Annotated in this window: 204 protein-coding genes, 1 tRNA gene and 2 riboswitches (1 of these 207 only partly in view); of the genes, 116 read left to right on the top strand and 89 right to left on the bottom strand. The window is 71.8% G+C overall.

The genetic code is table 11. The features are described 5' to 3' along the window. Positions 1-1113, bottom strand: the 5' portion of a protein-coding gene (locus ACIBQ6_RS15005; RefSeq protein WP_397212403.1) for a glycoside hydrolase family 15 protein. 720 nt of this gene lie to the left of the window's left edge; 1113 of the gene's 1833 nt are visible here — the first part of the coding sequence; the start codon lies at positions 1111-1113; its stop codon lies off the left edge, out of view. 193 nt (positions 1114-1306) lie between these two features. Between ACIBQ6_RS15005 and ACIBQ6_RS15000 the strand changes: the two genes are divergently transcribed. From ACIBQ6_RS15000 to ACIBQ6_RS14985, 4 genes are all read left to right on the top strand, one after another. Further along, positions 1307-2839 carry an alpha/beta hydrolase gene (locus tag ACIBQ6_RS15000; protein WP_397212401.1) on the top strand — a complete coding sequence of 511 codons (1533 nt, stop codon included), beginning with the start codon at positions 1307-1309 and terminating at the stop codon, positions 2837-2839. 57 nt (positions 2840-2896) lie between these two features. After that, positions 2897-2973 (top strand) — tRNA-Thr (locus ACIBQ6_RS14995). A 325-nt stretch (positions 2974-3298) separates the two neighbouring features. Next, positions 3299-3535: a hypothetical protein gene (locus ACIBQ6_RS14990; RefSeq protein WP_397212399.1), complete on the top strand. Its 237-nt coding sequence runs from the start codon at positions 3299-3301 to the stop codon at positions 3533-3535. Positions 3536-3673: 138 nt separating this feature from the next. Next, entirely contained in the window at positions 3674-4180 is a 507-nt protein-coding gene (locus tag ACIBQ6_RS14985) for an RICIN domain-containing protein (protein WP_397212397.1), read from the top strand. 128 nt (positions 4181-4308) lie between these two features. Here the strand turns inward: ACIBQ6_RS14985 and ACIBQ6_RS14980 are convergent, their stop codons facing one another. Beyond that, positions 4309-5082 carry an alpha/beta fold hydrolase gene (locus ACIBQ6_RS14980; RefSeq protein WP_397212395.1) on the bottom strand — a complete coding sequence of 258 codons (774 nt, stop codon included), beginning with the start codon at positions 5080-5082 and terminating at the stop codon, positions 4309-4311. Positions 5083-5185: 103 nt separating this feature from the next. Between ACIBQ6_RS14980 and ACIBQ6_RS14975 the strand changes: the two genes are divergently transcribed. The 10 genes from ACIBQ6_RS14975 to ACIBQ6_RS14930 all read left to right on the top strand — a co-directional run bounded on the left by ACIBQ6_RS14975 (position 5186) and on the right by ACIBQ6_RS14930 (position 17359). Further along, a complete protein-coding gene (locus ACIBQ6_RS14975; RefSeq protein WP_397212393.1) occupies positions 5186-6034 on the top strand; it encodes a helix-turn-helix transcriptional regulator in 849 nt (282 codons plus the stop codon). A 128-nt stretch (positions 6035-6162) separates the two neighbouring features. Continuing rightward, on the top strand, positions 6163-7269 hold the full coding sequence (locus ACIBQ6_RS14970; protein ID WP_358291517.1) for a serine hydrolase domain-containing protein: 1107 nt from the start codon (positions 6163-6165) through the stop codon (positions 7267-7269). A gap of 180 nt (positions 7270-7449) precedes the next feature. After that, positions 7450-8001 carry a DUF305 domain-containing protein gene (locus tag ACIBQ6_RS14965; protein WP_397212390.1) on the top strand — a complete coding sequence of 184 codons (552 nt, stop codon included), beginning with the start codon at positions 7450-7452 and terminating at the stop codon, positions 7999-8001. 60 nt (positions 8002-8061) lie between these two features. Then, the gene (locus ACIBQ6_RS14960) at positions 8062-8757 is read left to right on the top strand and encodes a FadR/GntR family transcriptional regulator (RefSeq protein WP_352318565.1); all 696 of its coding nucleotides are present in this window, start codon (positions 8062-8064) and stop codon (positions 8755-8757) included. Between the two features lie 34 nt (positions 8758-8791). Beyond that, positions 8792-10042: an ABC transporter substrate-binding protein gene (locus ACIBQ6_RS14955; RefSeq protein WP_397212388.1), complete on the top strand. Its 1251-nt coding sequence runs from the start codon at positions 8792-8794 to the stop codon at positions 10040-10042. Next, on the top strand, positions 10042-10887 hold the full coding sequence (locus ACIBQ6_RS14950) for a sugar ABC transporter permease (RefSeq protein ID WP_357975433.1): 846 nt from the start codon (positions 10042-10044) through the stop codon (positions 10885-10887). Before ACIBQ6_RS14955 ends, ACIBQ6_RS14950 begins: the two co-directional genes overlap by 1 nt. Beyond that, complete coding sequence (locus tag ACIBQ6_RS14945) at positions 10884-11693, top strand: carbohydrate ABC transporter permease (RefSeq protein ID WP_358291523.1); 810 nt, start codon at positions 10884-10886, stop codon at positions 11691-11693. Before ACIBQ6_RS14950 ends, ACIBQ6_RS14945 begins: the two co-directional genes overlap by 4 nt. After that, entirely contained in the window at positions 11694-14684 is a 2991-nt protein-coding gene (locus tag ACIBQ6_RS14940; RefSeq protein ID WP_397212386.1) for a glycoside hydrolase family 38 C-terminal domain-containing protein, read from the top strand. Further along, entirely contained in the window at positions 14681-15913 is a 1233-nt protein-coding gene (locus ACIBQ6_RS14935) for an enolase C-terminal domain-like protein (protein WP_358291527.1), read from the top strand. The genes ACIBQ6_RS14940 and ACIBQ6_RS14935 overlap by 4 nt, the downstream gene beginning before the upstream one ends. 9 nt (positions 15914-15922) lie before the next feature. Then, positions 15923-17359, top strand: a complete 1437-nt coding sequence (locus ACIBQ6_RS14930; RefSeq protein ID WP_397212384.1) for a S10 family peptidase — start codon at positions 15923-15925, stop codon at positions 17357-17359. Here the strand turns inward: ACIBQ6_RS14930 and ACIBQ6_RS14925 are convergent. The 5 genes from ACIBQ6_RS14925 to ACIBQ6_RS14905 all read right to left on the bottom strand — a co-directional run bounded on the left by ACIBQ6_RS14925 (position 17318) and on the right by ACIBQ6_RS14905 (position 21762). Continuing rightward, positions 17318-18232, bottom strand: coding sequence for a hypothetical protein (locus tag ACIBQ6_RS14925; RefSeq protein WP_357975420.1), 915 nt, complete (start codon positions 18230-18232; stop codon positions 17318-17320). The genes ACIBQ6_RS14930 and ACIBQ6_RS14925 overlap by 42 nt on opposite strands. Beyond that, on the bottom strand, positions 18223-18642 hold the full coding sequence (locus ACIBQ6_RS14920) for a peptidase inhibitor family I36 protein (protein ID WP_358291533.1): 420 nt from the start codon (positions 18640-18642) through the stop codon (positions 18223-18225). The genes ACIBQ6_RS14925 and ACIBQ6_RS14920 overlap by 10 nt, the downstream gene beginning before the upstream one ends. Before the next feature lie 177 nt (positions 18643-18819). Further along, entirely contained in the window at positions 18820-19590 is a 771-nt protein-coding gene (locus ACIBQ6_RS14915; protein ID WP_397212382.1) for an SDR family NAD(P)-dependent oxidoreductase, read from the bottom strand. Then, positions 19583-20596 (bottom strand): DUF4432 family protein, encoded by a 1014-nt coding sequence (locus tag ACIBQ6_RS14910; protein WP_397212380.1) that lies wholly within the window; start codon positions 20594-20596, stop codon positions 19583-19585. Before ACIBQ6_RS14910 ends, ACIBQ6_RS14915 begins: the two co-directional genes overlap by 8 nt. Then, positions 20593-21762, bottom strand: a complete 1170-nt coding sequence (locus ACIBQ6_RS14905) for a DUF4185 domain-containing protein (RefSeq protein ID WP_397212378.1) — start codon at positions 21760-21762, stop codon at positions 20593-20595. The genes ACIBQ6_RS14910 and ACIBQ6_RS14905 overlap by 4 nt, the downstream gene beginning before the upstream one ends. Before the next feature lie 128 nt (positions 21763-21890). Here ACIBQ6_RS14905 and ACIBQ6_RS14900 point away from each other — a divergent pair, with 128 nt between their 5' ends. From ACIBQ6_RS14900 to ACIBQ6_RS14880, 5 genes are all read left to right on the top strand, one after another. Beyond that, positions 21891-23501: an ATP-binding cassette domain-containing protein gene (locus ACIBQ6_RS14900; protein WP_358291541.1), complete on the top strand. Its 1611-nt coding sequence runs from the start codon at positions 21891-21893 to the stop codon at positions 23499-23501. A gap of 64 nt (positions 23502-23565) precedes the next feature. Next, complete coding sequence (locus ACIBQ6_RS14895) at positions 23566-24366, top strand: hypothetical protein (RefSeq protein ID WP_358291543.1); 801 nt, start codon at positions 23566-23568, stop codon at positions 24364-24366. A 102-nt stretch (positions 24367-24468) separates the two neighbouring features. After that, on the top strand, positions 24469-25938 hold the full coding sequence (locus ACIBQ6_RS14890; protein ID WP_397212376.1) for an RNA polymerase sigma factor: 1470 nt from the start codon (positions 24469-24471) through the stop codon (positions 25936-25938). Between the two features lie 7 nt (positions 25939-25945). Continuing rightward, positions 25946-26671, top strand: coding sequence for a hypothetical protein (locus ACIBQ6_RS14885; protein ID WP_397212374.1), 726 nt, complete (start codon positions 25946-25948; stop codon positions 26669-26671). Between the two features lie 68 nt (positions 26672-26739). Then, positions 26740-27861, top strand: coding sequence for a C40 family peptidase (locus ACIBQ6_RS14880; RefSeq protein WP_358291549.1), 1122 nt, complete (start codon positions 26740-26742; stop codon positions 27859-27861). A 3-nt stretch (positions 27862-27864) separates the two neighbouring features. On the opposite strand, the gene ACIBQ6_RS14875 is transcribed toward ACIBQ6_RS14880, so the two are convergent. Continuing rightward, on the bottom strand, positions 27865-28356 hold the full coding sequence (locus ACIBQ6_RS14875; RefSeq protein ID WP_352318598.1) for an inorganic diphosphatase: 492 nt from the start codon (positions 28354-28356) through the stop codon (positions 27865-27867). An 86-nt stretch (positions 28357-28442) separates the two neighbouring features. Here ACIBQ6_RS14875 and dacB point away from each other — a divergent pair, with 86 nt between their 5' ends. The 11 genes from dacB to ACIBQ6_RS14820 all read left to right on the top strand — a co-directional run bounded on the left by dacB (position 28443) and on the right by ACIBQ6_RS14820 (position 38084). After that, positions 28443-29858: a D-alanyl-D-alanine carboxypeptidase/D-alanyl-D-alanine-endopeptidase gene (gene dacB, locus ACIBQ6_RS14870; protein WP_358291551.1), complete on the top strand. Its 1416-nt coding sequence runs from the start codon at positions 28443-28445 to the stop codon at positions 29856-29858. A 47-nt stretch (positions 29859-29905) separates the two neighbouring features. Beyond that, a complete protein-coding gene (locus ACIBQ6_RS14865; RefSeq protein ID WP_352318602.1) occupies positions 29906-30982 on the top strand; it encodes a zinc-dependent metalloprotease in 1077 nt (358 codons plus the stop codon). A 56-nt stretch (positions 30983-31038) separates the two neighbouring features. Continuing rightward, the gene (gene tilS / locus ACIBQ6_RS14860; protein ID WP_397212371.1) at positions 31039-32043 is read left to right on the top strand and encodes a tRNA lysidine(34) synthetase TilS; all 1005 of its coding nucleotides are present in this window, start codon (positions 31039-31041) and stop codon (positions 32041-32043) included. 10 nt (positions 32044-32053) lie between these two features. Then, entirely contained in the window at positions 32054-32605 is a 552-nt protein-coding gene (gene hpt, locus ACIBQ6_RS14855; RefSeq protein WP_352318606.1) for a hypoxanthine phosphoribosyltransferase, read from the top strand. A 238-nt stretch (positions 32606-32843) separates the two neighbouring features. Continuing rightward, positions 32844-34838, top strand: coding sequence for an ATP-dependent zinc metalloprotease FtsH (ftsH, locus tag ACIBQ6_RS14850; RefSeq protein ID WP_352358549.1), 1995 nt, complete (start codon positions 32844-32846; stop codon positions 34836-34838). After that, the gene (folE, locus tag ACIBQ6_RS14845) at positions 34835-35413 is read left to right on the top strand and encodes a GTP cyclohydrolase I FolE (protein ID WP_352318609.1); all 579 of its coding nucleotides are present in this window, start codon (positions 34835-34837) and stop codon (positions 35411-35413) included. The genes ftsH and folE overlap by 4 nt, the downstream gene beginning before the upstream one ends. A gap of 117 nt (positions 35414-35530) precedes the next feature. Beyond that, complete coding sequence (folP, locus tag ACIBQ6_RS14840; protein WP_357975464.1) at positions 35531-36337, top strand: dihydropteroate synthase; 807 nt, start codon at positions 35531-35533, stop codon at positions 36335-36337. Beyond that, entirely contained in the window at positions 36334-36780 is a 447-nt protein-coding gene (locus ACIBQ6_RS14835) for a nuclear transport factor 2 family protein (protein ID WP_358291555.1), read from the top strand. The genes folP (ACIBQ6_RS14840) and ACIBQ6_RS14835 overlap by 4 nt, the downstream gene beginning before the upstream one ends. After that, a complete protein-coding gene (gene folB, locus ACIBQ6_RS14830; protein WP_358291557.1) occupies positions 36770-37135 on the top strand; it encodes a dihydroneopterin aldolase in 366 nt (121 codons plus the stop codon). The genes ACIBQ6_RS14835 and folB overlap by 11 nt, the downstream gene beginning before the upstream one ends. Beyond that, complete coding sequence (gene folK, locus ACIBQ6_RS14825) at positions 37132-37635, top strand: 2-amino-4-hydroxy-6-hydroxymethyldihydropteridine diphosphokinase (protein WP_352358556.1); 504 nt, start codon at positions 37132-37134, stop codon at positions 37633-37635. Before folB ends, folK begins: the two co-directional genes overlap by 4 nt. Further along, complete coding sequence (locus ACIBQ6_RS14820; RefSeq protein ID WP_358291560.1) at positions 37632-38084, top strand: DUF3180 domain-containing protein; 453 nt, start codon at positions 37632-37634, stop codon at positions 38082-38084. Before folK ends, ACIBQ6_RS14820 begins: the two co-directional genes overlap by 4 nt. Here the strand turns inward: ACIBQ6_RS14820 and ACIBQ6_RS14815 are convergent. Next, positions 38081-39148 carry an acyltransferase gene (locus ACIBQ6_RS14815; RefSeq protein ID WP_397212368.1) on the bottom strand — a complete coding sequence of 356 codons (1068 nt, stop codon included), beginning with the start codon at positions 39146-39148 and terminating at the stop codon, positions 38081-38083. The two genes, ACIBQ6_RS14820 and ACIBQ6_RS14815, sit on opposite strands and share 4 nt — an antisense overlap. After that, positions 39145-40290: an NADH-quinone oxidoreductase subunit D gene (locus ACIBQ6_RS14810; protein ID WP_358291564.1), complete on the bottom strand. Its 1146-nt coding sequence runs from the start codon at positions 40288-40290 to the stop codon at positions 39145-39147. Before ACIBQ6_RS14810 ends, ACIBQ6_RS14815 begins: the two co-directional genes overlap by 4 nt. Before the next feature lie 123 nt (positions 40291-40413). Here ACIBQ6_RS14810 and ACIBQ6_RS14805 point away from each other — a divergent pair, with 123 nt between their 5' ends. Then, on the top strand, positions 40414-41097 hold the full coding sequence (locus tag ACIBQ6_RS14805) for a DoxX family protein (protein WP_397212366.1): 684 nt from the start codon (positions 40414-40416) through the stop codon (positions 41095-41097). Between the two features lie 3 nt (positions 41098-41100). Here ACIBQ6_RS14805 and ACIBQ6_RS14800 read toward each other — a convergent pair whose 3' ends face one another. Continuing rightward, positions 41101-42396 carry an aminotransferase class V-fold PLP-dependent enzyme gene (locus ACIBQ6_RS14800; RefSeq protein WP_397212364.1) on the bottom strand — a complete coding sequence of 432 codons (1296 nt, stop codon included), beginning with the start codon at positions 42394-42396 and terminating at the stop codon, positions 41101-41103. 46 nt (positions 42397-42442) lie between these two features. Then, positions 42443-42558, bottom strand: a riboswitch (SAM riboswitch). A 75-nt stretch (positions 42559-42633) separates the two neighbouring features. Here ACIBQ6_RS14800 and ACIBQ6_RS14795 point away from each other — a divergent pair. Beyond that, positions 42634-43833: a cytochrome P450 gene (locus ACIBQ6_RS14795; protein ID WP_397212362.1), complete on the top strand. Its 1200-nt coding sequence runs from the start codon at positions 42634-42636 to the stop codon at positions 43831-43833. Here ACIBQ6_RS14795 and ACIBQ6_RS14790 read toward each other — a convergent pair. After that, positions 43817-44779, bottom strand: coding sequence for an SAM-dependent methyltransferase (locus ACIBQ6_RS14790; protein WP_397212360.1), 963 nt, complete (start codon positions 44777-44779; stop codon positions 43817-43819). The two genes, ACIBQ6_RS14795 and ACIBQ6_RS14790, sit on opposite strands and share 17 nt — an antisense overlap. Positions 44780-44973: 194 nt before the next feature. Between ACIBQ6_RS14790 and ACIBQ6_RS14785 the strand changes: the two genes are divergently transcribed. The 5 genes from ACIBQ6_RS14785 to ACIBQ6_RS14765 all read left to right on the top strand — a co-directional run bounded on the left by ACIBQ6_RS14785 (position 44974) and on the right by ACIBQ6_RS14765 (position 50675). Then, complete coding sequence (locus ACIBQ6_RS14785; protein WP_352358570.1) at positions 44974-45198, top strand: chaplin family protein; 225 nt, start codon at positions 44974-44976, stop codon at positions 45196-45198. A 334-nt stretch (positions 45199-45532) separates the two neighbouring features. Continuing rightward, entirely contained in the window at positions 45533-46423 is an 891-nt protein-coding gene (locus tag ACIBQ6_RS14780) for a DUF2520 domain-containing protein (protein WP_358291572.1), read from the top strand. Between the two features lie 22 nt (positions 46424-46445). Further along, positions 46446-47279 carry a pantoate--beta-alanine ligase gene (panC, locus tag ACIBQ6_RS14775; RefSeq protein ID WP_397212357.1) on the top strand — a complete coding sequence of 278 codons (834 nt, stop codon included), beginning with the start codon at positions 46446-46448 and terminating at the stop codon, positions 47277-47279. Positions 47280-47363: 84 nt separating this feature from the next. Further along, positions 47364-49889 carry an L-aspartate oxidase gene (locus tag ACIBQ6_RS14770; protein ID WP_397212355.1) on the top strand — a complete coding sequence of 842 codons (2526 nt, stop codon included), beginning with the start codon at positions 47364-47366 and terminating at the stop codon, positions 49887-49889. 3 nt (positions 49890-49892) lie between these two features. Further along, positions 49893-50675, top strand: a complete 783-nt coding sequence (locus tag ACIBQ6_RS14765) for a type III pantothenate kinase (protein ID WP_352318636.1) — start codon at positions 49893-49895, stop codon at positions 50673-50675. Positions 50676-50740: 65 nt separating this feature from the next. On the opposite strand, the gene ACIBQ6_RS14760 is transcribed toward ACIBQ6_RS14765, so the two are convergent. Next, positions 50741-51217: a hypothetical protein gene (locus ACIBQ6_RS14760; RefSeq protein WP_397212353.1), complete on the bottom strand. Its 477-nt coding sequence runs from the start codon at positions 51215-51217 to the stop codon at positions 50741-50743. A 148-nt stretch (positions 51218-51365) separates the two neighbouring features. Here ACIBQ6_RS14760 and lysX point away from each other — a divergent pair, with 148 nt between their 5' ends. Then, positions 51366-52847 (top strand): bifunctional lysylphosphatidylglycerol synthetase/lysine--tRNA ligase LysX, encoded by a 1482-nt coding sequence (gene lysX, locus ACIBQ6_RS14755; protein WP_352358581.1) that lies wholly within the window; start codon positions 51366-51368, stop codon positions 52845-52847. Positions 52848-52895: 48 nt separating this feature from the next. Here lysX and ACIBQ6_RS14750 read toward each other — a convergent pair whose 3' ends face one another. Then, positions 52896-53825, bottom strand: coding sequence for an NADP-dependent oxidoreductase (locus tag ACIBQ6_RS14750; RefSeq protein ID WP_397212351.1), 930 nt, complete (start codon positions 53823-53825; stop codon positions 52896-52898). 80 nt (positions 53826-53905) lie between these two features. Here ACIBQ6_RS14750 and ACIBQ6_RS14745 point away from each other — a divergent pair, with 80 nt between their 5' ends. Then, the gene (locus tag ACIBQ6_RS14745; RefSeq protein WP_397212349.1) at positions 53906-54304 is read left to right on the top strand and encodes a winged helix-turn-helix transcriptional regulator; all 399 of its coding nucleotides are present in this window, start codon (positions 53906-53908) and stop codon (positions 54302-54304) included. Here ACIBQ6_RS14745 and ACIBQ6_RS14740 read toward each other — a convergent pair. Next, positions 54294-55445 (bottom strand): cytochrome P450, encoded by a 1152-nt coding sequence (locus ACIBQ6_RS14740; RefSeq protein WP_397212347.1) that lies wholly within the window; start codon positions 55443-55445, stop codon positions 54294-54296. The genes ACIBQ6_RS14745 and ACIBQ6_RS14740 overlap by 11 nt on opposite strands. 230 nt (positions 55446-55675) lie before the next feature. On the opposite strand from ACIBQ6_RS14740, the gene ACIBQ6_RS14735 reads away from it, so the two are divergent. Next, a complete protein-coding gene (locus tag ACIBQ6_RS14735) occupies positions 55676-55888 on the top strand; it encodes a LuxR C-terminal-related transcriptional regulator (protein ID WP_132597751.1) in 213 nt (70 codons plus the stop codon). A gap of 85 nt (positions 55889-55973) precedes the next feature. Here the strand turns inward: ACIBQ6_RS14735 and ACIBQ6_RS14730 are convergent, their stop codons facing one another. Further along, positions 55974-57017, bottom strand: coding sequence for an NlpC/P60 family protein (locus ACIBQ6_RS14730; protein ID WP_397212345.1), 1044 nt, complete (start codon positions 57015-57017; stop codon positions 55974-55976). A gap of 6 nt (positions 57018-57023) precedes the next feature. Continuing rightward, positions 57024-57175: riboswitch (cyclic di-AMP (ydaO/yuaA leader) on the bottom strand. A 287-nt stretch (positions 57176-57462) separates the two neighbouring features. Between ACIBQ6_RS14730 and ACIBQ6_RS14725 the strand changes: the two genes are divergently transcribed. From ACIBQ6_RS14725 to ACIBQ6_RS14700, 6 genes are all read left to right on the top strand, one after another. Next, positions 57463-58032, top strand: a complete 570-nt coding sequence (locus ACIBQ6_RS14725; RefSeq protein WP_358291588.1) for an amino-acid N-acetyltransferase — start codon at positions 57463-57465, stop codon at positions 58030-58032. 85 nt (positions 58033-58117) lie between these two features. Further along, complete coding sequence (locus ACIBQ6_RS14720; protein WP_397212343.1) at positions 58118-59701, top strand: RDD family protein; 1584 nt, start codon at positions 58118-58120, stop codon at positions 59699-59701. Positions 59702-59807: 106 nt separating this feature from the next. Next, entirely contained in the window at positions 59808-60296 is a 489-nt protein-coding gene (locus tag ACIBQ6_RS14715) for an RDD family protein (RefSeq protein ID WP_358291591.1), read from the top strand. Positions 60297-60821: 525 nt separating this feature from the next. Next, positions 60822-61154: an Lsr2 family protein gene (locus ACIBQ6_RS14710; protein WP_125641669.1), complete on the top strand. Its 333-nt coding sequence runs from the start codon at positions 60822-60824 to the stop codon at positions 61152-61154. A 1163-nt stretch (positions 61155-62317) separates the two neighbouring features. Then, entirely contained in the window at positions 62318-64819 is a 2502-nt protein-coding gene (locus ACIBQ6_RS14705) for an ATP-dependent Clp protease ATP-binding subunit (protein ID WP_352358595.1), read from the top strand. Positions 64820-65593: 774 nt separating this feature from the next. Continuing rightward, complete coding sequence (locus tag ACIBQ6_RS14700) at positions 65594-66532, top strand: TIM barrel protein (protein WP_357702269.1); 939 nt, start codon at positions 65594-65596, stop codon at positions 66530-66532. Between the two features lie 55 nt (positions 66533-66587). On the opposite strand, the gene ACIBQ6_RS14695 is transcribed toward ACIBQ6_RS14700, so the two are convergent. Then, positions 66588-67058, bottom strand: coding sequence for a MarR family winged helix-turn-helix transcriptional regulator (locus tag ACIBQ6_RS14695; RefSeq protein ID WP_387671501.1), 471 nt, complete (start codon positions 67056-67058; stop codon positions 66588-66590). Positions 67059-67117: 59 nt separating this feature from the next. Between ACIBQ6_RS14695 and ACIBQ6_RS14690 the strand changes: the two genes are divergently transcribed. Both ACIBQ6_RS14690 and ACIBQ6_RS14685 read left to right on the top strand, forming a co-directional pair. After that, positions 67118-67495, top strand: coding sequence for a cupin domain-containing protein (locus ACIBQ6_RS14690; RefSeq protein WP_397212341.1), 378 nt, complete (start codon positions 67118-67120; stop codon positions 67493-67495). A 61-nt stretch (positions 67496-67556) separates the two neighbouring features. After that, entirely contained in the window at positions 67557-67973 is a 417-nt protein-coding gene (locus ACIBQ6_RS14685; protein ID WP_358291599.1) for a cupin, read from the top strand. Positions 67974-67980: 7 nt separating this feature from the next. On the opposite strand, the gene ACIBQ6_RS14680 is transcribed toward ACIBQ6_RS14685, so the two are convergent. Beyond that, positions 67981-68856, bottom strand: a complete 876-nt coding sequence (locus ACIBQ6_RS14680) for an A/G-specific adenine glycosylase (protein ID WP_352358604.1) — start codon at positions 68854-68856, stop codon at positions 67981-67983. Between the two features lie 78 nt (positions 68857-68934). Here ACIBQ6_RS14680 and ACIBQ6_RS14675 point away from each other — a divergent pair, with 78 nt between their 5' ends. Beyond that, positions 68935-69606, top strand: a complete 672-nt coding sequence (locus ACIBQ6_RS14675) for a hypothetical protein (RefSeq protein ID WP_358291601.1) — start codon at positions 68935-68937, stop codon at positions 69604-69606. 10 nt (positions 69607-69616) lie between these two features. Here ACIBQ6_RS14675 and disA read toward each other — a convergent pair whose 3' ends face one another. From disA to ACIBQ6_RS14650, 5 genes are all read right to left on the bottom strand, one after another. Further along, the gene (gene disA / locus ACIBQ6_RS14670) at positions 69617-70693 is read right to left on the bottom strand and encodes a DNA integrity scanning diadenylate cyclase DisA (protein ID WP_352358608.1); all 1077 of its coding nucleotides are present in this window, start codon (positions 70691-70693) and stop codon (positions 69617-69619) included. A 40-nt stretch (positions 70694-70733) separates the two neighbouring features. Further along, on the bottom strand, positions 70734-72140 hold the full coding sequence (radA, locus tag ACIBQ6_RS14665; RefSeq protein ID WP_358291604.1) for a DNA repair protein RadA: 1407 nt from the start codon (positions 72138-72140) through the stop codon (positions 70734-70736). A 37-nt stretch (positions 72141-72177) separates the two neighbouring features. Continuing rightward, the gene (trxA, locus tag ACIBQ6_RS14660) at positions 72178-72486 is read right to left on the bottom strand and encodes a thioredoxin (RefSeq protein WP_352325882.1); all 309 of its coding nucleotides are present in this window, start codon (positions 72484-72486) and stop codon (positions 72178-72180) included. After that, positions 72483-72857, bottom strand: coding sequence for a MerR family transcriptional regulator (locus ACIBQ6_RS14655; protein ID WP_397212338.1), 375 nt, complete (start codon positions 72855-72857; stop codon positions 72483-72485). The genes trxA and ACIBQ6_RS14655 overlap by 4 nt, the downstream gene beginning before the upstream one ends. A 260-nt stretch (positions 72858-73117) precedes the next feature. Further along, positions 73118-73816 (bottom strand): class I SAM-dependent methyltransferase, encoded by a 699-nt coding sequence (locus tag ACIBQ6_RS14650; protein ID WP_397212336.1) that lies wholly within the window; start codon positions 73814-73816, stop codon positions 73118-73120. A gap of 115 nt (positions 73817-73931) precedes the next feature. Between ACIBQ6_RS14650 and ACIBQ6_RS14645 the strand changes: the two genes are divergently transcribed. From ACIBQ6_RS14645 to ACIBQ6_RS14615, 7 genes are all read left to right on the top strand, one after another. Then, positions 73932-74741: a sugar phosphate isomerase/epimerase gene (locus ACIBQ6_RS14645; RefSeq protein ID WP_358291607.1), complete on the top strand. Its 810-nt coding sequence runs from the start codon at positions 73932-73934 to the stop codon at positions 74739-74741. Next, positions 74738-75526, top strand: coding sequence for a class I SAM-dependent methyltransferase (locus ACIBQ6_RS14640; protein ID WP_358291608.1), 789 nt, complete (start codon positions 74738-74740; stop codon positions 75524-75526). The genes ACIBQ6_RS14645 and ACIBQ6_RS14640 overlap by 4 nt, the downstream gene beginning before the upstream one ends. Before the next feature lie 16 nt (positions 75527-75542). After that, on the top strand, positions 75543-76127 hold the full coding sequence (locus ACIBQ6_RS14635) for a TetR family transcriptional regulator (protein ID WP_397212333.1): 585 nt from the start codon (positions 75543-75545) through the stop codon (positions 76125-76127). A 126-nt stretch (positions 76128-76253) separates the two neighbouring features. Beyond that, complete coding sequence (locus ACIBQ6_RS14630) at positions 76254-78353, top strand: (Fe-S)-binding protein (protein WP_358291610.1); 2100 nt, start codon at positions 76254-76256, stop codon at positions 78351-78353. A 147-nt stretch (positions 78354-78500) separates the two neighbouring features. Beyond that, a complete protein-coding gene (locus ACIBQ6_RS14625) occupies positions 78501-79295 on the top strand; it encodes a hypothetical protein (protein WP_397212331.1) in 795 nt (264 codons plus the stop codon). Beyond that, the gene (locus tag ACIBQ6_RS14620) at positions 79292-80359 is read left to right on the top strand and encodes a glycosyltransferase (RefSeq protein ID WP_357975264.1); all 1068 of its coding nucleotides are present in this window, start codon (positions 79292-79294) and stop codon (positions 80357-80359) included. Before ACIBQ6_RS14625 ends, ACIBQ6_RS14620 begins: the two co-directional genes overlap by 4 nt. A gap of 29 nt (positions 80360-80388) precedes the next feature. Continuing rightward, entirely contained in the window at positions 80389-80670 is a 282-nt protein-coding gene (locus ACIBQ6_RS14615; protein ID WP_352327377.1) for a metal-sensitive transcriptional regulator, read from the top strand. A gap of 119 nt (positions 80671-80789) precedes the next feature. Here the strand turns inward: ACIBQ6_RS14615 and ACIBQ6_RS14610 are convergent, their stop codons facing one another. Further along, complete coding sequence (locus tag ACIBQ6_RS14610; protein ID WP_020540796.1) at positions 80790-80951, bottom strand: hypothetical protein; 162 nt, start codon at positions 80949-80951, stop codon at positions 80790-80792. A gap of 214 nt (positions 80952-81165) precedes the next feature. Next, positions 81166-82494, bottom strand: coding sequence for a hypothetical protein (locus ACIBQ6_RS14605; RefSeq protein ID WP_397212833.1), 1329 nt, complete (start codon positions 82492-82494; stop codon positions 81166-81168). Between the two features lie 74 nt (positions 82495-82568). Between ACIBQ6_RS14605 and ACIBQ6_RS14600 the strand changes: the two genes are divergently transcribed. Further along, complete coding sequence (locus ACIBQ6_RS14600; RefSeq protein WP_358291612.1) at positions 82569-83447, top strand: hypothetical protein; 879 nt, start codon at positions 82569-82571, stop codon at positions 83445-83447. On the opposite strand, the gene ACIBQ6_RS14595 is transcribed toward ACIBQ6_RS14600, so the two are convergent. Beyond that, entirely contained in the window at positions 83419-83940 is a 522-nt protein-coding gene (locus tag ACIBQ6_RS14595; protein ID WP_358291613.1) for a gamma carbonic anhydrase family protein, read from the bottom strand. The genes ACIBQ6_RS14600 and ACIBQ6_RS14595 overlap by 29 nt on opposite strands. Before the next feature lie 147 nt (positions 83941-84087). Between ACIBQ6_RS14595 and ACIBQ6_RS14590 the strand changes: the two genes are divergently transcribed. Then, positions 84088-85137 (top strand): hypothetical protein, encoded by a 1050-nt coding sequence (locus ACIBQ6_RS14590; protein ID WP_358291614.1) that lies wholly within the window; start codon positions 84088-84090, stop codon positions 85135-85137. A gap of 157 nt (positions 85138-85294) precedes the next feature. Here the strand turns inward: ACIBQ6_RS14590 and ACIBQ6_RS14585 are convergent, their stop codons facing one another. From ACIBQ6_RS14585 to ACIBQ6_RS14575, 3 genes are all read right to left on the bottom strand, one after another. Further along, positions 85295-85537: a hypothetical protein gene (locus ACIBQ6_RS14585; protein ID WP_357975253.1), complete on the bottom strand. Its 243-nt coding sequence runs from the start codon at positions 85535-85537 to the stop codon at positions 85295-85297. Positions 85538-85675: 138 nt separating this feature from the next. After that, positions 85676-86428 (bottom strand): GntR family transcriptional regulator, encoded by a 753-nt coding sequence (locus ACIBQ6_RS14580; protein WP_358291615.1) that lies wholly within the window; start codon positions 86426-86428, stop codon positions 85676-85678. A gap of 153 nt (positions 86429-86581) precedes the next feature. Next, positions 86582-87064 (bottom strand): VanZ family protein, encoded by a 483-nt coding sequence (locus ACIBQ6_RS14575; RefSeq protein ID WP_397212328.1) that lies wholly within the window; start codon positions 87062-87064, stop codon positions 86582-86584. A 259-nt stretch (positions 87065-87323) separates the two neighbouring features. On the opposite strand from ACIBQ6_RS14575, the gene ACIBQ6_RS14570 reads away from it, so the two are divergent. The 8 genes from ACIBQ6_RS14570 (at position 87324) to ACIBQ6_RS14535 (ending at position 94961) form a co-directional block, all read left to right on the top strand. Next, entirely contained in the window at positions 87324-88733 is a 1410-nt protein-coding gene (locus ACIBQ6_RS14570; protein WP_358291617.1) for an aldehyde dehydrogenase family protein, read from the top strand. Beyond that, a complete protein-coding gene (locus ACIBQ6_RS14565; RefSeq protein WP_397212325.1) occupies positions 88726-89523 on the top strand; it encodes a 2-keto-4-pentenoate hydratase in 798 nt (265 codons plus the stop codon). The genes ACIBQ6_RS14570 and ACIBQ6_RS14565 overlap by 8 nt, the downstream gene beginning before the upstream one ends. Further along, a complete protein-coding gene (locus ACIBQ6_RS14560; protein ID WP_397212323.1) occupies positions 89520-89945 on the top strand; it encodes a RidA family protein in 426 nt (141 codons plus the stop codon). The genes ACIBQ6_RS14565 and ACIBQ6_RS14560 overlap by 4 nt, the downstream gene beginning before the upstream one ends. Further along, on the top strand, positions 89942-90457 hold the full coding sequence (locus ACIBQ6_RS14555; protein ID WP_397212320.1) for a 3-hydroxyanthranilate 3,4-dioxygenase: 516 nt from the start codon (positions 89942-89944) through the stop codon (positions 90455-90457). Before ACIBQ6_RS14560 ends, ACIBQ6_RS14555 begins: the two co-directional genes overlap by 4 nt. Positions 90458-90522: 65 nt before the next feature. Continuing rightward, positions 90523-91617, top strand: coding sequence for an ABC transporter substrate-binding protein (locus tag ACIBQ6_RS14550; protein WP_397212318.1), 1095 nt, complete (start codon positions 90523-90525; stop codon positions 91615-91617). Between the two features lie 12 nt (positions 91618-91629). Further along, positions 91630-92826, top strand: a complete 1197-nt coding sequence (gene kynU, locus ACIBQ6_RS14545) for a kynureninase (protein WP_358291623.1) — start codon at positions 91630-91632, stop codon at positions 92824-92826. 122 nt (positions 92827-92948) lie between these two features. Next, a complete protein-coding gene (locus ACIBQ6_RS14540) occupies positions 92949-94139 on the top strand; it encodes a serine hydrolase domain-containing protein (protein WP_397212316.1) in 1191 nt (396 codons plus the stop codon). A 213-nt stretch (positions 94140-94352) separates the two neighbouring features. Beyond that, positions 94353-94961: a LysE family translocator gene (locus ACIBQ6_RS14535; protein ID WP_397212313.1), complete on the top strand. Its 609-nt coding sequence runs from the start codon at positions 94353-94355 to the stop codon at positions 94959-94961. Here the strand turns inward: ACIBQ6_RS14535 and ACIBQ6_RS14530 are convergent. Beyond that, entirely contained in the window at positions 94941-95315 is a 375-nt protein-coding gene (locus tag ACIBQ6_RS14530; protein ID WP_358291625.1) for an MmcQ/YjbR family DNA-binding protein, read from the bottom strand. The two genes, ACIBQ6_RS14535 and ACIBQ6_RS14530, sit on opposite strands and share 21 nt — an antisense overlap. A 32-nt stretch (positions 95316-95347) precedes the next feature. Continuing rightward, complete coding sequence (locus tag ACIBQ6_RS14525; protein WP_397212311.1) at positions 95348-96394, bottom strand: DUF2293 domain-containing protein; 1047 nt, start codon at positions 96392-96394, stop codon at positions 95348-95350. Positions 96395-96501: 107 nt separating this feature from the next. Between ACIBQ6_RS14525 and ACIBQ6_RS14520 the strand changes: the two genes are divergently transcribed. After that, a complete protein-coding gene (locus ACIBQ6_RS14520) occupies positions 96502-97305 on the top strand; it encodes an FKBP-type peptidyl-prolyl cis-trans isomerase (RefSeq protein ID WP_358291627.1) in 804 nt (267 codons plus the stop codon). 6 nt (positions 97306-97311) lie between these two features. Here ACIBQ6_RS14520 and ACIBQ6_RS14515 read toward each other — a convergent pair whose 3' ends face one another. Then, positions 97312-98220 carry a M23 family metallopeptidase gene (locus tag ACIBQ6_RS14515; protein WP_397212309.1) on the bottom strand — a complete coding sequence of 303 codons (909 nt, stop codon included), beginning with the start codon at positions 98218-98220 and terminating at the stop codon, positions 97312-97314. A gap of 115 nt (positions 98221-98335) precedes the next feature. Here ACIBQ6_RS14515 and ACIBQ6_RS14510 point away from each other — a divergent pair, with 115 nt between their 5' ends. Beyond that, positions 98336-101017 (top strand): BTAD domain-containing putative transcriptional regulator, encoded by a 2682-nt coding sequence (locus ACIBQ6_RS14510; protein ID WP_397212307.1) that lies wholly within the window; start codon positions 98336-98338, stop codon positions 101015-101017. An 8-nt stretch (positions 101018-101025) separates the two neighbouring features. On the opposite strand, the gene ACIBQ6_RS14505 is transcribed toward ACIBQ6_RS14510, so the two are convergent. After that, entirely contained in the window at positions 101026-102372 is a 1347-nt protein-coding gene (locus tag ACIBQ6_RS14505) for an NERD domain-containing protein kinase family protein (RefSeq protein WP_352322989.1), read from the bottom strand. 61 nt (positions 102373-102433) lie between these two features. Between ACIBQ6_RS14505 and ACIBQ6_RS14500 the strand changes: the two genes are divergently transcribed. The 3 genes from ACIBQ6_RS14500 to ACIBQ6_RS14490 all read left to right on the top strand — a co-directional run bounded on the left by ACIBQ6_RS14500 (position 102434) and on the right by ACIBQ6_RS14490 (position 104351). Then, positions 102434-103051, top strand: coding sequence for a type 1 glutamine amidotransferase family protein (locus ACIBQ6_RS14500; RefSeq protein ID WP_397212305.1), 618 nt, complete (start codon positions 102434-102436; stop codon positions 103049-103051). Positions 103052-103143: 92 nt separating this feature from the next. Next, on the top strand, positions 103144-103581 hold the full coding sequence (locus ACIBQ6_RS14495; protein WP_387671453.1) for a MarR family winged helix-turn-helix transcriptional regulator: 438 nt from the start codon (positions 103144-103146) through the stop codon (positions 103579-103581). Between the two features lie 503 nt (positions 103582-104084). Then, positions 104085-104351 (top strand): hypothetical protein, encoded by a 267-nt coding sequence (locus ACIBQ6_RS14490; protein ID WP_352322992.1) that lies wholly within the window; start codon positions 104085-104087, stop codon positions 104349-104351. A gap of 278 nt (positions 104352-104629) precedes the next feature. On the opposite strand, the gene ACIBQ6_RS14485 is transcribed toward ACIBQ6_RS14490, so the two are convergent. After that, on the bottom strand, positions 104630-105118 hold the full coding sequence (locus tag ACIBQ6_RS14485) for a C40 family peptidase (RefSeq protein WP_358291636.1): 489 nt from the start codon (positions 105116-105118) through the stop codon (positions 104630-104632). A 399-nt stretch (positions 105119-105517) separates the two neighbouring features. On the opposite strand from ACIBQ6_RS14485, the gene ACIBQ6_RS14480 reads away from it, so the two are divergent. Together ACIBQ6_RS14480 and ACIBQ6_RS14475 are read left to right on the top strand one after the other, a co-directional pair. Beyond that, a complete protein-coding gene (locus tag ACIBQ6_RS14480; RefSeq protein ID WP_352322994.1) occupies positions 105518-105784 on the top strand; it encodes a hypothetical protein in 267 nt (88 codons plus the stop codon). Between the two features lie 412 nt (positions 105785-106196). Beyond that, positions 106197-106544 (top strand): STAS domain-containing protein, encoded by a 348-nt coding sequence (locus tag ACIBQ6_RS14475; protein ID WP_358291638.1) that lies wholly within the window; start codon positions 106197-106199, stop codon positions 106542-106544. Here the strand turns inward: ACIBQ6_RS14475 and ACIBQ6_RS14470 are convergent. Genes ACIBQ6_RS14470 through ACIBQ6_RS14450 form a run of 5 tightly spaced genes read right to left on the bottom strand, consistent with a single transcriptional unit; the run spans position 106511 to position 113553 of the window. Beyond that, positions 106511-108706 carry a germacradienol/geosmin synthase gene (locus ACIBQ6_RS14470; protein ID WP_397212302.1) on the bottom strand — a complete coding sequence of 732 codons (2196 nt, stop codon included), beginning with the start codon at positions 108704-108706 and terminating at the stop codon, positions 106511-106513. The genes ACIBQ6_RS14475 and ACIBQ6_RS14470 overlap by 34 nt on opposite strands. After that, positions 108706-110076, bottom strand: coding sequence for a family 2B encapsulin nanocompartment shell protein (locus tag ACIBQ6_RS14465; protein ID WP_397212300.1), 1371 nt, complete (start codon positions 110074-110076; stop codon positions 108706-108708). The genes ACIBQ6_RS14470 and ACIBQ6_RS14465 overlap by 1 nt, the downstream gene beginning before the upstream one ends. Before the next feature lie 43 nt (positions 110077-110119). Beyond that, the gene (locus ACIBQ6_RS14460; RefSeq protein WP_397212298.1) at positions 110120-111529 is read right to left on the bottom strand and encodes a family 2B encapsulin nanocompartment shell protein; all 1410 of its coding nucleotides are present in this window, start codon (positions 111527-111529) and stop codon (positions 110120-110122) included. A 27-nt stretch (positions 111530-111556) separates the two neighbouring features. After that, complete coding sequence (locus ACIBQ6_RS14455; protein WP_358291646.1) at positions 111557-112498, bottom strand: 4-hydroxy-3-methylbut-2-enyl diphosphate reductase; 942 nt, start codon at positions 112496-112498, stop codon at positions 111557-111559. Positions 112499-112509: 11 nt separating this feature from the next. Continuing rightward, complete coding sequence (locus tag ACIBQ6_RS14450; RefSeq protein ID WP_358291648.1) at positions 112510-113553, bottom strand: polyprenyl synthetase family protein; 1044 nt, start codon at positions 113551-113553, stop codon at positions 112510-112512. Positions 113554-113681: 128 nt separating this feature from the next. Between ACIBQ6_RS14450 and ACIBQ6_RS14445 the strand changes: the two genes are divergently transcribed. Both ACIBQ6_RS14445 and ispG read left to right on the top strand, forming a co-directional pair. Next, positions 113682-115430 (top strand): 1-deoxy-D-xylulose-5-phosphate synthase, encoded by a 1749-nt coding sequence (locus ACIBQ6_RS14445; RefSeq protein ID WP_397212295.1) that lies wholly within the window; start codon positions 113682-113684, stop codon positions 115428-115430. After that, entirely contained in the window at positions 115418-116521 is a 1104-nt protein-coding gene (gene ispG, locus ACIBQ6_RS14440; protein WP_397212293.1) for a flavodoxin-dependent (E)-4-hydroxy-3-methylbut-2-enyl-diphosphate synthase, read from the top strand. Before ACIBQ6_RS14445 ends, ispG begins: the two co-directional genes overlap by 13 nt. Before the next feature lie 112 nt (positions 116522-116633). Here the strand turns inward: ispG and ACIBQ6_RS14435 are convergent, their stop codons facing one another. Further along, positions 116634-118016, bottom strand: coding sequence for a carbohydrate-binding protein (locus ACIBQ6_RS14435; protein ID WP_397212291.1), 1383 nt, complete (start codon positions 118014-118016; stop codon positions 116634-116636). Between the two features lie 165 nt (positions 118017-118181). Between ACIBQ6_RS14435 and ACIBQ6_RS14430 the strand changes: the two genes are divergently transcribed. The 5 genes from ACIBQ6_RS14430 to ACIBQ6_RS14410 all read left to right on the top strand — a co-directional run bounded on the left by ACIBQ6_RS14430 (position 118182) and on the right by ACIBQ6_RS14410 (position 122397). After that, the gene (locus tag ACIBQ6_RS14430; RefSeq protein ID WP_397212289.1) at positions 118182-119363 is read left to right on the top strand and encodes a zinc-dependent alcohol dehydrogenase; all 1182 of its coding nucleotides are present in this window, start codon (positions 118182-118184) and stop codon (positions 119361-119363) included. 40 nt (positions 119364-119403) lie between these two features. Then, positions 119404-120453: an NAD-dependent epimerase/dehydratase family protein gene (locus ACIBQ6_RS14425; protein ID WP_358291658.1), complete on the top strand. Its 1050-nt coding sequence runs from the start codon at positions 119404-119406 to the stop codon at positions 120451-120453. A gap of 97 nt (positions 120454-120550) precedes the next feature. After that, positions 120551-121015 (top strand): ATP-binding protein, encoded by a 465-nt coding sequence (locus ACIBQ6_RS14420; protein WP_397212287.1) that lies wholly within the window; start codon positions 120551-120553, stop codon positions 121013-121015. A 69-nt stretch (positions 121016-121084) separates the two neighbouring features. After that, the gene (gene folP / locus ACIBQ6_RS14415; protein ID WP_352323007.1) at positions 121085-121984 is read left to right on the top strand and encodes a dihydropteroate synthase; all 900 of its coding nucleotides are present in this window, start codon (positions 121085-121087) and stop codon (positions 121982-121984) included. Positions 121985-121998: 14 nt separating this feature from the next. Beyond that, a complete protein-coding gene (locus tag ACIBQ6_RS14410) occupies positions 121999-122397 on the top strand; it encodes a DUF1992 domain-containing protein (RefSeq protein ID WP_358291661.1) in 399 nt (132 codons plus the stop codon). A gap of 130 nt (positions 122398-122527) precedes the next feature. Here ACIBQ6_RS14410 and ACIBQ6_RS14405 read toward each other — a convergent pair whose 3' ends face one another. Further along, the gene (locus tag ACIBQ6_RS14405) at positions 122528-124840 is read right to left on the bottom strand and encodes a glycoside hydrolase family 6 protein (protein ID WP_397212285.1); all 2313 of its coding nucleotides are present in this window, start codon (positions 124838-124840) and stop codon (positions 122528-122530) included. A gap of 309 nt (positions 124841-125149) precedes the next feature. Here ACIBQ6_RS14405 and ACIBQ6_RS14400 point away from each other — a divergent pair, with 309 nt between their 5' ends. The 3 genes from ACIBQ6_RS14400 (at position 125150) to ACIBQ6_RS14390 (ending at position 132256) form a co-directional block, all read left to right on the top strand. Beyond that, entirely contained in the window at positions 125150-128095 is a 2946-nt protein-coding gene (locus ACIBQ6_RS14400; protein ID WP_397212283.1) for a glycoside hydrolase family 48 protein, read from the top strand. An 11-nt stretch (positions 128096-128106) separates the two neighbouring features. Next, positions 128107-130587 (top strand): glycoside hydrolase family 9 protein, encoded by a 2481-nt coding sequence (locus ACIBQ6_RS14395; RefSeq protein WP_397212831.1) that lies wholly within the window; start codon positions 128107-128109, stop codon positions 130585-130587. A gap of 76 nt (positions 130588-130663) precedes the next feature. Further along, the gene (locus ACIBQ6_RS14390) at positions 130664-132256 is read left to right on the top strand and encodes a cellulase family glycosylhydrolase (protein ID WP_397212281.1); all 1593 of its coding nucleotides are present in this window, start codon (positions 130664-130666) and stop codon (positions 132254-132256) included. Positions 132257-132416: 160 nt separating this feature from the next. Here ACIBQ6_RS14390 and ACIBQ6_RS14385 read toward each other — a convergent pair whose 3' ends face one another. From ACIBQ6_RS14385 to ACIBQ6_RS14365, 5 genes are all read right to left on the bottom strand, one after another. Continuing rightward, positions 132417-132938 carry a hypothetical protein gene (locus ACIBQ6_RS14385; RefSeq protein ID WP_397212280.1) on the bottom strand — a complete coding sequence of 174 codons (522 nt, stop codon included), beginning with the start codon at positions 132936-132938 and terminating at the stop codon, positions 132417-132419. Beyond that, the gene (locus ACIBQ6_RS14380; protein WP_397212278.1) at positions 132935-134008 is read right to left on the bottom strand and encodes a lytic polysaccharide monooxygenase; all 1074 of its coding nucleotides are present in this window, start codon (positions 134006-134008) and stop codon (positions 132935-132937) included. The genes ACIBQ6_RS14385 and ACIBQ6_RS14380 overlap by 4 nt, the downstream gene beginning before the upstream one ends. Before the next feature lie 168 nt (positions 134009-134176). After that, positions 134177-135454 carry a serine/threonine-protein kinase gene (locus tag ACIBQ6_RS14375; RefSeq protein WP_397212276.1) on the bottom strand — a complete coding sequence of 426 codons (1278 nt, stop codon included), beginning with the start codon at positions 135452-135454 and terminating at the stop codon, positions 134177-134179. Next, the gene (locus ACIBQ6_RS14370; protein ID WP_352358712.1) at positions 135441-136412 is read right to left on the bottom strand and encodes a LacI family DNA-binding transcriptional regulator; all 972 of its coding nucleotides are present in this window, start codon (positions 136410-136412) and stop codon (positions 135441-135443) included. The genes ACIBQ6_RS14375 and ACIBQ6_RS14370 overlap by 14 nt, the downstream gene beginning before the upstream one ends. 228 nt (positions 136413-136640) lie before the next feature. Further along, entirely contained in the window at positions 136641-138830 is a 2190-nt protein-coding gene (locus ACIBQ6_RS14365) for a transglycosylase domain-containing protein (RefSeq protein WP_397212274.1), read from the bottom strand. A gap of 204 nt (positions 138831-139034) precedes the next feature. Between ACIBQ6_RS14365 and ACIBQ6_RS14360 the strand changes: the two genes are divergently transcribed. The 4 genes from ACIBQ6_RS14360 to ACIBQ6_RS14345 all read left to right on the top strand — a co-directional run bounded on the left by ACIBQ6_RS14360 (position 139035) and on the right by ACIBQ6_RS14345 (position 143144). Then, the gene (locus tag ACIBQ6_RS14360) at positions 139035-140330 is read left to right on the top strand and encodes a cytochrome P450 (RefSeq protein WP_397212272.1); all 1296 of its coding nucleotides are present in this window, start codon (positions 139035-139037) and stop codon (positions 140328-140330) included. A gap of 106 nt (positions 140331-140436) precedes the next feature. Continuing rightward, complete coding sequence (locus tag ACIBQ6_RS14355) at positions 140437-141606, top strand: hypothetical protein (protein ID WP_397212270.1); 1170 nt, start codon at positions 140437-140439, stop codon at positions 141604-141606. Further along, the gene (locus tag ACIBQ6_RS14350) at positions 141603-142601 is read left to right on the top strand and encodes a hypothetical protein (protein ID WP_358291690.1); all 999 of its coding nucleotides are present in this window, start codon (positions 141603-141605) and stop codon (positions 142599-142601) included. The genes ACIBQ6_RS14355 and ACIBQ6_RS14350 overlap by 4 nt, the downstream gene beginning before the upstream one ends. Positions 142602-142733: 132 nt before the next feature. After that, positions 142734-143144 (top strand): STAS domain-containing protein, encoded by a 411-nt coding sequence (locus ACIBQ6_RS14345; protein WP_358291692.1) that lies wholly within the window; start codon positions 142734-142736, stop codon positions 143142-143144. Here ACIBQ6_RS14345 and ACIBQ6_RS14340 read toward each other — a convergent pair. After that, the gene (locus ACIBQ6_RS14340) at positions 143132-144538 is read right to left on the bottom strand and encodes a dihydrolipoyl dehydrogenase family protein (RefSeq protein WP_397212268.1); all 1407 of its coding nucleotides are present in this window, start codon (positions 144536-144538) and stop codon (positions 143132-143134) included. The genes ACIBQ6_RS14345 and ACIBQ6_RS14340 overlap by 13 nt on opposite strands. A 164-nt stretch (positions 144539-144702) precedes the next feature. On the opposite strand from ACIBQ6_RS14340, the gene ACIBQ6_RS14335 reads away from it, so the two are divergent. The 4 genes from ACIBQ6_RS14335 (at position 144703) to ACIBQ6_RS14320 (ending at position 149068) form a co-directional block, all read left to right on the top strand. Continuing rightward, positions 144703-146085 (top strand): hypothetical protein, encoded by a 1383-nt coding sequence (locus tag ACIBQ6_RS14335; RefSeq protein ID WP_397212266.1) that lies wholly within the window; start codon positions 144703-144705, stop codon positions 146083-146085. Continuing rightward, entirely contained in the window at positions 146082-147176 is a 1095-nt protein-coding gene (locus ACIBQ6_RS14330; protein WP_397212264.1) for an exo-alpha-sialidase, read from the top strand. Before ACIBQ6_RS14335 ends, ACIBQ6_RS14330 begins: the two co-directional genes overlap by 4 nt. A gap of 141 nt (positions 147177-147317) precedes the next feature. Further along, a complete protein-coding gene (locus ACIBQ6_RS14325; protein WP_358291699.1) occupies positions 147318-148076 on the top strand; it encodes an IclR family transcriptional regulator in 759 nt (252 codons plus the stop codon). A gap of 161 nt (positions 148077-148237) precedes the next feature. Further along, on the top strand, positions 148238-149068 hold the full coding sequence (locus tag ACIBQ6_RS14320; protein ID WP_397212262.1) for an SMP-30/gluconolactonase/LRE family protein: 831 nt from the start codon (positions 148238-148240) through the stop codon (positions 149066-149068). On the opposite strand, the gene ACIBQ6_RS14315 is transcribed toward ACIBQ6_RS14320, so the two are convergent. The 3 genes from ACIBQ6_RS14315 to ACIBQ6_RS14305 are packed head-to-tail and all read right to left on the bottom strand — an operon-like array spanning position 149058 to position 152073. Next, positions 149058-149873, bottom strand: a complete 816-nt coding sequence (locus ACIBQ6_RS14315) for a carbohydrate ABC transporter permease (RefSeq protein ID WP_358291701.1) — start codon at positions 149871-149873, stop codon at positions 149058-149060. The genes ACIBQ6_RS14320 and ACIBQ6_RS14315 overlap by 11 nt on opposite strands. Then, positions 149870-150790, bottom strand: a complete 921-nt coding sequence (locus ACIBQ6_RS14310) for a carbohydrate ABC transporter permease (RefSeq protein WP_397212260.1) — start codon at positions 150788-150790, stop codon at positions 149870-149872. The genes ACIBQ6_RS14315 and ACIBQ6_RS14310 overlap by 4 nt, the downstream gene beginning before the upstream one ends. Next, complete coding sequence (locus ACIBQ6_RS14305; protein WP_397212258.1) at positions 150787-152073, bottom strand: ABC transporter substrate-binding protein; 1287 nt, start codon at positions 152071-152073, stop codon at positions 150787-150789. The genes ACIBQ6_RS14310 and ACIBQ6_RS14305 overlap by 4 nt, the downstream gene beginning before the upstream one ends. 160 nt (positions 152074-152233) lie before the next feature. Between ACIBQ6_RS14305 and ACIBQ6_RS14300 the strand changes: the two genes are divergently transcribed. Beyond that, positions 152234-153238, top strand: coding sequence for an endo alpha-1,4 polygalactosaminidase (locus ACIBQ6_RS14300; RefSeq protein ID WP_397212256.1), 1005 nt, complete (start codon positions 152234-152236; stop codon positions 153236-153238). A gap of 235 nt (positions 153239-153473) precedes the next feature. Continuing rightward, complete coding sequence (locus tag ACIBQ6_RS14295) at positions 153474-154238, top strand: SDR family NAD(P)-dependent oxidoreductase (RefSeq protein WP_397212254.1); 765 nt, start codon at positions 153474-153476, stop codon at positions 154236-154238. Here ACIBQ6_RS14295 and ACIBQ6_RS14290 read toward each other — a convergent pair. Beyond that, a complete protein-coding gene (locus ACIBQ6_RS14290; protein WP_358291711.1) occupies positions 154224-155303 on the bottom strand; it encodes an STAS domain-containing protein in 1080 nt (359 codons plus the stop codon). The genes ACIBQ6_RS14295 and ACIBQ6_RS14290 overlap by 15 nt on opposite strands. 104 nt (positions 155304-155407) lie before the next feature. Further along, entirely contained in the window at positions 155408-157009 is a 1602-nt protein-coding gene (locus tag ACIBQ6_RS14285; RefSeq protein ID WP_397212252.1) for an IucA/IucC family protein, read from the bottom strand. A gap of 80 nt (positions 157010-157089) precedes the next feature. On the opposite strand from ACIBQ6_RS14285, the gene ACIBQ6_RS14280 reads away from it, so the two are divergent. The 6 genes from ACIBQ6_RS14280 to ACIBQ6_RS14255 all read left to right on the top strand — a co-directional run bounded on the left by ACIBQ6_RS14280 (position 157090) and on the right by ACIBQ6_RS14255 (position 163024). After that, complete coding sequence (locus ACIBQ6_RS14280; RefSeq protein ID WP_397212250.1) at positions 157090-158679, top strand: IucA/IucC family protein; 1590 nt, start codon at positions 157090-157092, stop codon at positions 158677-158679. 55 nt (positions 158680-158734) lie between these two features. Then, on the top strand, positions 158735-159583 hold the full coding sequence (locus tag ACIBQ6_RS14275) for an alpha/beta fold hydrolase (protein ID WP_397212248.1): 849 nt from the start codon (positions 158735-158737) through the stop codon (positions 159581-159583). Positions 159584-159622: 39 nt separating this feature from the next. Then, positions 159623-160732 carry an L-dopachrome tautomerase-related protein gene (locus ACIBQ6_RS14270; protein ID WP_397155571.1) on the top strand — a complete coding sequence of 370 codons (1110 nt, stop codon included), beginning with the start codon at positions 159623-159625 and terminating at the stop codon, positions 160730-160732. A gap of 195 nt (positions 160733-160927) precedes the next feature. Next, positions 160928-161347 carry a hypothetical protein gene (locus ACIBQ6_RS14265; RefSeq protein ID WP_352358745.1) on the top strand — a complete coding sequence of 140 codons (420 nt, stop codon included), beginning with the start codon at positions 160928-160930 and terminating at the stop codon, positions 161345-161347. Beyond that, entirely contained in the window at positions 161335-162228 is an 894-nt protein-coding gene (locus tag ACIBQ6_RS14260) for a hypothetical protein (protein WP_358291720.1), read from the top strand. Before ACIBQ6_RS14265 ends, ACIBQ6_RS14260 begins: the two co-directional genes overlap by 13 nt. 1 nt (position 162229) lies before the next feature. Further along, a complete protein-coding gene (locus ACIBQ6_RS14255; RefSeq protein WP_358291722.1) occupies positions 162230-163024 on the top strand; it encodes a hydrogenase maturation protease in 795 nt (264 codons plus the stop codon). Here ACIBQ6_RS14255 and rfaE2 read toward each other — a convergent pair. Continuing rightward, positions 162996-164483: a D-glycero-beta-D-manno-heptose 1-phosphate adenylyltransferase gene (rfaE2, locus tag ACIBQ6_RS14250; protein ID WP_358291724.1), complete on the bottom strand. Its 1488-nt coding sequence runs from the start codon at positions 164481-164483 to the stop codon at positions 162996-162998. The genes ACIBQ6_RS14255 and rfaE2 overlap by 29 nt on opposite strands. A gap of 190 nt (positions 164484-164673) precedes the next feature. On the opposite strand from rfaE2, the gene ACIBQ6_RS14245 reads away from it, so the two are divergent. Genes ACIBQ6_RS14245 through ACIBQ6_RS14230 form a run of 4 tightly spaced genes read left to right on the top strand, consistent with a single transcriptional unit; the run spans position 164674 to position 167552 of the window. Then, positions 164674-165777, top strand: coding sequence for a glycosyltransferase family 9 protein (locus ACIBQ6_RS14245; RefSeq protein ID WP_397212245.1), 1104 nt, complete (start codon positions 164674-164676; stop codon positions 165775-165777). After that, positions 165770-166147: a hypothetical protein gene (locus ACIBQ6_RS14240; protein ID WP_358291728.1), complete on the top strand. Its 378-nt coding sequence runs from the start codon at positions 165770-165772 to the stop codon at positions 166145-166147. The genes ACIBQ6_RS14245 and ACIBQ6_RS14240 overlap by 8 nt, the downstream gene beginning before the upstream one ends. Before the next feature lie 49 nt (positions 166148-166196). Further along, a complete protein-coding gene (locus ACIBQ6_RS14235) occupies positions 166197-166775 on the top strand; it encodes a helix-turn-helix domain-containing protein (protein ID WP_358291730.1) in 579 nt (192 codons plus the stop codon). A 42-nt stretch (positions 166776-166817) separates the two neighbouring features. Further along, on the top strand, positions 166818-167552 hold the full coding sequence (locus ACIBQ6_RS14230) for an SDR family NAD(P)-dependent oxidoreductase (protein ID WP_397212243.1): 735 nt from the start codon (positions 166818-166820) through the stop codon (positions 167550-167552). A gap of 1 nt (position 167553) precedes the next feature. On the opposite strand, the gene ACIBQ6_RS14225 is transcribed toward ACIBQ6_RS14230, so the two are convergent. The 7 genes from ACIBQ6_RS14225 to ACIBQ6_RS14195 form a co-directional block, all read right to left on the bottom strand. After that, complete coding sequence (locus ACIBQ6_RS14225; protein ID WP_397212241.1) at positions 167554-168849, bottom strand: MFS transporter; 1296 nt, start codon at positions 168847-168849, stop codon at positions 167554-167556. Positions 168850-168916: 67 nt separating this feature from the next. Continuing rightward, positions 168917-169306 (bottom strand): D-ribose pyranase, encoded by a 390-nt coding sequence (gene rbsD / locus ACIBQ6_RS14220; RefSeq protein WP_358291736.1) that lies wholly within the window; start codon positions 169304-169306, stop codon positions 168917-168919. Next, positions 169303-170247, bottom strand: coding sequence for a substrate-binding domain-containing protein (locus ACIBQ6_RS14215; RefSeq protein ID WP_358291739.1), 945 nt, complete (start codon positions 170245-170247; stop codon positions 169303-169305). Before ACIBQ6_RS14215 ends, rbsD begins: the two co-directional genes overlap by 4 nt. 18 nt (positions 170248-170265) lie before the next feature. After that, positions 170266-171243: an ABC transporter permease gene (locus ACIBQ6_RS14210; RefSeq protein ID WP_352358766.1), complete on the bottom strand. Its 978-nt coding sequence runs from the start codon at positions 171241-171243 to the stop codon at positions 170266-170268. Beyond that, positions 171233-172759: a sugar ABC transporter ATP-binding protein gene (locus ACIBQ6_RS14205; RefSeq protein WP_397212238.1), complete on the bottom strand. Its 1527-nt coding sequence runs from the start codon at positions 172757-172759 to the stop codon at positions 171233-171235. The genes ACIBQ6_RS14210 and ACIBQ6_RS14205 overlap by 11 nt, the downstream gene beginning before the upstream one ends. After that, the gene (locus ACIBQ6_RS14200; protein ID WP_364412829.1) at positions 172732-173739 is read right to left on the bottom strand and encodes a LacI family DNA-binding transcriptional regulator; all 1008 of its coding nucleotides are present in this window, start codon (positions 173737-173739) and stop codon (positions 172732-172734) included. Before ACIBQ6_RS14200 ends, ACIBQ6_RS14205 begins: the two co-directional genes overlap by 28 nt. A 152-nt stretch (positions 173740-173891) precedes the next feature. Continuing rightward, a complete protein-coding gene (locus ACIBQ6_RS14195; RefSeq protein WP_358291743.1) occupies positions 173892-175412 on the bottom strand; it encodes an N-acetylmuramoyl-L-alanine amidase in 1521 nt (506 codons plus the stop codon). 227 nt (positions 175413-175639) lie between these two features. Between ACIBQ6_RS14195 and ACIBQ6_RS14190 the strand changes: the two genes are divergently transcribed. Beyond that, complete coding sequence (locus ACIBQ6_RS14190; RefSeq protein WP_397212235.1) at positions 175640-177613, top strand: family 10 glycosylhydrolase; 1974 nt, start codon at positions 175640-175642, stop codon at positions 177611-177613. Positions 177614-177617: 4 nt separating this feature from the next. Here ACIBQ6_RS14190 and ACIBQ6_RS14185 read toward each other — a convergent pair whose 3' ends face one another. From ACIBQ6_RS14185 to ACIBQ6_RS14175, 3 genes are all read right to left on the bottom strand, one after another. Next, positions 177618-178106, bottom strand: a complete 489-nt coding sequence (locus ACIBQ6_RS14185) for a cupin domain-containing protein (protein ID WP_397212233.1) — start codon at positions 178104-178106, stop codon at positions 177618-177620. A gap of 4 nt (positions 178107-178110) precedes the next feature. Beyond that, positions 178111-178716: a TetR/AcrR family transcriptional regulator gene (locus ACIBQ6_RS14180; RefSeq protein WP_358291749.1), complete on the bottom strand. Its 606-nt coding sequence runs from the start codon at positions 178714-178716 to the stop codon at positions 178111-178113. A gap of 76 nt (positions 178717-178792) precedes the next feature. Beyond that, a complete protein-coding gene (locus ACIBQ6_RS14175) occupies positions 178793-179197 on the bottom strand; it encodes an ATP-binding protein (RefSeq protein ID WP_397212231.1) in 405 nt (134 codons plus the stop codon). 155 nt (positions 179198-179352) lie between these two features. On the opposite strand from ACIBQ6_RS14175, the gene ACIBQ6_RS14170 reads away from it, so the two are divergent. After that, complete coding sequence (locus tag ACIBQ6_RS14170; RefSeq protein ID WP_397212229.1) at positions 179353-180165, top strand: Scr1 family TA system antitoxin-like transcriptional regulator; 813 nt, start codon at positions 179353-179355, stop codon at positions 180163-180165. Beyond that, positions 180158-180388, top strand: coding sequence for a DUF397 domain-containing protein (locus tag ACIBQ6_RS14165; RefSeq protein ID WP_358291755.1), 231 nt, complete (start codon positions 180158-180160; stop codon positions 180386-180388). The genes ACIBQ6_RS14170 and ACIBQ6_RS14165 overlap by 8 nt, the downstream gene beginning before the upstream one ends. Here ACIBQ6_RS14165 and ACIBQ6_RS14160 read toward each other — a convergent pair. From ACIBQ6_RS14160 to ACIBQ6_RS14135, 6 genes are read right to left on the bottom strand one after another with little or no spacing between them, the layout of a single operon-like run. Next, positions 180376-181797, bottom strand: a complete 1422-nt coding sequence (locus ACIBQ6_RS14160) for a pyridoxal phosphate-dependent decarboxylase family protein (protein ID WP_397212227.1) — start codon at positions 181795-181797, stop codon at positions 180376-180378. The genes ACIBQ6_RS14165 and ACIBQ6_RS14160 overlap by 13 nt on opposite strands. After that, on the bottom strand, positions 181794-183152 hold the full coding sequence (locus tag ACIBQ6_RS14155) for an MFS transporter (RefSeq protein ID WP_397212225.1): 1359 nt from the start codon (positions 183150-183152) through the stop codon (positions 181794-181796). The genes ACIBQ6_RS14160 and ACIBQ6_RS14155 overlap by 4 nt, the downstream gene beginning before the upstream one ends. Next, a complete protein-coding gene (locus ACIBQ6_RS14150) occupies positions 183149-183850 on the bottom strand; it encodes a TetR/AcrR family transcriptional regulator (protein WP_397212223.1) in 702 nt (233 codons plus the stop codon). Before ACIBQ6_RS14150 ends, ACIBQ6_RS14155 begins: the two co-directional genes overlap by 4 nt. Positions 183851-183910: 60 nt before the next feature. Beyond that, positions 183911-184330: a hypothetical protein gene (locus ACIBQ6_RS14145; RefSeq protein ID WP_397212221.1), complete on the bottom strand. Its 420-nt coding sequence runs from the start codon at positions 184328-184330 to the stop codon at positions 183911-183913. Positions 184331-184361: 31 nt separating this feature from the next. Continuing rightward, the gene (locus tag ACIBQ6_RS14140) at positions 184362-185018 is read right to left on the bottom strand and encodes a response regulator transcription factor (protein WP_352320660.1); all 657 of its coding nucleotides are present in this window, start codon (positions 185016-185018) and stop codon (positions 184362-184364) included. A gap of 29 nt (positions 185019-185047) precedes the next feature. Continuing rightward, positions 185048-187141, bottom strand: a complete 2094-nt coding sequence (locus ACIBQ6_RS14135; RefSeq protein ID WP_397212219.1) for a histidine kinase — start codon at positions 187139-187141, stop codon at positions 185048-185050. A gap of 152 nt (positions 187142-187293) precedes the next feature. Between ACIBQ6_RS14135 and ACIBQ6_RS14130 the strand changes: the two genes are divergently transcribed. Continuing rightward, on the top strand, positions 187294-187938 hold the full coding sequence (locus tag ACIBQ6_RS14130) for a hypothetical protein (RefSeq protein ID WP_397212217.1): 645 nt from the start codon (positions 187294-187296) through the stop codon (positions 187936-187938). Here the strand turns inward: ACIBQ6_RS14130 and ACIBQ6_RS14125 are convergent. The 10 genes from ACIBQ6_RS14125 to ACIBQ6_RS14080 all read right to left on the bottom strand — a co-directional run bounded on the left by ACIBQ6_RS14125 (position 187935) and on the right by ACIBQ6_RS14080 (position 203419). Further along, positions 187935-190013, bottom strand: coding sequence for a sensor histidine kinase (locus ACIBQ6_RS14125; RefSeq protein ID WP_397212215.1), 2079 nt, complete (start codon positions 190011-190013; stop codon positions 187935-187937). The two genes, ACIBQ6_RS14130 and ACIBQ6_RS14125, sit on opposite strands and share 4 nt — an antisense overlap. After that, a complete protein-coding gene (locus ACIBQ6_RS14120) occupies positions 190010-191263 on the bottom strand; it encodes a histidine kinase (RefSeq protein WP_358291771.1) in 1254 nt (417 codons plus the stop codon). The genes ACIBQ6_RS14125 and ACIBQ6_RS14120 overlap by 4 nt, the downstream gene beginning before the upstream one ends. A 30-nt stretch (positions 191264-191293) precedes the next feature. Beyond that, the gene (locus tag ACIBQ6_RS14115) at positions 191294-192472 is read right to left on the bottom strand and encodes an ABC transporter permease (RefSeq protein WP_397212212.1); all 1179 of its coding nucleotides are present in this window, start codon (positions 192470-192472) and stop codon (positions 191294-191296) included. Next, a complete protein-coding gene (locus tag ACIBQ6_RS14110; protein ID WP_358291773.1) occupies positions 192472-193158 on the bottom strand; it encodes an ABC transporter ATP-binding protein in 687 nt (228 codons plus the stop codon). The genes ACIBQ6_RS14115 and ACIBQ6_RS14110 overlap by 1 nt, the downstream gene beginning before the upstream one ends. Then, a complete protein-coding gene (locus ACIBQ6_RS14105; protein WP_397212210.1) occupies positions 193151-194929 on the bottom strand; it encodes a peptidoglycan-binding protein in 1779 nt (592 codons plus the stop codon). The genes ACIBQ6_RS14110 and ACIBQ6_RS14105 overlap by 8 nt, the downstream gene beginning before the upstream one ends. A gap of 7 nt (positions 194930-194936) precedes the next feature. Next, a complete protein-coding gene (locus ACIBQ6_RS14100) occupies positions 194937-195833 on the bottom strand; it encodes a hypothetical protein (protein WP_397212208.1) in 897 nt (298 codons plus the stop codon). A 33-nt stretch (positions 195834-195866) separates the two neighbouring features. Further along, positions 195867-196769: a hypothetical protein gene (locus ACIBQ6_RS14095; RefSeq protein ID WP_358291779.1), complete on the bottom strand. Its 903-nt coding sequence runs from the start codon at positions 196767-196769 to the stop codon at positions 195867-195869. Then, on the bottom strand, positions 196766-197089 hold the full coding sequence (locus tag ACIBQ6_RS14090; protein ID WP_189651648.1) for a PadR family transcriptional regulator: 324 nt from the start codon (positions 197087-197089) through the stop codon (positions 196766-196768). The genes ACIBQ6_RS14095 and ACIBQ6_RS14090 overlap by 4 nt, the downstream gene beginning before the upstream one ends. Positions 197090-197164: 75 nt before the next feature. Further along, positions 197165-199693 (bottom strand): glycoside hydrolase family 9 protein, encoded by a 2529-nt coding sequence (locus ACIBQ6_RS14085; RefSeq protein ID WP_397212206.1) that lies wholly within the window; start codon positions 199691-199693, stop codon positions 197165-197167. Between the two features lie 225 nt (positions 199694-199918). Next, positions 199919-203419, bottom strand: coding sequence for an ATP-binding protein (locus ACIBQ6_RS14080; protein ID WP_397212204.1), 3501 nt, complete (start codon positions 203417-203419; stop codon positions 199919-199921). Between the two features lie 167 nt (positions 203420-203586). Between ACIBQ6_RS14080 and ACIBQ6_RS14075 the strand changes: the two genes are divergently transcribed. Both ACIBQ6_RS14075 and ACIBQ6_RS14070 read left to right on the top strand, forming a co-directional pair. Next, positions 203587-204081 (top strand): hypothetical protein, encoded by a 495-nt coding sequence (locus tag ACIBQ6_RS14075; RefSeq protein ID WP_397212202.1) that lies wholly within the window; start codon positions 203587-203589, stop codon positions 204079-204081. Positions 204082-204165: 84 nt separating this feature from the next. Further along, positions 204166-205371: a PucR family transcriptional regulator gene (locus ACIBQ6_RS14070; RefSeq protein WP_397212200.1), complete on the top strand. Its 1206-nt coding sequence runs from the start codon at positions 204166-204168 to the stop codon at positions 205369-205371. Positions 205372-205422: 51 nt separating this feature from the next. On the opposite strand, the gene ACIBQ6_RS14065 is transcribed toward ACIBQ6_RS14070, so the two are convergent. Next, positions 205423-206277 carry an SGNH/GDSL hydrolase family protein gene (locus tag ACIBQ6_RS14065; RefSeq protein WP_358291787.1) on the bottom strand — a complete coding sequence of 285 codons (855 nt, stop codon included), beginning with the start codon at positions 206275-206277 and terminating at the stop codon, positions 205423-205425. Between the two features lie 108 nt (positions 206278-206385). Next, positions 206386-207516, bottom strand: coding sequence for an alkaline phosphatase PhoX (locus ACIBQ6_RS14060; RefSeq protein WP_358291832.1), 1131 nt, complete (start codon positions 207514-207516; stop codon positions 206386-206388). Between the two features lie 229 nt (positions 207517-207745). On the opposite strand from ACIBQ6_RS14060, the gene ACIBQ6_RS14055 reads away from it, so the two are divergent. After that, complete coding sequence (locus ACIBQ6_RS14055; RefSeq protein WP_397212198.1) at positions 207746-209716, top strand: hypothetical protein; 1971 nt, start codon at positions 207746-207748, stop codon at positions 209714-209716. Between the two features lie 18 nt (positions 209717-209734). On the opposite strand, the gene ACIBQ6_RS14050 is transcribed toward ACIBQ6_RS14055, so the two are convergent. From ACIBQ6_RS14050 to ACIBQ6_RS14035, 4 genes are all read right to left on the bottom strand, one after another. Next, positions 209735-210325 (bottom strand): GNAT family N-acetyltransferase, encoded by a 591-nt coding sequence (locus ACIBQ6_RS14050; protein WP_397212196.1) that lies wholly within the window; start codon positions 210323-210325, stop codon positions 209735-209737. 14 nt (positions 210326-210339) lie between these two features. Beyond that, a complete protein-coding gene (locus tag ACIBQ6_RS14045; protein ID WP_397212194.1) occupies positions 210340-211824 on the bottom strand; it encodes an APC family permease in 1485 nt (494 codons plus the stop codon). Positions 211825-211880: 56 nt separating this feature from the next. Then, entirely contained in the window at positions 211881-212513 is a 633-nt protein-coding gene (locus tag ACIBQ6_RS14040; RefSeq protein WP_358291795.1) for a GPP34 family phosphoprotein, read from the bottom strand. Between the two features lie 199 nt (positions 212514-212712). Next, positions 212713-213210, bottom strand: a complete 498-nt coding sequence (locus ACIBQ6_RS14035; RefSeq protein ID WP_397212192.1) for a hypothetical protein — start codon at positions 213208-213210, stop codon at positions 212713-212715. Between the two features lie 223 nt (positions 213211-213433). Here ACIBQ6_RS14035 and ACIBQ6_RS14030 point away from each other — a divergent pair, with 223 nt between their 5' ends. Beyond that, a complete protein-coding gene (locus ACIBQ6_RS14030; RefSeq protein ID WP_397212190.1) occupies positions 213434-215053 on the top strand; it encodes a carbamoyltransferase C-terminal domain-containing protein in 1620 nt (539 codons plus the stop codon). A gap of 1 nt (position 215054) precedes the next feature. Beyond that, positions 215055-215849, top strand: a complete 795-nt coding sequence (locus tag ACIBQ6_RS14025; protein WP_397212188.1) for an N-acetylmuramoyl-L-alanine amidase — start codon at positions 215055-215057, stop codon at positions 215847-215849. Here the strand turns inward: ACIBQ6_RS14025 and ACIBQ6_RS14020 are convergent. Beyond that, entirely contained in the window at positions 215846-216475 is a 630-nt protein-coding gene (locus ACIBQ6_RS14020) for a TetR/AcrR family transcriptional regulator (RefSeq protein WP_397212186.1), read from the bottom strand. The genes ACIBQ6_RS14025 and ACIBQ6_RS14020 overlap by 4 nt on opposite strands. A 100-nt stretch (positions 216476-216575) precedes the next feature. Here ACIBQ6_RS14020 and ACIBQ6_RS14015 point away from each other — a divergent pair, with 100 nt between their 5' ends. Continuing rightward, entirely contained in the window at positions 216576-217676 is a 1101-nt protein-coding gene (locus ACIBQ6_RS14015; RefSeq protein WP_397212184.1) for a serine hydrolase domain-containing protein, read from the top strand. A 37-nt stretch (positions 217677-217713) separates the two neighbouring features. On the opposite strand, the gene ACIBQ6_RS14010 is transcribed toward ACIBQ6_RS14015, so the two are convergent. Continuing rightward, positions 217714-217899 carry a hypothetical protein gene (locus ACIBQ6_RS14010; protein ID WP_352320620.1) on the bottom strand — a complete coding sequence of 62 codons (186 nt, stop codon included), beginning with the start codon at positions 217897-217899 and terminating at the stop codon, positions 217714-217716. Between the two features lie 198 nt (positions 217900-218097). Between ACIBQ6_RS14010 and ACIBQ6_RS14005 the strand changes: the two genes are divergently transcribed. The 3 genes from ACIBQ6_RS14005 (at position 218098) to ACIBQ6_RS13995 (ending at position 220870) form a co-directional block, all read left to right on the top strand. Next, complete coding sequence (locus tag ACIBQ6_RS14005) at positions 218098-219057, top strand: NAD(P)H-dependent flavin oxidoreductase (RefSeq protein ID WP_397212182.1); 960 nt, start codon at positions 218098-218100, stop codon at positions 219055-219057. A gap of 123 nt (positions 219058-219180) precedes the next feature. Next, a complete protein-coding gene (locus ACIBQ6_RS14000; RefSeq protein WP_397212180.1) occupies positions 219181-219984 on the top strand; it encodes a hypothetical protein in 804 nt (267 codons plus the stop codon). A 67-nt stretch (positions 219985-220051) separates the two neighbouring features. Beyond that, positions 220052-220870 (top strand): SAM-dependent methyltransferase, encoded by an 819-nt coding sequence (locus ACIBQ6_RS13995; protein WP_358291810.1) that lies wholly within the window; start codon positions 220052-220054, stop codon positions 220868-220870. Here the strand turns inward: ACIBQ6_RS13995 and ACIBQ6_RS13990 are convergent. Both ACIBQ6_RS13990 and ACIBQ6_RS13985 read right to left on the bottom strand, forming a co-directional pair. Beyond that, entirely contained in the window at positions 220864-222021 is a 1158-nt protein-coding gene (locus ACIBQ6_RS13990; RefSeq protein ID WP_358291812.1) for an FAD-dependent monooxygenase, read from the bottom strand. The two genes, ACIBQ6_RS13995 and ACIBQ6_RS13990, sit on opposite strands and share 7 nt — an antisense overlap. Positions 222022-222098: 77 nt before the next feature. Then, positions 222099-225188, bottom strand: a complete 3090-nt coding sequence (locus ACIBQ6_RS13985; protein WP_397212178.1) for a BTAD domain-containing putative transcriptional regulator — start codon at positions 225186-225188, stop codon at positions 222099-222101. Positions 225189-225633: the final 445 nt, after the last annotated feature.

The following is a 225633-nucleotide window of genomic DNA, read 5'->3' as shown; positions in this document are numbered from 1 at the left end:
GGCCAGGGCGTCGGCGACTTCACCGTAGATGTCGAGCTGGAGCTGATCGGAGGCGGCGTTTCCGGCCCGTACCGGCCGGGAGTGCCGGTATCCCGCCAGATGGTCGAGCACTTCCTCGGTCAGATGGGGATCCCCGTCGATCCGGTACATGATCTGCAGTGGCTCGCCGGAGGCGCGGCCGGCGAGAAGCCGTTCATGCAGCCACGTACGGAACGCCTGGGCCTCCTCGACGAAGCCGAGGCCGATCAGGGCCCGGACGGACAGGGAGGCGTCGCGGACCCAGGTGTAGCGGTAGTCCCAGTTGCGTTCGCCGCCGATCTGCTCCGGCAGCCCCATCGTGGCGGCGGCGATCGGAGCGCCGGTGGGCGCGTACGTGAGGAGTTTGAGAGTGATCGCCGACCGGTTCACCATGTCACGCCAGCGACCCCGGTACCGGGACGCGCGCAGCCAACCGTGCCAGAAGGCGCGGCAGGCCTCGAAGCTGTCGCGGATCCCGTCGGCGGTCACGGGCGGCACGGCCTGGTCGTCGCCGCTGCAGCTGGTCAGGACGATAGCCGCCGTCTGGCCGGCGTGGAGGGTGAAGTCCGCGACGATGTCCTCACCGTCCGGACGCAGGGTGACAGGGCCGGCGGCCTGCAGGTGGAGGTTCGTGCCGGGGCCCTGGAAGACCGCCGATCCGGCGTCGCCGAGCGCGAGGGTGTGCGGTGCCCGCCCGTAGTCGAAGCGGGGACGGCAGGAGAAGACGAAGGGCAGGCTCCCGCGGACCACCCGGACGAACCGCACCAGGCGGTGCCGGCCGGAAGGGGTGCTGGAGGTGTTCGGCTCCATGAAGTCGGCGACCTCGCCGACGCCGCCGGAAGCCATGAACCGGGTGACGAGGACGGCGGTGTCCGGCAGGTAGAGCTGCCGCACGGCCGCCTCGTCGCTGCCCTCCATGTCGGCGGCCAGCCGGCAGTGGCCTCCGCGCTCGCTGTCGAGGATGGACGCGAAGAGGCTCGGGGAGTCGAACCGGGGCGTGCACCACCAGTCGATGGTGCCGTCACTGGAGACGAGCGCGGCGGTCTGCAGGTCTCCGATCATGCCGTGGTCCGCGATCTGCGGGTAGCCGTTCATCGATGCCTCCGTTGTTCGCCGGACATACCGGACGACTGCCTCCGGACGTGTCGACTGAGCGACCGTCACCGGGGGGACGGAGCAGCCTTTTCAGGCTAACTCCTGGTATCGCCGGAAGTCATCCAGGGTGACGACCGCGCGCCTCGGCCCGGCGATTCGCCGGATGGCGTCCAGGGGGTGGTTTCCTGGTGCGGTGCGTGAATACCGCTCGTGGGGAGCCCTCGCCCTGCTGCCCGTGCCGGGCGTGTCGCGCTGGCGTGTCGCGCGGTGGCTGCGCCGCGTCGTGGCGGGGGGCGTGGTGCCGGTGGTGCTTCTCGCCGGTGGGTGTGGCCGTCCGGAGGAGCGGGTGGTGCGGGGGCTCGGCTGGTCCGACTGTGGGGACGGCTTCGAGTGCGGGACGTTGCGGGTGCCGCTCGACCACGACCGTCCCGACGGTGAGCGGCTTGAGCTGGCGATCGTCCGGCTGCCCGCGACGGGCGACCGGATCGGCTCGCTGGTGCTGAACCCGGGTGGGCCGGGGGCGTCCGGGGTCGAGTACGCCAGGGCCGCCCGGCTGGTGGTGGGCGAGAAGGTGCGGGAGCGGTTCGACGTCGTCGGGTTCGATCCGCGCGGGGTCGGCCGGTCCGCGCCGGTCGAGTGTCTCGACGACGAGGCTCTCGACGCCTTCGTCGCCATGGACACCACCCCCGACACCCCTGAGGAGCGAGGTGCGCTGGAGACTTCGGCGCGGCGGTTCGCGGACGGCTGCCGGAAGCACTCGGGCCGGCTCCTGCCCCACCTGGGCACCGTGGACGTGGCCCGCGACCTGGACCTGCTGCGCCAATCCCTCGGCGACCAGAAGCTGACCTATCTCGGCAAGTCGTACGGCACCTTTCTCGGGGCCGTCTATGCCGACCTGTTCCCCGGCAAGGTGCGCGCGCTCGCACTGGACGGCGCCCTCGACCCGGCCGACTCGCGGGTGCTGGTCAACACCGAGCAGGCCGTGGGGTTCGAGCAGGCGCTGCGCGCGTACGTCGAGGACTGCCTGGGCGACCGCGACTGCCCGTTCGCCGGCCGGCCGGTCGAAGAGGCGACGGACGAGGTCGGGGCCCTGATCCAGCGCGCGGACACCCGGCCCCTGGAAGGCGGCGGCCGGCGGGTCACCGAGGCGCTGGCCACCCTCGGCGCGCTGACGCCGCTCTACGACCGTGCCTCCTGGCCGGAACTCACCGAGGCGCTACGCCGGGCGCTGAACGGCGACGGCTCACTCCTGCTGCGCAACGCCGACCAGCTCGCCGGCAGGCAGGACGACGGCACCTACTCCAACCAGCTGGCGGCCAATCTGGCGGTGAACTGCGTCGACGGCCCGTATCCGGCGACGGCCGCGGCGTTCGCGGAGGATGCGGCGCAGGCGTCCAGGAAGGCGCCCCGGTTCGGGGCGTACATCGTGTGGTCGTCCTTGCCGTGTGCGTTCTGGCCGGCTCGGTCCACCTTCTCGCCGCACCGCCTGACCGCCGCCGGGGCTCCTCCGATCCTGGTCGTCGGCACGAAACGGGACCCGGCGACGCCGTACGGGTGGGCTCGGGCGCTGGCGGGTGAGCTGCGGTCCGGCGTGCTGCTGACCTACGACGGCGACGGGCACACCGCGTACGGGAACGGCTCTTCGTGTGTGGACGACGCCGTGGACCGGTATCTCGTGGAGGGGGCGCCGCCGAAGGACGGCGCGATCTGTCCGGGCATCCGGTGATCGGGAGGAGCAAGAACCCTTAGATCTCCTGTAGACTCTTCCAAGCCGTACAGGCACGCCGCCTTAGCTCAGTCGGCCAGAGCACTTCACTCGTAATGAAGGGGTCTGGGGTTCGAATCCCCAAGGCGGCTCCAGTTCAAAAGGCCCTCCCGGTTCGTCCAGGAGGGCCTTTTGCATGGGCGTACAGCGGCCGGCCGAACTGACCGCCTCGGCGTACGGGGTGCCGGCCGGTTGACGGGGCTGTCGGTCCGCCTGAGCGGGCGGGGGAGACCTCGGGAGATGGAACGCGCCCACCGTCGTCCGGGCGGTCATGATCGAACTGCGTTCCTTGAGACAACCGAATGGGATGACGAAATCCCATCTGAGACCCGCCAGGTGAGGGAACTCAGCTTGCCAGTGTGCCACTGGTCGAGCTGAGCCCCCGCTTGCTCGACCCGAGCAGGCGGAGGAGTGCGGGTCATGCAGTTGTCGGTGTTCGTGATCGCGGCCGTTGTCACGCTCGCGATTCCCGCCGTGGCGATGACGGTTGTGACGATCGTCGCGCTCCGCGGCACGCGGCCGGATGAGCGGCCTGAGATCCTTCGTGCCCTCGCGGTCCTGGCGCGGGCGAATCGCGGCTCGATCTCCGAATTGGCGCAACGCAGGCGACTGCCGTCCTCCCGGGCTGCGGAGAATGCCGGGCGGGAGCGGGCGTAGTGGCCGGTGTGCGCGGGTGGGGTCACTGTGTGTGCCGGGAGGAGGGAAGGGGACTGTAAACGTAAGGTGATTGATCGAACACCATGAGTTGCGACATGGTGCATGAGCCCTGTTCAACGCACCCCCGGAGGGACACTCATGCTGGTTCGTCGCCTTCTGTCTGGAGCCGTCCTCGTCGTCACCGTCAGTGCGGGACTCGTTCTGCCCGCCGCGGCTTCCGCTCCGAACCCGATGTGCATCGACGTCACCAACGACCGCGGTAACGGGGTCCGGATCTATCAGTGGGAGTGTCAGGCCAACAACAACAATCAGAGGTTCGTGATCGACGGGGGTCAGATCAAGATCAAGGACACTCTGGGGACGTCGCGGCCGATGTGTGTCGATGTCACCAACGACCGCGGTAACGGGGTCCGGATCTATCAGTGGGAGTGTCAGGCCAACAACAACAATCAGAGGTTCGTGATCGACGGGGGTCAGATCAAGATCAAGGACACTCTGGGGACGTCGCGGCCGATGTGTGTGGACGTCACCAATGACCGCGGTAACGGGGTCCGGATTTATCAGTGGGAGTGTCAGGCCAACAACAACAATCAGAGGTTCGTGATCGACGGGGGTCAGATCAAGATCAAGGACACTCTGGTCTGAGCCGGCGGCTCGGTGGCGGGGGCCGGTCCGCGGTGATCGGACCGGCCCCCGCCGTCCTTGTGCCGGACGCAGGACACCGGACACCGGACACCGGACATCGGACGCCGGACTGGTGACGGGGGCAGAGGTCAGGTAGTGAAGTCCCGGACGAGGGTGACGAAGTCGTCCGGGCGTTCGACGCTGGAGACGTGACCGGTGTCGAGTTCGAGGTAGGAGCTGCCGGGGATGGCGGCGTGGAGCTCGCGGGAGTTCTCCACCGGGATCAGGCCGTCGCGGGCGGCGCCGACGACCAGCGTGGGGGCCGTGATGCCGGGCAGCAGGTGGCGGAGGTCGACGCGGCGGCCGAGGTCGATCTGGCGCAGGCGGTTGGGGTGCGGCCGGAAGTACGTCGCCCGGCTCTCCAGGTCCTCGGGGCCGAGGGAGTTGAGGTAGCGGCGGCTGAAGGCGGTCAGCATGGAGAAACGGGCGAAGGCGTCCGGGGTGCCGGCCAGGCCGAGCCAGGTCTGCAGGGCGGTGCGCAGGTAGGCGTCCTCGGTGTGGGCCCAGCCGGAGACCGGGATGAGGCGGCGGACGAGTTCGGGGCGGGTGGCGGCGAGGGACAGGGCGACCACCGCGCCCAAGGAGAACCCGAGCAGGTCCACGGGGGCCTTGTCGGAGTCCTCGATGACGGCCGCGAGCTGCTCGGTCAGGCCCTCGACGGTCAAGGGGGCGCCGTCGTCCTCGACGAGGTCGCTGCCGCCGAGGTCGGGCAGGATCACGGTGTTGCGGTCGGCGAAGCGCTCGGCGACGCCGTCCCAGGTCGACGACCCCGGGCCGGTGCCGTGCAGGAGCACCAGGCCGGGGCCGTCGCCGACGGTGCGGTAGGCGACGCGGGTCCCGGAGACGGTCAGGTGTCGGGTCATGGGCGCCACCGTGCCACCCGGCGTCGCGGATGAGGAGCGGACCGGATTCCCTAGGACAGACAGTCCTGGACTGCGATATTTCGCGGTATTGCAGGATGGGCTCATGGATCGTGCGGAGCTTGCTGACTTCCTACGCCGCTCGCGGGAGCGGCTGTTGCCCGGCGAGGTGGGGCTGCCGTCGGGGCCGCGTCGCCGTACGCCGGGGCTGAGGCGGGAGGAGGTGGCGCAGCTCGCGGGCATGTCGGCGGACTACCTGATGCGGTTGGAGCAGGCGCGCAGCCCGCAGCCGTCCACCCAGTTGCTGGGCGCGCTGGCGCGGGCGCTGCGGCTGACGGGCGACGAACGCGACCACCTCTACCTGCTGGCCGGGCACCGGCCGCCGGCCGGGCCGCGGGCGGGAGAGCACGTCAAGCCGAGCCTGCTCTACCTGCTCGACCGCCTCGTCGGCACGCCCGCGCAGGTGCTCAGCGACCTGGGTGACGTGCTGGCGCAGAACGCCATGGCCGAGTCCCTGTTCGGGTGCAGTTGCACGGTCGAGGAGCCCGATCGCAACATCGTGTGGCGCTGGTTCACCGACCCGTTCAGGCGCGCGGCCTACCCGGAGGAGGAGCACGCCGAGCGCTCCCGCGTGCACGTGGCCGACCTGCGCGCGGCGGTGGTCCGCCGGGGCAACGACGAGCCGGCCCGCGCCCTGGTCGAGCGCCTGCGCCGGGCCAGCCCGGAGTTCGTCTCGTTGTGGGAACGGCACGAGGTCGCGGTACGCCGGGGCAGCCGCATGCGGGTCCGGCATCCGGCCATCGGCGCGATGGAGTTCGACTACGAGGTGCTGCTGGCCCCGGCCGAGGACCAGCGGCTGCTGATCTTCACGCCGCCGCCCGGGTCGAAGACGTTCGAGGCGCTGGAGCTGCTGCGGGTGGTGGGGCCGGAGACCGTGCACCGGAGCCACCGGTAGCCGTACGGGAGACGCCGCGTCAGCGGGCGCGTCAGGACGGCGACGGTCCCGTGTCAGCGCGGCCGGGGATGGTTGAACCATCACCGGTTCGGGGAATCGGCCCGAAGGCTCTGAAAGGCGTACGAATCATGACGAACGACAGCGTTTCCGTGGACAACGTGGCCGAGCGCCCGGAGCTGCAGAAGATCCTCCAGGAGATCGTGGACGCCGGTTTCGTCGGCGTGCAGATGCGGGTGAACGACGAGCGGGGCGAGTGGGTCGGCACCGCCGGGGTGCGCGAGCTGGGCGGCCTGGCCGAGCCGCCGGCGGACGGGCGGTTCCGGGTCGGCAGCGTCACCAAGACCTTCACCGCGGCCCTGGTCCTGAGCCTGGTGGCCGACGGCGTGCTCGGCCTGGACGATGTCGTGGACGACCACCTGCCCGAGTTCGGGCTGGACCGGCGGATCACCGTACGGATGTTGCTCCAGCACACCAGCGGCGTGTTCAACTTCACCGGCGAGTACTACGAGGACGGCACCGTCGTGCCGGGGATCGTCTGGTCGGGCAAGGAATGGGTGGAGAACCGCTTCAAGACCTACCAGCCGCAGGAGCTGGTACGGCTCGCGCTGTCCAAGCCCGCCCGCTTCGAGCCGGGGGCGGACTGGAGCTACTCCAACACCAACTACGTCCTGGTCAGGCTGCTGATCGAGAAGGTCACCGGCCGGCCGCTGGCCGAGGAGATGCGGCTGCGCGTCCTGGACCCGCTCGGGCTGCCGGACACCGTCGTGCCGGACACCGACACGGAGATCGCCGGGCCGCACGCCCACGCCTACTACCGCTACGAGGAGGACGGCCAGGAAAGGACGGTCGACGTCACCCGTCAGAACCCCTCCTGGATCTCCACCGGCGGCGACATGATCTCCACCACCCGTGACCTGCACACGTTCATCTCCGGGCTGATGGGCGGCCGGCTCCTGCCGTCCTCGCTGCTGGACGAGATGCGCGCCGCGCATCCCAAGGTCGGCTACGGCCTGGGGGTGTTCGTCCAGGACGCGGACCCCGACACCGGCACCCTCATCACGCACAACGGCGGCATCTCGGGCTCGGCGGCGCTGATGTACAGCACGCCCGACGGCCGCAGGACCCTGACCGCCTCGGTGACCTACGTGGACGACGCCGCGATGTCCCAGGCCGCGGCGTTCCAGGAGGTCGTGCAGCGGCTGGTCAAGGAGGTCTTCGGCCAGGCGGCCTCCTAGGGGGCCGGGCCGGACGACGGGCGGCCCGTGCCGGTCCGCCGCGCCGGCCGGGCCGGACGGCGGGCGGCCCCGTGCCGGCCGCCGCGCCGGTGGTCCGCCGCCTTGACAGGGGCCCTTGCGCGCCAGGGGGAAATCGTCTAACTCTTAGGAAGGTTTCCTTTTTAATGGAAGGCTCGCAGAGTGGCCGCTACCCCCCGATCCGGCGCCCTGAAGCTCGTCCTGGCGGCCCTGTGCCTGCTGCTGGCCACCGCCTGCGGGGCGGCCGGAGCCCAGGCCCCTCCGGTGAACGCCCAGGACGTGATGTTCGTGCAGATGATGGTGCAGCACCACCGTCAGGGCATAGAGATCGCCAAGCTCGGCAGTCAACGGGCCACCGACGACCAGCTCCGGATCCTGGTGGCCGCCGTGGCCAGCACGCAGCAGGACGAGGTCGAGATGATGCTGCGCTGGCTGTACGCCTGGGAGCAGCCGCTCACCGCCGCCTCCGGCGCCCATGACCACCACGGCGGCATGCCGGAGACCGACCGCAAGCAGATCAGGGCGCTGAAGAAGTCGAAGTCCTTCGAGCACGACCTGATGACCCTGCTGATCGCGCATCAGGGCGACGCCATCAAGATGGCGGACACCGAGGTCGCCTCCGGCGCGGACCCGGCGGTCAAGGAGTGGGCGGGGCAGGTGCAGGCGTCCCGCAAGGCGCAGATCGACCTGATGAAGGACCTGCTCAAGCGCTGATCGGGGAAGATCCCCGGTCGGCGTAGACGTGCGTCGGATTAAGTGATTAGATCACTTGATATGTCCGAGGTTGCGCGGCCGACGCTTTCCGACGCTCTGACCGAGCGCATGCTGGAGCTCATCCGTAGTGGAGGGCACCGGCCGGGCGACAGGCTGCCCTCCACCAGGGAGCTCTCCCAGCGTTTCGCCGTCACCACCCCGACGCTGCGCGAAGCGCTGCGCAGGCTGGAGGCCACCGGAGCCATCGAGCTGCGGCACGGCTCGGGCATCTACGTCGGCGCCGACATCGAGCGGCTCGTGCTGCCCAACCCCAACATGCGCGAGATGCACGCCGCCCAGCTCCTCGAACTGCTGGGCGCGCGGATCGTGATCGAGCCGCCGCTGGCCGCCATGGCCGCCGAGCACGCCGAGGGCGCGGAGCTGGCCGCGCTCAAGCGGGTGCTCGACCAGGCCGGCCGGCACCTGCGCGGCGAGGACGCCGAGCTGCACGAGGCCAACATGTCCTTCCACCGGGCGACCGCGCGGATGGCGGGCAACAGCGTGCTGCACGAGGTCGTCGACTCGCTGCTCACCGTCCACGGGCCGGAGCAGCGGGAGATCCTGCAGATCTTCGACGACCGGCGCCGCGACTACGAGGAGCACCTGGCCATCCTGGAGGCCATCGAAGCGCGTGACGCCGCCGAGGCGCAGGCGCGCATGCGGGCCCATCTGGTCGACGTCCGGACCGTCGTCGAACAGAGGTTGCCACCCAGATAGAGCAAGTCCCCCCGAAAGAGCAAGGAGGCCGGCCATGTTCCGGTCACGTGTGGCCACGCTCGGCGTGGCGGCGCTGGTCCTGACCGCCTGCGGCGGCAACAGCGCCGAGGCGCCGAAGAAGAAGACCGAACTGACGCTCTACAACGACAAGGGCGCCTGGACGAAATACTTCGACGAGATGGGCGCGCTGTCCAAGCAGCAGATCGGCCTGGGCATGAAGCCGACGGGATACACCGACTCCGCGCAGTACCAGGCCTTCATCAAGGCGTCGTTCCGCACGGACGTGAAGCCCGACCTGTTCACCTGGCAGACCGGGGGGATGCTGGCGGAGATCGTCAAGCAGAAGCAGGTGGCCGACACCACGGCCGTCTGGCAGGAGGCGATCAAGGCGGGTGACCTGTCGCAGGACCTCGCCCCGTACTACACCATCGGCGGCAAGCAGTACTGCGTGCCGATGAACGTCGCCTACTGGGGCATGTTCTACAACAAGAAGATCTTCGACAAGTACGGCCTGAAGCCCCCGCAGACGTGGGACGAGCTGGTCCAGGCCGCCGAGACCCTGAAGAAGAACGGCGTCAAGGCCTTCTACCACACCAGCGTGCTGTTCTCCTTCGTCTGGTTCGAGCAGCTCCTGGCCGGTTCCGACCCCGACCTGTACGACCGGCTGTCCACGGGCCAGGCCAAGTACACCGACCCGGGTGTGGTGCAGGTGATGGAGAAGTGGAAGTCGCTCATCGACGCCGGATATTTCATGAACCCGGGTGACAAGACCGACCCCGGAGACGTCATGAGGACCGGCAAGGCGGCGATGGTCTCCTTCGGCACCTGGTTCAGCACCAGCATGACCCAGCGCGACCTGAAGTCCGGCACCGACTACGGATTCTTCGTCATCCCCAACGTGAACCCCGCGCTGCCGAAGACCTCGATGATCTTCGAGAGCGGGCCGCTGTGCTCGCTCGCCAAGGGCGCCGACCTCGACTCCAGCATGAAGTACCTCAAGTGGTGGACCACCGCCGACGCTCAGAAGAAGTGGGCCACCACCAGGGGCGACGTGAGCGCCAACCCGAAGGTCGAGATCGCCGACGAAGCGCTCGGCGCGGTCACCAAGGACGCGGGCGGCGGCAAGTACCGCCTGGTCAACCGCTACTTCGAGGCCACGCCGCCACCGGTGCTGACCGCCGCTCTGGACGGCTTCGGCAAGTTCGTCACCGAGCCCGGCACGTACAAGGAAGTGCTGGACACCATCCAGAAGGCCGCCGACGAGTACTGGGCCACGCATCAGTGATGAGCGCCCGGACCCCGATGCTGGGCCGGTTCAGGCACGGTTACGTGGCGCCCGCGGCCGTGCTGGTCGCGGGGCTGCTCTACGCGCCGTTCCTGTGGACGGCCTACCTGAGCCTCACCCGCTACGACGGCCTGGAGCCCCCGGCGTGGGTCGGCGTGCACAACTTCGTCAAGCTGCTGGACGACCCCGCGCTGCTGACCTCGACCCGCAACACGCTCATCTGGGTGGCCGGCACGATGGTGCTGCCGGTCGGGCTCGGCCTGCTGGTCGCGGTGCTGTCCTACGACATCAAGGGCGGCGCCTGGTACCGGGTGCCGTTCATGTTGCCGTACGCGCTGAGCGGCGCGGGCCTGGCCATGGTGTGGAGCCCGGTGTTGTCCCACGACGGCATCGCCAACCGGCTGCTCGGCGTGGACACCGCGTTCCTGCAGGTCGCGCCGGACAACACGCTGGCCATGCTGCTGGTGTGGACCTGGCAGCAGCTCGGCGTGAACACGCTGCTGTTCGTCGTGGGCCTGCAGTCCATCCCCAAGGAGCCCATCGAGGCCGCCCGCCTGGACGGCGCCTCCGGCTGGCGGCTGTTCCGGCACGTGATCTGGCCGCTGATGCGCCCGCTGACCGCGGTCGTGGTCGGGCTGGCCCTGGTGGCGAGCCTGAAGACGTTCGACATCGTGTGGGTGCTGACGCAGGGCGGCCCGGGACGCAACTCCGAGACGCTGGCGGTGACCATGTACCGCGACACGTTCGTGGCCAGTGACTACGGCTACGGCTCGGCGGTCGCGGTGCTGCTCACCGTGGTCACCGGGCTGGCCTCCTACCTCTACCTGAGGAGGCAGGTGCGATGATCCGGCGCGTCGTGCTCATCGTGCTCGGGCTGATCTGGCTCGGGCCGACCTACCTGCTCGTCGTCAACGCCTCCAGGCCGGCGGCCTCGTACGACCCGGGCAGCGCGTGGGCGCCGTCCGGCGACTTCGCGCTGCTGGACAACTTCGGCCGCGCCCTGGACAGCGCCGACCTGACCGGCAGCCTGGCCAGCACCGCGCTCTACGCGGTCGTCTCGCCGCTGCTCGGCGTGGTGATCGGGGCGCTGGCCGGCTACACGATCGTGGTGCTGCGGCTGCGGCACGGGTTCTGGTGGTTCCTGCTGATCTTCGGCGGCACCGTGTTCCCGTCGCAGATGCTGCTCGTGCCGCTGTTCGTCGGCTACAGCGACGCCGGCCTGTACGACAGCAGGCTCGGCATGATCCTGATCTACACCGCCATCAACGTGCCGCTGGCCGCGTTCGTGCTGCGCAACTTCTACACGGGGGTCGCGTTCTCGATCTTCGAGGCGGCCCGCATGGACGGCGCGTCCACGTGGCGCATCTTCTGGCGCATCTACCTGCCGATCTCGCTCAGCGCGCTGACGGCGGTGTTCATCCTGGAGTTCACCTTCATCTGGAACGACCTCATCTTCGGCCTGACGCTGACCCAGACCGAGAGCGTACGGCCGGTCATGACCGCCCTGGCCGGGCTGATGACCGACGTCTACGCCGGCACCCCGGTCCCCGTCGGCCTGGCGGCGGGCCTGGTGGTCTCGCTGCCGACGGTCGTGCTGTTCCTGGCAACCCAGCGCCTCTTCGCACGGGGCCTGTCCCTAGGGAGTGTTTAGATGACGAGCCGGTTGCTGCAGCGGAGCCTGGGTAGCCCCGACTACGACGGGATCAGGCAGGCGCTGCGCAACGACACCTCGACCCCGGTGATCAGCGCGCGCGGGCTGGAGGTGCGGGTCGCGGTGCTGCCGCTGTTCACGCACGACGGCCGCCAGGCGGTCAGGGTGTCGAGCACGCAACCCCTGACCCACGTGCTGGTGGGCGTCGACAGCGCCTCCGGCACGGACGTGACGCTGCTGGTGCCCGAGGTGGACGCGCCGCGCACGCTCACCCTGGAGTGCCGCGACGACGCCGGCGTGGTCGGCAGCGCGCAGGTCACGGTCACCCCGCAGCGCAAGTGGAGCGTGTTCGTCGTGCACCACTCGCACCTGGACATCGGCTACACCGATCCCCAGGGCACGGTGCTCCGCCACCACCTCGACTACCTCGACGCGGCCGTGCGGCTGGCCGAGGAGACCGCCTCCTGGCCGGACGACGCCAAGTTCCGCTGGACGGTCGAGTCGTCGATGCCCGCGCTCAAATGGCTCGACGCCCGGCCGGCCGGGCAGGTCGAGTCGTTCGCCGCGCTGGCCAGGGCGGGCGTGATCGAGGTGACCGCGCTGCCGTTCCAGCTGCACACCGAGGCGTGCTCGACCGAGGAGCTCTACCGCCAGCTCCGCTTCACCGGCCGGCTCCAGGACCGGTACGGCTTCGCCACCAGGTCCGCCATGCACACCGACGTGCCGGGCGCGGTCGTCGGCCTGGTGGACGCGCTCAACGCCTCAGGCGTGCGTTACCTGGCCGCCGCGCACAACTGGGCCGGGCGGTCGGTGCCGTACCTGCACGGCGGCGACAAGCTGACCAGGCCGTTCCGGTGGCGGGCGCCGAGCGGGAACGAGCTGCTCGTGTGGTTCACCGACACGCCGCACGGGATGGCGTACATGGAGGGCAACACGGTCGGGCTGACCGACTCCTACGAGCTGGCCGACGACCTGCTGCCGCGCTACCTGTCGGCGCTGGCCACGCGGGGCTACCCGTACGGGCCGGGGACGTTCGGGTGGCAGGGGCCGGACGCGCCGCGCGAGCCGTACGAGCTGGACGTGCTGCACCTGCGGGTGCAGGGCGCGCACGCCGACAACGCCGGGCCGTCGATCGTGCCCGCCTCCATCGCCCGCCGGTGGAACGAGACGTGGGCCTGGCCGCGCCTGCGCTCGGCGGTCAACAGCGACTTCTTCGAGCACGTCGAGGAGCGCTACCACGACCGCCTGGCCGTGCACGAGGGCGACTGGACCGACTGGTGGGCCGACGGGCTCGGCTCGGGCGCCCGCCCGCTCGGCTACGTGCGCCGCGCCCAGTCGGCCCTGCGCGTCGCCGAGACCCTGCACACGATCGCCGGCACGGACGCCACGGACCAGATCGACGCGGCCTACGACAAGGTCGCCCTGTTCAACGAGCACACCTGGGGCGCGGCCAACCCGTGGGAGGACGCCGAGGAGGCGGGCGACTCCGGCGGCCTGCAGTGGACCCGCAAGTCGTCGGGCGCCTACCAGGCCCAGGACGACGCCTCCGACCTGCTGCACGCCGCCACCCGCCGCTTCGCCGCCGCCCTCTCCTCCCCGGACCCGGAGAGCGCGGACGCGGAAGGCGCGGACCTGCCGGGTGCGGACGCGGAAGGCGTGGTCCTGGCCGCCTTCGCCGTGTTCAACCCGGGCACCAGGGCGCGCACCGACGTGGTGCGCGCGTTCCTGCCGCGCGACGTGGTGGCCGTGGACGTGCCGATCGCGCTGGTCGACGCCCGGACCGGCGAGACCGTGCCGCATCACGAGGAGTACGTCGACCCCGACGACTGGCCGACCCGCCCGATCGGCCGGCACGTGCACGCGGTCGTGCCGGACGTCCCCGGCTTCGGCTACGCGCGACTGGACGTCGTCCGCGGGCCGGGCCAGGCCCCCGAGCCGGTCGAGCCGGATCTGGACGGCGTGATCGAGAACGAGTTCTACCGGGTCGCCTACGACGTCCGCGAGGGTCACATCAGCTCGATCTTCGACAAGTCCGCCGGCCGCGAGCTGGTCAACGGCGATGCCGCCGCCGGCTTCGGCCAGTACGTCTACGACCGCTACGCCACCGCCCCGCACTTCAACCACCTGTCGGGCCACGTCGGGGCGCACGACAGGACGCTCCTCGGCGACCGGGCCGTCGCCCGCAACGCGACGATCGTCAGGGCCCTGCGCACGGCGGTCGGCGAGAAGCTGGTCGTCGAGCTCCACGGCAAGGGCGTCGACTGGCTGCGCACCACGATCGAGCTGCACCGGGGCGTCCCCAGGCTCGACCTGACCTACCAGCTCGCCAAGCAGGGCACCCCGGCCAAGGAGGCGGTGTTCCTGGCGTTCCCGTTCGCGACCGGCCCGGCCACGGCCTGGGAGCTGACCGGCGGGGTCGGCGGCCCCGGCGTGCCGCGCGTGCCCGGTTCGGCCGAGTACATGTTGCCGATCAGGCACTGGATCGCCTTCGAGGACCCCGAGCTGACCGTCGCCTGGGCCACCCTGGAAGCGCCGCTGGTGCAGCTCGGCACCATCCACATGCCGTACGCGCCGTTCCCGCCCACGCTCGACCAGGAGGACGGCACGGTCTACTCCTGGGCGCTCAACAACATCTGGGACACCAACTTCCCGGCCCAGCAGCAGGGCGAGACCACCTTCCGGTACGCCGTCACCTCGGCGGCCGGCGTCAAGGGCAGCAGGCTGGGGGCGGCGGCGGCCTCGGGGCTGACCGAGCCGTTCGTCGGCGCGCTGGTCACCGGCGGTCCCGGGGCCACCGAGACCTACGCCTCGGTGGACCACCCCGACGTGCTGATCACCTCGATCGGCCGGGTGGACGGCGAGCAGGTGGTCCGGTTGCAGTCGCTGGCCGCCGAGCCGGTGACGGCGACGGTCACGGTCCCTGGACGGGATCCGGTCGAGGTCCGGCTGCCCGCCTGCGGGGTCGCCGTCGTCGGAGGGAAGCGCGCGTGAAGATCGTTGACATCCGGGCCACGACGGTCGCCGTCCCGCTGGAGGCGCCGCTGCGGCACAGCAACGGCGCCCACTGGGGCCGGTTCGTGCGCACGATCGTCGAGGTCGAGGCCGACAACGGGCTGGTCGGCCTGGGGGAGATGGGCGGCGGTGGGGAGAGCGCGGAGTCGGCCTTCCGGGCGCTCGTCCCGTACCTGAAGGGGCACAACCCGTTCGAGCTGGAGGCGCTGCGCTTCAAGATCGCCAATCCGACCGCCTCGCTCTACAACAACCGCACCCAGCTCCTGGCGGCCGTCGAGTTCGCCTGCCTCGACCTCGTCGGGCAGCACTTGGGCGTGCCCGTCCACGACCTGCTGGGCGGGCGGCTGCGGGACACGGTCCCGTTCGCCTCCTACCTGTTCTTCCGGTACGCCGCCGACGGCCATCCGGAGATCCGCACCCCCGCCCAGCTCGTCGAGCACGCCGCCCGGCTCAAGCAGGCGCACGGGTTCACCGTGCACAAGCTCAAGGGCGGCGTCTTCCCGCCGGACTACGAGCTGGAGTGCTACCGGGCCCTGGCCGAGGCGTTCCCGGACGACCGGCTCAGGTACGACCCCAACGCCGTCCTGTCGGTGGCCGAGGGGCTGCGGTTCGGCCGGGCCATCGAGGGGCTGAACAACGACTACCTGGAGGATCCCGTCTGGGGGATGGAGGGGCTCAGGGCCGTCCGGGAGCAGGTCAGGGTGCCTCTCGCCACCAACACGGTGGTCGTCAACTTCGAGCAGCTCGCCTCCAACGTGCTGCGCAGGTCCGCCGACGTGGTGCTGCTGGACACGACGTTCTGGGGCGGGGTCCGGCCGTGCGTGAAGGCGGCGGGGGTGTGCGACACCTTCCAGATCGGGGTGGCCGTGCACTCCTCGGGCGAGCTCGGCATCCAGCTCGCGACCATGCTGCACCTCGGCGCGGTGCTGCCGAACCTCACCTACGCCGCCGACGCCCACTACCACCAGCTGCGCGACGACGTGATCGAGGGCGGCAGGCTGCCGTACGCGGACGGCGCCATCGCCGTGCCCTCCGGGCCGGGGCTCGGGGTGCGTCTCGACCCCGATCGCGTGGCCCGCTACGCCGAGTTCTACCGGGAGACCGGCGGCTATCCCTACGACCGCGACCCGGGGCGTCCCGGCTGGTACGCCACCGTCCCGAACGAGCGCTTCGCCGACCCCGCGATCTCGGTGGACGTTGCCCCATAATTGGCCGCTATGTCCGACGAAGTACAGACAAAGAAGCCCGCCGACAACCTCGTCACCACCCGGCACACCCTGCCGACCGGTCAGGGGTACACCGCCACCACCGGAACCATGGTGGTGCGCGAGGAGGTGTTCACGGACGGCACGTTCGACGGCCACCGCCCGAAGGCCGAGGTGTTCCTCACCTCCTACACCCTCGACGACGCCGACCCGCTGACCAGGCCGGTCACGTTCGCCTTCAACGGCGGGCCGGGGTCGTCGAGCGTGTGGCTGCACCTCGGCATCCTCGGACCGCGCCGGGTCGTGATGGGGGACGCGGGCGCGCTCCTGCCGCCGCCGTACGCGCTGGCCGACAACGACGAGACCCTGCTCAAGGTGAGCGACCTGGTCGTCATCGACCCGATGTCCACCGGCTACTCGCGGGCGGCCGAGGGCGAGAAGGCCGAGCCGTACCACGGGTTCAGCGGCGACGTGGAGTCGGTCGGCGAGGTGATCCGGCTCTGGACGACCAGGAACGCGCGGTGGATGTCGCCGAAGTTCCTGGCCGGCGAGTCGTACGGCACGGTCAGGGCGGCCGGGCTGGCCGACCACCTCCAGTCGCGCCACGGCATGTACCTCAACGGCGTGATGCTGATCTCCTCGGTGCTCGACTACGCGACCGTGGAGTTCAACGAGGGCAACGACGTGGCCTACGCCCTCTATCTCCCGACCTATGCCGCCATCGCGCACTATCACGGGCTGCACGGCGACCGCCCGCTGGCCGACGTGCTGCGCGAGGCCGAGGAGTACGCCTCCCGCGACTACCCGTGGGCCCTGGCCCGCGGCAACCGCCTCACCGCCGGCGAGCGCGCCGCCGCGGTCTCCAGGGTCGCCGCCCTGTCCGGTCTGTCCGAGGACTACGTCGACCGCGTGGACCTGCGCATCGAGCACATCCGCTTCTTCAACGAGCTGCTGCGCGAGCGCCGGCTGACCGTCGGCAGGCTCGACGGCCGCTTCACCGGCTGGGACCCCGACGGCGGTCGCGAGCACTTCGTCTCCGACCCGAGCATGAACGCCATCACCGGCCCCTACAGCGCCGCGCTCAACCACTACCTGCGGACCGAGCTGGAGTACGCCAACGACCTGCCCTACGAGATCCTCAGCTCGCGGGTGCACCCGTGGTCGTACAAGGAGTTCGAGGGCGTGCACGTCAGCGTGACCGACCGGCTCGGCGCCGCCATGCGCACCAACCCGCACCTGCGCGTGCACGTGGCCTGCGGCTACCACGACGGCGCCACGCCGTACTACGCGGCCGAGCACGCCTTCGCCCACCTGCCCGTGCCCGCCGAGCTGGCCGCCAACGTCGAGTTCAAGTACTACGAGGCCGGCCACATGATGTACGCGCACGAGCCCAGCAGGCTGCGCCAGTCAGCCGACCTGGCGGCCTTCGTGCTCGGACAGCAGGCGTGAGGCGCGCTCCAGCCGCTGCCGCAGGCTGGCCGCGAGCGCGTCGAAGCGTTCCCGGTTGTCCCGGATGACCGCGCGCTGAAGCTCGGCGTCGGCCGAGAACCAGGCGGCGACCAGGCCCGAGGCCCACTTGCAGGTCGTGTCGGCGACGGCCGTCAGCTTCTCCTCCTCGCTCACGTCCGGCTTCTCCAGGTTCCAGCGGGAGTCGGCGATGGCCGACTCCGGGTCGGGGTAGGGGTGTCCCGCCTGGGTCATGCACGACTGCCAGCGCCTGGTCGCCGCGGCCACGCCGCCGTGCTTGGCGGCCTGTTCCAGGGTGAGCGAGTCCTGCAGGCCCAGCCAGGGCCAGTCCGCCTGGCGGGTGCCGCCCTCCAGCTCGGCGGAGGCGCGGTCGAGGCAGCCGCGGTCGGCGGCGGTGCCGTACAGGCGGTGGCGGGTGTGCTTGGGCAGCTTGTTGACCCAGGAGCCGGTGGTGTCCGGGGACGGGGGCCTGGCCAGGTGGTAGCCGTACCGCTGGGCGGCCGAGGTGTCCACGACGCCGTAGCGGCGGGAGTTGCCCGGGTCGATCGCCGCCAGCTCGGCGGCGTCCTCCGCGGGTGGGGTGACGGTGAGGCCGCGGCGGCTCATGCACCGCGCGACCAGGTGGTTGTGGGCATTGCCCAGGACGGCCCGCTGCTCGGGAGTCGGCTTGTAGGCGTCGAACGGCAACACGAGCTGCGACACCGAGGTCACGCCCGCCGGTGGCCGCTCGCGTACGGGCTCGCCGGCGGCGCAGGCCGCGACGGACAGCAGCAGCGCGCCCGCCAGGAGGCCGCGACAGCCGGTTTCCGGCGGCCAAGCCCGGAAACCGGCACTCCCGTTATTTCTCAGCGGCACCAGATGTCGATCGAGCTGGTGCGGTTGTTGCCGATGGCGTTGTTGGACAGGTAACCGTCGTTGGAGTTGTGGGTGAAGGTGCTGTGCGCACCGGTGTAGTCGGCGTGCTGCCAGAGGGTGGCGCTGCAGCCGACCCGGTTCCTGACGGAGCTGGTCTCGTTGTCCATGCTGTGCCAGGTGTTGCTGAAGTCCCAGTTCAGCCAGTTGTTGTCGGCCAGGTCGGAGTCGTCGGCCGTGAAGTCGCGCCAGTGGTCGCTCTGGCCCCGGTTGTAGTCGAAACCGGCGTACAGGCAGACGCGGCCGCCGTAGCACGTCGAGCGTGGGCTGGCCTCAGCCGCGGCAGCCGGGACGACCACGGTGAACAGCGCGGCCGCGGCGATGAAGCCGGCGGCCTTCTTGGTGAGCCTCACAGGTCTCTCCTAGATCGGTGAGTCGTTTCGGAACCCGTACCAAGCGTGCTGTGAGGGGGCTCGGGACCCACCCTCGAATACACGCAGAGACCTTGGTTACCAGGCTCACCACCTGGAGCTTCGCCGCATTGACGCAACGATTGCCAGGTTCGGGAGGCGACTGGGGACTTACTCGACCTAGTCGGGGAGCGCCGCCGGGTTCCGGGCCAGCAGGCCGCCGTCCACGCGGTGCTCGGCCCCGGTGATGAACGACGAACGCGGCCCCGCCAGGAACGCCACCAGCTCGGCCACCTCTTCCGCCCGGCCCACGCGGCCCAGCGGATGGGCCTTCCCCCACTGCTGGACCTGCTCCTCCTGCGACAGGTCGCCCCGCCACAGGTCGGCCGCCCAGCGCAGCATGGGGGTGTCCACCGAGCCGGGGCAGACCACGTTGACCCGGATGCCGTCGGCCGCGTGGTCGAGCGCCATGGCCCTGGTCAGGCCGTTCAGGGCGGCTTTGCTCGCGGTGTAGGCGGCCACCTGCGCCTGCGACGAGAACGCCTGCACCGACGACATGACCACGATCGAGCCGCCGCCGCGTTCCCTGAGCCTCGGCACGGCGGCCTTGCAGGTGAGGTAGACGCCCTTGAGGTTGACGTCCATGACCTCGTCCCACACCTCCTCCGGGGTGTCCTCGACCGTGCCGTACCGCTGGACGCCGGCGCAGGTGACGACGACGTCGAGGCCGCCGTACCTGGTCACGGCCAGGTCCACGAGGTCGCGCAGGTCGCCGGCCCGGCGCACGTCGGCGACGACGCCGGTGACGTGCTCGCTGTCGAACGCCGCGTCCTCGTCCACGCCGCAGAAGACCACGTTCGCGCCGCCGTCGGCCAGCCGGTCGACCACCGCCCGCCCGATGCCCATCGATCCGCCGGTGACCAGCGCCACCTTGCCGGAAAACTCACTCACGCCAGCACCTCCGCGCGCCATCTCGACACCTTGGTCTCCTGTGGTCCGAGCGACAGGGCGCTGCCGTTGGCCACGGCGGCGGCCAGGCCGTCGGTCGGCATGCCGGCGAACGGTTCGAGCCCCAGCGTGCAGGCCCCCCCCACCAGGGATAGCCGGTGGACGCGCCGAGCTCCTGCCACATCCACAGGTAGGGGAGGAGCGCCGCATCCCACTCCACCCGGATACCGATGTCCCCTGAAATTTCGTACCAACCCTCCGGGAAACCCGTGAGGTACACGATGTCGCTCGGCCCGCCCCGCTCGGGCACCACGCTCAGGTCCGTCTCCCCGCCCCCGTCGGCGGGCACCACCGGCCACCGCCACGGCCCGCCGGCCCGCACCCGGCGCCCGGACGGGCCGATCGGCGTCGCGTGCGGGATCACCCGCACGCCTTCGGGCAGCCGGATCCGCGCGCCCGCCCGCAGGAACGGCGCCCCGAAGACGATGTGCTGGCCCCACATCGCGTGCAGCGCGAGGTCCGCCTCGTTGGTCGCCCGCCCCTCGACCTCCAGCGCGGCCGTGCCCGCCCGGAGCCGGAACACCTTCTCCACCCGGTACGGCAGCCGCCGGGTCCGCACGGCGAGCCGCACCGCGACCTCCTCCGCGCAGTCGGCCACCACCTCGCACGACCACGGCAGCCCGGCGACCTCGCCGTGCTGGGCCAGGCGCGCGCCCCGGTACTCGCTCGGCGCGCCGCCGTTGGGGAAGACCTCCTGCCAGCCGCCCTCGTAGTGGTCGACGAACTGGGCGACGTCGTCGGCCGCGCCGTGACGGTGGTCGCGCGGGTCACGCAGGCCCTGCGGGGAGAGCCAGACGAAGTCGGTGTCGGTGGGCTTGTGCAGGAACTCCACCACGTCGCCGCCCTTGTCCGGCAGGACGGTCACGCGCAGCCGTTCGTTCTCCAGCGTGACCGCCCGCAGCCCGTCGAGGGTGAGGTGCCGCAGGCGCGCCGCCCAGTTGCGCCTCACCCGAACGTCACGTCCAGGAACCTGGGCCGGTAGATCGACACGTCCCGGTAGTGGTCGGTGTTGACGAAGCTGTTGACGTTGTAGGAGACCACCAGGCCGTTCCCGGCGACGTCGGGGTGGGCGTGGGCGTTGTAGGTGAAGACGTTCCCGCTGGTCTCGGGGGTGGTGTAGACGTGCTGCTTGCCGGTGAAGGGGCCGGTGGGCGAGCAGGAGGAGTAGGCCACGATGTTGGGGCTGAGCACCTCGGTGGTGTCATGCGTGATCAGGACATATCCGGATCCGACCCGGGTGACGCTGTACTCGTTCGCCACCCCGCCCATGATGCGGGCCGAGTCGGTCTCGTCCGGTGACCACGAGCCGTCGGCCGTGCGGAACTCCCACGTGCCGAGCAGGCTCTGGCCCCTGACCCGGGCGAGGTGCATGTACTTGGCCGAGCCGAGGTCCTCGACGCCGTACACGTAGGTGTAGCCGCCGTCCTTCAGCAGGCCGGAGGCCCAGGAGACGCCGTGGCCCGAGGGCAGGTCGTGCACGCTGATCGGCTGGTCGAGCCGGCCGGGCGCGAACCTGGCCACCACGTTGCGGTGCCAGCGCCAGTCCCACGCGCCGGGGCCGAACCGCTCGTACTCCTGGTAGGTGACCTCGACCAGGCCGCCGGCCAGCGTGGCGTCCCCGGCCCAGAACCAGTGCTTGTCGTCGCGCGGCGGCATCACGGCCTCCGGCTTCGCGGCCGTGCCGTCATGGACGGTGGACAGCCGCCCGTCCCGCTCGATGGCGAAGGAGTTGTTCAGGAAGACGGTGCTGCCGCCCTCCTCGACGACGGGCGGCCGGGAGCCGTCGGCGTCGACCTGGCCGAGGAAGGTGTCGGAGAACACCCACAGCTCACGGCCGTTCGGCAGCCGGAGCGAGTAGGTGCCGTCGGCTCCCGTCCAGTCGTCCAGGCGGCTGTTGTCGTTGCCGTACGAGGTGAACAGGCTGGTCAGCCGGGCGTCCACGGAAGCGCCGCGCACGGTGGGCGCGCACGCCGAGACCGGCCCGGACGGTTCCCGCGGCACGCCGGCCGACGGTGGCACCGGCTTGGGCGGCGCGGCCCACGCCTGCTGCGGGACGGCGACCAGGCCGAGCAGGGCGACGGCGAGGGGGAGGAGGGAGGAGCGGAATCGCGTCATCACCGGTTCCTAGGGGCTGGGGGAGTCCCGTACAGTTCTAGTCATTAGATCACTTGCTGTCCAGGGCCCCCGGAGCACCGGCCGAAAACCGGGTGCCGGCGGTCGCGGGCGGCCGGTAGCCTGCCCGGATGGGCCACGTTGAAGTAGGACATCTGACGTACGTGCTGCCCGACGGCAGGCCCCTGCTCAACGACGTCTCCTTCCGGATCGGCGACGGTGTCAAGGCGGCGCTCGTCGGGCCCAACGGCGCGGGCAAGACCACCCTCATGCGCCTGGTCGCGGGCGACCTGGAGCCCGTCGAGGGCAGCGTCACCAGCTCCGGCGGGCTGGGCGTGATGCGCCAGTTCATCGGCAACGTGCGCGACGGGAGCAACGTCCGCGACCTGCTGCTCGGCGTCGCCCCGCCGGCCGTGCGGCAGGCGGCCGAGCGGCTCGACGCGGCCGAGCTGGTGATGATGGAGCGCGACGACGAGAAGGCGCAGATGCGCTACGCGCAGGCCATCAGCGACTACACCGACGCCGGCGGCTACGAGATCGAGGTGCTCTGGGACACCTGCACGGTCTCGGCCCTCGGCGTCCCGTTCGACCGGGTGAAGTACCGCGACGTGGCCACCTTGTCCGGCGGCGAGCAGAAGCGGCTCGTCCTGGAGGCGCTGCTGCGCGGCCCCGACCAGACCCTGCTGCTCGACGAGCCCGACAACTACCTCGACGTGCCCGGCAAGGAGTGGCTGGAGCAGCAGCTGCGCGAGACGCCCAAGACCGTGCTGCTGGTCAGCCACGACCGTCAGCTCCTCGCCAACGCCGCCGACCGCATCGTCACGGTCGAGTCGGGCAACATCTGGATCCACGGCGGCGGCTTCGCCGGTTACGCCGAGGCCCGCAAGGCCCGCAACGAGCGGCTCGACGAGCTGCGCAGGCGCTGGGACGAAGAGCACGCCAAACTCAAGGCCCTGGTCAACATGCTGAAGAACAAGGCCAGGTACAACGACGGCATGGCCGCCCCCTACCACGCGGCCCAGACCCGGCTGCGCAGGTTCGTCGAGGCGGGTCCGCCCGAGCAGGCGCCCGCCGACCAGAACATCAAGATGCGCCTGCGCGGCGGCCGCACCGGCAAGCGCGCCGTCATCTGCGAGGGCCTGGAGCTGACCGGCCTGATGCGCCCATTCGACCTGGAGATCTGGTACGGCGAGCGGGTCGCCGTCCTCGGCTCCAACGGCTCGGGCAAGTCCCACTTCCTGCGCCTGGTGGCCGGAGAGCCCGTCGCGCACACCGGCGTGGCCAGGCTGGGCGCCCGGGTCGTCCCGGGGCACTTCGCCCAGACCCACTCCAGGCCCGACCTGCTCGGCCGCACCCCGGTCGAGATCGTGATGAACGAGCACGCCAAGCTCAAGAACGAGGCCATGAAGACGCTGGCCCGCTACGAGCTGGCCGGGCTGATCGCCGAGCAGCGGTTCGACACGCTGTCCGGAGGTCAGCAGGCGCGGCTGCAGATCCTGCTGCTGGAGCTGTCGGGCGCCACGCTGCTCCTGCTGGACGAGCCGACCGACAACCTCGACCTGGCCAGCGCCGAGGCGCTCCAGGTGGGCCTCGACGCGTTCGACGGCACGGTCATGGCGGTCACCCATGACCGCTGGTTCGCCGCCGACTTCGACCGTTTCCTGGTCTTCGGCTCCGACGGCACGGTCTACGAGTCGTCCGAGCCGGTGTGGGACGAGACGAGGGTCGTCCGGAGGCGTTAAAGAGTTGGTACGCCCGGCGCGTGTCATCTGCCAGCCGTGCCCATGCACGGGTTATCACGGCAAAGTGATCCCGCGTAGCCGAACCGTCAGCCTCCTCGCACTCGGGGCGATCTGCCTCGCCGGTTGTTCAAGTGAGGACCAGCCCGCCCAATCGCTCAAGCCGCTCGTTCTCAAGGAGCAGGTCTCGAACATCGCCAAGTCCACCGACGGTTACGCCGTCAACTGGGCGGGCGTGCTCAGCAACGCCAACCCGTGGCACTTCGGTGAGCATGTGGTGGCCACCATCGTGGGCCGCGACGCCGCCGGCACCGAGGTGGTGCGCATGGACCAGCCGCTCGACGCCGTGCCGCCGGGCGGCTCCCTGGCCTTCACCGGCCAGGCGTCCGCCACCGAGAAGCCGGTGAAGGTGACCATCCAGTACCGTCCGGCGCAGTGGCGGTCCGCCGCGCGCATCCCGTCGTCGTTCCAGTCGTTCCCGATCACGCGCGTCCAGACAATGCGCCAAAAAGACGGCTCTTACCTTATTACCGGCTATGTCGGGAATCCTTATCAATTGCCGGCGAGCAGCCTGGTGGTGAACGCGTTGCTGCGCGACGCGGCCGGCAAACTGCTCGGCGGCGGCAGCACGTTCGTGGACGACGTGAAGGCCGGCAGCCCGCCCAGGTTCATCCTCACCGTGGCCGGGCTGCCCAAGGACAGCAAGGTCGCCAAGACCGACGTCACCGCCCGGACCTGGGGCTCGACCGGCCGCCCCTACGAGGACCTGGCGATGGGCGGCGCGCTCCCGGTGCACACGGTCAAGCCCACCTCCGAGCCGTTCGCGGTGGACCGGGGAAGCGAGGCCATGGGGCAGGTAAAGCAATAATCGGTATTAGTCCGAACAAATTGCGTGGGAAATTGGCGGGGTCGCGGTAGAAGCGGCGGAACCGGTAGAACTACTAGTTACCGATCCATTACCTTCGGTCACATGAATGACCGCGTCCTGGTGGAGGCACTCCGCATCCGCGACCCGGGAGCCCTCGCCGCGCTCTACGACACACACGCGGAGAACGTCTACCGCTACTGCTGGTCCCTCCTCCTCGACACCGACAGCGCCCAGGTGGCCCTGCGTGACACGCTGATCGCCGCCGAGGCGCACGCGGGCGCGCTGTCCCAGCCGGACAGGTTCCGGGTCTGGCTGCTCGCCCTGGCCCGGCAGGAATGCCTGCGCCGCCGGATGGCCGCGCCGCCCGGCGCCGACGAGGTCCTGGCCGAGGCGCCGCCGCTGGACGACCCCGCCGACGCCGACCTGCGGCTCATGGCCTGGAACGCGGTCGTGAGCCTGCCCGTCGCCGACCGCGAGGTGCTGGAGCTGGCGACCAGGCACGCGCTGGACACCGCCGAGCTGTCCCAGGTGCTCGCGATCCCGCCGCGCCAGGTCGAGCAGGCCAGGGAGCAGGCGCGCGATCGTCTCACCGACGCCGTCACCGCCGAGATCCTGGCGCGCAAGGGCCCCTACGACTGCCCGCGCCGGGCCCGGATCCTGGCCGGCTTCACCGGCGACCTCACCAGGGAGATGCGCGAGCACCTGGTCGGGCACGTCGCCCGCTGCGAGGTCTGCGCCCCCCACCGTGCCCGCCAGGCCTCGGCCGCCAAGGTCTTCGGCCTGCTGCCCGCCGCCGCGCTCCCCGAGGCCCTGCGCATCAGGGTCATGAGCTGCTTCGCCGACCCCGAGCTGCTGCCCTACCGCCGCTACGTCGCCCGCCGCACGGCCTCCCTGGACGCCGCCGGATTTCCCGTTCCCACGCAGACGGCGGCTCGAAGGTGGCCTCAGGCGGTGGCGGGCGCGCTGGCGGCGGTCGCGACCGTGGTGGCGATAGCAGTGATCTTCAACCAGTTCGGCAAGGACAACGGCGGTCTCGCCGGGGTGGCGACGGCCGCGTTCCCCGCCACCGGCGAGCCGCCCGGCATCAGACTGCCCTGGCAACCCGACCCGCAGGACGCCCAGTTGACCGTAGCGCCCATCCTCGACAGCGCCGCGCCCGAGCCGTTCGGCATGCTCGGCTCGACGACGCCGGTGCCGCCGGCCGTGCTCGTGCCCACGTATGCGAGCTCGCCGCCCGCCGAATCCGCGCCCGGCGAGCCGCGGCCGACGCCCGACGGCCCGCCGCCGACCGACCCGCCCGGCGAGGACCCCGGTGAGCCGACGTACGGCCAGCCCGGTTTGCCCGGCCGTACCGGCCACCCGGGTCATCCGCCGCACGGTGAGCCGGGCCGTCCGCCCCACGGCGAACCCGGCACGCGTCCGCCCACCCGGACCCCGCCGGTGCCGACCCCCACCCCCGCCCCGACGCCCACCGAGACGCCCGCGCCCACCACCACGCCCTCGGAGACGGCGACGCCCGCCCCCACGCACACCCCCACCGAGGAGCCCGTCACCCCCGTCGAGAGCGGCTGAGCACCCCGTGGAGCTTCTGGAGACGCACCAGGACGGGCTCGCCGAGGTGCGCCAGGACCGGCTCGCCGGGCGGGTCGTGGAGGCGTTCGAGGTGCGTCAGGATCCGCATCTGGGGCGCCGGGTCTGCCCGTCGCCCGTCCCGGGGCGGGTGGCCGAGCTGGTGCCGAGGGGACACCGCGTCGACTGGCCGACCTGGCTCGACCGCGGCCCCCGCATGCTGCGCCACGTGCTCGACCTGTGCCGCCTGCGCACCGCGCGCGGCCTGGCGGTGCTGTCCTGGCTGGCCGGCGGCCCGCAGCCGGACGAGCTCGACTGGTTGTGGGACGCCCGCCGCCTGACCGGCCCCCGCCAGGACCGCATGTACGGCGCCGCCGCCGACGTCCCCGAGCCCGTGCTCGGTCTGGTGACGGCCAACTGGACCTGGGTGCTCGACACCTGCCACGGCGGCCGCGTCACCGCCCCCTACCTGGCCGGCACCGCCTACCCGGGCGACGGTCACGCCGCCGCCGACGCCGCGATGACCCTCTTCCAGACCTACGACCGCCATCCGGAGGCCAGACCGGCCATCGCGGCGGCATGGGCCGCGGCCCGCGTGACCGCCGACTGGTGCAAGGCCGCCGAGCTGCACGCCGCGTACGGCGTCCAGACCCCCGTCTTCACCTACCCGCGGGCCGCCCGGCCGGTGGTCACCGGAATCCGTCCGTGGATAGAACGGCTCTTCCGCCTGCGGTGATGACGTTACGCGCATGAAAGCGCTGGGAACTGTGTGCATAGAGTAACCATCTGTTTCCGGGGGGACCTATGCGCGCATTTCGGGCTGGGCTCCTGGCGTGCGTCCTGCTGGCCACCCTGTGTCCGCTCACTCCGGGCTCGCCGGTGCTGGCCGACCCCATGCCGTCGGCCAAGGACGTGAAGAAGGCGCGCGCGGCCGCCCGCGAGCGCTCGAAGGAGCTGGGGGTGGCCAGCGCCGGGCTGGCCGTGGCCCAGTCCAGGCTCGACGAGCTGGCTGCGGCCGTGGAACGGCAGGTGGAGGCGTACAACGGCGAGCTGGTCCGGCTGCGGCAGGCCGAGCAGTCGTACGCGCAGGCCCAGGCGCGTCAGGCGGCGGCCGACGCCGAGGCCGAGCGCGCCCGGCAGGCCGTCGCGCTGCTCGCCGCGCAGAGCTACGGCGGGATGACGGCGCTTGACCCGATCGTCGGCATGCTCATCGACGAGGGCGGCGTCGACGGCTTCCTGCACCGGGCGAGCGTGCTCGGCCAGCTCGGCGACGAGCGGGCCCAGATCCTGCGCAGGATGCGCGACGCCCAGGAGGTCGCCGCCATCCTGCGGACGCAGGCGCAGAACGCCTACGACGCCCGGCAGGCCGCCTCGGAGCGCGCCCGGCGGGCGAAGCTGGCCGCGGAGGCGGCCGTCGCCCGGCAGCGCCGCGAGACGCGCACCCTCCGGGTGGAGCGGCGGCAGCTCCAGCACCGGGTGAACGCCGCCCGCAGCCACGCCGAGCTGCTGGCCAGACGGCGGGCCCTGGCCCTGTCGGCGGCCGGCCTGGCGGCGGGATCGGCGGGCGGCAACCTGGCCGCCAACTGGGCGCTGACCCAGCTCGGCAAGCCGTACGTGTGGGCCGCCGCGGGCCCCGACACCTACGACTGCTCGGGCCTGGTCATGCGCGCCTGGGAGCAGGTGGGCGTGCGCCTGGACCACTGGACCGGAACCCAGTGGACGTCCGGCCCGCACGTGCCGCTGGACCAGCTCCGCCGCGGCGACCTGCTGTTCTTCGGCCGCATCACCGACGACCCCGGCACGATCCACCACGTGGGCATCTACGTCGGCCAGGGCCAGATGGTGCACGCGCCCCAGACCGGCGACGTGGTACGGGTCGCCCCGATCTGGAGAGGGGACCTGGTGGGCGCCACCAGGCCCCGGTGAGGATCAGTGGTGACCCGCGTCCTTGGCCCGGTGGAACGAGCGCTCGATCTCGGCCTCGGCCTCGATGCGCCCGACCCAGTTGGCGCCCTCGACGGACTTGCCGGGCTCAAGGTCCTTGTAGACCTCGAAGAAGTGCTGGATCTCCAGCCGGTCGAACTCCGACACGTGGTGGATGTCCTGGATGTGGTGCATCCGGGGGTCGGTCGAGGGCACGCACAGGACCTTGTCGTCGCCGCCCTTCTCGTCGGTCATCCGGAACATACCGACCGCGCGGCAGGTGATGTAGCACCCCGGGAACGTCGGCTCCTGGAGCAGCACCAGCGCGTCGAGCGGGTCACCGTCCTCGCCGAGGGTGTTCTCGATGAAGCCGTAGTCGGCGGGGTACTGCGTGGAGGTGAACAGGAGCCGGTCAAGCCTGATCTTTCCGGTCTCGTGGTCCACTTCGTACTTGTTCCGTTGCCCCTTGGGAATCTCAACGACAACGTCGAACTCCACCGCGGTTCCTCCGCTCAAGGCCCCCGGGAAGTCCCGGCTGGGCGTTAATGTCTCGTAGGCGAACACCAGGAGAGAGGTCAGGCGACGTGGCGCGGCACGAGCGTTCGATGATGCTGGCCACTCTCGCCGTGCTTCAGATCGTCACGATCGTCATCGGCGTCTACGCCATGACCAGCGACTTCAACCTGAGCGCGCTGACGAGGCAGCCGTCACCGATCGGGCCGACGGCGTCTCCCCGGGGAATCCCCCCCGCCCCCGTGGTCACCTCGGGGCCTGTGCTGGCCCAGCTTTCGGCGACGTCAGGGAACGGACCTCTCCCGACTAAGAGTACTTTGACCCGCCAGCTCACCGACGCGCTGGGTGACAAAGCACTCGGCGGCCGGGTGGGCGCGGTCGTGCTCGACGCGGCCACCGGCGCCCGGATCTTCGCCTCCAACCCCGACACGGGCATCACCCCGGCCTCCACGAACAAGGTCGTCACGACCACGGCGGCGCTCGCCTCGCTGGGCCCCGACACCCGCTTCTCCACCCGCGTCGTCCAGGGCCGCGCGCCCGGCGCGATCGTCCTGGTGGGCGGCGGCGACCCGCTGCTCGCCGGGCCGTCGGCCAGGCCCGGCTACCCCAAGCAGGCCTCCCTCGCCACCCTGGCCGCCCGGACCGCCGCCGCGCTGAAGGCCAAGGGCGTCAGGAAGGTCACGCTCTCCTACGACGACAGCCTGTTCACCGGGCCGGCCATCGCGCCCGGCTGGAAGCCCAACTACGTGCCCGACGGCGAGGCGGCCCCCGTCCACGCCCTGGCCATGGACGAGGGACGCCAGCGCCCCGGCGCCCGGCCCCGCGTCCCCGACCCGGCCGCGTACGCCGCCGCCGCCTTCGCCCGGCTGCTGCCCAGGTACGGCGTCACCGTCTCCAAGGACATCCGCCAGGAGCGGGCCGCGGCGGGCGCCGCCGAGCTGGGCAAGGTCGACTCCGCCCCCCTGTACGCCCTGGTCGAGCACACCCTGACCCACAGCGACAACGACATGGCCGAGGCCCTGGCCAGGCACGTCGCCATCAAGGAGGGCAAGGAGGCGTCGTACGCGGGGGCCGCGGAGGCGGTGATCGGGGTCATGCGGCGGCTCGGCGTGACCAAGGGCGTCAGCGTCGCCGACGGCAGCGGCCTGTCCATCCGCAACCGGGTCAGTGCCGACGCCATGGCCAGGATCATCGCCATCGCCGGCTCGGCCGCGCACCCCGAGCTGCGGGCCGTCGACTCGGGCATGCCGATCGCCGGCTTCTCCGGCACGCTGGGCAACGGCAGGCGCTTCACCCGCGCCGACAGCAAGGGCCAGGTCGGCCTCGTCCGCGCCAAGACCGGCACCCTCAACAACGTCAACACCCTGGCGGGCCTGGCCACCACCAAGGACGGCCGGCTGGTCACCTTCGCCTTCCTGGCCGACGACGTGCCGGTGAACGCCGAGCCCGTGCTCGACAGGCTCGCCGCGATCGTCGCGCGATCCTGACCGCCGCTTCTTCGCAGGCGTGACGAGAACAACGTACGGTGGACGTCATGCAGGTGATCGACTGGGATCTGGCCGTCACGACCGGCACGCGCCTGGTGCGCCCCGGTCCTCAGGTGAGCAAGGAGGAGGCCAGGCAGGCCGTCGCCGAGCTCCGCACGCTGTCACGTGAGGCCGAGGGCCACGTGCGCGAGTTCACGAAGATCCACACCGAGACCGCGCCGCAGCCCGCGACCATCGTCGACCGGCCGGGCTGGATCAAGGCCAACGTCGAGGGCTTCCGCGTGGTCCTCGAACCGCTGACCCAGCGCATGGGCGGCGGAGACAACCCGCCGCCCGCCATCGTCACCGCGGTGGGCTCGCGCATCACCGGCGTCGAGGTCGGGGCCGTCCTCGCCTTCCTCGCCTCCCGGGTGCTCGGCCAGTACGAGCTGTTCCTGCCGCCCGACCCGACCGGCCAGGAGCCGACCGGCCGCCTGACGCTCGTGGCGCCCAACATCGTCCACGCCGAGCGCGAGATGAACGTCGTGCCCCGCGACTTCCGCCTGTGGGTGTGCCTGCACGAGGAGACCCACCGCGTGCAGTTCACCGGCGTCACCTGGCTGCGCGAGTACGTCAGGTCGCAGATGACCGAGTTCCTGCTCGCCTCCGACCTCGACCTGCCCACGCTCCTCGACCGCCTGCGCAACGCCGCCGACACGGTGGCCGACGTGGTCAGGGGCGGCGAGGGCAACCTGATCGACGCCATCCAGTCGCCCGCCCAGAAGGAGATCCTCGACCGCCTGACGGCCGTGATGACCCTGGTGGAAGGCCATGGCGACTTCGTCATGGACGCCGTGGGCCCCTCGGTGGTCCCGTCGGTCTCGGAGATCCGCGCCAAGTTCGCCCAGCGCCGCGAGGGCGGCTCCCGGCTCGACCGCACGGTCCGGCGCCTGCTGGGCATCGAGGTCAAGATGAAGCAGTACGCCGAGGGCTCCGCGTTCGTCCGCAAGGTGGTCGACCGGGTCGGCATGGACGGCTTCAACAAGGTCTGGACCTCCCCGGAGACCCTGCCCACGACCCCCGAGATCGCCGACCCCGACGCCTGGATCCACCGCGTCATCGGCACCCCGGCTCTTCCCGCCTGACCTTCCCGTCCCGGGGGACCCGGCCGTGGCGTGCGGCCGGTTCCCCAGCCGGGACAATGGCTCCTGTGGGTCCCCGTCCAGCCGTCGCCGACGTGCGCCGGGCCGTCCGCGAGTCGCTGACCGACCTCGCCGGCACCGGCGCGCTGGTCCTGGCCGCGTGCAGCGGCGGCGCCGACTCGCTGGCCCTGGCGGCGGCGCTGGCCTTCGTCGCCCCCCGCGCCGGCCTGCGCGCGGGCCTGGTCACGGTGGACCACCAGCTCCAGCCGGGCTCGGCCGATCGCGCCCGGCAGGTCGCCGGCATCGCCGCCGGTCTCGGCCTGGCCCCGGCCGAGGTGCTCACCGTCACCGTCGGCACCGACGGCGGCCCCGAGGCCGCCGCCCGCGAGGCCAGGTACGCCGCGCTGGCCGAGGCGGCCGACCGCCTGGGGGCCGCCGCCGTCCTGCTCGGCCACACCCGCGACGACCAGGCCGAGACCGTCCTGCTGGGGCTGGCCAGGGGGAGCGGGCTGCGCTCGATCTCCGGCATGGCCGCCCAGGCGGGCCGCTACCGCCGGCCCTTCCTCGGCCTGTCCAGGGCCACGACGGTCGCCGCCTGCGCGGCCATGTCCCTCGTCCCCTGGGACGACCCGCACAACGACGACCCCCGCTACACCCGCGTCCGCGTCAGGAAGCGGATCCTGCCGATGCTCGACGAGGAACTCGGCCCGGGGGTGGCCGAGGCGCTCGCGCGGACCGCCGGAATGGCGCGGGAGGACGCCGACGCCCTCGACCAGTGGGCCGAATCGGCGTTCCCGAATTGCGCTCTTAGCGATATCGGAGAGCCCGTCATCCTGTCCGTACCCGAGTTGGAGAAACTGCCCGACGCCGTGCGCCGCAGGGTGCTGCGGCGCGCGGCCATCGCGGCGGGCACGCCCTCCGGCGCGCTTTCCGCCACCCACGTGCTGGCGGTCGATCGGCTGGTCACGCAATGGCACGGGCAGAAGGCGGTGGATCTACCCGGAGGTCTGTCCGCAGTTCGGCGGTATGGCACCCTGATACTCGCCATCAGTCCCATCGTTTAAGGAACCACAGGTGGACGCTGCCGACATGGGCAAAGACCTGGAGAAGGTCCTCATCCCCGAGGACGACCTCCAGGCCAAGATCAAAGAGCTTGCCGGGCGCATCGACGAGGACTACGCGGGCAAGGACGTCCTGCTCGTGGGCGTGCTGAAGGGCGCGGTCATGGTGATGGCCGACCTGGCCAGAGCCCTGCACGTGCCGGTGCAGATGGACTGGATGGCGGTGTCGTCCTACGGCGCGGGCACCAAGTCCTCCGGCGTCGTACGGGTGCTGAAGGACCTCGATACCGACATCTTGAACCGCCACGTCCTCATCGTCGAGGACATCATCGACTCGGGCCTGACCCTCCACTGGCTGCTGGAAAACCTGAAGTCGCGCAATCCGGCGTCGTTGGAGATCTGCGCCGCGCTGCGCAAGCCGGACGCGGTGAAGGTGCCGATCGACGTGAAATACGTCGGCTTCGACATTCCCAACGAGTTCGTCATCGGCTACGGGCTCGACTACGCGGAGCGCTACCGCAATTTGCCGTTCATCGGAACGCTCGCGCCGCACGTTTATAAGTAGTAATCCCGGCCATGGCCGGGAACATCGCGCAACGTGACGTACGTTGATAGGGCAAGACCGGTGTAGCGGGCGGGTCCCTCCGTGCGCCGTGCCGGTGTACCTTCAGACTCCGGAAGGGTGACCGCAAGTCCCCTTCGGGTAGTCAGAAGTCGCGGTGTCGGATGCCGCGGCCCCGGGCCAGCCCGGGGTTCCAGGCCATGGTCAGGAAGGGACGGGCCCGCAAGGGGTTCCGCATCGGATGGATCTCAAGCGATTTACACGTGGGCCACTGCTGTGGATCCTGGGCATCGTCGTGCTGCTCCTGCTCGTCACCCAGCTCTGGAGCGGCGGGGGCAATTTCAAGCAGGCCGACACGTCCACGGTCCTCCAGCAGATTCGCGCCGGCAATTTCACCAGCGCCAAGGTCGTCGACAAGGACAATCGGGTCGAGCTCACCCTCATCAAGCCGATCGTCGTCCGGCCGGGTGACGCCCCGGCGAAGCTGATCCAGTCCAACTGGGTCAGCGGCTACGGCGCGAAGCTGACCGACGAGCTGCAGGCCCAGGTCGACGCCAACAAGACGAAGAGCTTCACCACCGAGGTGCCCCAGGAGAACTTCCTGCTCAGCATCCTGGTGAGCTTCCTGCCGATCGTCATCATCGTGCTGATCTTCCTGTTCATCATGAACCAGATGCAGGGCGGCGGCTCCCGGGTGATGAACTTCGGCAAGTCGAAGGCCAAGCTCATCACCAAAGACACCCCCAAGACCACGTTCGCCGACGTCGCCGGCGCCGACGAGGCCATCGAGGAGCTCCAGGAGATCAAGGAGTTCCTGCAGGCCCCGGCCAAGTTCCAGGCGATCGGCGCGAAGATCCCCAAGGGCGTGCTGCTCTACGGCCCGCCCGGCACCGGCAAGACCCTGCTGGCCCGCGCGGTCGCGGGCGAGGCGGGCGTGCCCTTCTACTCGATCTCCGGCTCCGACTTCGTCGAGATGTTCGTCGGCGTCGGCGCCTCCCGCGTGCGCGACCTGTTCGAGCAGGCCAAGGCCAACGCCCCCGCGATCATCTTCATCGACGAGATCGACGCCGTCGGCCGCCACCGCGGCGCCGGCCTGGGCGGCGGTCACGACGAGCGCGAGCAGACCCTCAACCAGCTGCTCGTCGAGATGGACGGCTTCGACGTCAAGGGCGGCGTCATCCTCATCGCCGCGACCAACCGGCCCGACATCCTCGACCCGGCGCTGCTGCGTCCGGGCCGTTTCGACCGGCAGGTCACGGTCGACCGTCCCGACCTGGAGGGCCGCAAGGGCATCCTCAAGGTCCACGGTCGCGGCAAGCCGTTCGCGCCCGACGTCGACCTCGACGTCATCGCGCGCCGCACCCCCGGGTTCACCGGCGCCGACCTGGCCAACGTGATCAACGAGGCGGCCCTGCTCACCGCGCGGGCCGACCAGAAGCTGATCACGATGGAGGTCCTCGAGGAGTCGATCGACCGTGTCATGGCAGGGCCCGAGCGCAAGTCGCGGGTCATGTCCGACAAGGAGAAGAAGATGATCGCCTACCACGAGGGCGGTCACGCGCTGGTGGCGCACGCGCTGCCCAACTCCGACCCGGTCCACAAGATCACTATCCTGTCCCGCGGCCGCGCGCTCGGTTACACGATGACGCTGCCGATGGAGGACAAGTTCCTGGCCACCAGGTCCGAGATGATGGACCAGCTCGCGATGCTGCTCGGCGGCCGCGCGGCGGAGGAGCTCGTCTTCCATGAGCCCACCACCGGCGCCTCCAACGACATCGAGAAGGCCACGGCGGTCGCCCGCCGCATGGTGACCGAGTACGGCATGAGCGAGCAGCTCGGCGCCCGTAAGTTCGGCACCGGCCAGGCCGAGGTCTTCCTCGGCCGCGAGATGGGCCACGAGCGCGACTACTCCGAGAAGATCGCCTCCTCCATCGACGAGGAGGTCCGCCGGATGATCGAGACGGCGCACGACCAGGCCTGGGACATCCTGGTCGAATACCGCGACGTGCTCGACAACCTGGTGCTGGAGCTCATGGAGAAGGAGACCCTCTCCCGCGAGCAGGTCCTGCAGATCTTCGCCCCGGTGGTCGTCAAGGAGCACCGGCCCTCGTACGCGGGCTACGGCAAGCGGCTGCCCTCCGACCGCCCGCCGATCCTGACCCCGAAGGAGCAGTCGGCCAACGGCTCGCTCACCTCCGGCCACCAGGACGCCTTCCAGTCCGGGGACAGTGCGTGACCCAGCACGAGGTCGACCTGGGGCGGATCGAGAAGGCCGTACGCGAGATCCTCTACGGCATCGGCGAGGATCCCGACCGTGACGGCCTGCTCGAGACGCCCGCCAGGGTCGCCCGCGCGATGGCCGAGCAGTTCTCCGGGCTCGGCCAGACCCCCGAAGACGTGCTCAACAAGGTCTTCGACGTCGACCACGACGAGATGGTGCTGGTCAGGGACATCGAGGTCTACTCGACCTGCGAGCACCATCTGGTCCCGTTCCACGGCGTGGCCCACGTGGGCTACATCCCCAACGAGCGCGGCCAGGTGACCGGGCTGTCCAAGCTGGCCCGGCTGGTCGACGTCTTCGCCCGCCGTCCGCAGGTGCAGGAGCGCATGACCTCGCAGATCGCCGACGCCCTCATGCGGGTGCTGGAGCCGCGCGGGGTCATCGTGGTGGTCGAGGCCGAACACCTGTGCATGACGATGCGCGGCGTGCGCAAGCCGGGGGCCAAGACGGTCACGTCGGCGGTCCGCGGCGACTTCCGTACCAGCGACAAGACCCGCTCCGAGGCGATGGCGCTGATTCTCGGCAGGTGACGATCGTTATCCACAACTGGGGACCCGAGATGTCGGCAGGTGTGGGGGAACGCCTAGGCTTGCCCCATGACTAGCGTGCCCATCAACGTGCCGGGCGGCACGGAGCGGTGCCTCGTCATGGGCGTGGTCAACGTGACCCCCGACTCCTTCTCCGACGGCGGCCTGTGGTTCGACGAGGAGGCCGCCGTCCGGCACGGGCTCGACCTGGTGCGGGAGGGGGCCGACATCGTCGACGTGGGCGGTGAGTCCACCCGTCCCGGCGCCGCGCGGGTGTCGCTGGAGGAGGAGCTGGCCAGGGTCGTCCCGGTGATCCGGGCGCTCGACGCCGAGGGCGTGGCCGTCAGTGTCGACACGATGCGCGCCGAGGTCGCCAGGGCCGCGGTCGAGGCGGGCGCCAGGCTCGTCAACGACGTCAGCGGCGGCCTGGCCGACCCCGAGATGCCGCGCGTGGTCGCCGCGACGGGAGCGCCCTACGTGGTGATGCACTGGCGCGGCCACAGCCATGACATGGACAGCCGCGCCGTCTACGCCGACGTCGTGACAGAGGTGCGCGAGGAGCTCAGCAAGCGGGTCGATCTCGTGCTGGCCGAGGGGGTGTCCCCCGAGCAGATCGTGCTCGACCCCGGCCTCGGCTTCGCCAAGAACGCCGAGCACAACTGGGCGTTGCTGGCCGGCATCCCGCAGCTAGCCGAGCTGGGATTCCCGCTGCTGATCGGGGCCTCGCGCAAGCGGTTCCTCGGGCGGCTGCTGGCCGGCCCCGACGGCGCGCCCCGCCCCTTCAGCAGGAGCGACGACGCAACGCTGGCGGTCACCGCGCTGGCGGCTCAGGCGGGGGCCTGGTGCGTGCGCGTGCACGAGGTAGGTCCCAATGCCGATGCCGTGCGCGTGGCGGCCGCATGGAAGAGAGCCGGAGCAGGCACATGAGCGTCGACACTGCCGCGATCGAGACGGTCAACGAGGAGTTCTACACCGCGATCGAGAGCGCCGATCTCGACAAGATGACCGAGATCTGGGCCGAGGACACCGCCGACGACCAGGTGAGCTGCGTCCATCCTGGCTGGACGTTGCTGACCGGCCGGTCGGAGGTGCTGCGGTCGTGGGCGCTGATCATGGCCAACACCACCTACATCCAGTTCGTGCTGACCGACGTCAACACCACCGTGCTGGGCGACGTGGCCGTGCTCACCTGCGTGGAGAACATCCTGACGGCGGGCGAGGAGGGTGAGTCCAGCTTCGCCGCGGGAAAGGTGGTGGCGAGCAACGTCTACATCCGCACCGCGCAGGGCTGGCGGTTGTGGATGCACCACGGCTCCCCGGTGCTCCAGGGAGACGACGACGAGGACGAGGAGGGCGAGCTTGAGGTCTGACCGCATCGCTCTCAAGGGCCTGCGGGCCAGGGGCAGGCACGGCGTGCTGCCCGCCGAGCGGGAGCTCGGCCAGGAGTTCGTGATCGACGCGACGTTGTTCCTCGACACCGCCCCGGCGGCGGCCGGCGACGACCTCACCAAGACCGTCCACTATGGCGAGCTGGCCCAGGCGCTGGTCGAGGTGGTCGAGGGCGAGCCGGTCGAGCTGATCGAGACGCTGGCCCAGCGGCTGGCCGACGTCTGCCTGTCCAGCGAGCTGGTGCACAAGGTCGAGGTGAGTGTGCACAAACCGGCGGCGCCGATCCCGCTGCCGTTCGACGATGTGATCGTGACGATCGAGCGGAGCCGCGCATGAAGGCCGTCCTCGCTCTCGGCAGCAACCTGGGGGAGCGGTTCCAGACGTTGCAGGGAGCCATCGACACGTTGTTCGACGCCCCTGGCCTGGAGTTCGTCAAGGTGTCCCCGGTCTACGAGACCGACCCGGTCGGGGGGCCGGGCGGCCAGGAGCCGTACCTCAACGCGGTCGTCGTCGCCGAGACCGCCCTGCCGCCGCGCACGTTGCTGGAGCGGGCGCTGGGCGTGGAGAACGCGTTCGGCCGGGTGCGTGCGGAGCGGTGGGGGCCGCGTACGCTCGACGTCGACCTGATCGTCGTGGGCGAGACCGTGTCCGACGACCCCGAGCTGACGTTGCCGCATCCCCGGGCCCACGAGCGGGCGTTCGTGCTGGTGCCCTGGTCGGTGATCGACCCCGAGGCCACCGTGCCGGGCCGGGGCCGGGTGGCCGACCTGCTGGCCGAGCTCGACCGGCACGGCGTGCGCCTGCGTGACGACCTGAAGCTGCAGAGGCCCGATTGAAGCCGACGCATCCCGGCCATCTGGTCGCTCTCCTCGTCGTCGTCGCCCTGATCTTCTGGGCGGCGGTCCGGCACTTCTACGGCGCGTTCCTGCTGCCCTGGACGGCCATCCCGACCGTGCTGCTGCTCGCCCTCGGCGAGGGTTACAGCGGATGGGTGACCAAGGCCAGGATCGCCAGGAAGCCCGACACCAAGCCGGTCGAGCCGCTGGCGGTGGCCCGGCTGGCGGCGCTGGCCAAGGCGTCGGCGTACGCGGGGGCGGTGTTCGCGGGGTTGTTCGCCGGGTTCGCCGCGTACACGCTGGAGCTCTTCGACCGGGAGACGCCGCGCTCGGAGTTCTTCGTGGCGGCCGGGTCGTTCGTGGCCTGCGTGGTGCTCGTCTGCGCGGCCCTGTACCTGGAACACTGCTGCCGGATCCCGAAGGACTCCGACGAGCGCAAACCCGACTAGCGGCGGCGGCCGAAGAGGTAGATGACCGGCAGCGTGCAGATCAGCGGCCCGACGATGGCGATCGGCCGCTCCAGCCACCACTTCAGGTCGGGAGGGATCTTCGTGCCGAGGTTGCCGAACAACCACCACGACAGCCCTAAGGCGATCGCCATGCCGGTCGTGTGGAACAGGAACAGCGGCAGGGCGTAGCGGTTGATGAAGGAGTTGGCGCGGGCCCAGCGGGGACGTTCGAGCACGCGTTCCATGGCCGGGCGCAGCACTTCCACCAGGCCGATCTGGAAGATCAGCAGGGCGACGATGACGAACGTGGGCGGCGCCATGTTCGACCACTTGTCGCCCGGCACGCCCACCATCGAGCCCGGGTAGATGCCCGAGTAGACCAGGCCGATCAGCGCGAACAGGCCGGTCCACAGGATGCCGACGTCGTAGCGCCGGGGCAGGACGACGATCCGGTCGTAGAAGAAGCCCGCCTGGTGGGCCAGCCCCCAGACGATGATCATGTTGAGCCAGCCGGCCCACTCGAAGCCGTAGCGGAAGCGCACGACGTCGACGACCAGGGCCGAGCCGCCGAGCCAGATGAGGGCCAGCACGTCGTAGCGCCTGTGCAGCCACAGGGCCACCGGCAGCAGCGCGATCAGCGCCAGGTAGACGCCGAGGAACCACAGCGGGCTGAGCACGAGCAGCACCACCCGCCACATCCACTCCACGTGGAACGCCCAGGTGACGATCGCCCCGACGGAGATCCACACGCCGCACAGGAACAGCGCGGGCAGGGACAGCGCGCGGATGCGCCGCCAGACGAACGCCCCGATGCCGACGCCGCGCGCCTGGGCCCGGTTCCAGGACAGCAGGTGCACGTGGCCGCCGACGTAGAAGAACAGCGGCAGCACCTGGAGCAGCCAGGTCAGGATCCACAACCCGGAGGTGAAGCCGAGCGGGCTGGTGGGCTCGGGCCCGCTGGGCTTCCACTCCAGGATCGTGAACGCCCAGTGCCAGACCACCACGACGATGAGGCTGAGGGCGCGCAGCCAGTCGACGTACTTGTCGCGTTCGGGAGTGCTCACTTGTCGATGTCACCCACGACGAAGAACATCGAGCCCAGAATGGCGATCATGTCGGCCACCAGGTTCCCGGGCAGCAGCTCGCGCAGCGCCTGGACGTTGCCGAACGACGCCGAGCGCAGCTTGAGCCGCCACGGCGTCTTGTCGCCCTTGGAGACCAGGTAGTAGCCGTTGATGCCGAGCGGGTTCTCGGTCCACGCGTACGTGTGGCCCTCGGGCACCTTGAGCACCTTCGGCAGGCGCTGGTTGACGGGCCCGGGCGGCAGCTCGCGCAGCCGGGCGACGCACGCGTCGGCCAGGTCGAGGGAGACCTTGAGCTGCTCGAACAGCACCTCGAACCGGGCATGGCAGTCGCCGTCGCGCCGGGTGACGACCGTGACCGGCAGCTCCCCGTAGGCCAGGTACGGGTCGTCGCGCCGCAGGTCGAAGTCCACGCCGGAGGCGCGGGCGATGGGGCCGCTGACGCCGTACTGGAGGATCTGCTCGCGGGTCAGCACGCCGACGCCCTTGGTGCGGGCGAGGAAGATCTCGTTGTTCAGGATGAGGCCCTCGATGTCGGGCACCCGGCGGCGGGTCTCGGCGACGGCCGCGGCGACCCGGTCGAGCCAGCCGAGCGGCAGGTCCTCCTTGAGGCCGCCGACCCGGTTGAACATGTAGTGCATGCGCCCGCCGGAGATCTCCTCCATGACGGCCTGGATGCGTTCGCGCTCGTTGAAGGCGTAGAAGACGGGGGTGATCGCGCCCAGTTCGAGGGGGTAGGAGCCGAGGAACATCAGGTGGTTGAGCACCCGGTTGAGCTCGGCCAGCAGCGTACGCGCCCACACGGCCCTGACCGGCGTCTCCATGCCGAGCAGCCGTTCGGCGGCCAGCACGACGCCCAGTTCGTTGGCGAACCCCGACAGCCAGTCGTGCCGGTTGGCGAGCATGATGATCTGGCGGTAGTCGCGGACCTCGAACAGCTTCTCCGCGCCCCTGTGCATGTAGCCGATGATCGGCTCGGCCGCCTCGATGCGCTCGCCGTCGAGGGTGAGCCGGAGCCTGAGCACGCCGTGCGTGGAGGGATGCTGGGGGCCGATGTTGAGGATCATGTCCTCGGTCGCCAGCTCCTTCGCGCCGGCGCCGATCCCGACCACGCGTTCCGTCATAGGGCCCATGCTGCCACCGTCCCATGAGGTGATCCAGCGTGGGGGATGGTCAAGGAATCGTATGGCAACGCATCCCGAAGCCAGACATGGGGATCAATACCGGGAACGGGGGGAGAAAGCACTGTGAAGAGAGTCCTGTTTGATGTGGCGGCCCTGATCTCCCGGGTGGTACTCGGGGTGATCTTCGTGGCGCACGGCTGGCAGAAGTGGCAGGGCGGGCTCGGTGCCGCGGCGGGGCAGTTCCGGGAGATGGGCGTGCCCATGCCCGAGTTGTCGGCCGGATTCGCCGCCATCGTCGAGCTGGTCGGCGGCGCCCTGCTGATCCTCGGCCTGCTGGTCCGGCCGGTGGCCTTGCTGCTGCTCATCGACATGATCGGCGCGATCGTCTTCGTGCACGCGGGCCACGGGGTGTTGTCGCAAGGCGGGGGATGGGAACTGCCGGGCGCGCTGGGTGCGCTGTCCTTGATGCTCGCCGCGCTGGGCGGCGGCCGCATCGGGCTCGACGGCATCTTCCACTCGACGTACCGCCGCCGCAGGGAACGCCAGATCGCCGAGGACGACCTCGCCGCGCACCGGCCGGCCCGCCGCGCCGAGCCGACGACGGTCGTCACCGAGGGGCCGGCCACGCAGGTCGGGCCCGAGGGCGGCCCGACGACGCCGGCCCGGCCCGAGGGCGAGGCCGAGCAGCCCAACGTGCCGCGGCAGCCCAACGCGCCGCGCCCCGGGCACCTCAACGACGAGGACATGCGGGACATCGACGCCCTGGTGTCCGACGAGCCGCACCAGCAGAAGCCGCCCAACCGCTGAGCGTCAGCGGCTGACCAGGTCGCGCAGGGCCTCGACCAGGCGGTCGACGTGCTCCTGCGTGCTGCCGATGCCGATGGAGGCGCGTACCGCCGAGGCGGTGCCGTCCTCGCAGCCGCCGTCCGAGGCATCCAGCAGGTGGCGGACGAACGGGTGCGCGCAGAACTTCCCGTCCCGCACGCCGATGCCGTACTCGCCGGACAGCGCCTCGGCCACCTCGCGGGCCGAGTAGCCGTCCACGACGAACGACACGATCCCCACCCGCGGGTGGTCCTCGCCCCACAACGACAGCTCGCGCACCCCGTCGATCGAGCCCAGACCGGTACGCAGCCGGGCGATCAGGCGCTCCTCCTCGCGCACCAGCTCCGTCCACCCCGTGGCGGTGAGCGCGTCGCAGGCGGCGGCCAGGGCGATGGCGCCGAGCACGTTGGGGGTGCCGGCCTCGTGGCGCGGCTCGGGGTCGTCGTGCCACTCGGTGGTCTCGCCGACCGAGCGCACCGCGCCGCCGCCCTTCAGGTACGGCTCGCCCGCCGCCAGCCAGTCACGGCGTCCGACCAGCACGCCGGCGCCGAAGGGCGCGTACAGCTTGTGGCCGGAGAAGGCCACGTAGTCCAGGTCGAGCGCGGTCAGGTTGAGCCTGCGGTGCGGGACGAGCTGGGCGGCGTCCACCAGGATCCGGGCGCCGTGCCGGTGGGCGATGTGGGCGAGGGCGGCGATGGGCCACAGCTCGCCGGTGACGTTGGAGGCGGCGGTGACCACGAGCAGCTTGGGCCCCTCGATCCCGGCCAGCGCCTCGTCGGCGGCGCGGACGGCCTCGCCGGGGAAGGCGGGCGGCGCCAGGCGCACGGACCGCTCCCAGGGCAGCAGCGAGGCGTGGTGCTCGGAGTCGAAGACGACGACGGTCGTGCCCTCGGGCAGGCAGCCGGCCAGCAGGTTGGTGGCGTCGGTGGTGTTGCGGGTGAAGATGACGGCGTCGTCCGGGCGGGCGCCGACGAAGGCCCGGACCGTGTGGCGGGCCTGCTCGTAGCGGGCGGTGGTGAGCTGGGAGGCGTAGCCCGCGCCGCGGTGGACGCTGGAGTAGGCCGGGAGCGCGGCGGCGACGGCGGCGCTGACCGGCTCAAGACAGGGGGCGCTGGCCGCGTAGTCGAGGTTGGCGTAGCTCACCAGCCGGCCGCCCTTGACCGGCACTTCGAGGTCGGCGCCGAGCACGGCGGGGATCGACCGTCCGGAGGCGGCGGCAGGGGCGGTGGCCTCGGCGGCAGCCTGGGCGGGGACGGAGTTGAAGATCGTCAGCGTGGACACGGCACAGCTCCTCACGGGTCGGTCGGACCCCTGGAAGCAGCCACGGAGCCCGCGCTTGCCCGCCACACCTCGTGACGGACCAGGTCTTCACCCGGGGCACCCCGCCGCGGACGCGAGGGTTGCCGGCCAGCTAGCCGGGGCTTGTCGCTGGCACTCATGACCTACGACGGCACTATAACCGACACCCGGGCATGATTCGCAAGCTCAGCAGGTCAACCCGTCTCATAAGATGAAATAGTGCGCTTTGATCCCTGGAATCCGGATTTCGTCGTCGACCCCTATCCGGCGTACGACGAGCTGAGGCGCGAGGCGCCCGTCCGCTACTTCGAGCCGTCCAACCAGTGGCTGATCTCCCGGCACGCGGACGTGAACGCGCTGCTCAGGGACCGGCGGCTGGGCCGCGACTACACCCACGTCGCCACGCACGAGGAGTTCGGCCGGCAGCCCGCGCCGGAGTTCCAGGAAGCCTTCTGGCGGGTCAGCAGGAACGGCATGCTGGAGGTCGAGCCGCCGGACCACACGAGGCTGCGCCGGCTGGTGTCCAAGGCGTTCACGCCGCGCATGGTCGAGTCGCTGCGCCCGCGCGTCCGGGCCATCGCCGAGAGCCTGATCGACGCCTACGTCGAGAAGGGCGGCGGCGACCTGATCGCCGAGGTCGCCGAGCCGTTGCCGGTCACCGTCATCGCCGAGATGCTCGGCGTCCCCGAGCAGGACCGCCACCTGCTGCGCCCGTGGTCGGCCGACATGTGCGGCATGTACGAGCTCAACCCCAGCCTGGAGACCCAGCACCAGGCGGTGCGCGCGGCCGAGGAGTTCGAGTCCTACCTCAAGGACCTGGCCCGCGACCGGCTCGCGAACCCCGGCGAGGACCTGGTCAGCGCCCTGGCCGCGATCCGCGAGCTGACCCTCGACGAGCTGGCCGGCACCTGCGTGCTGCTGCTCAACGCGGGCCACGAGGCCACGGTCAACGTCACCGGCAACGGCTGGCGGGCCCTGCTGAAGAACCCCGGCGAGCTGGCCCGGCTGCGCGCCGACCGTTCGCTGCTGCCGACCGCCATCGAGGAGCTGCTGCGCTACGACACCCCGCTGCAGCTCTTCGAGCGCTGGGTGCTGGAGGACATCGAGGTGCACGGCGTGCGGATCCCGCGCGGCTCGGAGGTCGCCTGCCTGTTCGGCTCGGCCAACAGGGACCCCGAGGTGTTCGAGGACCCGGACCGGCTCGACCTGGGCCGTCCGGACAACCCGCACATCTCCTTCGGCGCCGGCATCCACTTCTGCCTGGGCGCGCCGCTGGCCAGGATCGAGCTGACGGAGTCGTTCACCGCGCTGCTGGACCGGGTCGGGACGATCGAGCTGCGCGCGGAGCCGGTCTACAAGCCGGGCTTCGTGATCCGCGGCCTGCGCTCGCTCGACCTCGACGTCACCGGCTCTGGCTGAGCCAGCCGAACCCGCCGAGCCCCGCCGGATCGATCAGCTCGCCCTCCTCCGACGCCCGCGACAACGCGCGCACGTAGCCGCGCGGATCGGTGCGGGCGAGGTCGACCGGCGGCCGGGCGCCGGTGAGGCCCAGCGCCCGCAACATGTCGCGCTGTGTGGACAAGGTTGTGGATATCGCGCCGGCCCGCCGCCCGGCCTCGGCGCACGCGTCGAGCGCGACGTGGGCGGTGATGTCGCAGGTCCCGTCGGGGATGGGCGTGACGACGGCGCCGTCGCGGTAACCGGTCAGCGTGCCACAGAGCGGTCGGTTATCCACAGGGTGTGCATAATCCACGGCTATCGCCCGGCCGCGGGCGAGGCGTACCAGAACGGAGGCCCAGGCGTCGTCACGGGGACGGCCGATCTCGGCTCGGGTGCCCACGTGCGGCAGCGGCCACCAGCGGTCGAGCCATTCGCGGTCGGCGGGCCGCAGCGGGCCGCCGAGGCGCTCCTCCCCGGTGCGGGTGTTGACCATGACCAGACGCGGGCCGCCGGAGGTCTGCTCGGCCACGTCGAGCGGGATGTTGTCGAGCCACTCGTTGGCGACGGCCAGCCCGGTGATGCTGGACGGCAGGCAGCGGCGCCACTCGACCTCGTCGGGCAGGCCCGGCGGCCTGGGTGACAGGTCGACGCACGTGACCCGGAGCCGGTCGCGCAGCGCGGGCTCGGCCAGGTCGAGGACGCGGCGGACCAGCACGCCCTCGCCGGAGCCGATGTCGACCAGGTCGAGCCACTCGGGGGAGCCGAGGTCGCAGTCGACCTCCGCCAGCAGGGCCAGGATCGCCTCGGCGAACACGGCCGAGGCCCCGACCGAGGTGCGGAAGTGGCCCGAGGGGCGTTCGCGGAGGTAGAAACCCTCCTCGCCGTAGAGCGCGCGTTCGGTCGCGGCGCGCCAGGTGAGCCACATGAGGCTGACTATCTCATGACTCCGGCCATCAACACGCTAAGTCATTGATTGACTACACTTGGTCGCTACATTGCGCTAACGTTTACGTACTGTCACCGAGCGACTGCGTTTCGCCCATCCGCGGTAAGCGGCGAGCCGGTTCGCTCCACCGAAGCATTGCGGCCTCCACGGCCGCATACTGAGAGGAGCCCCCCGTGAAGAAGACTCTGGTCATGGCAGGTGCCATTGCCCTGCTGGCGCTGGCGGCCCCCGCGTACGCCGACGACGTCACCCACGGCAACAACGGCATCCTGAGCGGCAGCCCGATCCACCTCCCCATCACCGCCGTCGTGCCCGTCTGCGGCAACAACATCGGCATCCAGGCTGTCCCGATCAACGGCTGCCAGGGGAGCCCCAACACCGCGGTCTACAGCCGCTGAGGCAGGGAGAGCCCGGACCGCTCGCGCGCGGTCCGGGCTCTGATCCCGGCCGGTCAGTCGGCGGATGACCGGTCAGTGCACCTCCAAGAGGTCGCATCCAGGCGGGCGTCGGGTTGTCAGGACTCGGCGCCCGTCGTCGTGCGTGGACCCCTCTCCTCATCTCTTTCGACAGGGGGTGCACGATTCGTATGCCCCTGTCGCATTTGTCGTTAACTCAACGGGCGGTAAAGCGGCGGACATGCCTGACCGCGTTCGTCGGCCCGTGACATGTGCGCCGCCGCCCGCCGGTTACGCTGGTCGGCAGTGCCATCACGGTCGACAGGGGTGAGACGTCATGGACGCAGGTGATCGCCCGGCACGGCTGACCGTCGGCGTGCTCGGCGCGGGCAAGGTCGGCTCCGCGCTCGGCGCCGCGCTGGCGCAGGCGGGCCACCGGATCGTGGCCGCGAGCGGGGTCTCCGACAGGTCGCGGAGGTGGGCCGCCGACCGGCTCGGGGTCGAGCTGACGCGGCCCGACGAGGTGGTGGCCGCCGCCCAGCTCATCCTGCTGACCGTCCCCGACGACGCGCTGCCCGACCTCGTGGCCGGCCTGGCCCGTACGGGCGCCGACCTCCAGGGCAAGCTGCTCGTCCACACCAGCGGCGCGTACGGCCTGTCGGTGCTCGAACCCGCCGCCGGGGTGGGCGCGCTGCCGCTCGCGCTCCACCCGGTCATGACCTTCACCGGCCGCGACGACGACCTCAACAAGATCACCGGCATCTCCTTCGGCGTCACCGCGCCCGACATGCTGCGGCCCGTGGCCGAGGCGCTGGTGATCGAGATGGGCGGCGAGCCGGTCTGGATCGCCGAGAGCGACCGCGCGCTCTACCACGCGGCCCTGGCCAACGCCGCCAACCACATGGTCACCCTCATCGCCGAGTCTGAGGAGCTGCTCGGGCGCATCGGCGTCGAGCACCCGGGCCGGATGCTGGGCCCGCTGCTCGGCGCGGCGCTCGACAACGTGCTGCGGCTGGGCATCGCCGGGCTGACCGGCCCGGTCGTCCGCGGCGACGCGGGCACCGTGCGCAAGCACGTCGACGCGCTGATCCTGGCCGCCCCGGAGGCCGCCGACGCCTACATCGCGCTGGCCCGGCTCACCGCTGACCGGGCGCTGGCCGCGGGGCTGCTCAAACCGGAGGAGGCGGAGCGGCTGCTCGACGCCCTTGGGGGCAATATATGGACCTGACCGTCGGGTGTGGAGGGCAGCAATGGATCTGATCGTGGCCGGCAACCGGGACGACCTGGCGAAGGCGCGTGGCACGGGCAGCGTGGCGCTGGTCCCGACCATGGGCGCGCTGCACGAGGGCCACCGGTCGCTGATCAGGGCCGCCCGGGTACGCGCCGACCAGGTCGTGGTCAGCATCTTCGTCAACCCGCTGCAATTCGGTCCTAACGAGGATTTTTCCCGCTATCCCCGTACGTTCGACGCCGATCTCGACGTGTGCCGGGAGGAGGGCGTGCACGTCGTGTTCGCGCCCTCGCCCGAGGACATGTACCGCCCCGAGCGGCAGGTGAGCGTCTGCGCGGGCGAGATGGGCGCGATCGTCGAGGGCGCCTCCAGGCCGGGCCACTTCGACGGCGTGCTGACGGTGGTGCTCAAGCTGTTCAACCTGGTCCGTCCCGACGTGGCGATCTTCGGCCAGAAGGACGCCCAGCAGCTCGCCGTCATCCGCCGCATGGTGGCCGACCTCGACCTGGCCGTCGAGATCGTCGGCGCGCCCACCGTGCGCGAGCCCGACGGCCTGGCTCTGTCCAGCCGCAACCGTTACCTGTCGGCGCGCGACCGCACGGTCGCGCTGGCCCTGTCCCGCGCCCTGCGGGCGGGCGCGGCCGAGCTCACCGCCGGCGCGATCCGGTCCACCGCCCGCGCGGTGCTCGACGAGGCCGGGCCCGACCTCGACCTCGACTACCTGGCACTGGTCGATCCGGCCACGTTCAAGGAGGTCGACGACGCCTACGAGGGCTCGGCCGTGCTCGCCGTGGCGGCCCGGGTGGGCGGCACCCGGCTGATCGACAACGTCGTCCTGAGCCTTCGTCGCTGATCCGTACGGCGCCCCCGGGGCATGTCCACGTCGCGGCAGGCGTTATCGTCATAGTGACGAAATCGCCTCAGTGAGGAGACCCCCATGAGTGCACCGGCGATTCCCCAGCGTCTGACGGCCCCCGAACCCGGCTGGACGGTCGAGGCGGACGTGGTCGTCGTCGGCTCCGGCGTCGCGGGCCTGACCGTGGCGCTGCGCCATGCCGAGCTGGATCCCGCGGCCAAGGTCCTGGTCGTCACCAAGGACGTGCTGTCCGCCGGGTCCACCAAGTGGGCCCAGGGGGGCATCGCCGCCGTGCTCGACCCGCGCGACACCCCCGACGAGCACCTGAGCGACACGCTGCTCGCCGGGGTCGGGCTGTGCGACACCAAGGCCGTGCGAACCCTGGTGACCGAGGGGCCGGGCGCGCTGCGGCGGCTCATCGAGCGCGGCGCCCGGTTCGACCGCACCCCCGACGGCGAGCTCCAGCTCACCAGGGAAGGCGGTCACCGGCGCCACCGGATCGTGCACGCCGGCGGCGACGCCACCGGCGCCGAGGTGCAGCGGGCGCTGGTCGAGGCGGTGCGCGCCGGATCGATCGAGGTGATCGAGCACGCGCTCGTGCTCGACCTGCTCAAGGACGCCCGCGGCCGGGCCAGGGGAGTGACCCTGCACGTCATGGGCGAGGGCGCGCGTGACGGCGTCGGCGCGGTCCTGGCGCGGGCGGTGGTGCTGGCCACCGGCGGCATGGGCCAGGTCTACGCCGCGACCACCAACCCGGTCGTGTCCACCGGCGACGGCGTGGCGCTCGCGCTCAGGGCGGGGGCGGTCGTGCGCGACATCGAGTTCGTGCAGTTCCACCCGACCGTGTTGTGGCTGGGGGAGGGCTCGACCGGCCAGCAGCCGCTCATCTCCGAGGCGGTCAGGGGCGAGGGCGCCTTCCTCGTCGACCACGAGGGCAACCGGTTCATGCAGGGCGTGCACGAGCTGGCCGACCTGGCCCCGCGCGACGTCGTGGCCAAGGCGATCACCAGGGTCATGGGCGAGACCGGCCGCGACCACGTCTTCCTCGACGGCCGCCACTTCGGCAGGGACAAGTGGGAGAGCCGCTTCCCCACCATCTACGCCGTCTGCCGGGAGCACGGCATCGACCCGGCCACCGAGCCGATCCCCGTCTCCCCGGCCGCCCACTACGCCAGCGGCGGCGTCCGCGCCGACCTGTCCGGGCGTACCTCGATCGAGGGTCTGTACGCCTGCGGCGAGGTGGCCTGCACCGGCGTCCACGGCGCCAACCGGCTGGCCTCGAACTCGCTCCTTGAGGGTCTGGTCTTCGCCGAGCGCATCGCCGAGGACATCCACCGGACGCGTCCCGAGCCGGGCGAGCCGGTCGCCGGGCGGGCCGCGACGGGCCTGGTGGACCCCAGGGCCAGGCCCAGGATCCAGGCGCACATGAGCGCCGGCGCCGGGGTGCTGCGCAGCCGCGCGTCGCTGCAGGCCACGTCGAAGGCGCTGCGCGACGCGCTCTGGACGCCGGTCGAGGTGTCCGCCTGCACCGAGTCGTGGGAGGCGAGCAACCTCCTCACCGTCGCGGCCGTCCTGACCGGCGTGGCGGCGGCCAGGCTGGAGACGCGCGGCTCCCACTGGCGCGAGGACCACGAGAGCCGGGACGACAATGAGTGGCTGGGCCACCTGGACGTGACCCTGACCGAGGAGGGCCTTCGCATGACGTACACCCCGCACGGCGAGGCGATGCCGCCGCGGCTGGCGCAGGAGCTGACCGCCGCCGGGCTCGACCCGGCCGAGGTCGACGCGCTGATCGACCGCGCGCTCGAAGAGGACCTGCAGGAGGCGGGCGACGTGACCAGCCTGGCCACGATACCGGCCGAGCAGCGTTCGGCGGCCGACGTGGTGGCCCGCAAGGACGGCGTGGTGGCCGGGCTGGCCGTGGCCGAGGCGGTCTTCCTCCGGCTGGGCGCCGGCCGCGCCGAGCGGCGGGCCAAGGACGGCGAGCGGGTGGCGGCCGGCGACGTGCTGATGACGGTCGAGGGCCCGACGCGGGCCGTGCTGACCGCCGAGCGCACCGCGCTCAACCTGCTCACGCACCTGTCCGGGGTGGCCACGCTGACCGCCAGGTGGGTGGCCGCGATCGAGGGCACGCGGGCGCGGGTGCGCGACAGCCGCAAGACCCTGCCGGGTCTGCGGTCCCTGGAGAAGTACGCCGTGCGCTGCGGCGGCGGCGTCAACCACCGCATGTCGCTGTCGGACGCGGCCCTGATCAAGGACAACCACGTGGTGGCGGCCGGCGGCGTGGCCGAGGCGTACCGCGCGGTGCGCGAGCGCTATCCCGAGGTGCCGATCGAGGTCGAGATCGACCGGCTCGACCAGCTGGAGCCCCTGCTGGACGAGGGCGCCGAGGAGATCCTGCTGGACAACTTCACGGTCGAGGACACCGTACATGCCGTACAAATCGTGAAAAGTCGGGCGAAAAACAGGGTTGCGCTTGAAGCGAGTGGGGGATTGACCTTGGAATCGGCTCGTGATGTGGCTGAAACTGGCGTTGACTACCTTGCGGTGGGAGCGCTCACCCACTCGGCGCCGGCCCTGGACATCGCACTGGATTTGCGGGGGTAATTGATGCTGCTCACGATCGACGTCGGCAACACGCACACGGTGCTGGGGCTGTTCGAGGGCGAGGACGTCATCGAGCACTGGAGGCTGGCCACCGACGCCCGCCGCACCGCCGACGAGATCGCCGTCGTGCTCCAGGGGCTGCTGGCCCAGTCACCCCTGCTCAAGGGCGCCGACATCAGCGGCATCGCCATCTGCTCGACCGTGCCGAGCGTGCTCAACGAGATGCGGGAGATGTGCCGCCGCTACTACGGCGACGTCACCGCCGTGATCGTGGAGCCCGGCGTGCGCACGGGCGTGCCGGTGCGCATGGACAACCCCAAAGAGGTGGGCAGCGACCGCATCGTGAACGCCCTGGCCGCCATCGACCAGTACGGCGGCCCGTGCATCATCGTCGACTTCGGCACCGCCACCTCCTTCGACGCGGTGTCGGCCAAGGGCGAGTACGTCGGGGCGGTCACCGCCCCCGGCATCGAGATCTCGGTCGACGCCCTGGCCGCCGCCGGCGCCCAGTTGCACAAGGTCGAGCTGGTCAGGCCGCGCTCGGTGATCGCCAAGAACACGGTCGAGGCGTTGCAGGCCGGCATCATCTACGGCTTCGCCGGCCAGGTCGACGGCATCGTCGAGCGCATGGCCGCCGAGCTGGCCGACGACCCCGACGAGGTGACCGTCGTGGCGACCGGCGGCCACGCGGCGCTGGTGGTCGGCGAGTCGCGCTCGATCGACGTGCACGAGCCGTGGCTGACCCTCATCGGCTTGCGCCTGATTTATCACCGCAATACCGCTTAGAACGTGACAAGCGGCCCCCGTTCGGGACGGGGGCCGCCTGTCGGTGGTGGTGTCGCCGGCGAGGGTCACTCGTTCTCGGCGCTGTAGAGCTCGCTCCAGGGGCCGCACTTGGTGGCGAAGATGCCCTGCTCGGGAACCTGGCAGACCTTGGCCCGCAGAGTGAAGACGTCGTTCTCCTCGAAGTGGAACTTCTTGTAGCCGGGGAAGCCGCAGTACTTCTTGGCGTAGACCGTGGACCAGTCGCCGTCGGAGTCCTCGGCCTGGAACTTCACGTACGCGCACTTGCCGCCCTCGTCGTAGTCGCGGTTGTCCAGGTCGTACAGCCGGCCGGTGACGTGGACCTCGTTGGAGTCCTCCTCGTCCCACTCGACGCTGACGTGACCCTGGGCCTTGGCCAGGTGCTGCTTGGCGTACACCGGGCCCCAGTAGTCGGAGTAGTCGTCGAAGTCGGCGGTGGTGGCGCTGGCGGCCGAAGGAAGCGACAGGGCCACGGCGCTGGTGGCGGCGATGGCGAGGATGCCCGTCGCGAGCTTCTTCATCATGATCTCTCCCGGAGCTCCCCTCGGGCCGGCTCCTTGCCGGCTCCCCCCGGAGCTCGTGAGTCATTGGTACAAAAGGGTCCTTGCAGCACCCCTGCAGGGAACCGTCACGAGCGCTTGCAGTTCGCCGTATCCCCTACGCTTTGTTGTTGTGAGCGAGGAACTTCCAGAGCAGATGCGCATCCGGAGGGAAAAGCTCGACCGCCTCCGCAGCGAGGGCGTCGACCCTTACCCGGTGAACTTCCCACGCACGGCGACCAACGCCGAGGTCAAGGAGAAACACCAGGGCCTGGAGCCCGACACCGCCACCGGTGAGACGGTGGGGGTCGCGGGCCGCGTCATGCTCAACCGCGTGGGCGGCAAGCTCTGCTTCGCCACACTCCGCGACGGCGGCGCCGACCTGCAGGTCATGATCTCGCTCGACAAGGTCGGCGAGGAGTCGCTGGCTGCCTGGAAGCGCGACGTCGACCTGGGCGACCACGTCGGCGTGACCGGCGAGGTCATCACCTCGCGCCGCGGCGAGCTGTCGATCCTCGCCGACAGCTGGCAGATCACCGCCAAGTGCCTGCGCCCGCTGCCGGAGAAGCACGTCGGCCTCACCGACCCCGAGGCGCGGGTGCGCCAGCGCTACGTCGACCTCATCGTCAACGACGAGGCCAGGAAGATGGCGCGGGTGCGCAGCGCGACCGTGCGCGCGGTGCGCGACTTCTGGCACGAGGAGGGCTACCTCGAGGTCGAGACCCCGATGTTGCAGCCCATCCACGGCGGCGCGACGGCCCGGCCGTTCAAGACCCACATCAACGCCTACGACATGGAGCTCTACCTCCGCATCGCGATCGAGCTCTACCTCAAGCGGCTGGTGGTCGGCGGCGTCGAGAAGGTCTTCGAGATCAACCGCAACTTCCGCAACGAGGGCGCCGACTCCACGCACAACCCCGAGTTCACCATGCTCGAGGCCTACGGCACCTACCTCGACTACAACGACATCGCCGACCTGACGCAGCGCATGTACCAGAAGGCCGTCGTGGCCGCCCTGGACACCACCGTGGTCGTGCACGACGGCGTCGAGATCGACCTCGGCCTGGAGAAGTGGCCGCGGGTCCGGCTCTACGACCTGGTGTCCGACGCCGTGGGCGAGGAGATCACCACCGAGACCACCCTTGAGGAGCTGCGGAAGATCGCCGATCGCCGCGAGGTCCACTGGGACGCCAAGTGGGGGTCGGGCAAGCTCGTCCAGGAGCTGTTCGAGGCGCTGGTCGAGCACACGCTCGTGCAGCCGACGTTCGTCATGGACTACCCGCTGGAGACCTCGCCGCTGGCCCGTCTCCACCGCGACAACCCGCTGCTGACCGAGAAGTGGGACCTGATCGGATTCGGCACCGAGCTCGGCACCGGCTACTCCGAGCTCAACGACCCGATCGACCAGCGCCACCGGCTGGTGGAGCAGTCGCTGCTGGCCGCGGGCGGCGACCTTGAGGCGATGCAGCTCGACGAGGACTTCCTGCAGGCCCTTGAGTACGCCATGCCGCCCACGGGTGGCATGGGCGCCGGCATCGACCGGATGATCATGGCCTTCACCGGCAAGAACATCCGCGAGACCATCCTGTTCCCGCTGGTCAAGCCCACCCACTGAGCCGCCGTCCGGCGCCCCGCGCAGGTGCGGGGCGCCGGCCCGGGGCGGTCAGGGCACCAGCACGAGCCGTCCGCGCAGGCCGCCCTCGGCCAGGCGGGCGTGGGCGTCGGCGGCCTTCTCCAGCGGGTACGTCCCGGCCACCCGTAGCGTCAGCCGTCCGGCCTCGACCAGGCGCACCAGCTCGGCGAGCTGCCGGGCGTCCGAGCGGAACAGCACGGTGGCCACGTCCGTGCCGCGCAGCGCCACCGGCGCGACCCCCGACGCGAGCGCCACGAACGCTCCGCCGTCCCGAACGGCGTCGAGCGCGGGCAGGCCGAGCACGGCCGCGTCCACCACGGCGTCCACACCGCCGGGCACATGCGCCCGTACGGCCTCGGCCAGGTCCTCCTCGCGGGGGACGAACCATTCCGCTCCGAAGCCGCGTACCAGCTCCTCGTCCGCGGCGCCGGCGGCAGCCACCACCCTGACGCCGCGCACGGCGGCCAGCTCCACCAGGTAGCCTCCGACGGCCCCCGCCGCCCCCGTGACCAGCAGCGTGCCGCCCGGCCCTACGCCGGTCCGGTCGAGCGCCTGCCAGGCGGTGAGCCCGTTCAGCGGCAGCGTGGCCGCGTGGACGGGGCTCACGTCGCGCGGCGCGCGGGCCACCGCCGGGGCGTCCAGCACGACGTACTCGGCCTGCGCCTTGTACGGCAGCTCCAGCCGCGCGCAGAGCCCCACGACCTCCTCTCCCACGCTGAAGGAGGTTCCCGGGCCCACCTGGTCGACGGTGCCCGCGGCGTCGAAGCCGATCCCGTACGATTCGAGCTTCCTGGCCAGCCCGTACGAGGCCAGGGCCCCGGACGCCACGGCCAGGTCGAAGGGGTTGACCCCGGCCGCGGCCACCTTGATCCGCACCTGGCCGGGCCCCGCCGCCGGCAGCGGCGCGGACACCAGCCGGGGAGCGCCGGAGCCGCCGATGAGTGCACGCATGTTCGTCATGTCCGCGACCCTAGGAAGAGTTACTCTCTTTCAGTAAGTAGGCACCTGGAAGTGCGTAACCCACGGCGAGGAGTGAGACGGTGGCGACCACGACGGCGGCGCAGCGGCGTGACCAGGCGAGACTCGCCTTCGACGCCTACTTCGCCGAATGCCCTTCCCGCAAGCTGCTCGACCGGCTCAGCGACAAATGGGTCACGCTGGTGCTCAGCTCGCTGGCCTCCGGCGAGCGTCGCTACAGCGACCTGGCCCGGCACATCGCGGGGGTCAGCCAGAAGATGCTCACCCAGACCCTGCGCGGCCTGGAGCGCGACGGCCTGGTGGCGCGCCGCGTCACGCCGCAGGTGCCGGTGCGCGTCGACTACGCGCTCACCCCGCTGGGTCAGAGCCTGATGCCGCTGGTCACCGCCATCAAGGCGTGGGCCGAGGAGCACATCGAGGACGTCGAGGCCGCCAGGGAACGCTACGACGCTACCGCCTGAGCCGCACCGGCAGCCGGGCCAGCCCGCGCAGCACCACGTTCTCCTTGTACGGCGGCTCCGGATCGGCGGCCTCCATCTTCGGCGCCGCCGCGGCCAGCGCCGACAGCGCGATCTCGCCCTCCATCCTGGCCAGCGTCGCGCCCAGGCAGAAGTGCAGGCCGAGCCCGAAGGCCAGGTGGCGGCCGGGCTCGCGGCCGGGGTCGAACCGGTCGGGATCGGCGAACGCGGCGGGATCGCGATTGGCCGCGCCGATCGGCACGAGCACGGCCGAGCCCGCGGGCACCGGCGTCCCGCCGAGTTCCCGGTCCTCCAGCGCGATCCTGGAGGTGAGCTGGACCGGCGGATCGAAGCGCAGCACCTCCTCCACGACCTCCCTCGGGCGCTCGGCGGCGAGGTGCAGCAGGTCGTGCCGCAGCAGGTTCAGCACGCCGTTCGCGATGAGGTTGACGGTGGTCTCGTGGCCGGCCACGAGCAGCAGCACGCAGGTCGCCAGCAACTCGGCCTCGGTGAGCTCCTCGACGTGTGCGAGTGCGCTCAGGAGGTCCTCGCCGGGACGCTCGCGCCGCCGCGCGATCAGGTGGCGGAAGTAGTCGCGGAACTCGTTCCTGGAACGCTCCGTTTCCGACATGAGGGCGTCTGTCAGCATCGGGTCAAGTCCGCGGGCAAGGGCCTCGCTCCATCCGCGGAAGCGGTCGTGGTCCTCCGGCGGCACCCCGAGCATCTCGCTGATCACCATCACCGGCAGCGGGTACGCGAAGCCGGAAATCAGCTCCGCCTCCTCCGGCAGCCGCCCGATCAGGTCGGCGGTGATCTCCTCGATCCGCGGCCTGAGGCGGGCCACCATGCGCGGCGTGAACGCGCGGCTGACCAGAGCACGCAACCGGGTGTGATCGGGCGGGTCCATGAGCAGGAACGACCGGCCGGGCTGACCTGCCTCTTCCTGCGCGGGAGGGGACGTTCCGTGACCGAACCCGGGGTCGCGCAGCACGGCCGCGCACAACTCGTACGTGGTCACGACGAGCAGCCCGCCGCGCGTTCTGAAGATCGGCCCGGCGGCTCGCAGCTCGCGATATCGGACGTACGGATCGCGCACAAATTGCGGATCCGAGGGATCAAAACCCAGCACGTCGGTGGCGCTCATCGGAGGTGGAACCGGGCCGCCGAATTGATCGTTTGGACCGTTCATCGCGGACCACGGCGTGCCTGCATATGCGGAGTACGTCACATATAAGTGATCATGTCAATAGCAATGGTCAAGGGCGCCGATTGTCGCGCTTGACGACCTTTCCGCCATGCGTTTACCTTCACCGAGACGAGCGGCTTTGCTTCGCCTGAAAGGTCCGAGTTCTGCTGTTTGGGGGAGGGCTCCCGGTGGATGTGCTCACAGAAGGCGTTGAGCTGAGCCACGCGGATTTGGCGTTACTGGCCGAGTTGGCCAGGGGAGTGACGGTCGATCGGGTCGGCAGGCGGCTGGATATCAGCGGACGGACCGTACGGCGCAGGCTGAGGGGCATCTGCGACCGCATCGGCGTGGCCACGGCGATCGAGGCCGTGGCATGGGCGGCGCGCCGCCAGCTCATCTAGCGGCGCTCATCAGGTGGCGCGCATCATCCAGTGACGGGGCGAACCGGCGCCGGGCGAACCGGGGCTGGGCGAAGTGGCGCGCGGGTCAGTCCGCGATGCGCACGCCGCCGGCGAACGGCCGCCCGCCGATCGGGGCGACCCGCACGACGTCACCCGTCCGCGGAGCGTGGACCATCATGCCGCCGCCGATGTAGATGCCGACGTGGTGCAGGTCGCTGTAGAAGAACACCAGGTCGCCGGGGCGCAGCTGGTCGCGGCTGACCTGCCTGCCGGCCGTCCACTGGTCGCCGGTGTAGTGGGGGAGCGAGATGCCCACGCGCTGGTAGGCGGCCATCACCAGCCCGGAGCAGTCGTAGGAGCGCGGCCCTTCGGCGCCCCAGACGTACGGCTTGAGCTGCTGGGTGAGGGCCCACTTGACGGCCTGGGCGGCCTTGCCGTCGCCGATGACCGGCAGGTTGACGCGCACGGCCCGGGTGCCGGGACGGCCGGCCTCGCCGACGGCCCGCCGGTAGAGGTTGCTCTCGACCTTGGTGACCAGCTTGGTGATCTTCGAGCGCCTGCTCTCCAGGTCGGTGACGATCTTCTGGACCTCGGCGATGCGGGTCTTGGCGCCGGCCCTGGCCCGCTCGGCGGCCTCCATGGCCCTGGCGAGCTGGTTGACCTCCTCGCCCTGCTGCTGTTCGAGCGCGTACGTGGTCGCGGCCCGGTCGAGGAAGGTCTCGGGGTCGCCGGACTGGGCGAAGGCCAGGGCCTTGTCCAGGCCGCCGGTGATGTAGGCGTTCTGGGCGAGCAGCGAGGCCCTGGCGCGCTTGGCGGCCAGATCGGACTCGCTGGTGGCCAGGATCTTCTGGGCGGAGTCGTTGGCCTTCTGGGCGGCCTTCAGCCGTTCGCGCTGCTCGTTGTACTGCTCGGCCAGCGTCTCGATCTCTTCGTGCAGCTTCTCCACCTGGTCGGAGAGCTCGGAGAGCGACGGCTTCGGGTCGGCGGCGGCGGAACCGACGGGGACGGCGAACAGCATCGCGGCGACGGTGACGCCGATGACGCCGAGGCGGCGTGCGCGCCTGGCCTGCTCCTGGGGGCGGGCGTGCCTGCCCCCGGACTTCCCCGAGCGGTCGAACGTCCGCTTCACCAACCGAGCTCCTCTCATCGACGCCGGCCGGGTTAGCTGACGGGTTCGGGCCGGAGCAGCCCTACCGAGATGGTCGGATTCACCCCAAGTGGTGGCGCCAGGTGCTCGCCGCCGTTGGTTCCCCGGCTTCCCTTGCGGGAATTGGGCGTGTCTTTCCGCGCGCATTACGCGGAGAACATCGTCGCTGGACACTAATGCACTCCGGGTTCACGCTCAACCGGAACTGCCGAGTCTGTAGAGGTTTCACAACTGAAGGGTCACAAGGTGATCTCGTGGGTAGCCGTACGGAAGCGGGCTTCTGCACCTTTTGTCCAGCATTCGGGGTGCTGAGGTCTGGAGGAAAGCTCCAAGTCGGCTCGTGTTCATCTGACCACGGGATGTGATGAGATGCCCGAGACGTGGGATTTAGGGCCGAGCCGTAATGAGATCTGTACCCTGGAGAGCCATGGAGCAGGTGGCCGAAGTGGCAGTCCCCGAGACCGCGGTCGTGGTCAGGCGTGCGCGCACGCCCGACGTGCGTGCGATCAGGCGTCTCGTGGACACCTACGCGGGCGCGGGGCCGCGGCTCCTGGAGAAGGCCACGGTCACGCTGTACGAGGACGTCCAGGAATTCTGGGTGGCCGAGCGGGGCGGGGAGGTCGTCGGCTGCGGCGCGCTCCACGTGCTCTGGGAGGACCTCGCCGAGGTCCGTACGGTGGCCGTCGATCCCGCGTGCCGGGGGCTGGGTGTGGGGCGGCGGATCGTCTCGGCGCTCGTCCGGCAGGCGAAGGATCTGGGGCTGCGGCGTGTATTCTGTCTGACTTTTGAGGTCGACTTCTTCGCGAGGCACGGTTTCCGCCCCATCCAGGGCACACCGGTCTCACCCGAGGTCTACGCCGAGTTGCTGGCCTCGTACGACGAGGGTGTGGCGGAGTTCCTTGATCTGGAACACGTCAAACCGAACACCCTTGGCAACACCCGCATGCTGCTGCATCTGACATCGGGTGACGCGGACCTTGACCACTTGGAAAGGTGATTGTTGATACCTATGTCGATACGTTGGGCAGCACAGGCATGTGTCCTGACACGTGCCACATGCGCACTCGAAGCGAGGTGACACGGTGAGCACCGGACAGCCGCCGTACCCACAGGACGATTCCGGCGAGAACCCCGAGTACGGTCAGCACCACGGCCGTCGGCCCGGCGAGCCCGACCCGGACGTGACTGTGGTCGGCTACCGGGCGGACGATGCCTTCGGCCAGCCCCCGTACGGTCAGCAGCAGCAACAGGGCTATGGCCAGCAACAGCAGTACGGCCAGCAACCACAGCAGTACGGCCAGCAGGGCTACGGCCAGCAGCCCCAGTACGGCCAGCAGGCCGCCCCGGGTCAGCAGGGCTACGGCCAGCAGCCGCAGTCCTCGGGCCAGCAGTACACCCAGCCCGGCTACGGCCAGGAGGCCCAGTACGGCCAGCAGGCCGCCTCGGGTCAGCAGGGTTACGGCCAGCAGCCGCAGTCCTCCGGCCAGCAGTACACGCAGCCCGGCTACGGCCAGGAGGCCCAGTACGGCCAGCAGGGCTACGGCCAGCAGCCCGTCTCCGGCCAGCAGCCGCAGTCCTCGGGCCAGCAGTACGCCCAGCCCGGCTACGGCCAGCAGGCCGCCTCCGGTCAGCAGGGCTACGGCCAGGAGGCCCAGTACGGCCAGCAGGCCGCCTCGGGCCAGCAGGGCTACGGCCAGCAGCCGCAGTACGGCCAGCAGCCGCAGTCGCTACCCGACTACGGCCAGCAGCAGGGCTACGGCCAGGACGCCCAGTACGGCCAGCAGGCCGCCTCGGGCCAGCAGGGCTACGGCCAGCAGCCGCAGTCCTCGGGCCAGCAGTACGCCCAGCCCGGCTACGGCCAGCAGGCCGCCGCGGGGCAGCAGGGTTACGGCCAGGAGGCCCAGTACGGCCAGCAGGGCTACGGCCAGCAGCCGCAGTCCGACTACGGGCAGCAGCAGGGCTACGGCCAGGACGCCCAGTACGGCCAGCAGGGCGGCTACGCCCAGCAGCAGTACGGCGACCAGCAACAGGGTTACGGCCAGCAGTACGGCGACCAGCAGCAGTACGGCCAGGCATACGGCCAGCAGCAGCAGTCGCAGCCCTACGGCCAGCCCGGCTACGGCCAGCCCTACGGTCAGCCCGTCGGCGTGCAGCCTCCGGGCGCTCCGGCCCCCCTGGCGGAGTGGTGGCAGCGTCTGGTCGCGAGGATCATCGACGGCGTCATCCTCGGCGTCGTGAACTTCGTGGTCAGCCTCATCCTGGGCCTGCTCGCGGTCGGTTACGACTCGACGACCGGCCTGACCTCCGGCGTCCTGTCCGCCTTCGTCATCGGCCTCCTGTCGGCGATCGTGACGACCGCCGTCTGGGTGTGCTACGAGTTCTTCCTGACGAAGATGAACGGCCAGACGGTCGGCAAGATGGTCATGGGGATCAAGGTCGTGCCGGTGGGCCAGGCCCTGCCTCCGGGCGGACTCGCGTCCGACCTGGCGATCAAGCGCGCCGGCGTCACCTGGGGCGGCTACATCCTGAGCTGGATCCCGTTCCTCGGCCCGCTGCTCGCCTGGGCGTGCGTCGCGGTCAACGGCGCCTCGCAGCTGTGGGACAAGCCACTGCAGCAGACGTTCGCGGACAAGTTCGCGGGCACGGTGGTCGTGAAGATCAAGTAATCCCGCGTCAGCGTAAAACAGGGGCCGGCTTCCCGCCGGCCTCTGTTTTGTGTGTGCGGGGCGTACCAATATGGGGGGTACGACCGCCGACCGCGTGAGGTGGGATATGGCCGGGACACCGTCGTGGCCGGGCGCCGTGCCCGCGGAATGGTGGGAACGCCTCGCCGCCCGCTTCATTGAGGCGCTGGTCTTCGGGGTCTTCTATTACATTCTGTTCATCGCGCTGTGGGGCGCCTTCCGGACTGTCGGGATGGTCGAGGCGTTCGGCGGACGGCTCCCCGGGCTCTTGGCCTGGTTCCTGGCCGGCCTGTGTTATACGGCCTATGACTGGCGGGCCCATTGCCTGCGCCGGCGGACGTTCGGCCAGGCGATCATGAAGATTCGCCTGGCGCCGGACGACCTTCCGCGTGGCGCCCTGCTGAAACGGGCCCTGGTCTATCCCGGGCCTGTCATGCTGATGGGCATTCCGGTGGTCAATCTGCTGGCCGGAATGCTGCTGTTCGGCGTCGGGCTGCTCATCCTGATCGACAAGCCGTTGGAGCGCGGGCCGCATGACAGGCTGGCCGGAACGCGGGTGGTAAAAGATCTTCGTTGAGGCGTCCACACCTGGGAAGATGCCTTTTCGCAAAATTTTCCCTTGATCCGGTAAGGAGCCTGGAGAGACTGGCATTAGGCTATGGGACGTCCGGGTTGCCGGATGTCGGTGCCCCTGCTCCCTGAGGGCGACTGTGTGTGGCTATGGTCGGTTCCGGGTGAGTTGTCACCTAGGCGTCATGAGCGTCCGGCGTGCTCCCGCAGGTCCCGCAGGTCGCGCCGGGATGCGTATTTAGCGCCCCCGAAACCCTGCTAGCCCTGGAGGCGAGGACGAATGGAAGCCGTAACAGACGTATTGTCAGCGCTCATCCCCCCGGTCGTGGTCGGCGGCGCCTTCATCTTTGGCGCGGTGAAGTTGCTGCGATCGGAGGGCGCCGGGCGACGGGCAAACCGCCAGGATCAGGCCGAGAACCAGAACTGATCTGCCAGTCAGCCGAATCCCCGTAGCGCTGAATTGTCTCCGCGCCTTTCCGGGTATATGTTTGGGCGAGCGAATGAAACAATGCTCCGGGAAAGGATTGCGTAGATGGCCAAGCAGATCCAGGAGATTCTCATCGATGACCTCGATGGGGGCGAGGCCAATGAGACGGTCAGCTTCGCTATTGACGGCTCCTCCTATGAGATTGACCTCAGCGACGTTAACGCCAAGAAGCTGAGGGACGCACTCACGCCTTTCGTGCAGCACGCCCGCAGGGCAGGAGCCGTGTCCGCCCGTCGCCGTGGTCGCGGCGGCAACCGTGCGATGAGCCGCGAGAAGAGCTCGGAGATCCGGCAGTGGGCCAAGGCTCACGGCCTGCCGGTCAGCGAGCGCGGCAGGATCGCCTCCACCGTCGTGGAGAAGTACGAAGCGGCTCACTGAGCCTCGTCGAGAGAGCCATCTCCTGACCATGCGCTTATGCCGTTCGCCTAGGACCCCGGCGAGCGCCATAAGCGCATGATCGTTTTTGTGGGGAGTTCGTGAATCCCCGGACCACTTGTTGATCTTCTAATTCGCCCAAATGTGGGCGTATTGCTCGCTCGTGTCGCCGGACAAGGCGCCGCGTGGGAGTGGAACGTGCCGGGCTTTGCGGCCGGCGTCCGTGTCAATTCCCGGGCGCCGCCGGGCTCGCCGCGTGTTGGCCGCCATGTTCGCCGCCGTGTTCGTCGCCGTGTTCGTCGCCGTGTTCGTCACCCGCGGCCGGAACGGGCCAATGCCGTCACCCGCCGCAATGTTCCCCTTCCCGGCTCCCGCGGCGTACGCGCAAAGCGGTGACGCTCCGCCGCACAATCGGGCAGCCGGTGCTTCCCGAAGCGCCGTCGCGAGCCCTGTTCCGGTACCGGGTACTTCCGTCTTCTTACGGCCTTGTGCGGGGTTCTCAGGGCTTGTCGGCGCTTGTTCGAGCCTCTCTTCGAGCCTCTTCGAGCCTCTTCGGGCTTCTCTTCAGGCTTCTTGGTGGGGCGGGCCGTGGATGACCGGCAAAACGCCGGCCTGCGGCTGGTGGGGCGCGATGGAAAAACCGGTGGCCTCTCCCGTGTGCCGCGCATTGTCCCGTCGCGGGACCCTCGTGCGCACCGGCGATCGGTAACCCGGCTGACCCGATGGGGAATACGTGTGACGTGCGTTGCGTGCCGAGTTGTGCTCAGGGCGTAGCGCCCGCGCTTGGACGCGGTTTGGAGCAGCACATACGATGATTACGTAACAGATACGGGCGCGGGCATCGGAGATGCGTGGCCGGCGGGCACCCCAAGGCCGGCTTCGCCCCGGCGTCCGACGGCCGATCCGTGTTGGTCCGCCCTGGGCCGCGGGCGTCGAATTCCAGGCGCTTCCGGGAAGCGCCTAAACATCGTTCGCTTGCGGCGTATCGGGAACACGTCACCCCCGAACAGTAGTTGGATAGAGGGTGAACGCCCTGCTCTCGGGGAACGTCTCTGCTATAGAGCGTGTCAGCGGCAGTGGGCACGGTTCGCCGAGCCAGGGCTAGCATGCGGGATGACGGGACCGGATTTACCGGCCTGACTGACCGCTCTGTGAGGAGCGACGAGATGTTCGAGAGGTTCACCGACCGAGCGAGGCGTGTTGTCGTCTTGGCCCAAGAAGAGGCCAGGATGCTCAACCACAACTACATCGGCACTGAGCACATTCTTCTTGGTTTGATCCATGAAGGTGAGGGCGTAGCCGCCAAGGCTCTGGAGAGCCTCGGCATCAGCCTTGAGGGTGTGCGCCAGCAGGTCGAGGAGATCATCGGCCAGGGCCAGTCGGCTCCGTCGGGGCACATTCCGTTCACCCCGCGGGCCAAGAAGGTCCTCGAGCTGTCGCTCCGTGAGGCTTTGCAGCTGGGTCACAACTACATCGGCACCGAGCACATCCTGCTCGGGCTCATCCGCGAGGGTGAGGGTGTGGCCGCCCAGGTGCTGGTCAAGCTTGGAGCTGATCTCAACCGTGTCCGGCAGCAGGTCATCCAGTTGCTCCACGGTTACCAGGGCAAGGAGCCGGCCGCCGCGGGTGGTCCTCAGGAGTCGGCGCCGTCCACGTCCCTGGTGCTCGACCAGTTCGGCCGCAACCTGACCCAGGCGGCCCGTGAGGGCAAGCTCGACCCGGTCATCGGCCGTGAGAAGGAGATCGAGCGGGTCATGCAGGTCCTCTCCCGGAGGACCAAGAACAACCCGGTGCTGATCGGCGAGCCCGGCGTCGGCAAGACCGCCGTCGTCGAGGGCCTGTCGCAGAAGATCGTCAGGGGCGAGGTGCCCGAGACGCTGAAGGACAAGCAGCTCTACACGCTTGACCTCGGCGCCCTGGTCGCCGGCTCCCGCTACCGCGGTGACTTCGAAGAGCGCCTGAAGAAGGTGCTCAAGGAGATCCGCACGCGCGGCGACATCATCCTGTTCATCGACGAGCTGCACACGCTCGTCGGCGCGGGCGCCGCCGAGGGCGCGATCGACGCCGCCAGCATCCTCAAGCCGATGCTGGCCCGTGGCGAGCTGCAGACGATCGGCGCCACCACCCTCGACGAGTACCGCAAGTACCTCGAGAAGGACGCCGCGCTGGAGCGCCGCTTCCAGCCGATCCAGGTGGCCGAGCCCTCTCTCAGCCACACGATCGAGATCCTCAAGGGTCTGCGCGACCGCTACGAGGCCCACCACCGCGTCTCCATCACCGACGACGCCCTGGTGGCCGCCGCGCAGCTGGCCGACCGCTACATCAGCGACCGCTACCTGCCCGACAAGGCGATCGACCTCATCGACGAGGCCGGTTCCCGGATGCGCATCCGCCGGATGACCGCTCCGCCGGACCTGCGCGAGTACGACGAGAAGATCGCCAACGTCCGCCGCGACAAGGAGTCCGCGATCGACGCGCAGGACTTCGAGAAGGCCGCTGCGCTCCGCGACCAGGAGAAGCAGCTCCAGCTCAAGCGCGAGCGGCGGGAGAAGGAGTGGAAGGCCGGCGACATGGACGTCGTGGCCGAGGTCACCCAGGAGCTCATCGCCGAGGTCCTGGCGACCGCCACCGGCATCCCGGTCTTCAAGCTGACCGAGGAGGAGTCCCAGCGCCTGCTCCGCATGGAGGACGAGCTCCACAAGCGGATCATCGGCCAGGACGACGCCATCAAGGGTCTGTCGCGGTCCATCCGGCGTACCCGCGCCGGTCTGAAGGACCCGCGCCGTCCCGGTGGCTCGTTCATCTTCGCGGGCCCGTCCGGTGTCGGTAAGACCGAGCTGTCCAAGGCTCTGGCGGAGTTCCTCTTCGGCGACGAAGACGCTCTGATCAGCCTGGACATGTCGGAGTTCATGGAGAAGCACACCGTCTCCAGGCTGTTCGGCTCGCCTCCCGGCTACGTCGGCTACGAGGAGGGCGGTCAGCTCACCGAGAAGGTGCGGCGCAAGCCGTTCTCCGTGGTCCTGTTCGACGAGATCGAGAAGGCCCACCCCGACATCTTCAACTCGCTGCTGCAGATCCTGGAAGACGGTCGCCTGACCGACGCCCAGGGCCGCGTGGTCGACTTCAAGAACACGGTCATCATCATGACCACCAACCTCGGCACCCGTGACATCTCCAAGGGCATCGGGGTCGGGTTCGCGAAGTCCAACGACACCGAGTCCAACTACGAGCGGATGAAGGCGAAGGTCCAGGAGGAGCTCAAGCAGCACTTCCGGCCCGAGTTCCTCAACCGTGTCGACGACATCGTGGTCTTCCACCAGCTGACGCCGAACGAGATCATCAAGATCGTCGATCTGATGCTCGCCCAGGTCGACGCCAGGCTGAAGGACCGCGACATGGGTCTCGAGGTCTCGCCGGAGGCCAAGCAGCTGCTCGCCGACCGCGGTTACGACCCGGTCATGGGCGCCCGGCCGCTGCGCCGTACGATCCAGCGCGAGCTGGAGGACTCCCTGTCCGAGAAGATCCTCTACGGCGAGCTCCGTCCGGGGCAGGTCGTGAAGGTGACGATCGAGGGCGAAGGCGACAACGCCACGTTCGTCTTCAAGGGCGAGTCCGCCTCGACGGTCCCGGACTCGGCGGCGGCGATCGCCGCACCGATCCAGCACTGACCGACCACCACCACCGAAAACCCCCGCCCCGGCGGGGGTTTTCGCGTTCCATCCCCCGACGCCCGACGCCCGATCGTCGTCCGCTGGCCGCCGGCCGCCGGCCGCCGGCCCCCGGCCCCCGGCCCCGGCCCCGGCCCCGGATCGCCCGGCCCCCGATCGCCGACTACCGATCAGCGACTGTCGATCGCTGATCGCCGATGCCCGGCCCCGGTCTCCGATCGGGCCGCTGGTGTTGCAGCGCCGCACGTCTTCGGGGTGCCGGCATTCTGCGGCGCCCTTCTCTGGGCGCTGGTTCTCTGCGGCGCCGTGTTGGCTCCGGTTTACGGCGGGCCCGGTGGGCCCTGGCGCCGTACGTGGCTGAGGGGGCCTGTAGGGGGCGGGAGCTGAGGCCGTACGTGGCTGGTTCCGGTGTGCGGCGCGTGTCCCTGGTTCGGGGCACGTTTGGACGTCGATGAGGGGGCTGGGCCTCTCGTTTGGCCGTCAGGGCGAACTGCCGCTGTGGTGGCTTCGAGGGGGCGGGGTGGGTTGTTGCTTAATTGTTGGATGGGTGGGTACGCCGCCACCGGTAGTAGTACTACACTGCGTAGAGCATCGCCAAGTCTCATCCAAGTGATCCGCAAGAGCGTGTTCCTAGAGTCGGAGCTGCTCCCTGGGGAGTAGTGAGGAATCGACTCAGGGCGGACGCGTGCGCCACCCGGAAGCAGGCATGCTCACACAGGGTTCGCGCGTCTGAGGCGGGCGACGGGAACACTCAAGCAAGCCGTGGAGGAACCGATGCGCCTGCGTCACAACGACGGAACGCTCGTTCACCTCGCCTACAACGCAGGTATCCACCCTGCCGAGGACCTGGAGAACCTGATCGCGCACCTGACCCGCTACGCGGTGCCGGTGCGCAAGAGGCTGGGTGTGGAGCGGATGGGCATCGGGCTGTGGTTGTCGCCCGGCGTCGCCGACCACCTCACGGCCGACCGCATCGAGCTTGTACGGCTGCGCCGCTCCCTGGAGGAGCGCGGCCTGGAGGTCGTCAGCCTCAACGGCACCGGCGGACGCAACCAGGAGGTCCCCGGCCCCGACTGGGCCAAGCCCGAGCGCTACCGCTACACCATGGCGCTGGCCAAGATCCTGGCCTTCCTGCTGCCCGACGACGTACGGTTCGGCAGCATCTCGACGATCCCGATCGGCTGGCGCCGCGACTGGCCCGCCGACCTGCACGCCATCGCCACGCGTCGCCTGGAACGGCTGGCCCGCGAGCTGCGCGGCATCTACAGCGTGACCGGGAAGACCATCAGGGTCGGCTTCGAGCCGTGGCCGGGGTGCGTCCTGGAGACGACCGAGCAGGCGCTGGAGCGGGTGGGCGGCATCGACTCCGAGCACCTGGGCGTGTGCCTGGACGCCTGTCACCTCGCCTGCGGGGCCGAGGAGCCCGGCGCGGCGCTGAAGGGCCTGGCGGAGGCCGGTGCGCCCGTCGTCAAGCTGGGGCACGTGCACAACCACACGGGCGAGACGCCGAGCACCGGCGCGGTGCTGCACGACACGCTGACCGCGATGTTGTCCGGCGCGGTCAGCGGGAGCGCGCACATCGAGGTCGAGACGCACAACCTGTTCGTGCCGGGGCGCGCGAAGGGGCCGGGCGCGCTGGTGTCGCTGCTGGCCGAGGAGCTGGCCTGGGCCCGTACGAACCTGACCAGCCTCGGCCTGCAACTGGCCGCCTGATCAGGAGGCCGGGGCCGGTGGAGCATGCGCACCGGTTCCGGCTCGGCTGATCCATTCAGAGGCCGGCGAACCAGCCTGGCGTGTCCAGCCGCCACATGTTCGCCGGCGTCATCCTGCGCAGGTCCGACTCCAGGGCCCGCAGGCGGTCCTCGCCCAGCTCCGCGGCCCATCGGGCGCGCAGCTCGTCGAAGATGCGGGCCGAGCGGTCGAGCGCGTCGACGCCGCGGGGCGTGAGGCGCACGATCTTGCGCCGGGTGTCGAAGTCGTCCCTGGTGCGCTCGACGTAGCCGGCGCGTTCGAGGGTCTCGATCGTCTTGCCCGCGGCCTGTTTCGACACGCCCAGGGTACGGCCCAGGTCGACGGCGGTCGTGCCGCGCGTGCCGATCGCCTGCATGACGAACCCGTGGTTCGGACGGAGTTCCGGATGGCCCTGGCGGGCCAGCTCGGCGTGCAGCTCGTCGATGAGCGTGCGGAAGGCCAGCAGAAGTCGTAGAGGCAGTTCGAAGCCTGGGGTGTCGCTTGACAAGATAGACAACCTGGTTAACTATATAGACAACGTAGTTGCCTATCTTAAGGGGTCAGAGCGTGTCTGTCATTCGTGCCGCGGATTCCCGGCGTTCCGAGACGCCGAGCGGGGTCATGACCACCTTCGCCTCGCCGACGCAGGGCGGTGCCTCGTGCGCGCTCTGGCGGGTCGACGCGAAGCCGGGCGTGGCGGGGCCCCAGCACGACATCGACACCGAGCAGGTGTGGAGCTGGCTCGCCGGCGGTGCCACCGTCGAGCTGGGCGACGAACGGTTCGTGGTGGGCGCGGGTGACACCGTCGTCATGCCCGCTCATGTCCTGCGCAGGGTGGTGGCCGACGAGCACGCCGGCTTCACGGCCGTCGTCACCGCCGCCGGCGGCGCCAGGGCCCTCATGCCCGACGGCACCGACGTCGGCACGCCGCCGTGGATCGCGTGATCGTCATCAGGAACGGGCGCGGCGCTGGGCTGTGCCCAGCCGAGAAGAAGGAGCTTGTGTGATGCCTGTCGTCATGTCCGCCGACGCACGTGCGGTCCGTACGCCCAACGCCCTGATGACCACGCTCGCCTCGCCCACCCAGGGCGGGGCCGGGCAGGTCATGTGGCGGGTGGACGCCAACCCCGGCATGGAGGGCCCGGTGCACGCCGCCGACCGCGAGCTGGTGTGGACCTGGCTGGCCGGCGGCGCGGTCGTCGAGCTGGGCGGCGAGCGGTTCGAGGTCGGGGCGGGCGACACCATGGTCCTGCCGGCCGACGTGAGCCGGCAGATGTTCGCCGACCCCGAGCACGGGTTCGTCTCGATCGTGGTCGCGCCGCCGGGCGTGGAGGTCTACAACCCCGGCGGCGAGTCCGCGCCCGACGCCTGCGACCTCGCCCCGAAGGGCACGGACCGCACCGTGCCCCCGTGGATGGCCTAGCGGGCGCTCAGGAGTGCGGCAGCCGGTACGTGCCGTCGTCGAGCACCTCGGCCAGGCCGTCGGCGACCAGGCCGTCGAGGGCGCGTTCGCGCTGGGTCGCGTCGTCCCACACCACGTCGAGGGCCGCCTTCGGCACCGGGCCGTGGGCCGCGCGGAGCACCGCGAGCAGGCGGCCGCGGCACTGGCGGTCGGTGCCGGCGTACGTCTGGCCCTTGCGGGCGGGACCGGTGTGGGGTGGTTTGCCGGCCAGCCGCCACGCGCACAGGTCGGCGATCGGGCAGTCGGCGCAGCGCGGCGCGCGGGCCGTGCAGACCAGCGCGCCCAGCTCCATCACGGCCACGCCCCAGCGGGCCGCGCCCAGCTCCGGCAGCAGCGCCTCGGCCAGCCGCCGCTCGGCCGCCGAGGTGGCCGTGGGCGGGTACTCCTCGGCCCGCACGGCCCGCGCGAACACCCGCCGCACGTTGGTGTCCAGGACGGCGTGCCGGCCGCCGTACGCGAAGCTGGCGACCGCGGCGGCGGTGTACTCCCCGATGCCCGGCAGGGCCAGCAGCGTCGCGTGGTCGGCGGGCACCTCGCCGCCGTGCTCGTCGGCTATGGCGCGGGCGCAGGCGTGCAGGCGCAGCGCCCGGCGCGGATATCCGAGCCGGCCCCAATGCCGTACGGCCTCGCCCGGCGGCTCGGCGGCCAGAGACTTGGGCGTGGGCCAGCGGGCCATCCACTCCAGCCACACCGGCAGGACGCGGACGACCGGGGTCTGCTGCAGCATGATCTCGCTGACCAGCACTCCCCACGGGGTCGCGTCGTCGGCGCGCCAGGGGAGGTCTCGGGCGTTGTCCTCGTACCACTCCAGAACGGGGGCGTGCAGGAGGTTCGGCTCAACCACGCGGTCAAGCGTATTCGTAGACGGGCTCGTTCGGCGTGTCGTCACTGTTGGTAGCCGATCAATTACCATGCTGTGCCTATGGATCCGGATTCGATGGGTGGCGACGGCGGTGACGTCTACTGGCGGCGTCGCATGAGCGTGCTGGTGGCCGTGCTCGTCGTGGTGGCCGTGGTGGCGTGGGCGTGCTCCAGCGGGGGCTCCGGGCCGGAACGCTCGTCCAGCGCGCAGAGCTCACCGAGCGCGACGCCGGCCACCGATCCGCTGCTCGCGGGCCTGCGCACGCTCGCCATGGGGACGGCCAGCCCGTCGCCCACCCCCGCGCCCAAGGAGAGCCCGGCCGCCAAGCCGAGGCGGCCGGGGGAGCCGTGCCCGCAGGACAGCCTGGTGCTGAGCCTCCAGGGCGGCAAGGAGCCGATCTACACCGGCGCGGCGCGTCCGACCTTCATCGTCACGCTGGTCAACACCGGGCCGGTGATGTGCACGGCCGACGTCGGGCCGCGGGCCATGGAGATCCGCATCACCTCGGGCGCCGACCGCATCTGGTCCACCGCCGACTGTGTCAGCGGGGTGGGCACCGAGGTCAGGGAGTTGCAGCGCGGGATCCCGTACGTGCGCACCCTGGAGTGGGACCGGCGCCGGTCGAGCACCGACTGCCGCTCGTCCCCGGCCTCCGCCCTGCCCGGCACGTACGTGGCCACCGCCCGCATGGGCGCGCTCCGCAGCGGCAAGGGCGTCTTCCACCTGCGGTGAGCGGCCGGCCTCAGACGTAACGTTCGAGGATCGACGACTCCGCCAGGCGGGACAGGCCCTCGCGGACGCTGCGGGCGCGCGACTCCCCGACGCCGCCCACCTCCTGCAGGTCGTCGATGCTGGCGGCCAGCAGCTTCTGCAGGCCGCCGAAGTGGTTGACCAGCCGGTCGACCACCGTGGCGGGCAGCCGGGGCACCTTGGCCAGCAGCCGGAAGCCGCGCGGGCTCACCGGGCTGTCGAGCCGCTCGGCGCCGCCGTGGCCCAGCACGTGCGCCACGGCCGACAGGTCGAGCAGCTCGGCGCCCGACAGGTGGTCGAGGTCGTGCAGGGCCTCGACCAGGCGCTTCTGGCGGCGGCTCGCGGGGGCCGGCAGGTAGTCGCGCACGACCAGCTCGCGCTCGGAGTCGACGCCCGCCACCAGCTCGTCGAGCTGCAGCGACAGCAGCCGGCCGTCGGTGCCCAGCTCGACCACGTAGCCCTTGATCTCGTCGGAGATGCGCCGGACCATCTCCAGGCGCTGGGCCACCGCCGACACGTCGCGCACGGTGACGAGGTCTTCGATCTCCAGCGCCGACAGGGTGCCGGAGACCTCGTCGAGCCGGTGCTTGTAACGCTCAAGGGTGGCCAGGGCCTGGTTGGCCTTGGACAGGATGGCCGCGGACTCCTCCAGCACGTAGCGGATGCCGTCGAGGTAGAGGGCGATGATCCGCATGGACTTGCTGATCGCGATGATGGGCAGGCCCGTCTGCCTGGCCACGCGCTGGGCGGTGCGGTGGCGGGTGCCCGACTCGTCGGTGGGGATCGCGGGATCGGGGACGAGGTGCACGGCCGCCCGCACGATCTTCTGGTCGTTGCTCACCACGATCGCGCCGTCCATCTTGGCCAGCTCGCGCAGGCGGGTGGCCGAGAACTCGACGTCGAGCTCGAAGCCGCCGCTGCAGACCTCTTCGACGGTCCTGTTGTGGCCGAGCACGATCAGGCCGCCGGTCTGCCCGCGCAGGATGCGCTCCAGGCCGTCGCGCAGCGGAGTGCCCGGCGCCACGGCGGCCAAAGCGTCGCGACGGCGGTCGTCAAGACTCCTGTCCACCTGACCCCCGTGTCGATTGGTCACGCCCAGCTTAGCCGTGCTATGTGACGTGCGTGAGTGCGTCCCAGACGTTCTCGGCCTGGACGACCTCGAACCCGGGGGCGAACGCCACGGGCCCGACGGGCACCAGAGCCCGCTGCCCGTTGCGCTTCCCGGCGCCCGTCTCCAGGGAACCGGCGGGCACGAGCGCCCGCTTGAACCCCAGCCTGGACGCCTCCGTCAGCCGCCTGCGCACGTCTTTGACCGGGCGCAACTCGCCCGCCAGGCCCACCTCGCCGAGCGCCACCAGACCGGGCGGCAGCGGCTTGTCGCCCGCGGCGCTCGCGACGGCGAGCATGACCGCCAGGTCGACGGCCGGATCGGCCAGCTTGATGCCGCCCACGGTGGCGGTGAACACGTCGCAGCCGCCGAGCCGGGCGTTGAGCCGGCGCTCCAGCACGGCGAGGATCATCTGGACGCGGTAGGTGTCGAGCCCCGAGGACGTGCGCCGCGGCTGCTGGGCCTCGGTGCGGGCCACGAGCGCCTGCACCTCGGCGGGCAGCGGGCGGGTGCCCTCGACGGTGACGGTGACGCAGGTGCCGGCGACCGGCTCGCTGCGCCGCGAGACGAACAGCCCGCTCGGGTCGGTGATGCCCTCGATGCCGCGCTCGTGCAGGTCGAAGCAGCCGACCTCGTCGGTGGGGCCGAACCTGTTCTTGATCGCGCGGACCATGCGCAGCCTGGAGTGGCGGTCGCCCTCGAAGTTGAGCACGACGTCGACCAGGTGTTCGAGGGTGCGGGGGCCGGCGATCGAGCCCTCTTTGGTGACGTGGCCCACCAGGACCGTGGCGAGGTTGCGCTCCTTGGCCATGCGCACCAGGTTGGCGGCCACCTCGCGCACCTGGGTCACGCCGCCCGGCACGCCGGTGGTCTGGGCCGAGCCGACCGTCTGGACCGAGTCGACCACCAGCAGGCTGGGCTCGACCTTGTCGACGTGGGTGATCAGCGCCGACAGCTCGGTCTCGGCGGCGAGGTAGAGGTTGTCCTGGATGGCGCCGATGCGGTCGGCCCGCAGGCGCACCTGGGCCGCCGACTCCTCGCCCGTCACGTAGAGGACGGTGGTGCGCTCGGCGATGCGGGCCGCGGCCTCCAGCAGCAGCGTGGACTTGCCGATGCCGGGCTCGCCGGCCAGCAGCACCACCGCGCCGGGCACCAGGCCGCCGCCGAGCACCCGGTCGAGCTCGCTCACCCCGGTGGTGCGGGCCGCGGCCACCTCGGCCTTGACCTGGCCGATGGGCAGCGCGGGCCCGGTGGTCGCGCCGCCCTGGACGACGTTGACCCCGGCGCGCGCGCCCTCCTCGTCGACAGTGCCCCACGCCTGGCACTCGCCGCACCTGCCGACCCACTTGCTGGTGCGCCAGCCGCACTCGGCACAGCGGTAACCGGGCTTCTGCGCTGTCTTGGCCATGTCGAGCAGGCTAGCGGCCCGTGCCGACAATCCTCGACTACCGCGTGAGGCCCAGTTCCTGCACCAGCAGGCGCTTGGGCCGGGCGCCGACGATCTGCCTGACGGGCTCGCCGTTCTCGAACAGCAGCAGCGTGGGCAGGCCCATCACGCCGTAGCGGGACATGATCTCGGGGTTCTCGTCGGTGTTGAGCTTGCCGATGGCCAGGCCGTGCTCGGCCTCGATCTCGTCCAGGACGGGGGCCACCATGCGGCACGGCGGGCACCACTCGGCCCAGAAGTCGACCAGCACCGGCTTGTCGCTCTTGAGCACCTGCTCCTCGAAGTTGTCGGTGGTCAACGTGATCATTTGTCTCCCCTTACGAAACAGCCGGGACACGACTGGGCGAGCTGGGCGGCGACCTCGGCGCGGCGGGCGAGCAGCACCCGGATCTCCTCGTCGATCTGCATGATCTTGCGCTGGTAGACCTCGACGGACTCCCGGCAGGAACCGCCCGAGCTGTGGCCCGAGCGCAGGCAGTCGACGAAGGGACGGGTGTCCTCCAGCGTGAATCCGACCGAGAGCAGCGACCGGATCTCGGCCACCAGCTTGACGTCCTCCTCGGCGTACTCGCGGTAGCCGTTGGGGCCGCGTCTGGCCGAGAGCAGGCCGTGCTGCTCGTAGTAGCGGAGTGAACGGGGGCTCACCCCGGTGCGTTCCGCCAGCTCCCCGATGCGCATGCCACCACGGTAAACGTTGACGCCGACGTCAATGTCAAGCCCGCGCGCGAGGGAGTGCCGTCGCCTGGAGGAGCGGCGGGAGCGGAGCGACCAGAGCGGGGGAAGGCGGCGGCGTTTGGCGACCGAGCCCGCCGAACGGAGTGAGGCCATGAATTCAGAAGTGCCGTCGCCTGGAGGAGCGGCGGGAGCGGAGCGACCAGAGCGGGGGAAGGCGGCGGCGTATGGCGACCGAGCCCGCCGAACGCAGTGAGGCCATGAGCTCAGAAGTAGCGCCAGCGCAGCACGTTCGGGTAGAAGATCTCCAGGCCGGGGGTCTCCGCGACGGCCTGCTCGGCCACCTCGGGGGCGAACTCGATGCGCAGCACGGCCTCCAGGTCGGCCCGGCGCTCGAAGGTCATCGTGAGGTCGAGCGGCCGCCGCTGCCAGCCCTGACGGACCCAGAACGCCTCCACCTCGCGCGCCGAGTACGTCGGCACCGTGCGGGAGAACCAGCGGCCGAACGAGCCGCGGGTGGCGTCGAGGTCGATGACGAACGCGGCGCCGCCGCGGCGTACGACGCGGGACAGCTCGCGCAGGCCGGGCTCGCAGCCGGGGCCGAAGAAGTAGGCCCAGCGGGCCATGGCCACGTCGACGCTGGCGCCGGGCAGCGGGAGGTCCTGGGCGGCGGCGGCGTGCACCGAGACGTTGGGCAGGTTCGCGCAGCGGCGGCGGGCCAGGCCGGCCAGGTCGCCGTGCGGTTCGACGCCGATCACGGCGGCCGCGTCGGCGGCCAGGACGGGCAGGTGGAAGCCGGTGCCGCAGCCGATGTCGAGCACGGTGGCGCCGGCCCAGGGGCGCAGCTCGCGCATCGCGGCGTCGGCCGCGCCTTCGGGGTCCACGGCGCGGTTCTCCAGCTCGTAGACCTGGGGAGCGTTCCAGATGTTCGGGCTGGGGATCGCGCCTCTGGCTATCCGTGGCATGGGCCCAACCGTAGCGGGGTTCGAGGGAGTGTCTTTGAGGTGGGATGGGGGGTTGGGTAGGGCTATCTGGTGGGGCTCACGCGCCAGAGGCGCTTCTCCGGCTTAGGCTGGCAACGTGGCTGATGTCATCCGCGTGCCCAATGCGAAGATCGCATTGTCCACCGCCTCGGTATATCCAGAACGCACTCCCGACGCGTTCGAACTGGCCGCGCGCCTGGGCTACGACGGTGTCGAGATCATGGTCGGCGCCGATCCGGTGAGCCAGGACATCGACGTGATCGAGCGGCTGTCCGAGCACTACCAGGTGCCCGTCCTGGCGATCCACGCGCCCTGCCTGCTCGTGACGCAGCGGGTGTGGGGCAGAGACCCCTGGGCCAAGCTGGTCAGGGCGCAGAAGGCGGCTGAGCGCCTCGGCGCCTCGACCGTCGTGGTGCACCCGCCGTTCCGCTGGCAGCGCGACTACGCCCGCGACTTCGAGAACGGCCTGGCCCGCATGCGTGACGAGACCGATGTCACGTTCGCGGTCGAGAACATGTTCCCGCTGCGCGCCAGGGGCAACGACGTGGTGCCGTACTCGCCCGACTGGAACCCGATCGACTACGACTTCCCGCAGGTCACCCTCGACCTGTCGCACACCGCGGTGTCCGGCTCCGACGCCATGGAGATGGCCACCAAGCTCGGCGACCGGCTCGCCCACCTCCACCTGGCCGACGGCATGGGCGTGACCAACAAGGACGAGCACCTGGTCCCCGGCAGGGGCAACCAGCCGTGCGCCCAGATGCTGGAACGTCTGGCGAACTCGGGCTACGGCGGCCTGGTGGTGCTGGAGATCAACACCCGCAAGGCGGCCAGCCGCACCGAGCGCGTCGACGACCTGGCCGAGGCGCTGGCCTTCGCCCGCCTGCACCTGGCGGCGTCCCGATGAACGTGGGGCCGACCAGGAACGTGGGGCCGACCAGAGACCTCGCGCGGGTCTTCGACAGCGTGGCCGACGCCTACGACGCGGGCCGCCCGTCCTATCCCGACGAGATGTACCGCGCGCTCACCGAGGTGACCGGGATCGAGCTCGACGGCGCCACCGCGATCGACGTGGGCGCGGGCACCGGCATCCTGACGCACGCGCTGCGGGCCCGCGGCTCCCAGGTGATCGCCGTCGATCCGGGGGCGGAGATGCTGGCCCGGCTGGTCGCGCGGATCGACGGCGAGCCGCCGGCGGTCGCCGCGGTGATCGCCGACGGCAACGCGCTGCCGCTGGCCGACGGGGTGGCCGACCTGGTGACGTACGCCCAGTCGTGGCACTGGCTCGACCCCGTCGTCTCGATCGCCGAGGCCAGGCGGGTGCTGCGGCCCGGCGGCGCGATCGTGGGCTGCTGGAACCTGCACCACGCGGCGCAGGCCGAGTGGCTGGCCGCCTACGAGGCGCGGCTGGCCGAGGCGGTGCCCACGTACTGGGGGCCGGCGGTCGAGGAGTGGTCGGTGCCGCCGATCGCCGCTGCCTTCGAGGTGGTCCAGGAGCGCTGGATCCCGTGGACGAGGCTGGTCGGCATCGAGGACTTCCTGCTCGACCTGCGCTCCCACTCGTACATGGCGGCGCTGTCGCCGGACGCGGCCGACGAGCTGGTCGGGCGGCAGCGCGCGGAGCTCAGGAAGGCCTTCCCCGAGGGCGTGCTGTCGGTGCCGATGCGGGTGTACCTGGCGGTGGGCCGGTGACCGGCGGGACGCGGCCATGAGCAACGTACGACGCCGTCCCGGCCGCAGGCCCGGGTCGGCCGACACGCGCGGCGAGATCCTGACGGCGGCGCGGCGGGTGTTCGCCGAGAAGGGCTTCGACAAGGCCACGGTGCGCGGGATCGCGCGGGAGGCCAAGGTCGACCCGGCTCTGGTCCACCACTACTTCGAGACCAAGGAGGGCATGTTCGCGGCGGCCATGCAGCTGCCGATCACCCCCGACGAGGTCATCCCGCTGTTGCTGGACGGCCCGCGCGAGGAGATCGGCGAGCGGCTGGTGCGGATGATCCTGCGGGTGACCGCCGAGCCGGAGACCCGCGAGCCGATGATCGCCCTGATGCGCTCGGCGCTCACGAACGAGCAGGCGGCGGCGATGTTCCGGGAGTTCATCACGAACGCGCTGCTCTTCCAGGTGGCCGACCGCCTTGGTGTTCCGCACCTACGCATCGAGGCAGCTTTTGGCCAGATGTACGGCGTGATCATGGGCCGTCACGTGATCAAATTGGAGCCGCTGGCCAGCGCCGATCCGGAGGAGCTGGTCGAGCTCGTCGCCCCGACCATACAGAGGTACTTCACGGCGTAGAGCATTGTTCTGTATAGGGCACTGACCATAGGGTATGGATGTCATCCCGGGAAGTTACTGGCCGGTAAGCTTCCTGGAAACACGTGTCCGTATGCTGGCAGCCATCGTCGTCTGTGGGAGGACCCCGTGCTCTGGGTAGCGATCATCGGGCTGGTCATGACCGTCCTGGCGGTGGCCGTCGCCGGCCGCAGGGTGTTGTTCCTGTTCAGGCTGGCGACCTCCGGGCCGCCCGCGCCCGAACGCGTCGAGTACGCCAAGGAGCACGCCGCCGACGAGCTCAAGGCCCAGCTCGTCGAGGTCTTCGGCCAGAAGAAGCTGCTGAAGTGGACGCCGTCCGGCACGGCCCACTTCTTCGTCATGTGGGCGTTCTTCATCCTGCTGACCGTCTACATCGAGGCGTACGGCGCGATCGTCCAGGGCGCGATCACCGGTGAGCCCGACTTCCACATCCCGCTCATCGGCACCTGGGGCGTGCTCGGCTTCCTCCAGGACTTCATCGCGGTCGCGTGTCTGCTCGGCCTGGTCGCCTTCGCGATCATCCGGGTCAAGAACTCGCCCAAGACGCTGGGCCGCAAGTCGCGCTTCTCCGGCTCGCACCTCGGCGGCGCCTGGCTCGTCCTGTTCATGATCTTCAACATCATCTGGACGCTGTTCCTGGCCCGCGGCGCCTCGGCGGCCAACGGCAACTTCCCCTACTCCTCCGGCGCGTTCGTCTCGCTGGCGCTCGGCGACGCGCTGCCGGCCAGCCCGCTGCTGGAGGAGATCGCGCTGCTCCTGCACATCGGCTTCATGCTGGTGTTCCTGGTCATCGTGGTGAACTCCAAGCACCTGCACATCTTCACCGCGCCGCTCAACGTGCTGTTCTCCCGGCGTCCCAACGGGCTCGGCGCCGCGTCCGAGCTGCGCGTCGACGGCAAGCTCGTCGACTTCGAGGACGAGGAGCTCGACGCCGAGCGCCTGGGCCGCGGCAAGATCGGCGACACCACCTGGAAGGGCTTCCTCGACTTCTACTCCTGCACCGAGTGCGGCCGCTGCCAGTCGCAGTGTCCGGCCTGGAACACCGACAAGCCGCTCTCGCCGAAGATGCTCATCCTCGACCAGCGCGACCACGCCTTCAAGGTGGCCCCGTACCTGATGGCCGCCAGCACCGAGCACGCCGACACCGACGTGCTCGCGCTGCTGGAGAAGCCGCTCGTCGGCGAGGACGGCGTCATCCACCCCGACGTGCTGTGGTCGTGCACCAACTGCGGCGCCTGCGTCGAGCAGTGCCCGGTGGACATCGAGCACATCGACCACATCCTCGACATGCGCCGCTACCAGGTCATGGTGGAGTCGTCGTTCCCGTCCGAGGCGGGGGTGATGGTGAAGAACCTGGAGAACAAGGGCAACCCGTGGGGCATGTCCGAGATGAAGCGGGCCGACTGGATCGAGGAGCTCGACTTCGAGGTCGAGCTGGTCGAGGAGAAGATGCCCGAGGACGCCGAGTACCTGTTCTGGGTGGGCTGCGCGGGCGCCCTGGAGGACCGCGCCAAGAAGACCACCAAGGCGGTCGCCGAGCTGCTGCACATCGCGGGCGTGAAGTTCGCGGTGCTCGGCCCGATGGAGGCGTGCACCGGTGACCCGGCCCGCCGCCTGGGCATGGAGTACCTGTTCAACATGCTCGCCCAGCAGAACATCGAGACGCTGAACGAGGCCGGCGTCAAGAAGATCGTCGCGACCTGCCCCCACTGCTTCAACACCCTGGCCAACGAATACCCGCAGCTCGGCGGCACCTACGAGGTCGTGCACCACACGCAGCTGCTGTCGAAGCTGGTGGACGAGGGCCTGCTCACCCCGGTCACGCCGATCGAGGAGAAGATCACCTACCACGACCCGTGCTTCCTCGGCCGCCACAACAAGGTCTACTCCCAGCCCCGCGACATCATGTCGAAGGTGCCCGGCGTGCAGACCCAGGAGATGCACCGTCACAAGGACCGCGGCTTCTGCTGCGGCGCGGGCGGCGCGCGCATGTGGATGGAGGAGCGCATCGGCAAGCGCATCAACACCGAGCGGGTCGACGAGGCGCTCACCACGAATCCCGACACCGTCTCGACCGCGTGCCCGTTCTGCATGGTGATGCTCGGCGACGCGATCAACGAGAAGAAGAACAACGGCGAGGCCAAGGAATCGCTGGAAGTCGTGGACGTCGCGCAGCTGTTGATCAAATCGGTCAAGGGCGCTTCCTGACCACGGAAAGTCGGACTCCTCTACAGGCTCTGTAGAGGAGTTCCGCACGTCACGGGCCTCCTCGCTGGAAATCTCCCATCCACATAACGGGAAAATCACGGTAACCTCAACGTCGCATGGCCTTATTCGACGGGGAGGGGGCTGGTGATGCGCGTCGTGGTCACGGACGCCGAAGTCACCCTGGCCGACGTGCTCTCCCTGCGACTCGCCATCGATGAGCCCCTGCGTGACGGCACCGAGCTCGTGCTGCGCCATCGCGCCACGGGGGTCGAGCGCGACGTGCGCCTGGGCCGTACGGGAAGCCGGACGCGGGAGGCCACGCTGGCCGTCTCGCTGGCGCCGCTGGAGCTGAGCGCCGGCCGCTGGGACGCCTACCTGCGGCACGAGGGCAGCCGCAGCAGGCTGCGCAGCGTGGACCCGGGGTTCTCCCTCGACCACCTCGACGCGTACGCGCTGTGCCGGCGGACGCTGGCCTACCGGTCGTACCGGACGCGGAACGGGTTTCTGGCCCTGAAGATAGCCGACGCCAAGCCGGTGGCCGAGGTGCGGGCGATCTGGTTCAGGGAGGGCCGGTTCGAGGTGACGGGGCTGCTGGCGTACACCGGGCTGGAGGACGACGACGCGCGCCGCGAGGCCACGCTCACCCTCGACCGCAGGCCGACCAGGGAACGGGTGTCGGCCAACGCCACCGTCCAGGGGGTGCGCTTCCACGCGGCGGTGTCGCTGGTGAACGTGGTCGAGGCCGACCCCGACACGGCCGGCACCTGGGAGGCAGCGCTGGAGGTCGAGGGCGTGCCCACGCCGCTGCGGCTGGGCGCCTGGCTCGACGACGTCGACGGCAAACGAAGACGGCTGCACTACCCGTCGGCCGAGATCGACGGCGTGCCCGTCCGGCCCTGTTACACCGCCGACGACGAGCTGCGCATCGAGGTGGGCGGATGAAGGTCAGCCTGGTGCTCGCCTCGGCGTACGGCATGCGCGGCGACGTGCGCGCGACGCTCAACCTCGCCACCGCCCTGTCCGAGCGGCACGAGGTCGAGGTCATCAGCGTCCGGCGGCAGAAGGAGAAGCCGTTCTTCCCCATCGGCTCCAAGGTGGCCATGCGCAGCCTGGTCGACGCCCGTCCGGGGGTGCGCCACCTGCTGCCGCGGGGCCAGATGCGCACCGAGATGGCGCTCTGGCGGCTGCTGCGCGGGCTCAGGTCCGACGTGCTGATCACCACCAGGCCGGGCATCGGCGTCCAGGTGGCGCGGCATGCTCCACGTGAAACCCTCAAGATCGCCAGGGAGTGGGGGCGGCCCGCCGTCCCCGGGCCGGTGCAGCGGCTCTACCCGCGCCTCGACGCGGTCGTGACGGCCACGGAGTCGGCCCAGGAGGAATGGGGCAGGCTGCTCGGCGACGGGTCCGCCGTCCACTCCGTGCCGGACGCGCTGCCGGGCGGCCCGTGGCCGCGCTCGCGGATGGACAACCGGATCGTGGCGGCCGGGGGCCGGTGGGTGTCGGTCAAGGCGTACGACCGGCTGATCAGGGCGTTCGCGATCGTGGCGGACAAGCGTCCCGACTGGCGGCTGCGGCTCTACGGCGGCGGCCCCGAGGAGCGGCGGCTGCGGTCGCTGGTGAACGAGCTCAACCTGCACAACCACGTCTACTTCATGGGCGTCACGCCCGACCTGGCGGGGGAGTTCGCCAAGGCGTCGATCGTGGCCAACCCCTCCCGCAGCGAAGACCTGGGCATGACCGTGCTGGAGGCCATGGGGTGCGGGGTGCCGGTGGTGGCCTTCGAGGGCGCCAGGGGCCCCAGGGAGTTCGTGGCGACCGGCTACAACGGCGTGCTGGTGCCCGAGAGCGAGAGCGAGGCGCAGCACTTCGCGGGCGCGCTGCTCGCGCTCATCGACGACGAACGCCGCCGGCGCTCGCTCGCGGCGGGCGCCCTCGACACCGCCGTCCGCCATTCGGCCGAGGAAGTCGCCGAACAGTGGGAGAAGCTGCTGTCAGATCTCCGCTAGCTCATACGGGTTACGGGTACCGTAGAAGCATGCATGGGTACAGCGGAGACAAGCAGGCATATCTGACGCGCCTCCGGCGAATCGAGGGCCAGATCAGGGGCCTGCAGCGCATGGTCGACGACGATGCCTACTGCATCGACGTGCTCACCCAGGTCTCCGCGGCCACGCGGGCCCTTCAGGCCGTGGCGCTCGGGCTGCTGGAGGAGCACATCTCCCACTGCGTCGCCGACGCGATCAACACGGGCGGCCCGGAGGCCGAGGCGAAGGTGAAGGAGGCGTCGGCCGCCATCGCCCGCCTGGTCAAGTCGTAGGGGGTCGTCTCCTCCATACGTAGGAGAGGCACACCCTCGATTGACTAGTTACCTGTAATAGCCGGGAACCACTGTCCCGGACCCCACAGGAGCCCGGGACAGGTAATTTTCGATGGTCTTCAGCGACTCGCCGAAGTCCGCAATCCGAGCGCGTCGTCGAGTTCGTCCAAGGTCAGCCGCCGTTCGCTGACAGCCACGGCAGTGAGCACCTCGGCGTAGAGCGCAATCTCGTCCAACGCGACACGGTCGTGGACCCGAGAGTCCAGGTCGTCGTGCCCCACCGCGTCGTCCTTCCTTCCGCAGCCCACACCCTCTACGAGGTTACGGCGAGGGCCCTTCCGGCGACATGGCCCATCGGAGTCATTCCTTTCGGCGTCACGGGGGCCCCACAGGGATCATTTCCCGAAGTCGAGATCACAATTCAGCGAATTGCCCGGTGACTGAAGTGATAGCGGGATATAGGCGGAGTAAGGGTGAAATAACGGTAATAGTGCGTTAGGGGTGACCGATGTGGTGGTCGTCCCGTTCGTGGATCAGCTCACGGACCAGCGCGCTCTGGCCGGCCAGGCCGTGCCGCGGCACCTTGGCGCCGGTCAGCCGGCCCCACGCCAGGCACGTGGCGTACGCGGCGCCCAGCACGGCCGCCTTGCTCTCCCGGTCGGGCGGCGTCACCACCGCCGCCTGCGGCACTGGCGCACCGCCCGGACGCACGGCGAAGCCCTCCGGCTCGGTGCGCTCGGCCGCCGACGTGCCCGTCAGCCCGGCACGCTCCAACTCCACGTACGCCCGCCGCAACCGGTGGTTCAGCCGCTCGGGCAACATCCTCCTGGAGTCCGACAGATCGGCCAGGTACGCCGCCGCCGCCCCGGACGCGTCCGCCACGAAGCCCAGCGCCTCGACCAGGTCGTACACCGAGTGGGCGAAGTACGCGTCCGGATCGGTCTCCGGCAGCAGGGCCAGCGCCAGCCGCGGCGGGCAGCGGTCGAGCCAGGCCCGGCGCACGGCGTCGTCGCCCCGCGCGGCCGTGGCGTCGTCGCGGCCGGGCCGGCGCAGCACCGGCTCCACCATCGTGAGCAGCGCCAGCGCCCGCGGCCTGAACCGGATGTCGGACAGCAGCACCTGGGCGGTGTCGGCGATCAGCGCGGCCAGCCGGAGCGCGGCCCGCGGGCGGCCGGCGCGGGTGCGCTCGGACACCAGCGTGACCAGGTCGAGCAGCGGCGGCGCGGGCAGCCAGCGCACCCACTCGTCGCCGGGCAGCGAGCGGCGCAGGTACTCGCCGAACAGGGTGATCAGGCGCTCGTTGCCGTCGAAGGCCGGCGCGTACGCGCACCACATGATCGTCCCCCAGACGGCGGCGACCGTGCTCGGCACGTCGGCGGCGAAGATCTCGTCGAAGGCGGTCAGCGGGTAGTCCAGCTCCGACTTGCGCCCGGCGCCGCGGACCATCTCCGCGATCTGCCCGGTCACCACCGGCAGCACGTCGGGGCCGATGAAGGCCTGGGTCGAGCCGGGCTCGGCGGCGAAGTCGGGCCCGGTGGGCACCACCTGGTCCGGCAGCGCGGCCGTGGCGTGCCCCACCTTGCGCGCCCGTTCGCCTCTGGGCGGCGGCGCGGGGTGCCAGCGGCCGTCGCCGGGGTCGTGCAGGTGCCAGCGCGCGTACGCGCCGTAGAGCCAGCGGTCGCCGTCCTGGGTCACCAGGACCCTGGCCGCCAGGACGTGCGCGCGGTCGGGCACGGACAGGCCCTGCCAGCGCGGGTCCGCGACCATCGCGCGGACCTCCGCCTCTGCCGAGGTGAACGCATCCCAGGGGCGCACGGCCGTCATCGTACTGGGCCGCCCGACGTCACCCGTCGGCATTTCACGGCAGAATGTCCGCTATGAGGGCAAAGGTGGCAGGGGTGTTGGCAGTGGCGGGTGTGGTGAGCGGCTGCGGGACCGCCGCGGCGCCGCCCACTCCCACCGGTCCCGGCGTGCTCACCGTCCAGAACGCCCAGGCGCCTGCGCCCGGCGGCGAGGTCGGATCGGCCTCCAGCGAGTTCGCCGACGCCGCGGAACTGGCCGTGTGGAGCAAGCTGAGCGACACCGAGAAGGACGTCGACAGGATCGCCAAGCTCGACGTGAACAAGACCGCCAAGGGCGCCCTCTACCTGGAGCCGAAGACCTCCACCTGGTACGACGGCTTCCGCGGCCCCTTCGTCTACCAGGAGCTGGCCGGGGACATCGTCATGCACGCCCGGGTCAAGGTCACCGGCAAGAAGGGCGGCAGGCCGGCGCGCAAGTTCTCGCTCGGCGGGCTCATGGCCCGCCAGCCCGGCACGTACGACAAACCCGTGTGGATGTCCGTCACCACCGGCACCGCCGACGCGGCCGGGCAGGTCGAGGCCAAGTTCACCCAGGACGGCAGCTCCAAGCCGCTGGAGGTGGCGGTCAAGGACGGCTGGGTGGACCTCGTCCTGGCCAGGCTGGGCCGGGTCGCCGTCGCGCTCTACAAGGAGGACGGCGGCGCCTGGAAGGTCGCCAGACGCTGGCCCTCGAACCTCCCCGAGGTGCTGCAATGGGGTGTCACCGCCTACACCGACTGGGACAGCTACGGCGCGCTGAAGAAGGACGCCGCCAAGGCCAACGCCAAGCAGATCAAGGGCGTCCCCGATCTCAAGCTGACCGTCGACTTTGTCCGTTTCCTCCGCCCCGAGCTGCCGGAGTACGCCGACCCGCTCAACACCGCCTCGGTGTCGGACCAGGTCCTGATCAAACTGCTGACGCCTGCCGGTGCCTGACCGCCTTGGCCATGTAGTTGTCCGGGGTGCGGGCGAAGGAGGCCCGGTCGTCGTCGGTGAGCTCGCGCACGATTTTGCCCGGCACACCGGCGACCAGCACCCCGGACGGGATCTTCTTGCCCGGCCCGACCAGCGCTCCCGCGGCGACCAGCGTGCCCGCGCCCACCCGGGCGCCGCCGAGCACGATCGCGCCGATGCCGACCAGCGCGCCGGTCTCGACGTGCGCGCCGTGGACCATGGCCTTGTGGCCCAGGCTGACCCGGTCCTCCAGGATCGCGGGCTGGCCCGCGTCGGCGTGCAGGCAGCACAGATCCTGTACGTTGCACTCCTCGCCGATCTCGATCCGCTCGTCGTCCCCTCGGAGAACGGAGCCGTACCAGATGCTGGACGCCCGGCCCACCCGCACACTCCCGACCACGACGGCGCCGGGCGCGATGTACGCCTCCGGGTGGATGTCCGGCACTGCCCCGTCGTCCAACGCTGCTATGTACATTCGTCCAATCGTAATTCCCGCCCCAGGTGTGGCGTTCCGGTTGCGGACGTGGGCAGATGGCAGGAAAGTCGTTTCCTGACGTCTCGTCGTCAGACCCTCACAACCCGCAGTTTTCCCCCGCCTCACGCAAACCCTTAGGTAACCCCCATGACAAACCAGCACGAGAGCATTCCCGATCTGATGCAAGAGGACACCTTCGAAGTCGTGATGCGCGGCTACAACCGCCGGCAGGTGCACGACTACATGATCCGTACCCGGAACCAGGTCCGGGATCTGGAAGAGCGGCTGGCACGGGCGATCGACCAGGCGGAGCAGGGCCGGGTCGAGCTGGCGGAGGCCAGGCGGCGGATGGTCGAGGCGCCCCAGAGCTACGAGGACCTCAGCCCGAGGCTCGCGCAGATCCTGAAGCTGGGCGAGGAGGAGGCCGCGGCCAAGCGCGCCGACGCGGAGGCCGAGGCGACCGCCGTGCGGGAGAGCGCCAGGGCCGAGGCCGAGCGGCTGGTGACGACGTCGCGCGAGACGTCCGACAAGATGCTGACCTCGGCGCAGGCGGAGGCCGAGCGGCGGGTGGCCGAGGCCACGCAGGCGGCCGAGCGCATGCTGGCCCAGGCGGGCGCGGACGCCGAGGAGCAGCTCGGGTCGGCCCGCAGCGAGGCCGAGGGCCTGCTGCGCGACGCGCACGCCGAGGCCGAGCGGGTGCTCGGCGGGGCGCAGGCCGAGGCGGAGCGGATGATGGCGGCCGCCCACGCGCAGGCCGAGCAGCTGGTGGCGGGGGCGCACGCGGAGGCCGAGTCGATGCTGGCGGCGGCGCGTCAGCGCACGGCCTCGCTCGACGAGCACGCCGGGCGCCGGGTGGAGTACCTGACCAACACCCACACCGAGGTCGTGCGGCGGCTGACCGAGATCGGCTCGGTGCTCGGCGACCTGATGCGCACCGAGGCGGCGGCCGGGCAGCTCGTGCCCGAGTCGGCGCTGCCGCCCGCGCCGGTCGCCGCCCAGCAGCCGGTGGCCGCTCAGCAGCCGGTGGCCGTCCCGGCGCCCGCGCCGGAGCCCGCCATCGAGGCCGCGCCGGCTCCGCAGCCTTCCGCGCAGGACGACGTGCGGGTCATCGTCGAGGAGGACGAGGAGAAGCCGAAGGAGAGCGTCTCCGACGACACCGACGTGCACATCCTGCGGCTGGGCGAGTACCACACCTAGAGGGTGAAGGGGCGGGGAGCGGAAGCCCCCGCCCCCGATAGGGTCGGAGACTTCCGCGTTCGTGGCCCCGTTGGGGGCCCGGTGCCGGGGCCGCCGAGACGCTGGACCCGGCACCGGGCTGCTCGCGTGCGAGCCGCGGAACGCTCCACGGCCCGCGTCAGGGAGGAGCGGGGCCGGCCCACCAGCGGGGCTGCCGGCCGGTCCGTTCCTCCTGGTCCCGGAGCTGGTCGCGCAGGCCGTCCGGGTCGTCCGCGTCGATGGTCATCGCACATCCGGCCTCGCGCTGCGCCGCGTCGAGCGGATGGTGCCGCGTGGCCCACCAGCGGCCCGCGTCGCTCCGCCAGATGGTCCACCTGGGGTACTCCCGGGCGATCTCGGCAAGATGCCGGTCAACGGACATCCGCGCACCTCTCCCGGGCCCCAGGCGAAGGTTCCATCTCCTGTACGGTTCCATCTCCTTAGAAGATGAGGGACCTCTCTAGAGAAATCAATGATCGTGATGGACAGGTCCACCTATCGCTTGACAGATCGGGTTGAACTAGGCGTCGAAGTCGTACTGGAGTACGTATGCCGCCGAGTCCAGGACCATCTCGTTGAGCTCGACGGGTCTGCCGCCCGCCGTGTACGCGGTGCGGGCGATGACGATGACGGGGGTTCCGCCGGGCAGGTCGAGCAGCCCGGTCTCGCGGGGGCCGGGCATGCGGGCCCGCACCTCCTCGGTGAAGTGGGCCGGGGGCAGGCCCAGGTCGCCGAGTCTGGCGTAGACGCCGCCCGGCCCGGTATCGGGCAGGGTGATGGCGCTGCCCTGGACCAGGCGGGCCGGGAAGGAGGAGGTCGCCAGCTGCACGGGCCGTCCGTCCACGGAGTAGCGGCGCCGACGCACCCATACCTCGCCGCTCTCCAGGACGCCCGCCACCTCCTCCGATGCGCGCTCCAGCACCACCTCCACCTGGTCCACGGTGAAGGGACGGCCCCGGGTGTCGGCGTCCCAGATGGCACGCCCCTGACCCCACTGCTCTCGTGACAGGCGGCGCGAGCCGTGCCTGCGGATCGGTTTGAACAGGCGCACGTAGACCCCCGAACCTCGTTTGGGCACCGCCAGCCCTTCGTTGATCAGTACGGCAAGCGCCTGCCTGGCGGTGGCGCGTGCGATTGCGTAGTCGGCCATGAGCGCGTTCTCGCCCGGTAGGCGGTCCCCGTCGCGCAGTTCGCCGGACAGGATCCGGGCGCGGAGGCCGTCGGCGATGCGGCGATAAATAGGGGGCTCGTGGGGTACCGGGGATTCAGACACGTTTCGATCACCCTCTGTCACCAACCAGGTTGTGGCGTCTCCAGAGAACTTGCCCCGTCTTGTCCACGATCGCACAGATACAGAGGTTGGTCCCGAGCTTCTTTTGAGCTGATCGTGCCTGTGTGATGAATGCGAGGACGTTTACGCAGACCGTTATCGTGGAACGGTCCCGGCCGCTATTCGCGGGGCCCACCAGCGGCGAGTAACCGACGCGGCGAGCAGCGCGCCCGCGGTGTTCATGATCACGTCGTCCACGGAGGAGAACCGGCCCAGTCGCAGGGCGTACTGGAGGAACTCGACCGTGACCGAAAAGGCCGCCGCGACGGCCGCAACCCGGCCGTAGGAGGCCATCGCGGCGGTCCGTACGGGCAGCAGGGCGCCCAGCGCGGCGAACACCAGCAGATTGCCCCCGACCTGCACCGTCACCGTCTCCCACGAGGCTCCGGCGAGATCGGCGAGGTCCATGAACGGGACGAGGCCGACCCCGGACCGGCCGGTGGACGGCGTGAGGATCATCCAGATCCACGGCGCGGTCCCCACGACGACGCCGACGTCGGCGAGCGAGGTGCGCCGCGGCGCCGGATGCCCGGCGCGGGCCCGGCGGCGGGCGAGCAGGATGATCACCAGGACGGCCACTGGAAGCGCAAAAACCCCAGCGATAATGATATTTCCCCACAATTCCCACGTGCGCGCCATTTGGTCATCATCCCGGGCCGCCGAGGGGTACCGGAAGATGTCTGTATGGACAGGTCCGCCAGGGGTCCGGCCGAGGGGTGGCTCAGTGTCACCGGCGCCACCGAGGCCTGACGGGCCCGCGTGGTTCCCGCCCCCGCCCGACTGTTGTCTCACCGTCGCCCGACGATCTATACCGGGAGTGAGGCTAGAGGAGGCTGCTGTGCTGACCCATTTCATCGGCGGGCTGCCGGTGGCGGCGGGCAATGCGTTCCCGGTCCACGACCCGGTGACGGGCGGGGTGATCAGGCAGGTGCACGAGGCCGATCCGGAGGTGGTCGACCGGGCGGTGCGCGCGGCCAGGGAGGCGGCGCGCGACTGGGCGGGGCTGCCGGTGGCCGAGCGGGCCGGATGGCTGCGCCGCCTCGCCGAGGGCATCGAGGTCCGCTTCGACGACCTGGTCACGGCCGAGATCGCCGACACCGGCAAGCCGCTCGGCCAGACCCGCACGCTGGACGTGCCGCGCGGCATCGCGAACTTCCGCGCGTTCGCCGAGATCGCCTCCCAGCGCCCCGACGACGCCTTCCACCTCGCCGGCGTGCTCAGCTACACCGTGCGCAGGCCGCTCGGCGTGGTCGCCGTGATCGTGCCATGGAACCTGCCGTTCCTGCTCATGACGTGGAAGCTGGCCCCCGCCCTCGTCGCCGGCAACACCGTGGTCGTCAAGCCGTCGGAGCACACGCCCGGCTCGGCCGCGGTCTTCGCCGAGATCTGCGCCGAGGCCGGCCTGCCCCCGGGCGTGGTCAACATCATCTTCGGGCACGGCCCGGCGGGCCAGCTCCTCGTCGAGCACCCGGGCGTGGACGGCGTGACGTTCACCGGCTCGACCGCGACCGGGACGCAGATCATGAAGACCGCCGCCGACCGGGTCAAGCCGATCTCGTTCGAGCTGGGCGGCAAGAACGCCGGCCTGATCTTCGAGGACTGCGACCTGGGCCGGGCCGTCGCGGGCACGGTGAAGTCGGTCTTCACCAACGGCGGCCAGGTGTGCCTGTGCACCGAGCGGCTCTACGTCGAGCGGCCGATCTTCGAGGACTTCTGCGGCCTCCTGGCCTCGCGCGCCCAGGAGGTCGAGCCGCAGCCGATGATCTCGGCCGGGCATCGGGAGAAGGTGCTGTCCTACTACGCCCTGGCCCGCTCGGAGGGGGCCAAGGTGCTCACGGGGGGCGGCGTCCCGACGTTCGGCGACCACCGCGATTCCGGATATTTCGTGGAACCGACGGTAATGACAGGGTTGTCGGAGTGGTCCCGCTTCAATCGAGAGGAGATCTTCGGTCCCGTGTGCCACGTGGCTCCTTTCGACAGCGAGGCCGAGGCGATCGACCTGGCCAACAGCAGCGAGTACGGCCTGGCCGCCACCCTCTGGACCACCAATCTCGACCGCGCCCATCGCGTGGCCCAGCGCCTGGAGGCGGGGCTGGTCTGGGTCAACACCTGGTACCTGCGCGACCTGCGCACCCCGTTCGGCGGCGTGAAGCTGTCGGGCATCGGCAGGGAGGGCGGCACGCAGTCGCTCGACTTCTACTCCGAGCCCACCACGATCACCATCAAACTGGAGCAACCCGATGCATGACGAATGGTCCCTGGCCGTCGACACCCGGGGTCAGGCCGCCGAGCGGCTCGTCGAGGCCGCGCGTACCGGCAAGCCCTGCGCGCCGCTCAGGGATCTCATCACCACGGTCACCGACGCCTACGCGGTGCAGGACATCAACATCCGGCGGGCGCTGGCGGAGGGCCGGCGGCCGGTCGGCCGGAAGATCGGCGCCACCAACCCGCTGCTGCAGCGGAAGTTCGGCATCGACCAGCCCGACCACGGCATGCTCTTCGCCGACATGGCCGAGCTCGACGGACGGCCCATCGAGGTGCAGCGGTTCCTGCAGCCGCGCGCCGAGGCCGAGGTCGCGCTCGTGTTCGGCAAGGACCTGACCGAGGGGCCGTTCACGCTGGTGGACGTGATCAGGGCGGTGGAGTTCGCGCTGCCCGCCATCGAGATCGCCGACTCGCGCATCGCCGACTGGGACATCACGATCACCGACACGGTCGCCGACAACGCCTCCTCCGGCGCGTACGTGCTGGGTGCCACGCCGAAGCGGCTGACCGACCTCGACCTCGGCGCGGCGGCGATGACGATGACCCGCGACGGCGAGGAGGTCTCGGCCGGGTCCGGAGCCGCGTGCATGGGCAACCCGCTGAACGCCGCCCTCTGGCTGGCCGGCGCGCTGGCCGCCACCGGCCACCCGCTGCGCGCCGGGGACGTCGTCCTGACCGGCGCGCTCGGCCCCGTCGTGCCGGTCGAGGCCGGGAACGTGTTCGAGGCCAGGATCGAGGGGCTCGGATCGGTGCGGGCGGTGTTCGGCACGTGAACCGCGAGGCCATCCGCGTCCCCGGCAAGGCTGTGCCCCGTGGACGGTTCCCGCACGTCAAGCGGGCGGGCGACTTCCTGTACGTCTCCGGCACCAGCTCCCGCAGGCCCGACGGCACCTTCGCGGGCGCCCGCGCCGACCGGTTCGGCGTCACCGACCTGGACATCCGCGCCCAGACGCGGGCGGTCATCGAGAACGTCGGGGACCTGCTCACGGCCGCCGGAGGCTCGCTCGCGGATCTCGTACAGATCACCACGTACCTGGTAAACATGAACGACTTCAAGGGCTACAACGAGGTGTACGCCGAATTCTTCGACGAGGAGGGTCCGACCAGGACCACGGTGGCGGTGCACCAGCTCCCGCACCCGCACCTGCTCATCGAGATGCAGGCCGTCGCCTACCATCCACAGGAGCGACCATGATTCCCCCCATTGACTTCACCAAGTGGATCGACGAGCACGCCCACCTGCTCAAGCCGCCGGTCGGCAACAAGGTGGTCTTCGAGGGGGCCGGCGACTTCATCGTGATGGTGGTCGGCGGGCCCAACTCCAGGACCGACTTCCACGTCGATCCGTACGAGGAGCTGTTCTACCAGGTGCGCGGCAACATGCACGTCAACGTGGTGACCGAGAACGGCCCCGAGACCGTGCACGTCAAGGAGGGCCAGATGTGGCTGCTGCCGGCGCGCATGCCGCACTCGCCGCAGCGCCCGGAGGCCGGGTCCGTCGGGCTGGTGGTGGAGCGCGTCCGGCCCGAGGGCGAGCTGGAGAAGTTCCAGTGGTACTGCGCGGAGTGCGGCGCCAAGGTCCACGAGGTCGAGCTCCAGGTGCGCGACATCGTCAAGGACCTGCCGCCGGTCTTCGAGGCGTTCTACGGCGACGAGAAGGCCCGCACGTGTGACCGGTGCGGCGCGCTGCACCCCGGCAAGGGCTAGCTGGCCACCGACGCCCGCGCGCCGCGCGTGCCCGGGGCGTCGGGCGAGGGCTGAAGGGGGCTCCCATGCGCGTTGCCGTGCTGGGGCTGGTCGCGCTGATGGTCGCCGGCTGCGGCGGCTCGGTGCCCCTCGCCGCGGAGGACGAGCCCGTACGGGTCGGCGCGATCATCTCGCAGACCGGCGTGTACGCCACCCTCGGCGACGACATGGAGACCGCCATGCGGCTCTACCTGGACGACCACCACGGCCTGCTCGGCGGCCGACCGGCCCGGCTGGTCGTGGCCGACGACGCCGGCAGCCCGGAGATCGGCGCCGAGCAGGCCAGGAAGCTGATCGACGGCGGGGCCGACGTGCTCACCGGCCTGCTCGCCTCCCCGGTCGCCGTCTCGGTGGTCAAGGAGGCGGCCGGCACCCCGGTGGTGATCGCGAACGCGGGCGCCGACCAGCTCGGCGGGCCCGGCGTCTTCCGGGTGTCCTACACCAACCGCGCGCACGGCTACGCGGCCGGCCGGTACGCCGCCGAGCACTACGCCGGCCAGGACGTGGTGCTCATGGCCTCCGACTACTCCGCGGGCGCCGAGACCCTGACCGGCTTCGCCGAGGGATACGGCGCCGGGCCGCTCAAGCGCATCCTGACGCCGTTCGGCGGGCAGGCCGACCTGGAGCCGTACCTGGCGCGCATACCGCGCGAGGCGCGGCTTCTGTACGCCTTCTACGCGGGCGGGGAGGCGGTCGCGTTCGTCAAGGCGTTCAAGCGGTTCGGCTACGATGCCAGGATCAAGCTGCTGGCCTGCCAGAACCTGGCCGACGAGGACGTCCTGCGCGCGGTCGGCCGGGACGCCGAGGGCATGGTCAGCGTCGGGCTCTGGTCGCCCGCGCTGCAGAACCCGGCCAACGCCGCGTTCGTGGCGGGGTGGCGGGCGCGCACCGGGCGGAACCCGTCCGCGGTCGCGCTGCAGAGCTGGGACGCGATGCGGCTGATCGACCGGGCGGCGGCCGCCGGCGGCGACCTGACGAAGGCGCTGGCCGGGGTGGGCGAGCTGGACGGCCCACGAGGATCGCTCCGCCTGGACGCGGCCCACAATCCGGTGCAGAACTGGTACGTCCGCGAGTACCAGAATGGTGTAAACCGGATAATCGCCACCATCTCACCCTCGTAAGGAGCACAACCGGTGCTGGACCGCGACGCCTGCCTCGCCCTCGACGCCGACGATCCGCTGCGGCCGTTCAAGGACGAGTTCGTCCTGCCCGAAGGGGTCGTCTACCTCGTGGGCAACTCGCTCGGCGCGATGCCCCGCCGCGCCGCGGAACGGGTGCGCCGCACGGTCGAGGACGAGTGGGGCGGCCAGCTGGTCGGCGGCTGGAACGCGGCCGGCTGGTACGACCAGCCGCTGACCGCCGGCGACCGGCTCGCGCCGCTGATCGGGGCCGGCCCCGGCCAGGTCGTCGTGGGCAACACCACCACGATCGCCGCCTACCAGGCGCTGGCCGCCGCCGTACGGCTGCGCCCCGGCCGCAAGGTGATCGTCTCCGACCCGCGGAACTTCCCCACCGACCACTACATCGCCCAGGGCCTGGCCCGGCTGCTCGGCGACTACGAGGTGCGCGACTACGCCGAGGGCCGGTTCGACGACGCGGCCGTCGTGCTGCTGTCGGAGGTGGACTACCGCACCGGCGCCCGGCGGCCCGTGCCCTCGGTGACCGCCCAGGTCCAGGCGGCCGGGGCGCTCATGGTCTGGGACGTGTGCCACAGCGTGGGCGCCATGGAGGTGGACGTGTCGCAGGCCGACTTCGCGGTCGGGTGCACGTACAAGTACCTCAACGCCGGACCCGGCGCGCCCGCCTTCCTCTACGTCAACCCGCGCCACCACGCCACCGCCGAGAACGTGCTGTCCGGCTGGCACGGCCACGCCGAGCCGTTCGCCTTCGAGACCGGCTACCGCCCGGCCGAGGGCGTCCGGCGCTTCGCGGTCAGCACGCCGCACGTGGTGTCCTTCGCCGCGTTGGAGGCGGCGCTGGACATCTGGGAGCGGGTGCCGATGGCGCAGGTGCGGGCCAAGAGCCTCGCCCTGACCTCGCTCTTCGTCGACCTGGTCGGCGACGCGCTCAAGCTGGTCTCGCCCGCCGAGCCGGACTCGCGCGGCAGCCAGGTCTGCTTCCACCACCCGGACGGCTACCCGGTCATGCGGGCCCTCATCGACCGGGGGGTGCACGGCGACTTCCGCGCGCCGGACGTCCTGAGGTTCGGCTTCGCGCCGCTCTACATCGGCTACGCCGACGTCCACGACGCGGCCACCACGCTGCTGGAGGTGCTGGACAAGGAGCTGTGGCGGGACGAGCGGTACGCCCGGCGGCTCGCGGTCACCTGATCGGGCGAGTCCCCTCCCTCCTGAGAGCGAGCCGGAAGATCGCCGTTGTCGGCGATCCGCCGCCAGGGGGTCTCTGGCCAGGATTGTCCCATCGAAAGCCGATGTGACCTGGAGAGATCCCCATGAAGCGCACCCGTCTCGCCGCCGCCGTCCTGGCCCTGTCCGCCCTGACCGTGAGCGCTCCCGCCCTCGCCCATGCGGAGGTGGGCGCCCACAGCGCCGCCGCCGCCGTCCAGGTGCCGCCGATCAACGAGACCGCGCTGCGCAAGAGCATCGCCGGGCTGCCCGCGGCCGACGCCACCGCGGCCGAGGTCAGGGTCAGCGGCTCGGCCGGCTCCTGGCACGGCGTCTCCGGCGTGACCGATCTGCGCGGGAAGCACCCGGCCAGGGAGGGCGCCAGGTTCCGGGCGGGCAGCGTGACCAAGGTGCTCACCACGGCGGTCGTGCTCCAGCTGGTGGCCGAGGGCAAGGTCTCCCTCGACCGCACGGTCCAGGACTACCTGCCGGGGCTGCTGCCCGCCGACTATCCGCCGGTCAAGCTGGCCCAGGTGCTCAACCACACCAGCGGGCTGCCCGCGCCGAAGTCGGAGGGCGGCTTCGAGCGGGTCTACGCCGACCGCTTCAAGACGATCACCCCGCGGGAGTACGTCCGCCAGGCCGTGCTCAACCCGATCGAGTTCACCCCGGGGACCGAGCAGCACTACCTCAACATCAACACCTTCGTCGAGGGCCTGGTGATCGAGAAGGTCACCGGCAGGTCGTACGAGCAGGAGGTCGGCGCCCGGATCCTGCGCCCGGCCGGCATGAACCAGAGCTACTTCCCCGGCAGGTCCGTCAAGATCCACGGCCGGCACAACCAGGGCTACCAGGTCGTCCCCAAGGGCTTCCCCGACTCCTTCCCCTACGGCGACGCGTACGTCGTGGACGTGACCGAGATGGAGGTCACCTCCACCTGGGCCTCGGGCGACCTCATCTCCACCGCCGCCGACCTGGAGAAGTTCACCAAGGCGCTGTTCGGCGGCCGGCTCGTGCCCGCCGAGCAGCTGAAGCCGATGTTCACCGTGCCGAAGGTGGCCATGTACGGCACCGACGACGAGCCGGCCCACTACACCTCGGGCCTGACCGAGCTGACGCTGCCCGGCGGCATCGTAGCGTACGGCAAGACCGGCGCCCGCTACGGCAGCTCCACCGGCATCGGCGCCACCCAGGACCTGAGCCGCGTCGTGGTCTACTCGCTCAACTCCACCGACGCCAAGGCCCAGGGCCAGAACGAACGCGGCCTCGGCATCGCACTGGCGGCCTTCGCCGAATAGAGGGGGCATTCGCCGGGACAGATCAGGGACCTCGCGGTGGCTTTCGTCACAGAGGTCCCTTATCGCCTTTCCTGGCGTGTTTCGGCAAACTGATCCAGATATCATGGCCGGTGCCCACAAGGCACTGACGATGTTCGCCCGCGTGACCGTGCGACCTCCGCACACCCGGCGGGTCGGGCGGGAGCGCGCCCCCAGCTCCGGGAGACCCCCGCCATGCTGCTGACCTTCGCGGTCACGACGCTGATCATGATCATGATCCCCGGCCCCGACGCGGCCCTGATCATGCGCAACTCCCTCGCCCACGGCCGCGTGGCCGGCCTGCTGACCATGCTCGGCGGCCTGCTGGGCCTGTCCGTGCACGCCGCGGCCGCCGCGGTCGGCCTGTCGGCGCTGCTGGCCGCCTCGCCCACCGCCTTCACCGTGGTGCGCGCCCTCGGCATCTGCTACCTGCTCTGGCTCGGGGTGCACACCCTGCTGTCGAGCCGGAACCGGGCCAAGGCCGTGGAGGGCGCCGCGCCCCCGACCGGCTCGCCGCTCGTGCACGTGCGCAGGGGGTTGCTGTCGAACCTGCTCAACCCCAAGGTGCTGCTGCTCTTCGTGACCTGGCTGCCGGGGTTCCTGCCCGGCCACGGCGACACCCTGGGACGGGCCCTGCTGCTGTCGGCGATCATCGCCGTGCTGTACGTGCTCTGGTTCAGCCTCTACAACGTGATCATCGACCGGGTGAGCGCGCTGCTGCGCAGGCCGCGGGTGCGGGCCAGGGTCGAGCGGGTGACCGGCGTGCTGCTGGTCGCCTTCGCGCTACGGCTGGCCGTCCAGTAGTTTGACCGCCCGCTTCGGGGCGATGGCCCGGTAGCTCTCCTCGACCCAGTCGAGCAGCACGTCGGTCTCGGGCAGCGCCGACAGGAACGGCACGGTCACCCAGCCGGCCCTGCCCAGGCCGTACCCGCTGGGGGCCGCGCCCTCGACGGTCAGCGCGTGGCCGTGCGCCTCCGACAGCAGCTTCACGCCGAACGTCGGGGCCCACTTCTCCGTCTGCTCGTCTAGGCCGAGGAACAGGAAGACCTTCTTGTTGACCTTGATGACCGTCTCGCCCCACGGATGGTCCTCGTGGGTCTCGGGCAGCCCCAACGCGAAGGCCCGCAGTTCCGCACGCACGGTGTGCCAGTCGTCCATGCATGGACGGTACCGAAGACGGGCCCGCGCGGTCATCGGGGCGGTCGCCGGAACTCCGTGAGCCTGGCCTCGATGGCGTCCCTGATCCGGTCCCTGGCCTCCATCCGGGGGACGCCGGACATGAGCAGGCGGTCGTAGTCGGTGTCGAGGTGCCGGACCGACGCGATCACCGCCAGCGTGATGGCGTTCTCGTCGAGCGCCCTGGCCGCCGCCGTCCTGCCCACCCGGCCGCTGCCGCGCCGGCCGGCGTGCTCGGCGATCTCGCGGGCCCGCTCGGCCGGGCAGCCCGGGAACAGCCGGGCGATCTCGGCCGCCATCGCCGCCTGGAAGGCGACGTCCTGCTCGGCCCTGCGCACCTGGTCGCGCTCGCGGCGGCGCAGCCGCGCCTCCTCGTCGGCCAGGCAGCGCTCCTCGGCCGCGGCCAGCGCGGCCTCCTCGACCAGCACGCCCTGGCGCTGGTAGACCTTGCGCCGCCGGTTGTACCGGACGACCACCGCCGACAGCCCGCTCTCCTGCTTGGCCCGCCGGCTGAGCGCCCCGTTGCCCGCCGGCAGGAACACCAGGTGGTCCAGGTCGGCGCAGCTCAGGCAGTGGGGCCGGTCGTCCTCCATGATCAGGTACGGCCCGGTGTCGCCGCAGGACGCGCACGTCCACGGGTCCTCGGAGACCACGGCCACCAGGTCGGGGACCTTGCTCTGCCGCTCGGTGAGCCGCCGCACCCGGGCCTCGCTCAGATCGGGCGAGAGCCAGTGGACGCGGAAGGCGTCCTGCCCGTGGCCTGAGGTGAAGCGCAGGTCGCGCCGGTCGCGGGTGCCGGCCACGTATGGCGTCTCCACCGGCCGCAGCCCCTTGGCCAGGGCCCATTCCCGCAGCAGCCCGGCCGTGACGAGCAGCCGCTCCTCGTCCACCGCGGCCAGTTCGGCCAGCGTGCCGGCGCGGCCCTGCCGCCAGAGGTCCACGTGCCGGGACCGCAGCCAGCGCAACCCCGTCACGACGTCGATGAACGTCACGTAGTGGCGGTTGGTCAACGCGATCTCGGCTGCTTCTGCGACCCTGCGGGCCAGGTTGGGCTTGCTCACGCGGTCCAGTCTCCCGCGCCCTTTGTCGTGAGATGGCGAGACCCGCAGCTTTCCTTTTGGCTATTGCGGCAAGTAACCCCTTCGGATCTGGCATCTTGGGGGAAATCGTGCGCCTGCTCTGGCCTGCCGTACTCATGCTGGCCACCTCGTGTGGCGTCGCCGAGGACGGCTCGCAGCCCGTCGTGACGGGCGCGTTCGGCAGCAAGCCCGTCGTCGCCATACCTCGGGGGAAGCCGGGGCGCACGCCGCGGATCACGGTGCTCTCCATGGGCAACGGCCGGCGTACGGTCCCGGGGGACGTCGTGCTCGCCGACGTGGACATCCGGCGATGGTCGGGAAACAAGCCGTATCTCAGCACCTACGACGGCAACCAGCCCACCACGGTCGTCTTCGACGGCAGGCAGGTCTCCGAGACCTGGCGGGCCTCGCTCATCGACAGGCCGGCCGGCAGCCGGGTGATGCTGGTCAGCCCGGCCTCCGAGGCTCTGGGCCCGAACGTGCCGCTGACCGGCGTCTCGCCGGCCGACACGCTGGTGGTGGTCTTCGACATCCTCGGCGGCTACCCGCCCGACGCGCGGCTCGTCGGGCGGGCGCTGCCGGCGATCCCGTCCGACCTGCGGCCGGACTCCCCGCCCCGGACCCTCATCGACGGTTCGGGACGGGACGTCACGGCCGGTTCCAAGGTGGTCATCCAGTACGTGGCCGCGTCCTGGCCGTCCCGCACGGTGGTGGACTCGTCCTACCGGAAGGGCGGTCCCAGCGCCTTCACGCTCAGGCCCGGCTCGGTGCCGCCCGCCTGGCTGGAGGCGCTGGTCGGCAGCCAGGTCGGCAGCCGGCTGGCCGTGGGCTCCCCGGGGGACAGGCCCATGCTGTACGTGATCGACGTCCTCGACACGATCACGACTGCCTGAGCCGCCTCAGCCGCAGTGCTCGAACGGGCTGTCGTAGGCCGAGGCGCCGGCCTTGCCGCCCCACTTGACGCACGTGTTCGCGGCGGCGGCGTAGACCGGACCGGCGTAGTACCCGTAGTTGCCGGAGTCGGTCTTCCTGGTACTGCCCTGCACTTCCAGGTAGGCGGTCGTCGCGGTCGCCGTGCCGAGCGACTTCGCCTTCATGGTGACCACGCAGTTGTTGCCGTTGGAGCCGTTGTAGAGCAGGTAGACGGTCCCGTCGGTGCCGAGCCCGGCCGAGTCGATCACGTCGTAGCCGGCGCCGCAGGCCTCCTGCGGCGTGTACGGGTTGCTGGAGCCGCCGCAGTTCTTCGAGCTCAGCGTCTGCACCGGGTAGCCGAAGGTGACGCCGTTGAAGACGGCCTTCTGGATGTTCGACGGGTAGCTGGTGCCCAGGCGCACCTCGTAGTGCAGGTGGGGGCTGATGTTGTTGCCCGGCTTGCTGGTGTTGCCGACCGTGCCGACCTGCTGGCCCTGCGAGACGGCCTGGCCGGCGCTGACCAGCCGGGTGTTCAGGTGGGCGTAGTAGGTGGACCAGCCGCCGCCGTGGTCGATCTTGACGAGGTTGCCGTAGCCGTTGGTCGAGCCCTGGTGCGCCGAGATCACCACCGTTCCCGAGGCGGCGGCCACGACCGGGTCGCCGAGGTCGGCGTCGGCGGTGCTGCCCCTGTTGAAGTCGATCTCCCACGACTGGTGGGCGCTGCTCGCGCTGGAGTTGCCGGTCCAGGTCTGGCCGCAGGGGAACGGCATCTGGAAGTTCGTCGCGAGGAGCTGCGCCTGCGCGGACTCCGGCTCCGGGTCGGCGAAGGCGGGGGTCGTCGTGCCGAGGCCGAATAACAATGCCAGGCCGGCGACCATTGATCGGCTGAGCTTCATGGGGTGATCCTTTCCAGTGGGATCTGTGACACCAGAGTCCGCATTGGCCGCACAAGAATCATCCAGAACCGATACAAAGAGCTGTCAGATCTCCCGTAAAGGGGCTGATGCTGTCATGACGGTCACCTTCCACGTCCTCGGCCCGCTGGAGATCCGCTCCGCCGGCCGTCCCCTACGGATCTCCGGCGGCAAACCCCGCATGCTGCTGGCCACGTTGCTGCTGGAGGCGGGGCAGGTGGTCGGCGCCGACCGGCTCGCCGAGGTGCTCTGGCCGGGGCGCCCGCCGCGTTCGGCGCTGGCCAACGTGCGCACCTACGTCAGCTCGCTGCGGTCCCAGCTCGGCCCGGTCGGCCTGCGCGCCGCCGGGGCCGGCTACACCATCGACGTCGCCGACGGCGCGCTCGACCTTCGCCTGTTCGAGGAGCTGACCCGTCGCGGCGAGTACGGCGCGGCCCTCGCGCTCTGGCGCGGCGCGCCACTGAGCGACCTGCCGGGCAGCCCGGTCTGGGACCGCCGGATCGAGCACCTCCACCGGCTGCGGCTGCGGGCCGCCGAGTCGCTGATCGAGCGGCGCCTCAAGGCCGGCGACCACGACGGCGCCGCCGACGAGCTGCGCGGCCTGCTGGTCGAGCATCCCTACCGGGAGGACCTGTGGGGCCGGCTGCTGCTCGCCCTGCACCGCGGGGGCCGCAAGGCCGAGGCGCTGCGCACGTACGCGGCGGTCCGCGACCAGCTCGTGGACGAGCTCGGCGTCGAGCCGGGGGCCGAGCTGCGCGGCGCGTACGAGCTGATCCTGGCCGACGAGGGCCGGGCGGCGCCGGCCGTGCCCCGGCAGCTCCCGCCCGACCTGCCGGACTTCATCGGCCGGGCCGCCCCCCTGGCCGCGCTGGCCGGGACGTTCTCGGTCGCGGTGATCTCCGGCCCGCCCGGCGTGGGGAAGTCGGCCCTGGCCGTGCACGCCGCCCACCGCCTGCGCCCGGCCTTCCCCGCCGGGCAGCTCTACCTGGAGCTCGGCGGCAGGGCGCCGGGCGAGCTGCTGGCCGAGGCGCTGCGGGCGCTCGGCGTGACCGGCGCGCCGCCGACGCCCGGCGAGCGGTCGGCGCTGCTGCGGTCGCTGCTGGCCGAACGCCCGATGCTGGTCCTGCTGGACGACGCCCGCGACGCCGCCCAGGTACGCCCCTTGCTCCCCGGCAACGACAGCGCCGTGATCGTGACCACCAGGCGGCGGATCACCGAGCTGCCCGGCGCGCTGCGCGTCGAGCTCGCCGAGCTGTCGCCGGAGGAGTCGCTGGCGCTGCTCGGCGGCGTCGCCGGGGCCGGGCGGGTGGCCCGCGAACCGGCCGACGCCCTGGCCGTCGTCACGCTGTGCAGCGGGTCGCCTTTGGCGGTCAGGGCCGCCGGAGCCCGGCTGGCGGCCCGGCCCGGCTGGTCGCTGTCGGTGCTGCGCGAGCGGCTCGAAGAGGACTGGCTGGCCGAGCTGAAGGAGGTGCGGGCCTGCCTCGACGCCGGGTACCGCAGGCTGCCCGCGGAGGCGGCCCGTACCCTGAGCGCGCTCGGCGTCCTCGGGCCCGCCGCCGGGGCGCAGCCGGGCTGGGTGGTGGACGCGGCACTCGGCCGGCACGGCGCGCACGACGTCACCGACCTGCTCGTGGACGCCCACCTGCTGGACCCGGTCGGCACCGACGACGTGGGCCAGCCGCGCTACCGCGTGCCCGACCTCGTCGGCAGGCACGCCCGCGACCACGGCCCCGACCGCGGCGCGCTGGCCCGGGTGCTGGCGGCCTGGACGGCCACCACCGAGCACGCCATGGCCCGCCTGCCCACCACCGTCTTCAGCCTCACCGCGGCCAGGGCGGCCAGGTGGCGGCTGCCCGCGCGCACGCTCGACCGGCTCACCGCCGACCCGATCACCTGGTTCGAGTCGGAGCACGAGGCGCTGGCCGGAGCCGTGGACCTGGCGGCCGAGCTGGGCCTGGCCGAGTCGGCCTGGGGGCTGGCCGCCGCCATGGTGCCCTACCTCGACCTGCACTGCCACCTCGGCACCTGGCGCCGTACGCACACCGCCGCCCTGGCCGCCGCCCGCGCCGCCGGCGACCGGTACGGCGAGGCCGCCATGCTCAGGGGCCTGGCCCAGGTCAGCCTCTACCAGGACCGGTACGAGGAGTCCGCCGAGGGCTTCACCCTCTCCCGCCAGATATTTCACGAAATAGGAGACGTCAGGGCCGAGGCGACCTCGGTCTGCGGGCTCGGCGCCGTGAACCAGTTCCGCGGCCGGCACCTCCAGTCGCTCGGGTATCTGCGCCGGGCGCTGGCCATGTTCGTCGCCTCCGAGGACCGGCACGGCGAGGCGTTCGCCCGGCAGGCCATCGGCCGGGCCTGCCTGACCTCGGGCGACCTCGTCCAGGCGGCGGAGTCGCTGGGCGAGGCCATGCGGCTGGCCCAGGAGCTGGGGGACACCCACCGCGAGGGCTGCGTGTGCCTCCAGATGGGCCGGCTGCACCAGGCGATGTCGTTCCACCGGCACGCCCTGGAGATCTTCGAGTCGCTCGGCGACCGCCACTGCGGGGCGTACGCGCTGCAGAGCCTCGCGGGCCTCCAGGCGGCGCGCGGCGACCTGACCCGCGCCTCGACCGGCCTCGAACGCTCGCTGGAGGTCTTCCAGGAGCTCGGCGACCGCAGCGGCGAGGCGTCGGCCACCCAGCTGCTCGGCGAGCTGCACCGCTCGGCCGGGCGCACCGGCCTGGCCCTCGACTACCTCAGGCACGCCAGCGCCCTGCGCCGCAGCCTGCCGGCCTGAGGGGGACGTCAGGGACCGGAGACCAGGCGGCGGACCAGCCGCCGCAGCCGCGACTGCTGCAACGGCACGCCCTGCAGCGCGTCGAGCGCCTCGGCGGCGCTCGGCCGCTTGGCCGGGGAGTGGTCGAGCATCCGGCGCACCACGTCGGGGACGTCGGGACCGTGGGCGTCGGAGCTGGTCGGGAGCTGCCCGGTGAGCAGCTGGTAGGCGATGGCCCCCGCCGCGTAGACGTCGGACGCGGTGGTCATCCGGTCGGGACGCTCCTGGCACTCGGGCGCCACGTAATGGGCGTCGAGCACGTTGCCCAGCTCGTGGGCGACCGTGTAGTTGCGTGGCCCCGGCTTGGCGTAGTCGAAGCCGGTCAGCACCGCGTGCCCGTCGTCGGTGACCAGCACGCACCCGGGCGTGAGCGCCCGGTGGACGACGCCGTTGGCGTGCGCGTGCGCGAGCCCGCGCAGCAGGTCCTGGATCACGCCCAGCCGGGCCCCCTTGCCCAGCGACAGGTGCAGCGCCTCGCCGTGGACGTCGTCGAGCACCAGCACGAACCGGCTCTCGTCGTCGATGGCGAAGAAGTCGCGCGAGCGCACGACGCACGGATGGGGCGGGATGCGGGCCAGCGACTGGTAGGCGTTGGCGATGCGCTGACGCTCGGCGGCCCGCGCCTCGTGGTCGGCCAGCGGGTCGGCCTGGTAGACCCGCAGCAGCACGGTCTCGCTGCCCGGCAGCGTGGCGTTGAACGCGCGGTATTCGGTGACCTTGGCGTCGCCGCCGAGCTGCTCCTCGACCTCCCAGTTGCCGAACCTGGGCGGCGCGGTGCTGCGGCGCACGGTGTGGTTGAGCGCGTCGAGCACCGCCGTCAGGTAGGGGCGCACGTCGGGGCTGCACCCCCGCCTGACCCGCGAGACGTCGCCCAGCGTGGCCACCAGGCCGGGCAGGTCGGTGACGTTGGGGGCGTCGCGGCCGGCCTGGTCGACCAGCTCGGCGTCGGGCGAGGTGAGCACGACCAGGCTGTCGACGTAGACGCGTTCGAGCTGGGTGGCCCTGGACACCAGCAGGCCCTTGAGCGCCTTGGCCGTGCCCCGCAGCTTGGTCACCGGAGAGCCGAACGCCTCCCGGCGCGGCGGGTACCAGCGGGTGCCGGACACCTCGATGCGGCCGCGGGTGCCCTTGACGTCGACGACCACGAGCGAGTGGGCGGTCAGCACGAGCAGGTCGACCTCGAACACGTCGTCGCCGCGCGGGACCTCGACGTTGTGCAGCAGCAGCCAGTCGGCGGGGGCGTGGTCGCGCAAGTAGGAGATCACGCGCCGTTCGGCGTCGTTGACCGGCCGTCCTCCGCCGACGATCTGTGCCATGGCGCCTATCCTCGCACGGTTCTCCATTGACAACATGCTGTCGAAATGACAGTATGTTGTCATGAAGGGAATCATCCACCACGCCGTCTACGACACCTTCGCCGACTGGGAGACCGGGCACGCGACCGCCCATCTGCGCAGGGAGCGCTTCCAGCGCGAGCCGGGGGCGTACGAGATCGTCAACGTCGGCCTGACCGGCGAGCCCGTCGTCAGCATGGGCGGCCTGCGGGTCACCCCGGGCCTCGCGCTCGACCGGCTCACGCCCGAGGGCAGCTCGCTGCTCATCCTGCCGGGGGCCGACCTGTGGGACGCGGGTGACGAGCTGGCGCCGTTCGCCCGCGAGGCGCGCGAGTTCCTGGAGGCGGGGGTGCCGGTGGCGGCCATCTGCGGCGCCACGGCCGGCCTCGCCCGCGAGGGCCTGCTCGACGACCGCGGCCACACCAGCGCGGCGCTGCCGTACCTGGGGGCCCAGCAGGGCTACGCCGGAGCCGGGCACTACCAGGAGGCGGACGCCGTGCTCGACGGCGACCTCGTCACCGCCGGCCCGACCGAGCCCGTCGCCTTCGCCCGGGAGATCTTCCGCCGGCTCGACGTCTACCGGCCCGACGTCCTCGACGCCTGGCACCGCCTGTTCGGCGAGAGCGACGCCTCGGCGTTCGAGGTGCTGATGGCCGCATGACCCCCGGCGGCAGCCCCGACCCCGGAGACCCCCTTGCCCGCCGCGACGGGAGCGGTGGCGGGCGAGGTGGGAGCGGTGACGGCGGTGAGAGCGTGGCGGCCGAGCTGCTGTCCGGTCTGGCCCTGGCGTCGTTCCGGCTCAACGGCCAGTTCCTGCACGTGGCGGAGGAGCTGGCCAAGCCGGCGGGCATGACGGCGGCCTGGTGGCAGGTGCTGGGCGCCGTCCTGGGGGAGCCGCTGCCCGTGGCGGGGATCGCCCGGGTGATGGGCATGACCCGCCAGGGTGTGCAGCGCATCGCGGACCTGCTGGTGGAGAGGGGCCTGGCCGAATACCGGCCCAACCCCGCCCACCGCCGCGCCAAGCTCCTCCAGCCGACGGAGGCGGGCCGCGAGGCGATCGCCGGGATCGTCCCGGGCCACCGCGAGTTCGCCGACCGCCTGGTGGACGTGCTCGGCCTCGACGCCGCCCGCGAATCCCTGACCGCCCTCCACCGCCTGACCGCCGCCCTCGACCACCTGATCACCCCCTGACCCGGCCTCTCCCGCGCGTCCCGCCCCCTCCCTGTCCTTCGACGGGAGGGGGCGGTTTTGGTTCGGGGGCGTTCTCGCAGGTCAGCGGGACATCCGGCTCGACCGTCGTCCGGTTATAGCGGAACAGCACCTGCGAGGCGATCACCTGGATAACCACTCACCTGGTCGCCAAATTCGCCGAACTCGGGCCCCGGCGTCGTAGGTCGTTCCTCAAGTTTCGGGTGATCGTTGCCTGAACGGCAGGGCACGAACGCCCCAACATCGCCGCCGGAAGGCCAAAAGAATCCCGTTCACCGGGCAGCCCGACCGGGATATATGCAGTGCCCCGTCGATGAGCGCGGAAACCGAGTGCCAAGAAATCGAGGCGTCTCCTTGACCTTCGTTAGGGCATTCCGAGTTGCGATTTTCGCTGCCTGCCGCGATGGTTATTTGCGGCACCTCACAGCCCTGCACAAACGACCATGGCGCACAAATTCAGCGCCGATCCATGGAGGAAAGCAAACATGATCCGTCGCATTCTGGCCGGTGCAGCTATCGCGGTCACCGCTCTCGGCTTCTCCGCCTCCGCCGCGTCCGCGGACGTCGGCCCCAACCCGTACAACAACGGGCAGAGCATCCTGAGCCAGCTGAGCATCCTCGACGACCTGACGGCGCTGAACGATGTCGCCAACGACTCCATCAAGTACATCGACATCCTCACCCTGCTGCACCTGAACGACATCGAGGCCAACGTCCTCAACAACCAGGACAAGTACGGCGACAACAACTGAGCCTCCTCGCGTGGCGTAGGCAGGAAGACGATCGGCGACCCGCAGGAGAATTCGCGGATCCGCCCGGCCAAGGTCGCCTTCCTGGTGCCTTGAGGTGGACCGAAAGTACGGGCCGTGGCATTTCGCGAGGCCACGGCACGGGCTTGGTGCGCACCGAGCTCTGAACGCCTCGCGGCCCAGGTCGATCACTGCAGGACGACCTGGGCCGCGGGGCTCACGCGTAGGCGCACCCGGCTCCGCGCGGGCCCGGCCGGCGAACTCGGCCAGCCGGGCTCGGCCTAGGCGTCGGAACGGCCCGGGCTCGGGCGTACGACGCCCAGGAAGCGCGGCCGTTCCAGCGCGTCGAGCCGGACGAACTCGCCGCTGAAGGGCGCGTGCACGATCTGCGTGCCGTCCACCGCGAGCGCCACGTGCTCGGGGCCGGGGGTGTCGACGTCGCTGTCGTAGAACACCAGGTCCCCGGGCTGGATCTCCTCCCGCGGTATCCGGATCCCGGACCGCCACTGCTCGTACGTCGTCGTCCCGATGGCCACGCCGGCCCGCGCCCACGCGTACTCGGTGAGGCCCGAGCAGTCGAATCCCCAGGTCCTGGCCCCCTTGCCGATTCCGAATCCGGGGCCGCCCGGACCGCCGCCGCCCCACGAGTACGGGACGCCGATCATCTCTATCGCCGCCCGCAGCGCGATCGAGCCCGCCGCCGACCGGACGGCCGGGGCCTGCGCGCGGCACCCGTGCGGATGGCAGCCCGCGGCGCCCTGCGCGGGCATCGAATGGGAAACGCACACAATGGTGTGCGCCAATGCAATAGCCAACGATCGCAGTAGTCCGTTCATGGCATATTCGGCACCCCCGCGTGGCCGGCCGCGCCGCCGTTACGGCACGGCGTTTCAAGCGACTTCTCCCGATTACCTGCTCCGGGAGTATGGGGATAAAACAACCCGCCGTGCCCGACGAGTCACATTATTTCGGGGCATTTCGGGATGTCTTTCGCCCGATCGACGGCCAAGGAATAAGTGCGGGTACTTGACTTTGGCTTAGCATATTTTCCTTGCGGCCCACCGCAGCCCCACGAGATCGTTATTCGCGAAATTCCTGCCACTCGGGAGGCGGGGTAATAAATGATGACGCGCACCGCTGCGCCGATTCCGATGAAAGGGAAGTAAAAAATGATGCGTCGCATTCTCACCGGTGCAGCCATCGCCGGCGCGCTGTTCGGGTTCACCGCCACGAGCGCCTCGGCCGACGTCGGCCCCAACGCCTACAACGGCGGCAAGGCCATCCTGAGCCAGCTGTCCATCCTGGACGACCTGACGCTGGCCAACGACGTCCTCAACGACTCCGTCAAGTACATCGACGTCCTCACCGCCCTGCACCTCCAGGACATCGAGCTCAACGTCCTGGACGCCCAGAGCAACTACGGCGACAACAACTGAGACCGCTGACCGGCGGCGGTCCGTCCGCGCGCCCGTCAGGCTGACCCGAAGGCGTTCCGGCAGCCACGACCCCTCGTGGCGGCACCTTGCCGAACGCCCCCGGATCGGCCGCGGCGGGACGCGTGCGGGCCCCGCCGAGAGGACGGTCCGAAGCCGGCCCAGCCCTGCGTGCTGGGCCGGCTTCGTGCGTCTGCAGAGACCGGTGCAACCCTTCATTATTCGGCTGCAATTCGGTCATTTTCTCCTGAACATTACATAGCGAAACATACTTCGTGTAATCTGGTTTCGGGTTAATCGTCAGCGCGGCGAAGGAACCGCGACCTCCTCAGGGCGGCCACCACGGCCGGGAGGAAGCTTGACGGTCATCCCACCGGCAACCCCCTGTCCATAGCTGTTGGGGGGTGCGCACGTCGTGAACGATCTCGAAGAGCGGCTGCTCTATCAGGACGGGCAGCTCAGCATCACGCTGCGGGTCGTCCCCGGAGCCCCGGCCGTCGCCCTGTCCGGCGAGGTCGACGTCACCAACAGCCCCGCGCTCGCCAGCACGCTGTCCGACTCGCGCGGGGGCAGCACGTACATCGTGGTCGACACCGGCGAGCTGACCTTCGTCGACCTGTCCGGGCTGCGGGTGCTGGCGCTGCCCGCGCTGCCCCCGGACGAACGGTGGATCCGGCTGCGCAACGTCACGCCGCACCTGCGACGTCTGCTGCGCATGATGGGCTGGTTCTACGCCCCGCGCCCGTACGACGTGCCGCTGTAGAACAGGGTCGCCGCCGAGGTGCCGAGCCCGTGGGGGCCGGACAGCCGGAAGGCCGGCGGCCGGTGGTGCCGGCGCAGGGACGGCTCGTCGTAGCGGAGACAGCCGCGGTGCCAGTTGAGAATGCCGGTCAGCCAATGGCGGCAGTCGGCCAGGAACGCGTCGAGCGTCTGCCGCGCCGCGCAGTCGAGCCCGAGGTCGTCGCACAGGATCGGCAGCTCGTGCGCGGCGATGTGCTGGAACTGCTTCATCCGCGAGGTCAGCAGGTCGTTGACGATGCCGAGCGCGGCCGGGTAGTCGCAGTCGAAGAAGTTCTGGACCACCAGGACGCAGTTGTGCAGCTCGCCCTCGAACTCGATCTCCTTCTGGTACGAGAAGATGTCGTTCAGCAACATCCCGCAGTCCATGACCGCGTTCTCCAGCGCCCGCATCGGGCCGCTCTCGTACAGCGCCTCGGGCAGCGCGTACGCGTGCCGCAGCCGGCACAGGCTCATCGTCAGCTCCGAGCCGAAGGTGAGCCGGCGCATCTCCAGGTAGTCCACCGGGTCGGGGATGTGCCGGGCCGCCTCGTTGCCCAGCTCCCAGAGCCAGCCCTCGCACATCGTCACGACCGACCGCCGCAGCTGCGCGCGGGCGCCGGCCGGCATCGGCCCCGCCGTACGCGCCCACAGGTCGGCCAGGCCGCGTTCGAGCGCGCTCACGGGCGGCGGCGCTGGCGTGCCGTCCAGCGGCATGAACGCCGCGAGCCTGGACACCGTGACCTTGGCCGCCGCCAGGTTGCCCGACCGGCCGAAGACGACGGGGAAGTAGTCGTCGCCGTAGGTGCCCCAGCACAGCCAGTGCGAGGCCAGGTCCAGCTCCTCGGGGGTGGCGTCGGGATGCAGGCCCGCCGCGCACAACGGCAGGTCGTAGTCGGCCAGCTTCTCGGCGTCCCAGACCGCCGAGCCCACGACGCCCGGCTGGGCCTCCAGCAGGCCCATGGACGCGCACCAGGTCACCGCGTTGCGCCGGGCCCCGTCGAGGTGGGGGGACAGGCGCAGCTCGAAGGGCACGTACAGCTCGGGGATCTGCGAGGGGCCGACGCGCTGCCGCCCGGTGTGGGCGAAGTTGCGCAGCCGCTTGGCCCCCGTGCCGGCGACCAGCGACTTCGCGCCGAGCGGCCGGGCCGTCTTCGCGCCCTTGTTCATGTAGCGGCTCGACCGCAGGTGCCACTCGTGCCCGCCGGACTGCCAGTCCTGCAGCCCCTTGACGTAGGCCAGCACGCCCATCGCCGACAGCGGATCGACGGCGTGCTCGACGAACAGCGGGCCCAGCTCGCCCAGCGCGGTGTGCTCGAACTGCTGCATGCGCGAGGTGAGCAGGTCGTTGACGGCGTCGGCGGCCTCCTGCGTCGTGCACCCGAGGAACGTCTCCAGCACCAGCACGCCGTTGCTCAGCTCGCCCTCGTCCCTGACCTCGCGCTCGTAGGAGAACAGGTCGTTGCGCAGGTGCACGGCGTCGGAGAAGCTGTCCTTCAGCACCCGCAGCGGCCTGGTGTCGGCCAGCCGGGCGGGGATCTCGGCCCGCACCGCGTGCTCGACCAGCCCCGCCGACCAGGGCGCGCCGCCCACCTTGCGGCGCATCTCGATGTACTCGACCGGGTTGGCGATCCGGCCCTCGTTGATGTTGGACAGCTCCCAGATCGACTCGTTGAGCAGGTGGCGGGTGCTCTCGGCGAACCGCCGCCGCCAGTCGGCCGACATGCCCGGCACCGTGCGCAGCCACAGGTCGGCCAGGCCCGCCTCGACCGGGTTGGCCGGCTCCGGCATGGACAGGTCGGCGCCCATCGGCATGAACCGGGGAAGCCGGTCGAGGTGCCGCTTGCCGCCCTGGATGTCGCCGGAGCGCTTGAAGACATCGAGGAAGTGGTCGTCGAAGAAGAACACCCAGACGTACCAGTCGGTGATCAGGCACAGCTCGGCGCCGTCGCAGTCGGGGTGGGTGTAGGCGCACATCAGGGAGTAGTCGTGGCCGTCGAGGTCGGCCTCCTCCCAGACGCCCGATCCCTCCAGCATGCCCATCTCGCGCGCCCACAGCTTGGAGTGCGTACGGGCCTCCTCCAGATGCGGGTTGAGCCGCGCCGGGTACGGCATGTAGAAGTCGGGCAGTTCGAACGGCTGAGCCATCAGCTCGCGACCTCCACGTCCTCCAGCACCCCGAGCGCGTCGGGCACCAGCACCGCGCACGAGTAGTAGGCGCTGACCAGGTACGACATGACGGCCCTCCGGTCGATGCCGGTGAGCTTCACGCTGAGCCCCGGCTCCCGCTCGTCGGGCACGCCGGTCTGGAACAGGCCCACGACGCCCTGGTCCTTCTCGCCGGTGCGCATGCACAGGATCGAGGTGGTGCCCGCCCGGCTGATCGGAATCTTGTCGCACGGCAGGATGGGCACCCCGCGCCACGACTGCACGGGCACGCCCTCGATCTCGGCGGTGTCGGGATAGACGCCCCGCGCGCTGCACTGCCGGCCGAAGGCCGCGATCGCCCGCGGGTGGGCCAGGAAGAACCGCGACTTCTTGCGCCGGCTGACCAGGTCGTCCAGGTCGTCGGGGGTGGGCGGACCGGTCAGCGTGCGGATGCGCTGGCTCGGGTCGACGTTGTGCAGCAGGCCGAAGTCGCGGTTGTTGACCAGCTCGCGCTCCTGCGACTCGCGCACCGCCTGGACGGTGAGCCTGAGCTGCTGCTCGGTCTGGTCCATCGGGTCGCCGAACAGGTCCGCGACCCGGGTGTGCACGCGCAGCACGGTCTGCGAGACGCTGAGCTCGTACTCGCGCGGGCCCGGGTCGTAGTCAACGAACGTGCCCGGCAGCGTGTGCTCGCCCCGGTGGCCGGCCGACAGCTCGATGGCCGCCTCGCCGTGCTTGGTCTGGGGGGCCGCCCGCCGGGCGCGGTGGCGGTCGAGCCGGTCGCGCAGGGCGGGCGTGCTCTCGGCCAGCGCGCGCAGCTCCTCCCACGGCAGCGCCAGCACCGTGCACCTGGTGCCGGCCTCCAGCGTGTCGTGCCGTACGGCCCGCTCGCCCGGCGGTTCGGTCCCGGCGTGGTCGCCCTCGCCGAGGGTGCCGAGCACCAGGCGGTTGCCGTAGTCGCCCGGCTGGAACCGGGTGACCCGGCCGTCGGCGACCAGGATGATCTCGTCTGCCGGCCGTCCGGCCCGCGCGATCGTGTCGCCGCGGGCGTACTCCCGCTGCTCGAACAGCCCCGCGAGGGTGTCGAGCAGACGGGCGTCGTCGAGCCCGTGCAGCGGCGGCAGCTCGGTCAGGCTCGGCGGCACCACCCGCACCCGGGCGCCGGTGCGCGAGAAGCTCACCCGGCCACCGCCGACCATGTAGGTGAGCCGCCGGTTCACCCGATAGGTGCCGGCGGTGTCCACCCACGGAAGCATCCGCAGCAACCAGCGGGAGGAGATCTCCTGCATCTGCGGAGGCGTCTTGGTCGTCGTGGCGAGTTTCCGCGCCGCGGCGGTATCCAGGCTCAGCCGCTGATCCGACTCCGTCAACACAAACACCACCAATTCTTGGACCGGACGGACGAAGGGGCTGCTAGCCGTTCCTGCCGAGCTCGACGTCCTCCAGGACGCCGAGCGCGTCGGGCACCAGGACGGCGGCCGAGTAGTAGGCGCTGACCAGGTAGGAGATGATCGCCTTCTCGTTGATGTTCATGAAGCGCACCGACAGGCTGGGCTGGTACTCGTCGGGGATGCCGGTCTGGTGCAGGCCGACGACGCCCTGGTTCTCCTGGCCCGTACGCATGAGCAGGAACGACGTGGTGCGCTTGCCGGTGACCGGGATCTTGCTGCACGGGAAGATCGGCACGCCGCGCCAGGCCGGGATGCGGTGGCCGTTGACCTCGCTGGCCTGCGGGTAGAGGCCGCGCTTGCTGCACTCCCTGCCGAACGCGGCGATGGCCTGCGGGTGCGCGAGGAAGAAGGCCGGCTCCTTCCAGACGACGGCCAGCAGGTCGTCGAGGTCGTCGGGCGTGGGCGGGCCGGAACGGGTGCGGATGCGCTGGCTGAAGTCGGCGTTGTGCAGCAGGCCGAACTCCCGGTTGTTGATCAGCTCGTGCTCCTGGCGCTCGCGCAGGGCCTCGATCGTGAGGCGGAGCTGCTGGTCGAGCTGGCTCATCGGCTGGTTGTACAGGTCGGAGACCCGGCTGTGCACCCGCAGGACCGTCTGGGCGACGCTCAGCTCGTACTCGCGGGGGGACTGCTCGTAGTCCACGAACGTGCCGGGCAGCGCGACCTCGCCGGAGTGGCCGGAGGACATGTCGATCGCGGCCTCGCCGTAGGCGTTCTGGGCGTGGTCGCCGGCCGCCTGCCGGCTCTGGATGTGCTCGCGCAGCGACGGTGACTGCTCGGCCAGCTGCTCGAAGGTCTGCCTGGACAGGGTGAGCACGGTGGTGTGCGTCTTGGCCGTGGCGGTGAAGTCGTACGTGCCGCCGCCGGTCAGCGCCTGCTCGCCGAGGTGGTCGCCGTCGGCCAGGACGCCGAGGTTCTGCTCGTCGCCGTAGGCGCCCTGCCCGACCTTGCCGACCCGGCCGTGGGCGATCAGCACGAGCTGGTCGGCCGGGTCGTCCTCCCTGACGATGGCCTCGCCCGGCTCGACCTCGCGCTGCTGGAAGCGGTCGGCCAGCGCTTCGAGCACCTCCATGTCGTCGAAGCCGCGCAGCATGGGCAGCTCGGTCAGCTCGGCCGGGATGACCCGCACGTCGGAGCCGGTCGTGGAGAACGTGATGCGCCCGTCGCCGAGCGTGTACGTCAGGCGCCTGTTGACCCGGAACACGCCACCGGAGCACTGCACCCACGGCAGCAGCCGCAGCAGCCACCTGGAGGTGATCTCCTGCATCTGCGGGGGCGTCTTGGTGGTGGTCGCGAGCTGTTTGGCGGCCTCGGTACTGAGGCTGAGCTGCCCGTTGCCGTTCAAGGGCGCGCTGGAGTCGGTGGTTTCTGTCATGGTGCACCGCCAATCTCGGTGTGGGGTCTAGCCGGGGTTGCGGGAGGAACGGAGTTCCAGGGGGAGGGAGAAGGTGAGCGTCTCCTCGGTCACGGTCACGGGCTCCACGTCGGTGTAGCCGTGGCCGGCGAGCCAGCCGAGCAGGTCCTCGACCAGCACGTCGGGTACGGACGCGCCGGAGCTGACCCCGACCGTGCCGACGCCGCCGAGCCATCGCGGGTCGGCGTCGGCGGCCCGGTCGACCAGGTGGGCGGCGGGGGCGCCGGCGTGCAGCGCGACCTCGACCAGCCGCCGGGAGTTGGAGGAGTTGGCCGAGCCGACGACGATGACCAGGTCGCAGCGGGGGGCGATGCGGGTGATCGCCTCCTGGCGGTTCTGGCTGGCGTAGCAGATGTCGTCGCTCGGCGGGTCGGCCAGCTGGGGGAAACGGTCGCGCAGCTCGGCGACGGCGCCCATGGTCTCGTCGACCGAGAGGGTGGTCTGCGACAGCCAGGTCATGCGCGCCGCGCCGCTCGCGGTGACCTCGTGGGGCCTGGCCGGATCGACGACGTGGATGCGGCCTGGCGCCTCGCCGAGGGTGCCCTCGACCTCCTCGTGCTCGGCGTGGCCGATGAGCACGATCTCGTGGCCGGCCTCGGCCAGCCGCACCGCCTCCTTGTGCACCTTGGTGACCAGGGGGCAGGTGGCGTCGATCGTGCGCAGGCCGCGGCCCCCGGCCTCCTGCCGGACCGCGGGGGAGACGCCGTGGGCCGAGAAGATCACCAGCGCGCCGTCCGGCACCTCGTCGAGCTCGTCGACGAAGACCGCCCCGCGCTCGGTGAGGTCGGCCACCACGAACGTGTTGTGCACGATCTGCTTGCGCACGTAGACCGGTGGCCCGAAGCGCCGCAGCGCCTCCTCCACGGAGAAGATGGCCCGTTCGACGCCCGCGCAGTAACCGCGCGGGGCCGCGAGCAGTACGCGTCCCATCGGAGAGCCCCCTACTTGGTACGGTGCGCGAGCTGGTCGGCCAGGACGGACAGCGCACTGCCGGCCTCGGGCCCGATCGGCGCCCGGGCCAGGGCGGCCGTGGCCTCGCCCACGCGTTCGTCGATCATCGACTCGACCTGGTCGAGCGCGCCGGTGTCGATGAGGATGGTGCGCAGCCCGACGGCCTGCTCCTCGGTGAGCGCCGGGTTGCCGTGCCAGGCGCGCAGGTAGCCGAGCTGCGCGGGCGAGGCGTGCGCCATGGCGTGCGCGATCAGCACCGTGTGTTTGCCCTCGCGCAGGTCGTCGAGCGCCGACTTGCCGGTCTCGGCCGCCGACCCGAACGTGCCCAGCACGTCGTCGCGCAGCTGGAACGCCTCGCCGAGCGGCACGCCGAACCGGGAGAAGGCGTCGAGCAGCTCGGGTGCGGCGCCGGCCAGGGCGCCGCCGATCTGCAACGGCCGCTCGACGGTGTACTTGGCCGTCTTGTAGCGGATCACCGTGAGCGCCTCCGGCACGCTCGCGCCGGCGCGGAGCTGGGCGAGGATGTCGAGGTACTGGCCGCTGATGACCTCGGTGCGCATGGCGTCGAAGAGGTGGTGGGCGGCGCGCAGGCGGACGGGCTCGACGCCGCACGACGACAGCAGGGTGTCGGACCAGGCCAGGCTGAGCGTGCCGAGCAGGATGCCGCCCGCGTGCCCGAACGCCTCCGCGGACGGGCCGTCGTGGAGGTCGGCGAGGTTGCGGTGGATGGTCGCCCGGCCCCGGCGCAGCTCGCTGCCGTCCATGATGTCGTCGTGGATGAGCAGCCCGGCGTGGCACAGCTCCAGGGCCGCCGCGGCGCTGACGATCTCGTCGCAGTCGGCGCCGCCCGCGCCCCGCCAGCCCCAGTAGCACAGCAGGGGGCGGATGCGTTTGCCGCCGCCGAGGATGAACTCGGTCAGCAGCCGGTAGGCCGTCTGCACGTCGGGATCGGAGACAGGCGAACGCCATGTCTCAAGGAAGTCGGCGAGGCGTCGCTCGATCCGTGATCCGAGGTAGTGCTGAGTGAAGCTCACCGGCATCCGCTCGGCTCCTTCTGGTCGGGACGCACTACCAATAGTTACTACTTGAATACAGAGCGTGTAAAGTGTCTTGGGGCTTTCAACTATTCTTTTGGCTCACCGCAACACCGTCAGGGGATGTCATGACGACCCTGTTGCCGTACGTTTCCACTCCCCAAGACCTGCGCGCCCTGCCCGCCGAGCTGCTGCCCGGCCTCGCCCGCGAGATCCGCGACTTCCTGGTCGAGAAGGTGAGCGCCCGCGGCGGGCACCTCGGCTCCAATCTCGGCGTCGTCGAGCTCACGATCGCCCTCCACCGCGTCTTCGACTCGCCCGGCGACGCCATCGTCTTCGACACCGGGCACCAGGCGTACGTCCACAAGATCCTGACCGGGCGGCGCGACGCCTTCGACGCCCTGCGCTGCCGCGGCGGCCTCAGCGGCTATCCGAGCCGGGAGGAGTCCGTGCACGACCACGTCGACAACTCCCACGCCTCCGCCGCGCTCGCCTACGCCGACGGGCTGGCCAAGGCGCGCCTGCTGACCGGCGACGCCGGCCGGGCGGTGGTCGCCGTGGTCGGCGACGGCGCGCTCACCGGCGGACCGGCCTGGGAGGCGCTCAACAACCTGGGCGCCGCCCGCCACCGGCCGGTCGTCGTCGTGCTCAACGACAACGGCCGCTCCTACGCCCCCACCCACGGCGGCATCGCCGACCACCTCGCCCGCCTGCGCACGGCCGCCGACGTGACCGTCTTCGAGCAGCTCGGCCTGCGCTACCTGGGCCCGGTCGACGGCCACGACATCGCCGCGCTCGAAGCGGTCCTGCGCGCCGCCCGCGAGCTGCGCGCCCCCGTCGTGGTCCACTGCGTCACCCGCAAGGGCCGCGGCTACGACCCGGCCGAGCGCGACCACGACGAGCACCTGCACGCGATCCCGGCCACCGATCCGGCCACCGGCCGCCCCCTCGCGGCCGGCGCCGCCACCTGGACCGACGCGTTCGCCCGCCACCTGTGCGTGCTCGGCGAGCGCCGCGACGACCTGGTGGCCGTCACCGCCGCGATGCCGGGGCCGACCGGGCTGGCCTGCTTCGGGCGGCGCTTCCCCGGCCGCATGTTCGACGTCGGCATCGCCGAGCAGCACGCGCTGGCCTCGGCGGCGGGCATGGCCATGGCGGGCCTGCACCCCGTGGTCGCCGTCTACGCGACGTTCCTCGGGCGCGCCCTCGACCAGGTGCTGATGGACGTCGCCCTGCACCGGCTGCCGGTGACGCTCGTGCTCGACCGGGCCGGGCTCACCGGCCCCGACGGGCCCAGCCACCACGGCATGTGGGACCTGGCGGCGCTGGCCATGGTGCCCGGCATGCGGGTGGCCGCGCCGCGCGACGTCCGCCGGCTGTGCGAGCTGCTGGAGGAGGCGGTCGAGCACCCCGGGCCCACCGCGCTGCGCTTCCCCAAGGCGGCCGCCGGTCCCGAGCTGCCGCGCGTGGGGCGGCTCGGCGACGTCGACGTGCTCTTCGCGGGCGGTCCCGACGTGCTGCTGGTGGCGGTCGGGCCGATGGCCGGGCCGTGCCTGGGCGCGGCGGCCATGTTGTCGGCCGCCGGGATCGGCGTGACCGTGGTCGACCCCCGCTGGGTGATCCCGGTCCCGGCCGGTCTGCGCGGGCCGGCCGGGGCCGCCCGGCTGGTGGTGACCGTCGAGGACGGCCTGGCCGCCTGCGGGGCCGGCGCCCTGCTCCGGCAGGAGTGCGGGCCCCGGCAGCACATCGTCAACCTCGGCTTGCCGCGCGAGTTCGTCGCGCACGGGAGCCGGGCCGGGCTGCTCGCCGAGGCCGGGCTCACCGGTCAGGGCATCGCGCACACCGTTCGAAGGGAGCTGGACAGGTGGCCGCTGTAGATCTCGGACTGCCGGTGCGACATCGGGCGCGCAGGGCGTCCAGGCAGGTCATGGTGGGGTCCGTGCCGGTGGGGGGCGACGCGCCCGTCTCGGTGCAGTCGATGACGACGACGGTGACGGCCGACGTCAACGCCACGTTGCAGCAGATCGCCGAGCTGACGGCGGCGGGCTGCCAGATCGTCCGCGTCGCGGTGCCGACCCAGGACGACGCCGACGCGCTGCCGGAGATCGCGCGCAAGTCGCAGATCCCGGTCGTCGCCGACATCCACTTCCAGCCGCGGTACGTCTTCGCCGCCATCGAGGCGGGGTGCGCGGCGGTCCGGGTCAATCCCGGGAACATCAAGAAGTTCGATGACAAGGTGGGTGAGATCGCGCGGGCCGCGGCCGGCGCGGGGGTGTCGATCCGCATCGGGGTGAACGCCGGTTCGCTCGACCCCCGGCTGCTGGCCAAGCACGGCAGGGCCACGCCGGCCGCGCTGGTGGAGTCGGCGCTGTGGGAGTGCTCGCTGTTCGAGGAGCACGGCTTCCGCGACATCAAGCTCTCCGTCAAGCACCACGACCCGCAGGTGATGACGGCGGCCTACCGGATGCTGGCCCGCAGCTGCGACTACCCGCTGCACCTCGGCGTCACCGAGGCAGGGCCGCTCATGCAGGGCACGATCAAGTCGGCGGTGGCGTTCGGGATCCTGCTCGACGAGGGCATCGGCGACACGATCCGCGTCTCGCTGTCGGCGCCGCCGGTGGAGGAGGTCAAGGTCGGGATCGGCATCCTGGAGTCGCTGGGGCTGCGGCGGCGCAGGCTGGAGATCGTCTCCTGCCCGTCGTGCGGGCGGGCCCAGGTCGACGTGTACGGGCTGGCCGAACGGGTCACCGCGGCGCTCGACGGGTTCCCCCATCCGCTGCGGGTGGCGGTGATGGGCTGCGTGGTCAACGGGCCGGGCGAGGCCAGGGAGGCGGACCTGGGCGTGGCCTCGGGCAACGGCAAGGGGCAGATCTTCGTCAGGGGCGAGGTGGTCCGCACCGTCCCCGAGTCGCGGATCGTGGAGACGCTGGTCGAGGAGGCCCTGCGGCTGGCCGCGGACGCGTCCTGACGGTCGTGGCAAGCGCATGGGCCGGGCGATGTCCCTGACGGAGGAGTGGGACATCGCCCGGCCGCGCGGTCCAGGTCGTGAGGGGGTATCTCCGCCCTGGACGTCTAGAGGCTCAGACGCGCTGCCAGAGGGCCGGCACGTTCGGCGGCTCCCAGCCGGGCTGGGCGGTGTGCCCCTGGAGGCAGCGGTAGGTCGAGCCGCCGTACGTCACCGTCGCGCCGGCCGCGTACGTCGTGCCCGCGGCCCACGTGCCGCCCGGGTTGTTGGTCGGGGTGACGGTCGGCGTGCTGGTCGGGCCGGGGCCGCCGCCCTGGGTGGCGAGGGTCAGGCCGTAGGCGGACAGGATCTCGTTGACCGGCTGGAAGTACGTCGTGCCGCCGGAGCTGCAGTTGCCCGAGCCGCCCGACGTCACGCCCTGGGCCTGGTCGCCGGAGATGAACGAGCCGCCGGAGTCGCCGGGCTCGGCGCAGACGTTGGTCCGCGTCACGCCGGAGACGGTGCCCTCCTGGTAGGTGACGCTGGTGTTGAGCTGCTGGACCGAGCCGCAGTGGTAGCCGGTGGTCGATCCGGCGCGGCAGACGGCCGAGCCCACCTGGGCCACGGTCGAGCCGCGGACGGGCAGGATGCCGGCGCTGTAGCCGTACACCACGCCGGTCGGGGTCCACTGGCCGTTGACCTCGACCCAGGAGTAGTCGTTGCCCGGGAAGGACGAGCCGCGGAACGTGCCCATGGCGACCCGGTTGGAGCCGGACGTGCTGGACCCGGCGGTGCCGCAGTGGCCGGCGCTGACGAAGCCGCCCTGCGAGCCGGCCTTGGTCACCGAGAAGCCGACGGAGCAGCGGGTGCCGGAGCCGATGTAGTAGGCGTCGCCGCCGCGGACGTCGTAGAACAGCGTGGGCTTCTCGGCCGAGCGCACGACCTGGACGGCGGAGGCGTCCGCGCCGCTGGCCCTCACCCAGGCGGCGGCCTTGGCGGGGTCGGAGCTGAGGACGACGACGGTGTTGTTGACGACGTCCACGTACCAGACGGGGGCGGTCTTCGGGGCCTTGGCCGACGCGGCGTCCAGCCTGGCCTTGACCCCGTCGAGGCTGCTCAGCGAGCGGGCCACCACGCGGGCCTGCACACCGGCCTTGGCGATGGCGGCCACCTGCGCCGGGTCGGTGGTGGCGGTGATCGGGGTGGAGGTGGGGCCGGTCACCCAGGAGCCGGCGTAGGAGGCGCCTAACTGGGCGCGCAGGGTGGGTTCGAGGCCGGCCGCGGCGGCCTCGTTGACCAGGCGGGCCTCGGCCTGCCGGCCGGTGATGCCGAGGTCCCGGCTCATGGCGTCGACCAGGCCCTGCGGGGGGTCGGCGACGGCTTCGGCGTTGCTGCGGGCGATGGAGTAGGGGGTCTCGTCCTGGGCCGTGGCGCCCTTCGCCGCGAAGGCCAGGGCCGGGACGCTGATCATGGTGACGGCGATCGCGATGCCCGCCGTCACGGTCTTCCTGGGGAGCATGTGCACGTCTCCTCGCGTACAGGGGGGTGTCTGCACGGTACGAGCCCGAATACGAGGAGTGGTCGTGTCAAAACACCCCTATCACCGTGTTATGGGGCAAACCGTTTGGAGCTCTATGTGGGGGTATGCGGGATTTGTGCCGTCCGAATCCCATCTGGAGGCGTCATGAAGGCCGTCACCTGGCACGGCAAGCGGGACGTACGGGTCGAGGAGGTCCCCGACCCGGCCATCAAGGAGCCCAACGACGCGGTGATCAGGGTGACCAGTTCCGGCATCTGCGGCTCCGACCTGCACCTGTACGAGGTGCTCGGGCCCTTCATGGCCGAGGGCGACATCCTCGGCCACGAGCCCATGGGCGTCGTCGAGGCCGTCGGAGCCGCCGTCACCGACATCAAACCCGGCGACCGCGTCGTCATCCCGTTCAACATCTCCTGCGGCCACTGCCACATGTGCGGCCTGGAGCTGTACGCGCAGTGCGAGACCACCCAGGTCAAGGAGCAGGGCATGGGCGCCGCGCTGTTCGGCTACACCAGGCTGTACGGCCAGGTGCCCGGCGGCCAGGCCGAGTACCTGCGCGTGCCCGAGGCCCAGTTCGGCCCGATCAAGGTGCCCGACGGCCCGCCGGACGAGCGGTTCCTGTTCCTGTCCGACGTGCTGCCGACCGCCTGGCAGGCCGTGGACTACGCGGAGATCCCGGACGGCGGCAGCGTCACCGTCTTCGGCCTCGGCCCCATCGGCCAGATGTGCGCCCGCATCGCCCGCCACCTCGGCCACCGCGTGATCGGCGTGGACGGCGTCACCGAACGCCTGGAGATGGCCCGCCGCCACGGCATCGAGGTCGTGGACGGCAGCGAGACCTCCGACGTGCCCGGGGCGATCCGCGAGCTCACCTCCGGGCGCGGCACCGACTCGGTGATCGACGCCGTCGGCATGGAGGCGCACGGCTCCCCGGCCGCCAAGATCGCCCAGACGCTCACCGGGCTGCTGCCCGACGTGGTGGCCGCGCCGCTGATGTCCCACGCGGGCGTCGACCGGCTGGCCGCGCTCAACCAGGCCATCGACACCGTCCGCCGGGGCGGCGTCATCTCCGTCATCGGCGTCTACGGCGGCATGACCGACCCGATGCCGATGCTGCGCATGTTCGACAAGGGCGTCACGCTGCGGATGGGCCAGGCCCACGTGCGGCGGTGGGTCAACCGGCTCATGCCGCTGGTCACCGACGACTCCGACCCGCTCGGCGTCATGGACCTGACCACCCACCGCATGCGGCTGGAGGAGGCGCCGCAGGCGTACGAGATGTTCCAGAAGAAGGCGAACGGTGCGATAAAGATCGTGCTACAGCCCTGACCAGGGGTTTCACCCTCCGGAGCGCGGGCAGCGGTGCGGCATGAGAGTCGTGGTGGTCGGGGCTACCGGCAATGTCGGCACGAGCGTCGTACGCGCGCTCGCCGCGGATGACAACGTGACGTCGATCGTGGGCGTGGCCCGCCGGCTGCCGGGATGGCGCATCGACCGCACCGAGTGGCGGCAGGCCGACGTCGCCACCGGCGACCTGTCCCGCATCTTCGAGGGCGCCGACGCCGTCGTGCACCTCGCGTGGCTGTTCCAGCCCACCAGGGATCCGGCCGTGACCTGGCGGGCGAACGTGCTGGGCAGCATGCGGGTGTTCCGCGCGGTGGCCGAGGCGGGGGTGCCCGCGCTGGTCCACGCCTCCTCGGTCGGCGCGTACTCGCCGGGCCCCAAGGACCGGCCGGTGGACGAGAGCTGGCCCACGCACGGCTGGCCGGGCGCCGCGTACGGCCGGGAGAAGGCGTACGTCGAGCGGGTGCTCGACGTCTTCGAGCACGACCACCCGGCGATCCGCGTGGTGCGGATGCGGCCGGGGTTCATCTTCCAGCGGGCGGCGGCCACCGAGCAGCGCCGCCTGTTCGCCGGGCCGTTCCTGCCGCGCCGGCTGATCCGGCCCGGCCGCATTCCGTTCGTGCCCGACGTGCCCGGACTGCGGCTCCAGGTGCTGCACGCCGACGACGCGGCCGAGGCGTACCGGCTGGCGGTGACCAGGACGGTGTCGGGGGCCTTCAACCTGGCCGCAGAACCCGTGCTCGACCCCGCCGACCTGGCCAAGCTCCTCGGCACGCGGACGATACCGGTCACGCCCTGGCTGGCCAGGACGCTGATGTCGGCCGGCTGGCACCTGCGGCTGGTGCCCGCCTCGCCCGGCCTGCTCGAACTGGCCCTGCGCATTCCCGTCATGAAGACCGACAGGGCCAGGGACGTCCTGGGCTGGCGGCCGCGGCACTCCTCCTGGGACGCCATGCGCGAGCTGCTGGACGGCCTGCACGACGGCGCCGGCATGGAGACACCGCCGCTCGCCCCCGACGGCGGCCCGCTGGGCCGGGTCAAGGAGCTGGCCACGGGGGTCGGCGCCCACCCCTGATCCGGAGGTGTAAGCCCGCCTGGCCGGGGAAGGGGACGGTTCTCTACGCAAGGTCCAGAGGCGTGGCCTGTGTGTCGTGACGACACGAAGGAGCGCCATGGCCCTTCTCCTGACCCAGGTCTTCACCCTCCACGACGTCACCAAGCTGCGCCGGGCGGTCGCCGAGCAGGCGGAGAGCAGCGGGCTGCGCGACGGGCGGCTCGACGACTTCGTGCTCGCCGTGCACGAGAGCGTGGTCAACGCCGTGGAGCACGCGGGCGGGCGCGGGCATCTGACGTTGTGGACGGTCGACGGCGTCATCCGCGCGGAGACGACGGACAAGGGGACGGGCATCCCGCAGGCGTACCTCGACGGGGACGTCCGGCCGTCCAGCCTCTCCTACACCGGTCGTGGCATCTACCTGATCCGGCGGTTGTGCGACGTGGTGGACGTCCGCACCGGCCCGGACGGCACCACGGTCCGGCTCACCATGCGCCTGCCGCACGCGTCGGTCTCCCCGAGCTCCATGAAGCGCATCCGGGTCACCGGCGGCGGCGGGCCGTCCGGGCACTTCCAGGTCTGAGCGCGGGCGCGCCCGACCGCCCTGCCACGGCCCCGGGTAGGCTCGGCAGGAGACGGAAGGGGCCACTACGTGAGCGGCGGAAACAATCCCCCCGAGATCATCTCTCCGGTCCGCCGCATCGGGCGGCGGGAGTTCGATTTCGAACGCCAGATCGCCATCATGGCCATCGTCAACAGGACCCCCAACTCCTTCCACGACCAGGGGCGCACCTACGAGCTCGACCGCGCGGTCGCGGCCTGCGCGCGGGCCGTCGAGGAGGGCGCCGACTGGGTGGACATCGGCGGGTTCGCCTTCAGCGCCGCCCAGGCCGCGATCGGCGTCGAGGAGGAGATCGAGCGGGTGGTCCCGGTGATCGCCGAGGTCAGGGCCGCGACCGACGCCGTCATCTCGGTCGACACCCACCGCCCCGAGGTCGCCAGGGCGGCCGTCGAGGCCGGTGCCGACGTCATCAACGACACCAACGGCCTGCGCGAGCCCGGCCTGGCCGAGGTCGCGGCCGAGACCGGCGCCAGCGTGGTCGTCACCCACAGCCTCGGCGGGCCCGGCCGGCGGGTCTTCCGCCCGAGTTACGACGACGTCGTCGCCGAGGTCGCCGGCTTCCTGCGCGAGCGGGTCGCCTTCGCGCTCAAGGCGGGCATCGCCCCCGACCGGATCATCATCGACCCGGGCCACGACCTGAACAAGAACACCTTCCACTCCCTGGAGCTGACCCGGCGGCTGGAGGAGATCACCGCCATCGGCTATCCCACCCTGGTCGCGCTGTCGAACAAGGACTTCATCGGCGAGACCATCGACCGCCCGCAGGGTGAGCGCAAGGAGGGGACGATCGCCGCGAACGTCGTCTCCATCCTCAAGGGCGCCCGGATCCTGCGGGTGCACGACGTCGCCGCGACGGTGGCGTCCGTGCGCATGACCGAGGCCGTGCTCGGCTGGCGCGGGCCGGTCGCGCCGAGCCACAACCTGGCGTGAGAGGAGCCGCGTCCGTGACCGACCGCAAGCCGGTGGGCATGCCGTTCGAGAGCTGGATCGACCGTCAGATCCGCGAGGCGGCCGAGCGTGGGGAGTTCGACGACCTGCCGGGCGCGGGCAAGCCGCTGCCCGGCCTCGACCGGCGGCACGACGAGATGTGGTGGATCAAGCAGAAGCTGGAGAGCGAGGGGCTGTCCATGCCGCTGCCCCCGACGCTGGCGCTGCGCAAGGAGGCCGAGGAGGCGCTGCGGCAGGCCCGCGGGGCCCGGTCCGAGACCGAGGTGCGGCAGATCCTCGAAGAGGTCAACGAGAAGATCCGCGAGGCGATCAGGAAGGGCCTGCCGGGGCCGCCGCTCAACCTGATGCCCTTCGACGTCGATCGCGTCGTGTCGGAGTGGCGCGAGAGCCGCTGACCCGCGCCCGGACGAGTCGCGCCGGTCGAGGGGAAGGGTCCCGGGTTCCTTCACCGGACGAGGGGCCCGGGTCAGGCGGGCCCCTCGTCCGGCGGCCGGGGGCCCCGGAGCCCCCGGCCGGCTCGGTGAGCTAGCTGACCGGCGGGTAGGCGTTCCTGACCAGCTCCTGGAACTGGGCGGAGAACCACTGGCCGGACAGCGGGGCGCCGCCGAGGGCGCCCGACATGTTGTTGCCGTTGAGGTTGTTGCCGGTGTAGGTCGGGTCGCACATCCGGTCGAACTTCTTGCCCTCGTCGTTCGGGATGTCGGTGCTGGCGCCGTCGGACTCGCCCGGCGGCTTGATCCAGACGTAGGCGTCGAAACCGGCCTCGGGGCTGGCCGTCGGCCGGGCGCCGAGGCCCGCGCCGCTCTGGTTGCACCAGTTGCCGGCGTGGATGCGCCGGTCGACGCGTGACTGGTTGACGAAGGTGTTCACGTCCGTCGAGGTGCTCGCGCCGCCCGGACGGGCGGTGCCGCCCCAGCCGTTGCGCGAGGTGTCGACCAGCATGCCGAGCCCGGACTTGAAGCCCTTGTTGACCAGCGCGGTGCGCAGAGCCGTGGCGAAGGTGGACTCGTCCACGTAGTAGTTCCAGTCGATCCACTTGGACTGGCGGACGGTCTGGCCGTTCACCAGGGTGTTGATCGTGAAGTACGGCTCCTTGGTGGCGGAGTAGTTGGCGGTGTTGACGATGAAGCCGTCCACGCTGTCCACGCCGGCCGTGGTGCCCGCGGCCATGTTGTAGAAGAGGTTCACGGCGGGGCCGAAGTTCGAGTCCCAGCCGAGCCAGGCGTGGTGGGCGGCGTCCACGTAGGTGTAGACGTTGGTGATGGCGTGCAGCTTGTTGAGCGCGTACCGGACGCCGTCCACGTAGCCGCCGGGCCCGTTGGCCTCGGCGCACTTCGGGAAGTTGCCGGTGTTGGTGATCAGGTTGGGCAGCGAGTCGGGCTCGATGATCGTGACGATGCGCAGGTTGGCGTACTTGGGGTCGCGCAGGATGTTCGCGATCACGTCGATGTACTCGGCCTTGTAGCGGTTGAAACCGTTCTCGGCCATCAGCAGCTCGCCGTTGGAGGCCAGCGCCGAGCAGTCGCGGTTGGGCAGGTCGTAGATGACGAACTGCACGGTCAGCGGGGCCGAGCCGTTGAGCGCGTCCTGGGCCACGGCCTCGTCCAGGTGGGCCTGGAGGCCCATGGCCGAGGAGGAGCCGGCGATGGCCGCGATGCGGTCCAGCCACACGGCGGTGGAGGTGTTGGCGACGGCGGCGCCGCCGGGCTCGGCCGCGGCCTTGGCCTTCCACTGCGGGTTCACGTAGCCGGTCGCGCCGGCGTACGGGTTCTCGACGTGGCCGGTGGGCGGCTGGCCGTCGTCGTCGGCCTCGGTGGCGGTGACCGTCTTGCTGGTCAGGCCGGTGGCGGCGACCGTGAAGGGACGGGTCCCGTTGGTCGTGTCGGCGTCCTGGGCGGCGGCCAGGGTCACCGTCTGGGCGGTGTTCCAGTTGGCCGTGGTGAAGGTGAGGCTGCCGCCGCCGGAGACGGTCAGGTCGGCGTCGCCGCTGCCCGCCGTCGAGGTGACGGTCACGTTCGCGGACGGCTGCGCGGCCAGCTTGACCGTGTACGCCGCCGTCCCGCCCTCGGGCACGGTCACCGACGTGGGCGTCACGAGCAGCGCCTGCTCCACGACCGCGTCGTCGTCCACCTCGGTCGCGTTGACGGTGGCCGAGGTGACGCCGGTGCCGCCGACGGAGAAGGCCGCCGTGCCCGCGGTGGTGTCGGCGTCCTGGGCGGCGGCCAGGGTGACCGTCTGGGCGGTGTTCCAGTTGGCGGGCGTGAAGGTGAGCGAGCCGCCCGCGCTGACGGTCAGGTCGCTGTCACCGCTGGTCCGTTGGGTGGTGACGGTGACGTTCGAGGAGGGGGCGGAGGACAGCTTGGCGGTGAAGGAGGCGGTGCCGCCCTCGTTGACCGCGACCGAGCTGGCGGAGGTGACCACCGCCGGGGTGGTGGGGGTGACGCCGCCGCAGGTCACGCCGTTCACGGTGAAGGAGGTGGGCGGGTTGTTGCTGCCCGTCCAGGTGCCGTTGAAGCCCATGGTGGTGGAGGCGCCGGTGGCCAGGCTGCCGTTGTAGGGCATGTTCGTCGCGGTGACGTGGGTGCCCGACTGCGTCCAGTTGGCGCTCCAGCCGGTGGGCGTGTACTGCTGGCCGGTGGCGGGGAAGTCGAAGCCCAGCGTCCACGAGGTGATCGGGTCGCCGGTGTTCTTCAACGTGATGTTCGCGGTGAAACCGCCCTGACCGGGGCTGCTCGTCCACGAGTTGGCGGAGTAGGTCACGTCGCAGTTCACCGCGGCGCTGGCGGCCGTGGTCTGGCCGACGACGAGCCCGAGGGCCGCGACGCTCGCGGCGGTCATGGTCACGGCCCATCGGCGTGGGCCGCTGTGGAGTCTCACTAGCGATCATCTCCAGAACGTCAGTTGGCTGGGAGCGCTCCCATAGTGAGACGCCCTCCCGGCCCTGTAAATGAGGGCGGCCGTGCGGCGGGCGTTCCCGGGCCGCATGCTCGCCGAATGCCCCGTAACGTGGATGAAACTTTCATCATCGGCAGCCTGGTGAGAGGAAACGCGGGGGCCGGCGGACGGGCGATCCGTTGACATACGCCGCCGGTCACCCACAATCCCCCTTGGGAGCGCTCCCACACCCCCTACTCCCATGGAGATCCCTTGAAACACAGACCTCCTTCCCGTCTTTCCCGCCTGTCGAGGCGGCTCGCCGCAGCCGCGACGCTCGTGCTCGCGGCGGCCACGACCACGACCCTCGCGGCGCTGCCCGCGCACGCCGCCGTCGCCTGCGACGTGACGTACACCGCCAACCAGTGGACGAGCGGCCCAGGCCAGGGCGGGTTCACCGCCAACCTGACCCTGAAGAACACCGGCGACCCGATCACCTCGTGGACGCTGGGCTTCGACTTCCCGACCGCGGGCCAGAAGTACACGCCCACCGGTTGGAGCGCCAACTGGACGCAGTCGGGCACCCACGTCACCGCGACCAACATGCCGTGGAACGGCAGCCTGGCCACCGGCGCCTCGACGACGCTCGGCTTCAACGGCACCTGGACGGGCAGCAACCCGAGCCCGACCTCGTTCACCGTGAACGGCGTGACCTGCGGCGGCGCCAACACCCCGCCCACGGTCGCGCTGACCTCGCCCACCGCCGGCCAGACGTTCACCGCCCCGGCCACCGTGGCCATCGCCGCGAACGCCGCCGACGCCGACGGCACGGTCTCCAAGGTCGACTTCTACCAGGGCTCCACGCTGCTCGGCACCGACACCTCGGCGCCGTACGGCTACACCTGGCAGAACGTGGCCGCGGGCAGCTACTCGATCACCGCGAAGGCCACCGACAACGGGGGCGCGACCACGACCTCGGCCCCCGTCGGGATCACCGTCTCGCAGAACACCGGGCCCGCCCTCGTGGTGAGCCCGGCCACGATCTCCGTGCCGGAGAAGGGCACCGCGGGCTTCGGCGTGAAGCTCTCGCAGGCGCCCGCCGCGAACGTGACTGTCACCACCGCTCGCACCAGCGGCGACGCCGACCTGACCGTCGGCTCCGGCGGCTCGCTCACCTTCACCCCGGCCAACTGGAACACCGTCCAGAACGTCACCCTGGCCGCGGCGGACGACGCCGACACCACCAGCGGCACCGCCGAGTTCACGGTGAGCGCGACCGGCTACACCCCGGTCAAGGTCACCGCCAGCGAGGCGGACGACGACCTCGGCGGCGACAACGAGTACGTCAAGCGGTTCGTCGAGATGTACAACGAACTGCACGACCCGGCCAACGGGTACTTCTCGCCCGACGGCGTGCCGTACCACTCGGTGGAGACGTTCATGGTCGAGGCGCCCGACCACGGGCACGAGACCACGTCCGAGGCCTACAGCTACTACCTGTGGCTGGAGGCGACCTACGGGCAGGTGACCGGCGACTGGGCGAAGTTCAACAACGCCTGGGCCTCGATGGAGAAGTACATCATCCCCTCGACCGCCGACCAGCCGACGAACTCCTTCTACAACCCCGCCAAGCCGGCCACGTACGCCGGTGAGTGGAACGACATCAAGCAGTACCCGACGCAGCTCGACTCCGGGGTGTCCGTGGGCTCGGACCCGCTGGCCAACGAGCTGAAGAGCGCGTACAACACCAGTGACGTCTACGGCATGCACTGGCTGCTCGACGTCGACAACACCTACGGCTTCGGCCGCTGCGGCGACGGCACGAGCAAGAACACCTACATCAACACCTACCAGCGCGGCCCGGAGGAGTCGGTCTTCGAGACCATCCCGCAGCCGTCCTGCGACACGTTCAAGTTCGGCGGCCCCAACGGCTACCTCGACCTGTTCACCAAGGACAGCAACTACGCCAAGCAGTGGAAGTACACCAACGCGCCCGACGCCGACGCGCGGGCCGTCCAGGCGGCGTACTGGGCGCAGACGTGGGCCAAGCAGCAGGGCAAGGAGTCGCAGATCTCCGCGTCGGTCGCCAAGGCCGCCAAGATGGGCGACTACCTGCGGTACGCGATGTACGACAAGTACTTCAAGAAGCCCGGCTGCACCAGCACCTCGTGTGCCGCGGGCACCGGCAAGGACGCCTCCAACTACCTGCTGTCCTGGTACTACGCCTGGGGCGGCGCGAGCGACACCAGCGCGGGCTGGGCCTGGCGCATCGGCTCCAGCCACAACCACTCCGGCTACCAGAACCCGCTCGCGGCCTGGGCGCTGGCCAACGTGGCCGAGCTGAAGCCCAAGAGCGGCACCGGCGCGGCCGACTGGAGCACCAGTCTGACCCGCCAGCTGCAGTTCTACACCTGGCTGCAGTCGGCCGAGGGCGCCATCGCGGGCGGCGCGACCAACAGCTGGGAGGGCCACTACGCCACCCCGCCGACCGGGCTGCCGAAGTTCCACGGCATGACCTACGACTGGCAGCCCGTCTACCACGACCCGCCGTCCAACCAGTGGTTCGGGTTCCAGGCGTGGACGATGGAGCGGGTGGCCGAGCTCTACTACGCCTCGGGCAACGCCGACGCCAAGGCGCTGCTGGACAAGTGGGTCACCTGGGCGATGGCCAACACCACGATCAACGCGGACGGCACGTACCAGATGCCGTCGACGCTGAAGTGGACCGGCCAGCCCGCCGGTGACTTCAGCGACCCGAACGGCATGCCGCCGCCCAACCCCGGCCTGCACGTGACGGTCGCCGACTACACCAACGACGTCGGCGTGGCCGGCTCGTACGCCAAGGCCCTGATGTACTACGCGGCCAAGGCGAACCACGCCGGGGCCAGGACCATGGCCAAGGCGCTGCTGGACGGCGTGTGGAAGAACCGCGACGCCAAGGGCGTGTCGGTGTCGGAGACCAAGACCGACTACAAGCGGCTGAACGACCCGGTCTACGTGCCCCCGGGCTGGACCGGCAAGATGCCGAACGGCGACACGATCAACTCCAGCTCGACGTTCATGTCGATCAGGTCCTTCTACAAGAACGACCCCGACTGGCCCGAGGTGAACGCCTACCTCGCGGGCACCGGGCCCGCGCCGACGTTCAACTACCACCGCTTCTGGGCGCAGGTGGACGTGGCCGTGGCCCTGGCCGAGTACGGGCGGCTCTTCCCGTGAGAAAGACGGCGATGATCGCCGCGGCGTCGCTGGTCCTGCCCCTGCTCGCAGGGGTGGGGCCGGTGGCCCACGCGGCCGCGCCCGCCTTCTCCTACGGTGAGGCGCTGCAGAAGTCGCTGTGGTTCTACGAGGCCCAGCAGTCGGGCGACCTGCCCGCCTGGAACCGCGTCTCCTGGCGCGGCGACTCGGGCCTGAACGACGGCAAGGACGCCGGGCTGGACCTGACCGGAGGCTGGTACGACGCGGGCGACCACGTCAAGTTCGGCTTCCCGATGGCCTTCTCGGCCACGATGCTGGCCTGGGGCGGCGTGGAGTACCGCGACGCCTACGCGGGCTCCGGCCAGCTCACCCACCTGCTGAACAACCTGAGGTTCGTCAACGACTACTTCGTCAAGGCCCACCCGTCGGCCAACGTGCTGTACGGGCAGGTCGGCAACGGCGGCACCGACCACGCCTGGTGGGGCCCGGCCGAGGCCATGCAGATGAACCGGCCCGCCTACAAGATCGACGCGTCCTGCGGCGGCTCGGACCTGGCGGGGGAGACGGCGGCGGCGATGGCGGCCTCGTCGATCGTCTTCCGTCCGACCGATCCGGCCTATGCCGACAAGCTGGTGACGCACGCCAAGCAGCTGTACTCCTTCGCCGACACGGTCAGGAAGAAGTACAGCGACTGCATCAGCGACGCCCAGGGCTACTACAACTCCTGGAGCGGCTACAACGACGAGCTGGTCTGGGGGGCGATCTGGCTCTACCGGGCCACGAACGACGCCGCCTACCTGGCCAAGGCCGAGGCCGGTTACGACAACCTGGGCAACGAACCGCAGACCACGACGAAGTCGTACAAGTGGACGATCGCCTGGGACGACAAGTCGTACGGCGCGTACGTGCTGCTGCACAAGCTCACCGGCAAGCAGAGGTACCTGGACGACGCCGACCGCTGGCTCGACTGGTGGACGGTCGGCGTCAACGGCTCCAAGGTCAGGTACTCGCCGGGCGGCCAGGCCGTGCTGGACCGGTGGGGGTCGCTGCGGTACGCGGCCAACACCTCGTTCGTCGCGCTCGTGCACAGCGACTCGATCAGCGACCCGGCGCGCAAGGCCCGCTACCACGACTTCGCGGTCCGGCAGATCAACTACGCGCTCGGCGACAACCCGCGCAACTCCTCGTACCTGATCGGGTTCGGGGCCAACCCGCCGAAGAACCCGCACCACCGCACGGCGCACGGCTCGTGGACCGACCAGATCACCAACCCGGTCAACAGCCGCCACACGCTGTACGGCGCGCTGGTCGGCGGCCCGCCCGACCCCGACGACGTCTACGCCGACAAACGCGACGACTACGTCATGAACGAGGTCGCCACCGACTACAACGCCGGCTTCACCAGCGCCCTGGCCCGGCTCTACAAGGAGTACGGGGGAGCGCCCGCGGCGAACTTCCCGCCCGCCGAGACCCCGGACGGCCCGGAGATCTTCGTCGAGGCCGGCGTGAACGCCTCCGGCACGAACTTCACCGAGATCAAGGCCATCGTGCGCAACCAGTCGGCCTGGCCCGCCCGGGTCCTGTCGGACGGCTCGTTCCGCTACTACTTCACCCTCGACGGCTCGACGACCGCCTCGCAGATCAGCGTGTCGTCGGCCTACACGCAGTGCAAGGCCCCCACGCTCGGCTCGGCCGGCGGGAGCGTGCTCTACGTGGACATCGACTGCTCGGGGCAGGCCATCGCCCCGGCCGGGCAGTCGCAGCACCGCAGGGAGGTGCAGTTCAGGATCACCAGCGCGGGCGCCTGGAACCCGGCCGACGACTGGTCGTACCAGGGCATCCCGGCCACGCCGGGCGCGACGCCGGTGCAGACGAAGAACATCTCCCTCTACAGCGGCGCCACCAAGATCTGGGGTGAGCCCCCGGGGCCGCAGGAGCAGGACACGACACCGCCCAGCAAGCCGGGCAGGCCCGCGGTCTCCGCGATCACGGGCACGGCGGCGAAGCTGAGCTGGACGGCCTCCACGGACAACGTGGGCGTGACCGGTTACGACGTCTACCTGGGGTCCACCAAGGCGGGCACGGCGACCGGCACCTCCTTCGACCTGAGCGGGCTCACCCCTGCCACGGCGTACACGGTCTCGGTGGTGGCCAGGGACGCGGCGGGCAACAGCTCGACGCCGTCCGACGGCACGTCGTTCACGACCGCCGACCCGCCTCAGGGCGGCTGCGCGGCCACGTTCAAGGTCACCAGCTCCTGGGGTGGCGCGTACCAGGCCGAGGTGACCGTCAAGAACGCCGGCTCCGCGGCCATCACGGGCTGGACGGCCGCCTGGACGTCCGCGAACCAGATCACCCAGCTCTGGGGCGGAAGGCTCACCCAGACCGGCTCGTCCGTGTCCGTCAGGAACGAGGCGTGGAACGGCGGGCTCGCCGCCGGCGCCACGACCACGTTCGGCTTCATCGCCAACGGCACCCCGTCCACCCCCGACCTCACCTGCACCCCCGCCTGAGCCTGCCGACCCCGCCCTCGCCCCGGCTGCCGAGCAGGGGCGAGGGCGGATCCACCGGCTCAGGGAAAGGCAGCACATGCGATCACTGTTCACCGCGCCGGCGCTCGCCGCCGCGCTCGTGGCCGCCTCCTTGATCGTGCCGGGCACGGCGGCGCAGGCCGCCACCGGCATCCACGTGAGCGGCACGAAGATCCTGGAAGGCGACGGCCAGGAGTTCGTGATGCGCGGCACCAGCCACGCCCACACCTGGTACCCGGCCCAGACCAAGGCGTTCGCCGACATCAAGTCGCTGAAGGCCAACACCGTGCGCGTCGTGCTCAGCGGCGGCCGGTGGAGCGCCAACTCCGCCTCCGACGTGGCCGGCGTGGTCTCCCTGTGCAAGCAGAACAAGCTCATCTGCGTGCTGGAGGACCACGACACCACCGGGTACGGCGAGCAGAGCGGCGCGTACACGCTCGACCAGGCCGCCGACTACTGGATCAGCGTCAAGAGCGCCCTGGTCGGACAGGAGGACCACGTCGTCGTCAACATCGGCAACGAGCCGATCGGCAACAACGCCACCACGCCCGGCTGGGCCGAGGCCACCAAGGCCGCGATCGCCAAGCTGCGCGCCAACGGCATCCACCACGCGCTGATGGTGGACGCCCCCGCCTGGGGCCAGGACTGGCAGAACGTCATGCGGGACAACGCCGCGTCCGTCTTCGCCGCCGACCCCGACAAGAACACGATCTTCTCGGTGCACATGTACGGCGTCTACGACACCGCCGCCGAGATCACGTCGTACCTGGAGGCGTTCCGGACGGCCGGGCTGCCGCTGGTCATCGGCGAGTTCGGGTTCAACCACTCCGACGGCGACCCCGACGAGGACACGATCATGTCCCAGGCCGTGAGCCGCGGCCTCGGCTACCTGGGCTGGTCGTGGAGCGGCAACGGCGGCGGTGTCGAGTACCTCGACCAGGTCACCGGCTTCGACGTCACCCGGCTCACCTCGTGGGGGCAGCGGCTGTTCAACGGTCCCAACGGCATCGCCGCCACGGCCAGGCAGGCGTCCGTCTACGGCGGCGGCGCCACCGACCCGACCCCGCCGAGCGCCCCCGGCGCCCCGGCGGTCTCGAACGTCACCTCGTCCGGCGCCACCCTGACCTGGCCGGCCGCCACCGACGACGTGGGCGTGACCGGCTACGACGTCTACACCTCGGCCGGCGTCCCGCTCGGGACGACGGCCACCACCTCGATCACCCTGACCGGCCTGTCGCCCTCGACCGCCTACCAGGTGCACGTCAAGGCCAGGGACGCGGCGGGCAACCAGTCGGCCGCCTCGCCCACGGCCTCCTTCACCACCCTGGCCGGGGGCGGCGACGGCGGCTGCACGGCCGTGGGGACCGTCCAGAGCCGGTGGGGCAACGGGTACGTCCTGCAGCCCGTCACGGTGACCAACACCGGCACGACCGCCAGGAACGGCTGGACGGTGACGTTCACGCTGCCCGCGGGCCACACCGTGACCGGCTTCTGGAACGCCGCGGTGACGGTCAGCGGGCGGACCGTGACCGCGCGGAACCTGAGCTACAACGGCACGCTCGCGCCCGGCGCCGCCACCGGTTTCGGGATCCAGGCGGGTCGTCCGGACGGCGACGCGTCCGTCCCGTCCGGCTACACCTGCGCCGGCTAGAGAAGCCGGCTGGAGAGGCCGGTTGGAGAAGGAGGAGGTGAGGCCGATCAACTGATCCTGCCCGCGACACCATCCCGCCCGGATGGGACGGACGCGGCCGGCGAACCCCCAGCCGGCCGCGTCCGTTTGCACCACCCACCGGCTCGGCCTTGCCCGGCGGTCAGCGGGGGTCCTGGGCGTGGGAGAAGCGTTCGCGGGCCGCGTCGATGGCGGCCTCGTCCGAGAAGTCGGCGAACGCCTCGTCGTGGTAGCGCGCGGGGATCAGCGCCCGGACCCGCTCCGGATATCCGGGCCCGGCGGCAGGCACCTTGACCTGCGGCGGCACGCCCAGCCGGACGGCGATGGGCCCCGAGGCCCGGACGGACATCGCCCAGTCGCGGCTCTCGCCGACGATCGCGCACAGGTGCCGCGCGTAGACCCAGCGCACCTCGGCCAGGCCGGCGGCGTCCGGCGGGTCCGTGCCGAACGGCTCCACCGCGCACACCACCCGAGCCTCGAACCCGTGTCCGTGGTCGTGGTGCTCCTCGGGCCTGGCCCGTTCGAGGATCAGCGTCACCTGGGCGGCGAGCTCCTGGTCGAGCCGCGCCGACTCCTGGTGGGCGGCGAACAGCGTCGCCCCGGCCAGCGCCAGGCCGGCCAGGGCGACGCCTGCCGCGATCTTCCCGCGACGTGGTCCGGTCACGGGCTCGTGCAGGTCAGCGCGGGTGCGGGGCTCGGGATCGAGCCGGTGGCGTTGAAGCCGAACGTGGTGGACGCGTTCGGCGCGAGCTGACCGTTGTAGGAGGCGTTCTTGACGGAGACGTTCGGCGGCTGGGCGGACAGCACGCCGTTCCAGGGCGCTCCTTCGAAGCCCTGGCCGCCGGAGTAGGCCCACTTGACCGTCCAGCCGTTCAGTGACGTCGTGCCGGTGTTCTTCACCGTCACCTCGCCCTGGAAGTGACCGGCCCAGCCGGTGTCGGTGGCCTTCCAGGTGGCGGTGCAGCCGCCGGGGGGCGGGGTCACCGTCGGGGTGACCGTCGGGGTGGACGTGGGCGTGCCCGAAGGCGTGCCGCCGCCGGGGCCGACGCCGGTGACCTGGCCGTTGCCGCCGTCGAAGACGACGTCGGAGCAGCTGTAGAAGTTCTCGTTGCTGTCGGAGCGGATCCAGTGGGTGTAGATGATGTGCCGCCCGGTCTTGCCGGAGGGGAGCTGGGCGTTCCAGTAGTAGTAGTTGAGCCCGCCGGGGCCGCCGCTGGCGGGCGGGTTCGTGACGCTGCCGAACGACTCCAGGTCCGACCACTTGAGCGGGCCGTCGGGGTTCCAGCCGTTCTTGGTGACGTAGTAGACGAAGGTGCCGGGGTGCTGGGCCCAGTTGCTGTGCCGCATCTGGATGCTCGCGCCCGACGTCAGGTGGGTCAGCGGCCAGTCGGAGCGGACGGCGTTGTAGGCGGTGAAGTCGTAGGGGCCGCCGGTGCCGCCGCTGCAGAGCTGGCCGTCGGGGATGAAGCCGCTGGTACGCCCGGCGCCGTCGGAACGCAGCACGGCGAACCAGTTGTAGAGCGGGGTCGCGCCGCTCTGGGCGACGGCCGCCGCGCAGGCCGGGTTGTAGGACTGGATCTGGCCGTTCTCGCGCAGGCCGTCCTGCCAGCACAGGAAGGTTCTGGCGCCGGGGAACATGGACACGCCGTGGGCCTGCGCCTGCGGCGGCGCGATCAGGACGGTGGCCAGCAGGACCAGGGCGGCGGTGAGCGCCGCAGTTCGAAAGTGTTTCATGGGGATTCCTTCGTGCAGGGGAACACAGGAACGCCCACGATCAGCCCGCCCGGCCAGCGCATTGAACCATGGGCGGCGCCGTCCCGACAACGCGGTGTGAAACTTTCAGCCGATCTTGGTCAGCGCCTGGCCCGGCGGGCGCGAGGGGCGCCGATCCCGGCGTGCTCCTCAGCCGGGTTCCATGGCCCGGTCGATCACCTTGAGCCTGGCCTCCAGCTCCGCCCGGCAGGCGGGGGCCAGGCGGCCCTCCCTGGCCCGGTCGGCGACCTTGCGCCGCACCTCGGCCGTGCCGGTGACCGCGGGGCCGCGGACCAGCGAGTCGAGCACCTGCTTGAGGTCGAGCACCACGTCCGCGTCGGTCGCGTCGCACGGTTCGCCGTCTTCGAGCGAGTCGTGGAAGCCGTCCACGGCCTGCTCGACGGTGACCGGCCCGGCCGGTGAGCTCCGCGACGCCCGGGAGGCCGACGCCGCGGCGGAGGGCGTGACGGGCGGCGTGACTGACGGCGCGACGGATGGCGTGACCTGCGGCGACAGCACCGGCTCCGGCTCGGACCGCTGGAACCACAGCAGCACGGTGAGCGCCAGCAGCGCCGACCCGGCCACCGTCAGCCCGCGCCGCACCTGCCGGGCGATCCCGGCCGTGCCGAGCGCCGAGGTCAGCGCGGCGACGATCTCCTCGGCCGTGGGCCGCTCCTCGGGCAGGTGCGCCAGGCAGCTCTGGCAGAGCGAGGCGACGCCGTGCGGCACGCCGGTCACCCGGGGCGGGGGATCGGTCCGGCGCGCCGCCTCGATCTCCTCCCACGTCGTCTCCGGGTACGGGGTGCGCCCGGTGAGCATGGCGAACAGCAGCACGCCCAGGGCGTACACGTCCACGGCCGGGTGGGTGGGGGCGCCGAGGAGGCGTTCGGGGGCGACGTAGGGCGGGGTGCCGCGGTCGTCGTCGGGGTCGCCGGCCCAGGCCGCGATGCCGAAGTCGAGCAACTTGGGGCCGTCGGCGGTGAGCAGCACGTTCTCGGCGGTGACGTCCCGGTGGACCAGGCCGCGGGCGTGCCCGGCCATCAGCACGCGGGCCAGCCGCAGGGCGATGGCCGCCGCCTCGGTCCACGGCAGCGGCCCCTCGGCGATGCGCTCGGCCAGCGGGGTGCCGTCGAGCAGGGGCATCACCACGTACGCGGCCACGCCGCCCTTCGCGGTGACGGTCTCGCCGTAGTCGTAGATCTCGATCGAGTCCCGGTGGATGAACCGGGCCGCGGCGCGGGCCTCGCTGCGCACCCGGACGCGTTCGCCGTGGTCGGTGTGCAGCGAGGCGGTCAGCACCTTGACCGCGACCAGCCGCTGCAACGACTGGTCGAAGGCACGCCAGATTACCGACATGCCGCCGTGGGCCAGCGGGTCCAGCAGCAGGTACCGCCGGGCCAGCACGTCCCCCGGCTCAAGCTGACTCACGGATGACCAGTTCCGTGGGGAGGACGGGGTCGATCCCCGTCGCCCCGGTCAGGAGCAGGCGGGTGGCGACCGTGGCGAGCTCCTCGACGGGCTGGCGGATGGTGGTCAGCGCCGGGACGGTGTGCCGGGCCACGGGGGCGTCGTCGAAGCCGATCACGGCGACGTCCGCGGGCACCTTGCGGCCGGCCCGGCGCAGTGCCTGGATCGCGCCGGCCGCCATCAGGTCGGAGGCGACGAAGACGGCGTCGAGGCCGGGCGCGTGGCGTAACAGCCACTGCATGGCGTGCGTGCCCGAGGCCGCGGTGAAGTCGCCGTAGGCCACGGGCACGTCGGGGGCGCCGGCCGACTGCAGGGTGCGGACGAGCCCTTCGAGCCGGTCGCGGGCGGCGGGCAGGGAGGGCGGGCCGCCGATGGCCGCCACGTTCCTGCGGCCCTGTAACAGCAGGTGCTCGGCCGCCTGCCGGCCGCCGTCGAGGTTGTCCACGTCGGCGTAGGGCAGCTTGAGGTCGTGGGGTGGCCGGCCGATGTTGCGGACCGGGATGCCGGCCGTGGACAGCTTGATGGCCAGCGGATGGCGTTCGCGCGCGCCGACGATGAGGACGGCGCCCGACAGCGCGGGCAGCGTGGAGGAGGTGGGCGTCACGGTCGTCACCATCAGGTGGGTGCCGTGCTCGGCGATCACCGCTCCGGCGGCGGACAGGAGCCTGGCGTAGTAGGGCTCGGAGAACAGGCGGGGGAGATGGTCGCAGATCACCGCCGTGACGCCGTCGGTCAGCGTCTTGGCGGCGCTGCCCCTGGGCGCGCGTTGTCGGACGTAGCCCATGCGGGAGACGGCGTCGTAGACTTGCCGGCGGGTCGAGGTACTGACCCGCACCGAGCCCGTGAGGACTCGAGATGCGGTCGCGGGGGAAACCCCTGCAGCGGCCGCCACCTGTGCCAGTGTGGGCTGCTCGGTCATGGAGCACCTCGCGGAAAGATCCTGGGAGCGCTCCCACGTTACCAATGTTTCGCCGCTGTTAATAGGGCCTTCGCAGGGGGTGCGTCCGGGTGTGCGGACGCCCGCCGAATCTGCTCAGGTGGGGGCGGTGGTCACCGCCGGAGGTTTTCCCGCCGCAGGTCGATCACGCCATATTGACCATCCGTTAGGGGTATCCGGGACGCGCCGGATACCCCTGGACGTCCGTCTCTAGCGCCTGCCGCGGCCACGGCCGTGACCGTTGCCGTCGCCGTTCTGGTAACCCTGGCCGGGGCCGAAGTCGCCGTCGGGGTTGACGTCGGTGAGGCCCTGGTCCCTGTTGTCGTCGGGCTCCTGCCTGCGGGGGGCGCAACCCTGGCCGCAGCCGCCGAAGCGGGAGGAGTCGACCGGGGTGAAGGCCGTCGCCGGGGTGCCCTTGAGCGCGGCCTTCATGGTGGCGTTCCAGATCGGGCCGGGGATGGAGGCGCCGAAGACCGAGGGGTAGTACCGGCCGCCGATGGTGATGCCGTTCAGCTTGTGGGTCGTCGAGCCGCGCGGGTCGCCGATGCTGACCGCGCCGGCCAGGTCGGGGGTGAACCCGGCGAACCAGGCGGTGGCCTGGTCGTCGGTGGTGCCGGTCTTGCCCGCCGCCGGCCGGCCGATGCCGCCGACCCCTCGCATCGTGCCCTTGGTGAAGACGCCGGACAGGATGTTCGCCGCCGCGTCGGCGACCTCGGGGTCGAACGCCTGCGTGCACTTGGGCTTGTACTCGGTCACCTTGCCGTTGCGGTCGGTGATCTGGGTGATGGCCGTCGGCGGGCAGTACTTGCCGCGCGCGCCGATCGCCGCGTAGGCCGTGGCCACGGTCACCGGGTCCATCTCGTTGATGCCGAGCGTGAACGTCTCGAACTCCTGGAGCTTGCCGCCGTCGGAGCGCTTGATGCCGAGCGACTTGGCGGTCTCGACCACCTTGCAGAGGCCGACCTTCTGCTCCAGCGTCATGAAGAACGTGTTCACCGAGCCCCAGGTGCCGGTGGCCAGCGACTTGAAGCCGCCGCCGCCCTCGTCGTTGGTGACGGTGTGGCTCGGGTCGCCGACGTTCTGGCCCTTGCAGTTCTTGAACGCCCAGTAGTTGGGGGCGGTGTAGCCGCTGCCCACGTTGAAGCCGTCGTTGATCTTCATGCCCTGCTTGAGCGCGGTGAGCAGGGTGAACGTCTTGAACGTCGAGCCGGCCTGGAAGCCGACGCCGCCGCCGTGCACCGCGTCGGCCACCACGTTGTACGACATCTCGTGCTTGCGCCTGGAGTTGCCGTACTTGCGGCTGGCGGCCATGGCCTTGATCTCGCCCGTGCCCGGCTTGACCAGGGCCTCGGAGGCGACCGGGTTGTCGGAGGCGAAGACGTGCTTCTTGATGGCCTCCTCGGCGGCCTTCTGCATCTTCGGGTCGATCGTGGTCTTGATCGTCAGGCCGCCCCGGTTGAGGAACTGGGTGCGGGCCTTGCTGGTCTTGCCGAAGGCCGGGTTGCTGAGGATCTCGTTGCGCACGTACATGCAGAAGTACGGGTACGGGCTGGCGCCGCAGCCGCCGGGCAGCGGGGTGCCCTTGTAGCCGAGCTTCTTGGACTTGGCCTCGTCGTGCTGCTCAGGCGTGATCTTCTTGAGTTCGAGCATCCTGTCGAGCACCACGTTGCGCCGTTGGAGCAGCCGCGCCTGGGCCTGCTTGCCCAGGTTGGGGTCGGTGCTGTTCGGGTCCTGGACGGCGCCGGCCAGCGCGGCCGCCTGGGGCAGCGTCAGCTCGGCGGCCGACACCCCGAAGAAGCGCTTGGCCGCCGCCTCGATCCCGTACGCGCCGGCGCCGAAGTAGGCGATGTTGAGGTACTTGCCGAGAATCTCGTCCTTGCTGTACTTCTCCTCGACCGCCATCGCGTACCGCAGTTCCTTGAGCTTGCGCGCGTAGCTGGCCTCAAGGGCGGCGTTCTTCTCCTTCTTGGTGACGGCCGAGTTGAGCAGCACCTGCTTGACGTACTGCTGGGTGATGGAGGAGCCGCCCTGGGCGATGCCGCCCGAAGTGAGGTTCTTGGCCAGGGCTCGCGCGGTGCCTTCGATGTCGATCGCGCCGTGCTGGTAGAAGCGGAAGTCCTCGATGGAGATGATGGCCGTCTTCATGATGTCGGCCACCTGGTCGAGCGAGACGTTCTCGCGGTACTCCTCGTAGAACTGGGCGATCTGGTTGCCCTTGGCGTCGAGGACCGTCGTCTTCTCGGCGAGCGGCGGTTCTTTGAGGTCTTCGGGTTTGATGTTCAGTTCCTCGGACGCCGAGACGAACATCGCTCCGGTGCCGCCGACCGCCGGTAGTGCGATGGCCGCGGCCACCACTCCCGCGGCCATCGCAGCCCCGGTCAGGCGCACGATGCTCGACATTCGGGAACCCATGCGGAAAAACCTCCCCATCTCGGCTTTTGGGTGCATCCTAAACCCGCCCATGACCTGCTCTCTGTAAAAAGACGAAGCGCGCGCCGGCGGTGGATGCCTCTACCCCGGGTGAGACGCCGAAGCACGGGATTTGGTTCGCCGGGTTTCCCGTCGAATTCGTTTCCTGGGGGTCTGCGGGGATAGGGCGTGGTCATGACTTCTCACCGAGTGTTGCCACGCGAGCAGGCGCGGGTCCGTGAGCCGGTCACCGCTCCCCGCCGGAGGCCGGTCCTGGACGACACCCTGACGCTGCTGCTCGACCCGTACCGCTTCATCGGCGACCGGGCGCGGCGGCTCGGCTCCGACGTCTTCGAGACGCGGCTGCTGCTCCAGCCGACCATCTGCATGACCGGCGCGCAGGCCGCCGAGGTCTTCTACGACCCCGAGCTGTTCGTCCGGGACGGCGCCGCGCCCCGGCGGCTCCAGGCGACGCTGTTCGGCAGGAACGGCGTGCAGGCCCTCGACGGCGAGACCCACCGGGCGCGCAAGGCCATGTTCATGTCGCTGATGGGCCGGGAGGGCCGCGACCGGCTGGCGGAGCTGGCCGGCCGGCGCTGGCGCGAGCGCATCCGCGCCTGGCAGGGCATGCCGCGGGTCGTCCTGTACGAGGAGGTCAGCAGGCTGCTGTGCCAGGCGGTCTGCGACTGGACGGGCGTGCCGCTGCCGCCCGCGCGGGTGCCCGAGGTCACCGCCACCCTCCAGGCGGCCATCGAGGGCGCGGGCGGGCTCGGCCCCCGCTACCTGCGCGGCCGGTACGCCCGGATCAAGGGCGACCTGTGGCTGTCCGGCCTGATCCGCTTCGCCCGCGACGACCCCGGCCGCTTCGCCGGCACGGTGACCGGCCTGATCGCGGGCTACCGCGACCCCGACGGCGCCCTGCTCCCGGCCAGGACCGCGGCCGTCGAGCTGCACAACGTGCTGCGGCCCACGGTGGCGGTGGCCAGGTTCGTGACGTTCGCGGCCATGGCCCTGCACGCCCACCCGGAGTACTACGAGCGCGTCCGCGAGGGCGACGAGCAGTTCGTCGAGCACTTCGTCCAGGAGGTACGCCGGTTCTATCCGTTCTTCCCGTTCGTCGCCGCCAAGGTGGCCAAGCCCTTCACCTGGCACGGCGAGCACTTCCCGCAGGGCCGGCGGGCACTGCTCGACCTGTACGGCATCGACCACGACCCGCGCCTGTGGGACCGCCCAGGCGAGTTCCGCCCGGAACGGTTCGCCGAATGGGACGGCGGCGAGTACGACTTCGTCCCCCAGGGCGGCGGCGACCACTACGAAGGGCATCGGTGCCCCGGCGAGTGGATCACCGTGGACCTGATGAAGCTGGCGGTGACCGCGCTGACCCGCTGGATGACCTACGGCGTGCCGGCCCAGGACCTGCGCATGCCGTCGTGGCGCGCTCCGGCCGTCCCCAACAGCCGTTTCGTCATCGACCAGGTCGAGGCCGTCTGAGATTCGGGCAGCGCCGGGCAAAGAAGCGTGTTGCCGCGCGGGTGCGCGCGCGAGGGTCTGGCAACGTTCACCGGGGCGATTCTTCCTGGCCTTGGTGGAGGGTTTCATGCGTCGTGTCGTGGACGACGAGGAGCAGGTCGATCAACTGGTCTCGGCCGCCAGGGCGTACTGGGGGGACAGCGCGGGCGATACGGGTTGCGTGGTGGCCGAGGCGTTCGACGAGGACGTCCGGGTGGTCGTGCGCACCGTCATGGTCGCCAAGGCCGTGTGCGGGCTGCTGTCGGCCCGGCTGGTCGTGCTCACCGACCCGCGGTGGCGGCCGCTGGCCGAGGCATTCGGGGCCGCCGCCGATCTCGGGCCGCCCGACGCGCTGGTCACCAGCCGGATCGATCCCGGCGTGCGCACCGACATCCCGGTCGTGCACGTGCACGGCACCGGGTCGCTGCAGGCGTACGCGCTCTTCCCGGGTGAGACGCCCGTCTCCTTCGGCGAGGAGCTGCCCGGCCGGGTCGCGGAGTTCTTCGAGCGCCAGATCTGGCCCAACAGGGAGACGATCCGGCCGAGCGCCGAGCGTACGGCCTGGCGGGCCAAGGAGGGCTACCAGGTCCGCACCGACACCGAACGCCGCCAGCTCCGCCTCTACGGCTGCTCCCGGCTGCGCCTGGACCCCGGCCGGCCCACCGTCACGGTGTTCGGCCACATGCCGGGCCGCGACACCGAGCTGTTCGAGGAGGCCGAGCGGTACGCGGCCGGCGAGGATTCGGCCAACTGGCTGTTCCTCGACCGCCTGCGCTCCGGCCTGCTGTCGCCGAACATCCTGTGGAGCATGACCGACGTCGCCGTCACGTTCGGCGGCAGCGACCTGCCCGCCTTCGGCGTCCCCGTCATCCAGGCCGGCTGGTCGGAGGGCGCCGCCTGCGGGGCCACCCACCTCGCGCGCACGCCGGAGGAGCTGCGCGACCGGCTCGGCGAGGCCGTCGCCGTGCACGGCAAGGCGGAGACGGTCCTCGGCCCGGAGCAGCGCGAGCGCGCCCGCCTGTGGTTGTGGCTGCGCCGCTGCGGCGCCGACGTGCCGACCCAGGTCCTGCCGCGCTGGGAGCTCGGCCCCGACTACCCGCGGGCCCTGGCGGTCGCCCTGCGGCACGCCGAGCCCGACGGCGACCCGCTCTTCGAGGCGGTGCGCCGCATGTGGGAGCGCCGCGACCCCGTGCTCACCCGATTCGACTTCCAGGACCTGGCCAAGACCACACTGACCCCCGCGAGGAGCGCCCGATGACCGGAACAGGACCCATCACAGAGCTCGACCCGGTGATCCTGCCCGCGATCCCGCCCGTGCACGTGACCAGCGGGCGGTTCCCCGCGCTGCAGGTGATCGACCGGCTGCACCGGGGCAGCCAGATCGTGGGCAGGTTCGAGACGTCCGGGCTGGTCGGCTTCAAGGTGTCCGCGCAGGGACGGCCGCTGCGGGTGCAGATGTCGCTGTCCATGGACGAGCGGTCGGTCAGCGGCTGGCACACCGGCAGGACGGGCCCCGACTTCACGACGCCCCGGTGCGTCCAGATCCGTTCCCAGGGACGCCTGCGCCAGTGCGTGCTGCTGCGCGGCCGCAACCCGCACGCCCGCGTGGCCTTCGACCTGACCCCCGAGGAGATCCCGGACGACGGGCTGATCTGCGTCGAGGCCCTGGACATCATGGAGGGCGACGGCGTCTGCGACGAGGTGCGCACGTTCCTGTCCGGCCGGGTCCAGGAAGACGGGGTGGCCGGGCTGCGGCTGAACAAGATCGTGTTCGAGGAGCCGCCCGAGGTCGACTACGACCCCGACACGCTCGACGGCTCCCGCTGCGAGCTGTCCTCGCTGATCAGCGGCGGCGGCCTGGCCAACGTCAACCGGCAGGGCGTGCGCGTCCTGCGGTCGGGCATGTTCGTGGTCAACCCGGTGCTGCGCGACACGTTCGGGGCCAGCGGGCGGATCACGCTCCGGCTGGGCACGAAGGCGGAGGCGGCCAGCATGATCCCGGCGACCTGGCGGCGGGTCAACAGCGAGCTGCGCTGGCTGCGGCACGCCACCAGGAAGCTCCTCGGCACGGCGGCCCCCACGGTGGAGCGCGTCTACAGCCTCAGGGACGGCGTGGCCGGGCCCTTCGGGCAGACCGTCCACGGGAACGTCACCGAGCTCGTCCTGCCGAGCCCGACGGTCTCGCCGTTCCTCGTGGTGATCGAGCGGGTGCCGGGCGTCCTGCCGACGCTGGAGTCGGGCACCTCGGACTAGCGGGAGCTCCGGCTCCCTCGACCCGCGTGACCTGCGACAGCCGGTGACAGCCCGCCGTTCTGGCGGGAAAACTGGTGATCAGCGGTGATAACGCCACTCTGAGGGCAGTTGTCATGGGTGGGCGGGAACGGTTTGAGCATCGAGACGACCCGGCATCAGCAGTGCACGGTCATGCGCGCCACGGGCGAGCTCGACCACGCGGGACGGGTCAGCTTCAGCGCCCACATCAACGCGGTGTGGGACTGGTCGCCCGGACCCGTCCTCGTCTTCGACCTGGGCGACCTGGTCTTCTACGACTCCTCCGCCATCGGCGTGCTGGCCACGGCGATCCAGCGGATGGAGGCGGAGCCGGGCGGCCGGATCATCGTGGTCAGCCCGTCCGACCACCTGCTGTCGGTGCTGCGGCTGACGGACCTGCTCTCCCACGTCGAGCTGCGCGGCAGCGTCGAGGAGACCGTGGCGGAGCTGACGGTGGGCGCCGTCCGGCCGCCCGTCCCCCCGACATGGTCCGGGGGGACGTCGGACGTCGCCTACAACCCGTAGGTCTCCAGCAGCCGCAGCCAGATCTCGCTCACGGTCGGGAACGACGGCACGGCGTGCCAGAGCCGGTCGAGCGGCACCTCGCCGGTGACCGCGATCGTGGCGGCGTGCAGCAGCTCGCCGACGCCGGGACCGGCGAAGGTGACGCCGAGCAGCACCTTCCTGTCCTCGTCCACCACCGCCTTGGCACGGCCCCGGTAGCCGTCGCCCAGCAGGTACGCGCCCGAGACCGAGCCGAGGTCGTACTCGACCGCGCGCACCCGGAAGCCGGCCTTCCTGGCCTCGGCCTCCGTACGGCCGACCGCGCAGACCTGCGGATCGGTGAAGACCACCTGCGGCGCGCCGAAGCCGTCGGCGACGTCGCGCATGGCGGGCAGGTCGTCGCCGTGCGCCCGCGCCGCGATCACGTCGCCACAGATCCTGGCCTGGTACTTGCCCATGTGGGTGAGCAGCGCGCGGCCGTTGACGTCGCCGACGGCGTAGAGCCAGCCGCCCGGCACGCCGGTGGCCCGCATGCTGTCGTCGACCTCGACGGGCGCGTCGTCGGGCAGGCCGACCGTGTCCAGCCCGATCCCGCGGGTGGCGACCTTGCGGCCGGTGGCCACCAGCAGCTCGTCGGCCTCCAGCGGCGGCCCCTCCGACAGGTGCACGGTCACCTTGCCGCCCGGCTCGGGCCGCTCGACCCTGACCACGTCGGTGTGCAGGCGCACGTCGATGCCCGCCTCGCCGAACGACCGGGCCACCAGCTCGCCCGCGAACGGCTCGATCCGGCCGAGCAGCCCGCCGCCGCGCACCAGCACGGTCGTCTGCCGCGCGCCCAGCCCGTGCATGGCCTGCGCCATCTCGCAGGCGACCACGCCGCCGCCGATCACCACCAGGCGTTCGGGCACCTTGGTCGCGGCGGTGACCTCGTGGCTGGTCCACGGCTTCGCCTCGGCCATGCCCGGCACCGGCGGGACCGCCGCCGTGCTGCCGGTGGCCAGCACGACCGCCTGCCGGGCCGTGAGCACCCGCTCGCCGCCGTCGGGGGTCGTGACGACCACCCGCCGCTCGCCGTCGAGCCGCCCCCTGCCGCGGACGAACTGCGCCGGCACGCCCTCGACCCAGCTCACCTGCCCGGAGTCGTCGTAGCGTGAGACCGCCTCGTCGCGCCGGGCGAGCACCGCGGCCACGTCGATCGGCCCCAGCGAGAGCCCGGGCACCCGGGACACCTCGCCGGCCAGGTCGACCGGGCGCAGCAGCGCCTTGCTCGGGATGCACGCCCAGTAGGAGCACTCGCCGCCGGCCAGCCGCTCCTCGACGATCGCGGCGCTCAACCCGCCGCGGACCGCCCGCTCGACGACGTTCTCGCCCGCCGGACCGGCCCCGATCACGATGACGTCGAACTCCTCAGCCACGCTGCCTCCCCACACTCGTCCTCGATTCGCACTCTTTCATGCCCTGCCCGCGCTACCCGAGGTGGCCACGGGCGTGAACCCTTTCGGCCCGCGACGGAGAGACCGGGTAGATGCCCGCGCCGTCCGGGGGAGCCCGCTCGGCACTCCCATGAAGGAGCTTCCCCATGCCGGCGCCGTCTCCTGTGTTCGTGCTGCCCGGAAACGCCCTGGGGCGGCATCGGGCGCTGCTGGTCGCGCTGGTGCCCGCCGTCGCGCTGCGGCTGCTCGCGATGGCGGGGTACCGGCCCGCGCTGTGGTTCTGGGCGGACTCGTTCTCCTATCTGGAGGCCGCGCGCGACCCCGTGCCCGGGACGTTCCGGCCGCTCGGGTACTCGCTCTTCCTGGCCGTGCTCGGGCCCGGGAAGAGCCTGGCGCTGGTGGCCGCCGTGCAGCACGCGTCTGGGCTGGCGCTCGCCGTGGCCGTCTACGCCCTGCTGCGGCGGCGCGGCCTGCCCGGCTGGGGCGGGACGGCCGCCGTCGCGCCGCTGCTGTACGACGAGTTCCTGATCCTGCTGGAACACATGATCATGGCGGACGCGCTGTTCACCGTGCTGGTCACGGCCGGGATCCTGGCGCTGTCGGACCGGCTCACCCCGGCCACTGCGGCCGCCGGCGGCGTGCTGCTCGGCCTGGCGGCCGTCACCCGCACGATCGGGGTGGCCGTTCTCGTGGTGGCCGCCGCCTGCCTGCTGCTGCGCCGTCCCGGGCCGCGCGCGCTGCTCTGTCTGGTCCTGGCGGGCGCGGCGCCGCTGCTCGGGTACGCCTCCTGGATGTGGGCCACCAGCGGCACCTTCGGCCTGACCAAGGCCGACGGCCTGTTCCTGTGGGCCCGCACGACGACCTTCGCCGACTGCTCGGTCATCAGGCCGGAGCCCGAGCTGGCCCCCCTCTGCCCGCGGACGCCGGTGGCCGGGCGGCCCTCGCCCGCCCACTGGATGTGGGGGGCGACCCTGGCGGCCGTCCCCGGCGACCGGAACGCGCTGGCCGGCCGCTTCGCCCGCGAGGCCGTCCTCGCCCAGCCTGGCGACTACCTGGCCGCCGTCGGGCGCGACCTGCGGTGGCTGCTGCGCTGGGAGCGCACCACGGCCAGGAAGGCGTCCGACAGGAGGATCAATCCGTACTGGTTCCCCTACGAGGAGCGCCCGCTGCGCGCGTCCGTACGGCGGATCGCCGGGGCGTACGAGGGCGGGCCGGCGGACACGCGGATCGTCGAGCCCTACGCGGGCTGGCTGCGGGCCTACCAGCGCTTCGGCTACCTGCCGTACCCGGTGCTGCTGGCGCTGCTCGGGGGCGCGCTCGCGGTGGCGGCCGTACGGCGGCGGCCGGACGCGCTGCTGCCCGGCGTGGCCGCCGCCGTGCTGGTCGTGGCGCCGTCCTTCCTGAGCGGGTACGACGTGCGGTACGTCGTACCGGCTCTCCCGCTGGCCTGTCTGGCCGCCGGGCTGGCACCGGGACGTCCGCCGGAGGCCGGGAGACGTTCACCTGCGGGGCCTAGCGTTCGCGCATGACTCCTTACCCCACGTCGGTGGTGTACCGGGCGGCGACCGAGGGCTATCACACCTTCCGCATCCCGGCGGTCGTGGCGACCGGGGCCGGGACGCTCCTCGCCTTCGCCGAGGGGCGGCGCGGGTCCGCCGGCGACTCGGGGCACATCGACCTGGTGCTCAGGCGGTCGGCCGACGGCGGGCTGACGTGGGGTCCCCTTCAGGTGGTGGCCACCGAACCGCGCCGCGGCACCGTGGGCAACCCCGCGCCCGTGGTGCTGGACGACGGCCGGATCCTGCTCGTCACGGTCCGGCAGGGCCCGTCGGCGACGGAGGAGAAGATCAGGCGGGGTCAGGTGCAGGCGGCGGAAGGGCGGCGGGTGTTCGTCCAGGTCAGCGCGGACGACGGGATCACGTGGGCGCCCCCGCGCGAGATCACCGCCCAGGTCAAGCGCCCCGAGTGGCGCTGGTACGCCACCGGCCCCGGGCACGCCGTCCGGCTCCGGAGCGGGCGCGTCGTGGTGCCGGGCAACCACTCCCTGCCCCCGTCCGGCTCGGACGACGGCACCGAGGGCCGCTACAACGGCGGCCACGCGCTGCTCAGCGACGACGGCGGCGGTACCTGGCGCATCGGCTACGTGGACGACAACCCCGACGGCTATGTCAACGTCAACGAGACCACCGCGACCGAGCTGCCCGACGGCCGCCTCTACCTCAACGCCAGGACGGACTCCGCCGCGCCGGGCACCCGCGCCGACGCCTGCTCCTCCGACGGCGGCCAGCGGCTCGACCTGCCCTTCCGCCCGCAGGCCGGGCTGGTGGGGCCGGTGGTGGAGGGCAGCGTGCTGTGGTGCGAGCCGCCCGGCGTGCTGCTGTTCTCCGGCCCGGCCGCGCCCGACGCGCGGGCCCTGATGACGGTACGGGCGAGCACCGACGCCGGGGTCACCTGGCATCCCGTGCACACCGTGTCGGGCCTGCCCGCCGCCTACTCCGACCTGGTCAGGGTGGACGGCGACACGGTGGGGCTGCTGTTCGAGACCGGCGACTTCGGGCCGTACGAGAGCATCGTCTTCCGGCGCGTCCCGGTCGCCGAGCTCGACCCCCGCCGGGCGTAGCCGCCCTTCCTTTCCCACAGCTCTGTGCTGACACAGGGCTGTGCTGACTACGCTGAGACGACCACTGTGCGACCGCGTGTACGGAGTGTTCCGTATTACGCGCTAGCATTCCGATCAGCGGAACAGGCGAGGGAGAGTTCAGTGGCTGAGACCCAGTCCCCTGTGGGGAGCGTCGATCGTGCCCTGCTGATCCTGCAGGAGATCGGAAGACACAGCAGGGGTGTGACGCTCGACGAGCTGGCCACCAGGCTGCGGCTGCCGAAGAGCTCGCTGCACCGCCTGCTCGGGGCGTTGAAGCACCGGGGCTTCGCGGCCCAGCCGGAGCCGAGCGGGCCGTACTTCCTCGGCACCGAGATGCTGGCCACGGCCTTCCGGTTCTACGAGACGATGGACCTGCGCACGCTCGTCCGGCCGCTGCTGCTGCGGCTGAGCGAGGAGTTCTCCGAGACCGTGCACATGGCCATGCTCGACGGCGGCGAGGTCGTCTACCTGGACAAGGTCGAGGCGGTGCGGTCGATCACCATGACCTCGGTGGTCGGCGGGCGCAACGCGGCCCACTGCACGGGCGTGGGCAAGGCGCTGCTGGCCTGGACGTACCCGACGGACGAGTCGGTCAAGGCGTGGGCCGAACGCTACGGGCCGCTGGCCGCCAGGACCAGGAACACGATCACGAACCCCGCCAAGCTGGCCACCCACCTCGACCAGGTCAGGCAGCAGGGGTACGCGCTCGACCTGGAGGAGAACGAGCCGGGCGTGCGGTGCGTGGCGGCGCCGGTCTTCCTGGGCAAGACCGCGCCGGTGGCGGCGGTGAGCGTGACCGCCATCAAGGACCGCATGTCGGTCGCCCGCCTCGAAGAGGTCGGCCTCGGCCTCCGCCGCGCCATCTCCGCCCAGGTCTGACCCCCACCCACAAGCCCCCGCCCCCTGCCGCGATGGCCCCAGCCCCCGTATCGGGCGGTGGCGCCGGCTCCTCCCCCCTCTCCCCAAAGGGACCTCAACCGGCTACGGTCGGAAAGAACGCGGAATAGCGTTCCGTATCACGGACCAAAGGACACATGGGCATGAAGCTGGAGAAGGTCCCCGTCCCCCGTGCCGCCCTCGCGGAGGGCCCGAGGTGGGACGCCGCCACGGGCACCCTGCTGTGGGTCGACATCCCCGCCGGCCACGTCCACCGGCTCGACCCGGCCGGCGACGAGCGGGAGACCATCGAGCTGGGCCAGCCGGTCGGCGTCGCCGTGCCGCACGCCTCCGGCGGCCTCATGCTGGCACTCAGGGACGGCTTCGCCCGCCACGCGGACGGCCGCACCGAACTGGTCGCCCGGCCGTCCGAGCCCGAGGGCAACCGGATGAACGACGGCGCCTGCGACCGCGCGGGCCGCTTCTTCGCCGGCACCAAGGCCGAGGACGACACCCCCGGCGCGGGCTCGCTCTACCGCCTGGCCCAGGACCGTACGTGCGACAAGGTGCTGGACGGCGTCACGATCTCGAACGGCGTCGGCTGGAGCCCCGACGAGCGCCTGATGTACTACGTGGACACCGCGACCGACCGGATCGACGTCTTCGACTACGACCCGGCGACCGGCACGCTCGACGGCCGCCGGCAGTTCGCCGCACTCCCGAGCCCCGACGGCCTGACCGTGGACGCCGCCGGCCACCTGTGGGTCGCGCTGTGGGGCGGCGCGGCGGTCGTGCGGCTGCGGCCGGACGGGCGTACGGACCTCACCGTGGAGGTCCCCGCGGCCAACGTGACGAGCTGCGCCTTCGGCGGCCCCGACCTCGACGTGCTGTACGTGACCACCGCCTGGGACGGCGGCGCCGGCGGGGAGCTGTGGCGCTGCCGCACCCCCCACACCGGCCTGCCCGCCAACCCCTACCGCGGCCTCACCCCTTGACCGCCCCGGTCAGCGCCTGCACGAACCGGCGCTGGCCGAACAGGAACACGGCCAGCACCGGCAGCGTGGTCAGCACCGTGCCCGCCATGATCGCGGGCCAGTCGGCCCGGTGCTGGCCCTGGAACGTGGTCAGCCCGGCCTGCACGGTGTAGTTCGCCTCGGAGTTGATCACCACCAGCGGCCAGAAGAGGTCGTTCCAGGCGGTGATGAACGTGATCACGGCGAGCGCCGCCAACGCCGGCTTGGCGACCGGCAGCACCACCCGGAAGAACAGCGCGACCCGCGAGCACCCGTCGATCCGCGCCGCCTCCTCCAGCTCCCTCGGGAAGGACTGGAAGAACGACGTCATCAGATAGATCCCGACCGACGAGCTGAGCTGCGGGATGACCAGCGCCCCGAGCGTGTCCACCAGCCCGGCCTGGCTGAACATCAGGAACGTCGGGATCACGGTGAGCTGGAACGGGATCAGCGCGGTCGCGATGATCAGGACCAGCGTCAGCCGGGAGCCGATGAACCGGATCCGGGCGAAGGCGTACCCGGCCATGCTGCAGAGCACGACCTGGGCCGCCACGATGGCGCTCGACACCAGCACGCTGTTGAGGAACCAGCGGGGGAACTCGGAGCGCTCCATGACCGTGCGGTAGCCGCCGAGGTCGATGCCCTCCGGCAGGATCGGCGGCGGGAACCTGTTCAGCTCGGCCTGCGTCATGACCGAGCTGAGCACCAGCCACACGAACGGCAGCAGCGTCACCACCGACATCGGCGCGAGCACCAGGTGCCACTTGCTGGGCAGGCGTCGTCTCATCGCACGGCCCCTCTCCGCCGCGCGACCACCAGGCCCGCGACGATCAGCAGCAGCGTCCCGGCGAACAGCGTGTACGCCACGGCCGCGCCGTACCCGGCGGCCGAGTAGCGGAAGGCGAGCTGCCAGACGTAGTAGACGATGGTCACGGTCGCGCTGGCCGGGCCGCCCTGGGTGGTGGTCATGACGAGGTCGAAGAACTGCAGCGCGTCGATCACGCCCCAGACCGCGAGGAAGACCGTGATCGGCCGTACGGACGGGACGATGATGTGCCGGAACGTGGCCCACCGCCCCGCGCCGTCGATGGAGGCCGCCTCCAGCACCGCCTTGTCGATCTCCTGGATGGCCGCCAGGTAGATCACCACGGCGAAGCCGAACCGGGTCCAGAAGAAGATCAGCGTGAGCACGTACATGGCCTGTGACGGGCTGCTCAGGAAGCCCTGGAGCGGCAGGCCGAGCCGGCCGAGCACACCGTTCATCAGGCCGAAGTCGCGGTCGAAGATGTAGCCCATGAGCAGGCCGGCCGAGGTGGCCGAGGCCACGTAGGGAACCAGGAAGGCGGTCCGGTAGAAGCCGATGCCGCGCACCTTCCTGTTCAGCAGCACCGCCACCATCAGGCCGAAGACCAGCGAGGCGGGGATGTAGAGCACCAGCAGCAGCCCGGTGTTGCGCACCGCCTGGAAGAACACCGGGTCCTGGAACAGCGCCCGGTAGTTGTCCAGGCCGACGTTCTCGGGCGTCTTCATCAGGTCGGAGTCGGTGAACGACAGCGCCAGCGCCCACGCCATCGGCACCAGCGCGAACCCGAGGATGATCAGCGTGGCGGGGCCCGCGAACGACCAGCCCGCGACGTGGTCGCCGAGCCCGCGGGTCTTCCTGGCGTGCCGGGCGGCGGGCGCGCCGACGGCGGCGCTGCTCATGAACCCGGCACCGCCAGCACCGCGTCGGACCTGGCCGCGGCCTCGTCCAGGGCGGTCTTGGCGTCGGCCTTGCCCAGCAGCGCCTGCGCGATGGCCTCGGCGACGAAGGACGACACGCGGGGGTACTTGGTGGTGGGCGGCCGGACCCGCTTGGCGTTGGCCAGGTTCTCGGAGATCACCTCGATGCCCGGATATTTCCGCAGATAGTCCTGGTAACCGGACAGTGTGGTGATCGACTCCCTGATGGGCAGCGAGCCCGTGTCGCTCATCCACACGAGCTGCTGCTCCGCGGCCGTCAGCCAGCTCAGGAACGTGGTCGCCGCCTTGACGCGGCGCTCGTCGTGCTCGAACACCACCCAGTTGTCCGGGCCGGAGACGGTCTCGTGGTTGCCGTTGGTGCCGGGGAGCCGCGCGACGCCGTAGTCGACCTTGGCCGCCTGGAGGTCGGGCAGGACCCAGGGGCCGGACAGGAACATGGCCAGCCGTCCGGACTCGAACAGCTTCTGGCCCTTCTCGGCCGGGCTGGAGTCGAGGTAGACCGACTTGTCGTCCACGGCCATGCTCCGGACCAGGCCGAGCGCCTGCTGCCCGGCCGCGGAGTTGAACGCCGACTTCTTGTGGTCGGGGGTGAGGATGTCGCCGCCCGCCTGCCACAGCAGCGGCCAGAGCCCCCAGACGGCCTCCTCGCCGCCGCTGATCGCCCAGGTCGTGCCGAAGACGCCCTTCTGCGCGTCGGTGGTCTTCCTGGCGATGTCGCGGAAGTCGTCCCAGGTCCAGTCGGGGCCGGGGGCCTTGACGCCCGCCTTGGCCAGCAGCTTCTTGTTGTAGAGGACCACCATGTTGTCCACGACGGCGGGGAAGCCGATGACCTTGCCCTGGACGGTGACCGCCTCGCGCTCGTTGGCCCAGAAGTCGTCCCAGCCGACGGCCGGGTCCTTGACCAGGGAGGTGAGGTCGGCGGTCTTGGGGTTCCTGGCCACGTTGGGGGCCCAGGAGCCGTACAGGTAGGCGATGTCGGGGTAGGCGTCCGAGGTGAGGGCGGCAGTGATCTTGGGTAGCATGCCGTCTGCGGTCGCGCCGCCGGACTCGGTGCTGACCTTGATGTCGGGGTGACTCTGGTTGAACCGGGCGACCAGTTTCTCGATCGACTTCGCCGAGGTGTCCTCCTGGCCGTGCCAGATGGTGATCGCGACCGGGCCGTCCGCCCGTTCCTGTCCACCGCCGCCGCAGCTCGCCGCGGCCAGAGCCAGGGCGACGACGGCCAGCGTCGTACGGGGCCTCATCGGGCGGTCTCACGGATGTGGTGAATGAGTCGTGCCATGGGGTTCCCTCCACAGAGCACGGCGGGCGTGGCGGCCCGCTGCGTGCGGCGAGTATAGTCACGCATCCACGATGCAGACTAGAGTTCCACCAGACGGAATGAGGGGCGCGAACGTGCGAACCATGACTCTCTTAGCCCGGCTGGCCGCGGTCGCGGCCCTGAGCTGCGCGCCGCTCGCGGCGCTCGCCGCACCGGCCACGGCCCAGACGGCCCAGACGGCCCAGACGGCCCAGACGGCCCAGACGGGGGAGACGGCCCAGACGGGGGAGACCGCGCAGGCGGGGCCGTGGCGGCCGCCGCTGCAGAGCCGCTGGCAGTACCAGCTCCAGGGCAACGCCAAGTACGCCGCCACCGGCGGCGTCAACGTCGACATCTGCGTGGTCCCCCAGTCGGGCGGCGCCTGCGTCCGGCCGGCGGTGTTCGACATCGACCTCTACGCCGACGGCGACGTGGTGGGCAACAACACCACGCTCAACACCGCGGCGGTGAAGGCCGTCCACGCCCGCGGCGCGAAGGCCGTCTGCTACGTCGACGCCGGCTCGATCGAGGAGTACCGGCCCGACTACCAGCAGTTCGTCGCCTGGCACAAGAGCCACGGCAACTCCCTGCTCGGCAAGCCGTTCAGCGCGGAGTTCCCCAACGAGCGCTGGGCCAACATCAACAACGACCAGGGCCAGCGGGACTTCCTGCTGAAGATGATGGAGGCCCGGGTCGACAAGTGCGTCCAGGCGGGCTTCGACGGGGTCGAGTTCGACGTCGTCAACGCCCACGAAGAGGGCAAGTCGGTCACCGGCTGGACCGTCAGCCCCGCCACCCAGCTCGTCTACAACAAGGCGCTGGCCGACCTGGCCCACCGCAAGGGCCTGTCCGCGGCGCTCAAGAACGACCTCAGCCAGGCGGCCGAGCTGGTGTCCAGCTTCGACTACGCCGTCAACGAGGAGTGCTTCCAGTACGACGAGTGCGGCGAGCTGAGCGTCTTCGTCAAGGCGGGCAAGCCGGTGTTCCAGGTCGAGTACAAGACGGCGCCGTCGTCCTTCTGTCCCAAGGCGGCCAAGCTCGGCATCAATGCGATCAAGAAGGCCGTGGACTACTCGCTGAAGGACACGCCGTACAAGCCGTGCAAGTGACAGGGGCCCCGCCCGTCACGGGCTGGGGCCTCGGCGGACGTGTCACGGTCGTCCGGCCGTGACACCCCCACCTGATGTGGTCACAGAACGCAGTTCCGAAATCCCCGACGTAGTCCTGTGCTTCCGTGTAACGGAATGCCAGTGCAGGATGCGGAACCAGTGCTATTTTCTGATGACCGAACGGGCAGGTCACCCCAGGTCTGCGCGTCGCGGCACGTTGAGGAAGGACGGCGTCATGCGCGGACTGGCCGGGAAGCGGGTGCTGATCAGCGGGGGCAGCAGCGGCATCGGAGCCGCCACCGCCCGCAGGTTCCTGGAGGAGGGCTCCCGGGTGGTGCTCACCGGGCTGGACGGCGACGAGGTCGAGCGCACCGTCGCCGAGCTCGCGCCGCTCGGCGAGGTGGACGGGCTGACCGGCGACGTCAGCTCGGAGGACGACGTCGCACGGCTGGTCGCGGCCGCGATCGAGGCCATGGGCGGCGTGGACGTGCTGATCAACAACGCCGGAACGGCCTGGCGGGAGCCGTTCCTGGAGATCACCCCCGCCCACTGGGACCGGATCATCTCGGTGAACCTGCGCGGCATGTTCCTGATGGCCCAGACCGTCGCCCGCCACCTGGTGGACCGGGGGACGGGCGGCGTGATACTCAACATGTCCTCGACCAACGGCCTCGGCGGCGAGGCCGACTACGCCCACTACAACGCCTCCAAGGGCGGCGTGCTGCTGCTGACCAAGACCATGGCCGTCGAGCTCGGCAGGCACGGCATCCGGGTCAACGCCCTGTGCCCCGGCTACATCCGCACCCCGCTGAACGCCTCGATCTCGTCGGGGCTCGCCGACGACTTCGTCTCCGCCTACGAACACGACCACATCCCGCTGGGCCGGGCCGGGTTCGCCGAGGAGGTCGCCGCCGCCTACGCCTTCCTCGCCTCGGACGACGCCGCGTTCGTCCACGGCACCGAGCTGGTGATCGACGGCGGCCAGCTAGCGATCATGTGAGGCGCCGGGGCGCGGCACCTTCATGGCGATGATCAGGCCGCGCCCGGAGTCGTCGCCGGGACGCAGGCGGGACAGCTCGACGGTGAGCCGCGTCGGCCGGCCCCGGCCGTTGACCACGTCGAGCGCGACCCTCCTGGCTCCGGCACGGGCCGTGCCCCCGGCCGGCGTGTCGCGCACGAGCGGGACGATCCGCTCCACCGGCAACCCCGTGCCCAGCGAGGCCAGCGGACGGCCCACCGCCTCCCCGGCCCGCACCCCCCACAACTCCTCGGCCCCCGCCCCCCAGATGAGCACCCGCATGTCGGCGTCGAGCACCACCGCCGCGTCGCCCAGCCCGTGGACCAGCGAGGCGGTGATCCGGCCGACCTCGTCGAGCTCGGCCGTGCGGGCGACCAGCGCGTCGTTGGCGCGGCGCAGCTCGGCGGCGCGGGCGGTGAGCGCGTCGTTGGCGTGGCGCAGCTCGGCGTTGGCCGAGCGCAGCTCGTCGTTCGCGCGTTGCAGGTCGGCGTTGGCCGAACGCAGCCGGCCGACGATCGCGGACCAGCGGCCGGGTGGCGGCAGGTTCTCCTGGCGGTCGGGGGTGATGGGCGTCTCTTGCGGCCGCAGCCGGCGGGTGCCGTGATGCTGCTCGGAGCGGGGGTCGCGGGCCCGGCGGAAGCAGGCCAGGTGGCGGCTGACCGGCCTGGGCGGGCCGGTCTGCTCGTAGATCTCGACGCCGGTCCCGGCCAGGGCGTCGGGCATCGTGCTGAACAGGGGGATCGCGGTGCCGCCGTGCTCGGTCATGAGCGCGATGAGGCGGCACAGCGCGGGCTGGGCCTCGGCGACGGCCAGGTGGCCGCCCTTCTCCTGCATGGCCCGGTGGGTGATCGCGAGCTGTTCGAGGCCGTTCAGGTCGCAGAACCAGAGGTCGCCCGCCGCGACGATCACGTGTTTCACCCGCGAGCGCGGCAGGGGGTCGAGGAAGGCGGCCAGGATGGGGCGGGTCGTCGAGTCGAGCTCGCCCGCCAGGGCGATCACCAGAGTGGTGTCGCCCACGGGCACGAGCCGTACTGAGAGCTGCATCATCGGATTCGCTCCTTCCCTGAACTCTGCGTGATCGAAGATCGACGCGCAGCAGGGTCCGGCTGCATGCCCCATACTCCTCCTCCTTCGGGAAAAGAGCCAGGCGCTCACCGTGCGTGAGCGAGGGTCCAGGAGGCTCCCTGGGTGAGGGGGTTGGGCAGCGTCGTCCAGCTGTCGCCGGGCGGGGCGCCCGCGAGCTGGGCGAGCAGGTGGGCCTTCACCCGGATCCGCTCGCCGAACAGGGCAGCGCGGTCGGCGCGCACGTCGGCGGTGTCGGGGAGCGCGTCGAAGGCCCGCCGCGCGGCCCGCGCCACGACGGCCCACAGGCGTGACTCGGCGACACGGTCGCCCTCTCCCAGCAGGGAGACCAGACTGCCGAACGTGGTGCCGACGAGCGAGCCGAACAGCTTGGCGTGCAGGACGCCGGGGTCGTCGCTGAGCAGCCGGGGGCTCACCGGCGGCGTCCCGAAGCCGTTGCGGGCCAGCCGGGCCGGGCTGATCCGGACGTCGGCCAGGTCGCGGTAGACCAGCTCGACCGGGCGGCCCCGCCGGTCCAGCACGACCAGCAGGTTCTGGCCGTGGGCCTCCAGCGCGACCCCGAGGGCCAGCAGGCCGAGCGCCGCCGCCGTCGCCACGCCGGCGAAGGCCGCCAGCCACTCGCCGGCCTCCTCGCCACGCGGCGCGTCCCACTGGGCCGGGGCGGTGAGGGCGGCGACGGGCAGCACGGTGTGGCCGGGCACGAGGGGCGTCGGATCGCGCAGCATGACGGACAGGTCGGCGGTGTGCTCGCCGCGCACGGCCCCCGCGGCCCCGGACAGGTAGCGGGCGATGCGCGGACGGCCGCCGAGCCGCGCCGACAGGGCGGTGAGCAGGTCCGACAGGGGGACGCAGTCGCGGACCGAGCCGGGGGAGATGTCCCTCACGCCGGAGGTCATCCTGGTGGTGAACGCCGTCTTGAGGTGCGGGCCGCCGTCCAGGGGCGCGAGGGTCCGTACGGACATCAGGGGATGGCACGGCAACGCCCCGATCGCGTACGGGCGCACCCCCAGCCCGGCCAGCACGTGCCGGGTCTGCCAGGGGTGGACGGGCAGCAGCAGCCGGTCGCCGTCCATGAGCGAGCCCGGCCACGGCCCGGTGACCAGGCATTCGGCGGCGGGCACCGCCACCAGGTCGAGCGCGACGACGGGCCGGTGCTCCGGCATGTACGCCAGTTGCTCGGCCACCGACACCCCCGGCCGGTTGCGGCAGCCCGGATGGTAGGGATGGCCGTCCACCACGCTCTGCTCGTACCGTTCCGGTCCCGGCTCGCGCAGCGGGGAGGCCGCGCCCGCCCGGGACAACGCCAGGGAGGCGACGCTGTTGTCCAGGTCGGCGACCAACCCCTGCGCGCCGGGCAGGCCGAGCGCCGCCAGCAGCTCGGCCGGGTCGCGGTACGGGACGCCGTCCAGCCGCAGCACCGGCTCGTCGGCCAGGTCGTAGGGCAGCCGGGCCCGTCCGGTCAGCTCGCGCCCGTCCGAGAGCCGTACGCACAGGTCGCCGCCCACGGCGACGGGCTCGGCGAGACCGGGCAGAGGCTCGCAGAGCAGGCCCCGCCACAGCCGTCCCATGACGGCGGCCCGCGCCCCCGGCAGGGCCGCGGCGTAGCCGGGCGTGAGGTCCGGGCGCACGGCGGCCAGCTCCCTCGCGAACCGCGCCGCAGAATGCCGCATGAACCCCCCCGATGTCAGGAACATGCCCAGGTGAGAACCCTGTGGACACTGATCGGTACAAAAGGGTAGGACAGGTCGCCATGGCATATATCGACGGCCTCCTCCCACCGGCCGGTCCGGCACCCGAGGCGCAAGACCACCAGGCCGCGGACGGGGCCACGGCCCTCGCGGTGACGGCCCTGCTCAACTGCCTGCTCCGCGAGGTGGCCGAACCCGCGGCCGCCGAGGACGACGTGTGGGTGCTGCCCGCGACCGGGCAGGTCCTGCACGTCCGCCCCGGACGGTACCCCGGCGCCCCCGCCCTGCGCACCCCCGACGGCCCACGCCCGCTCTCCCTGGCCGGCCTGGTGGCGCTCACCGAGGACGAGCTGCGGACGCGCACCGGCCACGCCAACCCGTCCCTGGCCAAGGAGATCATGGAGAGCAGGGACGTCATGGCCGCGCTGCTGTCGGCCCAGCGCGCCACCACGCCGCCCGCCGACCTGTACCTGCGCTCGGAGCAGGCGCTTGTCGCCGGTCACCGCTACCACCCGGCCCCCAAGGCGCGGGGCGGATCGGGCCCGGACGCCTGGCTGCCCTACTCGCCGGAGGCGCGCGCGAGCTTCGTGCTGCCGCTGCTCGGGGTGCCCGCCGAGGCGCTGGTCGAGCAGGGCGACGCGAGCGCGCTCGACCGGCTCGGCCCGCCCGCCCCCGACGGCCTGACGCTGCTTCCCGCCCACCCCTGGCAGGTGGAGCTGCTGGGCGGGCTGAAGGAGCTGCGCCACCTCGGCGTCACGCCCGCGCGGGCGGTGGCGACGGCCTCGATCCGCACGGTGTACCTGCCGGAGGCGGACCTGTTCTGCAAGTTCAGCCTGGACGTGCGGATCACCAACGACATCCGCCGCCTGTGGCTGCACGACCTGCGCTGGCTGGGACTGATCGACGACCTGCTGGGCGTGGCGTTCGACGACCTGCCCGCGCACCGGCCGCGGCCCGCCGTCCTCGGCGACCGCGGTTACCGCAGCCTGGAGCTGGACGGGGACGGCGGCGAGGCGCTGGCGGTGATCGTCCGCGACGGGCTGGGCGGGCACCTGCGGCCGGGGCTGACGGCGCTGCTGGCCGCCGGGGTCAGCGAGGGCTTCCCCGGCAACCCGCTGGACGGCCTCGACGCCGCCGAGGCGCTCGGATGGTGGCGGCGCTACCTCGACCACGTCGTGCCGCCGGTGCTGCACGCCTACTTCCGCCACGGCGTGGTGCTCGAATGCCACCTGCAGAACGTGCTCATCGGCGTGGACGGGCGGGGCCTGCCCGGCCAGGCGATCTTCCGCGACCACGAGGGCGTCAAGCTGACCGCGGACCGCCACGGCCTGCCCGGCGCCCGCACGCCCGTCGTGAGCCCCGCCTACGGCTGGGAACGGCTGCTGTACTGCCTGGTCGTCAACAACCTCTGCGAGATCGCCGGAGCCGTGGCCGAGCGGCACCCGGAGCTGCGGGCCGAGCTGTGGGCCGAGGCGAGATCGGTGTTCGCCGGCTGCGCCGAGGACCACGGCGAGCCCGAGGAGCTGCGGGAGCTGCTGGCCGGCGCGTACGTGCCCGCCAAGGCCAACCTGCTGCTGCGCTGGCTGGAGGCGGACGGCGCCGACATGCGCTGCGTGCCGACGCCCAGCCCTTTGCGACTCTTTACGCCATAAGCTATCCTCGCCGAGGACAACAGTTTACGGTGTATGGAATTCACGGAGGCTCCCGGTGACCACGGCGACGCTGCACGACGGAAGCACCATCGAGACAGAGGTCCACGGCTCGGGCCCGGTCCTGCTCCTGGCCGTCAACCCCAAGCCGATCGAGGGCGAGGCGGCCGAGGAGATGCGGAAGTGGGGGGCCGACCCCGCGCTGGGCCGCTCGCTCATCGACGGCCTGTCCGACGGCTTCCGCGTCGTGGCCTTCGACTACGAGGGCCACGTCCTGGCCCATCCCAAGCCGGACACGCTCACCCCCGACAACGTGGCGGCCGACATGCTGGCGGTGGCCGACGCGGTGGGGGCCGACCGGTTCGCCTACTACGGCTACTCCTGGCTGGCGCTCAGCGGGCTCCAGCTCGCCCTGCGCACCGACCGGCTCTCGGCGCTGGTCATGGGCGGCTACCCGCCGCTCGGCGGGCCCTACGCCGAGATGCTGAAGGTCACCGAGGCCACGTACCGGATGGCCGTCGCGCCGAAGACCGCCACGCCGCCGGCCACGGGGACGGGCGAGCCGGGCGACTGGTCCTCGACCGAGGTGACGCTGAGCGAGGGCCAGGCCAGGCAGTTCGCCACCCTGTACCGGGCGCTGCGCGGGTTCGACGACAGCCAGGTGCGCCTGTCCTGTCCCCGCCTGTGCTTCGTCGGCTCCGCCGACGAGATCGTCTACGACGAGCGGTGGGGCGGCGCCCGCGTCGGCATCGCCGGCCCGGTGCTCCGCGAGCGGGCCGCCATCGAGGCGCTGGGCTGGGACGTCGAGGTGCTCGACGGGCTCGACCACGCCGGGGCCATGCAGGCCGCGAACGTGCTGCCCATCCTGCGGCCCTGGCTGGAGAGGGCGCTGTTTCTCCCGGCCTGAGCTGGGCAGATGCCCGGCGGATCTGGGAACGGGGGGAACATGGCGAAGGGGAACGGCCGCGACGGCGTTCAGCCGGTCGATCAGCCCATCGGGAAGCTGGAACTCGTGCACGCCTTCGAGTCCGGCCCGATGCCGACCGGCGTCACGGTCTCCCGTGCCGGCCGGATATTCGTGAACTTCCCCAAATGGGGTGACGACGTTCCGGCGACCGTGGTCGAGCTGCGGGACGGCAAGGCCGTCCCCTATCCCGACCAGGAGTGGAACACCGAGGCCGACGAGCCGTCGAAGTGGCTGGTCTCGGTGCAGAGCGTGGTCGTCGATCCCCTGGACCGGCTGTGGATCCTCGACACCGGCAGCCCGATGTTCCGGCCCACCAGGAAGGGCGGGCCGAAGCTCGTCTGCGTGGATCTGGAGACCGACACCGTGGTCAAGGTCATCATGTTCGACCGCGGTGTCGCCCTGGAGACGTCCTATCTCAACGACGTGCGGTTCGACCTGCGCAAAGGCGTCGCCTACCTCACCGACTCCGCCGACAAGGGGCCCAACGGGATCATCGTGGTCGATCTGGCCAGCGGGCAGGCGTGGCGCCGGCTGCACGACCACCCGAGCACCAAGGCGGCGCGGCCGCCGGACTTCGTGCCGGTCGTGGAGGGCCGGCCGTTCATGGAACGGCCGCAGGACGGGCCGCCGTCGCCCGTCCTGATGGGGTCGGACGGCATCGCGCTCCCGGCCGGCGGCGAGCGGCTCTGGTACTGCCCGCTGCTCTCCCGCCGCTGGTACAGCGTGTCCACGGACGCCCTGGTAGACCGCACGCTGGACGACGCCGAAGTGGCGGCGACGGTCAGGGACGAGGGCGACAAGGGCGGCTCGGCCGACGGCCTGGAGGCCGACGACGCCGGGCGCATCTACCTGACCGACTGGGAGCACAACGCGGTGCTGCGCCGGACGCCCGACGGCACGATCGACACCCTGGTGCACGACGCCCGCCTGCTGTGGCCGGACACGCTGTCGGTGGCCGACGGCCACCTGTACGTGACCGCCAACCAGCTGCACCGGCAGGCCAGGTTCCAGGAGGGGCAGGACCGGCGGCGGTACCCGTACGCGCTGTTCCGGGTGCCGATCGACGCCGGACCGGTCCGTCTGGTCTAGCGCCGCGGGCGCGCAGGGTCCGGGTCATGGTTTGCCGCCTTCGTCGACGCGGTATGCCCGCTACGTAGAGGTACTGATCGGATACCGATCGACGCCATCGCTGAACCTCTGCAATGGCCACTTGGGGGGCTTAAGGCCGATGAATGCCGCTAAATACGACTGGTTTCCTGACGGCGTGACCGTCCTGGGGGCGTCATGTCGCTGAACGCACGCATCGGCAGGATCGAGAGCCTGCTCGAACGGGCCGAACCGCCCGCCGTCGAGCTGGCCCAGGCCCTGCTCGACCTCTACGGCGAGGGCCTGACGCGGATCATGGCAGCGGCCGACGACGACCTGGCCGCCCGGCTGGCCGCCGACGACGTGGTCGCGCACCTGCTGCTGCTGCACGACCTCCACCCGATCGACGTGCGGACCCGGGTCGAGGACGCGCTGCGCGGCACCGCCGCCGAGGTGATCGCCGTCGAGGGCGACCTGGTACGCCTGCGGCTCCCGGACGACGACGGGAGCTCGGCGGACGCGGTCCGCCGGGCCGTGCGCGACGCGGCCCCCGAGGTCGAGCAGGTCGAGATCGTCCGGTCGGCGCCCGGCGTGGGGGCCGGCAGATGGACCACGTGAGGCGCATCGCCCGCGCCGTCCTCTACGGGGGCTACCTGCTGTGGCCCAGCCGCCACTCCGCCCCGCCCGACCGGCGGCGCTGGAACTTCGGCGGCGTGCACCCCGAGTCCTACGGCCGGGCGCACGAGGGCAACCCGTGGCTGACCCAGACCCAGTGCCTGCTGGAGGCCGGCGGCGACGACGTCGTGGACGTGCACGTGCGCTTCCTGCACCTGGTCACCTGCGAGGTGGCCGTGCGGCGCGAGGGCGAGCTGGTCCGCGTGCCCGAGCTGACCGTCGGCGGCGCCCGCCACCTGCCCAGGGAGGAGGCCAAGGAGCGCGAGGTGGCCGAGACCGGGCTGCGCCTGGCCGACCTGCTGGCCTGCCCGACCGGCATGGAGATCCACGTGCCGCCGGGCCAGCGGGCCGAATGGCTCGACGGCGAGGGCGTGCTGCTGCGCGGCTGGGAGGCGCTGAGCGGCCGGGCCGAGGTGTTCGCCGAGCGGCTGCGCGAGGGCCTGTTCCGGCTCACCGTCCGGGTGGCGAACACCAGCCCGTGGCAGGGCGACTCGCGCGCGGAGGCCATGAAGCACACCCTGATCTCCGCGCACACGGTTGTGAGCTCGCCGGGCGGCCGGTTCGTCTCGCTGACGGAGCCGCCCGACGGGCTGCGCGCGCTCGCCGCGGGCTGCCACAACATCGGCACCTGGCCGGTGCTGGTGGGCGAGGAGGGCGACCGGCACACGATGTTGTCGGCCCCGGTCATCCTCTACGACCATCCCAAGGTCGCGCCTCAGAGCGGCACGTTCGACGCCACGGAGATCGACCAGCTCCTCGACCACTGCGCCGCGCTCACCCCGGAAGAGCTCATGCGCCTGCACGGCACCATGCGGGAGACGTGACATGGACACTCGGTACCCCACGGAACGGCCGGCCCCGGCCGAGGCGATCGTCGACGGCGTGCGGCTGGCCCCGGGCAGCCGGGTGCGCCTGCGCCCGAAGAGCCGCGCCGACATCCTCGACCTCGCGCTCGACGGCCGCCTGGCGGTGATCGAGAGCGTCGAGCGGGACGACGTCGGCGGCTTCCACGTCGGCGTCACGCTCGCCGGCGATCCGCTGCGCGACCTGGGCGAGTCCAGGCTGCCGTGCCACCGGTTCTTCTACTCGGCCGAGGAGCTCGAACCCGTCGGAGGGGGCTGCCGCCCGCGCGTCCTGGTGGCCGGGATCGGCAACGTCTTCCTCGGCGACGACGGCTTCGGCGTCGAGGTCGTGCGCCGCCTGGCCGACGACGACCTGCCCGCCGACGTGCTCGACTTCGGCAGCCGCGGCCTCGACCTGGCCTACGCGCTCCAGCGCGACTACGAGGCCGCGATCCTCGTGGACGCCGCGCCGCGCGGCGAGCCGCCGGGCACGCTCACCCTGCTCGAACCGGACATGCTCGAACCGGACATGCCCGGCCCGGGCGGCCCCGGCGGCATCGGGGCCGAGAGCCACGGCCTCGACCCGGTCAAGGTGCTGCGCATGGCCCGCGAGCTCGGCCGGGTGCCCGCGCGGGTGCTCGTGCTGTGCTGCGAGCCGGCCCGGCTGGTCACCGACGACGTGCTGGTGGAGCTGAGCGAGCCGGTGCGCGGGGCGGTCGAGGAGGCGGTGCGCATGGTGCGCTCGCTGGTCATGGACGTGCTGGCGGAACGGGCCTGACCCCGTCCGGCGGAACGGGCGTGGCACCGTCCGGGGCGCCCGGCACCGAGCGCATGCGGCCGATGATGGCGGTCGTCGAGCGGTCGGGCAGGTAGTCCAGCACCAGCACCTCGCCGCCGAGCGAGCGCACCAGCGGCGCCTCCGGCAGCATCTCCGGGGTGTAGTCGCCGCCCTTGACGTAGATCTCCGGCCTGATGAGCCTGAGCAGGCGTTCCGGGGTGTCCTCGTCGAACTCGGTCACGTAGTCCACGTCGTTCAGGGCGGCCAGCACCGACATGCGGTCCTCGCACGGGTTGAGCGGGCGTCCAGGGCCCTTGAGCCGGGTGACGCTGGCGTCGCTGTTGACCGCGACCACGAGCACGTCCCCGAGCTGCCCGGCCTGCTCCAGGTAGCTGACGTGGCCCCGGTGCAGCACGTCGAAGCAGCCGTTGGTGAACACGATCCGCTCGCCCCTGCGCCGGTGCTCGTCCAGGAGCTGGGCCAGGCGCTCGGCCGCCTGCACGGTGCCCTCCTGGCGGCGCAGGGCGCGCAGAAGCTCGTAGCGGGTGCAGATGGACGTGCCGGAACGGCGTACGACCACCCCGGCCGCGGCCTGGCCCGCCTCGGCGGCCTCCTCCGGCGTCGCGCCGGCGGCCAGCCAGAGCGAGAAGGCCGCGGTGTAGGTGTCGCCCGCGCCGGTCGCCATGTGCTGCGGCGCGGGCCGGGCGTAGGTCCGGTACGGCGGGCAGCCGGCCCGGTGCAGCAGCGTGCCCTCGCCGTCCAGGGTGGTCACCACGATCCCGGCCCCGGTGGCGGCCAGGATCTGCGCGGAGCGCGCCATCAGGTACGCCGGTCGATCGGCCGCGGCGTCCACCTCGCCGAGCAGGCCCACCACCTCGGCGTAGTTGGGCAGCACCGCCGCCGGCGCGCACTCGACCCAGGGCGCGACCGCGTGCGCGTCCACCACGAGCAGCGGCAGCCCGGCCAGCGCCCGGCGCACCGCCGGGGTGAACACGCCGCCGCCGTAGTCGCAGGCCACGACGACGTCCGCGCCGGCCACGGCCGCGGAGACGCGGGCCAGCAGCGCGCGTTCGGCCTCGGGCGGGATGACGTCGAGGTCCTCCTCGTCGTAGCGGGCGGTGAGCTGGCCGCTGGTGACCAGCCGCCGCTTGTGCGCGGTCCGCCGCCCCGGCACCGCCTGCAGGTCCGTCTCCACGCCGAGCAGCCGCAACGCCTGGACGAGCTGGTCGCCGCAGGCGTCGTCGCCCACGACGCCGACGAGCCGGACGCGCGCCCCCAGCGCCGCCAGGTTGGCCGCGGTGTTGCCGGCGCCGCCCGGCGCGTCCTCGACCGCCTCCAGGCTCATCACGGGCACCGGCGCCTCCTGGGCCAGCCGCTTGGCCGAGCCGTGCAGCCACGAGTCGAGCATGACGTCGCCGACGACGACCGCGCTGACCGTCTCTTCCCTCAGGGTGCCCATAGAGGGCGAGTACCTGTAAAAGCCCAGCTCAAACGCATACCAGCTCAAATAGGTTAGTCCGAAACCGAAGTTATGGGCCATCCCTGCCGGGTAGCCCGGCCGCTATGTACGGCCCTTCGGACACCGGGCTGCCGCCCAGGCGGGCCTGCCGCCTGGAGCTGCCGACCACTGTCGCGGACAGGAGCGCGGAATGCTACGACTACATGCCGGGGACCCCATGACGGCCCGGCCGGGCCTGGTCGAGGGCGTGCGGAGCATCGCCGTCCTGCGGGCCAACGCGATCGGCGACTACCTGGTCGCGTTGCCGGCCATAGAGGCGATCAAGCTGGCCTACCCCGACGCCCGGCTCACCCTGCTCGGCACGCCGTGGCACGCCGAGTTCCTGTCCGGGCGGCCGGGACCGGTGGACGACGTGGTGGCGCTGCCGCCGATCACGGGGGTCTCGACGTCGGAGACCGGCTACCCGGTGCCCGGCGGGGCCCGCGCCGAGCTGCGGGAACGGGCGTTCGACCTGGCAGTGCAGATTCACGGCGGCGGGCGCTTCTCCAACCCGTTCGTGCGCTCGCTCGGGGCGCGGGTGACCGCCGGGCTGCGCTCCCCGGATGCCGAGGTGCTGGACCGGTGGGTGCCCTACACGTACTTCCAGCACGAGACGCTGCGTTTCCTCCAGGTCGCCGAGCTGGTCGGCGGGGTCGCCGAGCGGCTCGAACCGCTGGTGGCCGTCACCGCCCGCGACCGGGCGGAGCTGGCCGAGTCGTTCGGCGAGCCGCCGGCCGGGCTGGTCGCGCTGCATCCGGGGGCGACGGACCCGCGGCGGCGCTGGCCCCCCGAACGTTTCGCCGAGGTGGCCGACCGGCTGGCCCGGCCCGTCGCGGTGACCGGGAGCTGGGCCGAGAAGGACCTGGTGGAGGCGACGGTCGCGGCGATGCGCGGGCGGGCGCACCCGGTGCTCCCCGTCGTCGGGACGCTCACCCTCGGCGGCCTGGCCGCCCTGTACGAGCGCTGCGCCCTGGTGGTCGCCAACGACACCGGCCCGCGCCACCTCGCCGCGGCCGTCGGCACGCCCACGGTCGCCGTCTACTCGTGCGTCAACGTCATCAACGCCGGGCCGCTCAGCAGGACCGCGCACCGGCCGCTGATCTCCTGGACCACCCGGTGCCCGACCTGCGGCGCGAGCGGCGTGGACGCGGAGGCCGAACGCTGCGAGCACGACGGGACGTGGGTCGCCGACGTCTCGGTGGACGACGTGACAGAACAGGCCGAAGACCTACTGAAGGGATATCGCGATGACTGACCAGGCCGTGCTGGACGAACTGCAGGAAGCCCTGGACGAGGCGTTCCAGGGACGGGACCGGGTGGCGATGCGCGAGGTGTACGCGCGGGTCTCCGCGCACGTGCACATCCCCGCCGACATGCTGGCCCATCTCAACGAGGTGCCCGAGGGCAGCTACTCCAGGGAGGAGATGGCCGAGGCGATCAACGACGTCATCAGGCGGCGCGGCGAGCAGGACAGCCTGGGCCTGCTGAGCATCCCGCGGCAGCGGCCGGTGGAGGAGACCGCCGCCGCCGAGCGGGCCGTCGCCGACGACACGCCGCTCGAATACCTCAACCCGCCCCAGAACCCGCCGGACGACGGCCAGGCCCCGGAGTTCCGCGAACCGTAGAGACTGTTCGAACTAGACCGTTCGTTCTTGAATATGGTAGCTTCGCCGCGTGGCACGCAGCAAGGAGTTCGATCCCGAGGTCGCGCTCGACCGGGCGCTCGACCTGTTCTGGGAGCGCGGTTACGAGGCGACCTCGATGGCCGACCTGGTGGAGCGGCTGGGGCTGGCGCGGGCCAGCATCTACGGCACCTTCGGCGGCAAGCGGGAGCTCTACGTCAAGGCGCTGGAGCGCTACCTGGCCCGGCGCAACGTGGTCGAGCCGCTGGCCCAGCCGGGGCCCGCGGTGCCGGCCGTGCGCGCCTTCCTCGACGCCTACGTGGCCGAGATCCTCGCCGACGAGCTGCGGCGCGGCTGCATGGTCGTCAACACGGCCGTGGAGTTCGCCTCGCGCGACGCCGAGCTGGCCCGCCGGGTGACGGCGAGCTGGGCCGAGCTGGAGACCGCGCTCGCCGCCGCGCTGGTGCGCGCCCGCGCCCAGGGGGAGATCCCCGAGTCGAAGGACCCCTACGCGCTGGCCAGGTTCCTGCTCGTGCTGCTCCAGGGCCTGCGCGTGCTCGGGCGGGCCGACCCGGACCCGCGCCGCCTGCGCGACGCGGTCGAACAGGCCATGATTGCCGTGCAAATTTGAGACCGATCGTTCTAGGAGCTTGTCGTGTTTGAAGGAAAAGTCGTGCTTGTCACCGGGGCCACCGGGGTCGTGGGCCGGGCCGCCGCGCTGGCGTACGCCAGGAAGGGCGCGTCCGTGCTGGCCGCCGGGCGGGACACCGCGCGGCTCGGCGCGGTGGTCAAGGAGATCGAGGCGGCGGGCGGCCGGGCCACCGGCTTCACCGCGGACGTCACCGACTCGGCCTCCGTCGCCGCCATGGTGGAGGCCGCCGTCACCCGTTACGGCGGGCTCGACGTGGCGCTGAACGCCGCCGGCGTCTTCGGCATGCTGGCCCCGGTGGCCGACTACGACGAGGACACCTGGGACACCGTGCTCGCGGTGAACCTCAAGGGCGTGTTCCTGTCGATGAAGCACGAGATCGCCTACATGCGCGAGCACGGCGGCGGCGTGATCGTCAACGTGGCCAGCAACCTCGGCGCCCACTGGCGGCTGCCCGGGGCCGCCGCCTACGCCGCCTCGAAGGCCGCGGTGAGCCACCTGACCCGCACCGCCGCCCGCGACCACATCGCCGACGGCGTCCGCGTCAACGCCGTCAGCCCCGGCCCCATCGACTCGCCCATGTCCACGCGTCCCGGCGAGACGCCCGCCGAGCGCGACGAGCGCATGCGGCACGCCCTGCCCATCGGCCGCGTCGCCGCCCCGGAGGAGATCGCCGCCGCCGCGCTGTGGCTGTCCTCGCCGGAGTCCAGCTTCGTCGTCGGCCAGGACCACGTGATCGACGGCGGCGCCACGGCCTGACTCAGCCGGCGGCCACGGGCGGGCGGGTCTCCTTCATGGCCAGCACCGCCACCAGGCTGATCAGCCCGACCCCCGCCATGTACGCCGACACCGACAACGACGTGCCGGTCGCCTCGTGCAGGGCGGTCGCGACCAGCGGGGCGAACCCGCCGCCGAGCAGCGCGCCGACCGCGTACGAGAAGGAGACCCCGCTGTAGCGGTAGCGGGGCTCGAACATCTCGGCGAACAGCGCCGACTGCGGCCCGTACGTCGCGGCGAGCCCCACGTTGAGCACCACCACGGCGACCACCATCAGCGCCGCCACCCTGGTGTCCACCAGCAGGAAGAACGGCACGGCCCAGACCACGAGGAGCACCGAGCCGGCCAGGTAGACCGGCTTGCGGCCGATCCGGTCGGACCAGATCGCCGTGGCCACGATCCCGGCCAGCCAGGTCAGGCTGCCGACGATCACCACGACGAGCATGAGGTTCCTGCTGACCTTCAGCACCTGGGTGCCGTAGGACAGCAGGTAGGCGAGGAACACGTAGCCGATCGCGGTGTTGGCGACGAAGCTGGCCGAGGCGAGCAGCAGCGCCCGCGGCCGCTCGCGGAAGACGTCGAGGACGGGCCGCCTGCTGCGGGCCTGCTCGGCGGACAGCGCCCGGAACACCGGCGTCTCGGTCACCCGCAGCCTGATGAACAGCCCGACCGCGACCAGCACGACGCTGAACAGGAACGGCAGCCGCCAGCCCCAGCTCGCGAACTGCGCCTCCGACAGCCCGGCCGTCACCGCGACGTACACCAGTTGCGCCAGGATCAGCCCGGCGGGCACGCCCACCTGGGAGTACAGCCCGTAGCGGCCGCGCTTGCCGGGCGGGGCGTGCTCGACGGCGAGCAGCGCCGCGCCGCCCCACTCGCCGCCGGCGCTGAGCCCCTGGAGCAGCCGCAGGACCAGCAGCAGGATCGGGGCCGCCACCCCGATCCGGTCGTAGGTGGGCAGCAGCCCGACGCCGACCGTGGCCGCGCCCATCAGCAAAAGGGACGCGACCAGCATCGCCTTGCGCCCGAGCCGGTCGCCGAAGTGCCCCCACACCAGGCCGCCCACGGGCCGGGCCAGGAACCCGACGCCGAGCGTGGCGAACGCGGCCAGGGTGCCCGACGCGGGCGAGAGCGGGGAGAAGAACTGGGAGCCGAAGACCAGCGCGGCGGCCGTGGAGTAGATGAAGTAGTCGTACCACTCGATCGTGGTGCCGACCGCGCTCGCCATGGCGACGCGACGGAGTTGCGCGGGGTCCGGCTCTGCTGCCTCGTGGGTCATGGCGCCTCCCTCGACGCCAGAGTAGATCTTCCTCCGCCCGCTTCCCAGTGGGCCGGGGCAGGCGTCCCTAGAACGCCACCCCGCACCGCAGGATCACGTTCGCGTACGGCGTGGCCTCTCCGGTGCGGACAGCCAGCCGCACCCCCGCCGACAGCCGCTTCAGCTCCTCGTGCGGCACGTACGCCAGCCCCGGCAGCCGGGCCGCGAGCAGCTCGGCGCAGCCGGGGTTGCCCGCGCGCACCTCCTCGGCCGCCGTGGCCCCCTCGACGACGAGCTCGGCGAGCAGCCCGTCGAGCACGTCGGCGAAGGCCGGGATGCCCGGCAGGAAGGCCAGGTCGACCACCCGCACGCCGGGCGGCACGGGCATCCCGCTGTCACAGACCAGCACCTGGTCGGTGTGGCCGAGCCGGGCCATGGCCCCCGCCAGCTCGGCGTTCAGAATCCCCGCGCGTTTCACTGGAAGTCCGCGACGTTCTCCTTGGTCGCCACCTTGACGGGCACGGCCACCGTCTTGTCGATGGTCTCGCCCTTGGCGGCCTTGACCGCGGCCTGCACCGCCTGCTGGCCGAGCAGCGACGGCTGCTGGGCGACGCTGGCGGCCAGCGTGCCCGCCTGCACCGCCTTCAGGCCGTCGGGGGTGCCGTCGAAGCCGACGACCTTGACCTGCTGGCCCGCCTTGGCGCCCAGGGCCTTGATCGCGCCCAGCGCCATCTCGTCGTTCTCGGCGAAGACGCCGGTGATGCCGGGGTTCGACTGGAGCATGTTGGTCATGACGTCCAGGCCCTTGGTGCGGTCGAAGTCGGCCGGCTGCTTGGCCACGACCTTGATGTTCGGGTACGCGGCGATGCCCTCGGCGAAGCCCTGGCCCCGGTCGCGCGAGGCGGACGTGCCCGCCGTGCCCTGCAGCACGACCACGCTGCCCTTCTCGCCGAGCTGCTTGGCCAGCTCCTGGGCGGCCAGCTTGCCGCCGGCCACGTTGTCGGAGGCCACGGTCTGGGCCACCTCCGCGCCGTTGACGCCGCGGTCGGCCGCGATCACCGGGATCTTGACCCGGTCCGCCGCCTTGACCGCCGGGGCCGCCGCGTCGGAGTCCACCGGGTTGACGATGATCGCCTTCATGTTCTGGCTGGTGAAGTTCTGGACCTGGTTCACCTGCTGGGAGGCGTCGTTCTGGGCGTCGGTGACGGTCAGCGTGACGCCCTCCTTCTTGGCCTCCGCCTCCGCGCCGCTGCGCAGCTGCACGAAGTAGGGGTTGTTCAGGGTCGACACCGACATGCCGATCTTGATGTCCCCGCCCCCCGAGGACGTGCCACCGGAGCCCCCGTCGCCGGAGGAGCCGCAGGCGGCCAGGCCGAGCGTGAGCGCGGCGCCGGCCATGACAATCGCGGGAATCCGCATGATCTTTACTTCCTTTTCCTAGTTCGTTCCCCTGCGCCGCAGGGTGTCGACGAGGACCGCGAGCGCGATCACCACGCCGATCACGACCTGCTGCCAGAACGCCGAGACGGACAGCAGGTTCAGCCCGTTGCGCAGCACGGCGAGGATGAGCGCGCCGACGAAGGTGCCGAGCGCCCTGCCCTTGCCGCCGGACAGGCTCGCGCCGCCGATGACGACGGCCGCGATCGCGTCCAGTTCGTAGCCCGCCGCGGCCTGCGGCTGCGCCGAGGCCAGCCGGCTGGCCAGGACGATGCCGGCCACCGCCGCGAAGACGCCGGACAGCGCGTACGTGATGAGCTTCTGCCGGTTGACCTTGATGCCGGACAGCCGGGCGGCCTCCTCGTTGCCGCCGATGGCGTACATGGCCCGGCCCGGGTACGTGCGGTTGAGCACCACGGCCGCGATCACGCCCATGACCAGCATCACCAGCACCGGGATCGGCAGGTAGTCGCCGAGCGTGTCGCCCAGGTGCGAGACCGAGTCGGGCATCGCGATCGGGCTGCCCTGCGAGATGACCAGCGCCAGACCGCGGGCGATGCCCAGCATGGCCAGCGTGGCGATGAACGGCGGCAGCTTGCCGTACGCGATCAGGGCGGCGTTGACCAGGCCGCACACGACGCCGACGGCCAGCGAGACCACGACGGCGACCGGCCACGGCAGCCCGGCGCTGGTGGCCGTCCAGGCCAGCACGATCGCCGACAGCGCGGCGACCGAGCCGACGGACAGGTCGATGCCGCCGGTGACGATCACGAACGTGGCCCCGAAGGCCAGGATCGCGGTGACGGCCGCCTGGACGCCGACGTTGAGCAGGTTCGTCACGCTGAGGAAGTCGGAGGACAACAACGACAGCGCCACGACCAGCACGACGAGCGCGGCGAGCGCGCCGTTCTCGGCGAACCAGGCCGCGGCGGGCGACCGGCGGCCGGTGAGCTTGTTCGGAACGGTGCTACTTGGCACGGGGACCCTCCACATCCGTGACCGCGAGGGCCATGACGTCGTCTTGCGTGGCCCCGGCCGCGGGCAGCTCGCCGACGAGCCTGCCGCGGGCCATGACCAGAATGCGGTCGCTCATGCCGAGCACCTCCGGCAGATCGCTGGAGATCATGAGCACGGCGTGCCCGGAGGCGGTGAGCGCGTTGATGAGCTGGTAGATCTCGACCTTGGCCCCGACGTCGATGCCGCGGGTCGGCTCGTCGAGGATGAGCACGCCCGCGTCGGCGACCAGCCACTTGCCGATGACGACCTTCTGCTGGTTGCCGCCGGACAGTGTGCGGACCTCCTGGTCCAGGCCGGTCATCCGGATGCCGAGCTGCTCGGCCACCTTCCCGGCGGCCTTGCGCTGGCCGGCGCGGTCGACGAAGCCGGCGCGGGTGGCGGCGCGCATGGTGACCAGGCCCAGGTTCTCGGCCACGTCCGCACCGAGGACCAGGCCCTGGCCCTTGCGGTCCTCGGGGACCAGGCCGAGCCCGGCCTCCATGGCGGCGTGCACGTCGCCGGGCGCCAGGCGGGTGCCACGGACGACCACCTCGCCGGTGTCGTAGCGGTCGGCGCCGAAGACGGCCCGCGCGACCTCGGTGCGGCCCGCGCCGACCAGTCCGGCGACCCCGACCACCTCGCCCGCGCGCACCTCGAACGAGACGTCGTCGAAGACGCCCCTGCGGCCGAGGCCGGAGACCTTGAGCAGGGCCTCGCCGCGTTCGGCGGCCTGCCGCGGGAACTGCTGGTCGATCGGGCGGCCCACCATGAGCCTGATCAGCTCGTCCTGGGCGGTGTCCGCCGGGATCTCGGTGACGGACCTGCCGTCGCGCAGCACGGTCACCCGGTCGCCGATCTCGGCGATCTCCTCCAGGTGGTGGGTGATGAACACGATCGAGACGCCCTCGTCGCGGAGCTGGCGGACGATCGTGAACAGCTTGGCGACCTCGCCGGAGGTGAGCACGGCGGTGGGCTCGTCCATGATGAGCACGCGGGCGTCGAGCGCGAGCGCCTTGGCGATCTCCACCATCTGCATGCGGGCGATGCCGAGCCGGGAGATCGGCGTCGCCGGGTCGACGTCCACGCCGACACGGTCGAGCAGCGCCTTGGCCTGCCGTTCCATGCGCTTCTTGTCCACCAGCCCGAAGCGGCGCGGCGGGCGGCCGAGCGCCAGGTTCTCCGCGACGGTGAGCTGGGGGACCAGGTTGAACTCCTGGTAGATGGTGGCGATGCCGAGCCGCTGGGCGTCGCCCGCCGACCGGATGTCCACCGGCTGCCCGTCGACGGTGACGTGCCCGCCGTCCGGCCGGTACGCGCCCGACAGGATCTTGATCAGCGTGCTCTTGCCCGCGCCGTTCTCGCCGAGCAGGACGTGCACCTCACCGGCGCGCAGGCTCAGATCGACGCCGTCGAGTGCCACGACGCCGGGGAAGACCTTGCGCAGGCCCTCGGCCTTGAGTATCTCCGCGGTCACTCCATGATCCCTTTCCGCTCGCATGATCGGCGAATCACCAGGCGCGCCGGCAGGACGTGCGAGTCGGCCGCCTGCCCGCTCTGGATCCGGCCGATCACGAGCCGCACGGCCAGGCGCCCCATCTCGGCCGTCGGCTGGGCGATGGCGGTGATCGGCGGGGCGGTGTGCTTGAACCAGGTCACGTCGTCGAAGGAGGCGACGGCCACGTCGGCGGGGATGCGCAGGTTCCGGGCCTGGATCTCCTCCAGACCGCCGAGCGTCATCAGGTTGTCGCCGAAGAAGATCGCCTCGGGCGGCTCGGGCAGGTCGAGCAGCTCGGCGGTGATGCGCCGGCCGCTGCCCTCGCGGAAGTCGCCGGGGCGCACGTACTCGGGGCGCACCTCCAGGCCCTCGGCGGCCATCGCGGCGGCGAAGGCGGCCGTGCGCTCGCGGCCGGTGGACAGGGTGGCCGGGCCGGAGGCCAGGGCGATCCGCCGGTGGCCCTGCTCGCGCAGGTGGCGGACCAGCTCGGCGATGGCGGCGGCGCCGTCGGAACGCACGGAGGGCACGTCGAGCCCGGAGATCGTGCGGTCGAGGAACACCACCGGGCGGCCGGCCTCGGCCAGCTGCTGCACCAGCGGGGTGACCTCGGCGGTCGGGCAGATCAGCAGCCCGTCGACGCGCTGCTCCAGCAGCGTGCGGACGTAGTGGTCCTGCTGGTCGGCGCGCTCGTCGGCGTTGCCCATGACGACCGTGAAGCCCTCGCGCCTGGCCTCGTCCTCGACGCTCCTGGCCAGCTCGGTGAAGAACGGGTTCAGGACGTCGCCGATGATCAGGCCGATCGTCCTGGTCGCGGTGGTGCGCAGGGAGCGGGCGACGGCGTTCGGCACGTAGTTGAGCGCGCTCATCGCGTCGTAAACTCGGCGCCGGGTCTCCTCGTTGACCGAGGGGTTGTCGTTGAGCACGCGGGAGACCGTGGCGACGGAGACACCGGCCTGTGCGGCGACGTCCTTGATCCTTGCCATCGTTCCTCCGTGTAATCGATTACACGGCAGCTTATGAAATCGATTACATGATTGGCAAAGTGAAATGGCTCACACCCCCGGGGGAGAGGGTGTGAGCCGGCTTTCGATGGCTCGGGCCTTTCCGGACCTGCCCCGGACCGGGCTCGGGCCGATCAGACCTTGCTGATGCGGACCGCGTCGGCGATGACGAGGCCCGTGCCGGCCGTCCACCGGCTGACGCCGACGACGTTGTAGGTGCCGGCGTTCAGCGAGAAGGTGCCGATGCTGCGCCAGCCTCCGCCGCCGGAGCGCTGGTCCACGTAGACGGTCTGGTTGCCGCCCGAGGCCGCCACGATGTACGGCGCCGAGCTGTTGTAGCCCGGATCGGACGGGTACCAGACCTCCACCTTGTACGTGCCCGCGCTGGGGATCGCGGCCTGGTACCAGGCGGGGTCGCTGGCGGCGACCGGGTCGGAGAATCGGTAGTCGGCGCCGTAACGCTGGCTGGAGTAGGCGGAGGTGCCCCAGTTGCCGCTGGCGGTGAACTGGCCGGAGGTGGCGTTGTCCACCGTGGTGGACCACGAGGGCGTGCCGCCGCCGGTCACGTAGTTCATGTACGTGGTCCAGTTCCAGTACGGCCCCGGATCGGTGTGGTCGGCCCCGGGGACCTCGTTGTGCCCGATGATGTGGGCGCGGTCCTTCGGGATGCCGTACTTGTCGCAGATGGCCTTGGTCAGGGCCGCCGACGCGCGGTACATGGCGTCGGTGAACCACGAGGACTCGCTGACGTAGCCCTCGTGCTCGATGCCGATCGACCTGGTGTTGTACGTCCAGTTGCCGGCGTGCCAGGCGATGTCCTTCTCGCGCACCATCTGGGTGATGGCGCCGTTGGACGACTTCACGACGTAGTGCGCCGAGACCTGCGCGGCCGAGTTCTGGAACCAGGAGATCGTCCCGGCGTACGAGCCCTGCGTCACGTGGATGACCACGCGGTCGATCGCGTAGCTCGACGGCCGGCTGGAGGCGGTGTAGTTGCTGGAGCTGGCCGGGACCCAGGCGGCCGGGCCGTAGTCGGTGCTGAGCACGCCGACGTCGCCCTGGGCGCTCAGGTCGCGGGCCTTGGCGTAGTCGCCGCGGTCGGCGGTGACCTCCTGGGGCTTGACCGTCACGCCCCGGGCCGTGATGCCGAGGCCGAGCTGCTCGTAGACCGAGTCGGCGTACAGCCGGGCGATCTCCGGAGAGGAGGCGTTGCCGTACTTGGCGACGGCCTGGTACCAGCGGCCGGCGTCCTTGCGGCCGGCGTCGTCGAGGCCGAGCTCGTCGGCGTAGGAGCGGAGCAGGGCGGCGCCGCCGAGGATGTTGGCGGCGTTGTCGGAGCGCAGTTTCTCGACCGGCAGGCCGGCGAGCTGGGCGGCCTTCTCCAGCGCGTGGGTCGTGGGGTTGCTGACCAGGTGCATCAGGCCGTAGCCGCCGCTGGCGCTGGGCTTGCCCTGGTGGTCGTCGAGGTGGGTCTCGGCGTAGGCGAGCGCGACCAGCAGATCGCGGGGTACGTCGCTGGCCGAGGCGGCCTTGGCGAACGCGGCCGGCAGCGCGGGCTCCCGGGCGGCCTGGGCGGCGGGCTGGCCCGCGGTGATCAGGGCGACGGTCAGGGCGGACGTGGCGAGGGCAGCTAATCGCGTGCGGGCGAGAATCATGGGGATGCTCCTCGTTGGGGGGTGACGGGTGGAACGCGGGCGCGGGTCCGCGGCCCGCGTTTGGCCGCCGAATGCGGCCCAACGTATGTCACCTCTGACACAATGTCGATAATTGACATTACAGACGTGTTAGGTGAAACTTTCCGCCCGCCGACCGGTGGGCAGCCGGAAAGTTGGGCCCCTGAAAACTATTGCGCTCCGCGATCAGGGGACTGAAACTTCCTTTCGTGACCGCGCTCCTGCGTACCGTCCTGGCGGCGCTCACCGCCGCCGCCGTCACCGCTGTCGTCACCGCCGTGGCTCCCGTCCCCGCCTCCGCAGCCCCCACCTCCTCTTCCGCAGCGGCCGCCTGCGCGACCGATCCCGCGACGCCCAAGCGGCAGCTCCGGGCGATGTGGATCTCCTCGGTCGCCAACATCGACTGGCCGAGCCGTACCGGGCTCAGCGTCTCCGCCCAGCAGGCCGAGTTCCGGGCCTGGCTCGACCTGGCCGTCGCCAAGCGCATGAACGCCGTGATCGTGCAGGTCAGGCCGACGGCGGACGCGTTCTGGCCGTCGCCGTACGAGCCGTGGTCGCAATGGCTGACCGGCACCCAGGGGACGAACCCCGGCTACGACCCGCTGGCGTTCATGGTCGGCGAGGCCCACGCGCGGAACCTGGAGTTCCACGCCTGGTTCAACCCGTACCGGGTGGCCAACAACGACGACCCGACCAAGCTGATCTCCACGCACCCCGCGCGGCAGCACCCCGACTGGCGCTTCGCCTACGGCGGGAAGCTCTACTACAACCCGGGCATCCCGGCGGTCCGCGACTTCATCGAGGACGCGATCATGGACGCCGTCACCCGCTACGACGTGGACGGCGTGCACCTCGACGACTACTTCTACCCCTATCCCGTCAGCGGCCAGGCCATCCCGGACTCGGCCGCCTACGCCCAGTACGGCGGCGCGTTCCCGAACATCGCCGACTGGCGGCGGGACAACGTCAACCTGCTCGTCCGCGAGCTCGGCCAGCGCATCCACACCGCCAAGTCGTGGGTGTCGTTCGGGATCAGCCCGTTCGGGATCTGGCGCAACTCCTCGACCGACCCGCTCGGCTCGCGCACCTCCGGCCTCCAGTCCTACGACGCGATCTACGCCGACAGCCGGCAGTGGGTCAAGCAGGGCTGGATCGACTACCTGGCGCCGCAGATCTACTGGCACATCGGGTTCTCGACGGCCGCCTACGAGGTGCTCACCGCGTGGTGGTCGGACGTCGTGCGCGGCACCGGCGTGCAGCTCGTCGTGGGGCAGGCCGCGTACCGGGCCGGCGCCTCGGGCCAGGAGGCCGCCTGGCAGGACCCGGCCGAGCTGAGCGACCACCTGTACGACAACAGGAAACACCCCGAGATCGCCGGTGACGTGTACTTCAGCGCCAAGGACGTCAAGGCCGACCGGATCGGGGCGATCACCAAGCTGGTCGCCGACCACTACGCCAAGCCCGCCCTGCTGCCCGCCCGGGGCTCGGGGGCCGCGCCCGCCGCGCCCGCGATCACCGCGGCCACCGCCGGCTCGAACGGCGTCCAGCTCACCTGGACCGGCTCCGGCACGGCGTACGCGGTCTACCGCGTGGCCGGCACCCCGCCCTCGGCCGATCCGTGCTTCTTCGCCGACGCCCGCAACCTGATCGGCACGACCAGGCAGAAGTCCTACACCGACCCCGGCGGCGGGGCGTCCACCTACTACGTGACCGCGCTGAGCAGGACCCACCAGGAGAGCGCGCCGAGCGAGGGCCGGTCGGCGGGCGGCACGGGCGGCTTCAGCGTCGTGATCGACAACGCCGACGCCGGTTTCACGGCCTCCTCCTCCTGGGGCACCTCCAGCTACTCCACCCAGGCCAACGGCGCCGACTACCGCTTCGCCGACCCGGTCGCGGCCAGCGACCCGGCCTGGTTCCGGGCGGCGATCCCGAGCGCGGGCAGCTATCGGGTGGAGGTCTGGTACCCGGCCAACGCGGGCTACAACGGCTCCGCGCCGCACATCGTGGCGGCCTCGGGCGGCAACCAGACGGTCAACGTCGACCAGCGCACCGGCGGCGGGGCGTGGCGGGTGCTGGGGACGTACACGCTGGCGGCCGGGACGTACAACGTGGTCGGGGTGAGCCGGTGGACCTCGGCGACCGGCTACGTGATCGCCGACGCCGTGCGCATCACCAAGGTCTGACCCTTCAGGAGCGGGCCTTCGCCCAGGCGGGGCTGTCGATGAAGTGGTTGTCGAAGCGGTCCTGCGAGGCCAGCAGCTCTTCGAGCGTGGCCTCGCCGGTCTTGAGCCGGGCCAGCAGGCGGAAGTACTCGAACCGCTCGACGCCCGGCGTGATGACGATCAGCAGGTCGGCCTCGGCGCCCGGGGCCGCGGCGAAGGCGTGGGCCACGTGGGGCGGGACGACGGCGACGTCGCCCTCCTCCAGGGTGATCACCTCGTCGCCGGCCAGCACCTGCGCCCGGCCGTCGAGGACGTAGAACATCTCGGAGGCGGTGGTGTGGGTGTGCGGCACGGCGCCGTCGGCGCCCGCGCCGAGCGTGATGCGCACGGTGCTCAGGGCGCCGCCGGTGGCGCTGGAGTCGAGGAGCATGCGGCCGGTGCTGGGCGGGCCGCCGATGACCTCGGCGTCGACGGAGCGGATGACGGCGGTGCTGCGAGGGTCGATGAGCGACATGGTGTTATCCGTTCTCGGAGAGGGCGCCGCGGAGTGCTGTCTCCACGAGGCGTTCGGCGTAGGCGCGGCCGACGGGCAGGCCGGTGATCAGGACGCGGTAGTACAGGGCCCCGGCGAGCTGGTCGAACAGGGCCTCCACGTCGAGGTCGGCGCGTAGCTGGCCGCGGTCCCTGGCCCGTTCGAGCAGGGCGCGGGCCAGGGTGTTGCGGCGGGCGTACATCTGCCGCTCCAGCTCGCCGACGTCGGCGTGGCGGGCGGCGGCGGCCACGAGCTCGGCCACCGTGCCCGCCGACCCGTCGTCGTCGCCGGGCGCGCGGCCGGCCGCGCGCATCCGGTTGAGCCCGGCCGCGATCTTCTCCAGGTACGCGGGCAGGTCGCGGCGGATGTCGCCGGTGTCGGTGATCTCGTCGTGGTCCTGGAGCCGGTTGACGACGGCCAGGGCCAGGTGGTCCTTGGTCGGCCAGCGGCGGTAGAGCGTGGTCTTGGCGATGCCGGCCCGCTCGGCGACCTCGTCGGGGGACAGGCCGGCGTAGCCGCGCGCGAGCAGCAGCTCGGTGGCGGCCCTGAGCACACCCTCGTCGACGTCACTCCTGCGCGGTCGTCCCACCATGCCCTGCCTCCTTTTCGCTACCTGAGTAGCGTAATCCCGGAGGGCGGCATTTCGCAACCCAGGTATCGAAACTCCGCTACCGGCGCAGCAACGCCCACACGACCCGCTCCCCGGCCCTGTCCTGGTAGGTCCCCCACAGTCCGGTGGTCAGCTCGTGCACCAGCCGGAGTCCGCGTCCCGACTCGTCCGCGTCCGCCGGCACGCGGGGACACGGAACCAGGCCGTTCCGGCCCGGATCGGTCACGGCCAGCCGCCAGAACCCCGCCTCCGGGGCGAGGGACAGCCGGACCCACTGCGCCGCCGCGTGCTGCACCGCGTTCGTGACCAGCTCCGAAGCGATCAGCCGCAGGTCGTCCAGGGCTTGGTGGTCCGCCCCCAGCCATGCCGCCAGTTCGGTACGCGCCAGCCGGGGCAGCATCGCCGGGTCGTCGAGCTCGCCGACCGTCCACACCTTGACGCCCGCATGCAGGGAACTGGACATGATCACCTCCGGGATGGGCGTACAGGCCGAGGTCGCGTGTACGCGGGTTCTCAGGATGCGGTTGATTCGGCTGACCAGCCCGTGGGATCGGCCGTACAGTTCCTTACAGTGAGTACGCCGTGCCTCTGCGTGAACGGTTGTGGGAAGGGCGTGACATGCCGAAGGAAGAAGAAGCGGAAGCGTGGGCCGAGTACGCCAGACGCCTGCGTGCCTTCCGTACGGACCAGGGCTTGAGCCAGGAGCGTCTGGCGGACCGGCTGGCCTACAGCGAGAGCGCGGTCGGGCACGTGGAACGTCTCCTGCGCAAGCCGAGCGAGGACTTCACCCGCGAAGTGGAGAAGGCCCTCGGCCTCAAGGGCCAGTTGACGGAGCTGCTGCCGCAGATCCACGGCGCGCTGGGCCCGCGCTGGTTCCGCGAATGGCCCAAGGTGGAGGCGGCGGCCCACACCATCAGGACGTCCGAGCCCCTGCTGATCCCCGGCCTGCTCCAGACGGAGAATTACGCCAGACATGTCTTCCTGGGAGAGCCGGGGGCCGTGCAGCGGGAGGCCGAGGAGGCCGTGCGGTTCCGGCTGCACCGGCAATCCGTGTTCGGTCGCGAAACCCCGCCGATCTACTCCGCTCTCGTGGACGAGAGCGTCCTCCACCGGCCTGTCGGCGGACCGGAGGTGATGAGAGAACAGCTCGCCAAGCTGCTCGGCGTGCTCAACCCGCCCTACGTCACGCTGCGGGTCGTCCCGTTGAAGGCGGGGCTCACCGTCGGATGCCTCGGCGCCTTCGAGGTGGCCACACTCCTGGACGGTGGGCCTGATCACGCCTATCTGGAGAGTGCCGAGGAAGGCCGGGTGACCAATCGCGCCAGCACCGTGCAAGCGCTTATCGTGCGATGGGAGGCCCTGTCCGGCATGGCGTATCCCGTGGACAGGAGCCGCGAGATCATCCGTGAGGCGATGGAGAGCTATGAGTGAGGCGAGTGGTCTCCGTGCGGGCGTTTGGGTCAAGGCGACGGCGTCGGGGGGAAACGGCGGGAGCTGTGTCGAGGTGATGCGGCGGGCGGATGACGGCGTTCTCGTCAGGGACACCAAGGACCGGGGTGAAGGCCCGATCCTGGCCTTCACCCGGGACGAATGGCTGGCCTTTCTCGACGGAGCCGCCAAGGGGGAGTTCGACCTGCCCTGTCAGGAGGCGTAGATCACCGAGAGGAAGCGGAGGAGCAGGGCTTCCCGGGTCTCGGCGGGCAGGGCGTCCAGGACGGCGTTGACCGTGGCCATCCCCGGCTGCCCCGCGCCCGGACGCAGGTCCACGCCCACCGAGGCGGCCAGTTCGGCGAAGGTCGCGTCGTCCAGGGCGTCCAGGTCCAGGTCGGCGATCAGTTCGACCAGGCCGTCCGGCACCACGGCCGGGCCGCGCAGCCGGGCCGCCTCCGCCGCGTCGGCGATCACCCCGAGCATCGCCTCCACGCCGTTCAGCGTCACGCCGGTGACCGTGACGTGCAGGTTCGCGGGGATCCCTGCGTAGGAGAGCTGCGGTTGCAGGAACCAGCCGCGCTCGCGGGCCGCGTCGGCCAGCACGAACACGTCGAGGTCGTCCCCGGCGAAGGCCACCAGCGACGACTCGGGCGCGCCCAGGACCCGCAGGCCGGGGATCGCGGCGATGCCCTCCCTGAGCCGGGCCGCCGCCTTGCGGGTGGCGCGGCCGAGCTCCACGTACCCCTCCCGGCCGAGCGCCTGGAGCGTGGCCCACGCGCCGCCGAGCGGCCCGGCCGACCTGGAGCTCTGCACGGTGGCGTTGATGATCGTGTAGCCGGGCCAGGCGGCCGAGGCGAAGTACGCCTTGCGCCGCGTCGCCGGGTCGGCGAACAGCACCACCGAGGCGCCCTTCGGCGCGTAGCCGAACTTGTGCAGGTCGCAGGAGAGCGAGGTGACCCCCGGCACCGACAGGTCGAACGGCGGCACGTCGGCCCCCGCCTCCCGCAGCCAGGGCAGCAGCCAGCCGCCCACGCACGCGTCCACGTGGCAGGCCACGCCCGCCTCGGCGGCCACGGCGGCGACCTCCGCGACCGGGTCGATCACGCCCTGCGGGTACGACGGCGCCGAGACCACCACCAGGACCGTGTCCTCGTCGATCGCCGCCGCGACGTCCGCCACCCGCACCTTGTACGTCTCCAGGTCCACCGGCACGGCCTTGACCCGCAGGCCCAGGTAGTGGGCCGCCTTGTGGAAGGCCGGATGGGCGGTCACCGGCAGCACGAGGTTGGCGCCGGGCCGCCCGGCCGCGTCCCGCGCCGCCTTGACCGCCAGCATGATCGACTCGGTGCCGCCGCTGGTGAAGACGCCGTGGCCGCCGCCGAGCAGGTCGGCGACCGCGCCCACGACCTGCTTCTCCATCTCGACGATGCTCGGGAACGCCGTCGGGTCCAGGCAGTTGACCTCCAGCATCTCGGCGTACGCGCGGGCCGCCGCCTCGTGCACCTCGGGCCGGCCGGTGTCGTAGACGTACGCGGTCACCTGCCCGCCCCGCACCGGCAGGTCGTGCTGCTTCATCCTGGCCATCTCGGACAGCAGGTCCTCGGCGGTTCTTCCGGACAGGGGGAGGGTCACACGTTCTCCTTGGCGGGGACGACGGCGGGGTCGAGGGCGAGCCGGCCGTAGCGGACGACGAACGGCAGGCTGATCAGCATGAGCAGGGCGGGCAGCGCGGTGAAGCCGAGCAGCAGCCCGGTCAGCGCGCCGGCCGGCTGGGCGACGGGCGACTCCACGGGCGCGGAGACGAACCCCGACACCGCCAGGACCAGCGCGAACAGGCCGGGGCCGAGCGCGAGCCCGGCGGTCTCGCCGGCCGTCCACAGGCCGGTGAACGCGCCGGCCTGGGCGTGGCCGGTACGGGCGGCGTCGGCGTGCACGGTGTCGGGCAGCAGCGACAGCGGCAGCAGTTGCAGCGCGGCGTAGCAGACCCCGGCCAGCGCGGTCAGCGCCAGCGTGGCGGCCAGGCTGCCCGCCGCGATGGCGGGGACCAGGGCGAGCGCCACGACGGCGAACCCGGCCGAGGCGGCCAGGTAGCAGCGCACGGTCCCGTACGCGCGGGCCAGCCGGGCCCAGGCCGGCACGGCGAGCATGCTCGGGCCCACCAGGCACACGAACATCACCGAGGTCAGCCCGTAGTCGCCCAGCCGGTACGAGGCCACGTACGGGGCGCCCGCCAGCATCACCGCCACCCCGAGCGCCTGCGTGACGAACGCCGCCAGCAGCGCGAAGAACGGCCGGTTGCCCCGGGCCAGCCGGAAGGCCGCCGCCGGGCCGAGCTGCCGGGGCCCCGGACGCGACGACACCCACCGCGTGCCCAGCGTGGCGGCCACCAGGGCGGCGGCCATGACCAGCCCGATCGCGACGCCCATGACCGCGTACCCCGGCCGCCCGCCGCCCGCCAGGTCGACCACTGTGGGGGCCAGGCCGCCCGCGACCAGGATGCCGACGGTCAGGCAGACCACCCGCCACGACATGATCCTGGTCCGCTCGGCCGGGCTCGCCGACATCTCGGCCGGCAGCGCCACGTACGGCACCTGGAAACTCGCGAAGGCGGTCGCGGCCAGCAGGAACGCCACCCCGGACCACGCGGCCCCGCCGACGCCGCCCGCGACGCCGCCCGGCACGGCGAACATCAGCGCGAACGCCACCGGCAGCGTGGCCGCGCCCACCGCCAGCAGCCGCGTCCGGCGGCCGGTGCGCACGGCCTCGCGGTCGCTGGCGGCGCCGACGAGCGGGTTGAGCAGCACGTCCCAGATCTTCGGCGCGACCAGGACGGCGCCCGCGACGGCGGCGGGCACGCCGAGCATGTCGGTCAGGTAGTAGAGCAGCAGCAGGCCGGGGACGGCGGAGAACACGCCGGTGCCGACCGAGCCGACGCCGTAGCCGAGCAGCCGTCCGCGACCGAGCCGGCCGGTGTCCGCCGCGGTCATCGCGGGTCGCCGGGCAGGGGGTTTCCGGAGGCGCCAGGCAGAGGGCTTTCGGGGGTGTCGGGCAGGAGGGTTCGAGGGTCGCCGGGGAGGGCGAGGGTGCGGTGGAGGGTGAGGTGGAGGTGGGCGCGGAAGCGGCGCAGCGCGGCCCGGTCGCCCGCGCCCCTGCGGCGGCCGTCGGCGTCGAGCACGCCGCCCTTGGCGAAGCCGTGGATCGACCAGATGACCGTCCACATGGCGTACTCCAGGTCGACCGTGCCGTCGATCACGCCGGCCTCGACCGCCGGGCGCAGCGCGCCGGTGACGGCGGAGACCAGGGGCTGGACGTACTGGCGTTCCAGCTCGGTGATGTCGCCGGCGTCGGAGAGCCAGCGGTGCATCCACAGCGCGGGGATCTCCGGGTTGTCGGCGCAGAAGTCGAGGTAGTCGTCCACCAGGCGGTGGATGGAGGCGACCGGGTCGTCACCGGGCAGATGGGCGAGCGCCTTGTCCAGCGCCGCCTTCTCCGCCCGGTGCGCACGTTCCATGACGGCCAGGTACAGCTCCCGCTTGCCGCCCACGTGGTAGTTGACGGTGGCGATGTTCATCCCCGCGGCGTCGGCGATCTGGCGCGTCGAGGTGCCGTCGTAGCCGAGCGCGGCGAAGAGCTGGGTGGCCGCCTTGAGGATCACGGCCGGCTGTCCGCTGTCGGCAGGTCTCATACGACCGACCGTAGTTCCGTCCCGCCCCCTTGGTCAATCGCTTGATGGAGAGGGTTACGGTCAGTCCGGAGCCCAGTACTTGACGAGGACCTTGTCCAGGTGCGCCACCACCGGCTTCCACGTGCGGGGCAGCGTGTACCGCGTGGCGTGGTGGCCCTTGTGGGTCAGCGTGTACTTGAGGAAGTCCGCGCCCTGCGGCGGGCGTTCGGACCGGCCGATCCGCAGCTCCTTCAGATAGCCGCGCAGCTGACGGTGTTCCCTGGCCGTGAGGCACTTGGTCACCACCGGGCCGGTGCGGCGGCTGAGCCGGAAGCAGCCGTCGGTGTAGACCGTCACGCGGTTCAGCAGCCCCGCGAAGCCGCCCTCCTCGCGCAGGTCGACCAGCACCTTCCGCTGCGTGGTCACCGCCTCGGCGGGCAGCGCGGAGGCCGTGACGGCCAGCGCGAGCGCCGGCGGAAGCACGATTCGCCAGATCTTCATACCTCTATGACGTACGGGAGCCCCGAACGGCTCACTTCCCGAGCCCCGCGTCGCGGGCGCGGACGATGGCCTCGGCGCGGTCGGCGACGTGCAGCTTGGCGAAGATGTTGGAGACGTTGTTGCGCACGGTCTTCGGCGACAGGAACAGGGCCGAGGCGATCTGCGCGTTCGAGCGGCCGGCCGCCACCAGCGAAAGGATCTCCCGCTCGCGCGGCGTGAGCTGCGGGAAGACCGGGTCGCCGGAGGCCGCGGCGGCCCCCTGGAAGAACTCGGCGACGCGCAGCGCCACCGCCGGGCCGAAGATCGCCTCGCCGTGCGCGACCGCGGTGATCGCCCGGACGATCTCGCCCTGGCCCGCGCCCTTGAGCAGGTAGCCGCGGGCCCCCGCGCGCATCGCGGCGAACAGCGTGGCGTCCTCCTCCGACATGGTCAGCACGACGACGGCGACGTGCGGGCTGTCGGCCACGATCCGCCTGGTGGCCTCGATGCCGTCGAGCCCCGGCATGCGGACGTCCATCACCACGACGTCCGGCTGGAGGTCGGCGGCGCGCTCGACCGCCTCGGGGCCGTCGGCGGCGGTGCCGGCCACCTCGATGCCCGGGATCGAGCCGAGCAGCAGCGCGAGCCCGTCGCGGTAGACGGGATGGTCGTCGGCCAGCAGAACCCTGATCGGCTCCTGGTCAGACATCGGCGGCCTCCACCCGCATCGGCTCCCGGCTAGACATCGGCGGCCTCCACCCGCATCGGCAGCCGGGCCAGGACCAGGGTGCCGCCGCCGGGCGGGCAGCTCACCCGGCAGTCGCCGCCCAGCTCGGCGGCGCGCTCGCGCAGTGAGAGCATGCCCACGCCCGCCGCCACGTCGGGGCCGATGCCCGAGCCGTCGTCGCGTACCGCCACCTCAAGCGCCCCCTCCCGCGCGGTGAGCGTGATGTCGCAGCGGGCCGCGCCCGCGTGCCTGGCCACGTTGGCCAGCGCTTCGGACACGATACGGTAGGCCGCCACCTCCACCGCCGCGGGCAGCGCGCCCTGCGCTCCCAGCGGGCCGTCGCCGGTGACGCGGACGTCCAGGGCCGCGGTGCGGAACCGGCCGGCCTGCTGCTCGATCGCGCGCAGCAGGCCCAGCTCGTCGAGCGCGGGCGGGCGCAGGTCGTGGACCAGCCTGCGCACGTCCGCCAGCACCCCGCCGACCTCGGCGGCCGTCTGCTCCAGGATGCGGTCGGCCTGCTCGGGCGCGCCGGCGGCCAGGTTGCGGGCCGCCTCGATGCGCAGCGCCACCGCGCCCAGGCTCGGGCCGAGCCCGTCGTGCAGGTCGCGCCGGAGCCTGCGGCGCTCCTCCTCGCGGGCCAGCACCAGCCGGGCGCGGATGCGCTGCAGGTCGGTGCTCAGCTCGACGGCCCGCGCCGCGGCGGCGGCCTGGCGGACCAGGTCGCCGAGCAGCCGCTGGTCCCGCTCGGTCAGATCGGTGCGGCACAGCACCAGCCGCCCCACGGTCTCGCCCCGGTAGGCAACGGGCAGCGACACCGACGGCCCGCGCGGCGACCCGTGCTCCACCACGGACCGTTCGCCGCCCGGCCGCTCGATCTCCACCCGCACGTAGGCCAGCCGGAACGCCTCCGCCAGCGTCGTGGCCACCGCGAGCAGCTGCTCGTCCGGGTCCGTGGCCAGCTCCAGCCGCTCGGCCAGCGTCGAGACCGCGGCGTACGGGTCGTCCCTGGAGCCGCGCACCAGCCGGCGCACCGCCCGCCAGAGCCAGGTGCGCAGCGGGGCGTACAGGACGGCGACGATCGCGATGGCGGCCAGGGCCGAGTCCCGTTCCCCGAGGACGCTGCCCACCAGCGTGAACACCACCACGTCCATGAGCACCACGAGCGCGGCGAGCAGGCCGTAGGCCACGGTGGCCGACAGCAGCCGGTCGATGTCGTACAGGCGGTACTTGGTCACCGCCACCACCACGGCCGCGGCGGTGAACGCGATGGCCAGCGTCAGCAGCGCCGCCGGGATCTGCGGGGACAACGACAGCGGCAGCAGGAGCACGATCATGTCCACCAGCGCGGCCCACATCAGCCAGCGGATCTGGGCCCGCCGCTCGGCGTCGGCGACCACGTACCTGCGCACCATCGACGCGAACGGCACCACCAGGCTCACCAGGACGGACGCGTACGCCAGCGCCAGCGCCGGCTCCCAGAACCCGTACGGCAGGTCCACGGACAGGAAGTCGAGGCCCAGCCGCGCGATCTCCGGCGGCATCGCCCGGTCGTGGTAGCGCTCCATCACCGCCGTCGGCGCGGTCACCAGCAGGGCCGTGAGCAGCCCGGTCAGCACGAGGCTCGTCACCGACAATGCCCGCCACACCCGCCCCGGCGGCAGCCGGCCGTCCGGGAACAGCAGGATCAGCAGCGGCAGCCCGAGCAGCAGCGACGCCCCGAACCGCGAGTAGGACCAGTACGCCGCCGCGGCCCCCGGCAGGCCGGGCGAGACGTAGGCGGCGTACGTCGCCCAGCTTCCCGTGAGCCCGTCCAGCAACCACAGCAGCCCGAACACCGCCAGGACCCAGGCCACCGGATGCCGCGGCAGCCGGCGCAGCAGCAGCGCGCCCGGGACGAGCTGCGCGAGCCCGGTCAGCGCGGCCGGCCACCCGGGCTCCAGCTCCGACGTCGGCGGCAACCGCACGTCCCCGGCGGCGACGTCCAGCGCCACGGTGGCGACCGCGATCCCGGCCCCGGCCACGGCCACCCCGACGGCCCACCACCCGCGCACCGCGGCGGAGGACGTCGCTGCCGCCGGAAGGGCGGAAGGTCCGGTTTGTGTCACGGGACGTATTACACCCGACGCCGTGTCCTCATGTCCCGGGACAGGAGTCCCGTCGGAGGCGGGACCGGCGGCTCTGCCGGCCCGGGGCGGCCCGCCGGAAGCCTGGAGGCACGACATCCCCGCAAGATCACCACAAGGAGAAAGGACCTCCCGTGGACGGCAAGATCACCACCACCCCGGCCAGGGCCCGCACCGACGTGCCCGCCACCCCGCCCCCATCCGCAGGCCCCGCCATCGCCCCGGCCGCCGTCCGCAGGCTCGGCCTCGCCCTCAGCGCCGGCACGCTCGCCTGGACCGCCAGCATCTTCGTCTACGGCACGCAGGCCCAGGGGTTCGGCGAGCGGGTCGGCGACCTGACCGGGCTGCTCTTCCAGCTCGGCCTCTTCGCCCTGCTCGCCGTGCAGATCCGGACCCGCGCGACGGGCACGTCCGGCTTCGCCAGGATGATGCTCAAGGTCGAGCTGGTGCTGCTCGGGGTGGCGAGTGTCTGGTCCCTGCTGCACGGCGTCCTGCCCGACGACCTCCAGGACGGGCCGGTGATGCAGGTGCTCGACGTGTTCTGGCCGGTGTCCATGCTGGGCATGATGGCCATCGGCATCAAGATCGCCTTCGCCGGGCGCTGGCGCGGGGCGCTGCGGTGGTGGCCGCTCGTCGCCGAGAGCTGGGCCGTGGTGACGGTGCCGGCGTACGTGGTGTTCGGCGAGTCGATCTCGAACTGGATCGGCGGCTTCCACCTGATCGTCGGGTACGCCACCCTCGGCGCGCTGCTCGGGCTGCGTCCGAGCCTGACCTCCTAGGCCGGCGGCGTGAGCGGCAGGACGGCGGTCACCTCGGTGCCGCCGCCCGCCCGGGGGCCGATCGCGCAGGTGCCGCCGATCTCGGCCGCCCGCTCGCGCATCGACGTCAGGCCCACGCCCGGCGACGGCTCGTCGGGCAGGCCGGTGCCGTCGTCGGCGACCGACACCCGCAGTTCCCCGGCCTCCCGCCGTAACGTGACCAGCACCGACGTGGCCTGGGCGTGGCGGCGCACGTTCGTCAGCGCCTCCTGCGCGATCCGGTACGCGGCCGTCTCCACCGCCGCCGGCAACCCGTCGAGCAACCCTTCGGAACCGTCGAGGGCCCCGTCGGACCCGTCGTGCAGCCCTTCGGAACCGTCGGCGGCCGCGGGCACGGTGACCTCGACCCGGGGGCCCGGGGCCTGGCCGAAGGCGCGCAGGGCGCCGGCCAGGCCCAGCTCGTCCAGCACCGGCGGGCGCAGGCCGTCCACCAGCTCGCGCACCGACGTCAGCGTGGTGGTCATCTCCTCGCGCACCCGGACCAGCAGCTCCTCCACCGACTCGGGGTCGCGCTCCAGCCGCCGCCGCGCCTCGTCCAGGGTCATCGTCACGCTGGTCAGCGTGGGGCCGAGCCCGTCGTGCAGCTCCCTGCCCAGCCGGCGCCGCTCCTCGTCGCGGGTGGCGCTGATCCGCTCGTGGGAGTCCCGCAGGTCGGTGCTCAGCCGTACGGCGTGCGCCAGCTCGGCCAGGTGCTTGGCCATGACGTCCAGCGGCTCGCGGCCCGGCCGCGCCCCGGCGATCCGCAGCCGCCCGACCGGCTCGCCGTGCCAGGTCAGCTCGACGGACCGCGATCGGGCGCCCAGCTCGCCGTCCACGAACGACAGCGCGGGCTCGCCCGGCACCTCCACGCCCACCCCCCGGGCGACCAGCGACGTGCGCACGACGGAGATCGCCTCGGCCAGCGCCCCCGCCGGGTCCCCGGCCCGCTGCACGGTACGGCTGAGCAGGTCGGCCGCCCGGTACGGGTCGCGTTCCACGTTGAACAGCCGGTCCACCGAGCGCTGGAGGCGCAGGCGCACGGGATGGAAGGCCGCGCCGGTGACCATCGCGGAGGCGAGCCCCGCCGCCGCGCCGTAGCCGTCCGCCAGGCTGTTGGACGCCCAGATGAGCGCCGAGTACGTGAGGCCGGCCCCGACCGCGAGCGTGCCGTACACCAGCGTGCGGTTGAGGATGAGCCGGATGCCGTAGAGCTGGTGGCGCAGCACGGCGGCGATGATCGCGATGGGGATGCCCGCGGCCAGGAAGACCCGTACGGCGATGATGAAGGTGTCCTGGTTGCCCGCGCTGGCGATCCAGTAGACGACGAAGATCACCATGGCGTGGAAGTACCAGGTGATCTGGCGGCGCACCTCGGGCGTCGCCGCCCGGTACCTGAAGCCCAGCGAGACCACGCCGAGCAGGCACAGCAGGATCATCGGGGGCCCGATCCACGACTCCACGACCTCGGGGACCCTGCCCAGCGCCGCCACCCCGAACGGGTTGCCCACCGGCACCCCGAGCTCGAACGACGGGTCGGGGGACAGGCCGAGCAGCAGCGAGTGCCCGGCCATGAGCACCAGGTTGCCGTAGAGCACCGGCCGCCAGCGCCTCGACGGTAGCCGTCCGTCCGGGAAGAGCAGCGGCATGATGCCCGTGAACGTGGGCACCGGCAGCAGCCACAGCCAGATGGCCGGCCAGGCGACGTAGGGCAGGAGCGGGCCGGGCGCGTGGAAGTACATCCAGCCGGTCAGCGCGAACAGCAGCGAGTACGCCGACCAGACGACGCCCGTCGCCCACATGAGCCAGGGGACCAGCAGCCGGGGCCGCCGACTGATCAGGAACGCGCCGGCGAGCGGGAACATCAGCCCGATCGGGTCGAGCCCCTGCGTCTCGGCCAGCCCGCCGAGCTGCGCCGCCAGCACCGCCGCCGTCACCACGGCCGCGAGCGAGGCCCCGGCAGCCGTCCACACCACCGCCAGCACCAGCCGCCGCCGCACCCGCGTGCTGCCGGGCCCGTCCGCGCCGGGACCGGGATCGTCGTGGTCGTCAGGGGTCATCGTGGCTCCTTGACCGGCAGTTCCGCGACGACCTCGGTGCCGCCGCCGGGGCGGACGTCCAGCCGGCAGACGCCGCCCACCTCCTCGGCCCGCCCGCGCATCAGGGCGGCCCCCTGGCGGCGCTGCTCGGGCAGCCCGATCCCGTCGTCGGACACCGTCAGCCGGAGCCCGTCGCGCCGCTCCACCCTGATCAGGGCGGTGGTGGCGCGGGCGTGCCGGCGCACGTTCGCCACCGCCTCATGCGCGATCTTGTACGCCGCCACCTCCACCGCGGCCGGCAGGTCGGCCAGCGAGCCCGAGACCACCACGTCCACCCTCGGGCCGGGCGCGTCGGCGAGCAGCCGTAAGGCGCCCTCCAGGCCGAGCTCGTCCAGCCCGGCGCCGTCGAGCGCGGGCGGGCGCAGGCCGTACACCAGGTCGCGGACGTCCACGATGGCCTCGGTCATCTGCCTGCGTGCCGTGCTGAGCAGGGGCTCGACCGAGCCGGGGTCGCTGGCCAGGCTGAGCCGGGCCTGGTCGACGCTCATCGCCAGGTTCGTCAGCGCCGGTCCGAGGCCGTCGTGCAGGTTGCGGCGGAGTTCGCGGCGTTCCTCCTCGCGGGTGACCATCATGCGCTCGCGCGAGCGTTGCAGGTCGGCGCTGAGCCGTACGGCGTGGGCCACCTCGGCGAGCTGCCTGGCCAGCATGTCCAGCAGCGCCCGGTCGCGCGGCTCGCCGCTGACCGACAGCCAGCCCATCGACTTGCCGTGCCAGACCAGGCGTTCGACCGAAGGGGCCGGGCCCATCTCGCCCGCGACGACGCTGCGCACCCGTCCGCCGGGCAGGACGACCTCCACCGCGACCCCCGGCGCCCCCAGGGCCAGCCGGACGGCGTGGGCCGCCGACGCCAGGGCCTCGGCCGGCCCCCTGGCCTCCTGCACGCTCCGGCTCACCCGGTCGGCCAGCCGGTACGGGTCGCGCTCCCACCGGAACAGCCGGTCCGCCGCGCTCTGCAGGCGCACCCGTACGGGCTGGAACAGCGCGCCCGCGGCCAGCGCGGCGATCAGGTCGGACCACGAGCCGAGCAGGGCGTCGAGCGCGCCGACCCCGAAGTAGACGGCGCCGACCACGGCGGTCAGCGCGAGGTAGACCAGGGCGCGGTTGAGCAGGAGGAGGGTCCGCTCGCGTCCGCGCAGCCCGGACAGGACCGCTGCCTTGACGAGCAGCGGTCTGACCGCTCTGAGCAGCACCCGCCGGGCTTTTTTCGCCATATGTCGGGCACATCATAAGTGGCGGAACCGCTATCGCAGAGAGTCCACCGGCTGCATCTTCGCCGCCCGCAGCGCCGGATAGAGCCCGGCCAGCAACCCCACCACCGCCCCGGCCACCGGCGCGGCCAGCGCGAGCCGCGCGTCGAGGAGCGGCGTCCACTCCCTGGCGGCCGAGACGGCGACCACGGCGACCACGCCGAGGCTCGTGCCGATCACGCCGCCGGCCAGCCCGATCAGCGTCGACTCCAGCAGGAACTGCGCGGCCACGTGCCGCCGCGCCGCGCCGAGCGCCCGGCGCAGCCCGATCTCGGGCACCCGTTCCAGCACCGTGACGAGCGTGACGTTGGCGATGCCGACCGCGCCCACGACGAGCGAGACCAGGCCGAGGATCAGGAACAGCGCGTTGACGTCGTCCTGGGCGGCGTCGCGGGCCCGGGTGGGGCCGGGCGGCGCGACCACCTGGAGCAGGTCCTCGTTGCCGGGGCTGAGCGCGACCGGCGTCTGGCCCGCGACCAGCGCGGTGGCGCCCAGGCCGGTGTTGACCAGCACTCTGGTGACCGTCCGCAGCCCGAACCGGGCCCCGGCGGTCGGCGGCACGAACACGGCCGCGCCCAGGTCGCGCTCCCGGCGCAGCCCGCCGAGCACGCCGATCACCGTGTACGCGTGGCTGCCGATGAAGACCGCGGGCGCCCCGTCGAGCCGGGTGATCCCGAGCAGCCTGGCCGCCTGGTCGCCGAGCACCGCCACCCGGTCGCCGCGCCGGACGTGCCCGGCGTCGTAGAACCTGCCGCGCAGCATCGTGCCGCGCAGGGCTCCGGGAAGGCCGGTGGTCGCGGCGACCACGGGCAGCGACTGCGTGGTGATGCGCGCCGGATCGACGATGTCGTTGGAGCGCACGGACAGGTTCGCGGTGTCCTCGCTCTCCGACAGCGCGGCGGCCGACTCCACGCCGCGCAGCCTGGTCAGCCGGTCGACCGCGTCCCAGGCCACCAGGGGGGCGCCCGGCGTGCCGGGCACCTCGACGGTGATGGCCGTGGCCACCAGCGCGTCGAAGTGGCCCACGACCTGGTTGCCCGCGGTGGCGGCCACGCCGAGCGTCACGACGAGGGTGGTGATGCCGAGCACGGTGCCGAGCGTGGTGAGCGCCGTGCGCAGCGGCCGGGCCAGCAGGCCGGCGACGGCCTCGCCGGCCTGGTCGCGCAGGTCCATCACTCCTCCACCAGGACGCCGTCGGTGATCCGCACCCGCCGCTCGGCGCGCGCGCCGACCTCCTGCTCGTGCGTGATGACCACGATGGTCAGGCCCTGCCGCCGCAGCTCGTCGAACAGGTCGAGCACCGCCTCGGTGTTGCGGCTGTCGAGGTTGCCCGTCGGTTCGTCGCACAGCAGCAGCGAAGGGGAGCCCATGAGGGCCCTGGCGATGGCCGTGCGCTGACGTTCGCCCCCGGACAGCCGGCCGGGCGCGAACGCCGTGCGGTGTCCGAGGCCGACGCGGTCGAGCGCCGCCAGGGCCCGCTCCCGCCTGCCCTTGCGCGGCCGCCGGGTGTAGAGCTCGGCGAGCATCACGTTCTCCACCACAGTGCGGTGGGCGAGCAGGTGGAAGGACTGGAAGACGAAGCCGATCCGGTCGCCGCGCAACCTGGTCCTGACGCCGTCGGGGAGCGTGGTGGTCTCGACGCCGTCGAGGCGGTAGCTGCCGGAGTCCGGCCGGTCGAGCAGGCCGAGCACGTTGAGCAGCGTGGACTTCCCGGACCCGGACGGGCCCATGACGGCCACGTGGTCGCCGCGGCCCACCCGCAGCGAGACGCCGTCGAGCGCGCGGACCGGCGGCTGCGCGGCGTACAGCCGGCACACGCCCGTCAGCTCGATGACCGGCTCGGCCCGCCGCTCAGGCATCGCCGACCACCACCCGGTCCCCTTCCTTGAGATCGCCGGTGACCTCGACGTTCCCGTCGGCCGACAGGCCGGTGCGGACCTCGACGTCCCTCGTCCGGTCGGTGGCGTACTCGACCCGGACCCGGGCCCTGCCGTCGGCCGAGGTGATCACGGCCGCCACGGGCACCACCAGCACCGGGTCCTTCGTCGCCCCCACGGTGATCCGCGCCGTCACCGCGGTCCCGGCCTTGAGCCCCTTGGCCGGGCCCGGCGTGATCAGGACGGGCTGCGCCCCGCCTTCGGCCGCCGCGGAGCCCGGCACCCTTGCCTTGTCGCCCACGGCGGTCAGCCGGGCCGGGTACGACCGGCCGGTGTCCAGCTCGACGGTCGCGGGCATGCCCGCCCGCAGCAGCTCCGACTCCGCCGCCTCGACCGACGCCGTGACCGCGAACGACGAACTCGTCACGGTGGCGACCTCGCCCTCGACGCGCTGCCCCGCCTTCACCGACACCTTGCGCACGCGGGCCGGCAGCTTCGGCAGGAACACCACCTCGCCGGGCGGGATCGAGACCCCGTACGTGCGGGAGTACTCGGTGAGCATCTCCTCGGCCGCCACCACGTCCGCGCGGGCGCCGGTCACCTTGAGCCGGGCGGGGGAGAGCTGCCTGGCCTGGCGCAGCGCCTGCTCGGCGGTCGCCAGCGTCTCCTGGGCGGTGCGCACGGCCGCGCGCAGCTGCTCGACCCGGGCCGCGCGGGCCTGCTCGGCCTCCTTGACGATCAGGTCGCGGGCCTCCTGGGCGGCCGACAGGTCGGCGCGGGCGTTGGCCACCCGCAGCTCCAGCAGCCGCGTGTCGGCGGGCGAGGCCGTGGGCTGGGGAGCGGGCGTGCCGGTGGGGGCCGCAGTGGGGGCCGCAGTGGGGGCAGCGGTGGTGGCATCAGTGGCGGCCGCCGTGGGCGCGCTCGTGGGGCGGGTGCGGGCGGCGGCGAGGGCCTGCTCGGCCTCCAGCAGCCGCTCCTCGGCCGCCCGCACCGCCGAGTCGGCGGCCGACAGCCGGGCCTGGTCGGCCGGCGGCAGCTCCTGGGACCGGGCCTCGGCCAGGGCGCGGCGGGCCGCCGTGAGCCCGGTCCTGGCGTTCTTCAGCCTGAGCTTGAGCGGCAGCACGTCACGTCCCCGGTCGAGCGCCTGCTGCTCGGCCGCCAGGGTCTCCTTGGCGGTCCGTACGGCCTTGCGCAGCGTCTCGTAGGTCTGCCGGTCGGCGAGGGCGGGCCGCTGGGCCTGGTACCCCTTGGCCGCGTAGAGCCGGGTGAGCGCGGCGACCGTGGCCCGGTCGAAGACGCCGGTGGACGGCGCGCGGTGCCCCAGCCTGCGCAGCGCCCGCTGCAACTGGGTGACGTCGTCGCCCTCGCTGCCCGGCGTGATCGTGCGGTGCATCGGCACCGAGCCGCGCAGGACGAACACCGGCCGGCCGTTGACCTCCATCAGCACCCCGCCCTCGGCGATCCGGCCGGGACGCGGCGCCCTGGTGGCCCGCTGCAGCTCGGACGCGCCGCCGACGGCCCCGGCCAGGCCGACCGGCAGCGGCGAGCCGTATTCGAGGGTGCCGTTGACCACCACGGTGCTGACCAGCCTGCGCCGCTCGACGGCGGCGGTGACCAGGGACGGTGTGGGCGCGGCGCGCCTGCTCGCCTCGTCGGCCGGCGAGCGCAGCCGGGTGCTCACCGCCCACCCGGCCAGGGCGACGAGCACGACCCCGGCGAGCACGACGGCCGCAAGCCTGCGTGGGGATCTCATGAGGACGTCAGAACGCGAACCGGTCGTTGATCTTCCGCTGGACGGCGGTCTCCTTCGGCGTGTAGGCCGCGTAGAAGTCCTTGCCGCACTCCAGGTCGTCCAGCGCCGCCTTGACCTCCTGGACGAGGTACGGCTTGGCGGCGTCGGGGGTCAGGTCCGGCATGTGGAACTGCTCGGTGTCCTTGGTCATCTTCGGCGGGTCGGGCATGCTCTTCTGCTGCCGGCGGCCCAGCTTGTCCTGCCGGCGCATGAACTCCCGCTCGCCGCGCTGGTTGAGCGCCGACGGCTTGGTGTCGGTCACCGAGTAGCCCTTGCCCTTGAGGCAGGTGGCCATGGGGCCGGCCAGCTCGACCAGCTCGGGGTCACCGTCCAGTTCGGTGGCCTTCGCCCGCCTGTGGGCGATGGCCATCTGGGAGAAGTAGTCGATGTTCGACTTCAGGGTGAGGCCGAGGACCTGCTTGGCGGCCGTGACGACGCAGGCGTCCTTGGCCTTGTGGTAGGCGGTGAGCTGGGCGGTGGAGAGGTCTGCCTGGATCTTCATGTTGGGGTCCGGGTCGTTCTTGCCGCCGGGGCCTTCCAGCTCCCCGGGGTAGACCTGCAGGGCGAAAACGCCGAAGCCGTATTTGGCGCGATATTTCTTCATCGCCTGGTAGTCGCCGGAGGCGCGCTTGCGCTCGTCCTCGCTCTTGGCCTCGGGCTTCACGTACGGCAGGTACGTGAAGCCCTTCTGCTTCATGCAGTCGGCCTTGGCCGCCTCGAACTGGTGCTTCTTGTCCTTGGCGGCGGCGGCCTGCGACGGCTGGGCGGTCTCGGCGCCGCCGGTCGGCTCGGCGGCGCCCCCGCAGCCGCAGAGCACGGCCGCCGAGAGCGACATGGCGATGGCCAGGCGGGATCTCTTGAGCATGGCGAAGACCATACTCCGTTCAACGAAGTATGGTCAATCCAGGCAATGCCGCCGCTGGCGGAAGGGCGCGAAGGCGGCCCCCACGACCAGCAGCGCGAGCACCCCCCAGTAGGCCAGGTGCTGCCGGGTCAGGGCGTCGGAGTGCAGTACCGGCTCGCCCGACGCCGTCGCCAGGTAGATCGCCGCCGCCAGCGTCCACCGGTGGTCGCGGGCCAGGTAGGCGCTCCCCGCCGCCAGCCCGAACGCCGCCGCCTCCACGACCAGCCTGCTCAGGCTGAGCGGGAACCTCGTGGAGTCCTCCATCCACTCGGGGCCCGCCCAGCTCGCCGCGACGACCGCCGCCCACCACCACCACGACCTCGTGCGCGGCGCCCGCCGCAGCACGAGCAGGCCGGCCAGCGCCACCGCGTAGGCGCCCGCCACCAGGTAGGGGTCGCTGTCCATGAACAACGGCCGGACCTGGAGGAACGTCGGATAGACCGGCAACAGCGTCGTGTCGAACAGTTGCCACCCGCCGGCCAGCGCCACCGCCTTGGCCCCGGTGAGCAGCGTCAGCGCCGCCGCCGTGCGCAGCCGTCCGCGAGCGGTCGCCAGCAGCGTGAGCGCCGACAGCAGCGTCCAGAGCGGCAGCGTGCCGGCGTAGGGCAGCAGGGCGGCCAGGTTCGCCGCCGCGATGGCGGTGACGGCGAGGTGCACGCCGTCCTGCCAGGGGCTGCCGCTCGCCAGGTGGACGATCCGGCTGCGCACCCCGCCCCTGAGCAGCCCCCACGCCTCGCGCGGCACCGGGACGCGCCGCCCCGGCGCGGCCGATTCGAGCAGCACGTCGAGCAGCTCGTCACCATGGGCCGCGCGATACGTCCTGGGATAGGCGAGCAGGAGCCTGCGGTAGCGCCGTTCGAGCGCGGACGCGGCTCGCGCGGACCCGACGGCCGTCATCCGGCCGACGGCCGCAGGACGAGCGAGGCGGCCGCCTGCATGCGTCTCGCCTCCGCCTCCACCAGCGCCTGGCCCTCGTCGGTGATCCGGAAGTAGCGCCGGTTGCGCCCGTTGACCGTCTCCTCACGGTCGACGGTGATGACGCCCCGCTCGTTGAGGCGTTCCAGGATGCCGTAGAGCGTGCCGACGGAGGGCTGGACCCGGCCGCCGGACAGCTCCTTGACCGACTTGCTGATCGCGTGGCCGTGCAGCGGGCCGGCGCGCAGCGCGGCGAGCACGAAGTACATCGGCTCGCTGACTTCTGAGGTTCCCCTGGGCATGGGGGAGACAGTATTCCGTTCAACGGAGTGTGGGCAACGCGGGCGGACCCCGGAAGGGCCCGCCCGCGTCGCGCGTCATCGGCAGCGGTCACCGTCGAGGCGGAAGACCTCCGGGGCCGGGTTGGGCCCCGAGTCGTGCGTGCCGACGAAACCGAACGTCACGGATCCGCCGGGCCTGATCCGGCCGTTGTAGCCGAGGCTGCGCGCCGTCACCGCCGCTCCGGACTGGGCGAGCTCGGCCCCCCAGCCCTCCTTGATCCGCTGGCCGCCGGGGAACGACCAGCTCAGGGTCCAGCCGTTCACGCTCTCCCGGCCGGTGTTCTCGATCACGATCTGGCTGGTGAAGCCGCCGGGCCACGAGCCGTGCGCCGAGTAGCGCACCCGGCAGGCGGACCGCCCGCCCTTGTCCGCCAGGAACGCCGAGACCCACGCCAGCGGCGAGTTCCAGTTGATGGTCAGCTCGTTGGTGGACCAGGACTCGATGTCGTCGACGTAGCAGAACTGCGGCTTGCAGCCGCGCAGCAGCCGCTGGGCGACCGGGTCCTGGATGGCGGAGTTGGGGCCGCCGGCCAGCGAGCCGCGCGGCGGGTGGGGCAGCGCGTGGTCGAGCTGGTGGGCGTACCAGCGGCTGTGCTGGTTCTGGGCGGAGACCTCGCCGTAGCCGGTGACGTAGGAGATGTTGAGCGCGTTGCGGCCGAGCAGGTAGTCCATGCCCTCCCGTACGGCGGCCCGGTACTTCTCCTCGCCGGTCAGGTCGTAGGCGGTGGCCAGGACGACCAGGTTGTTGAGGACCAGGTTGTTGGAGCCCCAGTCGAAGTCCGCCGGCGCGTACGGCAGCCCGTACGGGTGCGCCCGCTGCACCGCCAGGTACTTGTCGGCCCCCTCGACGACCGACTGCCGCACCTTGTCCCGGCCCGGCAGCGCGTTGGGCACGGTCGCCAGGCCCAGCCGGCCGAGCTGGGCGGTGTTGCCCCAGTCGAAGCCGCGCTCGCGCCAGATGTCGCCGGTGTGGTGCGGCGAGGCCAGCACGAAGTCCGCGAACTCCTTCTCGCCCGTCGTGAGGTAGAGCTCGGCCGCCGCCCAGTAGAACTCGTCGGTCACGTCGGCGTCGTCGTAGGCGCCGCCGCCCACGCCGTCGGCGGGGCTGGCGTACCGGGCCGGGTTCGCCTTCGCCGCCGTCCACGCCTTGCGCGCCGCCATGAGGTTCCGCGCCGCGAACGCCGCGTCGTAGGGCGCGAACAGCCGGGCCGCCTGCGCCGCCGTCGCGGCCAGGTTGAGCGTCGCGGCCGTGGACGGCGGGTGCAGCTCGCGCTTCTGCGGGTCGAGGTGCGGCAGCAGCGGCAGGCCGGTCCAGTTCTGGTCGTGCACCTTGTGGTGGGCCATCCCCGCGTCCGGCTCGCCGTCCGGCACCTGCATGCTCAGGATGAACTCCTGCTCCCAGCGGGCCTCGTCCAGCACGTCGGGCACGCCGTTGCCGCTCTCGGGGATCTTGAGCTGGCCGTCGGTGAAGGCGGCCCGGTCGCGCTCGTAGGCCGCCATCAGCTGGTGGACCGCGATGCCGCCGTTGACGACGTACTTGCCGTGGTCGCCGGCGTCGTACCAGCCGCCCTTGACGTTCAGGGTGTAGTCGCAGCCGCCCGCCTGGCAGGGCACGTCCGTGTCGCCCTGGTTGGGGGACGTGCCCGCGTGGCCGGCCGGGCGTCCGTAGCCGGGGCGCAGGCTGTCGAGGATCTCGATGCCGCTGCGCTGGGTGTAGTAGAACTTCAGCGCGTCCGTGGGGAGGGAGTCGTACACGTCCGCGCCGATGTCGAACGGCCTGCTGGTCTCGCCGTCGGCGGTCAGCGTGTAGCCCTGGCCGGGCTTGGCGTAGGAGCCGAAGTCGATGGTGTGCACGTTCTGGCCGGAGCTGGCGTCCATGCCCTTGGGGACGGTACGTCCGTTCGCGACCCTTTCCTGCGCGGCGTTCCGCAGCTCCCAGTCCAGGGGCGTGGTGGCCTCGGTGACCAGGGTGGCCTTCTTCGGGCCCGAGGGCAGGTAGCCGACCATGTTCACGCGGACGCGCGGGCCCGTGTCCGGCTCGTAGACCTCGGGTTCGGCGCCGCCCTTCAGCGACACGTCGTCCATGCAGAACCTCCAGGGCTCGGCGCTGCCGCCCAGCTGGAACGCCACCTGGGCGTTCGGCAGCGAGACCGGGGCGGTGAAGGTGTAGGAGTAGTCGTCGCCCGAGACGCTCAGCTCCGGGGCGGCCGACAGGTACTGCGTCCACGGGTCCACGGGGAGCTGGATCAGGGCCTTGCCGACCTTGGCGGGGGTGGCGGAGGCCGAGAACCTGTAGGCGTAGGTGTCGCCGGCGACCAGGGGGACGCCGTCCTGGCCGATGATGACGTCCCAGGGGTTGGCGGTGCCGCCGGGGACGTCGGCGCACAGCCTGCCGCCGTCGATGGTCAGGGTGGTGTTGCCGGTGCTCCACCAGGGGGCGGTGCCGGCGTCGAAGGTGCCGTTCACGATCTGCTCGGGTCCCTCGTCGGCGGCGCGGGCGGACGCGGCGGGGGACAGGGCGACCATGGTGAGGAGGGCCGTCAGCGCGGCCCGGCATCGGGTCATGGAGGTCCTTGGGGTGGTTGGGAGCGCTCCCAATGGAGCGAACCCGATCCTCCTTGCCCACCGCTGCCCCGTCAACGGCTGCACCCGATCGGCCCCGAAGACCCTGAAACTTTCACGGCCGGGGCCGCTGCACCTGCCGGGGGAAGGGGGCAGCTCTGCCGGCTACGGGCCGGGGGATCATGGCGGCCTCGCCTGTCACGGGGCGGGGATCGTGACAGCCCTGCCTCACGGGCCGGGATCGTGACAACCCCGCCTGTCACGAGCCGGGGAGCGTGACAGGCCGGATGTCAGGTGGTGGAGGAGGTCGGTGGCCCTGCGGTGGTCGTAGGCGGTGGCCAGGCGGTCGGCGGCGGCCACTGCCTGTTCGGCGGCCCGAACGGCGGCCCGTCTCCTGCCCGCGGCGGCCAGCGCCAGGGCGCGCGCCCACCCGATCCTGGCCGCCGCGCCGGGGTTGCGGGCCAGGTAGCGGGTCAGGTGGGCGTGGAGGCGGCGGGCGGTCGCGCGGTCCACGTGGTCGCGTACGTGCCACAGCAGCTCCGCCAGCCCCGACCAGCACTCCAGCATGCCGGGCTGCGCCGACGGCAACCCGTCCGCCAGCGCGAGCGCCCGACCCAGCGCCCCCCGCACCTCAGCGACGGCAACCGCCACCAGAACCTCCGAGGTCGCCGCACCCTCCGGGACGTGCGCGGCCGCCGCCCCTTCCGGGACCTTCGGGGCCGTCGCACCTTCCGGGGTCGTCGCGCTCACCGGGGCCGCTGCGCTCGGCGCGGCCGGGGACGCGGGGGTGGCGAGAGTGGCGGGGGTGGCGGGGGTGGCGGGGGTGGCGGGGGTGGCACAAGTCGTCGCAGGCCGGTGGGGAGGGATGGTCAGGCGGGTGGTGGCGGTCAGGAGGCGTAGGGACTGGATGGTGTGCAGGGACGGGCTGTCATGGAGGCCGAGCCGGGCGGCGAGGGCGCGCCGCCGTTCCACGGACGCGCGGGCCGCCGCCAGCACCTCGCCGATCCGCTCGGCGGGCGCGTCGTCGAGCCGCAGCAGCGCCTCCGCGCGGCCCGCCAGGCACCAGTGGCGGCCGATGTCGTCCCCGCCGACGCGTCCGACCGACAGCTCTTCGGTCTCGGCGAACAGCTCCGCCGCCTCGGCGAACTTCCCCTCCCACAGGGCGGTCTCGGCCAGCATGCCCGCGCAGTTCTCCGCCATCCGGGGGTCCAGCGTCCGGGCCCGTCCCTCGGCGAACGACCGGCGGGCTGCCCCGAAGGCGCCCGAGTGGAGCTGGTCCAGCCCGCGCGCCAGCCGTGCCCGGCTGGCCGCCTCCGTCGGGTGGGGGACGCCGTCCAGCGCCCGGTCGGCGAGTCCGCCGTAGCGGGCGGCGAGTCCGTGGCGGCCCGCGATCCGGGCGATCGTCGCGAAGTTCGCGTACGCCTCGGCCCGCAGAGCGGGGTCCGGCGCGCGTTCGGCGGCGTTGAGCTGGCGGAGCGAGGCCACCAGCATCGTCGGCAGGTCCTGCTGGTGGTAGGCGAGCCGGGCCAGCAACGTGAGCGCCTGGGCGGCCTCCGCGCCAGCTGCGTCCGTCCGCCGCGGCGGCACCAGGCGATGGACGACCTGCCGCACGGCGGCGCCCAGCACACGCACGACAGGCCCCGCGTGCCGGACGGCGGCCGGCGTGCTCACGACGGTCCAGGTCGGGCTTGTGGGGAGTGGTTCGCCGAGGGTGGTCAGTGCGGCTCTGGCCAGGTGGGCCGCCTCCCCCTCCCGGGCCACCTGGTACGCGCTGACCCCCGCCATCCGCAACCACCGCGCCCGCAGGCACGGCACGTCCACGCCGCTCTCCAGCCGCCGCCCCACGACGGCGGCCGACTCCTCGTACAGGCGTAACCGCAGGCACAACGTCCAGTAGTGGTCGAGGAAGGCGGGGTCGCCCGAGGCGGCCCAGGCCGTCCTGATGTTGTCCAGGTCGGCGCCGAGCACCCGGACGGCCTCGGTGTCCGACGCGTCCTGGAGCGCCGCGGCGTGCCGGTCGAGCAGGCGGGCGAAGCAGGCGGCGTGCCGCCTCCGCACCGCGTCGCGGGTGGCCGGGTCCTCGGCCAGGCGGGCGGCGGCGAACTGCTGGACGAGCGGGTGGACCGCGTACCGTCCGGCCGGGGTGAGGTGCAGCATGCTCTGGTCGACCAGGCGGACCAGCACCCGCGCGGTCGTGCCGGCGACCTCCAGCGCGTGCGGCAGCGTGCAGCCGCCGCCGAACACCGACAGCGCCGCCAGCGCCGCCCGCTCCGGCGGCCCGAGCAGGCTCCAGGACGTCTCGAAGACCGTCCTCATGCACGCGTGCCGCGGACGGACGGCGGGACCGCCGGCCGTGAGGAGCTCCAGGTCCACGCCGAGCCGCCGGGCCAGCTCCGCGCACGGGACGGCGCGCAGCAGCCCGGCCGCCAGCTCGATGGCCAGAGGGAAGCCGCAGGTGGCGGCGCAGATCGCGGCCACCATGGCGGCTTCGGCGTCGGGGTCGAAGGACGGCTGCGCCTGCACCGCCCTGGCCGCGAACAGCGCCTCGGCGGCCGGCCCCGGCAGCCCCGCCACCTCGACGGCCACCTGACCGGGCAGGTCGGGACGCCGCCGGCTGGTCGCCAGGACCCGTACGCCGGGCGCGGCGCGCAGGATCTCGCCCACGACCGCGTCGAAGCCGGGAAGGTGCTCCAGGTTGTCCAGGACGAGGAGGAGCCGGCGTCCGGCGAGGGCGGACAGCAGGAGGTCGAGGGCGAGACGCGGCGGCGAGAGGTCCACGCCGAGGCGGCGGGCCAGCGTGGTGACGGCGGCCTCGGGACGTACGCCCACGAACGAGACGAACGCCACCTCCCGGCCGTCGCGAACGGCGGCGGCCGCGACGGCCAGCCGGGTCTTGCCGACCCCTCCGGGCCCGACCAGCGTCACCAGCCGCCGCCCCGCCACCAGCGCGCGCACCCGCCGGACCTCCTCCGCGCGCCCGACCAGCGCGGAACCGGGAACGGGCAGGGCCGCCCGCCCGGCCCCGGCCGTCGCGGCGGCGGTGCGGCGGGGGAGCAGGTCGCGGCGCAGGGCCTGGGTCTCCGGGGCGGGGGCGACGCCCAGTTCGGCGGCCAGGCGGTGGCGCAGGTCGTCGTAGCAGGCCAGCGCCGCCGCCCGGTTCCCCGCCCCGGCCAGGGACGCCATCAGCAGCCGATGCGCCTCCTCGTCGAACGGGTCCAGCGCCGCCACGATCCGCGCCAGCCGCACCACCTGCGCGGAACCGTCGGCCCCGGCCTGGGTGAGCAGGTCGCGCAGCAGCGTGCGCACCCGGCCGCGCTCCTCCGCGAGCCAGCCCGCGAAGGCGGGGGCGTCGACGCAGACGCCGTCCAGGAACTCCCCGCGCCACAGGCGCAGCGCCTGCTGGACCGTCGAGGCCGCCATGAGCTGCCGGTGGTCCACGAAGCAGCCGTCCTGGTCGCTGAGGAAGCGCACGTGGTCGCGGGTGATGTCGAGCCAGCCGCCCACCTCCCTGCGCAGCTCCGACAGCGCCAGCCGCAGGCTGCCGCGCGCGTTGGCGTCCGGGCGCTCGCCCCACAGCAGCGCGGCCAGTTCCGACCGCGACCGCGGCCCGGTCGTGGTGGCGAGGTAGCACAGCAGCGCCCTGGACTTGGCCGCCCGCAGGCCCACCGGCGCGCCCCCGACGGCCAGGTCGGGCGGCCCGAGCAGCAGCAGGGTCAGCGACTCTCCCATGGCGGACGACAGTAGGCGCGCCCGCCCGGACAGACTGCGCCAAAAGCCACAGACAGCGCGTGTTCCGCGCCACTGACCTGTGCTCTCACGATGTGCTCACGACGCCGTCCGCACTCTGGGACCGGCTTCGCGAGAGCCGCGAGGCACGGACCGAAGGACACGACAGCATGCACGCTCACCGACTGATCGCCACGCTCGCCCTGGCCGCCGGCGTCGCCGCCCCCACGGCCCTGACCGCGGTCCCGGCCACCGCCACGACCGCCGCCACGACCGCTTCCTGCGTCATCACCCTGTACGACATCGACGCCAACAACGTGGCCGAACGCGACGGCAAGGACGAGCTCCGCTTCAAGGTCGACGGGAACCTGTTCCCCAAGTTCAGCGCGAACTACTTCTCGATGAAGACCGGCGGCGACGGCGACCCGGCCGACTTCGAGTACCCGTCCACGCTCCTGGTGGGCAGCGAGGACGTCAAGTTCGACCTGCGCGAGGTCACCCCGCCGATCGTGGGCGAGGGCGACAGCCTGGGCAAGGCCACCGCGCACGGCTCGGTCTGCGCGGGCCTGGCCGTCGGCGCGGACACGACCGAGACGACCATCGTCGAGGGCACCGACGAGACGGACTACACCTACACCGTCCGGCTCAAGCTGACCAGGCAGTGACTCGGGTGGCCTGACCTGCGCAGGGCCCCGCCGCACGCCGGCGGGGCCTTCACTGACGCCGGATGTTCTGGGAGGGTTTCGAACGTGGTCCCTGCCCTCACCCTGGCCGGGTGCGTCGCGCACGAGTTGCTCGAACGCCAGACCGCCAAGCTGGCCAGGCAGCTCGTCCGCGGCTTCGCCGAGGAGATCCCGCTCTACCGGCGGCTGCCGAGGGAGGAACTCGACGGCGAGATCACCGTCATCACCGAGCACAACCTGCGGCTGATCGCCCGCATGTTCCGCGACCGCCGCCCGCCCACCAGGGCCGAGCTGGCCCCGCTGCGCTCGTCGGCGGCCCGCCGGGCCCAGGAGGGCGTGCCGCTGGAGGCCCTGCTGGCCGCCTACCACCTGGGCGCGCGCAAGGTGTGGGAGCACCTGTTCGCCGCGGCCACGCCCGCCGACTTCGAGGACGTGCTGGCGGCCAACCGCCTGATCCTGCTCTACACGGAGTCGGTGACGGCCGCCGTGTGCACCGCGTACCTGGAGGAGCGCGAGGGGATGCTCAGCCACGAGCAGCACGCGCTGCACGCCGCCGTGTCCGCGCTGCTCGGCGGCGACCGGGCGGCCCTGGCCGGGGTCCGGCTGGCCCCGCGCTACCTGGTGCTGGCGCTCGCCGTGGGCCGGCATCCCGACGAGGAGAGCGACGAGCCGGGCGGGTCGATCGCGGGCCGCCGCAAGCTCCACCGGATCAGGACGGCGCTCCAGCGGGGCGCGGCCGAGCCGGTGCTGTCGGTGCTGGACACGATGGGCGGCCTGGTGTTCGTGCCGATCACCGGCGAGGACCCCGACTGGTACGAGGTCGGCGAGACGGCCGCCGCGATGGCCAAGGCGGCCGGGGTGCCGGTGTGGGCGGCGGCCGAGATCGCCGCGCCGCCCGGGGTGCCGGAGGCGGTCAAGCTGGCCGAGGAGGTCCTGGAGGTGGTGCGGGTCTTCGAGCAGCCGCCGGGCGCCTACCGGCTGGCCGACGTGCTGCTGGAGTACCAGCTCACCCGGCCGAGCCAGGCCACCGCCGTGCTCGCCGGGCTGCTCGACCCGCTGCTCGACAACCCCGACCTGCTCAGGACGCTCACGGTCTACCTGGACACCGGCCTCGACCGCCGCCGTACGGCCGAGCTGCTGCACGTGCACCCCAACACGGTCGACTACCGCCTGCGCAGGGCCGTCAGCCTGACCGGCCTCGACCCCGTGGACCCGGCCCACCTGCAACGCATCGGCGCCGCGCTGGCCGCCAGGCGCCAGCACCGCAAGTGAACGGGAGCCGCCCCCGGGCGGGGACGGCTCCCGTCGCGCGATTCGGAGCGTTCAGACCCCGGACACCGCGGCGGTCACCACGGTGGCGAAGTTCCGCATCCCGAGACCGTTGGGGTGGAACGGGGCGGCGGGCGAGGCCGGCACGTACGGCTCGATCCAGCGCACGCCGGGAGCCTTGCACGGGTCGTGGCCCACGCTCGGCGTCTGCAGGTCGACGAACGACACGCCCGCGGCTGCGGCCTGCTCGGCCAGCATCTGGTTGAAGTACTGGAGCGTGGCGCGGATGTAGTTGGCGTCGGCCTTGATGATCGGGACGGTCGGGTAGCAGCCGTTCGGCGGGGCGTAGGTGGCGTAGCCGACCATGAAGATCCGGGCACGCGGGGCGCGGGCGCGGATGTCGGTCACCAGTGTGGTCAGCTTGGGCCGCAGCGCGTCGGTCTTGACCCGCCAGGAGTCCTGGCCGTTGACGACGTAGTCGTCGTTGCAGGCGTCGCCGATGGGCGGCGGCAGCAGGTTGAGGCAGTCCTCGATGAAGCCGGTCAGGCCGACGTCGTTGGCGCCGATCTGCACCGTGACCAGGGTGGTGTCCGAGCTGAGCGCGTCGAGCTGGGGCGCGACGCTGCCGAGGTCGGTGCCCTGGGAGTTGTACATGTCGCGGGTCTTGGCGCCGGAGCAGGTGACGTCCCTGAAGGTGGCGGCGCCGATGGCCTGGGCGGTCAGATGGGCGTAATTGTGGTCGGAACGCCAGCACCCGAGGTCGGGCACGACCTGGTTGGGCACCAGGGGACCCGACGCGGCGGAGTCGCCGAGCGCCACGTACACCTCGCCCTGGGCGGCGTGTGCGGGCGGCACGACGCCGAGCGCCAGGGCGGTCGCGGAGAGCAGGACGAGCAACCGTCGGACCATGGAGGACTCCTTCGGCGGAGGTGGGGGGTGCGATGGCCGTGCCGGTCAGCGACTCCGGTGACGGAGGCCGGGCCGGTCAGCGGCCCCGGTGGGGTGAAGCCGTGCTGGTCAGCGGCGGAAGGGCCCGGTCACCTCGTACGTGATCCCCCCGGTCCCGGCGGTCTCGCCGCTGGTGCCGCGCTGGGAGGAGAAGTAGAGCCGGGTGCCGTCGGGGGAGAACGCGGGGCCGGTGATCTCCGACTTGGCCTGGCCGTCCAGGCGCATGACGGGGGCGACCACGCCGTCGGGGGTGATGATGTTGATCTCCATGTTGCCGCCGTCCTCGGCCACGTACAGGTCGCCGGACGGGCGGCCGGTGATGTTGTCGACGCCGTCGAGGGTGCCGCCGCCCTCGTAGACGGCGGTGACCGTCTGCCGGGCGGTGTCGTAGGCCCAGACCTTGCGGTCGCCCTTGGCGGTGAAGTAGCAGATCCCGGCGGCGTAGTGGCAGCCCTCGCCGCCGCTGAAGTGCCGGGCCGCGGAGACCTGGTGCCTGGTCTGGGTGTCGAAGACGCCGGGCGTCGCGTCGGGCACGGGCCGCCACTCGACGCTGTCGCCGCCGATCCCGCAGAGCACGTCGAGCCGGCCGCTGGACAGGTCGCCCCAGGTGGTGGGGGTGAAGCGGTAGAAGCAGCCGTCGCCCTCGTCCTCGGTCAGGTAGACGACCTTGTGGTCGGGGTCGCAGGCCGCGGCCTCGTGCTTGAACTTGCCCATCGCGGGGCGCTGCTGGGCGGAGCGGTTGCCGTACGGGTCGGTCTCGTAGACCTTGCCGCGGAAGATCTCCTCGCAGGACAGCCAGGTGCCCCACGGGGTCGCGCCGCCCGCGCAGTTGAGGTTCGTGCCGCTCAGGATCCGGTACGCCCGGTCGATCGAGCCGTCGGCCCTGAACCTGATCGCCGAGGTCCCGCCCACGAGCGGCACCTCGGAGTTGGACACGTAGATCCAGCCGGAGCCGTCGGCGAAGCACGCGCCGCCGTCAGGAGCGGGGTGCCACAGCGTGCCGCCGACGACCCGGCCCGACCTGGCCACCACCCGGCCGGTGAAACCGGCGGGCAGCGCCATGCCGTTGGCGTCCGGGGCGCCGAGCGGCCCGTACGGGCTCACGCCCGCGCCCGCCGCGGAGGCGACGGCGTCGTGCCACATCGCCCCGGAGAACGCGACCGCCGCGGAGACGGTCCTGATGAACGTACGACGGCGCATCATCACTCCACGTGGCTCGCGTCGTTCGAGGTCGTTTGAATTCGCAGACATGACGATGAGCCCTGCTCGTCCTTCTGTGAACTGGACAGGGCGGTAAATCCGGACGGTCAAATCTGTGACGCCTCACAAATCTGGGCGGCATTCCGCGAAGCCGATTGACGGCGGCCCCGGCGCGATCCACCATGGCCCGGACCCCCGGCCTCGATCAGCCCCCGAGGTGCCCGTGCGCGTGTTTCCCCGTCTCCTCACCGTCCTCGCCCTGGCCTGCGCGTCGCTCGCGGCCCCGACGGCGTCACCGGCCTCGGCGGTCCCCGAACCGTCCGGCTGCGACCCGATCGATCCGGCGGCCTGCCTGCTGCCGTTCCCGAACGACTGGTTCACCGTCGCCGACCGGGGCACCGACACGGGCCGCCGGGTGGCCTTCGCGGCCGGGTCCATGCCGGTCTCGGTCGCCGGCGTGCCGATCGCGCCCGCCGAGTGGAACAGGAACGACGGCTTCTCGCCGGGCTCGATGCTGCTGGCCAGGGTGCCGGGGCTCGACCTGGCCAGGACGGGCGCCGCGCCCATCACCGACATCGGCAGGTCGCTGGACCGGGACGCGCCCGTCGTGCTGCTGGACACCGTGACGGGGGAGCGGTGGCCGTACTGGGCCGAGCTCGACGCGAACGCGCCGGCCGACCGCCAGGCCCTGATCGTGCGCCCGGCCCGCAACCTGAGCGAGGGCCACCGGTACGCCGTCGCCCTGCGCGACCTCCGCGACGCCGCCGGCGCCCCGATCCCGCCGAGCCCCGCCTTCACCGCGGTCGCCGGGCGGCCCCTGCCGCCGGACCACGAGCTGCACGACCGTCAGCGCCGCCTCCAGCCCGCGCTGTCCGCGCTGCGCCGCGCCGGTATCGGCACCCGCGGCCTCTACCTGGCCTGGGACTTCACCGTCGCCAGTGCGCGCGGCCTGGCCGGTCCCGCGCTGGCCATGCGCGACGACGCCCTGCGCACGCTGCGCGGCCGCGCGCCCGCCTTCGAGGTCACCTCGGTCACCGACCTCACCCCCGAGCAGGACGCCCAGATCGCCCGCCGGGTCGAGGGCACCTTCCGCGTGCCGAGCTACCTCGACCGGCCCGGCGGCCCGCCCGGGTCGGCGCTCAACCGCGGCCCGGACGGCCTGCCGGCCCGCCTGCCCGGCAACGAGCAGGTGGCGCCCTTCCGCTGCGAGATCCCCCGCGTCGCCTTCGACCGCCCCGCCCGGCCCTCCCTGTACGGCCACGGCCTGCTCGGCAGGCACTCCGAGGTGGGCGCGTCGAACGTGAAGACCATGGCGCAGGAGCACGGCTTCCTCTTCTGCGCCACCAAGTGGATCGGCATGGCCGACGAGGACATCCCGAACGTCGTCTCCGTCTTCACCGACATCTCCCGGTTCGGCACGATCCCCGACCGCACGTTGCAGGGCTTCCTCGACTTCATGTTCCTGGGCCGCGCCATGACCGCCCCGGACGGCTTCGCCGCCCACCCCGCCTTCCGCACCGCCGGCGGCCGCCCGCTGATCGACCCGCGCCACGGCCTGGTGTACGACGGCAACAGCCAGGGCGGCATCCTGGGCGGCGCGCTGGTCGCGCTGTCGAAGGACATCGAGCGCGGCGTGCTCGGCGTGACCGGCATGAACTACAGCACCCTGTTCAACCGCAGCGCCGACGCCGCCCCCTTCCAGGCCGCCTTCGACCGGGCCTACCCCGACAAGCTGGACCAGCAGCTCATCCTGGCGCTCATGCAGATGTCGTGGGACCGCGGCGAGGCCGACGGCTACGCCGCCCACCTGACCGACCGCCCCTACCCGGGGACGCCGCGGCACCGGGTGCTCATGCACGTGGCCTTCGGCGACCACCAGGTGGCCACGGTCACCGCCGAGGTCGAGGCCCGCACCGTCGGCGCCCGGCTGCTGACCCCGGCCCTCGCTCCGGGACGCAGCCCGGACGTCGTGCCGTTCTGGGGCATCCCCGGCATCCGCGGCCGGGCCCATCCCGGCTCGGCCCTGGTGATGTGGGACAGCGGCGCCCCCGCGCCGCCGCTCACCAACACCCCGCCCACGCAGGGCGAGGACCCGCACGAGAAGCCGCGCAGGACCCCGGCCGCCCAGCTGCAGAAGTCGGTGTTCCTCAAGACCGGCGTGGTCGCCGACGTCTGCGAGGGGCCCTGCGTCACCCGGTGACGCCGGGCCGCCGCTGCGTCATCCGGTGGCGCCCGGCCGCCACATCGGCCAGAACAGGGCGCCGTCGGGCAGCGCGAACGGCTCCTCGGCCTGGTAGCCGTGCCTGGCGTACAGGTCGCGGCTGCGGGCGCTGCTGGCCTCCAGGTAGGCGGGCGCGCCGTCCAGCAGGGCGTGGTGGCGGCGCAGCAGCGCCGATCCGAGCCCCCGGCCCTGGTGGTCCGGGTGCACGGCCAGGAACGCCAGGTGGTGGTACGGCGGCTCCGGGTGGTGCCGTTCGAACAGCTCGTCCAGCACCCGGAAGCGGTCGGCCCACCTGCCGGTGGCGGCGGCCAGGCGGCGGTCGTAGTCGGGCGGCTCGGGCAGCGGCGCGTCGGCGGTGTGCGTCAGCCAGACCGCGACCGCGCGGCCCTCGTCGAGCAGGTCCACCTCGCCGTGCTCGATGGCGTGCGAGACCAGGATCAGGAAGTCGGCCACCATGATCTCGTGCCGCCCGGCCGGCTCGGGCACCAGGTACGACACCGCGGGCAGCCGCGCGAAGGCGGTCGCGATCAGCTCGGCGACCGCGCCGGCGTCCTCGGCCGTCGCCCGGCGGACGTCGTGCGCTGCCACGTCCTGCGCGCGCCTCAACGGACGGCCTCCGGCGTGGCGGCGGCCTTGGCGCCCATGCCCACCAGCGAGTACACGCTCGGCTGTCCCGTGCGCAGGACCAGCGCCCAGCCCACGCCGAACAGGGCGGCCACCGCGTACACGACCGGCAGGATCCAGGCGAGCGGATCGCCCTCGGGCACCCCGAGCAGCGTCGCGAAGTTGTCCAGCGCGAGCCACACCATCACCGCCAGCGCCAGCGCGGCGGGCACGGGGGCCAGGAACCGCCGCGCGAGGCTCTCGCCGCTCGGCTGCCGGGCGAAGAAGGCGACGATCGCGATCGAGGTCACGAACACCAGCAGCAGCACCCCGAACCCGCCGAACGAGCCGCCGTAGAAGAAGAGCTGCACCAGCGGGTCGAGCCCCAGGACCGCGTAGACCACGATGACGACCAGCCCGAGCACGGTCTGCGCGATCGAGCCCGACCGGGGCGCGCCGCTGCGCGGCCGGGTGCGGCCGAAGAAGGCGGGCAGCACCCGCTCGCGGCCGAGCGCGAAGAAGTACCGGGCGGTGGTGTTGTGGAAGGAGATCATGGCGGCGAACACGCTGGTGACGAAGAGCACCCGGGCGATGTCCACGACCGCGCCGCCGAGGTGCTGGTTCGCGATGACGAAGATCGTCTCGGCCTGGTCGCGGCGCGCGGCGGCGACGATGTCCGCCGGTCCCGTGGCGACCGTCATCGCCCACGACGACAGCGCGTACAGACCCGCGATGATCGCCACCGACGCGTACGTGGCCAGCGGCACGGTACGCCGCGGATCCCGGCTCTCCTCCGAGAACACCACCGACGACTCGAACCCGACGAACCCGAGCGTCGCGATGACCAGCAGCGCCCCCACCCCCGGCACGAACAGCGCCGCGGGCGACAGCGTCTCGGCCGAGAACCCCGACCGCGCCGGGTTGACCAGGTCCGCCAGGTCGAACAGCAGGATGACCGCCACCTCGGCGGTGAGCAGGACGGCCAGCAGCCGCCCGTTGACGTCCACCCGCATCAGCCCGAGTACGCCCACCAGCGCCCAGGCGACCAGCGAGATGGCCCACCAGGGCGGCGCGCCGCCGAACCAGCGTTCGAGCAGCGGGGTGGCCGCCGCGCCGAAGGCGCCGTACAGGCCGACCTGGAGGGCGTTGTAGGCGATCAGCGCCACCCAGGCCGCCGCGATGCCCGCCGGACGGCCGAGGCCCCGGCTGATGTAGGTGTAGAACGCGCCGGCGTTGGCCATGTGGCGGGCCATGGCCACGTACCCGACCGCGAACACCGCCAGCACCGCGCCCACGACCAGGAACGCGATCGGCAGCCCGGTGATGCCGGTGACGGCGTAGCCGGTGGTGATCACACCGGCGACGACGGTGAGCGGCGCGGCGGCCGACAGGACGAAGTAGACGACCGAGGGCGCGCCGAGCCGGTCGGCGGCCAGGGCGCCGGCGATCGGGTCGGGCGCGGCGCCGGATCTCGCGGAGGGCATCGCGTTCCTTTCCTGGGGGGTTCAGGTGCGGTGTGGTCGGGTCGGCGGTCCGGGGCTCACGTCCGGTAGGTCAGGACGGCGTCGCCGACGGCCGCGCTCACCTGGCGGCCGAGGTCGCTGAGCGGCTGGGGCATCGCGGCCAGCACCGTGGTCAGGTACTGGTGGGCGCCGCGCCGGTCGGCCGGGTCCTCGACGACGACGTCGGTCAGGTCGCAGGCCTCGGCCAGCGCCGCCAGCGCCATGTCGTGCGGGGTCAGCGGCTGCCACTTCACCAGCGCGAGCCGCAGCCGGGCGGAGGGCCACATGGCCCGGTTGAAGTCCGTGGAGAAATAGCGGAATTGTTTACGCTTGAGCAGCCGTGGGGATTCGCGGTCGAGCAGACCATTACCCATCAACCGGCTGGTTACTTCGGTGACCGAGCGTTGCGCGAGGTAGGCCAGCCAGGTCCGCACATCGGTGTGCTGCGGGGAATTGCCTATTTCGGTCAGCACCTTTCCGGTCAGCTCGTCCGGGACCCGGCGCCGGTCGACCACCCGCAGCCGGACCCCCTCGACGGTGATCCGCTGCTCCAGCACCAGCTCCGCGAGCAGCGCCCCGGCCAGGCCGAGCGCCACGCCCGGGACGTGCAGCCGAGGCTTGCCCGAGCCCGTCGCGTCCCAGCAGACGAAGAAGAAATCATCGGCAAGCAAAAATCGGCCCGCTCACTATAGGAATTGGTGGATGACCGGTTCAGGAAGCAGCGTGTAGCCGCCAGCGGCAATTTGTACCAAAAACCCGCATCTCCGGGCTAGACCCTATTTATCGGGAAATAAAAAACACCGGCTTCATGGAGAAGCCGGTGCCGCCCGATCGGGCCCGTCAACCGATGGTCGCCGGGGTTTCGGATCGTCAGTTCGCGCAGTCCTGCTTGTCGAGGGCCAGGCCCATCTCGTAGATCTTGCCGCCGCGGAGCAGGAAGTAGTAGTGCGCCTTGGCGTTGCCCGGCACGGCGACGTACGGGAAGCCGCTCGCGGCCGTCCGCAGCTTGTTCGCGTACGCGCGCTTGAGCTGGGCGTTGGTCGAGCCGATGCCGATGCCCTGCGGCGTCTTGGCGCCCTTCGGGGCGAAGATGATCGCCACGCCCTGCTTCTTGGAGATGAAGAGGCCGACCGCGTCGCGGCCGGTCCGCTGGGCCTTGAGGTCCCAGCCGGAGCAGGTGGGGGAGTCGAGGCCGGGCTTGTGGACGATCTTCCCGGTGGCCTGGGCGGCCTTGGCGCTCATGCCCAGCGTGACCCCGCCGTATCCCTGGGGGCCGAAGGCGGGGGCGGCGAGCGCGGGGGAGGCGATCCCGGCCAGCGCGACGCCCGCCGCGAGGGTCGCCGCCGCGATGATGTGCTTCGTCGTCATGCAGGGTTTGACTGCGCGGCGGGCGCACAAGTTCGCCCGGTTCGCGGGCGGCTGCGGGCTGACGTGTCCGTTACGCGGTTGAGGGATGGTCTTGTCCCGGGCCCGGGTACTGGTGCCGGTGATCACAGCCCAGGAGGTACCAGAGATGACGGATGTTCCTATCGTTGTCGGCATAAATCGTACTCAGGATGGTTCTGTTGCTGTCGCTGTGGGCGAGTCGGGCATGTACAGCCTGCAGAAGGAGCGCATCACCCGGCGCAGGCACCACTGGGGCCGTCTGGGCGACCTGCCGGACCTGTACCTGCCCGAGATGCCGCTGCTCAAGGAGTCCGTGGACCTCGTGGTCGAGGGATACGCCGCCGACACCGAGATCGAGCACAAGGACGCCTACGAAGAGGAGCTGCGCGAGACGCTGAGCCTCAAGGAGGACGCCCGGGTCGTCCTGGTCTCCCACCATCTCAGCCACCTCTACAGCGCGTTCCCGCCCTCGCCGTTCGACCGGGCGGCGGGCCTGGTGATCGGCGCGCAGGGCAGCCGGGTCAGGGACTTCACCGAGCCGGTCCGGCTGCCGAAGGGCACCCGCGACGACATGCTGGAGGTCGCCTCGTTCTACCGCTGCGAGCGCGGCGGCCCGGTCGAGTGCCTGGCCAAGCAGCTCTGGGACGGCGACTGGGCCCGGCCGACCGGCCTCGGCTGCTTCTACACCCTGCTGACCAGGCTGCTGTGGCCCGAGGGCGAGGGCAACGAGGCCAAGGTCATGGGCCTGGCCCCGTTCGGCGACGCGTACGTCTACGGCCTGCCCGACCTCGACGTACGCGGCCACGAGGTGTTCATCCCCGAGGAGTGGATCGAGACCTTCGCCCAGCGGGACGCCTACGTCTACGAGCCCGGCGGCGAACGCTTCTCCCGCGCGGCGGACCTGGCCGCGGCCGGCCAGCGCGTCTTCGAGAACGCCCTGGCCCAGGTGGTCGCCTGGCTGCACGGGCAGACCGGCCTGGACCGGCTGGTCTACGCCGGCGGCGCCGCGCTCAACGCCACGGCCAACGGCCGGATCGTCCGCGAGTCGCCGTTCCGCGAGGTGTTCATCCCGCCGAGCCCGCACGACGGCGGCACCGCCGTGGGCTGCGCCCTGTACGGGCTCATCGAATGCCTCGGCGTCGAGAGCCGCTTCCGCTGGACCGACGACTTCCTCGGCCCCGACCCGGACGAGACCGAGATCGCCGCCGCGGTGCGGAGCCTGCCGGACGGCCTGGTGGCCGAGCAGCCGGCGGACCTCGTCGGCGCGACCGTGTCGCTGCTGGAGAGCGGCCGGGTCGTGGGCCTGCACCAGGGCCGCAGCGAGTCGGGCCCGAGCGCGCTCGGCAACCGCAGCGTGCTCGCCGACCCGGCCAGGCCGGACGTGCAGGACTACGTCAACTTCGAGGTCAAGGGCCGCGAGTGGTTCCGCCCGCTGGCCGCGCTGGTGCTGGCCGAGCACGCCGAGCGCCTCTTCGGCGTCGACCGCCCGGCCCCGTTCCTGCAGTGCGTCGTGGACGTGCGTCCCGAGCACCGCGCGAGCCTGCCGGGCGTGACCCACGTGGACGGCACGGCGCGGATCCAGACCGTGGAGGAGCAGGCCACGCCGTTCCTGCACGCCCTGCTGACCGGGTGGCACGCGGCCACGGGCTCCCCGGTGCTGGTCAACGCCTCGCTCAACGGCCCCGGGGAGCCGCTGACCGAGACGCCCGAGCAGTCGATCGGCACCCTGCTCTCGACGAACCTGCACGCCCTGGTCATGCCGCCGTACCTGATCCGCAAGCGCGAGGAGCCGCCGGTGCCCGGCCTGAACTGGGACCGCGACTAGCATGCGCGTTCACCCAGCCGTCCCGGTGCTGCTGACCGCCCTGGCCGCGCTGTCGGCGGCCTGCGGCGGCGGCCCCGTGCGCACCACCCAGGGGGTGGTCGTGACCTCCGGCGCGCCGTCGCAGAGCACGCGGAACGCGCTGGCCGGGAAGGTCGTCGTGCTCGACCCCGGGCACAACGGCGGCAACGCCTCCCATCCCAAGGAGATCAGCCGCCCGGTCGACATCATCACCGGACGCAAACCCTGTAACACCACCGGCACCCAGACCGCCGCCGGCTACACCGAGCACGCCTTCACCTGGGACGTCGCGAACCGCCTGAAGCCGCTGCTCGAAGACATGGGCGCCAAGGTGGTGCTGACCAGGCCGGACGACACCGGCGTCGGCCCCTGCATCAACGAGCGGGCGGCCATCGGCAACAAGGCGCGGGCGGACGCCGTCCTGTCCATCCACGCCGACGGCGCGCCGCCGGCGGGCCACGGCTTCCACGTGATCCTGCCGGGCCTGGTGGCCGGGCACAACGACGCGATCATCCAGCCGTCCAGGAGGCTCGGCGTGGCCGTCCGGAACGCCTTCCGCGACGGCACCGGCCTGCCGTACGCCACCTACACCGGCGAGCAGGGCCTGCAGACGCGCACCGACCTGGGCGGGCTCAACCTGTCCACCCGCCCGGCGGTGTTCATCGAGTGCGGCAACATGGCCAACCCGGGCGACGCCGCCAAGATGTCCGACGGGGAGTTCCGCGGAGAGATGGCCGGCTCGCTGGCCGCCGGGCTCAAGCAGTTCCTGACCGGTTAGGCCCCGTAGGCGCGCAGGAAGACCTCCACCGCGGCGTCGGCGAGCCGGTCGAGCTCGGCCTCGGTGTGGTGCTCGCCGCCGCCCGCGAACATGACCCTGTTCACCGGGACCCACAGCAGCAGGCCGACGAAGTGGTCGGCGGCCAGCCGGGGGTCGTCCATGGGACGCAGGCCGTGCCCGGCCAGGCGGCCGAAGGCCGTGGACATGCTCTCCAGCGAACGCTCGAAGCCCTGCTCGTACCAGGTGCGGCCGAGGTCGGGGAAGCGGTCGGCCTCGGCGATGATCAGCCTTCGCAGCCGCAGCACGTCGGGCTGCATGATCGAGGCCAGGAACTCGTGGGCCAGCTTGCGCAGCCCCTTCTCCAGGTCGTCGTCGCCCTCCAGCGACTCGGTGATCAGCTTGGCCAGGCCCTCGATCTGCGCCGTGGTGTCGAGGATGATCGTGGTGAAGAGCTGTTCCTTGTCGCTGAAGTGCTTGTACACGGTCTGTTTCGAGACCGCGGCGATCGAGGCGACCTCGTCCATGCTCGCGCCCACGTAGCCGTTGCGCAGGAACACCGCGCGCGCCGCGTCCAGGATCTGCCTGCGCTTGCGGGCCGTCCGGCCGTCCTCGTCGGTCACTGTCACGCCACCTTTTCGATCATGAGTTCGCATAGTACTGGACAGTTCCGTACTCATTTGAGTACTGTACCGTCCAGTTCCCGAAACGAACAGGAGTGACGACCTCATGAGCGACCTTCAGCAGCAGGTGCAGCAGACCGCCGACAAGCTGGTCGAGTCAGGCGCCGAGCGCGGGTTGCAGGTGGCCGTCTACCGCGACGGCGCGCAGATCGTGGACGTGGTGGCGGGCGTGGCCGACCCGGAGACCGGCCGGCCGGTCACCTCCGACACCCCGTTCTACAACTTCTCCATCGGCAAGGGCGCGACCTCCACGGTCGCCCACATGCTGGCCGAGCGCGGCCTGTACGACTACGACACCCCGGTCGCCGACCTGTGGCCGGAGTTCGCCAGGAACGGCAAGGGCGGCGTGACCGTCCGCCACGTGCTGACCCACACGGCCGGCGTGCCCGGCGTGCCGCTCGACACGACGCCCGAGGACGTCTGCGACTGGGACAAGATGGTCGCCGCCCTGGAGAACGCCGAGCTGTGGTGGGAGCCGGGCACGAAGATGGGCTACCACGCCTACACCTTCGGCTTCCTCGTCGGCGAGATCGTCCGCAGGGCCACCGGCAAGCGCATCTCGCAGGTGCTGCTGGAGGACGTCTCCGGCCCGCTGGGCGTGGCCCGCGAGCTCTACTTCGGCATGCCGCCGGCGGAGCAGCACCGCCTGGCCCGCCTGGAGGACGAGCCGATGGACCCGTCGGCGTTCGGGGACATGCCGGCCGACCTGCCGATGTTCAGGGCCGGGCCGATGGAGCTGATGCCCAATGCCGCCCTCGGCAGCAGGCCCGACTACCTGACCGCCGACATCCCGGCCGGCGGCAAGACCTCGGCCAGGGCGATCGCGCGCATGTACGCCGCCCTGCTCGGCGAGGTGGACGGCGTGCGGCTGATCTCGCCGGATCGGCTGCGTGAGGCGACCACGGTGGCCTACAGCGGCCCGGACGAGGTCTTCGGCATGCCCTCGACGTGGGGTCTCGGCTTCACCATCGGGCTTCCCGGCGGCTCGCCGCAGGAGAGCGCGACGGCGTTCGGCATCGGCGGGGCGGGCGGCAGCTACGCGTGGGCCGACACCGCGACCGGCACCGCCGTCGCCCTCACCAAGAACCGCCTCACCAACGACTTCGCCGCCGTCGGCGAACTGGCCGCCCTGGTCGCCCGGTCCTGACCGCCGTGCGCGGGGGCGTCGCCGCCTCCGCCGCGGCTCAGCCGTCGCGGCACAGGGGGCGGCCGCCGACCACGCAGGCGATGCCATCGAGGTCGCAGCTCAGCAGGGTGCCGTCCATGCCGAGCACGAGCACGAGATCGCTCCTCGACCGGTGGGCCAGCATGATCCGGCCGACGACACCGTTGTCCAAGACCACGGTCGGGCGGCTCGCAGCGCTGTCCATGTCCTGGCGACTCCTCTCGGGTTCCCAACAGGCCACGCGCGCCGGACCCGTCCCCACCAGGATGCACAGCCGCCGCCTCCGGCGCATCGGTCATCCGGCTCTACTTTCGTACGGATCCTGCGTTGTCGCCCTCCCGCCATGCTCGCAGAGGGCAGGGTGCGAGACTGACAACGGCAGGCGACGTGCAAGGAGGCCGGCGTGCGGACGTGGTTGACCGAGCGGTTCGGGTTGACGGTGCCCCTGGTGGGCGCGCCCATGGCCGGAGTGGGCGCGGGCCGGCTGGCCGCCGCCGTCTCCGCGGCCGGCGCGCTCGGCGTGATCGGGGTGTCCGCCGCCGCCCCCGCCTCCTGGATCGAGGCCGAGGCCGCCGTCGCCGCCGGGAGCGGGCGGCCGTACGGGATCGGGCTCATGGCCTGGGCGCTGCCCGGCAACCCGGCCCAGTTCGAGGCCGTGCTCGCGGCCCGGCCGCGGCTCGTCTCCGTGAGCTTCGGGCCGTACCAGCGGTACGTGGCGGAGCTGCGGCAGGCCGGCATCACGGTCGTCACGCAGGCGGGCACCACCGACGAGGCCCGCGCCGCCGAGCAGGCCGGCGTCGACGCGGTCGTGGCGCGCGGGGCCGAGGCGGGCGGCCACGGCCGGGCCGACGTCGGCACGCTGCCGCTGCTCCAGAGCGTGCTCGACGCCGTCCGCGTCCCGGTGCTGGCGGCGGGCGGCATCGCCACCGCGCGCGGGCTGGCCGCCGTGCTGGCGGCGGGGGCCGAGGGCGCGTGGGCCGGCACGGCGTTCATGGGCTGCGCGGAGACGGCCCTGCCGGAGACGGCGGCGGCCCGCGTGCTGGCCGCAGCCGAGACCGACACCGCCTACGGCCGCGTCTTCGACGTGGCCCAGCGCCTCGACTGGCCGGCCGAGTACGGCGGCCGGGCCCTGCGCAACACGTTCTTCGACCGCTGGGCCGGTCACGAGGAGGAGCTGGCGGCCGACGAGGAGGCCGCGGCGCGGATCGCCGCCGCCCGCCGCGACGGCGACTTCGACACCGCCTGCATCTACGCGGGCCAGGCCGTCGGGATGGTCCGGGAACGGCGCACGGCTGCCGACGTGGTGGCCGGTTTCGCCGAGGCGGACGCCCTGCTGCGCCGCTTCGCCCGGCCCGGCGGATGACGCCGCTCCTGGCCTGATGCATCCTCTTGTGCCATGACACATCAGACGCTCCCCCCAGCGCCCCCGGCACCCGCCGCGCCCTCCGTCGCCACGGCGCCGGGGACCGCGTCCGCCAGGGGCAGTGTGCTGGAGGTGATGGAGAAGATCGGCACGGTCGTCGTGCCGATCGCCGTCGCCGTGTACGCCCTGCTCTACCTGGGCTTCGAGAGCGTCTACGACACCTTCGGCATCACCCCTGAGCAGGCCGGGCTCACCCAGGCGAGCATCTTCGGCCACCTGGTGGCGACGCTCGTGCTGCTCTTCCTGACCCTGCTGCCGCTGCTCGGCCTGGTCGTGGGCGCCTGGTGGCTGCTCGACCGGATCACCCGCGGCGCCGCCGGACGCGTCCTCGACCGGGGGCGGGAACAGCCGTGGCTGGCCGCCGCGGTGGGCGCGGCGCTGTCGGGCGTCGCGTACTGGGGGCTGCTCGGCATCCTCGACGTCACCGGCACACCGGTGCTGATCACGGTCGCGGTGGTCGGGCTGTTCTGCCTGCTGGTGCCGTACCGGTTGCTGCGGGCGCGGCCCACCGGACGGGCCGCGATGCGCGTGCTGACCGGCGCGCTGGTGGGGGTGGGCCTGGGGTTCGTGCTCGTCGGCTGGATGACGCAGGGGGCCGAGGCGGTGCACGACCGCGGCGAGGCCAACCTCGTGCTCCAGCTCACCGGGTTCTCCAACCAGTGGGCCGAGGTGCGCGACGACTCCGGCAAGCTCCTGTCGAAGGGGCAGCGCTGGCTGGTGCTCGGCCAGGACTCCGGCGCGTACGTGTTCTACGACTGCGCCACGGCCGGCACGATCCGCCGTCCGATCGACGCGACGGTGCTGAGCAGGATCGAGCTCGACCCCGAGTTCGACGACCCCCGCTCCTGCGGTTACGCGGCCAAATAGAACACGTTCCGGTAAGTTACCGATTAGTATGGCCACCGAACAGTGGCAGGCGAGGAAATGGGTCACCATGTCTGAGCTAGAACGTGTTCCGCCCGGCGTGGATCCGAACGTGCCGAGCTCGGCCCGGGTGTACGACTACCTGCTCGGCGGCAAGGACAACGTCGCCGTCGACCGCGCGGTCGCCGAGCGGCTGCTGGCCGTCGCGCCCGACGCCCGAGCCGTCGCCAGGGCCAACCGCCGCTTCCAGATCGAGGCCGTGCGCCACGTCGCCCGCCAGGGCGTGCGCCAGTTCATCGATCTCGGCACCGGCATCCCGACCTCGCCCAGCATCCACGAGACCGTCCGCGAGGTGAGCCCCGCCTGCCGGGTGGTCTACGTGGACCACGACCCGATGGTCCGCCTGCACGCCCAGGTGCTGCTCGCCGACCAGCCCGGCGTCGCCGGCATCCAGGGCGACCTGCGCAGGCCCGCCGACATACTCGCCGACCCGCACGTCACCGGCCTCATCGACTTCGACCAGCCGGTCTGCGTGCTGATGGTCGGCGTGCTGCACTTCGTCATGGACGCCGAGGACCCGCCCGGCATCGTCGCCGCCTTCAGGAAGCCCATGGCGCCCGGCAGCCATCTGGTGCTCTCCCACGCGATGGCCGAGAGCTCTCCCGAGGCCATCGCCCAGCTCCGCCTGGCCACCGCCGGCTCGCCCGCCCAGGGCGCGTTCCGCAGCCACGGCGAGGTGCTGCGGCTGTTCGACGGGTTCGAGCTGATCGGGCCCGGCCTGGTGCCCGTCCAGGACTGGCGGCTCACGGACGACGACCACGTCCCGCCGCTGGACGGCACGCCCCGGCTCCGGCTCGACGCGGGCGTGGGCCGGGTGCCCGTTCAGTAGTCCTTCAGCGCGATGTTGGTGGCGAACTTGTCGGTCACCTTCATCATCAGGCCGAGCAGGAAGCCGAACTTGAAGGTCCAGTTCCGCATGCGGATCCCGGCAGGGGAGCCGGGCGCCAGGAACGTGCCCGCGTTGTTGCCGCTCCTCGTGACCTTGGAGTAGCGGCGCATCTGGCGTTCGTACTCGGCGAAGGCCACGCGGTGGTCGCCGCCCGCCGCGGCCAGCTCCTCGGCCAGCACGTACGCCCCCACCAGGGCCAGCCCGCTGCCGAACCCGCCCAGCGTGCTGCCGTACGCCGCGTCGCCCAGCAGCGCCACCCGGCCGTGGACGTACCGGTCGATGCTCACCCGGCTGATCGAGTCGAGGTAGACGTCCTTGGCGCCGCGCACCGCGTCGAGGACCTGCGGGGTGCGCCAGCCCATGCCGGCGTAGGCCCGCTCCAGGATCGCCTTCTGCTGCTCGACGTCGTAACGGTCGTAGTCGAGCCGCTCGGAGGCGAAGACGAAGAACGCCGGCGCCTTCGGCCCGCCGACCGCGACCATCCTGCCGGGCTCGTTGTACATCTGGCCGTGCGGGCCGAAGTCGCGGTCCAGCTCCACCAGCGCGTAGTAGTGGCCGAGGAAGTCCACGCACTCGGACTCGGGGCCGAAGGCCAGCCTGCGGACGTTGGAGTGGATGCCGTCCGCGCCCACGACCAGGTCGAACGTGCGGGGGGCCGAGCGTTCGAAGGTGACGTGCACGCCGCCCGCGGCCTCGGTGAGCGAGGTGATGGAGTCGCCGAAGACGTACTCGCAGGTTGACGCGGTGCGCTCGTACAGCAGGCGGGCCAGGTCGCCGCGGCGGATCTCGATGTCGCCGCCGGTGAACTCGCCGGGCATGACTCCGAGCGTGCGGCCGTCGGCGTCCACGAAGTACTGGTCGGTGCCGCCGGTCTGGAGGCGGCGCACGTCGTCCAGGATGCCCATGCGGGTCAGGACGGTGTGGTGGGTCTCGCCCTTGAAGTCCACCGCCTGGCCGCCCTCGCGCAGGGCCGGCGCCTTCTCCACGACGGTGACGTTGCAGCCGTGGCGGGCCAGGCAGTGGGCCAGCGCGGGGCCGCCGATGCTGGCTCCGGAGATGAGTACGCGGGTGTTGTGCAGGTTGTCTCTCATGTCGGCAAGCCTCGCCGGGAGCGCTGACAGCCCGGCGACGACCGGCTGACAGTCCCCGGCGCGGCCGTCCCGGACTGTCAGGTGAGGATCGTGGACCGGGCCTCGTCCCTGGTCATCGCGGCGCCGCGGGCGTACAGGGCGGCGAAGCGCGCCGGGCCGAGCGCGGCCGTGGCGGCGGCGGCCGTCGCGGCCACGTCGTGGTCGCCGGTCACCGCCGTCCCGCGCAGCGCCACCCCCACGCCGAGCAGCAGCGCCGCCCGTTCCGGCGGGTCGTCGAGCAGGGCGGCCCCGGCCAGGCCCTCGACGGCGTCGGCCAGGTCGCTGTCGACCGGCGAGCGCAGCGCGACGGCCACCGCCTCCCGGTGCCGGGCCACGGCCTCGGCCGCCTCGCCCCTGGCCTGGGCCAGCCGGGCCAGCGCCGTGAGCACCTGCGGATCCGTGCTGCCGGCCAGCGGGGAGCCCGGAGCGGTGGCGGCCAGCGCGTCCCGCAGCCGTTCGGCGGCCTCGCCGAGATCCCCCTCGATCCTGGCCAGGTCGCCCAGCCTCACGTGCACGGCCGCCGTCAGCTCGGGCCGCCCCAGCTCGCGGGCCAGCTCACGGGCGCGCAGGCAGTCGGCCCTGGCCGCGGCCAGGTCGCCCGCGCGCAGCCGGGCGTCGGCTCGCCGGCACAGCACGTCCACCAGCTCGTCCAGCGCCCCGAGCTCGTCGAGCAGTTCGAGCGCCTGCGCCCACAGCTCCGTCGCCCGCGCCCACTCGCCGCGCCAGCCCGCGATGACCGCCAGCCAGTCGAGCCCCTGCGCCTTCCCCCAGCGCTCGCCCAGCGCGCCGAACTCCGCCAGCACGATCTCCAGCTCCCGCTCGGCCGCCACGATGCCGCCGTTCAGCAGCAGGAGCAGCGCTTCGCCGAGCCGGCCGAGCGCCCGGCTCCACGGGTCGCCGCCCAGCTCGCGCTGCCGCGGCCGTTCCACGTCGCGCTCGGGCGGCCCCGCGGTCATGCCCCACAATGCGGCGGCGAACGGATGCCGTACCGGCCGGTCCGGGTCCGTCGTGATCTCGGCGGCCCGCCTCCAGTGCGGCGACCCGGTGCCGGGGGCGGCGTGCAGGACGGCGAGCACGTACTCGTCGGTCAGGTCCGCCGGCGGCTCGGGGCCGAGCACGTCGAGCAGCCGCCGGGCCGGCTGGACGGCCTGGCCGCGCCGCCCGCTCAGATACCAGTACATGGCCAGGGCGGCGATCAGCCGCAGCGCGACCCGCTGGTCGTGCTCGACGCTCCAGCGCAGCGCGGCCTGGAGATCGGCGTCGTCGGCCCCCAGGCGGGCCAGCCATTCGAGCTGCTCGGCACGGTAGAGATGGGGTTCGGCGCGCTGGGCGTGCGCCAGGTGCCAGGCGGCGTGCGCGGCGCGCATCCGCTCCTCCTCGCCCGCCTCGGCCAGCCGCCCGGCGCAGAACAGCCGGACGGTGTCGAGCATGCGGTAGCGGTCGCCGGCGGTCTCCACCAGCGACTTGTCCACCAGATCGGCCAGCAGCACGGCGCTGTCCTCGCCGCACACCCGCTCGACCGCCTCCAGCCGGGCCCCGCCGGAGAACACCGAGAACCGCCTGGCCAGCACCTGCTCCTCGGCGTCCAGCAGGTCCCAGCTCCACTCCACCACCGCGTGCAGCGTCCGGTGCCGGGCGGCGGCCGTGCGGTCGCCGCGCGAGAGCAGCCGGAACCGGCCGTGCTCGGCCAGCCGCGCGGCGATCTCCGCCACGGGGAACGTGCGCACCCGGGCCGCGGCCAGTTCGATGGCCAGCGGCAGGCCGTCCAGAGCCGCGCAGATGCTCAGCGTCGCGTCGAGGTCCAGCTCCAGCCCCGGCCGTACGGCGGCGGCCCGGTCGGCGAACAGCCTGATCGCCGGGTAGGCGAGCGCGTCCCCGGCGGAAGTGCCCGGGGGCGGGGTGCCCAGCGGCGGCAGCGGCACCAGGTGCTCGCCGGTGATGCCCAGCGGCTCCCTGCTGGTGGCCAGGACGCGCACGCCGGGACAGCCGGCCAGGAGGCGGCGGGCCAGCGTGGCGGCCTCGGCGACGACGTGCTCGCAGTTGTCCAGGATGAGCAGCAGGTCCTGCTCGGCGAGGGCGGCGACCAGGCGCTCGGCGGGGTCGGCCAGGCCGGGGACGCCCGGGCTGAGCGCCGACTCGCGCAGCCCGAGCGCGTTCAGCACCAGCAGCGGCACCTGCCCCTCCCCGGCCGCGGGCGACAGGTCGGCGAAGCACGCCTGCCGCTCCTGGTCGCGGGTGGCGGCCTCGACGGCCAGGCGGGTCTTGCCGGTGCCGCCGGGGCCGGTGATCGTGACCAGGCGCGCCCCGCGCAGCGCGGCCAGGCGCGCCAGCTCCTCCTCGCGGCCGACGAACGTGGTGAGCTGCGGCGGCGGCGCCGACCGCGTGGCGTGCGCGCGCCGCTGCTCGCCGCGCAGGATCGCCAGGTGCAGCGCCGCCAGCTCGGGCGAGGGGTCGGCGCCCAGCTCGTCGGCGAGCAGCCGCCGCCCCTCGTCGTAGACGGCCAGCGCCTCGGCCTGCCGTCCGGCCGCGTGCAGGGCGCGCATCAGCAGGGCGCGCGGGCGTTCCCGCAGGGGGTGGGCGGCGACCAGCTCGCGCAGCCCCGCCGCGGGCTCGGCCTCGGGCAGGTGCAGGTCGGCCTCGTACAGGTCCTCCCGGGCCGCGAGGCGCAGCTCCTCCAGCCGGTCGGCCTGCCCGGGCGCGTAGGCGGCCTCGCGCACGTCCGCGAGCGCCGGGCCGCGCCACAGATCCAGGCACTCCCGCAGGACGGCCGCCGCCGCCGCGTGCCGGCCCGCCGCGAGCAGCCGCCGGCCGTCGCGGGCCAGCCGCTCGAAGCGGTGGGCGTCGACGTCCTCGGGCGGGACCGCCAGCCGGTAGCCGGCGCCGTGGAACTCGATCAGGTCGGCGGGCAGGTTGCGGCGCAGCCGGGAGATCTGCGCCTGCACGGCGTTGGCCGCGCCGGCCGGCGGGCTCTCGCCGTACTGGGCGTCGATGAGCCGGTCGACGCCGACCGTCCGGCTCGCCTCCAGCAGCAGCAGGACGAGCAGGGCACGCGGTCGGGGACCGCCCACGGCGATCGGGTCGCCGCCGGCCGATCGCACCTCCAACGGGCCCAGGATGCCGAACTGCACGTGCCCGATTGTCCAGCATCGTGGCTGTTATCCGCACGTGGATGGGTGTGACCAGCGGTAACAGAAATGTCGGTATGCCTACCGATGAACATACGTATTTTCGAGCAGTCAACCAGCGCTTAGCGTCTGGCGGCAACAAGGCGAAACGGTCCGCTTGCTGTATCCGTCACCCTTTATCACCCCCCACATCCCCCTCACGCCCCGCGACCCAGGACACCCCTGACCGCGCGGCGGCCCGCGCACGCCCACAAGACGGCAACGGCCGGAGGGAGCCCGCCGAAAGGAGCACCACAGCGTGAAACCCAAAGCCTTACTCGCGGCGGTCGCCGGCCTGGCCACGGCCGCGACCCTGACGCTTCCCGCGTCACCCGCGAGTGCCGCCCCGCCCGGAGCCACCCCTGCCCAACAAGGCTCCAGCAGCAGCCGAGCGGCGGCAGACCCCGCC

Source organism: Nonomuraea sp. NPDC049655 (assembly GCF_044465465.1).
In the GTDB taxonomy this organism is placed as follows: Bacteria; Actinomycetota; Actinomycetes; order Streptosporangiales; family Streptosporangiaceae; genus Nonomuraea.
This window is presented reverse-complemented; position numbering and strand designations above follow the sequence as displayed.

What these genes read in the sequence shown, in the direction of transcription:
- ACIBQ6_RS14990 (WP_397212399.1), top strand. Translation starts at nt 3,299, where the DNA reads ATGCAGTTGTCGGTGTTCGTGATCGCGGCCGTTGTCACGCTCGCGATT.
- ACIBQ6_RS14985 (WP_397212397.1), top strand. Translation starts at nt 3,674, where the DNA reads ATGCTGGTTCGTCGCCTTCTGTCTGGAGCCGTCCTCGTCGTCACCGTC.
- ACIBQ6_RS14980 (WP_397212395.1), bottom strand. Translation starts at nt 5,082, where the DNA reads ATGACCCGACACCTGACCGTCTCCGGGACCCGCGTCGCCTACCGCACC.
- ACIBQ6_RS14975 (WP_397212393.1), top strand. Translation starts at nt 5,186, where the DNA reads ATGGATCGTGCGGAGCTTGCTGACTTCCTACGCCGCTCGCGGGAGCGG.
- ACIBQ6_RS14970 (WP_358291517.1), top strand. Translation starts at nt 6,163, where the DNA reads ATGACGAACGACAGCGTTTCCGTGGACAACGTGGCCGAGCGCCCGGAG.
- ACIBQ6_RS14960 (WP_352318565.1), top strand. Translation starts at nt 8,062, where the DNA reads ATGTCCGAGGTTGCGCGGCCGACGCTTTCCGACGCTCTGACCGAGCGC.
- ACIBQ6_RS14955 (WP_397212388.1), top strand. Translation starts at nt 8,792, where the DNA reads ATGTTCCGGTCACGTGTGGCCACGCTCGGCGTGGCGGCGCTGGTCCTG.
- ACIBQ6_RS14950 (WP_357975433.1), top strand. Translation starts at nt 10,042, where the DNA reads ATGAGCGCCCGGACCCCGATGCTGGGCCGGTTCAGGCACGGTTACGTG.
- ACIBQ6_RS14945 (WP_358291523.1), top strand. Translation starts at nt 10,884, where the DNA reads ATGATCCGGCGCGTCGTGCTCATCGTGCTCGGGCTGATCTGGCTCGGG.
- ACIBQ6_RS14940 (WP_397212386.1), top strand. Translation starts at nt 11,694, where the DNA reads ATGACGAGCCGGTTGCTGCAGCGGAGCCTGGGTAGCCCCGACTACGAC.
- ACIBQ6_RS14930 (WP_397212384.1), top strand. Translation starts at nt 15,923, where the DNA reads ATGTCCGACGAAGTACAGACAAAGAAGCCCGCCGACAACCTCGTCACC.
- ACIBQ6_RS14905 (WP_397212378.1), bottom strand. Translation starts at nt 21,762, where the DNA reads ATGACGCGATTCCGCTCCTCCCTCCTCCCCCTCGCCGTCGCCCTGCTC.
- ACIBQ6_RS14900 (WP_358291541.1), top strand. Translation starts at nt 21,891, where the DNA reads ATGGGCCACGTTGAAGTAGGACATCTGACGTACGTGCTGCCCGACGGC.
- ACIBQ6_RS14890 (WP_397212376.1), top strand. Translation starts at nt 24,469, where the DNA reads ATGAATGACCGCGTCCTGGTGGAGGCACTCCGCATCCGCGACCCGGGA.
- ACIBQ6_RS14880 (WP_358291549.1), top strand. Translation starts at nt 26,740, where the DNA reads ATGCGCGCATTTCGGGCTGGGCTCCTGGCGTGCGTCCTGCTGGCCACC.
- ACIBQ6_RS14865 (WP_352318602.1), top strand. Translation starts at nt 29,906, where the DNA reads ATGCAGGTGATCGACTGGGATCTGGCCGTCACGACCGGCACGCGCCTG.
- tilS (WP_397212371.1), top strand. Translation starts at nt 31,039, where the DNA reads ATGGCTCCTGTGGGTCCCCGTCCAGCCGTCGCCGACGTGCGCCGGGCC.
- ftsH (WP_352358549.1), top strand. Translation starts at nt 32,844, where the DNA reads ATGGATCTCAAGCGATTTACACGTGGGCCACTGCTGTGGATCCTGGGC.
- folP (WP_357975464.1), top strand. Translation starts at nt 35,531, where the DNA reads ATGGGCGTGGTCAACGTGACCCCCGACTCCTTCTCCGACGGCGGCCTG.
- ACIBQ6_RS14835 (WP_358291555.1), top strand. Translation starts at nt 36,334, where the DNA reads ATGAGCGTCGACACTGCCGCGATCGAGACGGTCAACGAGGAGTTCTAC.
- folK (WP_352358556.1), top strand. Translation starts at nt 37,132, where the DNA reads ATGAAGGCCGTCCTCGCTCTCGGCAGCAACCTGGGGGAGCGGTTCCAG.
- ACIBQ6_RS14810 (WP_358291564.1), bottom strand. Translation starts at nt 40,290, where the DNA reads ATGACGGAACGCGTGGTCGGGATCGGCGCCGGCGCGAAGGAGCTGGCG.
- ACIBQ6_RS14790 (WP_397212360.1), bottom strand. Translation starts at nt 44,779, where the DNA reads ATGTGGCTCACCTGGCGCGCCGCGACCGAACGCGCGCTCTACGGCGAG.
- ACIBQ6_RS14780 (WP_358291572.1), top strand. Translation starts at nt 45,533, where the DNA reads ATGGACGCAGGTGATCGCCCGGCACGGCTGACCGTCGGCGTGCTCGGC.
- panC (WP_397212357.1), top strand. Translation starts at nt 46,446, where the DNA reads ATGGATCTGATCGTGGCCGGCAACCGGGACGACCTGGCGAAGGCGCGT.
- ACIBQ6_RS14770 (WP_397212355.1), top strand. Translation starts at nt 47,364, where the DNA reads ATGAGTGCACCGGCGATTCCCCAGCGTCTGACGGCCCCCGAACCCGGC.
- ACIBQ6_RS14765 (WP_352318636.1), top strand. Translation starts at nt 49,893, where the DNA reads ATGCTGCTCACGATCGACGTCGGCAACACGCACACGGTGCTGGGGCTG.
- ACIBQ6_RS14760 (WP_397212353.1), bottom strand. Translation starts at nt 51,217, where the DNA reads ATGATGAAGAAGCTCGCGACGGGCATCCTCGCCATCGCCGCCACCAGC.
- ACIBQ6_RS14750 (WP_397212351.1), bottom strand. Translation starts at nt 53,825, where the DNA reads ATGACGAACATGCGTGCACTCATCGGCGGCTCCGGCGCTCCCCGGCTG.
- ACIBQ6_RS14740 (WP_397212347.1), bottom strand. Translation starts at nt 55,445, where the DNA reads ATGAGCGCCACCGACGTGCTGGGTTTTGATCCCTCGGATCCGCAATTT.
- ACIBQ6_RS14725 (WP_358291588.1), top strand. Translation starts at nt 57,463, where the DNA reads ATGGAGCAGGTGGCCGAAGTGGCAGTCCCCGAGACCGCGGTCGTGGTC.
- ACIBQ6_RS14715 (WP_358291591.1), top strand. Translation starts at nt 59,808, where the DNA reads ATGGCCGGGACACCGTCGTGGCCGGGCGCCGTGCCCGCGGAATGGTGG.
- ACIBQ6_RS14710 (WP_125641669.1), top strand. Translation starts at nt 60,822, where the DNA reads ATGGCCAAGCAGATCCAGGAGATTCTCATCGATGACCTCGATGGGGGC.
- ACIBQ6_RS14705 (WP_352358595.1), top strand. Translation starts at nt 62,318, where the DNA reads ATGTTCGAGAGGTTCACCGACCGAGCGAGGCGTGTTGTCGTCTTGGCC.
- ACIBQ6_RS14700 (WP_357702269.1), top strand. Translation starts at nt 65,594, where the DNA reads ATGCGCCTGCGTCACAACGACGGAACGCTCGTTCACCTCGCCTACAAC.
- ACIBQ6_RS14685 (WP_358291599.1), top strand. Translation starts at nt 67,557, where the DNA reads ATGCCTGTCGTCATGTCCGCCGACGCACGTGCGGTCCGTACGCCCAAC.
- ACIBQ6_RS14675 (WP_358291601.1), top strand. Translation starts at nt 68,935, where the DNA reads ATGGATCCGGATTCGATGGGTGGCGACGGCGGTGACGTCTACTGGCGG.
- radA (WP_358291604.1), bottom strand. Translation starts at nt 72,140, where the DNA reads ATGGCCAAGACAGCGCAGAAGCCCGGTTACCGCTGTGCCGAGTGCGGC.
- trxA (WP_352325882.1), bottom strand. Translation starts at nt 72,486, where the DNA reads ATGATCACGTTGACCACCGACAACTTCGAGGAGCAGGTGCTCAAGAGC.
- ACIBQ6_RS14655 (WP_397212338.1), bottom strand. Translation starts at nt 72,857, where the DNA reads ATGCGCATCGGGGAGCTGGCGGAACGCACCGGGGTGAGCCCCCGTTCA.
- ACIBQ6_RS14650 (WP_397212336.1), bottom strand. Translation starts at nt 73,816, where the DNA reads ATGCCACGGATAGCCAGAGGCGCGATCCCCAGCCCGAACATCTGGAAC.
- ACIBQ6_RS14640 (WP_358291608.1), top strand. Translation starts at nt 74,738, where the DNA reads ATGAACGTGGGGCCGACCAGGAACGTGGGGCCGACCAGAGACCTCGCG.
- ACIBQ6_RS14635 (WP_397212333.1), top strand. Translation starts at nt 75,543, where the DNA reads ATGAGCAACGTACGACGCCGTCCCGGCCGCAGGCCCGGGTCGGCCGAC.
- ACIBQ6_RS14625 (WP_397212331.1), top strand. Translation starts at nt 78,501, where the DNA reads ATGCGCGTCGTGGTCACGGACGCCGAAGTCACCCTGGCCGACGTGCTC.
- ACIBQ6_RS14620 (WP_357975264.1), top strand. Translation starts at nt 79,292, where the DNA reads ATGAAGGTCAGCCTGGTGCTCGCCTCGGCGTACGGCATGCGCGGCGAC.
- ACIBQ6_RS14615 (WP_352327377.1), top strand. Translation starts at nt 80,389, where the DNA reads ATGCATGGGTACAGCGGAGACAAGCAGGCATATCTGACGCGCCTCCGG.
- ACIBQ6_RS14605 (WP_397212833.1), bottom strand. Translation starts at nt 82,494, where the DNA reads ATGACGGCCGTGCGCCCCTGGGATGCGTTCACCTCGGCAGAGGCGGAG.
- ACIBQ6_RS14595 (WP_358291613.1), bottom strand. Translation starts at nt 83,940, where the DNA reads ATGTACATAGCAGCGTTGGACGACGGGGCAGTGCCGGACATCCACCCG.
- ACIBQ6_RS14590 (WP_358291614.1), top strand. Translation starts at nt 84,088, where the DNA reads ATGACAAACCAGCACGAGAGCATTCCCGATCTGATGCAAGAGGACACC.
- ACIBQ6_RS14585 (WP_357975253.1), bottom strand. Translation starts at nt 85,537, where the DNA reads ATGTCCGTTGACCGGCATCTTGCCGAGATCGCCCGGGAGTACCCCAGG.
- ACIBQ6_RS14565 (WP_397212325.1), top strand. Translation starts at nt 88,726, where the DNA reads ATGCATGACGAATGGTCCCTGGCCGTCGACACCCGGGGTCAGGCCGCC.
- ACIBQ6_RS14555 (WP_397212320.1), top strand. Translation starts at nt 89,942, where the DNA reads ATGATTCCCCCCATTGACTTCACCAAGTGGATCGACGAGCACGCCCAC.
- ACIBQ6_RS14550 (WP_397212318.1), top strand. Translation starts at nt 90,523, where the DNA reads ATGCGCGTTGCCGTGCTGGGGCTGGTCGCGCTGATGGTCGCCGGCTGC.
- ACIBQ6_RS14540 (WP_397212316.1), top strand. Translation starts at nt 92,949, where the DNA reads ATGAAGCGCACCCGTCTCGCCGCCGCCGTCCTGGCCCTGTCCGCCCTG.
- ACIBQ6_RS14535 (WP_397212313.1), top strand. Translation starts at nt 94,353, where the DNA reads ATGCTGCTGACCTTCGCGGTCACGACGCTGATCATGATCATGATCCCC.
- ACIBQ6_RS14530 (WP_358291625.1), bottom strand. Translation starts at nt 95,315, where the DNA reads ATGGACGACTGGCACACCGTGCGTGCGGAACTGCGGGCCTTCGCGTTG.
- ACIBQ6_RS14515 (WP_397212309.1), bottom strand. Translation starts at nt 98,220, where the DNA reads ATGAAGCTCAGCCGATCAATGGTCGCCGGCCTGGCATTGTTATTCGGC.
- ACIBQ6_RS14510 (WP_397212307.1), top strand. Translation starts at nt 98,336, where the DNA reads ATGACGGTCACCTTCCACGTCCTCGGCCCGCTGGAGATCCGCTCCGCC.
- ACIBQ6_RS14505 (WP_352322989.1), bottom strand. Translation starts at nt 102,372, where the DNA reads ATGGCACAGATCGTCGGCGGAGGACGGCCGGTCAACGACGCCGAACGG.
- ACIBQ6_RS14500 (WP_397212305.1), top strand. Translation starts at nt 102,434, where the DNA reads ATGAAGGGAATCATCCACCACGCCGTCTACGACACCTTCGCCGACTGG.
- ACIBQ6_RS14490 (WP_352322992.1), top strand. Translation starts at nt 104,085, where the DNA reads ATGATCCGTCGCATTCTGGCCGGTGCAGCTATCGCGGTCACCGCTCTC.
- ACIBQ6_RS14485 (WP_358291636.1), bottom strand. Translation starts at nt 105,118, where the DNA reads ATGCCCGCGCAGGGCGCCGCGGGCTGCCATCCGCACGGGTGCCGCGCG.
- ACIBQ6_RS14480 (WP_352322994.1), top strand. Translation starts at nt 105,518, where the DNA reads ATGATGCGTCGCATTCTCACCGGTGCAGCCATCGCCGGCGCGCTGTTC.
- ACIBQ6_RS14470 (WP_397212302.1), bottom strand. Translation starts at nt 108,706, where the DNA reads ATGGCTCAGCCGTTCGAACTGCCCGACTTCTACATGCCGTACCCGGCG.
- ACIBQ6_RS14460 (WP_397212298.1), bottom strand. Translation starts at nt 111,529, where the DNA reads ATGACAGAAACCACCGACTCCAGCGCGCCCTTGAACGGCAACGGGCAG.
- ACIBQ6_RS14455 (WP_358291646.1), bottom strand. Translation starts at nt 112,498, where the DNA reads ATGGGACGCGTACTGCTCGCGGCCCCGCGCGGTTACTGCGCGGGCGTC.
- ACIBQ6_RS14445 (WP_397212295.1), top strand. Translation starts at nt 113,682, where the DNA reads ATGACGACCCTGTTGCCGTACGTTTCCACTCCCCAAGACCTGCGCGCC.
- ACIBQ6_RS14435 (WP_397212291.1), bottom strand. Translation starts at nt 118,016, where the DNA reads ATGCTCCCCAGGAAGACCGTGACGGCGGGCATCGCGATCGCCGTCACC.
- ACIBQ6_RS14430 (WP_397212289.1), top strand. Translation starts at nt 118,182, where the DNA reads ATGAAGGCCGTCACCTGGCACGGCAAGCGGGACGTACGGGTCGAGGAG.
- ACIBQ6_RS14425 (WP_358291658.1), top strand. Translation starts at nt 119,404, where the DNA reads ATGAGAGTCGTGGTGGTCGGGGCTACCGGCAATGTCGGCACGAGCGTC.
- ACIBQ6_RS14420 (WP_397212287.1), top strand. Translation starts at nt 120,551, where the DNA reads ATGGCCCTTCTCCTGACCCAGGTCTTCACCCTCCACGACGTCACCAAG.
- ACIBQ6_RS14405 (WP_397212285.1), bottom strand. Translation starts at nt 124,840, where the DNA reads ATGACCGCCGCGAGCGTCGCGGCCCTCGGGCTCGTCGTCGGCCAGACC.
- ACIBQ6_RS14395 (WP_397212831.1), top strand. Translation starts at nt 128,107, where the DNA reads ATGATCGCCGCGGCGTCGCTGGTCCTGCCCCTGCTCGCAGGGGTGGGG.
- ACIBQ6_RS14390 (WP_397212281.1), top strand. Translation starts at nt 130,664, where the DNA reads ATGCGATCACTGTTCACCGCGCCGGCGCTCGCCGCCGCGCTCGTGGCC.
- ACIBQ6_RS14380 (WP_397212278.1), bottom strand. Translation starts at nt 134,008, where the DNA reads ATGAAACACTTTCGAACTGCGGCGCTCACCGCCGCCCTGGTCCTGCTG.
- ACIBQ6_RS14370 (WP_352358712.1), bottom strand. Translation starts at nt 136,412, where the DNA reads ATGACCGAGCAGCCCACACTGGCACAGGTGGCGGCCGCTGCAGGGGTT.
- ACIBQ6_RS14365 (WP_397212274.1), bottom strand. Translation starts at nt 138,830, where the DNA reads ATGTCGAGCATCGTGCGCCTGACCGGGGCTGCGATGGCCGCGGGAGTG.
- ACIBQ6_RS14360 (WP_397212272.1), top strand. Translation starts at nt 139,035, where the DNA reads ATGACTTCTCACCGAGTGTTGCCACGCGAGCAGGCGCGGGTCCGTGAG.
- ACIBQ6_RS14355 (WP_397212270.1), top strand. Translation starts at nt 140,437, where the DNA reads ATGCGTCGTGTCGTGGACGACGAGGAGCAGGTCGATCAACTGGTCTCG.
- ACIBQ6_RS14350 (WP_358291690.1), top strand. Translation starts at nt 141,603, where the DNA reads ATGACCGGAACAGGACCCATCACAGAGCTCGACCCGGTGATCCTGCCC.
- ACIBQ6_RS14335 (WP_397212266.1), top strand. Translation starts at nt 144,703, where the DNA reads ATGCCGGCGCCGTCTCCTGTGTTCGTGCTGCCCGGAAACGCCCTGGGG.
- ACIBQ6_RS14330 (WP_397212264.1), top strand. Translation starts at nt 146,082, where the DNA reads ATGACTCCTTACCCCACGTCGGTGGTGTACCGGGCGGCGACCGAGGGC.
- ACIBQ6_RS14320 (WP_397212262.1), top strand. Translation starts at nt 148,238, where the DNA reads ATGAAGCTGGAGAAGGTCCCCGTCCCCCGTGCCGCCCTCGCGGAGGGC.
- ACIBQ6_RS14315 (WP_358291701.1), bottom strand. Translation starts at nt 149,873, where the DNA reads ATGAGACGACGCCTGCCCAGCAAGTGGCACCTGGTGCTCGCGCCGATG.
- ACIBQ6_RS14310 (WP_397212260.1), bottom strand. Translation starts at nt 150,790, where the DNA reads ATGAGCAGCGCCGCCGTCGGCGCGCCCGCCGCCCGGCACGCCAGGAAG.
- ACIBQ6_RS14305 (WP_397212258.1), bottom strand. Translation starts at nt 152,073, where the DNA reads ATGAGGCCCCGTACGACGCTGGCCGTCGTCGCCCTGGCTCTGGCCGCG.
- ACIBQ6_RS14300 (WP_397212256.1), top strand. Translation starts at nt 152,234, where the DNA reads ATGACTCTCTTAGCCCGGCTGGCCGCGGTCGCGGCCCTGAGCTGCGCG.
- ACIBQ6_RS14295 (WP_397212254.1), top strand. Translation starts at nt 153,474, where the DNA reads ATGCGCGGACTGGCCGGGAAGCGGGTGCTGATCAGCGGGGGCAGCAGC.
- ACIBQ6_RS14290 (WP_358291711.1), bottom strand. Translation starts at nt 155,303, where the DNA reads ATGATGCAGCTCTCAGTACGGCTCGTGCCCGTGGGCGACACCACTCTG.
- ACIBQ6_RS14285 (WP_397212252.1), bottom strand. Translation starts at nt 157,009, where the DNA reads ATGCGGCATTCTGCGGCGCGGTTCGCGAGGGAGCTGGCCGCCGTGCGC.
- ACIBQ6_RS14280 (WP_397212250.1), top strand. Translation starts at nt 157,090, where the DNA reads ATGGCATATATCGACGGCCTCCTCCCACCGGCCGGTCCGGCACCCGAG.
- ACIBQ6_RS14270 (WP_397155571.1), top strand. Translation starts at nt 159,623, where the DNA reads ATGGCGAAGGGGAACGGCCGCGACGGCGTTCAGCCGGTCGATCAGCCC.
- ACIBQ6_RS14265 (WP_352358745.1), top strand. Translation starts at nt 160,928, where the DNA reads ATGTCGCTGAACGCACGCATCGGCAGGATCGAGAGCCTGCTCGAACGG.
- ACIBQ6_RS14260 (WP_358291720.1), top strand. Translation starts at nt 161,335, where the DNA reads ATGGACCACGTGAGGCGCATCGCCCGCGCCGTCCTCTACGGGGGCTAC.
- ACIBQ6_RS14255 (WP_358291722.1), top strand. Translation starts at nt 162,230, where the DNA reads ATGGACACTCGGTACCCCACGGAACGGCCGGCCCCGGCCGAGGCGATC.
- rfaE2 (WP_358291724.1), bottom strand. Translation starts at nt 164,483, where the DNA reads ATGGGCACCCTGAGGGAAGAGACGGTCAGCGCGGTCGTCGTCGGCGAC.
- ACIBQ6_RS14245 (WP_397212245.1), top strand. Translation starts at nt 164,674, where the DNA reads ATGCTACGACTACATGCCGGGGACCCCATGACGGCCCGGCCGGGCCTG.
- ACIBQ6_RS14240 (WP_358291728.1), top strand. Translation starts at nt 165,770, where the DNA reads ATGACTGACCAGGCCGTGCTGGACGAACTGCAGGAAGCCCTGGACGAG.
- ACIBQ6_RS14225 (WP_397212241.1), bottom strand. Translation starts at nt 168,849, where the DNA reads ATGACCCACGAGGCAGCAGAGCCGGACCCCGCGCAACTCCGTCGCGTC.
- ACIBQ6_RS14215 (WP_358291739.1), bottom strand. Translation starts at nt 170,247, where the DNA reads ATGCGGATTCCCGCGATTGTCATGGCCGGCGCCGCGCTCACGCTCGGC.
- ACIBQ6_RS14205 (WP_397212238.1), bottom strand. Translation starts at nt 172,759, where the DNA reads ATGCGAGCGGAAAGGGATCATGGAGTGACCGCGGAGATACTCAAGGCC.
- ACIBQ6_RS14200 (WP_364412829.1), bottom strand. Translation starts at nt 173,739, where the DNA reads ATGGCAAGGATCAAGGACGTCGCCGCACAGGCCGGTGTCTCCGTCGCC.
- ACIBQ6_RS14195 (WP_358291743.1), bottom strand. Translation starts at nt 175,412, where the DNA reads ATGATTCTCGCCCGCACGCGATTAGCTGCCCTCGCCACGTCCGCCCTG.
- ACIBQ6_RS14185 (WP_397212233.1), bottom strand. Translation starts at nt 178,106, where the DNA reads ATGTCGCTCATCGACCCTCGCAGCACCGCCGTCATCCGCTCCGTCGAC.
- ACIBQ6_RS14180 (WP_358291749.1), bottom strand. Translation starts at nt 178,716, where the DNA reads ATGGTGGGACGACCGCGCAGGAGTGACGTCGACGAGGGTGTGCTCAGG.
- ACIBQ6_RS14175 (WP_397212231.1), bottom strand. Translation starts at nt 179,197, where the DNA reads ATGTCCAGTTCCCTGCATGCGGGCGTCAAGGTGTGGACGGTCGGCGAG.
- ACIBQ6_RS14170 (WP_397212229.1), top strand. Translation starts at nt 179,353, where the DNA reads ATGCCGAAGGAAGAAGAAGCGGAAGCGTGGGCCGAGTACGCCAGACGC.
- ACIBQ6_RS14165 (WP_358291755.1), top strand. Translation starts at nt 180,158, where the DNA reads ATGAGTGAGGCGAGTGGTCTCCGTGCGGGCGTTTGGGTCAAGGCGACG.
- ACIBQ6_RS14155 (WP_397212225.1), bottom strand. Translation starts at nt 183,152, where the DNA reads ATGACCGCGGCGGACACCGGCCGGCTCGGTCGCGGACGGCTGCTCGGC.
- ACIBQ6_RS14150 (WP_397212223.1), bottom strand. Translation starts at nt 183,850, where the DNA reads ATGAGACCTGCCGACAGCGGACAGCCGGCCGTGATCCTCAAGGCGGCC.
- ACIBQ6_RS14145 (WP_397212221.1), bottom strand. Translation starts at nt 184,330, where the DNA reads ATGAAGATCTGGCGAATCGTGCTTCCGCCGGCGCTCGCGCTGGCCGTC.
- ACIBQ6_RS14140 (WP_352320660.1), bottom strand. Translation starts at nt 185,018, where the DNA reads ATGTCTGACCAGGAGCCGATCAGGGTTCTGCTGGCCGACGACCATCCC.
- ACIBQ6_RS14125 (WP_397212215.1), bottom strand. Translation starts at nt 190,013, where the DNA reads ATGACCCCTGACGACCACGACGATCCCGGTCCCGGCGCGGACGGGCCC.
- ACIBQ6_RS14120 (WP_358291771.1), bottom strand. Translation starts at nt 191,263, where the DNA reads ATGGCGAAAAAAGCCCGGCGGGTGCTGCTCAGAGCGGTCAGACCGCTG.
- ACIBQ6_RS14115 (WP_397212212.1), bottom strand. Translation starts at nt 192,472, where the DNA reads ATGGACCTGCGCGACCAGGCCGGCGAGGCCGTCGCCGGCCTGCTGGCC.
- ACIBQ6_RS14110 (WP_358291773.1), bottom strand. Translation starts at nt 193,158, where the DNA reads ATGCCTGAGCGGCGGGCCGAGCCGGTCATCGAGCTGACGGGCGTGTGC.
- ACIBQ6_RS14105 (WP_397212210.1), bottom strand. Translation starts at nt 194,929, where the DNA reads ATGAGATCCCCACGCAGGCTTGCGGCCGTCGTGCTCGCCGGGGTCGTG.
- ACIBQ6_RS14100 (WP_397212208.1), bottom strand. Translation starts at nt 195,833, where the DNA reads ATGCTCAAGAGATCCCGCCTGGCCATCGCCATGTCGCTCTCGGCGGCC.
- ACIBQ6_RS14095 (WP_358291779.1), bottom strand. Translation starts at nt 196,769, where the DNA reads ATGACGGCCGTCGGGTCCGCGCGAGCCGCGTCCGCGCTCGAACGGCGC.
- ACIBQ6_RS14090 (WP_189651648.1), bottom strand. Translation starts at nt 197,089, where the DNA reads ATGCCCAGGGGAACCTCAGAAGTCAGCGAGCCGATGTACTTCGTGCTC.
- ACIBQ6_RS14085 (WP_397212206.1), bottom strand. Translation starts at nt 199,693, where the DNA reads ATGACCCGATGCCGGGCCGCGCTGACGGCCCTCCTCACCATGGTCGCC.
- ACIBQ6_RS14080 (WP_397212204.1), bottom strand. Translation starts at nt 203,419, where the DNA reads ATGGGAGAGTCGCTGACCCTGCTGCTGCTCGGGCCGCCCGACCTGGCC.
- ACIBQ6_RS14075 (WP_397212202.1), top strand. Translation starts at nt 203,587, where the DNA reads ATGCACGCTCACCGACTGATCGCCACGCTCGCCCTGGCCGCCGGCGTC.
- ACIBQ6_RS14065 (WP_358291787.1), bottom strand. Translation starts at nt 206,277, where the DNA reads ATGGTCCGACGGTTGCTCGTCCTGCTCTCCGCGACCGCCCTGGCGCTC.
- ACIBQ6_RS14060 (WP_358291832.1), bottom strand. Translation starts at nt 207,516, where the DNA reads ATGCGCCGTCGTACGTTCATCAGGACCGTCTCCGCGGCGGTCGCGTTC.
- ACIBQ6_RS14045 (WP_397212194.1), bottom strand. Translation starts at nt 211,824, where the DNA reads ATGCCCTCCGCGAGATCCGGCGCCGCGCCCGACCCGATCGCCGGCGCC.
- ACIBQ6_RS14035 (WP_397212192.1), bottom strand. Translation starts at nt 213,210, where the DNA reads ATGACGACGAAGCACATCATCGCGGCGGCGACCCTCGCGGCGGGCGTC.
- ACIBQ6_RS14030 (WP_397212190.1), top strand. Translation starts at nt 213,434, where the DNA reads ATGTACAGCCTGCAGAAGGAGCGCATCACCCGGCGCAGGCACCACTGG.
- ACIBQ6_RS14025 (WP_397212188.1), top strand. Translation starts at nt 215,055, where the DNA reads ATGCGCGTTCACCCAGCCGTCCCGGTGCTGCTGACCGCCCTGGCCGCG.
- ACIBQ6_RS14015 (WP_397212184.1), top strand. Translation starts at nt 216,576, where the DNA reads ATGAGCGACCTTCAGCAGCAGGTGCAGCAGACCGCCGACAAGCTGGTC.
- ACIBQ6_RS14010 (WP_352320620.1), bottom strand. Translation starts at nt 217,899, where the DNA reads ATGGACAGCGCTGCGAGCCGCCCGACCGTGGTCTTGGACAACGGTGTC.
- ACIBQ6_RS13995 (WP_358291810.1), top strand. Translation starts at nt 220,052, where the DNA reads ATGTCTGAGCTAGAACGTGTTCCGCCCGGCGTGGATCCGAACGTGCCG.
- ACIBQ6_RS13990 (WP_358291812.1), bottom strand. Translation starts at nt 222,021, where the DNA reads ATGAGAGACAACCTGCACAACACCCGCGTACTCATCTCCGGAGCCAGC.